The 225633-nt window shown below is 67.9% G+C and carries 198 protein-coding genes and 37 pseudogenes (2 of these 235 running past the window's edge); 109 read left to right on the top strand and 126 right to left on the bottom strand.

The window, feature by feature from the left end:
* Nucleotides 1-72: the final stretch of an MFS transporter gene (locus OG456_RS03745; protein WP_266557159.1), read on the top strand. The gene continues 1245 nt to the left of window position 1, outside the view; the window shows 72 of its 1317 coding nt (coding positions 1246-1317); the start codon falls outside the window, past its left edge; it ends in the stop codon at nucleotides 70-72.
* Nucleotides 73-138: 66 nt separating this feature from the next.
* Here OG456_RS03745 and OG456_RS03740 read toward each other — a convergent pair.
* Nucleotides 139-258: pseudogene (locus OG456_RS03740) on the bottom strand (IS3 family transposase); the annotation flags it as partial.
* Between OG456_RS03740 and OG456_RS03735 the strand changes: the two are divergent.
* The gene (locus OG456_RS03735; RefSeq protein WP_266569559.1) at nucleotides 215-619 is read left to right on the top strand and encodes a hypothetical protein; all 405 of its coding nucleotides are present in this window, start codon (nucleotides 215-217) and stop codon (nucleotides 617-619) included. The pseudogene OG456_RS03740 and the gene OG456_RS03735 sit on opposite strands and share 44 nt — an antisense overlap.
* 70 nt (nucleotides 620-689) lie before the next feature.
* Here OG456_RS03735 and OG456_RS03730 read toward each other — a convergent pair whose 3' ends face one another.
* Nucleotides 690-956, bottom strand: a complete 267-nt coding sequence (locus OG456_RS03730; RefSeq protein WP_266557157.1) for a hypothetical protein — start codon at nucleotides 954-956, stop codon at nucleotides 690-692.
* 50 nt (nucleotides 957-1006) lie between these two features.
* Between OG456_RS03730 and OG456_RS03725 the strand changes: the two genes are divergently transcribed.
* Nucleotides 1007-1294 (top strand): tol-pal system YbgF family protein, encoded by a 288-nt coding sequence (locus OG456_RS03725; protein WP_266557155.1) that lies wholly within the window; start codon nucleotides 1007-1009, stop codon nucleotides 1292-1294.
* Between the two features lie 193 nt (nucleotides 1295-1487).
* On the opposite strand, the pseudogene OG456_RS03720 reads toward OG456_RS03725, so the two are convergent.
* The 6 genes and pseudogenes from OG456_RS03720 to OG456_RS03695 all read right to left on the bottom strand — a co-directional run.
* Nucleotides 1488-1789 (bottom strand): annotated as a pseudogene (locus OG456_RS03720) (transposase); the annotation flags it as partial.
* Nucleotides 1790-1806: 17 nt separating this feature from the next.
* Nucleotides 1807-2141, bottom strand: a pseudogene (locus OG456_RS03715) (transposase); the annotation flags it as partial.
* Between the two features lie 186 nt (nucleotides 2142-2327).
* A complete protein-coding gene (locus OG456_RS03710; protein ID WP_266557153.1) occupies nucleotides 2328-3785 on the bottom strand; it encodes a GH1 family beta-glucosidase in 1458 nt (485 codons plus the stop codon).
* Between the two features lie 63 nt (nucleotides 3786-3848).
* On the bottom strand, nucleotides 3849-4772 hold the full coding sequence (locus OG456_RS03705; protein WP_266557151.1) for a carbohydrate ABC transporter permease: 924 nt from the start codon (nucleotides 4770-4772) through the stop codon (nucleotides 3849-3851).
* Nucleotides 4773-4786: 14 nt separating this feature from the next.
* A complete protein-coding gene (locus OG456_RS03700; RefSeq protein WP_266557149.1) occupies nucleotides 4787-5785 on the bottom strand; it encodes a carbohydrate ABC transporter permease in 999 nt (332 codons plus the stop codon).
* Between the two features lie 418 nt (nucleotides 5786-6203).
* Nucleotides 6204-7526 (bottom strand): ABC transporter substrate-binding protein, encoded by a 1323-nt coding sequence (locus tag OG456_RS03695; protein WP_266557147.1) that lies wholly within the window; start codon nucleotides 7524-7526, stop codon nucleotides 6204-6206.
* Between the two features lie 492 nt (nucleotides 7527-8018).
* Here OG456_RS03695 and OG456_RS03690 point away from each other — a divergent pair, with 492 nt between their 5' ends.
* Nucleotides 8019-9062: a LacI family DNA-binding transcriptional regulator gene (locus tag OG456_RS03690; protein ID WP_266557145.1), complete on the top strand. Its 1044-nt coding sequence runs from the start codon at nucleotides 8019-8021 to the stop codon at nucleotides 9060-9062.
* Nucleotides 9063-9390: 328 nt separating this feature from the next.
* On the opposite strand, the gene OG456_RS03685 is transcribed toward OG456_RS03690, so the two are convergent.
* The 3 genes from OG456_RS03685 to OG456_RS03675 all read right to left on the bottom strand — a co-directional run bounded on the left by OG456_RS03685 (nucleotide 9391) and on the right by OG456_RS03675 (nucleotide 13469).
* On the bottom strand, nucleotides 9391-10971 hold the full coding sequence (locus OG456_RS03685; protein WP_266556085.1) for an IS1182 family transposase: 1581 nt from the start codon (nucleotides 10969-10971) through the stop codon (nucleotides 9391-9393).
* 93 nt (nucleotides 10972-11064) lie between these two features.
* Nucleotides 11065-11964: a formylglycine-generating enzyme family protein gene (locus OG456_RS03680; protein WP_266557143.1), complete on the bottom strand. Its 900-nt coding sequence runs from the start codon at nucleotides 11962-11964 to the stop codon at nucleotides 11065-11067.
* A 95-nt stretch (nucleotides 11965-12059) separates the two neighbouring features.
* Nucleotides 12060-13469: a sulfatase gene (locus tag OG456_RS03675; RefSeq protein WP_266557141.1), complete on the bottom strand. Its 1410-nt coding sequence runs from the start codon at nucleotides 13467-13469 to the stop codon at nucleotides 12060-12062.
* Between the two features lie 1177 nt (nucleotides 13470-14646).
* On the opposite strand from OG456_RS03675, the gene OG456_RS03670 reads away from it, so the two are divergent.
* Nucleotides 14647-15021 (top strand): hypothetical protein, encoded by a 375-nt coding sequence (locus tag OG456_RS03670; protein ID WP_266557139.1) that lies wholly within the window; start codon nucleotides 14647-14649, stop codon nucleotides 15019-15021.
* Nucleotides 15022-15212: 191 nt separating this feature from the next.
* Here OG456_RS03670 and OG456_RS03665 read toward each other — a convergent pair whose 3' ends face one another.
* The gene (locus OG456_RS03665; RefSeq protein ID WP_266557137.1) at nucleotides 15213-16037 is read right to left on the bottom strand and encodes a DUF1684 domain-containing protein; all 825 of its coding nucleotides are present in this window, start codon (nucleotides 16035-16037) and stop codon (nucleotides 15213-15215) included.
* A gap of 75 nt (nucleotides 16038-16112) precedes the next feature.
* A complete protein-coding gene (locus OG456_RS03660) occupies nucleotides 16113-17036 on the bottom strand; it encodes an LLM class F420-dependent oxidoreductase (protein WP_266557135.1) in 924 nt (307 codons plus the stop codon).
* A gap of 432 nt (nucleotides 17037-17468) precedes the next feature.
* On the opposite strand from OG456_RS03660, the gene OG456_RS03655 reads away from it, so the two are divergent.
* Nucleotides 17469-18617 (top strand): glutathione-independent formaldehyde dehydrogenase, encoded by a 1149-nt coding sequence (locus tag OG456_RS03655; protein WP_266557133.1) that lies wholly within the window; start codon nucleotides 17469-17471, stop codon nucleotides 18615-18617.
* A 497-nt stretch (nucleotides 18618-19114) separates the two neighbouring features.
* Nucleotides 19115-21569, top strand: a pseudogene (gene uvrA / locus OG456_RS03650) (excinuclease ABC subunit UvrA).
* A 134-nt stretch (nucleotides 21570-21703) separates the two neighbouring features.
* On the opposite strand, the gene OG456_RS03645 reads toward uvrA, so the two are convergent.
* From OG456_RS03645 to OG456_RS03605, 9 genes and pseudogenes are all read right to left on the bottom strand, one after another.
* Nucleotides 21704-21850, bottom strand: a complete 147-nt coding sequence (locus OG456_RS03645; RefSeq protein ID WP_266557131.1) for an ANTAR domain-containing protein — start codon at nucleotides 21848-21850, stop codon at nucleotides 21704-21706.
* A gap of 100 nt (nucleotides 21851-21950) precedes the next feature.
* Nucleotides 21951-22142 (bottom strand): annotated as a pseudogene (locus OG456_RS03640) (transposase); the annotation flags it as partial.
* 133 nt (nucleotides 22143-22275) lie between these two features.
* Nucleotides 22276-22842 carry a type 1 glutamine amidotransferase domain-containing protein gene (locus OG456_RS03635; RefSeq protein WP_266557129.1) on the bottom strand — a complete coding sequence of 189 codons (567 nt, stop codon included), beginning with the start codon at nucleotides 22840-22842 and terminating at the stop codon, nucleotides 22276-22278.
* A gap of 17 nt (nucleotides 22843-22859) precedes the next feature.
* Nucleotides 22860-24179, bottom strand: coding sequence for a glutathione-independent formaldehyde dehydrogenase (locus OG456_RS03630; RefSeq protein WP_266557128.1), 1320 nt, complete (start codon nucleotides 24177-24179; stop codon nucleotides 22860-22862).
* A gap of 231 nt (nucleotides 24180-24410) precedes the next feature.
* Nucleotides 24411-24851, bottom strand: a pseudogene (locus OG456_RS03625) (iron-containing redox enzyme family protein); the annotation flags it as partial.
* Between the two features lie 168 nt (nucleotides 24852-25019).
* The gene (locus OG456_RS03620) at nucleotides 25020-25676 is read right to left on the bottom strand and encodes an adenylate kinase (protein ID WP_266557126.1); all 657 of its coding nucleotides are present in this window, start codon (nucleotides 25674-25676) and stop codon (nucleotides 25020-25022) included.
* Nucleotides 25676-25963: pseudogene (locus OG456_RS03615) on the bottom strand (preprotein translocase subunit SecY); the annotation flags it as partial. The gene OG456_RS03620 and the pseudogene OG456_RS03615, both read right to left, overlap by 1 nt.
* A gap of 63 nt (nucleotides 25964-26026) precedes the next feature.
* Entirely contained in the window at nucleotides 26027-26746 is a 720-nt protein-coding gene (locus OG456_RS03610) for a DUF1345 domain-containing protein (protein ID WP_266557124.1), read from the bottom strand.
* 109 nt (nucleotides 26747-26855) lie between these two features.
* A complete protein-coding gene (locus OG456_RS03605) occupies nucleotides 26856-27056 on the bottom strand; it encodes a hypothetical protein (RefSeq protein WP_266557122.1) in 201 nt (66 codons plus the stop codon).
* A gap of 22 nt (nucleotides 27057-27078) precedes the next feature.
* Between OG456_RS03605 and OG456_RS03600 the strand changes: the two genes are divergently transcribed.
* Together OG456_RS03600 and OG456_RS03595 are read left to right on the top strand one after the other, a co-directional pair.
* On the top strand, nucleotides 27079-27372 hold the full coding sequence (locus tag OG456_RS03600; protein WP_266557120.1) for a hypothetical protein: 294 nt from the start codon (nucleotides 27079-27081) through the stop codon (nucleotides 27370-27372).
* Nucleotides 27373-27441: 69 nt separating this feature from the next.
* A pseudogene (locus tag OG456_RS03595) lies at nucleotides 27442-27606 on the top strand (GNAT family N-acetyltransferase); the annotation flags it as partial.
* A 44-nt stretch (nucleotides 27607-27650) separates the two neighbouring features.
* Here the strand turns inward: OG456_RS03595 and OG456_RS03590 are convergent.
* Nucleotides 27651-27803 carry a hypothetical protein gene (locus tag OG456_RS03590; RefSeq protein WP_266557118.1) on the bottom strand — a complete coding sequence of 51 codons (153 nt, stop codon included), beginning with the start codon at nucleotides 27801-27803 and terminating at the stop codon, nucleotides 27651-27653.
* Between the two features lie 316 nt (nucleotides 27804-28119).
* On the opposite strand from OG456_RS03590, the pseudogene OG456_RS03585 reads away from it, so the two are divergent.
* Nucleotides 28120-28407 (top strand): annotated as a pseudogene (locus OG456_RS03585) (GNAT family N-acetyltransferase); the annotation flags it as partial.
* A 175-nt stretch (nucleotides 28408-28582) separates the two neighbouring features.
* Here OG456_RS03585 and OG456_RS03580 read toward each other — a convergent pair.
* The 5 genes and pseudogenes from OG456_RS03580 to OG456_RS03560 form a co-directional block, all read right to left on the bottom strand.
* Nucleotides 28583-28756, bottom strand: a pseudogene (locus OG456_RS03580) (zinc ribbon domain-containing protein); the annotation flags it as partial.
* A gap of 37 nt (nucleotides 28757-28793) precedes the next feature.
* Nucleotides 28794-29975 (bottom strand): ISAs1 family transposase, encoded by a 1182-nt coding sequence (locus OG456_RS03575; RefSeq protein WP_266557116.1) that lies wholly within the window; start codon nucleotides 29973-29975, stop codon nucleotides 28794-28796.
* 129 nt (nucleotides 29976-30104) lie between these two features.
* Entirely contained in the window at nucleotides 30105-31199 is a 1095-nt protein-coding gene (locus tag OG456_RS03570; protein WP_266557114.1) for a transposase, read from the bottom strand.
* The gene (tnpA, locus tag OG456_RS03565) at nucleotides 31196-31633 is read right to left on the bottom strand and encodes an IS200/IS605 family transposase (protein ID WP_266556568.1); all 438 of its coding nucleotides are present in this window, start codon (nucleotides 31631-31633) and stop codon (nucleotides 31196-31198) included. Before tnpA ends, OG456_RS03570 begins: the two co-directional genes overlap by 4 nt.
* Before the next feature lie 270 nt (nucleotides 31634-31903).
* Nucleotides 31904-32277, bottom strand: a pseudogene (locus OG456_RS03560) (IS5/IS1182 family transposase); the annotation flags it as partial.
* A gap of 423 nt (nucleotides 32278-32700) precedes the next feature.
* Here OG456_RS03560 and OG456_RS03555 point away from each other — a divergent pair.
* A pseudogene (locus OG456_RS03555) lies at nucleotides 32701-32856 on the top strand (indole-3-glycerol-phosphate synthase TrpC); the annotation flags it as partial.
* 43 nt (nucleotides 32857-32899) lie between these two features.
* Here the strand turns inward: OG456_RS03555 and OG456_RS03550 are convergent.
* Complete coding sequence (locus OG456_RS03550; protein WP_266557112.1) at nucleotides 32900-33943, bottom strand: NAD(P)-dependent alcohol dehydrogenase; 1044 nt, start codon at nucleotides 33941-33943, stop codon at nucleotides 32900-32902.
* Nucleotides 33944-34040: 97 nt separating this feature from the next.
* Here OG456_RS03550 and OG456_RS03545 point away from each other — a divergent pair, with 97 nt between their 5' ends.
* Nucleotides 34041-34628, top strand: coding sequence for a TetR/AcrR family transcriptional regulator (locus OG456_RS03545; protein ID WP_266557110.1), 588 nt, complete (start codon nucleotides 34041-34043; stop codon nucleotides 34626-34628).
* On the opposite strand, the pseudogene OG456_RS03540 reads toward OG456_RS03545, so the two are convergent.
* Nucleotides 34518-35144: pseudogene (locus OG456_RS03540) on the bottom strand (SDR family NAD(P)-dependent oxidoreductase); the annotation flags it as partial. The gene OG456_RS03545 and the pseudogene OG456_RS03540 overlap by 111 nt on opposite strands.
* 12 nt (nucleotides 35145-35156) lie before the next feature.
* Nucleotides 35157-35519: pseudogene (locus OG456_RS03535) on the bottom strand (transposase); the annotation flags it as partial.
* Nucleotides 35520-36517: 998 nt separating this feature from the next.
* Here OG456_RS03535 and OG456_RS03530 point away from each other — a divergent pair.
* Nucleotides 36518-36844 carry a MerR family transcriptional regulator gene (locus OG456_RS03530; RefSeq protein ID WP_266557108.1) on the top strand — a complete coding sequence of 109 codons (327 nt, stop codon included), beginning with the start codon at nucleotides 36518-36520 and terminating at the stop codon, nucleotides 36842-36844.
* A 430-nt stretch (nucleotides 36845-37274) separates the two neighbouring features.
* Here the strand turns inward: OG456_RS03530 and OG456_RS03525 are convergent, their stop codons facing one another.
* Entirely contained in the window at nucleotides 37275-37697 is a 423-nt protein-coding gene (locus tag OG456_RS03525) for a helix-turn-helix domain-containing protein (RefSeq protein ID WP_323136290.1), read from the bottom strand.
* A 305-nt stretch (nucleotides 37698-38002) separates the two neighbouring features.
* Here OG456_RS03525 and OG456_RS03520 point away from each other — a divergent pair, with 305 nt between their 5' ends.
* Complete coding sequence (locus OG456_RS03520) at nucleotides 38003-39841, top strand: FAD-dependent oxidoreductase (protein WP_266557106.1); 1839 nt, start codon at nucleotides 38003-38005, stop codon at nucleotides 39839-39841.
* Between the two features lie 204 nt (nucleotides 39842-40045).
* A pseudogene (locus OG456_RS03515) lies at nucleotides 40046-40689 on the top strand (integrase core domain-containing protein); the annotation flags it as partial.
* Nucleotides 40690-40756: 67 nt separating this feature from the next.
* On the opposite strand, the pseudogene OG456_RS03510 reads toward OG456_RS03515, so the two are convergent.
* Nucleotides 40757-41353: pseudogene (locus OG456_RS03510) on the bottom strand (helix-turn-helix domain-containing protein); the annotation flags it as partial.
* 187 nt (nucleotides 41354-41540) lie between these two features.
* On the bottom strand, nucleotides 41541-41807 hold the full coding sequence (locus tag OG456_RS03505) for a hypothetical protein (RefSeq protein ID WP_266557104.1): 267 nt from the start codon (nucleotides 41805-41807) through the stop codon (nucleotides 41541-41543).
* 133 nt (nucleotides 41808-41940) lie between these two features.
* On the opposite strand from OG456_RS03505, the gene OG456_RS03500 reads away from it, so the two are divergent.
* A complete protein-coding gene (locus tag OG456_RS03500; RefSeq protein WP_266557102.1) occupies nucleotides 41941-42123 on the top strand; it encodes a hypothetical protein in 183 nt (60 codons plus the stop codon).
* A 135-nt stretch (nucleotides 42124-42258) separates the two neighbouring features.
* On the opposite strand, the gene OG456_RS03495 is transcribed toward OG456_RS03500, so the two are convergent.
* A complete protein-coding gene (locus tag OG456_RS03495) occupies nucleotides 42259-43347 on the bottom strand; it encodes an alpha/beta fold hydrolase (RefSeq protein ID WP_266557100.1) in 1089 nt (362 codons plus the stop codon).
* Nucleotides 43348-43901: 554 nt separating this feature from the next.
* Between OG456_RS03495 and OG456_RS03490 the strand changes: the two genes are divergently transcribed.
* On the top strand, nucleotides 43902-44042 hold the full coding sequence (locus OG456_RS03490; RefSeq protein ID WP_266557098.1) for a hypothetical protein: 141 nt from the start codon (nucleotides 43902-43904) through the stop codon (nucleotides 44040-44042).
* 231 nt (nucleotides 44043-44273) lie between these two features.
* Here the strand turns inward: OG456_RS03490 and OG456_RS03485 are convergent, their stop codons facing one another.
* A complete protein-coding gene (locus OG456_RS03485; RefSeq protein ID WP_266557096.1) occupies nucleotides 44274-45698 on the bottom strand; it encodes a cytosine permease in 1425 nt (474 codons plus the stop codon).
* Between the two features lies 1 nt (nucleotide 45699).
* Nucleotides 45700-46860: a serine hydrolase gene (locus tag OG456_RS03480; RefSeq protein ID WP_266557094.1), complete on the bottom strand. Its 1161-nt coding sequence runs from the start codon at nucleotides 46858-46860 to the stop codon at nucleotides 45700-45702.
* Between the two features lie 83 nt (nucleotides 46861-46943).
* On the opposite strand from OG456_RS03480, the gene OG456_RS03475 reads away from it, so the two are divergent.
* The 3 genes from OG456_RS03475 (at nucleotide 46944) to OG456_RS03465 (ending at nucleotide 49345) form a co-directional block, all read left to right on the top strand.
* Nucleotides 46944-47840: a LysR family transcriptional regulator gene (locus tag OG456_RS03475; RefSeq protein ID WP_266557092.1), complete on the top strand. Its 897-nt coding sequence runs from the start codon at nucleotides 46944-46946 to the stop codon at nucleotides 47838-47840.
* Between the two features lie 363 nt (nucleotides 47841-48203).
* Nucleotides 48204-48674, top strand: a complete 471-nt coding sequence (locus OG456_RS03470) for a helix-turn-helix domain-containing protein (RefSeq protein WP_266563812.1) — start codon at nucleotides 48204-48206, stop codon at nucleotides 48672-48674.
* The gene (locus tag OG456_RS03465) at nucleotides 48563-49345 is read left to right on the top strand and encodes an IS630 family transposase (RefSeq protein WP_266557090.1); all 783 of its coding nucleotides are present in this window, start codon (nucleotides 48563-48565) and stop codon (nucleotides 49343-49345) included. The genes OG456_RS03470 and OG456_RS03465 overlap by 112 nt, the downstream gene beginning before the upstream one ends.
* A 379-nt stretch (nucleotides 49346-49724) precedes the next feature.
* Here the strand turns inward: OG456_RS03465 and OG456_RS03460 are convergent, their stop codons facing one another.
* Nucleotides 49725-50108: a hypothetical protein gene (locus OG456_RS03460; protein ID WP_266569558.1), complete on the bottom strand. Its 384-nt coding sequence runs from the start codon at nucleotides 50106-50108 to the stop codon at nucleotides 49725-49727.
* Between OG456_RS03460 and OG456_RS03455 the strand changes: the two are divergent.
* Nucleotides 49995-50917: pseudogene (locus OG456_RS03455) on the top strand (integrase). The gene OG456_RS03460 and the pseudogene OG456_RS03455 overlap by 114 nt on opposite strands.
* 182 nt (nucleotides 50918-51099) lie before the next feature.
* Here OG456_RS03455 and OG456_RS03450 read toward each other — a convergent pair.
* Nucleotides 51100-52509, bottom strand: a complete 1410-nt coding sequence (locus OG456_RS03450) for a glutamate decarboxylase (RefSeq protein ID WP_266557089.1) — start codon at nucleotides 52507-52509, stop codon at nucleotides 51100-51102.
* Between the two features lie 999 nt (nucleotides 52510-53508).
* Here OG456_RS03450 and OG456_RS03445 point away from each other — a divergent pair.
* The 5 genes from OG456_RS03445 to OG456_RS03425 are packed head-to-tail and all read left to right on the top strand — an operon-like array spanning nucleotide 53509 to nucleotide 59073.
* On the top strand, nucleotides 53509-54186 hold the full coding sequence (locus tag OG456_RS03445; protein WP_266569026.1) for a FadR/GntR family transcriptional regulator: 678 nt from the start codon (nucleotides 53509-53511) through the stop codon (nucleotides 54184-54186).
* On the top strand, nucleotides 54183-55631 hold the full coding sequence (locus OG456_RS03440; RefSeq protein WP_266557087.1) for an amino acid permease: 1449 nt from the start codon (nucleotides 54183-54185) through the stop codon (nucleotides 55629-55631). The genes OG456_RS03445 and OG456_RS03440 overlap by 4 nt, the downstream gene beginning before the upstream one ends.
* Nucleotides 55632-55642: 11 nt before the next feature.
* A complete protein-coding gene (locus OG456_RS03435; protein WP_266569024.1) occupies nucleotides 55643-56659 on the top strand; it encodes an asparaginase in 1017 nt (338 codons plus the stop codon).
* A gap of 32 nt (nucleotides 56660-56691) precedes the next feature.
* Nucleotides 56692-58104, top strand: a complete 1413-nt coding sequence (aspA, locus tag OG456_RS03430) for an aspartate ammonia-lyase (RefSeq protein ID WP_266557085.1) — start codon at nucleotides 56692-56694, stop codon at nucleotides 58102-58104.
* Nucleotides 58105-58143: 39 nt separating this feature from the next.
* Nucleotides 58144-59073 carry a glutaminase gene (locus OG456_RS03425; RefSeq protein ID WP_266557083.1) on the top strand — a complete coding sequence of 310 codons (930 nt, stop codon included), beginning with the start codon at nucleotides 58144-58146 and terminating at the stop codon, nucleotides 59071-59073.
* Nucleotides 59074-59081: 8 nt separating this feature from the next.
* On the opposite strand, the gene OG456_RS03420 is transcribed toward OG456_RS03425, so the two are convergent.
* Together OG456_RS03420 and OG456_RS03415 are read right to left on the bottom strand one after the other, a co-directional pair.
* A complete protein-coding gene (locus OG456_RS03420) occupies nucleotides 59082-59252 on the bottom strand; it encodes a hypothetical protein (RefSeq protein WP_266557081.1) in 171 nt (56 codons plus the stop codon).
* Nucleotides 59253-59423: 171 nt separating this feature from the next.
* Nucleotides 59424-60041 carry an integrase core domain-containing protein gene (locus tag OG456_RS03415; RefSeq protein ID WP_266557079.1) on the bottom strand — a complete coding sequence of 206 codons (618 nt, stop codon included), beginning with the start codon at nucleotides 60039-60041 and terminating at the stop codon, nucleotides 59424-59426.
* On the opposite strand from OG456_RS03415, the gene OG456_RS03410 reads away from it, so the two are divergent.
* Entirely contained in the window at nucleotides 59961-60449 is a 489-nt protein-coding gene (locus OG456_RS03410; RefSeq protein WP_266557077.1) for an integrase core domain-containing protein, read from the top strand. The genes OG456_RS03415 and OG456_RS03410 overlap by 81 nt on opposite strands.
* Here the strand turns inward: OG456_RS03410 and OG456_RS03405 are convergent.
* Nucleotides 60400-61515, bottom strand: coding sequence for a site-2 protease family protein (locus OG456_RS03405; protein WP_266557075.1), 1116 nt, complete (start codon nucleotides 61513-61515; stop codon nucleotides 60400-60402). The two genes, OG456_RS03410 and OG456_RS03405, sit on opposite strands and share 50 nt — an antisense overlap.
* A gap of 1526 nt (nucleotides 61516-63041) precedes the next feature.
* Between OG456_RS03405 and OG456_RS03400 the strand changes: the two genes are divergently transcribed.
* From OG456_RS03400 to OG456_RS03390, 3 genes are all read left to right on the top strand, one after another.
* A complete protein-coding gene (locus OG456_RS03400) occupies nucleotides 63042-63551 on the top strand; it encodes a transglycosylase SLT domain-containing protein (protein WP_266557073.1) in 510 nt (169 codons plus the stop codon).
* A 67-nt stretch (nucleotides 63552-63618) separates the two neighbouring features.
* Nucleotides 63619-63774 carry a hypothetical protein gene (locus OG456_RS03395; protein WP_266557071.1) on the top strand — a complete coding sequence of 52 codons (156 nt, stop codon included), beginning with the start codon at nucleotides 63619-63621 and terminating at the stop codon, nucleotides 63772-63774.
* A 190-nt stretch (nucleotides 63775-63964) separates the two neighbouring features.
* A complete protein-coding gene (locus OG456_RS03390) occupies nucleotides 63965-64618 on the top strand; it encodes a hypothetical protein (RefSeq protein ID WP_266557069.1) in 654 nt (217 codons plus the stop codon).
* Nucleotides 64619-64697: 79 nt separating this feature from the next.
* Here the strand turns inward: OG456_RS03390 and OG456_RS03385 are convergent, their stop codons facing one another.
* Nucleotides 64698-65633 carry a LysR family transcriptional regulator gene (locus tag OG456_RS03385; RefSeq protein WP_266557067.1) on the bottom strand — a complete coding sequence of 312 codons (936 nt, stop codon included), beginning with the start codon at nucleotides 65631-65633 and terminating at the stop codon, nucleotides 64698-64700.
* Between the two features lie 86 nt (nucleotides 65634-65719).
* Here OG456_RS03385 and OG456_RS03380 point away from each other — a divergent pair, with 86 nt between their 5' ends.
* Nucleotides 65720-66166 (top strand): ester cyclase, encoded by a 447-nt coding sequence (locus OG456_RS03380; protein WP_266557065.1) that lies wholly within the window; start codon nucleotides 65720-65722, stop codon nucleotides 66164-66166.
* Here the strand turns inward: OG456_RS03380 and OG456_RS03375 are convergent.
* The 4 genes from OG456_RS03375 to OG456_RS03360 all read right to left on the bottom strand — a co-directional run bounded on the left by OG456_RS03375 (nucleotide 66146) and on the right by OG456_RS03360 (nucleotide 69607).
* Nucleotides 66146-66337: a hypothetical protein gene (locus tag OG456_RS03375; protein ID WP_266557063.1), complete on the bottom strand. Its 192-nt coding sequence runs from the start codon at nucleotides 66335-66337 to the stop codon at nucleotides 66146-66148. The genes OG456_RS03380 and OG456_RS03375 overlap by 21 nt on opposite strands.
* A gap of 417 nt (nucleotides 66338-66754) precedes the next feature.
* Nucleotides 66755-68155 carry an IS1380 family transposase gene (locus OG456_RS03370; RefSeq protein WP_266557061.1) on the bottom strand — a complete coding sequence of 467 codons (1401 nt, stop codon included), beginning with the start codon at nucleotides 68153-68155 and terminating at the stop codon, nucleotides 66755-66757.
* A gap of 400 nt (nucleotides 68156-68555) precedes the next feature.
* Nucleotides 68556-68876: a GYD domain-containing protein gene (locus tag OG456_RS03365; protein ID WP_266557059.1), complete on the bottom strand. Its 321-nt coding sequence runs from the start codon at nucleotides 68874-68876 to the stop codon at nucleotides 68556-68558.
* A 509-nt stretch (nucleotides 68877-69385) separates the two neighbouring features.
* Complete coding sequence (locus OG456_RS03360) at nucleotides 69386-69607, bottom strand: integrase core domain-containing protein (protein ID WP_266557057.1); 222 nt, start codon at nucleotides 69605-69607, stop codon at nucleotides 69386-69388.
* 172 nt (nucleotides 69608-69779) lie between these two features.
* Here OG456_RS03360 and OG456_RS03355 point away from each other — a divergent pair, with 172 nt between their 5' ends.
* Entirely contained in the window at nucleotides 69780-71012 is a 1233-nt protein-coding gene (locus tag OG456_RS03355; protein ID WP_266556846.1) for an IS701 family transposase, read from the top strand.
* The gene (locus OG456_RS03350) at nucleotides 71009-71170 is read left to right on the top strand and encodes a hypothetical protein (RefSeq protein ID WP_164324575.1); all 162 of its coding nucleotides are present in this window, start codon (nucleotides 71009-71011) and stop codon (nucleotides 71168-71170) included. The genes OG456_RS03355 and OG456_RS03350 overlap by 4 nt, the downstream gene beginning before the upstream one ends.
* A 1594-nt stretch (nucleotides 71171-72764) precedes the next feature.
* Here OG456_RS03350 and OG456_RS03345 read toward each other — a convergent pair.
* Nucleotides 72765-72979: pseudogene (locus OG456_RS03345) on the bottom strand (IS3 family transposase); the annotation flags it as partial.
* 145 nt (nucleotides 72980-73124) lie between these two features.
* Nucleotides 73125-74429, bottom strand: a complete 1305-nt coding sequence (locus OG456_RS03340) for a phosphatidylserine/phosphatidylglycerophosphate/cardiolipin synthase family protein (RefSeq protein ID WP_266557055.1) — start codon at nucleotides 74427-74429, stop codon at nucleotides 73125-73127.
* Nucleotides 74430-74746: 317 nt separating this feature from the next.
* Here OG456_RS03340 and OG456_RS03335 point away from each other — a divergent pair.
* Nucleotides 74747-75407: pseudogene (locus OG456_RS03335) on the top strand (HEAT repeat domain-containing protein); the annotation flags it as partial.
* A gap of 442 nt (nucleotides 75408-75849) precedes the next feature.
* Here OG456_RS03335 and OG456_RS03330 read toward each other — a convergent pair.
* Nucleotides 75850-76059, bottom strand: coding sequence for a DUF6243 family protein (locus OG456_RS03330; RefSeq protein WP_266557053.1), 210 nt, complete (start codon nucleotides 76057-76059; stop codon nucleotides 75850-75852).
* A gap of 124 nt (nucleotides 76060-76183) precedes the next feature.
* On the opposite strand from OG456_RS03330, the gene OG456_RS03325 reads away from it, so the two are divergent.
* The 3 genes and pseudogenes from OG456_RS03325 to OG456_RS03315 all read left to right on the top strand — a co-directional run bounded on the left by OG456_RS03325 (nucleotide 76184) and on the right by OG456_RS03315 (nucleotide 79294).
* Entirely contained in the window at nucleotides 76184-76510 is a 327-nt protein-coding gene (locus OG456_RS03325) for an Imm21 family immunity protein (protein WP_266557051.1), read from the top strand.
* Between the two features lie 867 nt (nucleotides 76511-77377).
* Nucleotides 77378-78259 (top strand): annotated as a pseudogene (locus tag OG456_RS03320) (reverse transcriptase N-terminal domain-containing protein); the annotation flags it as partial.
* Between the two features lie 600 nt (nucleotides 78260-78859).
* On the top strand, nucleotides 78860-79294 hold the full coding sequence (locus OG456_RS03315; RefSeq protein WP_323136289.1) for a hypothetical protein: 435 nt from the start codon (nucleotides 78860-78862) through the stop codon (nucleotides 79292-79294).
* On the opposite strand, the gene OG456_RS03310 is transcribed toward OG456_RS03315, so the two are convergent.
* A protein-coding gene (locus tag OG456_RS03310; RefSeq protein ID WP_266557049.1) for an IS3 family transposase occupies nucleotides 79261-80447 on the bottom strand; the annotation gives its coding sequence in 2 pieces (ribosomal slippage) (nucleotides 79261-80180 and nucleotides 80180-80447; 1188 coding nt in all). The genes OG456_RS03315 and OG456_RS03310 overlap by 34 nt on opposite strands.
* A 7-nt stretch (nucleotides 80448-80454) precedes the next feature.
* Here OG456_RS03310 and ltrA (OG456_RS03305) point away from each other — a divergent pair.
* From ltrA (OG456_RS03305) to OG456_RS03295, 4 genes are all read left to right on the top strand, one after another.
* Nucleotides 80455-81582 carry a group II intron reverse transcriptase/maturase gene (ltrA, locus tag OG456_RS03305; protein ID WP_323136288.1) on the top strand — a complete coding sequence of 376 codons (1128 nt, stop codon included), beginning with the start codon at nucleotides 80455-80457 and terminating at the stop codon, nucleotides 81580-81582.
* A gap of 156 nt (nucleotides 81583-81738) precedes the next feature.
* A complete protein-coding gene (locus OG456_RS50400) occupies nucleotides 81739-82281 on the top strand; it encodes a group II intron maturase-specific domain-containing protein (protein WP_323136287.1) in 543 nt (180 codons plus the stop codon).
* 44 nt (nucleotides 82282-82325) lie between these two features.
* Nucleotides 82326-82589 carry an HNH endonuclease gene (locus tag OG456_RS50395; RefSeq protein WP_323136286.1) on the top strand — a complete coding sequence of 88 codons (264 nt, stop codon included), beginning with the start codon at nucleotides 82326-82328 and terminating at the stop codon, nucleotides 82587-82589.
* A 159-nt stretch (nucleotides 82590-82748) separates the two neighbouring features.
* Complete coding sequence (locus tag OG456_RS03295) at nucleotides 82749-83279, top strand: hypothetical protein (protein WP_266557045.1); 531 nt, start codon at nucleotides 82749-82751, stop codon at nucleotides 83277-83279.
* Here OG456_RS03295 and OG456_RS03290 read toward each other — a convergent pair.
* The 4 genes and pseudogenes from OG456_RS03290 to OG456_RS03270 all read right to left on the bottom strand — a co-directional run bounded on the left by OG456_RS03290 (nucleotide 83272) and on the right by OG456_RS03270 (nucleotide 89280).
* Nucleotides 83272-84432 carry a serine hydrolase gene (locus OG456_RS03290; protein WP_266557043.1) on the bottom strand — a complete coding sequence of 387 codons (1161 nt, stop codon included), beginning with the start codon at nucleotides 84430-84432 and terminating at the stop codon, nucleotides 83272-83274. The two genes, OG456_RS03295 and OG456_RS03290, sit on opposite strands and share 8 nt — an antisense overlap.
* Nucleotides 84433-85120: 688 nt before the next feature.
* Nucleotides 85121-85438, bottom strand: a pseudogene (locus tag OG456_RS03280) (amidohydrolase); the annotation flags it as partial.
* Nucleotides 85439-85441: 3 nt separating this feature from the next.
* Entirely contained in the window at nucleotides 85442-88096 is a 2655-nt protein-coding gene (locus tag OG456_RS03275) for a SpoIIE family protein phosphatase (RefSeq protein WP_323136391.1), read from the bottom strand.
* A 914-nt stretch (nucleotides 88097-89010) separates the two neighbouring features.
* Entirely contained in the window at nucleotides 89011-89280 is a 270-nt protein-coding gene (locus OG456_RS03270) for a hypothetical protein (protein ID WP_266557039.1), read from the bottom strand.
* A 580-nt stretch (nucleotides 89281-89860) separates the two neighbouring features.
* On the opposite strand from OG456_RS03270, the gene OG456_RS03265 reads away from it, so the two are divergent.
* Nucleotides 89861-90232, top strand: a complete 372-nt coding sequence (locus OG456_RS03265) for a hypothetical protein (RefSeq protein ID WP_323136285.1) — start codon at nucleotides 89861-89863, stop codon at nucleotides 90230-90232.
* A gap of 191 nt (nucleotides 90233-90423) precedes the next feature.
* Here the strand turns inward: OG456_RS03265 and snpA are convergent, their stop codons facing one another.
* On the bottom strand, nucleotides 90424-91113 hold the full coding sequence (gene snpA / locus OG456_RS03260) for a snapalysin (RefSeq protein ID WP_266557037.1): 690 nt from the start codon (nucleotides 91111-91113) through the stop codon (nucleotides 90424-90426).
* 805 nt (nucleotides 91114-91918) lie between these two features.
* On the opposite strand from snpA, the gene OG456_RS03255 reads away from it, so the two are divergent.
* Nucleotides 91919-92341 carry a helix-turn-helix transcriptional regulator gene (locus OG456_RS03255; protein ID WP_266557035.1) on the top strand — a complete coding sequence of 141 codons (423 nt, stop codon included), beginning with the start codon at nucleotides 91919-91921 and terminating at the stop codon, nucleotides 92339-92341.
* 18 nt (nucleotides 92342-92359) lie between these two features.
* Here OG456_RS03255 and OG456_RS03250 read toward each other — a convergent pair whose 3' ends face one another.
* From OG456_RS03250 to OG456_RS03220, 7 genes are all read right to left on the bottom strand, one after another.
* Entirely contained in the window at nucleotides 92360-92602 is a 243-nt protein-coding gene (locus OG456_RS03250; protein ID WP_266557033.1) for a hypothetical protein, read from the bottom strand.
* A gap of 342 nt (nucleotides 92603-92944) precedes the next feature.
* A complete protein-coding gene (locus OG456_RS03245; RefSeq protein ID WP_266569022.1) occupies nucleotides 92945-93238 on the bottom strand; it encodes an IS3 family transposase in 294 nt (97 codons plus the stop codon).
* Entirely contained in the window at nucleotides 93238-93540 is a 303-nt protein-coding gene (locus OG456_RS03240) for a helix-turn-helix domain-containing protein (protein WP_266557031.1), read from the bottom strand. The genes OG456_RS03245 and OG456_RS03240 overlap by 1 nt, the downstream gene beginning before the upstream one ends.
* Before the next feature lie 96 nt (nucleotides 93541-93636).
* Nucleotides 93637-94314 carry a hypothetical protein gene (locus tag OG456_RS03235; RefSeq protein ID WP_266557029.1) on the bottom strand — a complete coding sequence of 226 codons (678 nt, stop codon included), beginning with the start codon at nucleotides 94312-94314 and terminating at the stop codon, nucleotides 93637-93639.
* 104 nt (nucleotides 94315-94418) lie between these two features.
* Nucleotides 94419-96281 carry a hypothetical protein gene (locus OG456_RS03230; RefSeq protein ID WP_266557027.1) on the bottom strand — a complete coding sequence of 621 codons (1863 nt, stop codon included), beginning with the start codon at nucleotides 96279-96281 and terminating at the stop codon, nucleotides 94419-94421.
* A 67-nt stretch (nucleotides 96282-96348) separates the two neighbouring features.
* Nucleotides 96349-96561 (bottom strand): hypothetical protein, encoded by a 213-nt coding sequence (locus OG456_RS03225; RefSeq protein WP_266557025.1) that lies wholly within the window; start codon nucleotides 96559-96561, stop codon nucleotides 96349-96351.
* 30 nt (nucleotides 96562-96591) lie between these two features.
* The gene (locus OG456_RS03220) at nucleotides 96592-96807 is read right to left on the bottom strand and encodes a hypothetical protein (RefSeq protein ID WP_266557023.1); all 216 of its coding nucleotides are present in this window, start codon (nucleotides 96805-96807) and stop codon (nucleotides 96592-96594) included.
* A gap of 356 nt (nucleotides 96808-97163) precedes the next feature.
* Between OG456_RS03220 and OG456_RS03215 the strand changes: the two genes are divergently transcribed.
* Both OG456_RS03215 and OG456_RS03210 read left to right on the top strand, forming a co-directional pair.
* On the top strand, nucleotides 97164-97406 hold the full coding sequence (locus OG456_RS03215) for a hypothetical protein (RefSeq protein ID WP_266557021.1): 243 nt from the start codon (nucleotides 97164-97166) through the stop codon (nucleotides 97404-97406).
* A 394-nt stretch (nucleotides 97407-97800) separates the two neighbouring features.
* Nucleotides 97801-98115 carry a hypothetical protein gene (locus OG456_RS03210; RefSeq protein ID WP_266557014.1) on the top strand — a complete coding sequence of 105 codons (315 nt, stop codon included), beginning with the start codon at nucleotides 97801-97803 and terminating at the stop codon, nucleotides 98113-98115.
* Nucleotides 98116-98206: 91 nt separating this feature from the next.
* Here OG456_RS03210 and OG456_RS03205 read toward each other — a convergent pair whose 3' ends face one another.
* From OG456_RS03205 to OG456_RS03190, 4 genes are all read right to left on the bottom strand, one after another.
* The gene (locus tag OG456_RS03205; RefSeq protein WP_266557012.1) at nucleotides 98207-98467 is read right to left on the bottom strand and encodes a hypothetical protein; all 261 of its coding nucleotides are present in this window, start codon (nucleotides 98465-98467) and stop codon (nucleotides 98207-98209) included.
* Nucleotides 98468-98605: 138 nt separating this feature from the next.
* The gene (locus OG456_RS03200; RefSeq protein ID WP_266557010.1) at nucleotides 98606-98986 is read right to left on the bottom strand and encodes a helix-turn-helix transcriptional regulator; all 381 of its coding nucleotides are present in this window, start codon (nucleotides 98984-98986) and stop codon (nucleotides 98606-98608) included.
* 266 nt (nucleotides 98987-99252) lie between these two features.
* Nucleotides 99253-99933: a cation:proton antiporter gene (locus OG456_RS03195; protein WP_266569020.1), complete on the bottom strand. Its 681-nt coding sequence runs from the start codon at nucleotides 99931-99933 to the stop codon at nucleotides 99253-99255.
* Between the two features lie 35 nt (nucleotides 99934-99968).
* Nucleotides 99969-100865 carry an SDR family oxidoreductase gene (locus OG456_RS03190; protein WP_266557008.1) on the bottom strand — a complete coding sequence of 299 codons (897 nt, stop codon included), beginning with the start codon at nucleotides 100863-100865 and terminating at the stop codon, nucleotides 99969-99971.
* Nucleotides 100866-100882: 17 nt separating this feature from the next.
* Between OG456_RS03190 and OG456_RS03185 the strand changes: the two genes are divergently transcribed.
* From OG456_RS03185 to OG456_RS03170, 4 genes are all read left to right on the top strand, one after another.
* Entirely contained in the window at nucleotides 100883-101560 is a 678-nt protein-coding gene (locus OG456_RS03185) for a helix-turn-helix domain-containing protein (RefSeq protein WP_323136284.1), read from the top strand.
* A gap of 250 nt (nucleotides 101561-101810) precedes the next feature.
* Nucleotides 101811-102428 (top strand): IS607 family transposase, encoded by a 618-nt coding sequence (locus tag OG456_RS03180; protein WP_266557006.1) that lies wholly within the window; start codon nucleotides 101811-101813, stop codon nucleotides 102426-102428.
* Nucleotides 102425-104401: a zinc ribbon domain-containing protein gene (locus tag OG456_RS03175; protein ID WP_266557004.1), complete on the top strand. Its 1977-nt coding sequence runs from the start codon at nucleotides 102425-102427 to the stop codon at nucleotides 104399-104401. Before OG456_RS03180 ends, OG456_RS03175 begins: the two co-directional genes overlap by 4 nt.
* A 680-nt stretch (nucleotides 104402-105081) precedes the next feature.
* Nucleotides 105082-107238 carry a SpoIIE family protein phosphatase gene (locus OG456_RS03170; RefSeq protein WP_266557002.1) on the top strand — a complete coding sequence of 719 codons (2157 nt, stop codon included), beginning with the start codon at nucleotides 105082-105084 and terminating at the stop codon, nucleotides 107236-107238.
* 96 nt (nucleotides 107239-107334) lie between these two features.
* On the opposite strand, the gene OG456_RS03165 is transcribed toward OG456_RS03170, so the two are convergent.
* From OG456_RS03165 to OG456_RS03155, 3 genes and pseudogenes are all read right to left on the bottom strand, one after another.
* Entirely contained in the window at nucleotides 107335-107637 is a 303-nt protein-coding gene (locus OG456_RS03165; RefSeq protein WP_266569557.1) for a hypothetical protein, read from the bottom strand.
* Between the two features lie 124 nt (nucleotides 107638-107761).
* Nucleotides 107762-108403 (bottom strand): annotated as a pseudogene (locus tag OG456_RS03160) (ISAs1 family transposase); the annotation flags it as partial.
* A gap of 371 nt (nucleotides 108404-108774) precedes the next feature.
* Entirely contained in the window at nucleotides 108775-109368 is a 594-nt protein-coding gene (locus OG456_RS03155) for a TetR/AcrR family transcriptional regulator (RefSeq protein ID WP_266557000.1), read from the bottom strand.
* Nucleotides 109369-109464: 96 nt separating this feature from the next.
* Here OG456_RS03155 and OG456_RS03150 point away from each other — a divergent pair, with 96 nt between their 5' ends.
* The 3 genes from OG456_RS03150 to OG456_RS03145 all read left to right on the top strand — a co-directional run bounded on the left by OG456_RS03150 (nucleotide 109465) and on the right by OG456_RS03145 (nucleotide 111925).
* Nucleotides 109465-110409, top strand: a complete 945-nt coding sequence (locus OG456_RS03150) for an alpha/beta fold hydrolase (RefSeq protein ID WP_266556998.1) — start codon at nucleotides 109465-109467, stop codon at nucleotides 110407-110409.
* A 361-nt stretch (nucleotides 110410-110770) separates the two neighbouring features.
* Nucleotides 110771-110878 (top strand): IS3 family transposase, encoded by a 108-nt coding sequence (locus OG456_RS50780; RefSeq protein ID WP_354006142.1) that lies wholly within the window; start codon nucleotides 110771-110773, stop codon nucleotides 110876-110878.
* A 249-nt stretch (nucleotides 110879-111127) separates the two neighbouring features.
* A complete protein-coding gene (locus tag OG456_RS03145; RefSeq protein WP_266556996.1) occupies nucleotides 111128-111925 on the top strand; it encodes a hypothetical protein in 798 nt (265 codons plus the stop codon).
* A 222-nt stretch (nucleotides 111926-112147) separates the two neighbouring features.
* On the opposite strand, the gene OG456_RS03140 is transcribed toward OG456_RS03145, so the two are convergent.
* Nucleotides 112148-113368 carry a transposase gene (locus tag OG456_RS03140; protein WP_266556994.1) on the bottom strand — a complete coding sequence of 407 codons (1221 nt, stop codon included), beginning with the start codon at nucleotides 113366-113368 and terminating at the stop codon, nucleotides 112148-112150.
* A gap of 197 nt (nucleotides 113369-113565) precedes the next feature.
* Nucleotides 113566-113997, bottom strand: coding sequence for a VOC family protein (locus tag OG456_RS03135; RefSeq protein ID WP_266556992.1), 432 nt, complete (start codon nucleotides 113995-113997; stop codon nucleotides 113566-113568).
* 96 nt (nucleotides 113998-114093) lie between these two features.
* Between OG456_RS03135 and OG456_RS03130 the strand changes: the two are divergent.
* The 7 genes and pseudogenes from OG456_RS03130 to OG456_RS03100 all read left to right on the top strand — a co-directional run.
* Nucleotides 114094-114222 (top strand): annotated as a pseudogene (locus OG456_RS03130) (helix-turn-helix domain-containing protein); the annotation flags it as partial.
* Between the two features lie 4 nt (nucleotides 114223-114226).
* Nucleotides 114227-114553 carry a hypothetical protein gene (locus OG456_RS03125; RefSeq protein WP_266569556.1) on the top strand — a complete coding sequence of 109 codons (327 nt, stop codon included), beginning with the start codon at nucleotides 114227-114229 and terminating at the stop codon, nucleotides 114551-114553.
* Between the two features lie 36 nt (nucleotides 114554-114589).
* Nucleotides 114590-114961 (top strand): hypothetical protein, encoded by a 372-nt coding sequence (locus OG456_RS03120; RefSeq protein ID WP_266556990.1) that lies wholly within the window; start codon nucleotides 114590-114592, stop codon nucleotides 114959-114961.
* A complete protein-coding gene (locus tag OG456_RS03115) occupies nucleotides 114958-115116 on the top strand; it encodes a hypothetical protein (RefSeq protein WP_266556988.1) in 159 nt (52 codons plus the stop codon). The genes OG456_RS03120 and OG456_RS03115 overlap by 4 nt, the downstream gene beginning before the upstream one ends.
* A 592-nt stretch (nucleotides 115117-115708) precedes the next feature.
* Nucleotides 115709-116470 (top strand): DeoR/GlpR family DNA-binding transcription regulator, encoded by a 762-nt coding sequence (locus OG456_RS03110; protein WP_266556986.1) that lies wholly within the window; start codon nucleotides 115709-115711, stop codon nucleotides 116468-116470.
* A 95-nt stretch (nucleotides 116471-116565) separates the two neighbouring features.
* Complete coding sequence (pfkB, locus tag OG456_RS03105) at nucleotides 116566-117513, top strand: 1-phosphofructokinase (protein WP_266556984.1); 948 nt, start codon at nucleotides 116566-116568, stop codon at nucleotides 117511-117513.
* A 148-nt stretch (nucleotides 117514-117661) separates the two neighbouring features.
* Nucleotides 117662-119743, top strand: coding sequence for a fructose-specific PTS transporter subunit EIIC (locus OG456_RS03100; RefSeq protein ID WP_266556982.1), 2082 nt, complete (start codon nucleotides 117662-117664; stop codon nucleotides 119741-119743).
* A 566-nt stretch (nucleotides 119744-120309) separates the two neighbouring features.
* Here OG456_RS03100 and OG456_RS50390 read toward each other — a convergent pair.
* A pseudogene (locus OG456_RS50390) lies at nucleotides 120310-120477 on the bottom strand (transposase); the annotation flags it as partial.
* On the opposite strand from OG456_RS50390, the gene OG456_RS03095 reads away from it, so the two are divergent.
* The gene (locus OG456_RS03095; protein ID WP_266569555.1) at nucleotides 120430-120639 is read left to right on the top strand and encodes a hypothetical protein; all 210 of its coding nucleotides are present in this window, start codon (nucleotides 120430-120432) and stop codon (nucleotides 120637-120639) included. The pseudogene OG456_RS50390 and the gene OG456_RS03095 sit on opposite strands and share 48 nt — an antisense overlap.
* Nucleotides 120640-120796: 157 nt before the next feature.
* On the opposite strand, the gene OG456_RS03090 is transcribed toward OG456_RS03095, so the two are convergent.
* Together OG456_RS03090 and OG456_RS03085 are read right to left on the bottom strand one after the other, a co-directional pair.
* Nucleotides 120797-121915 (bottom strand): acyl-CoA desaturase, encoded by a 1119-nt coding sequence (locus OG456_RS03090; protein WP_266556980.1) that lies wholly within the window; start codon nucleotides 121913-121915, stop codon nucleotides 120797-120799.
* A 7-nt stretch (nucleotides 121916-121922) separates the two neighbouring features.
* Complete coding sequence (locus tag OG456_RS03085; RefSeq protein ID WP_266556978.1) at nucleotides 121923-122981, bottom strand: ferredoxin reductase; 1059 nt, start codon at nucleotides 122979-122981, stop codon at nucleotides 121923-121925.
* 87 nt (nucleotides 122982-123068) lie between these two features.
* Between OG456_RS03085 and OG456_RS03080 the strand changes: the two genes are divergently transcribed.
* The 7 genes and pseudogenes from OG456_RS03080 to OG456_RS03050 all read left to right on the top strand — a co-directional run bounded on the left by OG456_RS03080 (nucleotide 123069) and on the right by OG456_RS03050 (nucleotide 132116).
* Entirely contained in the window at nucleotides 123069-124208 is a 1140-nt protein-coding gene (locus tag OG456_RS03080; RefSeq protein ID WP_266556976.1) for a CdaR family transcriptional regulator, read from the top strand.
* Nucleotides 124209-124778: 570 nt separating this feature from the next.
* Entirely contained in the window at nucleotides 124779-125117 is a 339-nt protein-coding gene (locus tag OG456_RS03075; protein ID WP_266556974.1) for a co-chaperone YbbN, read from the top strand.
* A 136-nt stretch (nucleotides 125118-125253) separates the two neighbouring features.
* Nucleotides 125254-125706, top strand: a pseudogene (locus OG456_RS03070) (GNAT family N-acetyltransferase); the annotation flags it as partial.
* A 374-nt stretch (nucleotides 125707-126080) separates the two neighbouring features.
* Nucleotides 126081-126989, top strand: coding sequence for an NAD(P)H-binding protein (locus tag OG456_RS03065; RefSeq protein ID WP_323136283.1), 909 nt, complete (start codon nucleotides 126081-126083; stop codon nucleotides 126987-126989).
* Between the two features lie 901 nt (nucleotides 126990-127890).
* Nucleotides 127891-128100 carry a hypothetical protein gene (locus tag OG456_RS50385; protein ID WP_323136282.1) on the top strand — a complete coding sequence of 70 codons (210 nt, stop codon included), beginning with the start codon at nucleotides 127891-127893 and terminating at the stop codon, nucleotides 128098-128100.
* A gap of 1046 nt (nucleotides 128101-129146) precedes the next feature.
* On the top strand, nucleotides 129147-131114 hold the full coding sequence (locus OG456_RS03055) for a calcium-binding protein (RefSeq protein ID WP_266556972.1): 1968 nt from the start codon (nucleotides 129147-129149) through the stop codon (nucleotides 131112-131114).
* A gap of 564 nt (nucleotides 131115-131678) precedes the next feature.
* On the top strand, nucleotides 131679-132116 hold the full coding sequence (locus tag OG456_RS03050; RefSeq protein WP_266556970.1) for an NUDIX domain-containing protein: 438 nt from the start codon (nucleotides 131679-131681) through the stop codon (nucleotides 132114-132116).
* 90 nt (nucleotides 132117-132206) lie between these two features.
* On the opposite strand, the gene OG456_RS03045 is transcribed toward OG456_RS03050, so the two are convergent.
* The 5 genes and pseudogenes from OG456_RS03045 to OG456_RS03025 all read right to left on the bottom strand — a co-directional run bounded on the left by OG456_RS03045 (nucleotide 132207) and on the right by OG456_RS03025 (nucleotide 138024).
* Nucleotides 132207-133451, bottom strand: coding sequence for an IS110 family transposase (locus OG456_RS03045; protein WP_266556968.1), 1245 nt, complete (start codon nucleotides 133449-133451; stop codon nucleotides 132207-132209).
* Nucleotides 133452-134667: 1216 nt separating this feature from the next.
* Nucleotides 134668-135201, bottom strand: a complete 534-nt coding sequence (locus OG456_RS03040) for a CbrC family protein (protein ID WP_266556966.1) — start codon at nucleotides 135199-135201, stop codon at nucleotides 134668-134670.
* Nucleotides 135202-135424: 223 nt separating this feature from the next.
* Nucleotides 135425-135514: pseudogene (locus OG456_RS03035) on the bottom strand (hypothetical protein); the annotation flags it as partial.
* Between the two features lie 29 nt (nucleotides 135515-135543).
* Nucleotides 135544-136599, bottom strand: a complete 1056-nt coding sequence (locus tag OG456_RS03030) for a hypothetical protein (protein ID WP_266556964.1) — start codon at nucleotides 136597-136599, stop codon at nucleotides 135544-135546.
* A 204-nt stretch (nucleotides 136600-136803) separates the two neighbouring features.
* Nucleotides 136804-138024 (bottom strand): metallophosphoesterase, encoded by a 1221-nt coding sequence (locus OG456_RS03025; protein WP_266556962.1) that lies wholly within the window; start codon nucleotides 138022-138024, stop codon nucleotides 136804-136806.
* A gap of 275 nt (nucleotides 138025-138299) precedes the next feature.
* Here OG456_RS03025 and OG456_RS03020 point away from each other — a divergent pair, with 275 nt between their 5' ends.
* The 4 genes from OG456_RS03020 to OG456_RS03005 all read left to right on the top strand — a co-directional run bounded on the left by OG456_RS03020 (nucleotide 138300) and on the right by OG456_RS03005 (nucleotide 142017).
* Nucleotides 138300-138479: a hypothetical protein gene (locus tag OG456_RS03020; protein ID WP_266556960.1), complete on the top strand. Its 180-nt coding sequence runs from the start codon at nucleotides 138300-138302 to the stop codon at nucleotides 138477-138479.
* A gap of 848 nt (nucleotides 138480-139327) precedes the next feature.
* A complete protein-coding gene (locus tag OG456_RS03015) occupies nucleotides 139328-139696 on the top strand; it encodes a hypothetical protein (protein WP_266556958.1) in 369 nt (122 codons plus the stop codon).
* Entirely contained in the window at nucleotides 139693-140991 is a 1299-nt protein-coding gene (locus OG456_RS03010) for a WXG100 family type VII secretion target (protein ID WP_266556956.1), read from the top strand. The genes OG456_RS03015 and OG456_RS03010 overlap by 4 nt, the downstream gene beginning before the upstream one ends.
* Before the next feature lie 21 nt (nucleotides 140992-141012).
* Nucleotides 141013-142017, top strand: a complete 1005-nt coding sequence (locus OG456_RS03005; protein ID WP_266556954.1) for a hypothetical protein — start codon at nucleotides 141013-141015, stop codon at nucleotides 142015-142017.
* Between the two features lie 59 nt (nucleotides 142018-142076).
* Here OG456_RS03005 and OG456_RS03000 read toward each other — a convergent pair whose 3' ends face one another.
* Both OG456_RS03000 and OG456_RS02995 read right to left on the bottom strand, forming a co-directional pair.
* Entirely contained in the window at nucleotides 142077-142469 is a 393-nt protein-coding gene (locus tag OG456_RS03000; RefSeq protein WP_266556952.1) for a hypothetical protein, read from the bottom strand.
* A 279-nt stretch (nucleotides 142470-142748) separates the two neighbouring features.
* Nucleotides 142749-143258, bottom strand: a complete 510-nt coding sequence (locus tag OG456_RS02995; protein ID WP_266556950.1) for a DNA/RNA helicase domain-containing protein — start codon at nucleotides 143256-143258, stop codon at nucleotides 142749-142751.
* A 232-nt stretch (nucleotides 143259-143490) separates the two neighbouring features.
* On the opposite strand from OG456_RS02995, the gene OG456_RS02990 reads away from it, so the two are divergent.
* Nucleotides 143491-143856: a DUF4440 domain-containing protein gene (locus OG456_RS02990; protein ID WP_266556948.1), complete on the top strand. Its 366-nt coding sequence runs from the start codon at nucleotides 143491-143493 to the stop codon at nucleotides 143854-143856.
* Nucleotides 143857-143868: 12 nt separating this feature from the next.
* Here OG456_RS02990 and OG456_RS02985 read toward each other — a convergent pair whose 3' ends face one another.
* From OG456_RS02985 to OG456_RS02975, 3 genes are read right to left on the bottom strand one after another with little or no spacing between them, the layout of a single operon-like run.
* A complete protein-coding gene (locus OG456_RS02985; protein ID WP_266556946.1) occupies nucleotides 143869-144720 on the bottom strand; it encodes a helix-turn-helix transcriptional regulator in 852 nt (283 codons plus the stop codon).
* Between the two features lie 24 nt (nucleotides 144721-144744).
* Nucleotides 144745-145272, bottom strand: coding sequence for a DUF6879 family protein (locus tag OG456_RS02980; protein ID WP_266556944.1), 528 nt, complete (start codon nucleotides 145270-145272; stop codon nucleotides 144745-144747).
* Nucleotides 145244-145504 (bottom strand): hypothetical protein, encoded by a 261-nt coding sequence (locus tag OG456_RS02975; RefSeq protein ID WP_266556942.1) that lies wholly within the window; start codon nucleotides 145502-145504, stop codon nucleotides 145244-145246. Before OG456_RS02975 ends, OG456_RS02980 begins: the two co-directional genes overlap by 29 nt.
* Nucleotides 145505-145731: 227 nt before the next feature.
* On the opposite strand from OG456_RS02975, the gene OG456_RS02970 reads away from it, so the two are divergent.
* Nucleotides 145732-146088, top strand: a complete 357-nt coding sequence (locus OG456_RS02970; protein ID WP_266556940.1) for a hypothetical protein — start codon at nucleotides 145732-145734, stop codon at nucleotides 146086-146088.
* Nucleotides 146085-146288: a hypothetical protein gene (locus tag OG456_RS02965; RefSeq protein WP_266556938.1), complete on the top strand. Its 204-nt coding sequence runs from the start codon at nucleotides 146085-146087 to the stop codon at nucleotides 146286-146288. Before OG456_RS02970 ends, OG456_RS02965 begins: the two co-directional genes overlap by 4 nt.
* 189 nt (nucleotides 146289-146477) lie before the next feature.
* On the opposite strand, the gene OG456_RS50380 is transcribed toward OG456_RS02965, so the two are convergent.
* Nucleotides 146478-146843, bottom strand: coding sequence for a peptidoglycan-binding domain-containing protein (locus tag OG456_RS50380; RefSeq protein WP_323136281.1), 366 nt, complete (start codon nucleotides 146841-146843; stop codon nucleotides 146478-146480).
* A 411-nt stretch (nucleotides 146844-147254) separates the two neighbouring features.
* Here OG456_RS50380 and OG456_RS02955 point away from each other — a divergent pair, with 411 nt between their 5' ends.
* Entirely contained in the window at nucleotides 147255-148136 is an 882-nt protein-coding gene (locus OG456_RS02955; protein ID WP_266556936.1) for an alpha/beta fold hydrolase, read from the top strand.
* A 4-nt stretch (nucleotides 148137-148140) separates the two neighbouring features.
* Here the strand turns inward: OG456_RS02955 and OG456_RS02950 are convergent, their stop codons facing one another.
* From OG456_RS02950 to OG456_RS02940, 3 genes are all read right to left on the bottom strand, one after another.
* The gene (locus OG456_RS02950) at nucleotides 148141-148596 is read right to left on the bottom strand and encodes an SRPBCC family protein (RefSeq protein ID WP_266556934.1); all 456 of its coding nucleotides are present in this window, start codon (nucleotides 148594-148596) and stop codon (nucleotides 148141-148143) included.
* A complete protein-coding gene (locus tag OG456_RS02945) occupies nucleotides 148593-149126 on the bottom strand; it encodes an RNA polymerase sigma factor (RefSeq protein ID WP_266556932.1) in 534 nt (177 codons plus the stop codon). Before OG456_RS02945 ends, OG456_RS02950 begins: the two co-directional genes overlap by 4 nt.
* Before the next feature lie 347 nt (nucleotides 149127-149473).
* Nucleotides 149474-150295 carry an IclR family transcriptional regulator gene (locus OG456_RS02940; RefSeq protein WP_266556930.1) on the bottom strand — a complete coding sequence of 274 codons (822 nt, stop codon included), beginning with the start codon at nucleotides 150293-150295 and terminating at the stop codon, nucleotides 149474-149476.
* Between the two features lie 146 nt (nucleotides 150296-150441).
* Between OG456_RS02940 and OG456_RS02935 the strand changes: the two genes are divergently transcribed.
* The 3 genes from OG456_RS02935 (at nucleotide 150442) to OG456_RS02925 (ending at nucleotide 152966) form a co-directional block, all read left to right on the top strand.
* Nucleotides 150442-151386 (top strand): 5-dehydro-4-deoxyglucarate dehydratase, encoded by a 945-nt coding sequence (locus OG456_RS02935; protein ID WP_266556928.1) that lies wholly within the window; start codon nucleotides 150442-150444, stop codon nucleotides 151384-151386.
* The gene (locus tag OG456_RS02930; RefSeq protein ID WP_266556926.1) at nucleotides 151383-152675 is read left to right on the top strand and encodes a glucarate dehydratase family protein; all 1293 of its coding nucleotides are present in this window, start codon (nucleotides 151383-151385) and stop codon (nucleotides 152673-152675) included. Before OG456_RS02935 ends, OG456_RS02930 begins: the two co-directional genes overlap by 4 nt.
* A 141-nt stretch (nucleotides 152676-152816) precedes the next feature.
* On the top strand, nucleotides 152817-152966 hold the full coding sequence (locus OG456_RS02925; protein ID WP_266556924.1) for a hypothetical protein: 150 nt from the start codon (nucleotides 152817-152819) through the stop codon (nucleotides 152964-152966).
* 12 nt (nucleotides 152967-152978) lie between these two features.
* Here the strand turns inward: OG456_RS02925 and OG456_RS02920 are convergent.
* The 5 genes and pseudogenes from OG456_RS02920 to OG456_RS02900 form a co-directional block, all read right to left on the bottom strand.
* Nucleotides 152979-153311, bottom strand: a pseudogene (locus tag OG456_RS02920) (RNA-guided endonuclease InsQ/TnpB family protein); the annotation flags it as partial.
* A 365-nt stretch (nucleotides 153312-153676) separates the two neighbouring features.
* Entirely contained in the window at nucleotides 153677-154693 is a 1017-nt protein-coding gene (locus OG456_RS02915) for an IS3 family transposase (RefSeq protein WP_323136390.1), read from the bottom strand.
* Nucleotides 154694-154758: 65 nt separating this feature from the next.
* Nucleotides 154759-155166 carry a transposase gene (locus tag OG456_RS02910; RefSeq protein WP_266556920.1) on the bottom strand — a complete coding sequence of 136 codons (408 nt, stop codon included), beginning with the start codon at nucleotides 155164-155166 and terminating at the stop codon, nucleotides 154759-154761.
* A 291-nt stretch (nucleotides 155167-155457) separates the two neighbouring features.
* Nucleotides 155458-156654, bottom strand: a complete 1197-nt coding sequence (locus OG456_RS02905; protein ID WP_266569014.1) for a PQQ-binding-like beta-propeller repeat protein — start codon at nucleotides 156652-156654, stop codon at nucleotides 155458-155460.
* 964 nt (nucleotides 156655-157618) lie between these two features.
* Nucleotides 157619-157837 carry a hypothetical protein gene (locus OG456_RS02900; protein ID WP_266556918.1) on the bottom strand — a complete coding sequence of 73 codons (219 nt, stop codon included), beginning with the start codon at nucleotides 157835-157837 and terminating at the stop codon, nucleotides 157619-157621.
* A 797-nt stretch (nucleotides 157838-158634) separates the two neighbouring features.
* On the opposite strand from OG456_RS02900, the gene OG456_RS02895 reads away from it, so the two are divergent.
* The 4 genes from OG456_RS02895 to OG456_RS02880 all read left to right on the top strand — a co-directional run bounded on the left by OG456_RS02895 (nucleotide 158635) and on the right by OG456_RS02880 (nucleotide 161405).
* Nucleotides 158635-159465, top strand: a complete 831-nt coding sequence (locus tag OG456_RS02895; RefSeq protein WP_266556916.1) for an IS5 family transposase — start codon at nucleotides 158635-158637, stop codon at nucleotides 159463-159465.
* Nucleotides 159462-159884: a hypothetical protein gene (locus tag OG456_RS02890; protein ID WP_266556914.1), complete on the top strand. Its 423-nt coding sequence runs from the start codon at nucleotides 159462-159464 to the stop codon at nucleotides 159882-159884. Before OG456_RS02895 ends, OG456_RS02890 begins: the two co-directional genes overlap by 4 nt.
* A 341-nt stretch (nucleotides 159885-160225) precedes the next feature.
* Nucleotides 160226-161143 carry an NADP-dependent oxidoreductase gene (locus OG456_RS02885; RefSeq protein WP_266569013.1) on the top strand — a complete coding sequence of 306 codons (918 nt, stop codon included), beginning with the start codon at nucleotides 160226-160228 and terminating at the stop codon, nucleotides 161141-161143.
* A 25-nt stretch (nucleotides 161144-161168) separates the two neighbouring features.
* Nucleotides 161169-161405, top strand: a complete 237-nt coding sequence (locus OG456_RS02880; protein WP_266556912.1) for a hypothetical protein — start codon at nucleotides 161169-161171, stop codon at nucleotides 161403-161405.
* A gap of 247 nt (nucleotides 161406-161652) precedes the next feature.
* Here OG456_RS02880 and OG456_RS02875 read toward each other — a convergent pair whose 3' ends face one another.
* Together OG456_RS02875 and OG456_RS02870 are read right to left on the bottom strand one after the other, a co-directional pair.
* Nucleotides 161653-161904 carry a hypothetical protein gene (locus OG456_RS02875; protein ID WP_266556910.1) on the bottom strand — a complete coding sequence of 84 codons (252 nt, stop codon included), beginning with the start codon at nucleotides 161902-161904 and terminating at the stop codon, nucleotides 161653-161655.
* 327 nt (nucleotides 161905-162231) lie between these two features.
* Nucleotides 162232-162618: a nuclear transport factor 2 family protein gene (locus OG456_RS02870; protein WP_266556908.1), complete on the bottom strand. Its 387-nt coding sequence runs from the start codon at nucleotides 162616-162618 to the stop codon at nucleotides 162232-162234.
* Nucleotides 162619-163025: 407 nt separating this feature from the next.
* Here OG456_RS02870 and OG456_RS02865 point away from each other — a divergent pair, with 407 nt between their 5' ends.
* On the top strand, nucleotides 163026-163487 hold the full coding sequence (locus tag OG456_RS02865; protein ID WP_266556906.1) for a hypothetical protein: 462 nt from the start codon (nucleotides 163026-163028) through the stop codon (nucleotides 163485-163487).
* Between the two features lie 179 nt (nucleotides 163488-163666).
* Here the strand turns inward: OG456_RS02865 and OG456_RS02860 are convergent, their stop codons facing one another.
* Together OG456_RS02860 and OG456_RS02855 are read right to left on the bottom strand one after the other, a co-directional pair.
* A complete protein-coding gene (locus OG456_RS02860) occupies nucleotides 163667-164317 on the bottom strand; it encodes a GNAT family N-acetyltransferase (RefSeq protein WP_266556904.1) in 651 nt (216 codons plus the stop codon).
* Between the two features lie 94 nt (nucleotides 164318-164411).
* The gene (locus OG456_RS02855) at nucleotides 164412-165665 is read right to left on the bottom strand and encodes an IS256 family transposase (protein ID WP_266556902.1); all 1254 of its coding nucleotides are present in this window, start codon (nucleotides 165663-165665) and stop codon (nucleotides 164412-164414) included.
* Between the two features lie 234 nt (nucleotides 165666-165899).
* Here OG456_RS02855 and OG456_RS02850 point away from each other — a divergent pair.
* Nucleotides 165900-166109 (top strand): annotated as a pseudogene (locus tag OG456_RS02850) (winged helix-turn-helix domain-containing protein); the annotation flags it as partial.
* Nucleotides 166110-166154: 45 nt separating this feature from the next.
* Here OG456_RS02850 and OG456_RS02845 read toward each other — a convergent pair.
* A pseudogene (locus OG456_RS02845) lies at nucleotides 166155-166331 on the bottom strand (transposase); the annotation flags it as partial.
* Nucleotides 166332-166473: 142 nt separating this feature from the next.
* Complete coding sequence (locus tag OG456_RS02840; RefSeq protein WP_266556900.1) at nucleotides 166474-167520, bottom strand: aldo/keto reductase; 1047 nt, start codon at nucleotides 167518-167520, stop codon at nucleotides 166474-166476.
* Between the two features lie 138 nt (nucleotides 167521-167658).
* On the opposite strand from OG456_RS02840, the gene OG456_RS02835 reads away from it, so the two are divergent.
* A complete protein-coding gene (locus OG456_RS02835; RefSeq protein WP_266556898.1) occupies nucleotides 167659-168282 on the top strand; it encodes a TetR/AcrR family transcriptional regulator in 624 nt (207 codons plus the stop codon).
* A 240-nt stretch (nucleotides 168283-168522) separates the two neighbouring features.
* On the opposite strand, the gene OG456_RS02830 is transcribed toward OG456_RS02835, so the two are convergent.
* Nucleotides 168523-168687 carry a hypothetical protein gene (locus OG456_RS02830; RefSeq protein WP_266556896.1) on the bottom strand — a complete coding sequence of 55 codons (165 nt, stop codon included), beginning with the start codon at nucleotides 168685-168687 and terminating at the stop codon, nucleotides 168523-168525.
* A 320-nt stretch (nucleotides 168688-169007) separates the two neighbouring features.
* On the opposite strand from OG456_RS02830, the gene istA reads away from it, so the two are divergent.
* Together istA and istB are read left to right on the top strand one after the other, a co-directional pair.
* Nucleotides 169008-170483 (top strand): IS21 family transposase, encoded by a 1476-nt coding sequence (gene istA, locus OG456_RS02825; protein ID WP_266556894.1) that lies wholly within the window; start codon nucleotides 169008-169010, stop codon nucleotides 170481-170483.
* Nucleotides 170484-170542: 59 nt separating this feature from the next.
* The gene (istB, locus tag OG456_RS02820) at nucleotides 170543-171316 is read left to right on the top strand and encodes an IS21-like element helper ATPase IstB (RefSeq protein WP_266569011.1); all 774 of its coding nucleotides are present in this window, start codon (nucleotides 170543-170545) and stop codon (nucleotides 171314-171316) included.
* 454 nt (nucleotides 171317-171770) lie between these two features.
* Here the strand turns inward: istB and OG456_RS02815 are convergent.
* The 6 genes and pseudogenes from OG456_RS02815 to OG456_RS02790 all read right to left on the bottom strand — a co-directional run.
* Nucleotides 171771-171881, bottom strand: a pseudogene (locus tag OG456_RS02815) (IS5/IS1182 family transposase); the annotation flags it as partial.
* A gap of 260 nt (nucleotides 171882-172141) precedes the next feature.
* Nucleotides 172142-173230, bottom strand: a complete 1089-nt coding sequence (locus tag OG456_RS02810) for a hypothetical protein (protein WP_266556892.1) — start codon at nucleotides 173228-173230, stop codon at nucleotides 172142-172144.
* On the bottom strand, nucleotides 173227-176730 hold the full coding sequence (locus OG456_RS02805; protein ID WP_266556890.1) for a DNA polymerase III subunit alpha: 3504 nt from the start codon (nucleotides 176728-176730) through the stop codon (nucleotides 173227-173229). The genes OG456_RS02810 and OG456_RS02805 overlap by 4 nt, the downstream gene beginning before the upstream one ends.
* Before the next feature lie 161 nt (nucleotides 176731-176891).
* The gene (locus tag OG456_RS02800) at nucleotides 176892-177158 is read right to left on the bottom strand and encodes a hypothetical protein (protein WP_266556888.1); all 267 of its coding nucleotides are present in this window, start codon (nucleotides 177156-177158) and stop codon (nucleotides 176892-176894) included.
* Complete coding sequence (locus tag OG456_RS02795) at nucleotides 177155-177595, bottom strand: hypothetical protein (RefSeq protein WP_266556886.1); 441 nt, start codon at nucleotides 177593-177595, stop codon at nucleotides 177155-177157. Before OG456_RS02795 ends, OG456_RS02800 begins: the two co-directional genes overlap by 4 nt.
* Before the next feature lie 720 nt (nucleotides 177596-178315).
* A complete protein-coding gene (locus OG456_RS02790) occupies nucleotides 178316-179047 on the bottom strand; it encodes an HAD-IA family hydrolase (protein ID WP_323136280.1) in 732 nt (243 codons plus the stop codon).
* A 447-nt stretch (nucleotides 179048-179494) separates the two neighbouring features.
* On the opposite strand from OG456_RS02790, the gene OG456_RS02785 reads away from it, so the two are divergent.
* The 5 genes from OG456_RS02785 (at nucleotide 179495) to OG456_RS02765 (ending at nucleotide 190081) form a co-directional block, all read left to right on the top strand.
* Nucleotides 179495-179950: a MarR family winged helix-turn-helix transcriptional regulator gene (locus OG456_RS02785; protein ID WP_266556882.1), complete on the top strand. Its 456-nt coding sequence runs from the start codon at nucleotides 179495-179497 to the stop codon at nucleotides 179948-179950.
* Nucleotides 179943-182510: an MFS transporter gene (locus OG456_RS02780; protein WP_266556880.1), complete on the top strand. Its 2568-nt coding sequence runs from the start codon at nucleotides 179943-179945 to the stop codon at nucleotides 182508-182510. Before OG456_RS02785 ends, OG456_RS02780 begins: the two co-directional genes overlap by 8 nt.
* Before the next feature lie 1100 nt (nucleotides 182511-183610).
* Complete coding sequence (locus OG456_RS02775) at nucleotides 183611-186196, top strand: S8 family serine peptidase (RefSeq protein WP_266556878.1); 2586 nt, start codon at nucleotides 183611-183613, stop codon at nucleotides 186194-186196.
* Complete coding sequence (locus tag OG456_RS02770; protein ID WP_266556876.1) at nucleotides 186196-189111, top strand: FG-GAP-like repeat-containing protein; 2916 nt, start codon at nucleotides 186196-186198, stop codon at nucleotides 189109-189111. Before OG456_RS02775 ends, OG456_RS02770 begins: the two co-directional genes overlap by 1 nt.
* A gap of 481 nt (nucleotides 189112-189592) precedes the next feature.
* Entirely contained in the window at nucleotides 189593-190081 is a 489-nt protein-coding gene (locus OG456_RS02765; protein ID WP_266556874.1) for a DinB family protein, read from the top strand.
* A 53-nt stretch (nucleotides 190082-190134) separates the two neighbouring features.
* Here OG456_RS02765 and OG456_RS02760 read toward each other — a convergent pair.
* A pseudogene (locus OG456_RS02760) lies at nucleotides 190135-190281 on the bottom strand (MerR family transcriptional regulator); the annotation flags it as partial.
* Nucleotides 190282-190394: 113 nt separating this feature from the next.
* On the opposite strand from OG456_RS02760, the gene OG456_RS02755 reads away from it, so the two are divergent.
* Both OG456_RS02755 and OG456_RS02750 read left to right on the top strand, forming a co-directional pair.
* Nucleotides 190395-190580, top strand: coding sequence for a hypothetical protein (locus OG456_RS02755; RefSeq protein ID WP_266556872.1), 186 nt, complete (start codon nucleotides 190395-190397; stop codon nucleotides 190578-190580).
* Nucleotides 190581-190585: 5 nt separating this feature from the next.
* Nucleotides 190586-190756: pseudogene (locus OG456_RS02750) on the top strand (transposase); the annotation flags it as partial.
* Nucleotides 190757-191313: 557 nt separating this feature from the next.
* Here OG456_RS02750 and OG456_RS02740 read toward each other — a convergent pair.
* Nucleotides 191314-191748 carry a hypothetical protein gene (locus OG456_RS02740; RefSeq protein WP_266556868.1) on the bottom strand — a complete coding sequence of 145 codons (435 nt, stop codon included), beginning with the start codon at nucleotides 191746-191748 and terminating at the stop codon, nucleotides 191314-191316.
* Nucleotides 191749-192101: 353 nt separating this feature from the next.
* On the opposite strand from OG456_RS02740, the gene OG456_RS02735 reads away from it, so the two are divergent.
* Nucleotides 192102-192542, top strand: coding sequence for a VOC family protein (locus tag OG456_RS02735; protein ID WP_266556866.1), 441 nt, complete (start codon nucleotides 192102-192104; stop codon nucleotides 192540-192542).
* Between the two features lie 109 nt (nucleotides 192543-192651).
* On the opposite strand, the pseudogene OG456_RS02730 reads toward OG456_RS02735, so the two are convergent.
* Nucleotides 192652-192907 (bottom strand): annotated as a pseudogene (locus OG456_RS02730) (integrase); the annotation flags it as partial.
* Between the two features lie 392 nt (nucleotides 192908-193299).
* Here OG456_RS02730 and OG456_RS02725 point away from each other — a divergent pair.
* The 7 genes from OG456_RS02725 to OG456_RS02695 all read left to right on the top strand — a co-directional run bounded on the left by OG456_RS02725 (nucleotide 193300) and on the right by OG456_RS02695 (nucleotide 202090).
* The gene (locus OG456_RS02725) at nucleotides 193300-194058 is read left to right on the top strand and encodes an IclR family transcriptional regulator (protein WP_266556864.1); all 759 of its coding nucleotides are present in this window, start codon (nucleotides 193300-193302) and stop codon (nucleotides 194056-194058) included.
* 133 nt (nucleotides 194059-194191) lie between these two features.
* Nucleotides 194192-194548: an STAS domain-containing protein gene (locus OG456_RS02720; RefSeq protein WP_266556862.1), complete on the top strand. Its 357-nt coding sequence runs from the start codon at nucleotides 194192-194194 to the stop codon at nucleotides 194546-194548.
* A gap of 410 nt (nucleotides 194549-194958) precedes the next feature.
* On the top strand, nucleotides 194959-195498 hold the full coding sequence (locus OG456_RS02715; RefSeq protein ID WP_266556860.1) for a GNAT family N-acetyltransferase: 540 nt from the start codon (nucleotides 194959-194961) through the stop codon (nucleotides 195496-195498).
* 477 nt (nucleotides 195499-195975) lie between these two features.
* Nucleotides 195976-198396 (top strand): SpoIIE family protein phosphatase, encoded by a 2421-nt coding sequence (locus OG456_RS02710; protein WP_266556859.1) that lies wholly within the window; start codon nucleotides 195976-195978, stop codon nucleotides 198394-198396.
* Between the two features lie 806 nt (nucleotides 198397-199202).
* On the top strand, nucleotides 199203-200465 hold the full coding sequence (locus OG456_RS02705) for an MFS transporter (RefSeq protein ID WP_266556858.1): 1263 nt from the start codon (nucleotides 199203-199205) through the stop codon (nucleotides 200463-200465).
* Between the two features lie 237 nt (nucleotides 200466-200702).
* Nucleotides 200703-201083: an aromatic amino acid lyase gene (locus OG456_RS02700; protein ID WP_266556856.1), complete on the top strand. Its 381-nt coding sequence runs from the start codon at nucleotides 200703-200705 to the stop codon at nucleotides 201081-201083.
* Between the two features lie 641 nt (nucleotides 201084-201724).
* Entirely contained in the window at nucleotides 201725-202090 is a 366-nt protein-coding gene (locus OG456_RS02695) for a hypothetical protein (protein ID WP_266556854.1), read from the top strand.
* A gap of 547 nt (nucleotides 202091-202637) precedes the next feature.
* Here the strand turns inward: OG456_RS02695 and OG456_RS02690 are convergent.
* From OG456_RS02690 to OG456_RS02680, 3 genes are all read right to left on the bottom strand, one after another.
* Nucleotides 202638-203246 carry an IS3 family transposase gene (locus OG456_RS02690; protein ID WP_266556853.1) on the bottom strand — a complete coding sequence of 203 codons (609 nt, stop codon included), beginning with the start codon at nucleotides 203244-203246 and terminating at the stop codon, nucleotides 202638-202640.
* Nucleotides 203182-203568: a transposase gene (locus tag OG456_RS02685; protein ID WP_266556852.1), complete on the bottom strand. Its 387-nt coding sequence runs from the start codon at nucleotides 203566-203568 to the stop codon at nucleotides 203182-203184. The genes OG456_RS02690 and OG456_RS02685 overlap by 65 nt, the downstream gene beginning before the upstream one ends.
* Nucleotides 203569-203935: 367 nt before the next feature.
* Nucleotides 203936-204514 carry a YcxB family protein gene (locus OG456_RS02680; RefSeq protein WP_266556850.1) on the bottom strand — a complete coding sequence of 193 codons (579 nt, stop codon included), beginning with the start codon at nucleotides 204512-204514 and terminating at the stop codon, nucleotides 203936-203938.
* A gap of 133 nt (nucleotides 204515-204647) precedes the next feature.
* Between OG456_RS02680 and OG456_RS02675 the strand changes: the two genes are divergently transcribed.
* On the top strand, nucleotides 204648-206039 hold the full coding sequence (locus OG456_RS02675; protein ID WP_266556848.1) for an IS1380 family transposase: 1392 nt from the start codon (nucleotides 204648-204650) through the stop codon (nucleotides 206037-206039).
* A 936-nt stretch (nucleotides 206040-206975) separates the two neighbouring features.
* Here OG456_RS02675 and OG456_RS02670 read toward each other — a convergent pair.
* A complete protein-coding gene (locus OG456_RS02670; protein ID WP_164324575.1) occupies nucleotides 206976-207137 on the bottom strand; it encodes a hypothetical protein in 162 nt (53 codons plus the stop codon).
* Entirely contained in the window at nucleotides 207134-208366 is a 1233-nt protein-coding gene (locus OG456_RS02665) for an IS701 family transposase (protein WP_266556846.1), read from the bottom strand. Before OG456_RS02665 ends, OG456_RS02670 begins: the two co-directional genes overlap by 4 nt.
* A gap of 660 nt (nucleotides 208367-209026) precedes the next feature.
* On the opposite strand from OG456_RS02665, the gene ltrA (OG456_RS02660) reads away from it, so the two are divergent.
* Nucleotides 209027-210286 (top strand): group II intron reverse transcriptase/maturase, encoded by a 1260-nt coding sequence (ltrA, locus tag OG456_RS02660; RefSeq protein ID WP_266569009.1) that lies wholly within the window; start codon nucleotides 209027-209029, stop codon nucleotides 210284-210286.
* Between the two features lie 345 nt (nucleotides 210287-210631).
* Here ltrA (OG456_RS02660) and OG456_RS02655 read toward each other — a convergent pair whose 3' ends face one another.
* The 5 genes and pseudogenes from OG456_RS02655 to OG456_RS02635 all read right to left on the bottom strand — a co-directional run bounded on the left by OG456_RS02655 (nucleotide 210632) and on the right by OG456_RS02635 (nucleotide 214160).
* Entirely contained in the window at nucleotides 210632-211612 is a 981-nt protein-coding gene (locus tag OG456_RS02655; RefSeq protein ID WP_266556844.1) for a CU044_5270 family protein, read from the bottom strand.
* Nucleotides 211609-212208: an RNA polymerase sigma factor gene (locus OG456_RS02650; protein WP_266556842.1), complete on the bottom strand. Its 600-nt coding sequence runs from the start codon at nucleotides 212206-212208 to the stop codon at nucleotides 211609-211611. Before OG456_RS02650 ends, OG456_RS02655 begins: the two co-directional genes overlap by 4 nt.
* A gap of 105 nt (nucleotides 212209-212313) precedes the next feature.
* Nucleotides 212314-212670 (bottom strand): annotated as a pseudogene (locus OG456_RS02645) (TetR/AcrR family transcriptional regulator); the annotation flags it as partial.
* Between the two features lie 423 nt (nucleotides 212671-213093).
* Entirely contained in the window at nucleotides 213094-213510 is a 417-nt protein-coding gene (locus OG456_RS02640) for a YeeE/YedE thiosulfate transporter family protein (protein WP_266556840.1), read from the bottom strand.
* A complete protein-coding gene (locus OG456_RS02635) occupies nucleotides 213510-214160 on the bottom strand; it encodes a YeeE/YedE thiosulfate transporter family protein (RefSeq protein ID WP_266556838.1) in 651 nt (216 codons plus the stop codon). The genes OG456_RS02640 and OG456_RS02635 overlap by 1 nt, the downstream gene beginning before the upstream one ends.
* Before the next feature lie 2034 nt (nucleotides 214161-216194).
* Between OG456_RS02635 and OG456_RS02630 the strand changes: the two genes are divergently transcribed.
* Complete coding sequence (locus OG456_RS02630; protein ID WP_266556836.1) at nucleotides 216195-216731, top strand: hypothetical protein; 537 nt, start codon at nucleotides 216195-216197, stop codon at nucleotides 216729-216731.
* A 76-nt stretch (nucleotides 216732-216807) separates the two neighbouring features.
* On the opposite strand, the gene OG456_RS02625 is transcribed toward OG456_RS02630, so the two are convergent.
* Nucleotides 216808-217014 (bottom strand): hypothetical protein, encoded by a 207-nt coding sequence (locus tag OG456_RS02625; protein WP_266556834.1) that lies wholly within the window; start codon nucleotides 217012-217014, stop codon nucleotides 216808-216810.
* A 666-nt stretch (nucleotides 217015-217680) separates the two neighbouring features.
* Here OG456_RS02625 and OG456_RS02620 point away from each other — a divergent pair.
* Nucleotides 217681-218334, top strand: a complete 654-nt coding sequence (locus OG456_RS02620; protein ID WP_323136279.1) for a peptidoglycan recognition protein — start codon at nucleotides 217681-217683, stop codon at nucleotides 218332-218334.
* Between the two features lie 515 nt (nucleotides 218335-218849).
* The gene (locus OG456_RS02615) at nucleotides 218850-219860 is read left to right on the top strand and encodes a YncE family protein (RefSeq protein ID WP_266556832.1); all 1011 of its coding nucleotides are present in this window, start codon (nucleotides 218850-218852) and stop codon (nucleotides 219858-219860) included.
* A gap of 76 nt (nucleotides 219861-219936) precedes the next feature.
* On the opposite strand, the gene OG456_RS02610 is transcribed toward OG456_RS02615, so the two are convergent.
* Entirely contained in the window at nucleotides 219937-221175 is a 1239-nt protein-coding gene (locus OG456_RS02610; RefSeq protein ID WP_266556830.1) for an IS30 family transposase, read from the bottom strand.
* 216 nt (nucleotides 221176-221391) lie between these two features.
* Nucleotides 221392-221956 (bottom strand): annotated as a pseudogene (locus OG456_RS02605) (TetR/AcrR family transcriptional regulator).
* Nucleotides 221957-222083: 127 nt separating this feature from the next.
* On the opposite strand from OG456_RS02605, the gene OG456_RS02600 reads away from it, so the two are divergent.
* Both OG456_RS02600 and OG456_RS02595 read left to right on the top strand, forming a co-directional pair.
* A complete protein-coding gene (locus OG456_RS02600) occupies nucleotides 222084-223106 on the top strand; it encodes a hypothetical protein (RefSeq protein WP_266556828.1) in 1023 nt (340 codons plus the stop codon).
* Between the two features lie 286 nt (nucleotides 223107-223392).
* Nucleotides 223393-223779 (top strand): hypothetical protein, encoded by a 387-nt coding sequence (locus OG456_RS02595; protein ID WP_266556826.1) that lies wholly within the window; start codon nucleotides 223393-223395, stop codon nucleotides 223777-223779.
* Between the two features lie 15 nt (nucleotides 223780-223794).
* Here OG456_RS02595 and OG456_RS02590 read toward each other — a convergent pair.
* The 3 genes and pseudogenes from OG456_RS02590 to OG456_RS02580 form a co-directional block, all read right to left on the bottom strand.
* Nucleotides 223795-224330: pseudogene (locus tag OG456_RS02590) on the bottom strand (IS630 family transposase); the annotation flags it as partial.
* A 23-nt stretch (nucleotides 224331-224353) separates the two neighbouring features.
* A pseudogene (locus tag OG456_RS02585) lies at nucleotides 224354-225355 on the bottom strand (IS5 family transposase).
* 165 nt (nucleotides 225356-225520) lie between these two features.
* Nucleotides 225521-225633 carry the 3' portion of an alpha/beta hydrolase gene (locus tag OG456_RS02580; protein ID WP_266569005.1) on the bottom strand. Its footprint extends 811 nt past the window's final position, so only the last 113 of its 924 coding nucleotides appear in the window; the start codon falls outside the window, past its right edge; its stop codon occupies nucleotides 225521-225523.

Below are 225633 nucleotides of genomic sequence, written 5' to 3'. Positions count from 1 at the left end.
CCCGTCCCGAACTACTCAACGGGACCAGAGAACGGCACCGAACAGCATGCGTGTAGTTCTCCTGCGCAGTAACCGTCGCAGGTCGGGTCTGAGCTTGTTCCGCTTTGACGGACACCCTCGGTGTGGTGGTCGGGCTGCGAGGGCGGTCTCATAGTCGGCGGGGCTGCGGTAGCCGAGGCTGCTGTGCAGTCGGCGCAAGTTGTACCAGCCCTCGATGAAGTCGAAGATCGCGGTGCGGGCAGAGGACCGGCTGGGCCAGGTGGCGGTGCAGATCGGTACGGAGAAGGGAAGTGGGATGGGGCGTAAGGCGTGGTTATCCATAGCAGCAGCCTTCCTGCTGGGTGTGGGAACCGCAGTGATGGTGTCCGAGCTGGTCGAACCGTCGGGCGTGACGGTCAGCAGCAGACCGCCGGCCGATGAGATCCCTCGCACGCGGCAGGCTCTGGTCGCGAAGTGGGAGAAGTCGCTGGCCGATGCTGGCCTGAAGCTTCCCGAGGGCTGGGAGAAGATGTCGACGGACCAGATCCGGACCGAGTGCATGAGCCAGGAACTGGCCAACGCGGGCCCGCCGCCTACGGGCGCCGCGCTCGACCCCGACTTCGGCGGCCCGGGCGACTGAGTGACGTCAAAGAGGCGGGCATCAGCCCGAGTTCGGCTGGTGGCCGCTTTCTGCTGTCGTGCGCGTGCTGCTAGCTGAGCGTGCCGATCCGGTTGATCACGTCGATCGCGTTGTCGGCGTGCACCGAGCTGTACAGGACCGGTTCGACGATGTTGCCCGCTCCGTCGTCGATACCGTGCGAGTTGGCGCCGGCGATCTGACCCTCCGGGGTGGACATCGGGCCGCCCGAGGCGCCGTGGCCCATGTCGCAGTCGAACTTCAGCCGGTCGTCCATGGGGAAGAACGGGGTGGCGTCCTCCGCGTTGCCCGTGCAGTAGAACTGCGTGTAGCCGTCCACGTCGGTGCGCTGGTAGCCGTCACCGGGGAAGCCGGAGTCGATGATCCGACATGACCCGCGCCCACACGACCTACGCCCTCGGCCTCGACCACGCCGTCCTGGGCGGGTGGAGCGAGGCAGCCGGTCATCACCGCGACGCGGTGGGCCAGTTCCGGCGCATCGGCATGCCCCACATGCAGGGAAGCGCGCTTCTGGGACTGGGGGAGGCCCTGACCGAACTGGGAGAAGGCGTGGAAGCCCGCACCTGCCTCCGTCAGGTCCTCGATCTCGGCGACGCGGTCGACAGGGCAGTCCTGACAGGCGCGCGGAAGCTCCTGGGCTCGCTCCCCGCCGAGTGAGGGCCGCCGCTGCGCCCTGACCGCGGGCGACTTTCCGGCGGCTCCCCTCGGGGAGCTGCCGGAAAGGTGAACCAGGGGCGGGGGAGTCCGGTGAGCTCCTCCAGGGGCGCCCGCCAGGGTGATGCGGTGGCCAGACTCCGTTGCCGCACGTCGGGCATGTACTGGTCCCAGAACCGGTGCATGGTGTCGCGACCTAGTCTTCTGAGTCAGGAATCCGGTTCAGATAGCTGGCGAGGCGTTCGAGGATTTCGTCTGCGGTCTTCGTTCAGACGTAGGGCTTGGGATCGGTGTTCAGGCGGCGATCCAGTCGCGGATGTCTTTCTCCAGGGCGTGGACGGACCTGTGGACACCTCGCCGTATCTGCTTGTTGGTCAGTTCAGCGAACCACCGCTCGACGAGGTTCAGCCAGGACGAGCCGGTTGGTGTGAAGTGCAGGTGGAACCGGGGGTGGGCCAGCAGCCATTGCTTGAAGGCGGGTGTCTGGTGGGTGGCGTAGAAGCCCCTGTGTTTCGTCAAGCCGCGAAAGAGGCTAGACGGCGGTAGAGCTCGCGGGCGACGTACCGCTTGAGGCATCGGATGATCTCGCGCTTGGACATGCCCTCGGTAGTGCGTCGCTGCAGGTACTTCTGGGTGCGCTCGTCCCAGCGTATGCGGGTCATCACGATGCGGTAGAGGGCAGCGTTCGCTTGGCGGTTGCCCCGCGGTTCAGGCGTCGTCGGTGTGTCTTGCCGGAGGACTGCTCGACCGGGCTGACACCACACAGGGCGGCGAAGGCTGCCTCGTCAGTAGTGCGGTCAGGGTTGTCACCTGCGGCGATGAGGAGGACTGCGGCACTGTCGGGCCCGACACCGATCAGGTCCGGCATCTGAGGCCGGCAGGAGCGGACAGCCCTGGTGGTGCGCCGGGTTGGTTCTTTGACCTCGTCGGACAGGTGCTGGACTCTGCGGGCGATCGGCACCGTTCTTTCCGGAGCACGGCGGCCGCAGGGGCGCCGCCAATGTCACAGCGGCGCCCTGGGACGGATGATCAGGTGCTACTCCTGACCAGTGGCGTCCGGCAGCGCGTTGCTGCGGATCACGTCCCCGTACCAGTAGGCGCTTGCCTTGGGAATGCGGCGTTGGGTCGAGTAGTCGACGTAGACGGTGCCGAAACGCTTCGAGTAGCCGTAGGACCATTCGAAGTTGTCCAGCAGGGACCACAGGAAGTAGCCCCGGACGTCCGCACCGTCGGTGATGGCCCGGCGTACCGCGTCCAGATGGGCGTGGAGGTAGGCGATCCGCTGCGGGTCCTGCACCGTGCCCTCGGGCGAGATGTAGTCGTCGAAGGCAGCGCCGTTTTCGGTGACCATCAGCGGCAGCCGCGGGTGCGACGCCGCCAGGTCGGTCAGCAGGGTGTGCAGCCCGCTGGGGTCGATGGCCCAGTTCATGGCCGTGAGCTCGTCGTTGGCGAGGTGGAAGGCGACATGATCGGAGCCGGTCCACGGGGAGTGGTCGCTCGCGCCGTGGCCGTCGTTCTTGGTGGCGTCGTCGCCGTCGGCGGCCAGGGAGACCACGGTCGGCGAGTAGTAATTGACGCCCAGCACATCGATCGGCCGGGAGATTTCGGCCAGGTCGCCGTCCTGTATCAACTGTCCCCAGTCGACGATGCGTGCGGTGTCTTCGATGAGGTCGGCGGGGTAGGCGCCGTCGAGGATGGGGCCGGTGAAGATCCTGTTGCCGACCGCGTCGATGCGGCGTGCGGCCTCGGCGTCGTCGGCACTGTCGGTCAGCGGGCGCACCTGGTGCAGGTTGAGGGTGATGGAGGTCTGCGCGGACGCCGGCAGCACCGAGCGAAGCGCGCCGATCGCCTGGCCGTGGGCGAGATTGAGATGGTGGGCGGCGCGCAAGGTGGCGGTGGGCTCGGTGCGGCCCGGCGCGTGCACGCCGGAGCCGTAGCCCAGGAACGCCGAGCACCACGGCTCGTTGAGGGTGGTCCACATGCCGACGCGGTCCCCGAGGGCTCGGGCCATGATGTCGGCGTATTCGGCGAAGCGGTGCGCGGTGTCGCGGTGCGGCCAGCCGCCCGCGTCCTCCAGTTCCTGGGGCAGATCCCAGTGGTACAGGGTGGCGACGGGAGTGATGCCCGCCTCCAGGAGTTCATCGGTGAGCCGGCGGTAGAAGTCCAGGCCCCGCTCGACTGCGGGACCGCGGCCAGTGGGCTGCACCCGGGACCAGGAGATGGAGAAGCGGTACGCCTTGAGGCCAAGGTCCTTCATCAGTGCCACATCGTCGCGGTACAGATGGTAGTGGTCGGCGGCGATGTCACCGGTGTCGCCGTTGCGGACCTTTCCGGGAGTGTGGCTGAAGGTGTCCCAGATGGAGGGGGTGCGGCCGTCCGCGGTCGCGGCGCCCTCCACCTGGTATGCGGCGGTGGCCGCGCCCCAGACGAAGCCGGGCGGGAAGGAGGTGTCCGAGGCCGACTCGGCAGTGGTCTCGGGTAGTACGGCGGTCATGGTGAGAACGCTCCCAAAGTGGCGTGTGGAAAGGCCGGGTGGTGGTCCGGCGGTGGACTGTGGTCAGCCCTTGACGGCGCCCGACATGATGCCGCCGACGATCTGCTTGCCGAAGATCACGAAGACGAGCAGCAGCGGCAGCGTGCTGATCAGTGCTCCGGCCATGACGATGCTCTGGTCGGGGGTGTAAGAGGCGCTGAGCTGACCGAGCGCCACCTGGATGGTGGGGTTTTCCTGGTTGAGGGCGAGGAAGGGCCAGAAGAAGTCGTTCCACGCCTGCACGAAGGTGAGCATGCCGAGCACCATCATCGCGGGCCGGGCCACGGGCAGGACGACGCTCCACACGATGCGGATGTTGCTCGCCCCGTCCACCTTGGCAGCCTCGATGAGCTCGTAGGGCAGGGCCTCCAGAAGGTACTGGCGCATGAAGAAGACACCGAAGGCGCCGACTAGGGTCGGGAAGATCACCGACTCCAGTTTTCCGCCCCATCCGATGTCCGACATCATCATGAAGAGCGGTACCACGCTGAGTTGCGGAGGAATGGTCAGCGTGGCGATGACGGCGGTCATCAGGGCGCCGCGCCCCCTGAAGCGCATCTTGGCGAAGGCGTAGCCGGCGAGGGTGCAGAAGAACAGCGTCGCCGCGGTGATGCAACTGGCGACGATGAGGGTGTTGACGATCGCCGTGCCCAAGTGGGCCTGTTCCCAGGCCGACTGGAGGTTGCTCCATAGACGGCTGCCCGGCACGAGCGGCGGCGGGCTGTCGAGGACCCGCTGCTGGTCATGCGATGCGGCAACCAGGGTCCAGTACAGCGGAAGGACCGACCCCAGGCCGACGACGATCAGCGCGACATAGGTGAACGGGCCACCCTTGAGCTGCTGGCCAGCGCCGAGCTTGAAGCGGCCGCCGTGGCCTTTGCCCTCGGAGGCGGGCAACGCTCCCCGGTCGAGGGCCGGTGCGGTGGTGGTGGGACTGGTCGTGGTCATCGATGTCGCTCCCGTCAGGCCGCGTTCTTGTGCACGAACCGGCCGACGATCCAGTTGATCAAGGCGATGAGAAGCAGAAGGACGAGCATCGCCCAGGCCACGGCCGCGGCCGGACCCAGATGACCCAGCTTCCAGCCGTAGTTGAAGAGATAGATGCTGAGGGTCTCGTACTGGTGCTCGCTGCCGCCGATGGAGCCCAGCGTGCCGCCCTGCAGCAGCAGCGGCTCACCGAACAGCTGCATGGAGCCGATGGTCGAGATGACAATGGTGAACAGGATCGTCGGCCGCAGCGAGGGAATGGTCACCTTGCGGAACTGCTGCCAGCGCGTCGCGCCGTCGAGCGAGGCCGCCTCGTACAGGTCGGTCGGCACGGCCTGCATGGCCGCCAGATAGATCAGGGTGTTGTAGCCGGTCCAGCGCCAGATCACCATGACCGAGATGGCGATCTTGGATGTCCACTCACCGTTGCCCCAGTCGGTGTTGCCGCCGCCGACAAAGTGCAGCACCCAGTTGAGCAGACCTCCGTCGGCACGGAAGACCAGAGCGAAGACCAGGGACGCGGTCGCCACCGACGTGGCGTACGGCGTCAGGATCAGCGTTCGCCAGAACGTGCTGGCACGCAGCTTGTAGTTGAGCAGATGGGCCAGGCCGAGCGCCACCAGCAGCTGCGGAACGGTCGAGATGACGCCGATCACAAAGGTGTTCGTGACGGCGGTCCAGAACTCGGAGTCCTGGAGGATCGTGGCGAAGTTCTCCCAGCCGACCCACTGGGACTGGTCGAGGCTCGTCATCTCCACCCGGTGCAGAGCGATCCAGCCGGTGTAGAGCAGCGGGTAGAGCCCGAAGGCGCCGAAGATGAGGAAGAAGGGGGCGATGTACGCGTACGGCGACGCCAGGTCGTCGAAGCGCCACAGCCGGGAACGCCACGTCCGTCGGCTGAGTCCGTTCGAAGCGGCGCCGGAGCCGCCGGGTGGCGAGGCGTGGGCACCCGGTGCGGGGGCTGTTGTTGCCACGGAGGGAGTCCTTTGGGGGTTGCGGCCGAGTGGGCGGCCGGAGGCGAATCCATGGGCCGAGCGCCGGTCCTGGCGGTCCTCATGCGGAGCGGTACGGGACCGAGCGGCCCCGCGTCCCGGCTTGAAGTCCGTGTGAGGCAGGGCCAGGCCGTCGGTGCCGGGCCCTGCCGGTCTGGCGCCGGACCCCACACCGGCGGTTCGGGTCCGGTCCGCTTGGCGGCGCCGGATGAGTGTCATAGAGCAACGCCGGGGCCCGCGGTGAGGCGGAACACGCTGCGGCACCTGGTGCTGTCCCGCGCGTGCCGGGCACTCGGTCGGCTGCGGACGGCTCCTGCGTCGCGGCCGGCCGGATGCACCGAACAGGCCCGGACCCCGGCGCCGGTGCGGGCGGCGCCGGGGGCACCCGCACCGGCGGGCGTCAGCCGATCGCCTTGTCAATCGTCTGGGTGGCGGCCTTCCACGCGTCAGCGGGCTTGGTCCCTCGCTGCTCCATGTTGTTGATCTGCGTGGAGATGGAGTCCTTGATCACGCCGTCCTTCGGGCCGAGCACCGCCTCGGGGATCGTCTTGGCCTCCTCGGCGTAGATCTGGCCGATGGGGGCGTTGTTGAAGTACGGGAGCTTCGCGTCCTTCACATCGGCGAGCTGGTAGGCCTTCTGGTTGGAGGGGAAGACACCGATCGCCTTGAAGACGGCGGCCTGCTGCTCGGGGGCGGTCAGCCACTTCACCAGGTCGGTGGCCTCCTTGACGTGATTGCCGCTCTTGGGAACGGTCAGGAAGGAGCCACCCCAGTTGGCTGCCGTCGAACCGGGCGCACGGGATATGTCCCACTTGCCCTTGTAGGCGGCACCCGAGTTGGTGGAGATCTGGCCGGCCATCCAGGCGGGGCACGCCACGGTGGCCACCGTGCCCTTGCGCAGCGCCGCCGTCCAGGGGTCGGTGAACTGCGGCAGACCGTGGCTCAGCTTCTTCGCCGCGGCCTCGGCAGCCAGGTCCCACCCCTGCTTCACCGCGGAGCTGTCCTTGTAGACCGGCTTGCCCTCGGCGTCGTAGTACTGCTTCGAGTCGGAACTGACGACCGCGTTGTACATGGCGCTGGCGGAGTCCATGAAGTAGGTACCGGAGGGCGCCTTCTTCTTGTACTGCTCACCGAGCTTGAGGTAGTCCTCCCAGCCGCCCGCAACGGCCTTGGCGACAGCTTCCCGGTCGGTCGGCAGGCCGGCCTTCTCGAAGAGGTCCTTGCGGTAGCACAGCGACATCGGGCCGATGTCAGTACCGGCGCCGATGACCGTGCCGTCCTTGGCGGTGGCCTGCTTCTCCTTCCAGGACACCCAGTCGCCGACGTTGATCGACTTGCTCAGGTCGGCGAACTTACCCGCCTGGGTGTCCACGGCCTCCTTGATGCGGCCGACCTCGAGACCCGTCACGTCCGCCAGGCCGCTGCCCGTGTTCAATTGCTGAAGCAGCTTCGTGTAGTAGTCCTGCTCGTTGGCAGTGACTTCTTCCTTCACCGTGATGTTCGGGTGCAGCTGGTGGTACTTGGCGAACAGGCCGGCTTCCCGGTAACCGAACTGACCGTAGTCGGCCACCTTGAGAGTGATCTTCCCGTCGGAGCTCGAGGCGTCCGAGTCGCCGTTGCCGCTGCCGCAGCCCGTGAGCAGCAGGGCTGAAGCTGCCAGGACCGTGGTGGTCAGGGCCGCCGCTCTGCGGCCGCGACCGCCGCCGGTGCCAGTGATGCGCATTGCACTACTCCTTGTCCCAGTGGGGAACGGGGCCCCCGGAATCGGACCGCCCAGGATCGACGGTGCGGACCTGCCCTCTCGGTTCCAGCAGCGGCCAGCCCACAGCACCCGGCATGCAGGGCGAAGATGCTGGTCAACGGGTGCGCTACGCGAGGTAAGAGGGAAAGGCCGTCGGTGCTTTCGGTCCGCACGAGGGAGTCCCGACCAACCGTGGGACCGCTCCCACGCGGCTCGCCAGAAGACTTCCTTCCGGGTGACCCGGTGTCAAGAGTTGAAAACAGGGTCGTTACTTGAGGGTGCCCCTCGCGTCACATGAACGTGCACCACGAAGTCGGGTCACCTACCGGACGCCTGCTAGCCTCATGAAGGATTCACGCAGGTCACGGGCCTGAGATGCGGCTGAGGCGGGCCCCGTCCCCGATTAGTCAACGGCATTGCAAAATTTGTGGGCCACAATGAGGCGAGCACTCATGGAACGCCGGAAGGTGAACGATGCATCCTGCCGAAAGGCTGCCTGAAGCTGCCGACTTCCGACGCCCGACGCTGGAGGAGGTGGCCGCGCGGGCCGGCGTCGGCCGTGGCACGGTCTCCCGGGTGATCAACGGTTCCCCCAAGGTGAGCGACCGTTCGCGCGCAGCCGTGGAGCAGGCGATCGCCGAGCTCGGCTACGTTCCCAACCTCGCCGCCCGTTCCCTGGTCACCCGTCGCACCCACTCGGTGGCTCTGGTCATCCCCGAGGCCGAGAACCGGCTCTTCTCCGAGCCGTACTTCTCGGGGATCATCAGGGGCGTGTCCGTCGGACTCGCCCCTGCCGGCATGCAGTTGCTGCTGGTGCTGGTGCGCGACGAGGAGGAGCACGCGCAGCTCGCCTCGTACCTGTCCGCGCAGCAGGTGGACGGTGTGCTGATGGTGGCGGTCCACCGCGACGACACGCTCCCGGACCTGCTGGACGATCTGGCCGTGCCGACCGTGCTGGCCGGACGGCGCAACCATCTCGAGCCTCTCGGCCATGTCCGGGCGGACAACAGTGGCGGCGGCCGGATCGCGGTCCAGCACCTGCTGGACAAGGGCCGCCGGGCCATCGCCACCATCACGGGTCCGCTGGACATGGACGTCGCCCGTGGCCGTCTCGACGGGTACCGCGAGGCCCTGGAAGGTGCGGGTATCACCGTGGACGAAAGTCTCATCTCGCACGGCGACTTCACGGAAGAGGGCGGACGCCAGGCCATGCGCGATCTCCTGCAGCGATGCCCCGACCTCGACGCCGTCTTCGCCGCTTCCGACGTGACAGCCTCAGGCGCAGTACTTGAGCTGCGCGCTTCCGGACGGCAGGTGCCGGACGACGTCGCCGTCATCGGTTTCGACGACTCGATCGTGGCCCGGCACACCGATCCCCAACTGACCAGCGTCCGCCAGCCGATCGAGGAGATGGGCCGCACCATGGCAACCCTCCTGCTGGATGAGATCGCACACCGGGGCAAGGGCCATCGCGAAGTGATCCTGCCTACGGAACTGATCGTGCGCGAGTCGGCCTGACAACTCCGCACGAACGCAGATCCAGCACCCGGCCGGCACCGCCTGGTCGGCGCTTCCCTCAAGCGGAAAGAGGGGCGCCAGAGGCGTCGTAGCGGTCTCGAGCGGCAAGAACATGAGGCATGTTCTGCTCTGACCATTGCACCAGCAGACGGAATGCCGGCCTCATGGACAGCCCGAGGCCAGTCACGGTGTACTCGACACGCGGAGTACCCATCATGCGTTCCCTCATCGCATTTGATCACTGAGCACATAGGACTTGCTCGTCTAGAAGACTGCTGAAAATCTTGTTGTTGGGGCTGTCCGGCTGTGGGCCGGGTGGCCCTTTCCGCTATGCGGTGGCGGGGGTGAGGTGCCAGGTGGTGTTGGTGCGGGTGAGTCCGAGGTTGATGAGTCGGCGGAGGTTGAGAGCGGCGGCGCGGTGGTGGAGCCAGATGTTGTTGGCGATGACGCCTCGGTAGGGAACCCGGCGGTTGCCCTTGGCGACGAGCCAGGCGATGGCGCGTTCGACGGGTGGCCGCCATCGGCGGTATTCGTCCTGCCATCCGGCGTCGGTGGCGGCCTGGTGGCGGGCGGCGGCCAGCAGTTCGTACTGGGGGTGGACGTTGAGGGTGCGTCCGGTCTTGGAGGTGGTGCAGCGCTCTCGCAGGGGGCAGCTGGTGCATGCGCGCTTGAACTGGGCGGTGCGGGCGCCGTCGGCTTTGGTCTGGCCGAGGTTGGCGGTGTGTCCGGCCGGGCAGGTTGCGGTGCCCGCGGCCTGGTCGATGTGGAAGTCGTCGATGGTGAACCCGCCGGGGACGGCCTGCCGCAGCGGTGGCGGTTTGATCACCAGGGTGTGGCCGTCGGCCTGCAGTTGTGCGCGCAGGTCGCCGGTGCCGTAGGCAGAGTCGCCGAGCACGGTTAACTCGCCGTCCTCGTCGGCCAGCAGATCGCCGGCCACGGCGGCCTCGTGATTGCCGGGACCGTAGCCGCTGGTCAGGGCGACAGCGGTGAACAGGCCGCTCTCCGGCTCGAAGGACGCATGCCCTTTGAAGCCGTCCTGGTGACGGGTGCGGTTCTTGTGGATGTGCCGTGCGTCCGCATCGACGGTGGACACGGTCCGGTCCGCCACCGTGCGCTTCGCGACGCGCCAGCGGCCATCGCGCCCGTCGGAGTCCTCGGCCGGCTCCACATCCTGGCCCGCGACCAGGGCCAGCAGGCCGACCGCGTTCGCCGCCTTCTCGCCCAGGTTCTGCTCGGGCAGGTGCCCGAGCAGGTTGACCGCGTCGGTGACCAGCGCATCGACCAGCGCGGCGCGGGCGGCCTCGTCGTCCCAGGCGATCCTCGGCTTGCCCGGGTCGGTGTAGTCGTGCGCGTGGCACCACCGCGCCGCGGTCTCCCCGGCCCCGGGGACCTCGCGGATCACCCGGCGGATCGCGGAGATGATCTGGGTGACGGTGTCCTGGGTGGCCACCGCGTCGTCCAGCACGGTGGAATCCAGCGCCCGCCGCTGCCTGCCCTTGAGCACACCGGTCGCGGCCACGACCTCTTTGACCTTGGTGAAGATCCGCGTCGGATCGGCCGAGTGACGCAAACGGCGCCGGAAGTACGTCAGCAGCGAGGGATCGAAAGCGGTGTCGTACAGCCCGAGCCCGCAGGCCGCCTTCCAGCGCAGGTCACACCGCAGTTCCTGGACCGTCTCGAAGTCCGACAGCCCGTGCAGGCTCTGCAGCACCACCGTCGCGGCCAGGACCTGCGGCGGCAGACTCGGACGGCCGTTGGACGACGGATACATGTCCGAGAACATCCCCGGCTCGAACAGCACCTCGCGATGTTCGGCCAGGAACGCGAACACACTGCCAGCCGGGATCAACTCCCGGCAGGTCTCCCACACATCCGGCCCGACCATCTCCCCGGCCCATTCCCCCTGCATGCATACAAGACTGGCCCCAACTCCACCGAGCCGGGGCCAGAACCGAGATTTTCAGCAGTCTTCTAGGGGGCACAACCCCCAGGGAGGACCTTGCTACCGGCTGTCGGCCGCCACGCGGAAGCCGATGTTAGCCGTCGAGCTGTCGGGGGTGTTACGGCTGCGGGCCGCGACGCGGTAGCGGTTGCAGTACGAGTCGTGGCACAGGTAGGAGCCGCCGCGCATGACGCGGGAGATGTCCGGGACGAACCAGTCGGCCGTCCACTCCCAGACGTTTCCCACGGTGTTGTAGAGGCCGTAGCCGTTGGGGCGGTAGGACTTCGCGGGTACGGTGCCGGGTCCGCCGGGACCCGTGTAACGGGCGGGGAAGTCGCCCTGCCAGATGTTGAGCATCGTCCTCCCGCGCGGGGCCAGTTCGTCACCCCACGGGAAACGGCGCCGTTCGAGTCCGCCGCGGGCCGCGTACTCCCACTCTGCCTCGGTGGGCAGGCGTGTGCCGGACCACTCGCAGAAGGCCTGGGCGTCGTTCCAGGAGATGTGGACGACGGGGTGATTCTGGCGCGATTCGATGGATGACCCCGGGCCTTCGGGATGCCGCCAGGTTGCGCCGGCCACCGCCCGCCACCACGGCACCTCGGCAACGGGCTCCGCCGTGTCCGCGAGTTCCTCGGGGAGGAGGCCGCAGAAGACGAAGGAGGAGTTGAAGCTCTCGGCCTCAGTGGCGTAGCCGGTTGCCTTGACGAAGCTCGCGAACTGGGCGTTGGTCACGGTCGTGGGGGCGATACGGAAGGGGGCGACCTCGACCTCGCGGACCGGGCCCTCGTGGTCGGCCGCGATGCCGTCGGGGTCGTCACCGCCCATGAGGAACCGACCGGCGGGGAGGCCGATCAGCTGCTTGGCGATCCGGAGTGCCGTCTCGGAGCGGTGCGGTGCGGTGGACGCGGCCGGCGCGATCGTGAGAGTGGCCCGGCCGGGTGTGCAGCAGGAGGAGGACATGACATCTCCGAGGTTCGATGATGAGGTCGGCCGGGTGCCCGTGAGAGACGGGCACCCGGCCGGATGGTGCGGACCGGCCGGCGCGGCCAGTACGGCTAGCTCACGCGGTCGGCGGCGAGCTGGTCCCTCAGGGCCGGGATGCCCAGAGCCCGCTCGTCCGCGGAGGTTGCCCCGTAGAGCTTGTTGGTGAGTTGGTATGGGTCGTTCGTGAGGTCGTAGTACTCGCGGAACGCCACCTCACCGGTGCCGACCACATTGCCGTTGGTGTCGGTGTGGAGCTTGTAGTACTCCGTGTACTGCTTGTCTTTGGCGACGTACGAGGACCACGTGTGCGGGCTCCCCGTCTGGTGGGCGCCCTGCTCCCACCACTCGACCAGCAGGTGGTCACGGCTGTAGGTGCCGAGCAGCGACTTGCCGTCCTGCGGGGTGTTCGCGGTGACCCCGGCCGCGTCGAGGATGGTGGGCGCGATGTCGATGTTGGCGACGATGCGGTTGTCCGTGGTCCCGGCGCCCAGGCCGCCGGCCGGCCAGGACAGGTAGAACGGCACCTCGTGGGAGGGGGAGTAGGGCACCGACTTCTTGGACCATCCGTGGTCGGCCCAGGTGTAGCCGTTGTCGCTGATGTAGATGACGAGGGTGTTGTTGAGCTGGCCCAGGGACACCAGCTTGTCCTTGAACGCCTGCACCGCGTCGTCGACAGACAGCAGGGTGCGCAGCTGCCGCTGCCGCAGCGCCTGGCCGTCGGCGAGGGTCTGGCTGGCGTTCTGGATGTAGTCGGGCTTGTCGCTCTTGTCGGTCTCGAAGACGGACGGGCGGCCGTTCCAGTCCGGCACCACGGTGTTGGCGTACTGCGTCTCCGGGGTGTTGGGCTCGTGCGAGGCCTTGGGGGTGACGACCGCGAACCAGGGCCGGGTGTCGGTCGCGGCCTTGTCCAGGAAGGCCAGGGTCTTGTTCTTGATGATCGTGGTGCTGTAGCCGGCGATCGTGTGGACGGTCCCGTTGTCGTTGTACGTGCCGTCGTTGTAGACGACCGGGTCCTCCAGCACCCACTCCTCGAAGTGCGGCGGGTTGTCGCTGACGTTCCAGGCGTTGAGGTACTTGCCGAACAGGCCGGTGCGGTAGCCGGCCTGCTTCAGGTAGCGCTGCACCGTGGTGTTCTGGTCGAGCTTGTACGGGTGGCCGTTGTCGAGCACGCCGTGGTTGTGGGCGTGGCGGCCGGAGAAGACGGAGGAGCGGGAGGGGGCGCACAGCGGCGTGGCGACGTGGCCGTCGGTGAACTTCACGCCCTGACCGACGAGCCAGTTGATGGTCTTCGAGGTCGCCCAGTCGGTGTGCTTGGGCTGGTCGTCCGTGACGATCAGCAGGATGTTCGGGCGGGTGGCCGCCGCGGCCGGAGTGCCGGTGGCCAGCTGGGCGGCCGCGGGGACGGCGACCGCCGCGGCAACCGCGGCCGAGCTCGCGAGGAAGCCGCGTCTGCTTACCTTCGACTGCTCGTGCTCACTCATTTGGTTTTCCCTTTTCTGTTTTGGGCGGGGCGAATTCCACTCGCCAAGTGAATGAAAAAGGCGCGCAGAATTCCCGGAGTCCTCGTTTGGGATATGCGGGGATTTGCGAATGAGGAACGGGAGGCGGGAAACTGTGGCCCAGTCGAGGCGCGATCGGCCGCGGCTGGTCGGAGCCCGATGTCCCGTTGAATGATGAGGCGTTGACCGGCTGCTCAGGGCCCGGACGAGCGGCGTCCGAGCCCGGCGGTCACGCCGCGGCGGCCTTACAGAGCGTACTCGCCAGCCGTCCGAAGTCGACGTGCCGACGAGCAGCGAGAATCACTGCTGCCATGGCTGTGAGAGTAAAGGGGCGAGTGAGGTCTGGGCAATGGGGTCAGGATGAATATTTTAGAACCCGGCCCTATTGTTGCGGGGATATTGCTGGTGCAGACCTGAGCGTTGTCCCCTAATCGCTGGTCATGCGTCGCCAAACTCCTCATGCCGGCTTGGAAGCATCAGGTCGTCACTGGGTACGGGCTGCTGCGTCGATGGACGGCCGCCGTCAGAGGCGATCACATCGACGGACCTGAACGGCCGCCGGTAACTGACGAGTTCGCGTACGAGCGCGGCGACCTGCTCCACTTCGATGAGGGAGCCGTCATGACCGTAGGGGATTCGATCACGCGCGGGTGATCTGCTGTGCGAATCCCGGCGGGCAGCTCCGCCTGCTGGGTGAGGGGATACAGGCGGTCCGAACTCACTTCGGCGATGAGCGTCCTGGCCCTCACGCGGCGCGCCTATCGCCGCGGCCGCGCCCGATGTCGTGAGTGTTCATTGGCGTCTGCCGGCACGACATAGCTGCCGGCGTCGAAGCGGCGCACCAGCTTGGCGGCGTGGTGTCGAGGCAGGACTCGACCTGGTACCGGCCGCCGTACCAGGGGTCCTCCGTGCCCTGGGGTGTGCGACCGAAGCGAACCTGCCACTCCGGCTCGCTGCGACAGGTGACGTGGGCGATGCGGCGGGCCGGGCCGAGTCCTGCGTGCGGGCCGCGGCCCGTGTCGTGGTAGTCAGTTCCCGGTCGAGTTCGACGGCCCGGTGACGTGCCCAGTCCTGGTGGAACCCCTGCCGGTTCGCCGCCCGGGGTACGGCACGGGCGGTCGCGGCGTCGCAGGGCGCAGGAGACGCTGGCCTCCAGCGGTTGCCAGTCCTCCGAACCCAGCACAGTCGCGGTGACGCTGAACCGGTCCACCGCCCCGGCCGCGACCTGGGCGTAGGCAGGAAGTCCCAGGACCTCACGGGCGCGGAAGCCCAGCGGGCCGAGGCGTACTCCGCTGTGCAGCGCGCAGGCAAGAGTCTCCACAAGGTCCGGATCGCCCCGGACCCCGGCGTGCGCGAACAACTCGGCCTCCTGCCGCGAGGTCCCGCCGAAATCGCCGTCCTCACCGACGAACTCAAGGAAGTCCTGCCAGAACACTTCGGCGGGCAGTGCCGTCTGCCGCCAGGGGACGGCGGCGTATTCGGCCACCGCAAGCTCGGCCGCATCGAGCCCGTCCGCCGCAAGACGCTTCCGTAGATCCAGCAGTTGACTCCACAACGTGTCCAGATACGCCCCGCGCATCACCCAGCTCGATCTGTCTCGCGTCAGGCGAACGTCGAGGGCGGTCCCAGTCGCCGCCGTCCGCCGAAGGGGCGCCCCAAGACCGAGCCGGCGGGGGCGCGGGCCGCCGACCGGTCTCCGTCACTTCGTCTGGCCGGCAGCCCGGCTCAGGACCCACCGCGCTCGCGGGGGATCTTCTGACCCGCCTCGATCGCCACCGGCAGTCGGTTCTCGGCCGGCGGCAGCGGGCACGTGGCCAGGTCCGTGTAGGCGCACGGCAGGTTCGCGGCGCGGTTGAAGTCCAGGACGACGGTGCCGTCGGCGGCGGGCGGCTCGAGGGCCAGGACTCGGTTGGCGGCGTAGGTGGTGACCCCGGAGGTCGCGTCGGTGAAGAGCGCCATCAGCCGGCCCACACCACGCCCGGGGAACGCGGTCAGGGACAGCAGGCGCCCGTCCAGCTCGAACTCGACCCTGCCCGGAGCGTCGTACACATGCTCAAGGCCCTCGACCGCGGCGCCGACGGTGGTTGGCCGCGGCTCGTCGAAGGGGATGTAACGGCCCGTCACGGCCCAGCGCGGGTCGGGGGCGTAGGCGGGTGTTCCGGTGAAGGCCGTACGCAGCGGTGCGTCCGGGTGCCGGGGGCGCACGATGTCGTTGCCGCCGCGCCTGGCGACCTCGATGACGGCGTCTCCCCAGACCGCGTCGACGCCGCCGCGTTCGGGAAGCACGCCGAAGTGGTGATCGCCCCGTACCGGCGTTCCGTCGACGACGAGTTCCTCACCGTCGTCGAGGGCTACGACGACCCCGTCGGGGCCGGTGTGCCACGCTCCGGGCGCGTCGGGAAAGCGCTGCGGCCGGTCGTCGAGCCAGTGCAGGCCGGTGATCGCCAGGAACCCGTGCGGGTCGGCGAGCCTGGCCTCCTGAGCGCGGTGCCAGTCCAGCCAGTTCTCGGTGAAGGCCTGGAGGTCTGGTGCGGTGGCTTCGGTGGTCATAGGTTCTCCTTCGTCACGCGAGGCTCGGCCTCGCACGGGGGTGCAGTGCATCCATCGACCGTCCGGTCGGCGTACTCAGCCGGCCAGTTCGCCGAGGAGGGCCCAGGTGCGTCGGCGGTCCGCTTCTCCCGCGATCTCGGTGCCCGAGAACACGACCTCGGTGGCGCCGGCGTCGCGGTAACGCCGTACCTCGGCTTCGACCGCCTTCTCGTCGCCGATCACGGCCAGGTCGCCGGCCCGACGGCCGCCGGAGAGTTCGATGACCCGCGCGTAGGACGGGAACTGTTCGTAGAACGCGAGGTTCTCGGTGGCCTTCGCCCGCACCTCGTCCACGTCGTCCGTGACCACGCCGGGCACCAGGGCCACGATCCTCGGCGCGGGACGGCCGGCGGCCTCGGCTGCGGCGGTCACGGCGGGGACGATGTGGTCCGCCAGGGCGCGCGGTCCCGCCAGGTAGGGCAGGATCCCGTCCGCCAGCTCGCCGCTGACCCGCAGCGCCTGCGGCCCCATCGCGGCGACCAGCAGGGGGACGCCGTTCTCGGCGCCGGGTACGCGCGCGGGGAGCGGGGTGCTGGCGGTGAGCAGTTCGCCGTGGAAGTCGGCCGTGCCGGTCTTGGTCAACTGCCGTAGTGCGGTGAGGAATTCACGCAGGCGGGCGATGGGGCGTTCGAAGGGCAGGCCGAAGCCGGTCTCCGTGAGGAGTTTTGTGCCCAAGGCCAGTCCGAGGTGGTAGCGGCCGTGCGTCGCGGCTTGGGCGGTCTGGGCCTGGCTGGAGACCAGCAGGGGGTGGCGGCCGAAGACGGGGATCGCGGAGGTGCCCACCTGCAGTCCGGGCACCTCGCGCCCGACGATCGCCGCGAGCTGGGGTGAGTCCGCGCCGAAGGTCTGGCCGAACCAGGCCGACCGCAGCCCGGCGGCCGCGGCCTCCTGGGCCAACCGCACGGTGGCGTCGACCTGGTTCGGCGCGTCGGACGCGTTGAGCGCTACTCCAACAGTCATGTCAGTAAGAACCGGCGCCGGCCGAACCTCCATTCCGGTCCCCGTGTCACAGCTTCTTGTCAGTCATGTGAACAGAGCACCGGTTTGCTCCGACGTGCGGCCGAGGCGGTCAGCCCGCCCTCCGCCATCGGGATACCTCACCCCTCCGGCATAGCGCAGCCCACGACATCCGTCACGACCCCATGTAACCCAGACCCTTAAAGATCTCAAGGCCCTCCGTGATCGCTTTGACAGGTGGATTCCTGGTGGGAGGGTGGACGTAAGGCGGCGTGTCTCGTCGGACGGGATGCATCCACCACACCGCGGCCGCATCGGCAGTGACATGTTGCGGCTGCAAGGAGTTCTGGTTCTCGGCTGCGCCACCACCCGCCCCACCATCGGGAGCGGGAGCGGGAGCGCGCACGCAGCATGCTGACAGCGAAGGGGTCTGTCATGAAGGCACTGGTTTACGAAGGACCACGTTCGGTGACGGTGAAGGACGTACCGGACGCGAAGATCGAGCGTCCGACGGACGTCCTGGTGAAGATCACGAGTACGAACATCTGTGGTTCGGATCTGCACATGTACGAAGGCCGCACCGACATGGCGCCCGGGCGCATTCTGGGGCACGAGAACATGGGCGAGGTCGTCGAGGTCGGTGAGGGTGTGGACCGGGTTCGGGTCGGTGACCTGGTGTGTCTGCCGTTCAACATCAACTGCGGTTTCTGCCGCAACTGTGAGCAGGGCCTCACCGCGTTCTGTCTGACCACACCGGTCGACCCGACCATGGCCGGCGCCGCATACGGGTTCGCGGGAATGGGCCCGTACAACGGAGGGCAGGCGGAGTTCCTGCGTGTGCCGTACGGCGACGTGAACTGCCTGGTACTGCCCGAGGAGGCGCGGGAGAAGCAGACCGACTACGTAATGCTCTCCGACGTCTTTCCCACCGGCTGGCACTGCACCGAACTGGCGAAGGTACAGCCCGGTGACAACGTGGTGATCTACGGTGCCGGTCCGGTCGGCCTTATGGCCGCCTTGTCGGCGAACCTCAAGAGCGCGGCCAAGGTGATGGTCGTGGACCGCCACCCGGACCGCCTCGCGCTGGCCGAGGAGATCGGGGCGATCCCGATCGACGACTCCAAGGCCTCGCCCATCGACCAGGTCAACGAACTCACCAACGGTCTCGGGGCGGACCGAGGCTGTGAGTGCGTGGGCTACCAGGCACACGACCCGCAAGGTACCGAGCACCCCAACCTCACGCTGAACAACCTGGTGCACTCGGTGAAGTTCACCGGGACCATCGGCGTGGTCGGCGTCTTCGTTCCCCACGACCCCGGCAGCCCCGACAAGCTGTACAAGGAAGGCGAAATAGCCTTCGACTACGGGCTGTTCTGGTTCAAGGGTCAGTCCGTGGGCAATGGGCAGGCCAATGTCAAGGCGTATAACCGGCAACTGTGCAACCTGATCGAACAGGGCAAGGCCAAGCCGTCCTGGATCGTCTCGCACGAACTGCCGCTCGACCGGGCCCCTGAGGGCTATGAGCACTTCGACGCCCGCGACGACGGGTGGACCAAGGTCGTTCTGCACCCCGACGGCTCCTGACCCACGGCCGTAAGTCCAGACGTACACCCAGGAAACCGGCGGCCGAGCAGGTATGGCAGGAGTGGGCGATCGCATCAAGGCCAACTCATGGCAGGTCAGCGGCCCTTGATGGAGCCGGTGCCGCTCCGCGAGGGCATCGAGAATGCGCTGATAGTCCACCGAAAGCACCGACCAGGCCAGCCTCTCACGCCACACCGGCACCTGCGACTTCGCCTTCGCCGCTTGCCCCAGCCGGGGCCGATCGAGAGTGGGCGCGAAGGGCGGTCACCTCGCGGCGGGGGCTCCATAAGGCTTCAGCCGAACGATCGTCCTCATGGGCAAAAGGGTGAGGCCCGGGGACACAGTTCCCTTCACGCCCACGTACGGATCAACGGTGAAGCACCCTCGAATGTTCGCTGGGAGCGGCTTATACCGGGACTCTCCGGATGCTCGTGTGAGCGGGGCCCGGTGACGGCGCCTGTCGCGCGGTTCCCGGCGCGATGAGGTAATCAAGAACGGTGAACAAGGACGCGAGCGACCCCTTCGTGCGTGTCCGGGGCGCCAGTGAGAACAACCTGCGGAACATCGATGTCGACGTTCCGCGGGACGCGATGGTCGCCTTCACCGGCGTCTCCGGTTCGGGCAAGTCCTCGCTCGCGTTCGGCACGCTCTACGCGGAGGCCCAGCGGCGCTACTTCGAGTCCGTAGCACCGTACGCCCGAAGGCTGTTGCAACAGGTCGGCGCACCGCACGTGCAGGAAATCACCGGACTGCCACCCGCCGTGGCCCTGCAGCAGCGACGCGGGTCGCCCAGCTCGCGCTCGACGGTCGGCACCATCACCACGCTGTCCAATCTGCTGCGCATGCTGTACTCCCGCGCCGGCACCTATCCGCCCCGGGCCACACGGCTGGAAGCCGAGTCGTTCTCACCCAACACCGCGGCCGGCGCCTGCCCGGAGTGCCACGGACTGGGCGTCGTGCACGACGTCGCCGAGGACCTGCTCGTCCCGGACCCCTCACTGAGCATCCGCGAGGGGGCGATCGCCGCCTGGCCGGGCGCCAACCTGCGCAGTGTCGTGAGCGGCCTGGGGATCGACATCGACCGACCGTGGCGCAGGCTCAGGAAGAAGGACCGGTACTGGCTGCTGTACACGGACGAACAGCCCTCCGTGTACATCGAGCCGGAGGAGGACCGTGTCGACTACGGCTACCAGGGCAAGTTCTGGAGTGCCCGCAAGCACGTCATGCACGTCCTCGCCGACTCCAAGAGCGAGAAGATGCGCGAACGGGCGCTCCGGTTCGTCAGGAGTGTGCCCTGCCCCGAGTGTCACGGCAGCGGACTGCGGCCCGAGGCGCTCGCCGTGACCTTCGCCGGACGTTCCATTGCCGAGATCAACGCGATGCCACTCACCGAGGTCGTGGCGCTGCTGCGGCCCGTCGCGGGGCGGTCCAAGGCCGACGCCACCACATCGACCGCCCGATCCGGGGAGACGACCGAGGTCGCGGTCCGGATCTGCGGCGATCTGGTCGCGCGGGTCGACGTACTGCTCGACCTGGGCCTCGGATATCTCAGCCTCGGTCGCCGCTCGACGACCCTCTCACCCGGCGAGGCGCAACGCCTGCGGATCGCCACCCAACTGCGCTCGGGGCTGTTCGGCGTCGTCTACGTCCTCGACGAACCCTCCGCGGGCCTGCACCCGGCTGACGCGGAACCGCTGCTGGACGTGCTGGACCGCCTCAAGGCGGCGGGCAACTCGCTGTTCGTCGTGGAGCACGACATGGACGTCGTACGGCGGGCGGACTGGGTGGTCGACATCGGCCCCGGCGCGGGCGAGGGCGGCGGACGCGTGCTGTACAGCGGCCCGGTCGCCGGTCTTGAACGGGTCGGGAAGTCGGCCACGAGCCAGTACCTGTTCGGGCGCGCCCAGCCGCTCGATCACCGCCCGCGCACACCGCACGGCTGGCTGCACCTGCGCGGCGTCTCGCCACAATCTGCACGACGTGTCCGTCGACGTACCGCTCTGCGTACTGACGGCGGTGACGGGCGTGTCCGGTTCCGGAAAGTCGACGCTGGTGACGCAGGTGCTCGCCGAGGTCGTCCGCGGCCACCTCGGACTCGCACCCGAGGAGCCCGACGCGGCGCAGCTGGAGGTCGACGTCCAGGACGCGTCGGGGGTCGAGTCGTTCGACCGGCTGGTCCGGGTCGACCAACGGCCCATCGGCCGAACTCCCCGGTCCAACCTGGCCACGTACACGGGAATGTTCGACGCGGTGCGCAAGCTGTACGCGGCGACGGTCGAGGCCAGGGCGCGCGGCTACTCGGCCGGGCGGTTCTCCTTCAACGTGCCCGAAGGGCGGTGCGAGACCTGCCAGGGCGAAGGATTCGTCGCGGTGGAACTGCTGTTCCTGCCCGGCACCTACGCGCCGTGCCCGACCTGCCAGGGCGCCCGGTACAACGCCGAAACGCTGGAAGTCACCTACCGCGGCAAAAACATCGCGGAAGTGCTGGCGCTGTCCGTCGACGCCGCCGCCAAGTTCCTGTCCGCCGTCCCGGCCGCCTCCCGCAGTCTGGAGACATTGCGCGAGGTAGGACTGGGGTACCTGCGGCTGGGCCAGCCCGCGACGGAACTCAGCGGTGGTGAGGCGCAACGCATCAAACTGGCCACCGAACTGCAGCGAGCCCGCCGCGGGCACGCGCTCTACCTGCTCGACGAGCCGACGGCAGGGCTGCACCCCTCGGACATCGCGCTGCTGCTGCGACAGCTGCACCGGCTCGTCGACGCCGGCAACACGGTCGTCCTCGTCGAGCACGACCTGGACACGATCGCCACCGCCGACTGGGTCATCGACCTCGGGCCGGGCGGAGGCGACGCGGGCGGGCAGGTGGTCGCGGCGGGCCCGCCGGCCAAGGTGGCGAGGGCCCGCCGCAGCGCCACCGCGCCCTATCTCGCGGCCCGGCTCGCGCGCTCCTGACGACGGCGCGAGGGGCTGAGCACCGGTCAGCCGGGTTCGGGGCGCAGGGCCGTGCGCGTCGCCATGCTGCGTTCCAGCTTGTGGCGGATATCGCTCGTGGACAAAGCCACGCTCGGGAGGTGTCCTGTCTGGGCTCATTCCACGATGAGTTCGGCGACGTGGCGCATCTTGATGTCGGTGTGCTGGGAGATCTCCTGTAGGACGTCCCCGCCGTCCTCGGCGCGCAGGCCGGCCAGCGTGACGACGATGCCGATCGCCCTGATTGCGGGCCCCCGCCGCATGCTGGTGGGCGCGGCAGACCGTGGAGTCGACGCTGAGGTCCCACGTGATCGCAGCCTTCGCGTCGGCCGGGGACTGGAGCCGGGTGAGGATCCGGTGCCAGGTGCCGTTCCGCTGCCATCGGCGGAACAGGTCGTAGATCCGGCCCCACGGCCCGTACTCGAAGGGCATGTCCCGCCACGGAACACCGGTACGGACCCGGAACCGTACGCCGTCGAACAACTGCCGCCGAGGCCAGACAGGCGGCCGCCCCTCCCTGGCACCCTTCGGCAACAGCTCCAGCACCGCCCACTGTTCGTCCGTGAGATCTCCCCGCCCCTTGAACCGTGATCATTCACAGCCCAAGATCCATTTTCGATACACGGCCCAGTCGCGAGGGTCCGTGGAATGTCCTGCGGGCGCCTGGGGCGCAGCTCTCGCTGCCGGGCTAGGCGCCGGAGACCGGGCTGCCGGCCTGGGCGAACTGCTCGACGATGGCGGCGCAGAAGGCCGGCAGGTCCGCGGGCGACCGGCTCGAGGTGAACTGGCCGTCGATGACGACCTCCTTGTCGACGACCTCGGCTCCTGCATTACGCAGATCCGTGCGGATGCTCGGCCACGAGGTGAGACGGCGTCCGCGTACGACATCGGCCTCCGCCAGGGTCCACGGGCCGTGGCAGATCGTGGCTACGGGCTTCCCCGTGTTCACGAAGGCCTTGACGAAGCCGACGGCGTCCTTGTTCACACGGAGCTGGTCGGGGTTCATGGTGCCGCCGGGCAGCAGCAGGGCGTCGTAATCGTCGGTGGAGGCGTCCGAGACGAGCCGGTCGACGGGGAAGGTCCCTGCGGAGTTCAGGTCCCACTGGCGGGCCTGGATCTCGCCGGGGTGGATGGAGAGGACCTCTGTCTTCGCCCCGGCGCCGTGGAGAGCGCCACGCGGCTGCTCGAGCTCGACGCGCTCGACGCCGTCGGCCGCCAGGATCGCGACCTTTTGACCGCGGAGTTCGTGTGCCATGGTACTCATTCCTTCGCTCAGGGGCTGGTGTGGGCTGCTGTGCGGGAGAGAGAAGGACAGCACCCGGACGCGGATCGCGCGTCATGGCCAAGACGATGCCGGGAAGTGTCGCCCACGCTCAGTGCCCGGGCGAAGCCCGCTGGGGCGAGACCTGGGGCACGTCCAGGAGCGCACTGGCCCAGCCGAGGCCGCGTACGAGCGGATCGTGCTGCAGGCGGGAGGTGAAGCGGGTGTCTTTCTTCATGGGTGCTCCCCACGTGCGGTGAGGTGAAGGGGAAGGAGACGACGAAGCTCGGCTTTGCCTTCTCGCCGGCGATCAGGTCCCGCAGCGCCCGGTTGTACCTCTTCACCGGCGCCTGCCCGGTGCCCATGTGCTGGCCCTTGAACCACATCATGCCGAAGTCGATCGGGACCTTGCCCTGCGCCTCCAGCTCACCCTGGGCCTCGGCACCGCCGGGGTCCTCGGGCAGGAACACGCCCACCACACCGATGTCGCCCGTGAACCTGACCGAGTCGATCAGTCCGTTGAGCGTGAGGCTGGCGTCCTCGTGTCCCTCGGCGTCGTGTGCCTGGTAGCCGACGCACTCACAACCGTTGTCGGGGCCCAGACCGAGGGTGGCCTCCTTGACGACCTCCGCCGGGTTCTGCTCCGCGGTGTTGATCGGGATGGCACCGATCTCCTCCGCCTTGCGCAGCCGGTCGGGTTGGTGGTCGGCCACCCAGACGCGGCCGGCGCCCTTGAGGAGGGCGGAGTAGGCCGCCATCTGCCCGACGGGACCGGCCCCGAAGACGATCGTCTGGTCGCCCGGTTTGACGTGGGCCATCTCGGTGGCGTGATAGCCGGTGGGGAAGATGTCGGAGAGCATCACGTAGTCGGTCTGCCGCTCCGCGGCGTCCTCGCCCAGACGCAGCGCGTTGAAGTCGCCGTAGGGCACGCGCAGCAGTTCCGCCTGGCCGCCTTGGTAGGGGCCCATGTCGGCGAATCCGTAGGCGGCTCCGGCGAATGCCGGTACCGGCTGCATGGTCAGGCAGTAGTTGGTCAGACCCCGCTCGCACTGCTTGCAGAAGCCGCAGGCGATGTTGAAGGGCAGCACCACATACTCGCCGACCTGGACCTTGCGAACGGCCGAGCCGACCTCCATGACCTGTCCCATGTTCTCGTGTCCCAGGGTGCGGCCAGTCTCGAACGAGGTGCGGCCCTCGTACATGTGCAGGTCCGAACCGCAGATGTTGGTGGTGGTGATTTTGACGATGATGTCGCAGGGGTGTTCGATCTTCGTGTCCGGTACGTTCTTCACTGTGACCGTACGCGGGCTTTCAGATACCGCTGCTTTCATGATTGCTTCCTTCGGCCCCGGCATGACCGCAACACGGCTGCGATGAAGACGGCAAGCCCGACTCCCGGAAGTTGGTACGACGGGATCCGTGGCTCCGGCATGCCACTGTGGGCCGCTCACCGGATTCAGGCGAACGTGACGCCTACGCCGGCCCGCCAGGCGGAACCCCGGCGCGGCGTACCGTCCGGGTCCCCGTCGGCCCCGACGCTAAACGAACACGCACCGGTCGATCAGCGCGAACAGGGACATGACGTTGACGGTGGCCAGCGCTTGAGGGGGAGCGGCGTCGGCGTAGTGGCCGTGGCCGGTATCCAGGTCGAGATCGGTCATCAGGTCGGCGAAGAGCTGGGCCTGGATGTTCTCGGGCCGCCCGGCGCCGAACTCGTCGAACTCGATGGCCACCATGCCGGCCTTGGCGCGACCGCGCAGGCGGGGGATGACCCACACGTGCGGATCGGCTTCTTTATGGTGGTAGAGGGACCGCAGCGCGGCGTACTCCCGGAGCTGTTCCGCCGTGCCGTCACTCTGCAGGAAGTGGGTCACGCTCGATTCGTCGTGGCCGGCAGGCTCCAGGAGGAGAGGTGCGAGTGCGGCGTCCGCATCGGCCTGCGACGGTACGTCGGCCCGCAGTGCACTGTGAAAGCGCTCTCCGAGCAGACCGCGCAGGGCCAGAGCAACACGATCCCCATGCCCGCGGCGAGTACCAGCCGGAGCATCCTGCCGGGTCGTCGGCGGCCGCTGTCGGCTCGGGTCCGCAGGGCAGAGAACATCCTCTGGTAGCTGGCGGGCATCGGACCTCATCGCCGATCTTGCAATCGGCCAGCCGAGCAGGGGTAATCGCTACGCGTCGTCGCGCTTGAGGGCCTCCAGCACCCGCTGCGTGATCTCGTCCACCGGGCCCTGAGAGGAGATGGTCACGACCAGACCCTGCGCCTGGTAGTAGTCGATGATCGGCTCGGTCTGCGTGTGGTAGACCTCCAGCCGCTTGCGGACGGTCTCCTCGGAGTCGTCGTCCCGCTGGTACAACTCACCGCCGCAGATGTCGCAGACGCCCTCCGTCTTCGGCGGGCTGTACGACACGTGGAAGACGTGGCTGGAGTCCTTGCGGCAGATCCGCCGCCCGGCGATCCGCTTGATGACCTCTTCCTCGGGGACCTCCAGGTCCAGCACCGCGTCGAGCTTGTTTCCCTCGGTCTGCAGCAGGTCGTCCAGCGCCTGCGCCTGGGAGACGTTGCGCGGGAAACCGTCCAGCAGGAAGCCGCCCTTGGCGTCCGGCTGCTCCAGGCGGTCCTTGGCCATCGCGATGGTGACCTCGTCCGGCACGAGGTTGCCGGCGTCCATGTAGGACTTCGCGAGTTGCCCGAGCTCCGTCTGCTGGCTGATGTTGGCGCGGAACAGGTCACCCATGGAGATGTGCGGGATGCGCAGCTTCTCAGCCAGGCGCGTGGCCTGCGTTCCCTTACCGGCACCCGGCGGCCCGACGAGGACGATTCGCATCAGCGGAGGAACCCTTCGTAATTGCGCTGCTGGAGCTGGCTCTCGATCTGCTTCACCGTTTCGAGACCAACACCAACGGTGATCAGGATGCTGGTCCCGCCGGACGGGGAATTCTGGTTCGAGTTGAACCCGACCAACGCCATTGTCGGTGAGAGAGCGATCAGACCCAGGTACAACGAACCCGGCCAGCTGATCCGGTCGAGCACGTCCGAAAGGTACTCAGCGGTCGGTCGGCCAGCCCGGATGCCCGGGATGAAGCCGCCATACTCCTTCATGCTGATGGCGAGACCCAGGGCGGTATCCACGTCCCGTGCGCGGCGACCTCTGGTCCATGCTGACTAATGGGCCCTTTACATGCTCAGCCAACCGTTGGGCACTCGAGGCGTCCCGGGTCGGCCGCTGTCCAGGGCGGCGACCAGGCTGGCCACCGTCACGGTGTTGAAGACGAACGCGATGGCCGAGTTGGCCGCCACAGTTCGTCGCATCTCCTGCGAGGTCACCGTCACGTCCGTTGCGCCGAATGTCGTCATGACTGAGAGTGCGAAGTACACGTAGTCGGACCAGGCGGCGGTCACCCCGCCGGGAAAGTCCAGCGCCTGCTCGTTCTCCACGAGATTGTCGGCGTAGAAGGCGACCGCGAAGGCTGCGAGCACGCAGATCCAGGCGTTGACGACCAGAGCCAGGGACACCGCGACCCGGGCGACCGTGGGCAGTGCTGAGCCGAGGTGTCCGGGGCGCCAAACGACGGCAACCACGAGCGCGGCTGCCGCGATGAAAAGGGACACCCCGGGTCCAGGGGCGGTGCCGAGGACGTACCGCTGGATCACGGTGCCGCGCGCCTCGCGTTGCGCCCATCCGCGAACCCCTGCGGACGAGGCGGTCGAGAACGCGGTCAACGTGACGGCGAGATAGGTGAACAGATAGGCGAACAGCACCAGCACGCCCACGTCGGCCCGCGAGAAGAGGGCTGACGTGTCGTCGCGTACGCGGACGAGAACCGTCGCCGTGCAGGCCGCGATGAACGTGCTCACCGCGGCCCGCCGGCGTTCGGAGAGCCAGGAATGCGCCACGGAGCTCCTCTGAATGCGCTCACCGCTGTCCCGTTGAGGCGGGAATCTCACAATCCGTCATTGGGTATGACGAAAGGTACAACATCGGAGCGTGTGGCCTGCCGACCTCTCAACCGCGCAACGCGGAGGCGAAAGTCGCCGGCAGCGCAGTCCAGCGGGGTGCTGCGGCGAAGTCGGTCAGGAGGCGACCCGTGGTGGCCGCGGTGCGGTTGGTGACGAACCACGGGGGCTTGGGGGACGTGGTCACCTCCCCGCGCAGGAGTGACCGGGGAGCGGGGCGGAACGGGCCGCGTACGACGGTGCGTTCCACCCCCGTCCAGCAGGAGGGCCTTGTGCACAACGCCGATGCCGCTCAGTACGTCGTCGAGGGTGTGGCCGGGGAACGCTTCCCAGGTGGCGGTCGCGGTGAGATAGCCGACGCCGGTCCAGGCGTTCAACGCGACTGTGCCATAGCGCAGTTCGGCGATGATGTCGTCGAGCGCCGGTCCGAGCGCGGCGATGGTACGCGGGTGCGCGATGAGGTTGACACCGAGCGTGCCGGCGAGCTCCTCGTTCGCGGTACGGATCGCCGCGTCGAGGAACTGCCCGGTGTCGCCGGGCAGTTTGAGGACAGCGAGGACTGGTGAGAAGTATCCGGTGGTCAGGGCCGGGCCAGGGTCCCGGGAGCACCAAGAGCACCAAAGAAGGATGAGCAGATGAAGATCGTGATGGACGACCTCTCCGGCCCGCAGATCGCCGAGTTTCTTGACGAGCATGTCCAGCAGATGCGGTCCATCACTCCGCTGGAGAGCAAGCATGCCCTTAATCTCGACGCGCTCCGCGAACCCGGGGTCACGTTCTGGTCGGTCATGGAGGGCAACGCCGTGTCGGAACCTGTCAACGCGATCAAGGCAGGTAGTGCGGTCTATCCCTGTGCCGGGATCGTTTGATCGTCGTGTCGGAGGTCGGCGGGCTTGTTGATCCAGGCGGCCTCGGGGAGTTTCGGGGGTTCGGGGGCGGCGCGGACGAATCGTTCGGGGTGCTGGCGGTAGACGCTCGCGAGGACGTCGGCGCGCATCTCGCGGAGCTGGTCGGCGAGGCGCCGCCTTCGCGCCGCTGTCTCGCTGCTGGCGCCAGTTCGTGATCAGCGACGAGTACAGGCCCTCGCGCCGCAGCAGGGCACCCTTGCCCTGCTTGTCGAGCGTCTCGTACTCGGCCAGGATCCTCGCCTTGTACTCCGCCGAGTACCGCCGCTGCCCGGTCGATCGGGGTGTCACCTGCGGATCCGGGGCCCCGTGGTCGTTGGTGCTGGTCACTACGGGCACTCCTCCTTCTCCGCCCTCGACTCAATGAATCATCCAGTATGCCTGGCTTGAGTCACATTGACAGAGAGGGTGTTGGGCTGTGGTGCGATCAAGAGACTGGACGCGGGGCACGCGGAGCTGAAGTCGATGTGTACCATGCCAGCGCGCAAACGGAGTGGGATCGCGTCCCTACTGCTGGAGCACATTGTCACCGAGGCCAAGCACATGGGATTCACGCGTTTGAGCCTGGAAACCGGGTCAGCCGAGTTCTTCCTTCCGGCCAGGAAGCTGTACGAGAAGTTCGGATTCGTCCCCTGCGAGGCGTTCGCCGACTACCGCCCCGACCCCAGCAGCACGTTCATGACGAGGACGCTCTAAGTCAAGCCCTTGTTTCTGAGCCGTCATGATATGTCAGCGCGTGGCGCTGGACGTTTGCCCAGTTCAGAGTTCGAACGGGGGGTTGGTCGACGGTTGACGGGTCGATCTCGCTGTTGCGGGTTGTGCCAGTGACTCCTCCCCCCGGGTAAATCCGGGGGGCTTCTCCTGTCGGTGGCTATGCCACGTCGGGAAGGACCAGCCCGGCCCTGAGTGCGACGTTCCAGGCGCCCACGCGGTCGGCGTGGTCGATGTGCTGGCATGAGGTGCACTGGAACTTTTCGCCGTCGCGGTTCTGCGCGTCCACGTGCCCGCATTCGGGGCAGGTGCGCGAGGTGTTGCGGGGGTCCACCCAGGGCCATTGCATGATCGCGATCTGTCCGGGTTGGTCATGTGAGGCCGAGGGCTGACAGCGGGCGGTGGTAGTCGCGGCTGGTGTGGCGGAGGGCGGCGGCGATGTTGGTCTCGCCGTTCTGGCGGAAGAGGCTGACGGCGAGGTTGCGCAGGCCGGCCATGGTGCGGGGCAGGTGGCCGGTGCGGACCTTGGAGTCGTCCTCGCGGAAGGTGCGGTCACGGACGTGGTGCAGGAGGTTCTCGATGCCCCAGTGGCCTCTGATCCAGGCGGCGAGCTGGGCCGGGGTGGCGTCGTAGATGTCCAGGCTGGTGATCACGTAGACCCGCTCGATGGTGAGCTTGCCGGTACTCAATTCCCTTCGCCATCGGACGACTTGGATGGCCTGGCGGGCGCCGGGATAGTCGAGGTGGCGGAAGGCTGCGACCTTGAGCCGGCGGATCTCCACGCGGTGGTGGGCCTTGTCGCGGGTGCGGTGCTCCAGCGGGATGTCGGCCCACGGCAGCTTCCTGACCTGCGCATACAGAGCGGGATGGTTCTTCTTGACGACGGCCAGGTAGTGGGCGCCGCGCATGCGGAGGTAGGCGCCGTGGGCGTGCTGGGTGTGCAGGGCGTCTGTGGTCAGCACGGTGTTCTCCAGATCGATGGTGTCCAACAGGGGCTGGAAGGAGGGGATCTCGTTGCTCTTGGAGGTGATCTGCCGCTGGGCCAGGACCACGCCGTGGTGGTCCATCGCGGCAAGCAGCTGGATCGCGGTGGCCGTGGTGGTGCGGGAGCCGCGCACGGTCTTGCCGTCGACCGCGATCGCCCGCAACGACGGCTTCGGCGGCGGCTCGGACAGCTGTGACGATGGCGTTCGGGCCTTCAGGTATGCGCCGATGGCCGCGTCGAGGGCATCGCCGTCGACGCGTTGGAGCAGGCGGCGGACCGTGGCCGCGTGCGGCACCGGCCGGATGCCGGTGAGCGGGTCGGCCGGGAAGCCGAGGAGCCTCAGGGCGGACTGCGGGGCGTCTGTTATCCATTCGCCGATCGCGACGAGGGAGCGGGCGCCGGCCAGGACTGCGGCGGCGGCCGCACAAAGCAGCGGGAGCATGGGATAGCGCCGTCCTCGCAGGCCGCGTGGATCGGGCACCCAGATCAGGAAGCGACGCAGGTCGGCGGCGTCCTGCTGGGTGACGCGGAGGTTCGGGAGGGCCAGTTGGTCCAGCCTGGCGGGCATGGGAGATGATGTTCGGGCAGGCACAGTCTCGCTCGGTTCTCATGGGTCTCGACAACCACATGATCATCAGCGCCGTGCCTGTACTGCTTCCCGGGAACATCCCACCTGGTACCGGAACATGACGTCACGTCACACGCGAGACCGGCGAACCGGACCGATCGCGAACACGCAATGCCCCTGGGGGTCCACCGGGATCAATACACGAGCGGCGCTTTCAGCCTTCTGCGCGAGGATGCCCAGGAACACCCCCCAACCCGCGTCAAGAATGCTGCGGTTGAGTCCGGCCTTCGAGGCGGCGCCGTTCGCCAGGAACGCTCCGGGCATCTCGGGGTCGGGCTTCGGCTTGGGAGTGCGAACCATGTTCGCGATACTCAGCCGCTCGTGCGCGATCTGGTCGTAGTCGCCAACCAGGCAGAACGCGGCTTTGTGCGCGTGGTCCAGACGCTGACGGCGGACCTTGCGGTGCAGCTTGGCAACCTTCTCCACGGCCCGGCAGTGCTTGGCGGTGCGGGTCTCCCGCGTGCGCCGAGGGAACGCCTTGAGGGCACGCTGAGCCTCGGCGAGGGCGTCGGCGTTGCGCTTGCCGTGCCGGGGGTTTTCGACGTGCGCGCCCTGGGAGGTGGTGAAGAAGTGCGTGACACCCATGTCGATGCCGCACGCCGCGCCCGTGGCCGGCAGCGGCTCGGCGGCCACCTCGTCGCAGGCGAGGACGACATACCACTGCCGACCCTCGCGCTTGATGCTGACGGTCTTGACGCGACCCTTCACGGGCCGGTGCTGGTGCACGCGGACGTGCCCGACGCCTTGCAGGCGCACGCGGGTGACGGGGTCGTGCCCGGTGGAGTCCCACCGGCAGCCGTCGCCATCCTTGGGGAACTCCACCGTGTCGAACCACATCGCACCCCGAAACCGGGGATAGCCCGGCTTCTGTCCGGCCTTCACGCGCCGGAAGAACGCTTGGAACGCCTTGTCCAGACGGCGAAGCGTGGCCTGCTGGGAGGAGAACGACCAGCGGCCCTGACGCTCCGGGTCGAACGCGCGGACCTCCTTGAGCTGCGCGGACTGCTGCCCGTACTTGATGCTGGTCTTCGAGGCGTGCCGGTAGGCGTCACGGCGTTCCTGTAAGGCGCCGTTGTAGAGCGAGCAGTGATCACGCAGCATGTCGCCGAGCGCCTGGCGCTGGCGGACGGTGGGGCGAAGGAGGAACTTGTAGGCGCGTATCACGCCTGTCCCTCCGTCTGCTTCTTCGTCCAGGGCCGTTCCCACTGGGTGTTGATGTACTTCTCCACCGTGTGCGCGCTGACCGCGCCGACCGAGGCGACGAAGAACGACGACGACCACAGCGTGGGCATCTGCGACTTCAGGTGCACGAACTCCGAACGGAGCACGCGGGAGGTGAAGCCCTTGAACTGGTTCGCGACGTAGGACGCGGAAGCCTTCGGCTCGTGCTTGACGAACAGGTGCACGTGATCAGGCATCACCTCAAGGGCGATGATCTCCCAGCCCTTCTCTGCTGCCTTCGCCTCGATCAGCTCACGCAGCCGGACCGCGACACGGCCACCAAGAACCCGGCGACGGTGCTTCGGGCACCACACCACGTGCAGCCCCAAGTCGTACACGCCACCGGAGTACCGGCGAACCTTCCGCGTTACCGTCACCACGATCACTATACACACGGCACACATCTAGTCGTCTCAGGTCAACAGTGCAGACCCGTGCACCGAGTTGAGGTCAGAGCAGCCCTGAGAAGCGATTCCCCCCATGCCTAAAGGCACGGGTCCCCTCGCTAGATAGCTGATGGAGCCGTCGTGGTGGGCCGACTTGAGAGCCCGGTGACCTCCTGGTGGGGCTGCTGACCGTCAGTGCCAAGTTGGTCAGTCGCGTTGAGCCTCACGGGAGGCTGGCTGTTCGCTCCTGCGGGAGCTTCGGCGAGTGATCCGCCTGGTCATAAGGGTGATTGAGGCCCAGGTGATCAGCGACTCGGAGTGCTGGATGAGCCGTTCGTAGTCGCGGGCGTGCATGACCCATGCGGGAGCGTTCGACAGCCCAGCGCCGGGGCAGGACGACGAACCGGGGGTGTTTTTCGGGCGGCTGACGGTCTTGATCGTCAGCTTCAGGTAGGTCTTGGCCCAGGTCACGAGCTGTCCCGCATAGGCGGAGTCGGCCCAGACGATGGTGATCTCGGGGTGCATCAGTCGTAGCTGCGGGAGTCCTTGCCGACAGTGTCGGCGGCCTTGACCGACTGGGAGTCGATGACGGTGGCCACTGCCCCGGGCCCCGGCTCATCGCGGCGGATGCGCTGTGGCGGTACCGCCCGCGGAGGCCAGTTGGATCCGGCTCCGGCGAGGTTGACGACACGTCACCTATCGGCATGAGAGCTCACGGCCGGCACCCGGACCCGCGGGAATCTCCTTCGGTGACCACGGTCCGCGCCGCCCCTTGAAAGGACCTTCGGTGACTTCCGCCGCCTCCCCTTCATCCACCCGGCCGCGCACCCCGGCCGGCGCATCGCCGGGCATGAAAACGGCACGGCCGCTGCCGCCGGGAAGGCCAAGCTGCCGCCGTGGTGTGGCTGCTCGGCGCCGTCGCTTTCATCATGGGCACCAGCGAGCTCATCGTCGCGGGCCTGCTGCCGGAGATCGCCGGATCCCTCCAGGTGAGCGTGGGTAGCGCCGGCCTACTGATCACCCCGGCCTCAAGGCCGGGGCATCCTCGGAGGAATCCGGTGAAGGTCGCGGCCTCCGCGGTACGCGGCCCGCAGGACCTCATCGCCTACGCAGACCACGGCGCGGACGCGGTCCTCGTGGGCGAGGCGCTGGTCACCGGCCCCGACCCCCAGACCGCCGTCGCGGACCTGGTGGCCGCGGGCATTCGCCCCTGACGCGCCACCGCCGGCACTGACACCCACTCCCCATTCGGGCTGGTCAGTCGAGGTCGGACATGTCGAGTACGAAGCGGTAGCGCACGTCGCCCAGTTCCAGGCGTGCAAGGGCCGTATTCACCTGGGAGGACGGCAGCAGTTCGATGTCGGCGGTGATGTGGTGTTCGGCGCAGAAGCGCAGCATGGCGGCGGTGGACGGGCGGCCGCCGCTGCCGGCTGAGCTGAGCTTCTTGCGGCCGATGAGCAGGTCGGTGGTGTTCACGGTGACCGGGCCGAGGTGGCCGAGGTGGCTGAGGGTTCCGTCCATGGCGACCGTGTGTAGGTACGGGGTCAGGTCGTGGGGAGAGGAGATGGTGTCGATGACCACGTCGAACTGGTCCCGGACAGCTTCCATTTGGCCGGCGTCGGTGGATACGACGAATCCGTGCGCGCCGAGGCTGTGCGCTTCCTCGGCCTTGTCCGGTGTGCGGCTGATGACAAAGGTCGTGGCGCCGAGCGCGGCGGCCAGTTTGACGGCGAGGTGTCCCAGGCCGCCCAGTCCGGCCACGGCGACCGTGCTGCCCGGGCCCACGCCGAGGGCTTGCAGGGGTTCCCACACGGTGATGCCGGCGCAGAGCAAAGGGGCGGCTGCGGCCGGGTCGAGGCCCGCGGGCAGGTGGTAGGCAAACTTCTCGCGGACGAGGTATTCACGGGAGTAGCCGCCCAGGGTCCCCGTTCCGTCCTGCCGGTCGCTTCCGCCGTAGGTCAGGGTCGGAAATTCGCGGCAGAAGTTCTCCTGACCGGCCCGGCACATGGGGCAGGTCCCACACGAGTCGACGATGTTGCCGACGGCCACGGCGTCGCCCGGGGCGAAGTTGGTGACCGCGCTGCCGACCTCGCTGACCGTGCCCGTGAACTCGTGCCCCGGCACCAGGGCCCCGTCCGTGTCGTCCTTGTGCGCGTGCAGAGCGTGCAGGTCGGTGTGGCAGACGCCGCAGTAGTCCACGCGCACCGCGACGTCGTCCGGGCGCAGGTCCCGGCGCTGGAGGGTGGCGCGGCGCAGCGTGTGGGTCGTGGGGTCGGCCTGCCAGCCGGTTGTGGTGCGCATGCGGCTCTCTCCTCAGACAGACTGTTCGGTCTATTTGAGTGTAGGCAGACCGGACTGGGTAAGCAAACAAACTGGTCTGTCTGCTAGCGTGGGGATTATGTCCGAACAGCCGTCCAGCGCGCGCGGTGCCGCGACGTACAAGCGGATCATCGATGCCGCCACGCAGGAGTTCGCCCAATACGGCATCGCCGGGGCTCGCATCGAGCGGATCATCTCCGCCGCCCGGACCAACAAGGCGCAGCTCTACAGCTACTTCGGCAATAAGGAACAGCTCTTCGACGCGATCTTCTTCGCCTCGCTGGAGCGCATCACCAACGTCGTCCCCATCGACGTCGAGGACCTGGCCGACTGGGCCGTGCGCCTCTACGACGAGTATCTCGCCCGCCCCGATCTCATCCGTCTCGCCACCTGGGCCCGCCTGGAGCGGCGCCCGGCCGGGCATCTCGTCGCGGAGCACGAGCGCTACGAGGACCACAAACTCCGCGCCATCGCCGAGGCCCAGGCCGCCGGGCGCATCAGGCAGGGTGATCCCTTCGACGTGATGGCCATGGTCATCGCCATGTCCATGGCCTGGTCACCGGTGAGCAATGTGTACGCAGCCACCGCAGCGGAGCCTCCGGACCTGCACGAACAGCGGCGTGCCCTGCTGCGGGACTGCGTTCGACGCATCGTCGCTCCAGGCTGAGCAGCGTCTGCCGCCGGCACGGCGATCCGGCGTGATCGCCGTGCCGGCAAAAGGATGCGCGGCTCTTCCTGTCAGGCGCTGATGCCGGCGCCTGCGCCGCCGTCGACCGGCACGATCGCTGAGCAGCCACGCAGCCAGTTCGCGAGGTTCGGCCGTGCGGCCGAGTGGAGTTGCCGCGTTGATGCGCTCGATGATGCCCGGGGGCACCGCCTCCCACGCGTCGATCATCTCCGTGGCGGTGCCGCCGGGGGTGAGGCCGTTCACCCGGATACCGTCACGGCCCCAGGTCACGGCCGCGGTTTCGGTGATGCTGTTCAACGCGCGCTTCATGGCGCCCTATGCGGGGAGGGCGGGGTTCGCGCGGCGGCTGCCGATGCTCGAGGCGTTGACGATCGCCCCGTCACCGTTCCGGCGCATGAGCGCGGCGTAGGCGGTCATTGCGGTCCAGTGCGAGCGGAAGTTCACGGCGAACTGCTCGTCGATGTCCTCGTCGCTCGTGGTGTCGAGCGGGCCGGGCCGCTGGGTCGCCCGGTTCTGCCAGTCGGACATGCCTTCCATCACCGCGTCGGTGATGGTGGAGATGGTGGTCTTGGAAATCTCGGCGCCGTAGACCTCGGCGAGGTGAGCCGAGATCGCGCCGTGCGTGCGGCCCTGCGCGGACAGCGACAGGACCATCTCGTCGGAGCCGCTCAGTCGCCGCTGCCGCTTCTTGACGATCTGCGGCTCGAACGAGCCCTCGCGGTCCCGGGGGACCTCGATCTCGACCGGTCCGACGTCGGTGAGGACCGTCTTGGACCGCTTGCCGTTGCGGGAATTGCCGCCGTTCTTCCCGGCCGCATCGTGCTTGTCATAGCCGACGTGGCCGGTCATCTCGTCGTCGAGCGCGGACTCATCACAGCCTGACCGCTCAATCAGGCGTCATTTTTGTGTCAGTCCCCGTCCTGCCCTGTCCGCCCGGCCCGTGCGTCCCGCCGAGCCGGCGACGTTGGGGGCATGAGCGGGGTGCGGCTGGCCATGAGTAAAGCCGCACGATGCGTCCTGCGGCGCTCTCGCTCGCAGCACCGACAGGCGTGAGCGGTGCCGGCGGTGGGGTTGCCGCCCGGTTCCGGGGCCGCTGCCCGCTCCTGGTCCGTTCGAAGCCGACTACCTCACCGTCGAATACAAGGAAATCTGTGTCGTCCAGAGTAGACATTGGGTGGTGGCGTGGTTATGGTTTCTCTCGTAGCCGAGATCAAGGAAGGCCGGGCAGAGACGAACTGCCGGGCAGCAGTACAGCAGTTTGCAGGACGGTGCGGTGGTGGAGTGTCGAAGCCAGCGTTGTTGCAGGACGGCGACGGGACTGACGACCGGACCGGGTGGCCCGCAGTGATCAGGGGCCGCCGTGAGCAGTACCGCAGTGGCAGTTCAGTAGGTGTAGTTCGCAGTTCCAGCAGTGTGTTTGTCAGTGGTTCCCCGGTAAAGGCGTCGGCTGCGGGCGCGCGTGCCGGGAGGTTCGGCAGTGGGGTTCCAAGCCAGAGCAGATGCAGGACGGGCGACGGGGCTGGCTGCCGAAGGGTGGCGGTGTTGAAGGCCACCAGCAGTTCGCAGGACCCAGCAGTATGCAGTTCCCCTTCGGTAAGTGATTGGTTCAGAGGGAAAGAACGGAGGATCCAGGCGCCATCAGGATCGCCCGGGCGGAAGTCTTGGGCCCGGGTACCGCAGGACATCGATAGTGAGGTGGTCTCCGGTCAAGCAACCGCGATCCCCGCAACCCCGGCAGCAGTTCGGCCGGGTCTGCGGAAACAGCAGGCCGACGCGGTAATAGGGTCGGCAGATGGTGTAGCAGTTCCTTCGGGGCCCTGGTGCCACACGGCACCAGGGCCCCTCCACGCGTTCCACAGAGAGGTGCAATGACAGCAGACGACTCGTTCGGACGTCTCGATGACGACGACTACCCCGCCTACACCATGGGCCGGGCCGCCGAGATGATCGGCTCCACTCAGGGCTTCCTCCGCGCTATCGGTGAAGCCCGCCTCATCACCCCGCTGCGCTCCGAGGGCGGCCACCGCCGCTACTCCCGCTACCAACTGCGCATCGCCGCCCGCGCGCGCGAACTCGTCGATCAGGGCACGCCCATCGAGGCCGCCTGCCGCATCGTCATCCTCGAAGACCAGCTCGAAGAAGCCCAGCGCCTCAACGCCGAATACCGCCGCGCCGCCGAATCGACGAGTCCATAGGCCCGTGCCGCTCGAAAAGCCATCGTCGCCGGTGGCTGCGGGGACGCAGCTGCTGGCACCATGCCCGGGTGATCGTGTCCCTGCTGTACACGGTGACCCGGAAGTTGCTGTGGGGTGCCATAACTCTCGTACCTGCTTCGACCTGGGACTTCGAGGCCCGGGCCCGATCATGGCAGGCTCCGTGGCGATCCGCCTGGTCTACCTCGCTTTTGTCCGCGTCCTCGGCCTGCTCCTCCTGCTCTCCCGTTCCCAACGAGCCAAGGACGTCGAGCTGCTGGCGCTGCGCCATGAAGTCGCCGTGCTGCGCCGTCGGCTTGGCATCCGGCCACGGCTGTCCTGGCCGGACCGGGCCGTACTCGCCCGACACCTGCTCGCCAGGGCTGTGAGGAACTGCCTCCAGGTCGGTCCGGCACGACGTGGGGCGGGGTTGTTACCGGCCTGGTTGAGGGATGTTCCACACGGTGGAGGCCGCCATCTTGTGGCCGAGGCGGGTGAGTTCGCTGTGGATGCGCCGATGGCCCCATCCCGGGTTCTCAGCCGCCACGCGCAGAACCAGAGCTTTGACTGCGGGGCCTGTGGGCGGGCGTCCGGGTCGGCGCCGCTGGCTGTAGTCCCACTTCTTCGCGACGAGTTTGCGGTGCCAGGCCAGCAGCGTGGCCGGGGTCATCGGGAAGACCTGAGCCTCGTGGCGGCGCGGTATCAGGTGCGAGAGTGCAGCGAACCACGGGCGGTCGGCTGGTTTGTAGCGCAGGCGTGGGACATGGCGGCGCAGGACCGCGTTTTCGTGGCGCAGCACCAGTAACTCCGCGTCCTTCGTGACGTCACGCCGCAGCAGCAACGCGGGCAGCGACAAGCAGGCGGCGGGTGACGGCGTACACCGTGGACAGGATCACGGAGTTTCAGATGCCCCCTGGACCAGCAGTGACCAGCTTCGATGCTGGACGTCTCAACACAGTGCCCGGTGTGTTCGTCTCATCGCCGTGTCCATACTCGTGCAGTTCGGCGACAGTTGTGATGAATGGGGCCGAGGGACCGGTCGAGACAAATTGGGCGACGAACACGCTGGGCATCGCTGCCTTCTTGTGTTTGTGAGGATGCTGTGGGTGACAGGAAGAAGGGCTTCCGGCTTCCGGAGCCCATCTTTACCCTCCAGTGCTCATGACGACACAACGCGCGCAGCAGTCCCAGCGGAACAACGGAAACACTCGCAGACGGTTCCTGACGGCGACCGGTGGAGCGGTCGCCGGAGTCGTCGGCGGAGGAGCGGTCGGCGCCTTAGGGACTGCCGGCAGCGTGGCCGCGGCGGCCTCCGCCGGCAAGCGCGTCGCCGTCCTCGGCGGCGGAGTCTCCGGCCTCAGTGCCGCCCACGAACTCGCTCAACGCGGCTACGAGGTCACGGTCTACGAGTACTACGACGCCCTTGGCGGCAAGGCCCGCTCAATGGACGTCCCCGGGACCGGAACGGGCGGCCGCAAGCCGCTTCCCGGCGAGCATGGCTTCCGCTTCTTCCCTGGCTTCTACCGGAACCTGCCGGACACCATGGGCCGCATCCCCTTCCCCGGCAACGCGAACGGCGTCCACGGCAACCTCCGCAGTGGTGCGGAGGCGTTATTCGCGCGCTCCTCGGGCCGCCCGGACCTGCACTTCCCACTCCGCCGGGTCACCACCCCGCCCGCCCCCGGCGACCTCACCCCGTCCTGGATCCGCGACCAGATCCTGTCGGTGCTGGACCTCGCCACTCACCTGCCGGCCAACGAGGCCGCCTACTTCGCCGACCGCCTCCTGGTCCACCTCACCAGTTGCGACGCCCGCCGCGAGGACCAGTGGGAGAAGGTCGCATGGTGGGACTTCATCCGGGCCGGCGAGATGAGCCGCGAGTACCAGGTGCTCCTTGGCATCGGCCAGACCCGCAACCTCGTCGCCACCCGCGCCGAGATCGCCTCCACCCGTACCGTCGGCCGAGTCATCATCGAGGCCCTCCTCCTGTGGGGCCTGCTCGGCCGCGGCATGGACGGCGACGCGGACATCGACCGGGTGTTGAACGCCCCCACCAGCGAGGCGTGGATCGACCCCTGGGAGACGCATCTGCGCTCCCTGGGCGTCGAATTCGCGCTCGACACCGAGGTCCGGGAGGTGGAGTACGGCGGCGGCCGGGTGACCGGCGTACGGGTGGCGGCGCGCGACGGCAGACGGCCGCGCACCATCACCGCCGACCACTACGTCTCCGCCCTCCCGGTCGAGCACGCGCGCGTGACCTGGGGCCCGGCCCTGCGCGCCGCCGACCCGCAGCTCGGGCGGTGCGACGCGCTGAAGACGGACTGGATGACCGGCGTGATGTTCTACCTGCACACGCCCACCCCCGTCGTGCACGGCCACATCAACTGTCTCGACTCACCGTGGGCGGTCACCGGAATCGGCCAGACGCAGTTCTGGGACGTCCGGGACTTTTCACGCGACTATGGAGACGGGCAGGCCCACGAGTGCCTGTCCACGATCATCTCCGAGTGGGACAAGCCTGGCATCCTGTACGGCAAGACGGCCCGTGAGTGCACCAAGGACGAGATCTTCGCCGAACTGTGGGCCCAGCTGAAGGACGGGCTAAACGACTCAGACAAGACGACACTCAGGGACGAGGACCGGCTCGGCTGGTTCATGGACCCGGCAGTGACGGGCCTCGGTGGCCCTGACCCACAGAACCGCGAACAGCTCCTCATTCACCCCACCGGCACCCTCTACCACCGCCCGTCGGCGAGGACAGCGGTACCGAACTTCTTCCTCGCGGGCGACTACGTCCGTACGGATGTGGACCTGGCGACCATGGAGGGCGCCAACGAGTCCGCGCGACGCGCCGTCAACGCACTGCTGGACGCGGACAATTCGGACGCTGAGCGGTGTCACATCTGGGAGTTGTTCCGGCCACCGGAGATGGAGCCCCTAAAGCGGGTCGACGAGGTGCGCTATCGGCTGGGGCTGCCCAACACCTTCGACCTGGGGTAGCACCCGGCGCCAAGTTGTGCCGGAAGGGCCGCTACCCCGAGCGTGTGCCGCTCGAAAACTCATCGCTGCTGGTCAAGCGGCAATCGCCGCGCATCGTATGAGGCTCAGGCGACTTGCTGATATTCGTTGATGAGGCCACCGAGAACCCGTCGTCGTCGGATGTGATGGGGGGTCCAGGTCGGTTGCCGGAGTCCGGTACCAGTCGTGTTGCTGCGCCGAAACGCCTCCAAGGACGCAGAGTTGCTGGCCCTGCAGCACGAGAACGCGGTGCTGCGTCGACCGCTGCCACGGATGCGGTACGAGCCGGCGGACTGGTTGTGGCTCGCGGCACTGTCTCGCCTGATACCCCGACACCGGTGGGAACACGTCTTCGCGGTCGCACCCGCCACGATCCTGGCCTGGCACCAGTCCTTGGTCGCGCGAAAGTGGGACCACAGCAAGCGGCCCCGACGCCCGGGCCGACCCCCTACCAGGGTCGCGGTCAAGCGGCTCGTGCTGCGACTGGCCCGGGAGAACAGTCGCTGGGGGCATCGTCGGATCCAGGGCGAGCTGGCCCGGCTGGGTTACCCGGTCGCGGCGTCCACGGTGTGGGAAATCTTGAACGCGGCCGGCATTGATCCGGCCCGCGCCGCTCAGGTCCCACCTGGCGACAATTCCTCCGTTCCCTCAAGTCCCCGCCACGGGCGCCACGCGCGTATGCAGTCTGCGAGCGCCTCGTCGGTACCCTCCGCAGAGAACTGTTCGATCACGTCCTGGTCTACAACGAGGCCCACGCCCTGGTCCTGCTGCGCGAGTACGCAGAGCACTACAACGAACATCGACCGCACCAGTCTCGGCGGCAACTGCCCGCGGCCCACCCGATGCAGCCGCGGAAGCCCGCCCCAGACCAGCGGCGATGAGTTTCCGAGCGGCACAGGCATCGAAGGAACGGGTGTACTTGCTGTCCCGGTCCCGAATCAGGTAGCGCAGCGAGTCCATGCGGTACCCCAGGGTCATGGTGAGGTTCCTGGCCTGCTGAACGGTCCACTGAGCCGTGGGGTGCGGGGTGATGCCAGCGAGGTGGACGCGCCGGGTGCCATGTTCGATGAAGACCAGGGCGTCCAGACGCTTGAGGGTGACGGCGTCGAGGTGGAGGAAGTCGGCGGCGAGGATGCCGCGGGCCTGTGCGGTGAGGAACTGGTGCCAGGCCGGCCCTGCGCGCTGCGGGGCGGGATCGATGCAGGCGGCGTGCAGGATTTCCCAGACCGTGGAGGGAGCGATCGGGTAGCCGAGGCGGGCGAGTTCGCCCTGTATTCGGCGGTGGCCCCAGCTGCTGTTCTCTCGGGCCAGGCGCAGGATGAGTTGCTTGACGATGGGTCCGGTAGTAGGTCGCCCAGGGCGGCGGCGCTGGGTGAACGTCCACTTTCGGGCGATGAGTTGACGGTGCCAGCGCAACAGTGTGGTGGGGGTGACTGCAAAGACCTGGCGCCATTGGCCGCGTGGGATCAGTCGTGAGAGTGTGGCAAGCCAGATTCGGTCGGCTGGCTGGTAGCGGACCCGAGAACGTTCTGCGGGAGTTCGAGCGGTTCTACAACTCCCATAGGCCCCATCAGGGCATCGCGAACGTCCGACCGCTACACCCGTTGCCCCAGGTGATCGCCGATCCAGGGCAGATCACCCGCCTCGACATACGCAGGCGTGAACGCCTGGGCGGCATCCTTCACGAGTACGAACATGCCGCGTGACCTGGGCGGACGAGGTTTCCGGCAAGGGCAATGTCCCGTGGCAGCCGGTGCAGGAGCGCCGCCAGGAACGCCCGGTCGCTCGGGGCGAACCGCGCCCTCTTCTCGCCGAGTTGTCGCTCCAGCACCATGAGCTGGTGGCGCAGGGCGAGGATCTCTGTGTCTTTGTCGCGGTCGCTCATCGGTAGCAGGCGCAGCAAGACGAACGCGTGAGTTACAGCCAGGTAGCCCAGTCGCTGCAGCACGGTCGACCATCATTCCGCGACGATCGACAGCCGCGCGAGGGCAGGGGTTCGAGCGACCTCCGACGAGGCTATCTACACCCCCACACCGGCTCCCATCAGGGCTGATGGTTTTTTCGGCAAGCGCAGTGCCGTGTTGACTCGTGCGCTAGGCGGCCATGGCCAATGCCTCGACCGCCGCATCGGCGAGCTCGACATCCTCAACACCGAACTCACAGCCTGGCAGAACGCCACCAATACCGACCAACGCCAGGTGAACTGGCAGTTCACCACCCACGACGCACGCACCAAACTGCGCCACCTCTACCCCAAAAACTAGACACGACAGTCTCCTGGATCATGCCGCTGAGCGTTCACTGACTGCTCTTCGCTTCGCGGGAGACGCCCTGCTGACCACTGCGGAGGTTCCGCCTCCGTAATCGCCCCTGGCCGAGGCGGGCCCGCGACCGCGCCGTCATTTACCCGCGACCCCGCCGTTAGATGACGTCCGCCCGGCTGCGGGAAAATGGTCGACGTCCACGACGGCCTGCGCGAAGTCGCGGGGCGCTTCCTGGGGCAGATTGTGACCGATACTCTTCAGGGTTCGGTGCGCATAGCGACCGGTGAATTTATCGCGATAGGAAGAGCCGTCGCCCGCAGGCGTGAAGGGATCGGTCTCGCCGTCGAGGGTGATCGTGGGCACGGTAATGATGGGACTCGCGGCAAGTCGATTTTCGAGTTCGTCGTAACGGGGGTCGCCCTTGGCCAGGCTCAGCCGCCAGCGATAATTGTCGATCACGATGCTGACGTAATCCGGATTGCGGAACGCTGCCGCGGTGCGATCGAACGTGGCGTCATCAAAATCCCATGTCGGGGAGTTGAACTTCCAGATCTGCTTCGCCAGATCATGTCGGTTCTGTTCGAGACCGAGCCTGCCTCTCTCCGTGGCGAAGTAGAATTGATACCACCACGCCCATTCGAGCTTCGGCGGCAACGGCTTCTTGTTGGCTTCCAGATTCGTGATCAGATAGCCGCTCACGGAGACTAAGCCCTTGACTCGCTCCGGCCAGAGCGCCGCAATGATGTCCGCCGTCCGCGATCCCCAGTCGTAGCCTGCGAGGATCGCTTTGTCGATCCGCAGCGCATCCATCAAGGCGATGATGTCGAGAGCAAATACCGACTGCTGAGCGTTCCGGAACGTCCCGCTCGAAAGGAAGCGCGTGGTGCCATGGCCCCGCAGATACGGAACGATGACCCGGTATCCCTTTTCCGCCAGCAACGGCGCGACGGCGACGTAACTGTGAATGTCGTAAGGCCAGCCGTGCAGGAGAACGACGACCGGGCCATGGGCCGGGCCCAATTCGGCGTATCCCACATTCAGGACGCCAGCCCTGACCTGCTTCAATGCGCCGAACCCCGAGTTTTCCTTTACCTGCTCGACCGTCTGCGGAAAATAATTGTTTTCGCCGGACATGGAAGTCGAGCATGCCACGGAAAGGCTGGCCGTCGAGGCCGCAACCGCTCCCGTGCCGACGACCTTTCCGAAGGTTCGTCTGCTGATCATCTCCATACTTCCCGTGAACCGCGGCCGCCCGGTAGTCGAGTTGCATCGACGGTGAACGCACCAATTCCCCTACCCGGTCCGGCAGCCGTCACCTCGCCGGTCACGGGAACGTCAGGCCATCGGCCGAAGGCTGCGCGACTGGGCAAGGGGCCGACGGCGGTGGATCCGGGTGCCGCGCCCTGATCGGGCGGCTGCTCGCTGAGAGCGCGGCACGGGCCGCGGCCGGGCGGGAGTGGGGAGCCGGAACGGTGCCCCGGTGTAGCGGCCCACCTCGACTCGTGAGGAACCGTCAGCTTGCTGACGGCCGATTTTGTGAGTGGGCACGGCAATCCCACTCCGGGTGGTGTTGTACAGCCGTGCGAGGTACGTTCGGAAAGGTTGGAAACGTTTGCGTGGAGCATCGCGGAACGAGAGACCCGCAGCCTTTCAGTCGCCCTGGGGGGAAAGGTTCCCCATGAAGATTGACGGGTCCGTTGCATTTGTCACGGGCGCCAACCGCGGGCTGGGGGAGCAATTTGTGCGAGCCCTTTTCGAGGCTGGAGCAGCCAAGGTCTATGCGGGAGCCCACGACCCAGAACAAAGCCCAGTGGATTCCCGCCGGCGTGATCGTGCTGGCCGTGGTGATCGACCTCGTGACCCCGGCCGAGGTGACATCGGCCCCGCTCATCATGGCGGCGCCGCCGCCCCGCTCCTGACGCTGCCCGGCACTACGCACTGCCGAGACCTGACCAGCTTCGCATCGCCGTCCTGATCGGACGGTGACGACGATCCGGAGCATCCTGCCAAGGTCGACACCATCACGACCCGCAGGAGCCCCCATTCCCGCACGCAGCACGGGACGGGCCCCATCGACGCCCATCGGGATCCCTTTCGCCTGACCTCGCCGGCGAGCATCCCCCGTCGCGGCTTGCGCAGACCTTGGACACTCAGTCGACCGGAAGCGGCGTGTCCGAGCCGGGTGCCGATGCTCGCGCGCCGACGGGTTGCGCGACCTTTCGGGTACGCCGCGTATAGGCCAGATACAGCACCGTCGCCACCAGCAGGCCGACGATCCAGGAGATGTCGGCGCCGCCCAGGTAGTCGACCAGCGGCCCGGTGTAGAGGCTGCTGCTGATGAAGGGGATCTGCGCCGCAATGGCGACCAGGTAGACAACGACGGCCGGCCAGTTCACCAAGCCGTACTCGCCCCGAGGACGGAAGAGCTCGCCGACGTCGTAGTGGCCGCGCCGTACGACGTAGTAGTCGGTGAGGTTGATGGCGGTCCACGGCACCAGCAGGTACAGCAGGAACAACGTGATGTTCTCGACAGTGCTCAGGATGTGGCCGCTTGCCATCAGAGTGGCTGCGATCGTGAGCGCGGCGCTCACCACGATGAAGACGGCGCGCACCAGCGGCGTCGCAGAGCCGTGGCCCTTGGCTGAGAAGGCGCTGATCGCGGTGAGGTACATACCGTAGTAGCCGTACACGCCGGCAGGGACGATGCCGATGACGATGGCGAGCAGGATGGCCGAGCTCAGCGCCGGGATCTGCTGGCTGAGCATGCCGATGGCGTCGTTGCCCACTGCCTCGGCACTGATTGTGGCGGCGAACGCGCCGAGGATCATCACCCACGAGGAGCCGAGTGCCGAGCCGGCGTAGGTCCACAGGAATGTGGTCCGCGACGGGGTGTCCTCGGGGAGGTAGCGAGAGTAGTCCGAGACGTACGGCGCCCAGGTCAGCTGCCACGAGACGAAGATCGATATGACGAGCAGGACAGTGCCGAACGACGGAGCCGGGCCGCTCGGCAGGTGTTCCGGCAAGTGGCCGGCCAAGGCGATCGTGAGGGCGAGGAACAGTAGCCCGGAGACCACGCTGACCACCCGGGTCGACAGGTGGATGACCGTGTACCCGACGATCGCGATGACCGCCGGGACTGCGCCCTGGATGATCACCGACCAGGTGAACGAGATGTGGGCCCAGTTCGCGAAGGCCTGCCCGGTGATGACGCCACCCTCGATACCGAATCCCATGTACATGCACAAGACGATCACGACCGGCAGCAGCGTGCCGAGGAATCCGAACTGCGCACGGCTCTGGATCATTTGCGGTACGCCCAGACGGGGACCCTGGATCGAGTGGTAGGCCATGAACACGGCACCGACGAGGTTGCCGATCAGGATGGTGGCGACGGCCCAGGGAAGGTCGAGTCCGAGGGTGACCGCCAGGACGCCGGTGACGAACGCGGTGATCTGAACGTTGCTGGAGAACCAGACCGTGAACAGGTGCCACGGCTTGCCGTGGCGCTCCTCGGGTGGGACGTAGTCGATCGAGTGCTGTTCGATCGACTCGCCGTGTGATCGGTTGCGGTCCATCTCATGCCTCCTGCCGGGTCAGGGCGGCCGCACGGGCGATGGCGCCCAGCGCGTCCAGGTGAGCGGGTGTGTCGGCGACCGGCTGGTCGGTGGCGGAGAACTTCGCGATGACGATGTCGCTCTGCGGGTCGAGCCAGAGGTATTGGCCGAAGATGCCGACACCGTAGAAGGATCCGTGGTCGTCGCCCGGGATCCACCACTGGTTCTTGTAGGTGCCATCTGCCGCCGAGTCGGACTCGGCGGTGGTCGCGAATTGTCCCCCGCGGCGCGTCCGCGCGATCCAGTCAGCCGGCACCACCGGTGTGCCCTCGCGCCACCCGTCGTCGAGGACCAGGCGCCCGAATCGCGCGAGATCGCGCAGTCGCATTCCCATCCCGGCACACGCATAGGGCGTTCCGTGGTCGTCGACCGTGACGAAGGCGTCGTCCTCGGCGCCGATCCACGACCAAAGATGTCGCCGCATCAGCTCGCCGTAGCCCGCGCCGCCGGCCCGTTCGAGGACCCACGCGAGGACGTCGGTGGTCCCCGAGCAGTACTGGAAGTCGGCGCCGTGCCGGCCGGCCCCGCGCAACTGGGCCAGGAACGGCCGGGTGCCGACCACGTCCTCGGGCTGCCGCGGCCGCCATCCGGCAGCGCGGTCGCCCGCGTGAACCTCGGCGGTGGGTTTCAAGTACGACATGTCGTAGTGCGGCGCAGCGGTCATATCGAGCAACTGCGCCACGGTGGCGCCGGCGTAGGAACCCGCCGCCAGCTCCGGGACGTACGTCGGGACGGTCGCCTCGAGGTCGAGGAGATCGGTGGCGGCCAGCACCCCGGCCAGCATGCCGGCGAACGACTTCGAGATGGACATCACGATGTGGCGAGACGCGGAGGAGAACTTGCCGAAGTAGCGCTCTGCGAGGAGCGTGTCGCCGCGCAGCACGAGGATGCCGTCGGTGTGCGTGCGAGCGAGGAACTCCTCTGCGCTGATCGGCCCCCCTTCGGGGCCCGGCACGGTCAGAAGGTCCCAGTCCAAGGGCTCACTCGCGGGCACCAGCATGCGTACTGGCGCCTCACCGCGAGCGATGGTCGTGCAGGGGACCACGTCCTCGACCCGGTGCAGACCGAGTCGGTGGTGAGGTGGGGTGAGCCAGTTGCCGAAAGAGACGTCATAGGAGGCCATGGAGGAGATGGTGATCCCGGCCACCTACTCCTGTCCAAGACCTAACTACTACCCATCATGATGCCGTTTCGGCATGATGAGGCATGGAACTACGCCACCTCCGGTGCTTTCTGACTGTCGCGCAACTCGGTACCGTCACGGCCGCCGCCGACCAGCTGCACATCGCTCAGCCCGCGGTGTCCCGCCAGATCCAGCGCCTCGAGCGCGACCTCGGCGTCACGCTCTTCCGCCGCAACGGCCATCGGCTGTCCCTCACCGACGCGGGCCGCCACACCCTCGATCTGGCGCACGACCTACTCACCCGGGCCGACCGGCTGACGACGGTCGCGGGACAGCTGGCCGACGGACAGCTGACCCGGATCTCCTGCGTGGCCGCCCCCACCACGCTGGACTACGTCCTCGCTCCCTTCGTCGCCACCCTCGACGACGACGACCCGTTCATCGCCGTCGTCTCGGTCCTCGGCGACGAGGTGCACGAGGCGGTCGCCGCCGGACACGACTTCGGCATCGCCGCGAACGTGCCCCCCGCGGGCGGCCTTGCCTGGCAACGCCTCACCCGCGTGCCGCTCCACGCCTACGTCAACCCGGGCCACCCCTGGGCCCGCGACACCAGCGTCACGCTGGACGAACTGATGGAGCAGCCTCTCCTCCTTCCGGGCCGAACGGACCCGACGCGCACCGTTCTCGACGCAGCTGTCATCGCGGCCCGACTCCGGTATCAACGCCACACCGAGGTCCCGTGGGAACAGATGCGCCACGCCCTGGCGGCAGGGCGGCGTGGCGTCGCGATCGGGACCGAGTTGCCGCGATTCGGCACCCGTCCCGTGCTCGTCCTCGACACCGATGGCGCTCCCGTCCAGCTCCCCATCCACGCATGCTGGAGCCCCGACCACTACGCGGCCGCCGCGCTCGAGCAGTTGGCCACGCGACTCGGCACCTTTGCCGAGCAGGTCGTCCGCCCCGAGGCCGAAGCGATCTGAGGCGCAGAGCCGGGTGAGCGGCCACGGCTGAGGCAAGCACGGTCTGCGCCTGGCCGGTGGCGTGGTTGAGGGGCGGTTTCGATCCGCCGCTCGCCGGAGAGGGCCGCGGGAAGCACCCGGGTGCGTCGTCCGGCCGCCGGACGTAAGGACCAGGACAAGTTCATCTCCGGGAAGAACAACCAGAACGCCGTGAAGTCGGTGGTCGTCACGGACCCTGGCGGGCGCCTGCTGTTCTGCAGCCCGGCCGAGCCTGCCAGCTGCGCTGACACTAGTAGCGTGTCGTTGCTTAGTTCTGGGTTGTTTGGTTGGGATGGTGGGGTCCGGCAGATGTTGCTTCCCTTCTGCCGGACGGGAGTTGGGGTGATGGGTTCGCAGAAGAAGAGGCCGGTGGTGCTGACCGCGGCTGATCGTGAAGAGCTGGTTCGGGTAACCACGACGGGTATCCATCCAGCCTCGGTGATCAGAAGGGCGCGGGTGCTGCTCGCGCTCGACACCTCTGCAGGCGCGATCGGCTCGCAGGACGCGGTCGCGGCCCGGGCCGGAGTCTCGGGCGAGACACTGCGGCTGGTGGCCAAGCGGTTCGCCGAGACCGGTGGCGATGTTCACGCCACGATCGCCCGGAAGAAGCGCGAGCTGCCGCCGGTACCCTCGCCGGTGACCGGTGAGGTCGAAGCCCGGCTGATCGCGATGGCATGCTCACAGCCACCCCAGGGCTATACCCGGTGGTCCCTGCGGCTGCTGGAGAAGCATGTCGCGCTGGTCGAGGACATCCCGAACCTGGATCACTCCACCATCGGGCGGGTCTTAAAAAAACGAAACTGCGTCCTCATCTGAAGAAGTGCTGGACCATCCCACCGAAGGCAAACGCGCAGTTCGCGGCCCGGATGGAAGACGTACTGGCCATCTATGCCCGGCCCTATGACCCAGCACGTCCGGTCGTGTGCATGGACGAGAAGCCCTACCAGCTCCTCGACCATGCCCGCGCCCCGCTCCCGGCCCGCCCTGGCCACGACACCTGCCAGGACAGCGAGTACATCCGCTGCGGCACGTGCTCAATCTTCGTGTGGGTCGAACCCCTGCGCGGGTGGCGTCGAGTTCAGGCACTGTCCCAGCGGACCCGGATCGACTGGGCCGGCCAGATCAAACAGCTGCTGAGCGTGGATTACCCCGACGCCGAGGCCGTGGTGCTGGTGATGGACAACCTCAACACCCACACCATCGCCTCACTGTACGAGGCCTTCGAACCAGAAGAGGCCTTCGCGCTGGCCCAACGCCTCGAGATCCACCACACGCCCAAACACGGGTCATGGCTCAACATCGCCGAGATCGAACTCTCCGCGCTGACCCGCCAATGCCTCGACCGCCGGATCAACGACCTCGACATCCTCAACACCGAACTCTCGGCCTGGCAGAACGCCACCAACACCGACCAACGCCAAGTGAACTGGCAGTTCACCACCCACGACGCACGCACCAAACTACGTCACCTTTATCCCAAAAATTAGCTACGACGGTCTACTAGTCACGCCCGGAAGTTGGGCCTGGTCACCTGGCGACGCGGCCAGTTGGCGCCTGGAGGGGAACCGAGGAACTCATTGGCCGCGAGCCCATCTGAGTGTGGCGGTCTGCGCGTTGCGGCTGTCAACGCTGTGAGGATCGGCCGGGGCAGCGGCTGAGTGGGTGGTAACTCTCCTATTTCTGTCCGAAGGGAACGACTGTCGGCTTCTAGGGCAGAGTGCGGGCACTTCGGAGAGTCTGTCGTCGCTGATTCCCCCCGTCGATCGCGGACTGTACCGGCCCTCTAGGCCGAACGCGGACGGCGGAAGTGCTGCCATGCGGGTGCCTCACCCGGCCCATTCGATGCGCACTGCGGGTGCCGATAAATCATCCGCCCAGGTGACCGCCTTGATCGCTGACTTTGGGCCGTACCCGCCGACCGCCCGCTGTCTTCACCCGGACTGGGAAGAAGCGGCATGATGAACTGTCGTGCTGCTGCGCCTGGCCTACCGCGCTGCCACCAACGTCTTCGCGCTCCTGCGCCTGCTGCCGATGAGTGACCGGGGCAAGGAGATCGAGATCCTGACGCTGCGGCACCAGCTGCTGATCCTGCAACGCCAGGTCGGCAAGCCCGCGTTCAACGACACCGACCGCGTCATCCTCGCCGGCCTGCTCCACCACCTCCCAAGGGAGAAACTGCGGCATCTCCTGCTCCTGGTACGTGTGGACACGCTGCTGCGCTGGCACGGTGACCTGCTCAAGCGGCACCATGCCGCGACCTGCGTGCCGAAGCGACGCGGCCGCCCACCCACCGTCCGCTCCATACGCGCCCTGGTCCTGCGCCTGGCAAGCGAAAACAGCTCGTGGGGGTATCGACGGATCCACGGCGAGCTCGCGGCGCTGGGCATCAGGGTCGCCGCCTCCACGGTCTGGGAGATCCTTCGCGAGCGGCATCCCGCTCGCGCCCGAACGCGAGAGCACGACCTGGGCTGCCTTCCTGCGCAGCCAGGCCGGCGCGCTGCTCGCGTGCGATCTGTTCGAGACCCACACTCTTGCCGGGTCGCGCCTGTACGTCTTCGTGGTTATCGAGCACGCCACCCGGAGAATCCGGATCCTGGGCGCCACCGCGCACCCCTGAGCCCGGTGGGTGGTGCAGCTCGGGCGCAATCTCGTCATGGACTTGGAGGACGCGGGCGGCAGAGCCAGGTTCCTGATCCGGGACCGCGACTCCAAGTTCACCGCAGCGTTTCGACGCCGTGCTCGCCGATGCCGGGCTGGCGGTCGTCAAGAGCGGTGTCCGGATGCCCCGGATGAACTCGGTGATGGAACGGTGGATACAGACCTGCCGGCGCGAGCTGCTGGACCGCGCCCCCCTATGGAACCAGCACCAACTCCTCCACACGCTGCTCGAGTTCGAGTCCTTCTGCAACGGGCATCGGCCGCACCGGACCCTGCATCAGGGGGCTCCTCTCCGTCCGCTGTCCGAACCGATCACCGAACCTGGATGGATCGGGCACCTGAAGGTCCACCGACGAGATCGACTCGGCGGAACCCTTCACGAGTACCAGCATGCCGCTTGACCAGGCCGGATGATTAATCGGCACCCGCACACTCCGGCTGTAGCGGCAGCCCAGGTGAACGGCGCATCTCGACTGCGACGGGCCGTAGTTGACCGTGGTTGACCGATGATGTGGCACGGCTGCACGCGACCTTATGATCCGTAGCTCTAGATAGATCAGTCAACGATGGTCTTGCAGGTGCGTCAGTAGCCGGTGCCGCGCTTGACTTGGGCCCGCTCGGTCTCATGGGTCGCACCCTTGTCGTCCAAAGTGCGACACGCGTCGGCAATGTCCTGGCTCAGGCGATCGATCTGCTCGCGGCTCAGGGTTTCCTTGACCAGGGCACGCATGATCTTCACCCGCTCCGCGTTGGGCGGGAGCGTGTACGCCGGCACCATCCAGCCGCGCTCGGCCGAGAGTTGCCAGGCGACGTCGGACTCGTCGTAGGCGTGCTTGCCGACGAGACGGAAAGCGACCAGCGGCAGCTGCTCGAGGTCGCTCCCGATCACTTCGAAGCGGCCGCTGCTACGCAGGTTGTCCGCCAACACGTGGGAGTTCTCCTGCAACATCTTCATGACGTAGGTGTAGCCCTGGCGACCGAGCCGGACGAAGTTGTAGTACTGCGCGAGCACCATCGACGCGCCGGTAGAGAAGTTCAGCGTGAACGTCGCGTCGGTCTTGCCCAAGTAGTTCTCGTGGAACACGAGGTCCTTGGGCAGGTCGGACTCCTCGCGAAAGACCAGCCAGCCGATGCCGGGGTAGACCAGGCCGTACTTGTGTCCCGAGACGTTGATCGAACGGACCTGCTCGAGCCGGAAGTCCCATTTCGAGTCCGGGTAGAGAAAGGGCCACACGAATGCGCCGCTGGCTCCGTCAACATGGATCGGGATGTCGAGGTCCCGCTCCTTGCGGACGTCCCGCAGGAGCTTGTCGATCCCGACGACGTCGTCCTTGTGGCCGGTGAACGTGGTGCCGAGGACGGCGACGACGCCGATCGTGTTCCCGTCGAGGCGAGGCTCCACATCCTCCGGGCCGATCGTGTACTTGCCCTCGGCAAGCGGCACGATCCGCGGCTCGACGTCGAAGTAGCGGCAGAACTTCTCCCACACGACGTGGACGTCCCCGCCGAAGATCAAGTTGGGTCGGTCGACCGACAGATTGGCCGCCTGGCGGCGCTGCCGCCACTTCCACTTCAGCGATAGCGCCCCGAGCATGATCGCCTCGGACGAGCCCTGGGTCCGACATCCGGTTGTCTTGCCCGGCGCGTTGAAGAGGTCGGCGAGCATGCGCACGCAACGTTGCTCGATCTCGGCGGAAATCGGGTACTCCGCGTGGTCGATGAAATTGCGGTGGAGATTCTCGGCGATGATCCGTTGCGCCTCCGGCTCCATCCAAGTGGTGACAAACGTGGCGAGGTTACGCTGCGGGTCACCCTCCATGGCGAGGTCCACATCAAGCAGCCTCATTGCGTCCGTCGCGGCCATGCCTTCCACGGGGAAGGTCCCCGAGGGAGCGGGCATGGTCAAGAACCGGTTGCCGAACAGGGCCGCGTCGTCACGCTTAGTCATATGGCGATTCAAACAGCAGCCGCTGCCTGCCTCGGCGAGGGACACGCCGAGGCAGGCAGCGGCTCAAGGTGAACTCGGATGCTCGGTGGCCGAGGTCGATCAGGAGACTCCGGGCGTGGGTGTGTGGCCCACGGCCCGTCCGGATGGCTGGTCACTCCGAGGATGTGCACGTAGCGAGTTTCGGCCTGGGTGCGCAGGAACTGCCGCCACGTCGTATCGGTCTGCCGTTGCGGTGCCGGGGGTAGCTTGCGGGACTTGAGGATCCTGCGGATCGTCGAAGCACCCACGCGGTGGCCGAGTTTGAGCAGCTCATGCTGGATGCGCTGGTATCCCCATGAGGTGTTTTCCAGGGTGAGTCGTTCGATGAGCGCGGCGATCGCCTGGTCGATCGGCGGGCGGCTCGTCCGGTCGGTACGTCCACTTTTTCGTCCCTAGCCGGCGGTGCCGCCGCAGAATCGTGTCGGGCGTGATGGGACGGTGCCGTCGCAGTTGCTGGGGTAGCTCTCGGATCAGGGCGGTGAGGTAGGCGCGGTCGGCCCAGTCGAAGCTTGGTTTGGGGTTCGTGCGGCGCAGCACCGCGACCTCGTGCCGCAGGTACCAGCAGTTCGATGTCCTTGGACGCTGAGGAGCGGCGGAGAAGTGCCAGCCGGCCGAGCAGGCGGGTGAAGTCCAGGTAGTGCAGTCGTAGCGACACAGTCCGAGATCCTGTCCGGCGCGCGTTGCTCTACCCATCCGCGGCTGGTCACGGGGCCAGGCCGGGTTCTGGAACCCCACAGGACCGCCGGCCGCCACACGGCTCTCTTTCATCCCCAGGATTCCCGCCCTGACCGGCGCCGACCTGTACGAGCTGAAGGACGCCCAGCTATTGGGTCTGCTCGCCGCGGGCCTGCTCAACGGCTGATCGCGCGGGAGGGGGCCGATTTTGAGGCCTTATGTTTTTCTTTTCGCACTTCTTGACAGCGCCCTCTCGCTACCCGCAGGATCACTCCCGTGAACCTGTCAGACAGCCAGACAGGTGGACCGGCACTGCGGCGCGTCAGCGCCATGGAAGCGGTGCTGACCCACCTCCGCGGCGCTATCGAGCGCGGCGAGTACGCCATCGGCGACAAGCTCCCTTCCGAGGCGGAGCTGTGCCGCAGCCTGGAGATCAGCCGGCCTGTGCTGCGGGAGGCCCTGCGGGCCCTGCAGACCATGGGCCTGACTGTCTCCAAGACCGGCAAGGGCACCTTCGTCGTTGCCAACACCGTCGAGGACCCCACCTTCGGCGACTACGCGGCCAGCGACCTGCTCGAAGTGCGGCGCCATGTCGAGATCCCCGTCGCCGGGTACGCGGCGATGCGCCGTACACCGGAGAACCTCGACCACCTCGCCCACCTCCTGGACCGGATGGAGCGGGAGACCGACACAACCGCGTGGGTCGCGATGGACACGCTCTTCCACATCGCGGTCGCCGAGGCGTCCCGGAACCCGGTCTTCCGCCGGGTCATCGAGGAGATCCGGGACGCACTGGCCCGCCAGTCGGCCTTCCTGAACGAACTCGGTGGCAGGCGCGAGCAGTCCAACCGCGAGCACCGGGCGATCGTCGAGGCTCTGATCGACGGCAGCGAACACGACGCGGTCGAGGCGATGTCCCATCACCTTGACCGCGTGGAAAACACCCTCACCGACATCGTGCGCTCCGCGCGTACGGACACCCCCACGGAAGGCGGACCCGAGGCGTGAGCGAGCAGTCCCTCCCACAGGAGGCCATATCCACCACGAAATCGTCCGCGCACGTCGACGCCGGAGACGCGGGCTACAGCAAGTCGCTGAAGTCCCGGCACGTCAACATGATCGCCATCGGCGGTGCCATCGGCACCGGCCTCTTCCTCGGCGCTGGCGGCCGCCTCGCCGACGCCGGACCCTCCCTCTTCGTCGCCTACGCGGTCTGCGGCCTCTTCGCCTTCCTCGTCGTCCGCGCGCTCGGCGAACTCGTCCTGTACCGCCCGTCGTCGGGCGCGTTCGTCTCCTACGCCCGTGAGTTCCTCGGCGAGAAGGGCGCGTATGTCGCGGGCTGGATGTACTTCCTGAACTGGGCCACCACCGGCATCGCCGACATCACCGCCGTGGCCGTCTACACCCACTACTGGGGCATGTTCTCCGACATCCCGCAGTGGGTGATCGCGCTCATCGCGCTCGCCGTCGTCCTCACCGTGAACCTCATATCTGTGAAGATGTTCGGCGAACTGGAGTTCTGGTTCGCCATCATCAAGGTGAGCGCGCTCGTCGTCTTCATGCTCATCGGCATCTTCCTGCTGGTCACCCAGCACCCCGTCGACGGCCACAACCCCGGCCCGTCCCTGATCATCGACAACGGCGGCATCTTCCCCAACGGCCTGCTGCCGATGCTGCTGATCGTCCAGGGCGTCGTCTTCGCCTACGCCTCCGTCGAGCTGGTGGGCGTCGCGGCGGGCGAGACCGAGAACCCCGAGAAGATCATGCCCAAGGCGATCAACTCGATCATGTGGCGCGTCGGCCTCTTCTACGTCGGTTCCGTGGTCCTCCTGTCGATGCTGCTGCCCTGGAGCTCGTACAGCGCCGCCCAGAGCCCCTTCGTCACCGTGCTGTCGAACGTCGGCATCCCCGCCGCGGGCGGCGTCATGAACCTGGTCGTGCTCACCGCGGCCATGTCGTCCCTCAACTCCGGCCTGTACTCCACCGGCCGCATCCTGCGCTCCATGGCGATGTCCGGCTCGGCACCCAGGTTCACCGGCGTGATGAGCCGCAGCCAGGTCCCCTACGGCGGCATCCTGCTCACCAGCGGCATCTGCGTCATCGGCGTCGCCCTCAACTTCGTCGTCCCCACCGACGCCTTCGAGATCGTGCTGAACTTCGCGGCGATCGGCATCCTCTCCACCTGGGGCATGATCATGCTCTGTCACCTGATGTTCTGGCAGAAGACCCAGAACGGCGAGCTGACCAGGCCCAGTTATCGCCTGCCCGGCTCGCCGTGGACCGAGATCGTGACGATCGTCTTCCTGGTCTCCGTGCTGGCGCTGATGTACGCCGACGGAGGCGCGGGACGTACGACCGTGCTGTGTCTGCCGCTGATCGCGGCGGCGCTCGTCGCGGGTTGGTACGGGGTACGCCGCCGGGTGGCGGGAATACGCGACGGAGCGGACGCGTGAATCCGGCAGTGATGTACGGAGGTTCGGTGGCCGAGGCCCCGGTGATCCGGGAACCGCTCCACGCGCCGGTCGCTTACCTCGTCCGCGGCGGTGTCATCGAGGGCATCCACTACGGCTCGGTGGTCGTGCTGGGCGCCGACGGCAGCGTGGACCTGCAGATCGGCGACATCGAGGCCGCCTTCTACCCGCGCTCGGCCCTCAAGCCCGTCCAGGCCGTGGCGATGCTGCGGGCCGGGCTGCCGCTGGACGGCGAGCTGCTCGCGCTGACCGCCGCCAGCCACTCCGGCGAGGAGCGGCACCTGGCCGGGACCCGCCGGATCCTGGAGCTGGCCGGTCTGTCGGAGGACCAGCTGCGCAATGTCACGGACCTGCCCTTCGACCCGGTCATCCGGGAGGACTGGGTGCGCGGGGGGCGGCTGCCCTCCCGCCTCGCACAGAACTGCTCGGGCAAGCACGCGGCCATGCTCTACACGGCGCGGCTCAACGACTGGTCCCTCGACGACTACCTCGACCCGGCCCACTCCCTCCAGCAGGCCATCGCGGAGATCGTCGAGGGCCTCACCGGACAGCGGATCGCCCAGGTGACCGCCGACGGCTGCGGCGCACCCCTGTTCTCTGTCTCGCTGCACGGCCTCGCCCGCGCCGCCGCCCGCATCGTCACCGCCGCGCCCGGCACCCCCGAGGCCATGGTGGCCCACGCGATGCGCGAGCACGCCGAGATGGCCTCCGGATCGGGGCGGGACGTCTCCGCGCTGATGCGAGCCGTGCCGGGGCTGCTCACCAAGGACGGCTTCGAAGGCGTGCAGGTCGCCGCGCTCCCGGACGGCCGGGCCGTCGCCGTGAAGATCGCCGACGGCGCGGACCGGGCACGCGTCCCGGTGGCCGCGGCCGCCCTCGCGCGCTGCGGAGTCGACCCGGCCGCGCTCGCCGAGTTCGCGACGGCCCCGCTCCTCGGCGGCGGCGAGGTGGTCGGCAGCATCCGGCCCGCCCGTGCGCTCGACCCGCTCACCCACCCCACGTACACCTGATCCACACACCTCCGAAAGAGGCCCGCACAGCCATGACCGCCGCATCCCACCGCAGCGAGCACGACCTGCTCGGCGACCGCGACGTCCCCGCCGAGGTGTACTGGGGCATTCACTCCCTGCGCGCCAAGGAGAACTTCCCCATCACGGGAACGCCGATCTCCGCCTACCCGCACCTGATCGACGCCCTCGCCGCCGTCAAGGAGGCCGCCGCCCGCGCCAACGAGGAACTCGGCCTGCTCGCCCCGGACAAGGCGGCCGCCATCGTCGAGGCCTGCCGCGAGATCCGCGACGGCAAGCTGCACGACCAGTTCGTCGTCGATGTCATCCAGGGCGGCGCCGGCACCTCGACGAACATGAACGCCAACGAGGTCGTCGCCAACCGGGCGCTGGAGCTGCTGGGCCACGAGAAGGGCCAGTACGAGTTCCTGCACCCCAATGAAGACGTCAACCTGAGCCAGTCGACCAACGACGTCTACCCGACCGCAGTCAAGATAGCGACCGTCTTCGCGGTGCGCGGGCTGCTCAAGGCGATGGCTGTACTGCAGGACGCCTTCGCCGGCAAGGCCGTCGAGTTCCGCCACGTGCTCAAGATGGGCCGTACACAGTTGCAGGACGCGGTACCCATGACGCTCGGTCAAGAGTTCTCTGCATTTGCCGTCATGATTGACGAGGATCGCAGCCGTCTTGACGAGGCCGTCGAGTTGATCCATGAAATCAACCTGGGCGCCACTGCCATCGGCACCGGCCTCAATGCCCCCGCCGGATACGCCGAGGCGGCGCGCCGCCACCTCGCCGACATCACCGGGCTGCCCTTGGTGACCGCCGCGAACCTCGTCGAGGCGACCCAGGACTGCGGCGCCTTCGTCCAGGTGTCGGGTGTGCTCAAGCGGATCGCCGTCAAGCTCTCCAAGAGCTGCAACGACCTGCGCCTGCTCTCCTCCGGACCGCGCGCGGGCCTCAACGAGATCAACCTGCCGCCGGTGCAGGCCGGTTCGAGCATCATGCCCGGTAAGGTCAACCCGGTGATCCCCGAGGTCGTCAACCAGGTCGCCTTCGAGGTGATCGGCAACGACGTCACCATCACCATGGCCGCCGAGGCGGGACAGCTCCAGCTCAACGCCTTCGAGCCGATCATCCTGCACTCCCTGTCCGAGAGCATCACGCATCTGCGCACCGCCTGCCTGACCCTGGCCGAGCGCTGCGTCGTAGGGATCACCGCCAACACCGAGGGGCTGCGCGCGGCCGTCGAGAACTCCATCGGCCTGGTGACCGCCCTCAATCCGCACATCGGGTACACGGCTGCCACCGACATCGCCAAGGAGGCCCTCGCCACCGGACGCGGCGTCGCCGAACTCGTGCTGGAGAAGGGGCTGTTGCCGGCCGAGCGACTCGCCGAGCTGCTGCGTCCGGAAGTCCTCGCGGGCAGCGGCTCCGCGCACGCCTGAACCACGAACGCGCACCAGGACCGGCCGGGAGGCAAAATAATGATCACAACGTCGCCGCTGGCCTTCCAGCCGGTCCTCGAACGCATCGCCACCGAGATCGAGCAGACGCCGGGCCGCGGGCGGCCTGCCGACTACATTCCGGCGCTCGCCGCCTGCGACCCGCGCCGCTTCGGCATGGCGGTCGCGGAACTCGACGGCACGGTGTACGGCGTGGGGGACTGGCAGCAGCCGTTCTCCACGCAGTCGCTCACCAAGGTCTTCACACTCGCCCTGGTCCTGGCCCGCGAGGGCGACGAGCTGTGGGAGCACGTGGGCCGCGAACCCTCCGGTAACCCGTTCAACTCCCTGGTGCAGCTGGAGTACGAGAACGGCATCCCCCGCAACCCCTTCATCAACGCGGGCGCCCTCGTCGTCACCGACCGCCTGCAGACCCAGACCGGTGACGCGGCCGGCATCCTGCTGGAGTTCCTGCGCGCAGAGAGCGGCAACCCGGAGCTCGCCTTCGACACGGACGTCGCCTCCTCCGAGGCCGCGCACGGCGACCGAAATGCGGCACTGGGCCACTTCATGGCGTCCTACGGAAACATCGACAACCCGGTGCCCGCCCTGCTGGAGCAGTATTTCCGCCAGTGCTCCATCGAGGCGTCCTGCGCCGATCTCGCGCTCGCCGCCGGGTTCCTCGCCCGGCACGGCATCCGCGCCGACGGCTCCCGGCTGCTCACCCGCAGCCAGGCCAAGCAGGTCAACGCGGTCATGCTCACCTGCGGCACCTACGACGCGGCCGGCGAGTTCGCGTACCGCGTGGGACTGCCCGGCAAGAGCGGCGTCGGCGGTGGCATAGTCGCGGTCGTGCCCGGCCGCTGCACGCTGGCCGTGTGGGGCCCGGGACTCGACAAGCGAGGCAACTCGGTGGCGGGCGTCGCGGCCCTGGACCGCTTCACGACACTGACGGGGCTGTCGGTGTTCTGAGCTGCCCCTCAGCCGAGGAACTCGGTCACCGGGCAGGAGCAGCGCCGTACTCCGCCCAGACTCACGTGCGTGGTCGCGGTCAGGACCGCCAGCCGGGCGTCGGGAATGAGGTTCAGCATCACGGCGACGTGCTCGACCCGCACAAAGTCGGTGTCGCCGACGACCAACAGCGTGGGCACAGCCAGCCCGCGCAGGTCATCGGCACTCCAGGGCAGCGGGGCGTGCGCCGCGCCCGTGCACTTGGCAAGGAGGTCCTGGAAGTGCTCCGGGTGAGGCGCGACCGCCGCGTACGCGCCCCGTAGCGCTTCAACATGGCTGCATAGCCGCTGACCTGCCGCTTCGGCGCATGATCAGCTTGCCTGGCGGTACTCGTTGATGAGGCCGCCGATGGCTCGTCGGCGTTCGATCCGGGCTGCCGACAGGGGGATGACGGTGGGGTCGTCGTGGGGCGCGAGCTGTTGCTGGCCCTGATGAGGCCGATGACCGTTGAAGTGCCGGGCGTAGTCGTGGAGGATCTTCTCGGCGTGGCCGCGGTCGGTGCACTCCTCCCGTGCTGAGCGTAAGTACCGCTCCGCGTGCGGGTTGCAGTTGGGGCTGCGTGGAGGGGCCTTGACCACGGCGATGCCGTCGCTGGCGAACACGGCGTCGAAGGCGGCAGGTCCCGGTCCCGGATGAGGTGCGTGAAGTCGGCGGCCCGGCCGCCCGTCTCCCAGAGGAGTTGGCGGGCCACCCAGCTCGCCCGCAACCTGCTGTTCGACCTCGGCGAGCGAGCCGCAGGCTTCCGCTACCTGCTGCGCGACCGGGACGCGAAGTACACCGACGCCTTCGACGCCGTCTTCACGAGCGAGAACATAGCGATCTTGAAGAGCGCACCGCAGGCGCCGAAGATGAACGCCCACGACGAGAGATTCATTCGCAGCGTCCGCGCCGAGTGCACCGATCGGATCCTGATCTACCACGAACAGCATGCCCAGCGGGTCCCGGACGAGTACGCGGAGCACCACAACTCCGGAAGGCCGCACCAGGCCCTGCAACTCCGAGCCCCTACAGACGACCCGAACGTCATCCCGTTCCCGGCGCATCCACCGCCGCGACGTCCTCGTCGGACTCATCCACGAGTACGACGCGACCGCCTAACCAAGATCCACAAGCTAGTTGACGAAATGCCAGGTCAACGACGGTGCAACGCTTCTGGCATCCCCAAGGGGTCAGCGACAGCGGTGCAGCAGGTGGTCGGCACGCGATCGCGCGATGCCGCGACCTGCAGTGATGACTTTACGAGCCCCACAGGCTGCCGCCACCGCCGCCGGGAGGTGCTGCTCGGCCCTACCCCGCCGGATTCCGCTGGTAGAGCCGTCGAATGTCGTGCGCGGTGACGATACCGCCGAGGCGGCCGCCGTCCACGACCAGGATGGGCAGTCCAGCGCCGGAGCCGAGGCGCTCCAGGACGGCGGTCAGCAACTCGTCCGATGCGGCGAGCGTGCACTTGGACAGCGGGGTCGCCAGGTCTCGTACCCGCAGCGTCTGCTGCCGCCCGGACGGCACGGCAGTCAGCCTGCGTAGCTGCACGACGCCGCTGGGGCGGCCCTCGAAGTCCACCAGCGCCAACACCGAATGTCGCGTCTGAGCCGCCACGTCGGCAAGGAAGCGGTCCACGGTCAGCCACTCGGGACCGGTGACCACCGGGCTGGTCATCGCCTGAGTCACCCGCAGGCCGCGCACGGCCATGGACAGCTGGGCCCACCGCCGTTCGGCCGCGGCGGTGACCGCCACGAACACGCCGATGACCGTCAGCCACAGTCCGCCCGACACCCCCCGCACGAACGCCACCCAGCCCAGCACGGCCAGCATCATGCCGATGACCTGTCCGCTGCGCCCCGCCGCCCGCTGGGCCCGCTCCCGGTCCCGCGTACGCCACCACAACACGGCCTGGAGCACCCGGCCCCCGTCCAGCGGCGTGGCCGGCAACAGGTTGAAGACGCCCAGCAGCACGTTCATGCCACCCAGCCAGCCCAGCATGACAACCGGCATCCGCCAGCCCAGCACCGCATGTACTCCCACCGCGCCTGCGATGGTGGCCCCGCCGAGCATCAGGCTGGCCAGCGGACCGCTGACGGCGACAACGAACGCCGCCCGCGCCGTCGTCGGCCGGTCCATCCGGGTCATTCCACCGAGCGCCCACAGCGTCACGTCCCGCACCGGTATCCCGGCTCGGCGGGCCGTCAGCGCATGCGCCGCCTCATGCACGACCAGACTCGCCAGCAACAGCAGAGCACCGACCACTCCGGCGACCGCGTACACCATCGGCGCCCAGCCCGGCGCGTACGCAGGCAGGGTCCGGGCAGCCAGACCGTACGCGAAGAGCAGCATGATCAACGGCACGCTCCAGTGCGCCCGCACGGCCACTCCCCGCACGCTCCCGATCCGGATCAAACCCTTCATCGCCATCACCTCATCGCCATCACCTCCGACAGGAGACAGGTGGCGCACCCGACCGCAGTCCGGGCTCCCTTCTATGATCCGTCTGGCACCCCACGACCGGAAGCCTGTGAGCGATCACTCATTTCATGATCGCTCACAGAACTGACGACCCCAGGCCCGCGCGGACCAGGAACCGCGCCAGGGATCTTCCGCCTGCGCGTCGCGATCGCCACGCAGGCCGAAGCGATGCGTCAGACCTGCGGTGGCCTGAGAGGGGCCGGTAAACCGGACCTGCATTGGAGACTTTGTCTGGGTAACGACGCGCCGTCTTCAGCCGGGCGCCCGGGAGGAGTCGAGAGGGCCGGGGCGCCCCTGTCCCTACCCGCAGAGTCTGCGCCGCGCCTACGCGTACTGGACTGAGGACGGCCATTGAAGTGCTCTCCTCCCTTCGCAAGCTCAGGAAGGAGATTCCCGTACCTGGACTGACCGCGCCTGCCTCGCCGCCCTGATCCGACAGCTCCCCAGGGCGCTGCGACAGCACCGCCTGGTCACGTCCGACATGATTCTGCGGTGGCAACGCCGACTGGTGACGAAGAGATGGACCTACCCGAACCGGACCGGCCGACCTCCGATCGCCCAGGCGATCGCCGCGCTCATCGAACAACTCGCCCTGGAAAACACCGCGTGGGGGATACCAGCGCATCCAGGGTGAACTCCTCAAGCTCGGCCACCGCGTCGCTGCTTGGACCATCCGTAGAGTTCTCAGGCGCTTGAAGGTGCCCCCGGCACCCGAACGATGCACCGACACCGCCCCCGGCCCACTACCTGGAACCGGTCACGTCCAGCCGCCGCGTGGGCGGACCTCTACGACGACCTCGCACGAGCCCTCGCCGACCAACTCTTTGAGGGGTGCCGTCCACTTTCCGCTGCGCGTAGTAGTCGTTCCGGTCTTGTACGGAGGGAAATGCGGCGGTTCCCGGGCCGGTCCGAGCGACCCGCCATGCTACGAACGCTGGCTCGATCAACACCTAGCGGGCATCAGAGACGTCACTGCGACAAGGGCGCCGAGGACTCACATGACGTGCAACGAACAACCATCGCCGCAGTCATTTCCAACACCCCAAATCGCCTGCAAACCAGATCGCTTGCCCTTTAGGGGAGTCGCCCTGCGAGGGCATCATCCTGGCCTCCGAACCGGGCTGAACGCGTGACGTGGGTAACGCGGAGGGGGCCGGGCCTGTGAAGCACCCCATAGGAGCCAGATCACATACTAGAGGCGGTAGTAGCAGATGAGGCCGCCCGGCCGTGCGCAGAGGGCACCACACCAGGTCATTTCGGACATTCCTCCGTAGTGGGGTAGTACGTCACATCCTTGCGCCCCCTCTCCGGGATCGCTAACTATGGCTGTCGTCCCGGAGAGCGGGTCGGAGCACGAGCGAAGTCGCTCGCTCCGCCCCCGGGTCAGGACGCGGATCTCCACTCCGCTCCCAGCGCCACCACACGGCCGGCGCCGCACGATGTCCCCGAGCATGAAGAGGTAATCCCGCATGGCCTTCTCCACTCAGATCACCGCTGCCGCCCGCCCCACCCGCTTCAAGCGCGCCACCGTCACGGTCCTGGCCGCCGCCGGTCTCGCGGGCGCGGCACTGACCTTCGCCCCGTCCCCCGCGCAGGCCGCCGAGCCCGCCGCGGCGCCGAAGGCCGCTCCTTCGGTATCGACGAAGAAGGCCACCGACGGGAACAACGTCGACGCCTGGATCAATCAGGCCCTCTCGATCATGAAGGCCAAGGGCATCCCCGGCTCCTACGAGGGTCTGCACCGCAACATCATGCGCGAGTCCTCCGGCAACCCGAACGCCGTGAACGGCTACGACGTCAACGCGGTCAACGGCACCCCCTCCAAGGGCCTGCTCCAGGTCATCCAGCCGACCTTCGACGCCTACCACGTCGCCGGCACCTCCCAGAGCCTGACGGACCCGGTCGCCAACATCACCGCGGCCGCCAACTACGCCGCCGACCGCTACGGCTCCATCGACAACGTCAACTCCGCGTACTGAGCCGTCGTCACCACACGCCGTAACTGATCCACGGCACATCTCAACCCTCGAACGGAGGGCAGCGCCCATGCCGCACCACAGCGGAGACGAAGGGCACGCGCCCTCAGCCGACGCCCTTGACCACCCCGGCTACGGGTCCGCGAACCTGCACCGCTCACGCGGCAGGTCACGCAGGAAACGGCTGCGCGTCATCACCCACACCGCACTCGGCGCCGTCCTGTAGGGGGAGTCAGGGCTTCCAGGGGCCGATGCGGTCCAGGCGGCGCGGCTGCTGGTGGGGCCGCCCCGTTCGTCCTGGAGACCCCCGAAGTCCCCTCCGTCCGCCTCATGGTGCCCTCGTGGCCGCGGACCGCTGACAGGCACTGGCCCCCGGCGCTACCCTCCGGGCACTGACATGGGCCGACGGGGGAAACATGAACAGGCTTCTCGCATGTGTTGTGGCCGGTGCAGCGCTGCTCTCGGCGGTCGCCTGCACCGCAGAGGGCGGCCCGTCCAGGCTGAAGCCGTCACCGGGGGCCTCCTCGACGCGCACGGCGTCGCCGCGGGCCACTACAGCCGGCCGGGGACAGGCGGTCGACGCGTCCAGAGCCAACCTCACGGCACAACTGTCCCTCAAAGACCTTCCGGGCCCGCACGGGATGTTCACCGCCGCCGTCGGCCGGAGCGCTGCCACGTTCGTCTGGGAGTCCTCCGACGGGCGCTTCTGCTCGGGTTCGGCCGCCATGGCCGGCGGGTTCACCTCGACGTCGTGCCTCTCCGACCGCCGAGACGCTCCCTTCGCCGTCCGACCCGCGCTGGTTCCCCTGCTCAGTACGTACACGTTCGCCGAGGTCCATGTGTTCGGCGCGGACCGTGAGACCGTCCGGTCTGTGACGTGCAACGGCAGACCTCTCGCGGTCCGCCGCCTGCCGCGCGTCCTGGACGGTCGGCGTGTGCTCTACGCCTTCGACCTCTCGGAACCGACGGCCGGACGGGTCACCGTCACCGTCGTCCGCGGTCGTGTCACGGCCACGGAACACGTAGAGCTGATGGGCGGAGACCTCCGGCACAAGGCGTCGTGCCGCTGACGCGGGGCGGGTGCGGTGGTCGGAGGTGAGCGCCTGGCGCTCCGGACGTGCGCGGGGGCGCCGCCCTCACCTCTTCTGGCTAGGAGTCCTCGGAGGGTTCCTGCCCGGAGTCTGCGGTGTGGATACGGGCGGCCTGATTCTGCAGGGCTGTCACCATTGCCTGTGCCTGGGGGGAAGGGCGCGGCCGGGTCACGACGACGGTCGCGCGGCCGGGCCAGTAGCTGTCGGTGACGGCCACGGCTCGCGCGCCTGCCGGCAGGGCTGGTAGGGCGAGGTCGGGGATGACGGTGATGCCCAGGCCGGCCGCGACCAGGCCGAGGCGTGTCGACCAACTGCGCGCGGTGTGGGCGATGTGGGGGTCCGACAGTGTCGGCCAGGCTCCGAATTGAGGCTCGCCCGGCGCGCCGTCCCCAGCGATCCAGTGCTCTTGGGCAAGTTCCGGCACGGTGATGCCGTCGTGGCCCGCGAATCGGTGCGTGTCCGGGACGGCCACCAGAAGATCGCCTTGGATCGCGGTGGTCTGTCGGAGTTCACTCAGGTCGTAGTCCGGCAGGCCGTGGCCGACCCCGATGACCGCCACCTCCAGTCGGCCCGTCCGTAGCTGTTGGAGCAGGGCGGGGGTCGAGGTCTCCTCCAGGACGACGGCGAGGCCTGGATGGCCGGAGGTCACCTGCGCCATCGCTCGCGGAACCAACGCCATGGCGGCGGTGGGGTAGGCGCCGATCGTAAGGCGGCCCGCGAGCCGGTCACGCAGGCCGGCGAGTTCCAGCTCGGTCGCCGCCATGTCGGCGAGGATCTCCGTCGCGCGGCGGACGAGCACCTGGCCTGCCGGGGTGAGCGCCACGCCTCGTCGACTGCGGTCGAAGATCGGCGCTCCGGCTGCCGCCTCCATGGCAGCGACCTGGCGGGAGATGGCCGACTGTGTGTAGCCGAGCGTCTCGGCGGCCCGGGTGAACGATCCCGCGGCGGCGACCTGGTGAACGATGCGGAGGCCCGTGAGGGTGAACTCGGCCATGGGCGGAACCTAGCATGCGTATCTGTCATGGAAGTGGTGCTGAATCATCGTTGGACCGCATGGCTGGATGAGGGCAGGCTGGAGGCATGACACAGCGATTCACTCGAAACGAACTCGTGGCGCGCCTGGTCCGCGCCGGTGAGCTGGAGGTGTCGGGCGAGGATCCGGCCGAGGCCGCGACGTACTTCGACACGGAGAAGTTCCGCTTCCACGGACCGGACGGCTTTGAGTCCGACTTCGCCGGGCTCAACGACTACTTCGCTTCGGTACGCGAGGCCTTCGACGAACGGTCGATCCGCCGCGGCATCGTGGTGGCCGAAGGCGACCAACTGGCCTGCCAGACGTGGATCGAAGGGACCTTCGTCCGCGAGTTCACCCAGTCACCGGCCGGCCCACTGCCGCCCAACGGCAAACGCATCGTGTTCGACCTGATCAACATCTTCCGCTTCGACGACCAAGGACGCCTCATCGAGGAGTGGGTACGCACCGACAACCGCAGTCTCTTGCGCCAGCTAGACGCCGAAGGACACTAGCCGACGGCCACCGAGAGGAGGGTTGGCAGCGACGTCGCGCAGCAGGCGAAGGAAGGCAGCCACCAGCGGCGTGAGCGTGGTGTCGGCCAGCGTTGCGGCGAACCGCCGGGCGATGCGAACCTCGATGGCCAGCGGGAGCAGGGGCGTCAACAGGGCTACCTTCTCGCTCAAGCACTTGGTTCCGCCACCTGCGCACCCGCTACGAGATCCGCGACGCACCTCCGCGAAGCCTCCCTCACCCTCGGCCGCAGCATCATCTGCTGGCGCCGTCTGAAGGGCCCTTTTTGCTAGGAGTCCTTAAGCGGTACGGCGCCGCCGAGGGGCGGCCGAGAACGACCATGGCCCATTCCCCGGGTTCACGCCGGTTGCCTTGGGTCTCAGTTGTGTCCCGAGACTGGCGGGCGCGGACGGTTTCTGATCCGTTGAGGGGTGACTCAGCCCGGATCCACCGGCTTGATTTTGGAGTGATCGTTTCGGGTGGTTCGGGGGCGGTCCGAGGCCGAGCTGCGGATTCGGGCATGGGGTGCCCGCTGGTCTGCCCAGCTTTTCCACATGCTCGGAGGTCTCAGGCCCTTGCGGGCGGGGTGGTCAAGGCTTGTCGACGGCGGGTGGTGGCGCGTGTGCGAGGTCGAAGAGCTGGGTGAAGTCGTCCCGCCAGGGCCAGCGTTGGGGCAGGTGGAGAGTAAGGCGGCGGGCCGAACGTGCCAGCCGAGCAGGCACGTTGATCAGGTGGTCGCGGATTGTGCCGGTGGTCGCCTTGGCGTGGAAGGCGGATGCCAGGGTGCCGGCGGCGCGGGTCAGGTTGTGCGCGAGGGCGGCCAGGGCGAGCCAGGCTGCGTTCGCCTGGAAGTGCCCGGAGGGGGCGTGCGCGAACGGGCCGTTCTTCACATCCGCGATCACCTGTTCCACGACTGCGTGACGCCTGTGATCACGCTCGGCAGCGGCCAGGGAGAGCGGAGAGTTGGTGAACGCGCCGTGATAGCGCCAGGTGTCGAAAAGCGTGCCCTGCCCCTCGGGGATCGCCCCGGGGTTGAGGCGCTTGACGCGGCGCACGATCAGGCGGGCGGTGACCTGCTGATTCTTCGGCTTGGAGGTGAAGGCGGTGTAGGTGGCCTCGGCTATCTCCGCGTCCGAGATCCAGCACTGCCCCTCGTCGTCCCACACCGCCTTCGGGTACTTGACCGCTTTCCATGCGGCTTCGTCGATGCCCGCAATCGCGGCCTTGATCGAGGCGTTCATCCGCACCGTGACGGAGAAGCGGGCATCCAGGGCCCGGCAGGCGCCGATGACGTCGGCGCCGTAGAACGCGGAGTCGGCCCGCACGAGGAGCAGTCCGGTAGCGCCGCTGGCGCGGGCCGTGCGGATGGTCTCGGCGACGAAGGCGGCGGCCCCGCGTGCGGAGTTGGTCGGGCCCTTGCGCAGACGGGTGGCGGCGATCACGGGGGCGGACAGGGGTGTGGAGACGATCCCGAGCAGCGCGTTGAGGCCCTTGACCTTGCTGTATCCGTAACCCGCCCCCTGCTTGGCGTAGCCGTAGGTGCGGCGGATCGTGTCATCGATGTCCACATGGGCGACCGATTCGGCGCCGGACAGCAGCCCGGTGTGCGCGGCCAGTTCGGGCAGGAACCTCCGTGCCACCGCGTGCAGTTGCTTCACGTGCCCGTGAGCGAAGGAACGCAGGAACGAGCCCAGCGTGGACGGCGCCCGCACCCCGGCGAACAGGCGCGGCAGAGCGCCGTGCCGCAACCGGTCCATGTCATCGATGCTGTCCGCGCCCGCGACCATGCCGCCCACCAGCGACATCAGCTTCGCCGCGGGGAAGGCACCCGTGCCGTCCTTCGAGACCGGCAACCGGACGTGTTCGCTGGCCAGCGCGGGCAGTCCGCACCGCTCGGCCAGGCGCACCACCGGCTCCAGTCCGCCGTACCCGACCAGATTCGGATCATCGAACCGTGCGGAGACCTTCGCGGCGGCATGGGAAGATTGCATCTCGGAAGTGCCTTGTCGATCGTGCCTGATGTGGTCCTAGAGAAACCCCATCATCGCAGGTCACAAGGCACTTTCTCGTTTCCCCGAGAGTCATCCACAGACATCAAGCCGGTGGATCCGGGCTCAGCCGCAGCACTCCTCGCGCCGCGCTGACCACCGGCACGTGCTCAGCGGTGATCGCGAGACCTGCGACACCCGCATTAGGAGTTCGATTCAGCAGCCACACTGGTCGACTGTGGCGAGGCCTGCACCGACACCTATGACCGCCCGAAGTTGCTGGCGTCCGGCACCGTTGATGTCAGCCGGTGATGTCAGGCGACACTGCCTGTCGGTTACGGACGGCGGTAGGGCGGCATGGTCGGTTCCGGGTACTGGGGCCACAGGGCCCGGGCTCCGGGGCTCACGTGCCGGGGGAGCGGAAGGCGACTTGCCGACGGGCGGCCTCGTCGATCTCGTCGAGGGTGAGGAGAGGGGTGGCACGGGTGTGGAGGGCTCCGCTGGCCTTGACTGTGAGGCTGACGGCGGCCATGGAGACCGGGTCGGGGAAGTCGACGATAAGCACGATGTCGTGCTCCCCGAAGGCGAAGTACATGGCCTCGACCTGCCCGCCGAGGTTGGTGACGACATGGTCGACGGCGGCGCGACGGCCACTCGCGCCTTCCTTGAGTAGACCTTTGGTGCCCTCGGGCGTGTAGGTGGCCTGGATGAGGAACTTCGGCATAGGGATGCTTCCTGCCCGTCGTTTGTCCGGTGTGGAATGGCCTTCCCGCTGTCACATCGGCCGCTACGCGCGGAACGGCTGGGTTCACTCGTTAGAACCTGAGCGTTTCCGCTGACCGCGGCATCATGAATTGCATCTGTCTGCTGATAGGCGGGGTGTCAACCGACGGTCAGTCAAGCAGCGGCGAAGAGACCTTCGCCTTCCCTGCGCCACGGGCTAAGCGCCGGATTCCATCGGTTGGACCGGCACGTGAGAGCGGCGAGCCGCGTGAGACACGGAAGCTCAGGCCACGCTGATCCACAGCACATGACCAATGATCATGGTCGGGCCATGACGGATTTCTCGATGCCGTGATCAGGAGCGGCGGGGGAGTCGTCTCGGGTTCTGCCGAACGGGGCGTCGAACGCGGTCCTGACACACGTGCGGCACGGCGTCTGAAACCCTCATCCGTGCAGCTTGGGCGGCATGTCGGTACTCGTGGATCACTCCACCGGGGCGGTCGTGCCGACCTATGTCGAGGCGGGGGCGATCCGGTCTGGATCGGCAATCGGTTGGGGGAGGGCGCGTAGAGGTGCTGCCTGCTTCATGGCCTGGTGAGCGCGGTGCGAGTTGTAGTCCTGCTCGTATTCGTGCAGGACGTGGCGCAGGTGGGTTTCGTTCCAGGTGAGGGTATTGCGGTCAAGGAGTTCGTAGCGGCAGGACTGTACCCAGCGTTCCGTGATCGAGTTCATGCGTGGCATCCGGATGCCCGTGAGAACGGTTCGGATGCCGGCGGCGGCGAGGATCTCGTCGATGACGGCGGGGTACTTCGCGTCGCGGTCGCGGAAGCCGAACTTGGCCCGCTCCTAGTACTACAGCCGGTGGTTCACGTGACGTGACGATGGTTGGCTCGTTGCTCCGTTCGTGGGGTTGAAACTGTCGCTTGGTGTGGTGCGGACGGACGAGCTGGCCGAGGGCCAAGTGCGGGAGCTTGAGGGGGAGCTGGAGGCGTTGTGTGCCTCGGTAGACGATGTGTTTGCGCGTCCGGCCTCCCGGGAGAACCTGCGGGCGATGGTGCGTGGGCTGCTGAGCGAGGTGCCGCGCAAGAACCTGTGGCAGCTCGCGGAGGCGGCCGGCCACCCCAACCCGGACCGGCTGCAGGGCTTTTTGGCCAAGGCCGCGTGGGATGCGGACGAACTGCGCGACCGGGTCCGCGCCGTCGCGGTCGACGCCCTGGCCGACGACGACGCGGTGCTGATCGCGGACGAGACCGGCGACATCAAGAAGGGCACCAAGACCGCCGGTGTCCAGCGGCAGTACACCGGAACTGCGGGCAGGGTCGAGAATGCCCAGGTCAGCGTGCACCTGTCGTACGGATCCCGCCGGGGTCGCACTCTGATCGACGCCGAGCTCTACCTCGGCAGGAACTGGGCCGGCACCACCGTGGAGCACGAACGCCGCTGCGCCGAGCAGGGCATCCCGCCCGAACGCGCGAGCGCGGTGGTCACCAAACCGGAGCTGGCCCGGCGGATGCTGGAGCGCGCGCTGGCGGCCTCGGTGCCGTTCACCTACTTCCTGGCCGACGAGGCATACGGGCAGTGCCGGGCGCTGCGCGCCTGGCTGGAGGAACACCACGTCCGCTACGTGCTCGCCGTCCCGAAAGATGAGGTGCTGCCGCTGCCCGACGGGCGCACCCGGCAGGCCCGCGAGCTGTGGGCGCTGGTACCCGAGGACGCCTTCGAGCGCCGGCCCTGCGCGGACGGCGCCAAGGGCCCGCGCGAGTACGACTGGGCCACCGTCCAACTCGCCACCACTGAAGGGGACTTCGAGCGGCATCTGCTGATCCGCCGCTCGATCGTGCCCAACAAGAAGGACAAGAAGACCGGCGAACTCGTCCGGGAGATCGCCTACTTCCTGTGCCACACCCACCTGGACACAACCCTGGCCGAGATGGTCGTCGCCGCCGGACAGCGCTGGATGGTGGAGGAGTCGTTCCAGGTCGCCAAGGGACAGGTGGGGCTGGACGAGCACGAGGTACGCAAATGGTGCTCGTGGTACCGGCACACCACCGTGTGCATGCTCGCCATGGCCTTCCTCGTCACCGTCCGGAGCCGGCTCATACCCGCCCCACCGATGACTCCCGACCCCCGACCGTGAACGAGATCCGCCGCCTGTACGACCGGATCGTCCTCGCTCCCGCCCGCACCGCCCGGACCTGGCTGGCCATGCACTGGCACCGCTGGCGCACCCGCCACCAGACCCGAGCCCGAACCAGCCACTACCGCACCCGAACCGCCCGCGCTCACTCACCGTAAGACCACCGGCTGTAGTACTAGCCGTGAACGGCGCCAGGTTCTCCCGCGTGCTTCGCCGGTGTTGTTGTGCTTTAGCTCCTTCGTGCCGCGAACGGCATAGGTATGGCGTTCGCGGCGGCCCCTGGGAAACACACGACGCGCAGATCCGCCCCGGCCACACCCTCGGCCTTTACACTTTCGCCGTCACATAGCGTGAGGAATGATGTGAGAAGCGTGATTGAAGTGCTGCGTAGTCCGCGGCGCCCCCTCGTGCTCGGCGCGGTGCTGACCGTTGCGCTCGCCGCACAGTCAGCTCTGCTTGTCGCCCAGCAAGTGCAGATCGACGACCTGCGGATGCAGCCCGTCGATGTCCAGGCGAGCGTTGAGCCTGGCCCTTCAGGGCCGTCCGGTCCCCCCGGTCCCTCGGGTCCCGGTGGCCCTATCGGTCCGGCAGGCAAGGACGGTACGAGCGGGAAGGATGGCAAGGACGGTACGGACGGGCAGGACGGCTCAAGCGGGAAGGACGGGAAGGATGCTGTCGTTCCGCCAGCGCCGGCTCCGAGCTAGACCCTCGGCCGCACTGGCCGCCTCCTGCGGCGTGCACTGGAGGGTATTCCGCCCTTGCGCGGGGCCGGATAGCGCAGTCGGAGTTGTGGACAGCGCCCGGACGGGGTGCAGCGCCGCCGAGAGTGCCGGACGTACCGGTGGCACGGCACGGGATCGTCGACCGGTCGTTGGGTGCCGTTCCCGGTCCGTCGCATTCATAGCGGTGGTGGCCGGAAAGCAGACGTCGAAGCCCGTGACCCATCTCGGGCTTCTCCGTGCGCCGAAGGGGCGCCCGAAGTAGGTGAACATGGTTCCGCACACCCGCCTGCGCTGCGCCCGTGACGTGCTTCATCCCCTCCCGGCAGTGATCGGCAGAAGTGGGGGGTCCGGTCGCCCCGGGAAGGACGCTCGACGTAGAGGTCCGTCTTTGCGGCGCCCTTGCTCTTTGCTCCTTGTCATCGCATAACGTGAGGAATGATGTGGGAAGTCTGAAAGAGGCGTGGCGTAGCCCGCAACGCCGTCTTGCAGTCGGTGCAGCGCTGGCCGTCATGTTCGTCGCGCAAGCAGCTGTGCTCGTCGCCCACCAGCAGCAGCTCGACGAACTCCAAGCACGGCGCATGGCCCTCCAGGGGAACAGCATCCGGCAGGGTCTGCCCGGCCCGCCTGGCCCCTCCGGTCCCTCCGGCCCGGCTGGCCCTACCGGCCCGACGGGCGTGCCGGGGCGGCATGGGTATGACGGCCATCACGGCGAACGGGGGCGCGACGGAAGGACAGGAAGGCATGGCAGGAACGGGGTGGTTATCTACCTCAAGCCGTGCCGCCATGCGGCCGCCTGTACCCGCTGTCCTGCGCGTCCCTTTTATCAGCCGCATGGGTCAGCCCGAGGTCCGCGAGCTGTTGGGGTTTGTCGGCGGTGAGTTTGTCCCGCCGGTTCTTGGGGTTGGCCAGCCACACTCCGAGCCTGACCTCGGTCCCGTCTTCTAGCTGTCCTATGTGCCCCTGTGTGGAGCGCCGTTGTGATGAAGGCAGGGGGCTGATGCAAGTTTGGGTGGCAGGTCAGGTTCGGTCGCGCGGCCCGGAGGGCCGGTGTGGTCATGACGGTTTCGTATTCGACGGGGGTCAGCCGGCCGAGTGACGCTTGTCGGCGGCGGCATCGTCGTCGGTGGTAGGTCCGTTCGATCCAGGTCGCGATCGCGATCCGCAGTTCCTGACGGGTTGCCCAGGAACGGCGTCGAGGATGTTCTTCTGCAGCAAGCTGGTGAAGGATTTCATGGCCGCGTTGTCGACGGGGAAGCTCCTGGTGGACAGGCGATCTCGGTCGTGACCTCGTCCACCAAGAGCGTTTTCACGTTCGGACACCACACTCACCCGAACTACCCGTCAGGCCAGCCGGGTTGGAGCTCACTGGCACTGTTCGGGCCGGGAATGCCTATTCCTGGGCCTGCCTGGGATCGATCGGAATCTCTCGTGCCGTCTTCTCGGCGCGCTGCTCGGCGCCCAACTGCCGCGTCGCGGTTCCGCAGCAGCGGTCGTACTGGTTCTGCCAGTCCACCATGAACGTGTCGTAGTTGGACTGGCCGACCAGCTTCAGGTCCGACTCGTCGTTGTGCCAGACGCCGTTGCTCGTCCAGTTCGAGGAGCCGACGAACACGATCTTGGAGTTGGCCGCACCCGCGTAACTGCCGCTGACCATCATGTACTTGTCGTGCGTGTAGTGCAGGGCGTTGCCGTTCGCGTCGGTGCCGTGGCTGGTGTCGTGCACGTCGATATTCGGCCGGTTCTTCAGGTAGTTCTGCACGCTGTCATCGACCTGGCCGGCGGTGATAAGAATGTGGATCTTGACGCCGGTTTGTGCCAGGCTCACCAGCTTCTTCGGCAGCTCCAGATAGTTCTTGTCGCCCGGCTCCCCGTGAGAGGTCCACTGGAACATGGCGATGTTGATCGTGGCCGGGGCCTTGATGTTGCTCAGGAAATCGACCCAGGTGTCGCTTCTGGTGCGCTCCTTGGGCCACTGGTAGGAGGGCGGGGACAGTTTCCTGGCGGCCGTGCCGCTGGTGGAGTCGTAGTAGTCGGGTGCCAGCGGGCCCGGGCCATTGATCGCCCCCATGGCCATGGCGGTGAAGTAGTGCACGTAGGAGTTGTACAGGTCGACATTGCCCTTGACGGTGGCGCTGCTGTTCCACGCGGTGCCGGCCTGGGCAGAGGTGGGGTTGGCGCTGCTGACGGTCACAGTCCTGTTCGCATCGAGCCCGCCGCTGAGCATGTAGTACTTCGCGTGCAGGGCGGAGCCGCTGAAGTGCGTCAGGCAGCCGCCCGGGCACAGCGCGGCGAAGCTGGAGGCTCGCGGGTCGTTGCCCAGCTCGGTGACCATCGACTGCCAGATCGCATTGTCGCTGTGAGCGTCCATCAGCACCTTGACGATGACGCCGCGCTGGTGCGCGGCGATCAGGGCGTTGGCGAAGTCTGGACCCGGCTGTGTGTTGCCGATCGAGTACATGGCGACGCGTACGGTCTGCCCGCAGCTGGCGCTGTTGATCGATTCGATGATCGGGCCCATGATCTTCATCTGGGCGGCGGGGTCCTCCGGGTCGTTGAAGCGCGGGCCCGGGCTGGACGTGAACGTCCGGGACTCGCAACTGAGCGGGGGCTTGGCCTTCTTGACCGCAGCGTGCGCAGGTGTCAGCGACAGCGCGGTGACGACCAACGCGGTGATTGACGTGAATGTTCGCTTCATGGGCGGCCTTTCGCTGGGCTGTTGGTGATGAAGAGTCGGGTTGCCGCAAGAGGCCCGCAGGAGCCATGCCGCCGTCAGCGGAATCTACTACTGTTTCACCGATTGTTCCGATAGTTACCTGAAGTCCGTGCCCTGTACATCGCAAGTTTCCTTGAGTGGGGGTGCGGCCACGGAGTGTTGCTCCTGCGTCGACCAATGAGTGGTCACCGTGGGGAGCGACAGGCGCCTGGCGCAGCTGACTGGTGATCGCGCAGCGAGCCCTGTTTGACCTTGACGCGGTGACAGGGTCTTCACTGCTCGCCGAGGAGGTGGTCTCGATGACGATCACAAGACAGGACACGGACGCGATGCGGGAGTTCGGGGCCTGGAGGGCGACCGTTCGTCCGTGCGACTGCGGGCTGCTCTCGCGGTCGTACGACGCCTGACCCGCGCTTCGCTTCGTCGACAAACTCGTCGAGCGATCCGCTATCGAGCCCGAGTTCTTCGTCCGAGACATGCTGACCTGGGCGCTCACCCGCCCCCTGCCACCCGGTGTCCTTGACGCTCCCCGGGCGGGTTCGTGAAGTCCGCTCGGAGCGTGCGCAGGCACGGAGCCAGGCGCTGCACACCCTGTCCAAGATCGGGGACCGACAGGCGTGGCCGGCGATCATACGGGCGCTGTTGTTCGACGCCGACGACGAGGTGGCGCGGAGCGCCTGGCGGGCCGCGGTCGTGCTCGTGCCTGAAGGCGAGGAGTCCGCCTTGGCCGCGGTGCTGGCGACGCAGCTCGGGCGTGGTGAGAAGGAGACGCAGCTGAGTCTCAGCCGGGCGTTGGTCGCGCTGGGTGAAGTAGTCCTGTCGGCACTGCATGCTGCGACGATGGCCCCCGGCCCGCGCATGCGCGCGCACGCACTCGCCACACAACGAGTGCTGCGCGACCCGGGCGCCGGATTCGAGTTCGCGATCGAGGAGGCGAAGCGTGTCGTGGCTCTCGGGGGTCCAGTCAGGAGGGACCGTAGGACGTGTGCCTGCCTCTCTCCACAAAGACTCCAAACGATCGTCACCGATGCCGAAAAAACAGGTACTGGCACTGCGCTGGGGTGCGAACCGTTCGAGGTTGAACTCGGTGTGCAGCGAGGTCGGACCGCACAGCAGTCCTCACTGGCCGTGGGATGGCGATGCTTGGCACTGCTCTTCCTGGCGGTGTCGCCCGGACTGGGCACGCGGAGCGCACTGGTGGTGACGCTGCTCGCGCAGCTTGGGGTGGTGGCGGTGACGGGGCTGCTGAACCTGCGGCTGCCCCGGGTAGTCGGTTGAGACGCGGGTGGTCGGCCGAGAGCTGAGCGGGACCAGCCGCGCCCGATACGGCAGCAGGGCCCGGACCGCGCGTCGCGGTCCGGGCCCTGCCCCGTGCGGTGCCGCCCTGCGGCGGCAGCGTGCGTCAGCTCTGTTCGGTGGCGTCGCCCGTCTGCCCGACCCCCTCTGCTGCGCCTGCCTTCTCGCGCATTTTGCGCACCAGTTCCGCCTTCTGGTCGGCGGCACCCTGGCGGTCGAGGTTGCGGTGCGGACCGTTGTTCTGCCGTTCGGCGCGGGACAGCTTCTTGCGCTGGCCGCCGCCCATACCCACGGGGTTGTTGATGTTCTTGCTCACGGGTTCTCCCGGAATGATGTGAAGTGATCTACGGATTCATCGGTGGGGGACGGGCGCGGCGACGTCGAAGGGCGTCAGCAGGGGCCCGTCACGCTCTCACTCGTAAATCGGCGTCTGGAAGAACATGACAAAGACGTTACCCGCTTCCGTAGGCCCCGCACACCAAGCCTTTCGTCGCCCCGGCGTCGGCCGGGCCTTCAGCGAGCGCCCGGGGTCAGCCGTTTCCTTCTGTTTTCCACCCGAGCACCGAGCCTTCATGCGGTGGCTTGCAGCCGACACTGAAGCCGAGCTGAAGGCTGCGGCCAGGAGTGTCCTCGCAGATGCGGCCACTCAGCGGGAGGAGTGCGGCACACGGGCGTCGGGCAGTCCAGCCACGCTCACGGACTCCGCCGAAACAACCCGCGAACCTGACCTGAGCTCACCAAGGTGCGGGACACGACGGGCTCCGTGACGGATGCCGAGGCCGGCCCAACGACCGAACTGCCCGCCGCCAGCGGCGCGTTGATCCGGATCGAGGCTATGCCGCTCGGGTGCTCGCTGTGCGTCCCGGGCTCGGCAGCTCCAAGGACCGCGCTTCCAGTCGGCGAACCTAGTTGGCATCAGGGCAGGTCACGAACGTTGCCTGATGCCAACTGTCGATCCCCCTGGTGTGCGACACGAAGTCGCACCAAGTAAGTAAGGACAGCCACGTGAAGGAGGTATCGATCGGCTGAACTTCGGGCCAGTGTCCAAGGCCCGTCCCCGCGCTCCCATGCGTCGCTGGTAACGGTGGGGTGTGAAGCGGAGCGTTCAAGCCCAAGGGCACCTCGGCCATCGAGGAGCAACAGGCGAGGGGAAGGCTGGACGGGCGAACGAGAGTGAACCCTCGATGATGCCCCGTGACGATACGACCGCGCGATGGCATGCGAGCGGCGGTCACAGGACCCGGTGCTGAAAGGCACCAAGCGACCTCCGGGGAACTGTGTCCGGAGGGAGGACACCGCTGGTCCCGGGGTAGAGGGGGCGCCCACCCCAGCCGCGTCTTACTGGTGCGGAACGTGGAAACCCCGACGGGGTCCAAGCCTCGGCTTGGTAGGCCTACCGCAAGGGAGGCTGAAGTCCCCGGCGGGAGAAGGAAGATCCAAGAAGCGAAGGCCGGCGGGCCGAAAGGCCAGAGGAAACCGGGAGTTGGGGCCTTCACCCGCTCTCGGATAACTCGCCGGATACGGGCCCGAGTTGGTCCGGCTTGAAAGGGCGCCCACGTGGATCAGGTGAGCCTTTGAAGTCACCACTGCAAGGAAGCCGGAACCGAGGGACAAGTTAGATACCGGAGGCGAACATGGAGGTCACGGCACCTGTCGTGACGCCCTCGCCTGCGGTGAACGGACCCGAAGACGACTTACTCGACTGGCACGGCATCGACTGGGCCACCTGCGAGGAAAACGTACGGCGACTGAGGCAGAGAATCTTCAAGGCGACGCAGGACGGGGACCTGAAGAAGGTCCGCAACTTGCAGAAGCTCATGCTGAGAAGCCGCAGCAACACACTGGTCAGCGTGAAGCGGGTGCCCCAGCAGAGCAGTGGTCGCATGACCGCTGGCATTGACGGGGAGCGAGCCCTCACGCCCAGGGCGAGAGGCGAGCTGGCGGCCGAGATCCATCGGTCGTCGAAGCCCTGGAAGGCCAGGCCGGTCAAGCGAGTGTTCATCCCGAAGAGCAACGGGAAACAGCGACCGCTCGGCATCCCGGTCATCCGTGACCGGGTCCTCCAGGCCCGCGTGAAGAACGCGCTGGAACCCGAGTGGGAAGCGCGGTTCGAGCCGAGGTCTTACGGCTTCCGGCCCGGCCGCAGCTGCCAGGACGCGATGTCCGCGATCTTCTGGACGGTGAAGGGCAAGAACCCGAAACGTCTGTGGGCCCTGGACGCGGACCTGTCGGCGGCGTTCGACCGCATCGACCATGACCACCTCGTGACCATGCTCGGCCAGTTCCCCGCCTGGGACCTGGTCGCGGACTGGCTGAAGGCGGGCGTGGTCGACCGCGGCCGGTTCGCACCGACCGAGGAGGGAACTCCTCAAGGCGGTGTGATCAGCCCGCTGTTGCTGAACGTTGCTCTGCACGGACTGGAACAGGCCGCAGGGTGCCAATACACGGTTCGGACCGGGCGCGAGCCCGGCGCCATGCCGGGCACTCCGGTGCTGGTGAGGTATGCCGACGACTTCGCGCGCCACGAGGCGCCGCACAACCGGGTGGGGGTGGAAGGACTCCACCGCCTGGCCGTCGCAGCGGCTGGGTGAAGCTGAGGGCAGCCTGATCCGGGAGACGCCGGGGAGGGTGGGAAGCAGCCCTGACAACGCCGAGACGCGTCGGCACTGCCAGACGGCGTGGGTTCGGCAAGCGAGACGAGAAGGTGTACGAGAGGAACCAGTGCCAAAGTTCCGTAAACGGCGTGCCAGCTCAAATCTGGTGGATATGGGTTGGTCAGCAGTGCGTGGGCGTCTTTCGGGTCGTCCAACTCCGAAGCCGGGGGAAGTCGCCGGTGGGGAGGCCATGGTGAATGACTGCGGCGTAGTCATGGCGATGCTGCCGGGGCAACAGCTGGGCACCTCCCTCGTCGATCGGTTGAGTGGTGAACGTGGGAACCGTCCCCGGTCGCCCTTCCTGCTGGCCATCCAGGACAGCAGTGGGCAGGTCCGTCGTCGGCTGACGGCTGTGGGGCGGGGCGGAGGCCCCGTAGTAGTCCGAGCGCGCGAGAGGCGCGTACATGGCGAAGGGGGCCAGCAAGTCAGCAGGGAGGCTGCTGGAATGCCGGGAGGTCGTTGGTGAATACCGACGAACTGGAGTGGGCCTTGATGAAGGCCGAACGCCGGGTACTGGAGATCCAGACCAAACTGCACCGTTGGGCGAACGCCGAACCTCATCGCAGGTTCGACGACCTGTTCAATCTCGTCACCGACCCAGCGTTCTTGCTGATCGCGTGGGATCGGGTGCGGGGCAACAAGGGAGCACGCACGGCCGGAGTGGACGGTCAGACCGCCTACTACGTGGAGTCCGTGCGGGGCGTCGAGGAGTTCCTCGGGGAAGTGCGGTCCGACTTGAAGAACCGCAGCTTCCGCCCGCTGCCCGTGCGGGAGCGGATGATCCCGAAACCGGGAACGGCCAAGCGCCGCCGGCTGGGCATCCTGAGCTGCCCCGAGTTTCGTAGCGGCCGGTTTCTCTGGTTTCAGGCGGCGTTTGGAGCTGCCTGCGATCGGTAGTGCCGGGCCTCGAATTCCTCGGGTGGGAGGTAGTCGAGGGCGGAGTGCAGGCGCTCGGTGTTGTACCAGCCGACCCATTGGACGACGGCACGTTCGACCTGGTCAGCGTCCCGCCAGGGGCCTTGATGCTCGATGAGCTCGGCCTTGAAGGAACCGTTGAGGGCTTCGGCCATCGCGTTGTCATAGCTGTCCGCGACGGAGCCGACAGATGCGGTCGCGCCGGCCTCAACCAGCCGCTCACCGTACCGAATTGATACGTATTGCGACCCGCGGTCGCTGTGATGAATCAGACCCGAGCCCTTCTTGATTCCCCGCCGCCACAAGGCCATCTCCAGTGCGTCCAGCGGGAGATCGGTCCGCATGTGGGTGGCGAGCTGCCATCCGACGATCATCCGCGAGTACACGTCCAGGACGAAGGCGACGTATACCCAGCCCGACCAGGTGCGGATATAGGTGAGGTCGGCGACCCACAGCTGGTTCGGCCGGCTCGCGGTGAAGCGCCGGTTGACCAGATCGGGCGGCCTGGGCGCGGTCGGCTCGGGGATCGTGGTGCGGCGCCGCTGCCCGCGGATCACGCCTTCCAGGCCGTCTTCGCGCATGAGGCGCTCGATGGTGCAGCGGGCCGTGGTGATGCCCTCGCGCCGCAGCTGGCGGTGGATGCGCCGGGCTCCGTAGGTCTCGCCGGACGTGTCATGGATGCGCCGGATGTGCTCGATGAGCTGTTCGTCGCGCAGGCGCCGGGCGGACTTCGGGCGCCGACGGCGGGCATTGAATGCCGAGACCGAGAGGTCCAGTTCCCGGCATACGGGCTCGACCCCGAAGTCGTCGCGGAGGTGGTTGATCACCGCGTCAGCCTCGTGCGGGGCTGGTCGAGCTCCTTCGCGAAAAACACCGAGGCGGCCTTCAGGATCTCGTTTGCCCGACGCAACTCGGCTATTTCTTTGCGGAGTTGGGTCAGCTCGGTCCGTTCGGCGGTGGTCAGCAGATCAGGCCGGTCACCCTTGTCCGCCTCGGCCTGGCGGACCCAGCCGCGCAGGGCCTCCTTGTGGATGCCCAGGTCCTTCGCGACATGAGCGACCGGACGGCCCGAGGTCTGGACTTCGCGGACGGCTCGCTCACGCAGCTCGTCGGGGTACTTCCGTGGTGCAGGCATCGGACCTGTGTTCTCCCATCTGCCGAGGCGATCATGCCTGGCTTCAGGGCCGCTACAAAATCCGGTTCAGCTCATCCCGACCGTTCGGGACCGGGTGGTCCAAGCGTCCCTGAAGCTGGTGCTGGAACCGATCTACGAAGCGGAGTTCCATCCGTGTTCGTACGGCTTCCGGCCAGAAAGGCGAACACACGACGCAGTCGCGGAGATGAGGCTGCTGGCGTCCAACTCCTATGAGTGGGTGCTGGAGGCCGACATCGCCGCGTGCTTCGACGAGATCTCGCACCCGGACCTGATGGACCGGCTGCGGCATCGGATCGGGGACAAACGGGTGCTCGCCGTGGTGAAGGCGTTCCTGAAGGCCGGGATCCTGTCGGAGACCGGGAACATCAGGGACACCGACACCGGAACCCCGCAAGGGGGCATCCTTTCTCCTCTGCTGGCCAATGTGGCCCTGTCCGCTCTTGACGAGCACTTCGCGGCGAAGTGGACAGACCGCGTGGAGCGGGCCAGGCGTCGCCGTCACGGACTCGCCAACTACCGGCTTATCCGGTACGCAGACGATTTCGCGATCATGGTGTCTGGCACCAGGGCGCATGCCGAAGCGCTCCTCGACGAGGTGGCCGAGGTGCTGTCCAGGCTCGGGCTGAGGCTCGCGATGGACAAGACGAGGGTGGTCCATATCGACGAAGGTCTCGACTTTCTCGGCTGGCGCATCCAGCGTCACCGCAAGCGAGGCACCAGCAAGTACTACGTCTACACCTACCCCGCGCAGAAGGCCGTAAGGTCGTGCGCCGGGAAGATCAAGGCGATTTGCTGGCAGGACGTGAACCTGCCGCTCGAAGCTCTGATCAAGCAGCTCAATTCGCTGCTGCGGGGTTGGACTGCCTACTTCCGGCCGGGGGTGTCCCACCGGGCCTTCGAGTTCCTGCGTGCTGTCGTCTGGCGGCAGGTCTTCGGATGGCTCCGGCGAAAGCACCGGAAGACCAGTTGGAAGGAACTCCGCCGCCGATACTGCCGGGGCGGCTGGTGGCCCGTCGACGGAGAGAAGAAGCTGTTCAACCCGGCCGCGGTGCGGACAACCCGCTACCGCTACCGAGGAGCGGCCATTCCCTCTCCGTGGCCGAGTACGGCATGAGGAAAACCCGTGTGTCCGAAGGGATTTGTGGAGAGCCCGGTGCCTAGCAATAGGCACGCCGGGTTCGGAGGGCGGCCCGAGGAAACGGGCTGGTTGAAAGGCCAGTACCGCGCCTCGGGTCGACCCTACGTCGTTCTCTGTCACGACGAGGAACAGGTGCACCAGGTCAGGGCCCGGCTGGAGGACTGGCTGGAGCCGAGGGGTCTTCGCTTCAACGAGGAGAAGACCCAGGTCGTCCACCTCGATAAGGGGTTCGACTTCCTCGGTTTCACCGTCCGCCGAACGGGCGGCAAGCTGATCATCAAGCCGAGCACAGCGGCTTGCGCGAGGCTCCGGGCGCGGCTGCGGACCGAGGTGAAGACCCTGCACGGGTCCAATGCCGAGGCCGTATTGCGCAGGCTGATCCCGATCGTTCGCGGTTGGGCCGCCTACTACCGGGCGGTGGCGTCCACGACGACGTTCACGTCGCTGGATCACTACTTGTGGCGGCTGACCTTCAAATGGTCCAGGCGCCGTCACCGCAACAAGTCGAGGTACTGGATCGTGGACCGGTACTTCGGCCAGTTCCACCCGTCCCGGCGTGACCGGTGGGTGTTCGGCGACCGCGACAGCGGTGCCTTCCTCATCAAATTCGCCTGGACCGGCATCGTCCGCCACCAACTCGTCAAGGGCGGAGCGTCCCGGACGACCCCGCGCTGACCGAGTACTGGCGGGACCGCCGCCGGAAGAAGGCGCCGCCGCCGATGGACAAGACGAGTCTTCTCCTGGCGGTCCGGCAGCAGGGGCACTGCCCTCTCTGCAAGCAGGCGCTGATCGTCGGAGCCGAGTACGAACCGGACAGCCCACGCGAGTGGATCAACTGGTTCGCGGCCTCGAAGAAGATGCTCCACAAGCATCACTTCACCTACCGGCGAGACGGCGGCACGGACGAGCGGAACAACCTTCGCCTCGTGCACTCCGAATGCCACCGCCAGCATCACGCGGGCGACAGCAAACGGGCCACATGACTCTGCTGACCTGCGAAGCCCTTGGGGCTTGCTTGAGCCGGATGCACTGAAAGGTGCACGTCCGGTTCTGAGGGGGCCGGGTCACGGCAACGTGATCCGGCTACCCGACCGCACGAGGGCGAGTTTTGAACACGTTCAAGTAGGGCGTACGCTCCTGCCATGAGCGACAGTGGTGACAGAGTCGCCCTTCTCAAGGGCATCCGTGCGTGGCTGGTCCTCTTCGTCGTCTGTCTCGTGCTGAGCGGGGCGACGGCCTTCCCTCTGGTGCACGAACTGCACTGGACCGAGGACCTGTTGAGGTCCTTGTCCGTGCCGGAGCACCTGCCCGCGCTCATGGACTGGATCGAGCGCGTACGGCAGGGGATCGACGTCGCCGACGAGCAGTACCCCTTCCTGCTGTACGGCACGGACTGGCTGGCGTTCGCGCACCTCGTGATCGCCGTCGCCTTCTACGGGCCCTACCGCGACCCGGTCCGCAACATCTGGGTCGTCGAGTTCGCGATGATCGCCTGCGCCGGCATCGTCCCGCTCGCCCTGATCTGCGGACCGCTCCGCGGCATCCCCTTCTGGTGGTCGGTCATCGACATGTCCTTCGGGGTCTTCGGGGTGATACCGCTGTATGTCGTGCGCAGGAAGATCAAACGGCTGGAGGCGCTCACCTCGCCTGCGCCGCTTGCCATGACTACTTGAGCGCCGCCAGCGCGATCCGCTGGGCCACCGGGTTCATCGACTCGCCCTTCGCGTCCGTGGAGTTGACCGAGTAGACGAGGGTGCGGGAGAGGTCGCGGGTGGCCACGACGACCGCGCTGTAGCCGTAGCGGGCGCCCGACTTGAGCCAGTACACCTCGCCCCCGTACTCGAAGCGCTGGAGCCCGGCGCTCATGTCGGCCCCCTCGATGTTCGAGGGGACGGTGAACATCTCCTCCAGCTGCGGCTTCGGGACGATCTCGCCCCGGAAGAGGTGGGTGATCAGCCGCTCCAGGTCCGCCGTCGTGGAGATCATGTCGCCCGCCGCCCAGCGGTCCGCCTGGTTCCACTCGGTGACGTCGACGAACTTCGTCGTACCGTCCGCCTGCTTCACCGCCTGGTAGCCGTGGTTGTGCGGTCCGTGGATGCGGGGGTCGGTGCCGGGGAAGTACGTGTGGTGCATTCCGGCGGGGCGCAGTACGCGCCGGGCGGCCTCGCCGGCGTACGAGTGTCCCGTGACCTTCTCGATCAGCATGCCGAGGATCGTGTAGTTGATGTTCAAGTACTCCTGCTGCTCGCCCGGGTCGAACTCCGGGCCCTTCGCCACCGCCGAGGCGACGACCTGCTTCGGCGTGAGCGTGTCGAAGCGGTGCGCGTACGCGTCCTCGAAGGCGTCGCCGAAGCCGTCGCCCGACCGGATCCCGCTGGTGTGGTTCAGCAACTGCCGTACGGTGACGGGCTTGAAGGCGGACGACAGGAGCCCGGGAAGATAATGCTGCACCGGGGTGCCCAGGTCGACCTTGTCCTCCGCCGCGAGTTGCAGCACCACCGCCGCCGTGACCACCTTCGTGGTCGAACCGGCGCGGAAGAGCGCGTTCGGGTCCGCCTTCCGGCCGCTCGCGAGATCGTGCACCCCGGCGCTCCCGCGCCATGTCCCGTCGCTGCCGCCGACCCGTACGAGCGCGGCCGTCGCGTCGGAGTCCGGCAGCGAGGCGAGCGCGGCGCGGAGGGCCTCGGCGTCCGGGCCGGTGGTGGCGTGAGCGGCCGTGGCGGACCCGGCGGGGGAGGCGAAGGCGGGGGCGGCGAGCGGTCCGGCCGTCAGGCCGAGGACGAGGGCTGCGGCCACGGCGGTGAGGGTACGACTGCGCGTCTTCATCTGCTGCTCCTGGTGTGGACGAACGATGTGATCATCCTGCGGCTGCCCGTACGCCTGCGGATCGTCGGCGAGGAGGGCTCCACCCCTGGTGCGGGCCCGGAGTAACTGCTCTGTGATGACGGGGTGTTGTGGGGGATCGCCCCTAGGTGCGCCTGCCGAAAGGTCCATCCACGCAGTTCAGGCGGCACGTTGGTATCGTTGAGGACTCCGCCAAGGCAGTTTCTTCGGCGTACGTCGAGGTGGGAGATCTGCGCAGGGGCGAGCGGTGCGGGGACGGCATTGCGGGTGCCGATTAATCGTCCGGCCTGGTCAGGCGGCATGCTGGTACTCGTGAAGGGTTCCGCCGACTCGGTCTCGGCGGTGGACCGCCAGGTGCTCGATCTGTCCTGGTTCGGTGCTCGGTTCGGACAGCGGGCGGAGTGGGCCGCCTGATGCAGGGTCCGGTGCGGCCGATGCCCGTTGTAGAAGGACTCGAACTCGCTCAGCGTGGGGAGGAGTTGGTGCTGGTTCCATAGGGGTGCGGTCCAGCAGTTCGCACCGGCAGGTTTGTATCCACCCTTCCATCACCGTGTTCATCCGGGGCATCCGGACACCGCTCTTGACGACCGCTGGCCCGGCATCGGCGGGTACGGCCCAAAATCAGCGATCAAGGCGGTCACCTGGGCGGATGACTTGTCGGCACCCGCAACTGCGGGAGCATCGGGGCAGGGGCGAACGGGCCGGGGATCAGGGCGCAGACCTGGTGGACGAGGTCGTTGCAGATCCGTGCCCACGCCTGCGAGGTCTCGAAGCCGCCGATGTGGTGGCTCATAAAGGATGTGGTGGCTCATAAAGAAGGCACGCGGCGCGAAGACGGTGAGGTCGATGCGCGCGCGTCCATGAGCCGGGACCGGATGGTCTCGATCGCCGTGCGCAGCTCGTCGTCGCCGATGTGCGGCCCGCACGGGACAGGGGCTGCGAGGGACGGGTCGGCAAGGACGGCTGCCTGGCGCTCGCGCCAGTTGCCTGCTCATTCGTCCCATTGGCCAAGGAGGATGTCGGCCAGGTCGGTGCCGGGTTCTGCGGCTCCGCCGTGCAGGGCTTGTTCTGCCCAGATGATCTTGCCGTGGGCGGTGTACCGGGTGCCCCAGCGCCCAGCGAACTGGGCGATCAGGAACAGTCCCCGGCCGCCCTCGTCGGTGGCCGCCGCTCGCCGCAGATGCGGCGAGGTGCTGGAGTCGTCGGCGACCTCGCAGATCAGATTGCTGCTGTCGTACAGCAGGCGCAGCCGTATGGGCTGGGCGCCGTACCGGATGGCGTTCGTGACCAGCTCGCTGACGATCAGTTCGGCGGTGAAGGCCAGCTGGTCCAGGCCCCAGGTCTCCAGCTGACGGGTGACACCGGCGCGGACGCGGGAGACGGCCTCTGGATCGGAGGGTATGTCCCAGTCAGCGACTTGGTCGGGGTTCAGCAGCCGGGTGCGGGCGATGAGCAGGACGACGTCGTCTTGGGGGCGTTCGGGGAGCAGTGCGTCGATGACTGCCTGGCAGGTCTGTTCCGGGGTGTGGTCGTGATGGGACAGGGCGCCCAGCAGGAGGTCCAGGCTGGTGTCGAGATCACGGTCGCGGTCCTCGAGCAGCCCGTCGGTGAACAGGGCCAGCCGGCTGCCCTCGGGCAGCCGCAGTGCGGCGGTTTCGAACGGGAGAGCGCCACCGAGGCCGAGGGGTGGTGAGACGGGGGTGTCGGGGAAGGCGACGGTGCCGTCGGGCTGGGCCAGGGCGGGACCGAAGTGGCCGGCGTGCGCGATGGTGCACCTACCCGAGACCGGGTCGTAGATCGCGTACAGGCAGGTGGCGCCGGTGATCTGCTGCCCGTCCTCCTCGGCGGCCTCGTCGGCGTCGATTCGGGTGACCAGCTCGTCCAGGTGGGCCAGCAGCTCGTCAGGGGCCATGTCCAGGGCGGAGAAGTTGTGCACGGCGGTGCGCAGGCGGCCCATGGTGGCCACCGCGTGCACTCCGTGACCGACGACGTCGCCGACGACCAGGGCCACCCGGGCGCCGGGCAGTGGGATGACGTCGAACCAATCCCCGCTCACCCACGCCTGCGCGGGCAGATAGCGATGGGAGACCTCCAGGGCACTGACCTCCGGGAGTCCCCGCGGGAGCAGGCTGCGCTGCAGGGCGACGGCCATGGTGCGCTCGTGGGTGTAGCGACGGGCGTTGTCGATGGCCACCGCCGCCCGGGCGGCCAGTTCCTCGGCAAAGGACCGATCCTCCTCCCCGAAGGCCTCGAGGGTCTCGGCGCGCCAGAAGTCGGCCAGCCCCAGCACCACGCCGCGGGCCCGCAGCGGCACGCTGATCAGCGAGTGGACGCCATAGTCCAGGATCCGCCGGGCCCGCTCGGGATGCTGGGCCTGCCAACGGTACGCCGTGCGCAAGTCCACCTCGAGGACCGCCCGGCCGCTCGCCACGTCCGACGCCATCGGAGCCATGAGCGCGAATGTGACGAGTTCACCCACCGGGTGGAACGGCGAGTTCTGCCGGACGCCACTGACCGCTGCGCGCCGCATAGCGGTGCTCCCCTCGGGGGGCTCGTCGCCCCGCAGAACCGGCTCCAGCAGCTCAACGGTGACCACGTCGGCGAAGCGCGGAACCGCCACCTCGGCGAGCTCCTGGGCGGTGCGCGCCACATCCAGTGTGGTGCCGATCCGCACCCCCGCGTCGTAGAGCAGTTTCAAACGCTCCCCGGCCGCCTCGGCCCTGCCCGCAAGAGCCCGCAGCTCGGTGGTATCCCGCAATGTCACCGCGCTACCGGCAATCCCTCCGTAGGGGCCGGTCGACCGTACATTCACCGCCAGCAGACGGTCGCCCGCCAGATGCACTTCATCGGTCGCCCCTCGCCCGGAGACCAACAATTCGGCCATGGGCGGCTCCAGACCGAGGGCCGTGACATGGCGACGCTCCGCGTCCGCAGGCAGGTCGAGCAGTCGCCGTGCCTCGTCGTTGGCCAGCAGCAGCAGCCCGTCGTCACCGATGATCAGCACGCCCTCCCGCACCGAGTGCAATACCGCGTCGTTGTGCTCGTACATGCGCGTGATCTCGGCCGGCCCGAGGCCGCGGGTCTGACGCAGCAGCCGTCGACTGAGAACCGCCGCTCCGCCCGTGGTGACGGCCACCGCGCCGGCCGCAGCGCCCACCACGGCTGGCAACTGCGCTGCAACCCTGTCGCCGACATGCTCAAGCGTGATCCCGGCGCCGACCGCGCCGACCACCGTCCCAGATGGTTCCTTGACGGGGATGAAGACCCGAACCTGAGGGCCGAGAGAGCCAACACCTTTCTCCCGTACGGTTCGGCCAGCCAGCAAAGGAGCCATGTTGGTAGCGGTGTGGCGGCCTGGGCGACCCGTACGGGAGGCAAGGGCGTAGTAGATTCCGTCCCGGTTCAGAACGCCCAGGAAGTCCACGCCGGAGCCCTTCCAGGCCTCCTCGACTCTCGGCTTTAGCACTGCGGTGGGGTCGGGCGACCTCAGGGCGCCCAGGAGCCCCGGAGAGCTGGCAAGGCCCTGCGCGACAGCGAGTGATTGATTGCCGGCCGCATGGGTGCTCTCGCGCTGGGTCGTCAGTGCGAGCATCACCACGGCTCCGACGGCAAGTAGTAGCACCACCGCCACTTGCAGTACGAACATCTGGCCGACGACGCTACGGACACTCAGCACCGAAGGCGGCCCCTTCCGCCGGCTGCCGGTGCCACTGCCCATGAATCGAGCGTCCGGGGAAGAACTGGGGCGGATTCGAAATCCGCACATACATCAATTGTGCGCTTGCCCCTTAATTCCTGGAGCGATCACATGCGCACGGTCACACACCGATGCCAGGAAGTGAGATACGGCAGTAGGACAGTGAGATACGGCAGTGGGGCAGTGGAATGCAGGCAAGCACACACTGCCGTACCACCCTGCCCTTGCCGACAACCTCATCCGACCAGGTCACGTGGCATGTTCGTACTTGTGGAGGAGGCCGTCGAGTCGGTGGCGTTTTCGTATGTCGAGGTGGGGGATCTGCTTGTGATGGCCCACCGGGTTGTTGTCGAAGCCTTGCCGGTCTGGCTGCGCGCAACAAGGAGGACGCCCCCGTGGCCGATGCGGGGCATCGGCGTCCGCCTGGTGCGCGACCCCGCCACCACGGACGTCGCCCGGTCCACGACTAGGGCGTTGGCTCCGCTGTCTCATCCCGTATGTAGCTGAGTTCTGCGACGCCTGGTGCCGGTGACCGGCGTCCCGGCTGCCGGGTTGTCACGCTGAGCGCGTGAGGGGAGAAGCGACACCGACAATGGAGGTGGAGTAGCGCGTGAGACGAGGCGACCAGAGCTGTATCCGTAAGGAGTCGCCGCGTGCAGCTCGACAGTCAGGTTCGCTAAGCCGCTCAGCCGTGCGGGAACCTTGAAATGTTCCGGTACGGCACCCGGGGACGACGGGCAGGCTGTCGGCGCCTGCAAGGGCGTATCGACGTGGCCAGAGCGCGTCGCCCCAGCGCACGGCCGTGGCGACGGCGGCGGAATCTTTGCGGTGACGCAGCGACGTCGGAGCCGTCGCCCCGCCGGTCAGGTCTCCATCACGGCATCGCAGTCGGGGCACACCGCGGATGCGTACTCCTCGGGATACCACGGTCCCTCAGGGTGCTCGGAGTGCTTCCAGCTGGGCGTCTCCATAGCGAAGGTGTCCTTGCCGCAGAGGGTTCGCGGTCCCGTCGCGGTGGGCGTCCCCGGGGCAGCAGGCGCCGCGTGCACCCGGCGGACGGCCCGGTCGGTACCACACGGTGTGCGCGCGGCCACTGCCTTGTCGAGCTCGTACACGATGAGGACTTCGCCCATGCCTCTACGATAGGCGGCCCATCAAGGCCCGACCCGCCCGCAGCCAGCCGGTCGGCTGCACGGAGTCGGGCGCCGGTTCGAGTCCGGTCACTCCGAGCTCCATTCGGACCTCGTTGGCCAGCCGCAATACGCCCAAGAACGCGGTGTGTGGCGCTCGATCCTCCGGGTGATCACCCAGCCGCGCAACAGCTGTCCCCGTTCACCATCCCGTGCACCGTCACCGGGCGGGTCCGGCCCTTGACGGTGAGGTCCCGGTGATCTTGAAGGACTGCCGCGTGCCCGTGACGTGGGTGGAACCGAAGGTGATCGTGGGGTGCTCTGCAGTAGGACCTTGTTCTCCGACGTCCGTTTGATCCCGGTCCGGTCAGTATCGGTGCGTGATTTCAGCCCTTGCGCTTGCCGAAAACTCGTCCGTCCTGGTGGGAGCCGGTGGGTGAGGTCCGGGGCGTGGCAGCTGTGGCTGATGGCGCCGGGGACTCTCGCCCCGCTGACGAGAGCCGCGGCATGTGATTCACCATCCTGCTTGCGACTGGCCTACTTCGGTGTGGCGAACGCGTCTGCGATGTTGCGCCTGCTGCCGATGAGCGGTCGGGACAGGGCCGTCGAGATCCTCGCCCTGCGCCATCGGACCACGGTGTTGGAGCGCCAACTCGGCAAGGAGAAGGTGCCGTTCAGCTCCAGTGGCTGGGCGTTCCTGGCAGCGCTGCTGCACCGGCTGCCCATGGACGTGCTGCGCAGGCTGCGGCTGCTGATCCGACCGGACACGATGCTGCGCTGGCACCGCAACCTTCTCGCACGCCGCCACGCCGCCACGCCGCCAGCTCCCGCCCGAAGCACCCAGGCCGGCCGCGCACCGTGCGCTCCATCCGCGCTCTGGTCCTGCGCCTGGCCCGGGAGAATCCCCACTGGGGCTAGCGGCGCCTCCACGGCGAACTGCTGGTCCTCGGCGTGAAGGTGGCCGCCTCCACCGTCTGGGAGATCCTGCGGGAGGCCGGGATCGAGCCGTCACTGGCGATCGAGTTGATGGAGCGGCCCGGTCGGGCAGCAGGTCGCGCACGGGCCCGGCGAGCACACGTGCGGACCGCGGCCAGGCGCCACGGTCCGCACCGGCGGTGCACCGCTCAGGTGGTCAGCGGGCCTGGTTCACCGTGACCAGGTCCTGCCCGAGTCCGGGGCCTGCGCGAGTCCGGTGGCCCACAGCTGGTCGACGCGCGAGCGCTCGGTGGCGTTCGGGTAGCGGTTGGTGCAGGACGGGCCGGGGCCGCCGCCCGACATCAGCTCACTGCACGGCCCGCTGTAGTCGTCCGGCAGGCCCAGCACGTGCCCGGTCTCGTGGGTGGCGACGCGGACCGAGTCGTTCTGCCGGCTCTGGGTGTAGTCGAGGAAGATGTAGCCGCTTCCGTGGCCGTCGGTGGAGGCGTGGGACCCGTGTGGGTCGTTGCCCTCGCGGTAGGAAAAGTCGGCACCACTCGACGCCGGCTGGAGCTTGACGTTGGACTCGGAGCTGTTCCAGATCGCGGCCGCGCTCGCTATCTGCGAACGGAAGCTCGGTGCCTGGGAGGCGTTGTAGTAGAGGGTTACCGCCTGCGCGTTCGGCTGGGCGGCGCGCTTCTCGGCGACCGATTTGAGCACGGCGCCGAAGAACGCCTTGTTGTTCGCGGCCGCCTGGGCCGACCCGGCGTACCGCGCCATGGAGGTATCGGCGGCAGCGGACGGGGTGGCGGCCGTCTGGGCGCTTGCCGGCACCGCTGCGCCCAGTGCGCTGGAGGCCAGGCCCAGGCCGAGAGTGAGGGCGAGGGCGAGGGGCCTCGCGGATGTTCGAGACGACTTCATGCGGGGGCTCCTACTCGCTGGGTGACGCCGAGAGCCCGGTGTGAGGTCGACTCTGCGTGAACACCGGTTCCGAACTGCGGCGACGTCCTGTGGGTCGCCATTCTTAGAACGGCTCGACAGGGCGCACAAGGGGCCCCGCCACTACGTCGCCTCGTAGGTCTCGGCACCTCGCCAGGGCTGTGTGCGGGTCTTCGGTCCGCACATCGCGGCGAGAGGAGAAGCTGTCGCGGCGTCAGAAGCGTTACACCACGAGGCAACGGGCGTGCCGTCCGGCCGGGCGGAATCCCGGGACGCGCAGCGGGATCCGAATTAGTGCCAATACGGACAAATGCTCAAATACCCGCCATGCCACATCTACTATGCATGCCGGTAGATTCGTGGGGCGCTGTGACCGACGTCATAGAACACGGCCTTCCGTTCCTTTCGCAGGGAGCCACTCTCGGCGCTGGGCGGCATCCCTCACCCCTGAGCCGCCGCCGGAGTTCCTCGACCTCGCCGCCCTCTGCTGCGTCTCGCGCCGATTGACACCCCATAAAGGCGTGCGCGTCGCCGCGGCGGGGGAGCCAGGCGGGCAGACATCCAATAAGGGGGAGGGGGCACCTCGTGTTCGCACCAGCCCTACGCCTCCCTGCCGGAACCCCACCCCTGGTCCGTGGCCTTGACCCGGTGCGTTACCTGGGAGCGGCTCACTCGCTTCTCGGTTGACCGATAAAGCTCTCTCGCGTGATCGTCCCCCACACGCACCGACATAGACTCGATCTCGCGCGAACGCGTCAGCTTGTCGCTAGCAGGAAGAATCGATGTCGTGGCCAACGCACTGCAGGAATTGGTGAAGAGCCGGCTGGAGCAGCAGGGCTGGTCCTACGGCGACGTGGCCCGGCGCGGCGGCATCCCGCGATCCACCGTGCACCACCTGGCGACCGTCACGCACGTGGCCCGTATGCCGCAGCAAGCCACCCTCGAAGGCCTGGCCCGGGGACTGGAACTGCCCCTGGACTCGGTACGCAGAGCCGCCGCCGAAGCCTGCGGTATCCACCTCTACTTCGAGGACCCCGCCGACACCGCGTCCGACCCGGAGATCGCCACCCTCATCGCCAGCGTCCAACGCCTGTCCGATGCCGACCGCCGCCACGTCACCGCACTCGTCGAATCCCTCCTGCGCAGCACCCGCGACCGCGACGCCCCGACAGACTCCGACCCCGGCTCCGGCTCCGACTCCGGCAACTGATGGGCGGTGTCGGGCCGTTCACCGCCCGGCTCCGAGGATCCGCAGCCATCTGATCACCGTGGCCACCGTCTGGTAGTCGAGTTCGGAGATCCGGGTGACGGCGTTCAGGTCGGTGCTGCGTACCGTGACACAGGCCGCGTCCAGGGCACAGTGCAGCATCACCTGGTGCGCCTGAGTGGCCGGCAGGTCCCCTTCCATGCGCATCTGGGGGCGCAGCAGCGAGGAGATGGGCAGCGGGGGCGTGGGGTGTTCCAGGGTCATCGGGATTCCTCCGTGGATACTCCGCCCTTCAGGGTGGAGAGGAAGGGGACTCCTGCGGAGCAGGGCAGCGAGCGGGTATTCGCCCTCTGGGCGGATGCCCGTCCTACGCGCCGTCCGCGACTTGTATGCTCGACCGTGCCCGGCTGGCGATAACCAAGCTGGCCGGGTCTACCGCCGGGCTGGCGGGATGTCAGGTCTGTGGAGCTGGCGTAAGACTGCTGGGCGTACCAACGTCCCTCGCCGTTTATTCGGGGCAGCGGCTGTCGATGAAGCAGAAATGTCACTCCGCGAGGAATGAATCCCCCTGCTTCAGCTGGGGGAGATGTCAAGTTCCGGTTCCTTTCAGGAAGAAGGGGTGCCGTCACCGGCGCGCCCCTGGATACCGGCCCGGCGTATGAGGAGTTCCACCGTCCCGTGGCTGACGGCGATCCCGTACGTCTGGGTGAGTTCGCTGTGGATGCGCCGGTATCCGTGGGTGGCGCCGGAGGCTGCGTGGATGGTGGTGATGAGTTCGGTGAGCCAGGTGTGACGGATCGACCGGGCGGAGGGGCGGCGGGCGCGCCAGGTGAAGTAGCCGGACTCGGTCACTCCGAGCGCCCGGGTGGCGGTGCGCACGGGCAGCCCTTCGCTGGCCATCACGTGAACTGCCTCGAATCGCCTTTTGGGGACACCACATCGCACAGCAGCTCGGTCGCGCGCCGGAGGGCGGCGAGCTCGGACTCCAGTTCGGCGATACGCCGGCGTGCGGCCCTGAGGTCCAGGCCCGTGGAGGGTTTGGGACCTCCTCTGCTGAGGTGCGGCAGGTACCGGCGCCGCCACTGGTAGACCGTCTGGTCGCTGAGGCCGAGAGCGACGGCGACCTTCTTCACGGGCTCGCCGTCGGCGAGCAGGTCCAGGGCCTTGCGGCGCAGTTCGGGCGGATATCGCATGGGGCGCATGGGTGTCATCCGTGGGGAGGTCGGCCCCCGGGTCCGGGAGAGCGGGCCCGGGCCCGGGAGGCGGTGGGTTCCGTGGGTACGGAGCGCGGGTGGGGGCTAGTCGATGTGGCGCCGGAGGGTGACGGTGGGCCGCAAAGCCAGCGGGTTGACGGTCTCGCCGTGCGGCGCGGCCGCCACTCCCTGCTGGAGCAGGCTCACGACCTCGGCGGCCAGGGCGTCGGCGTGGCTCTTGAGGACGTCGATCGGCTCGCGGCTGCGTTCCAGAGCGGCCAGCCGCCCTTCGTATCCGGCGAGTTTGTTTCTGGTCGACGAGCTTAGTGTGAACCGGTACGGGGTCGAGACGATGAACTGGTAGGCGCCGGCGAAGGTCTCGCAGCCCTCGCAGTGGTCGTTGATGGCCTTGCTGGTGTTCGAGGCGTTGAGGCCCGCGACTCCGTTCGTGGTGACGACCTGGAAGGACAGTGCGATCGACCGGCAGGGTGCGTCGATCGAGCAGCCGACGGAGCGGGCGATCGCCCGGTTTCGTACGCCGGCGCCCAGGACCGTGCCGAGCTGATGGATCGTGAATTCCTCGTCGTGGTCGACGCGGTGTCTGGGGTTGGCCAGGGACCGTGCCTCGTCCAAGGCGATGCCGACGCCACCAGTGATGCGGGATCCGGTCGTCGCACCCGCTGGGGTCACGGTGGCGAGGCCGGTCAGGCAGACGGTGGTCAGCATGCCCAGGCGCATGGCCGTCCGGCTGACTGTGCCGGTGCGTGGTTTGCGGTGGCTCACTGAAGTTCTCCTTTTACGGGTGTATGGGCGGCACGGGGCCGGGGAGGTTCACGGGGGGTTCACCGGGGTTCGCGGCTGTCATCGGGGGTTCTGGGTCCCCGGGTTCACCAGGTGGAGGGGTCGGGGAAGCTCTCGGTGGGCAGCGGCAGGGAGGGGCTTGGCGAGGGCGGGGCCGACGGCGAGGGGCTCGATGTACCGGCCGAGGGGCTGGGGCCGGACGGCACCGGACTCTGCCTGCGGGTCGGGGTCGGGCTCGGCGTCGCCTTCTTGGGTGTCGGGGCGGCCGCCTTGGTCTCGTCCTCGGCGGAGGGGGAACCGCTCGCCGTGTCCTCGTCGGAGGGACTGGCATCGGGCGTCGGCGAGAGCAGGCTTGTCTCCGGCGACGGGCCGGTGGGGTCGGGGGAGTCCGTCTGGGCGTCGTCCTGCGGCGCCTCGTCCGAGGCCGGCGGCGTTGCCGCCGCGCGGAGCGTGGGCACACCGGGCTGGAGAATGGGGATGATGGGTGGCCGCGGAGGCAGCGGCTTGGGGGTCATCCCGCCCATCCATGCCGCGCCGAGCGCGGTGGCCGCGGTCAGTACGCCGGCGCAGATGACCAGGCGCAGCCGGAGGTTTCCCTGGGTGGTGCGGAGGGTTGCCCGCACGAGCCGCCCGGTCAGGCGCACGGTGAGATACCCGGCGCCGGCCAGGGGGCACAGGATCATGAACCCTCCGACGACGCCGACGAGTCCGGCCGCGATCTGTCCGTCGGCGAAGGCGAACCAGGTTCCGGTGGCCTGCTCGACCAGCGAACGCACCCCGGTTTCGAGCAGGCGCGGGAGGTTCCACAGGACGTAACCGAGCTCGGCGAGGATCAGCGGCACCATGGTCAGTACCCAGACGGTCACGATGACCCGTGCGGAGCGTTTGAGGCCGGCCACCTCCGGGGGGAGCGGCCGGCCCGGCAGCATGCTCAGCAGGATGGGTTTGATCTTGCCGTAGAGGTCGGGGATTCCTGCGAGGTCACCGAGGATGTAGTAGCCGTCGAGTCGGACCGCCGGCATCAGCTGTTCGAGGATCTCGAAGTGCACCAGGTAGACCGCGCCGAGGAAGAAGGGCTGGCCGGTGAGGAGGTAGGCGCCGGCCAGCCCTAGTAGGAAGACGACGTTGAAATAGACGCCGCCCAGGTCGGTGCGGATCCGGCCGGCCCGGTTGATGCGGTAGACGTCGGTGACGTCGGTGTACATGGAGGGCCAGATCAGGAAGAGGCCGAACCCGATGGTTCCGGGTCGGGCGCCCCCGTATCGGCAGGCCGAGGCGTGACCGAACTCGTGGAACACGAGCGAAGCTACGATCAGTGCGAAGACGGCCAGCATCAGGATGGGTTGTTCCAGCACCTGGAGCACCGGCTGCATTGCGCCGTGGTAGCCGAACAGCCAGACGTCCAGCACGGTGACCGCTGCCAGCACCAGGGCAACCATCGGGGGCCGGTGCAGCCAGGCCAGTGCCCTGGCGATGCGGGCGACCTGCCGCTCGCGGAAGATCACCCGGTGGCCTTTGAGGACCAGGAGGAGGTCGGACCGGGGACCGGCGACGACCTGCTCGTCCGCCTGTCCGAACGGGACGGTGAGGCCGAGCGGTTGGAGTTTGTGCTCCACGAGGTAGTGGATGTTGTCCGCGCTGAGCTCGCGCCCGAAGCGGCCGCTGACCCGGTGGGAGATGGCCTCGGTGTCGCGTACGCCGTCGATGGCTTCGACCACGAGGTAGAGCAGTGGGGAGAGCTGGACCACCTGTCCGTCCTGCCGGCGGACCAGGTACTTGCGTTCTGTGAAGCCGGATCCCTGGTACTCGCCCAGGCGTTGAAGTCCTGAGCCGAGTCGCGGGACGGGGAAGCGCGGTTCCTCGTACACGTCCCCGAAAAACGTTTTGTCTGTGTCCCGGACCGCCGTCCCCATGGGAGCGGGGTCATGGGCCCCCTGACCCTTGGCCATCGTCCTGCCCTCCCTCCCCGGTGCGGACCGCGTCGCCACGTACACGGTCCGCACGCGTCGGGTGCCGCTACTGGCTGATGTTGATGGTCTGGTTGGCCTCGGAGGCGGCGATGGCCTCGGGGGAGTTGAGGTTCGCCGCGAGCGAGTTGTTGTGGGCGTCGACGTAGGCGACGTGCCGCGTCACGTTGGTCGTCTTGACGAAGTTGAACTTCAGCCGGCCCAGGGCCTCACGGCCGGGCAGCAGTTCCGCGGACTCGTCGTTGAGCTGTTCGTTGTTCATGGTGAAACCTCTTTCGGGATAAAGGGCTGGTTACTGGTGGACGTTGATGGTCTGGGTGGCCGCGGACTGCGCGATGGCCTCGGGGGAGCAGGCGTTCAGCGCGTACGAGTTGTTCTGGGCCTGGACGTAGGCGACGTGCCGCGTCACGTTCGTCGTCTTGACGAAGTTGAACTTCAGCCGGCCCAGGGCCTCACGGCCGGGCAGCAGCTCTGCGGATTCCGCGTCCAGCTCACGCATGCCGAGCATGGTGGTTCCTTTACTGAATGGGCATGGACGGTCACATACGATCTCGGACGTCCATCCATGCCGGACGATCTGTCTGACGAGATTGGACAGTAGACCGTTCAAGAACCTCGGACAACCACTTCACGCACATCGCCCCTCACCGGACACATCGCCCATCGGGGGAAACGGCAGGCGGGAGGGCAAATGGACGGATACGAACCCCACCCGACACGCGTCGCGCTCTCACCCGATTGGCTCAACTAGGGGTCATTCGGCCCATGTTGCGCGGCTCCACCGTGACTATCCTCTCGACCCTCAAGACGGGTGAACCGCCCGAAACCTCCGCGAGAGGGGTGCATGTGCTTGTCGTCCAAGGAGTGTCCGCGACCGCCGTCGTGCGGGGCAGGACAGGGGAGCCGGTGGTCCTGCTCTCCGGCGAGCTCCCCGAGGCCCTCACCCCCGCCGCACTCGAAGAACTGCTGAACCTGGCCGCCGCAGTGCTCGACGCGGAGGAGCTGCGGCTCTTCCGGAGCTGCCTGTCCGCACTGCACTGCGGCGAGAAACTCGACGAACGCCGCATCGAAGTCAGCGGAGCCGTCCTCACCGTCTACCGAAGCTGACCGCACTGAACCGACTGCGCACAATGCGGGGCGAATACCCTGCGGCAGATTCACGTCTCCGCAAGGCAGAACTCCCCGCTCATGAAAACTGCGGAGAATTCTTCAACGCATTATCCGGGGCGGTCCAGAAGTTTTTTGACATTTCACGGAGACTCGCAACACGACCACGACACACGGGAGTTGCTTCACCCTGAAGAGTGCTTCCGGCCGCCGCGGAAGCGAGGCCGGAAATGCCAGGTAAGCAAAGCTCAGAGCATGCTTTGGGCGCCGCGGAACCCCGCATCGATTGTGCTCCGGTAAGTCGTCCATAACCGGTTGGATGAATGAGTGAGGGCCGCTGCCGAGTAATGTCTGGCACGCCATCCGGCAATTCATCGAAACAAGGAGAAACACGGTGAGAAAACTGGCACGCGCCACCGCGACGGCCGCCCTGACCATCGCAGCGGTCGCCATCCCCCTGACGGGCACGGCCATGGCCTCCACCGCGACGGCCGCCCCGGCCCAAACCCACCGGCTCCTGCACAAGGCGGCCCTCCACAACAACGGCTGGTGCGGGGACTACCGGTACAACCGGGGCCACCGCGGGCACCACTGGAACCGGTGGGACGACAACTGCGGCTACCGCAACGACTGGAGGGGCTACCACCACATCAACTACCGCCCCTACAACGACTACAACGACTACAGGAACTGTGACCGTGACTTCTGATCCGGTCTGATCGGGCAGCACCCGATGTAGGGCGCACCCAAAGCGGGGCTCCCGGGAACAACTCCCGGGAGCCCCGCAGCCGTATCCGGGATCAACTCCGGTAGACGGTCAGAACGGCACCGCTCACCTCGATGCGGCGTTCGTCGAGTTTCTCGCCGCAGTGCAGTGCGGACAGACAGCTCCGGAACAGCCGCAGCTCCTCCGCGTCGAGCACCGCGGCGGCCAGGTTCAGCAGCTCGTCGAGGGCGGCGGGGGTGAGGGCCTCGGGGAGCTCGCCGGAGAGCAGGACCACCGGCTCCCCTGTCCTGCCCCGCACGACGGCGGTCGAGGACACTCCATGGACGACAAGCACGTAGACCCCCCTCTCTCTCTCCCTAGAGGATTCGGGCGGTTCAACGCGGCCCGTGCGACGAGAGGATAGCCCCAATGGAATGATTTTTACGGCGATCTGACGCTTCGCCACGCAATGGACGCCCGTGCGGCCAAGCCCCTAGCTGGGGCCGTCGGAGGTGCTGCGCAGGAGGGATTCGACGAGTGCGGTGACGTGGCGGCGGTCGGCGTCGGACAGGCGTTGGACGCTGGCGATGAGGGTGGCGATCTCCGGGTCGGACGCGGTGTCGGCGGGGTCCTCGAAGTAGAGGTGGATACCGCAGGCTTCGGCGGCGGCTCTGCGTACCGAGTCCAGGGGCAGTTCCAGTCCCCGGGCCAGGCCTTCGAGGGTGGCTTGCTGCGGCATACGGGCCACGTGCGTGACGGTCGCCAGGTGGTGCACGGTGGATCGCGGGATGCCGCCGCGCCGGGCCACGTCGCCGTAGGACCAGCCCTGCTGCTCCAGCCGGCTCTTCACCAATTCCTGCAGTGCGTTGGCCACGACATCGATTCTTCCTGCTAGCAAGGCGGTTGAGCAAACACTCTTGAACGGCTTGCCATCAGGTGCTACGGAGACTGGCGTCCAACGTCGTTGGACACTCCGTCCGGCGGCACCACGACCACTGGGTTCAACGCTTCGCGGCCTGCTCCGTCACGCCCGACGCCCTCGCTTCGCCGCCGGCCGCGTCACGTCCGTCGCCCCCGCAGCAACCCCTCCCTCACCCGCGGTTGGTACTCCCTCCCGCAGCACCGCCACATCCGCCCCGGTCAGCCGCCGATACGCCGGCTCGCCCGAGAGCCGGGCCCCGGCCCGGCTCCGCGCCGCGCGCGAAGGTGGCCCACTCCCGCACCGGAGTCCGGTCTTCGATCAGGACTGCGGCACCGCCCGCCCGTGACGCGCCGGACATCGCCCAGTAGGACGAGCCAGACGATCTCCCCCGGGCGAGCCGGCCGGAAGGGGACCGCTGAGACCATCTGCGCCTCGATCTGTGCGGCCTTCTCCCGCGCCCGGGCCAGATCGGTGTCACTGACCGGAGACGGCTTCAGACCCAGAGAGTCGGACAGTTCGCCGAGCGCACCGACACGCAGGCCGCGTGCGGCCATCCCGTGACCGCCCTTGGACTTACGGAGAGGAGTGTGTCGATGAGGGGGCAGGGGCCAGAGTTCACGCTCCTTCAGCCGGGTGGGGTATGGCAGTGGGCGTCGGCGTGGATCACCGGGGTAGTTGGCGGCGGTGGCGACGGCGAAGGCGGCCAGCACGACAGCGACGATGTCGGAGGCGTCCAGGTGCGCGGCGATGAGGTAGGCGGCGAAGGGGACGGTGAGGTTGAGGGCCGCGGCCAGATTCGCATCGTCCATGCGGGCGCGGATCCAGCCGGTGGTCACGCCGAGGACGAGCCCGACGACGCCGCCGACCGCGGCGGCGTAGAGGACTGTCGAGACCGAGATCGCCTGGCGCGTCGACCTCAGGTGCGTCAGGTGTGTCAGGTGCGGAAGTAGGATCCGGCGTCCAGGTCCTGGATGAGGCTGGGCCCGCTTGGTGCCCAGCCGAGGAGTTCCTGTGTGCGAGTGCTGGAGGCAGGGATGTCCATGGCGAAGAGGCGGCCGATCCAGCCGAAGTGCCTCTGTGCCTCCTGCGGCGCGATCGAGGCCACGGGAACCTCGAGTCCTCGTCCGATGGCCTCTGCAATTTCGCGGGCGGGAACTCCCTCCTCGCTCACCGCATGCAGGAGCGTTCCCGCCGGGGCCTTCTCCAGTCCCAGGCGGGTGATCTGCGCGGCATCCGACCGGTGGACCGCCGGCCAGCGGTTCGTGCCGTCGCCGACGTAGCCCGCGACCCCTTTCTCGCGGGCGATCGCGACCAGAGTTGCGATGAACCCGTGGTCGCCGTCGCCGTGCACGGTGGGGGCGAACCGCACGCTGACCGTGTTCACGCGGCGATCGACGTACTCCAGCGCGAGGTTCTCGCTGCCGCCTCGGGGGGACTCCAAGCCCTGGAACAGTGACCTGTCGTCCTCGGTCGCCAGTCGGCCCTGCGCCAGGCCGGCGACGCCGGACGCCAGCAGGAACGGACGGCCTGATCCGGTCAGGACGTCGCCGATCGCCTGTACGGCGGCCCGTTCGGCCTGATTGGAGACGGCGGGGTTGTTGAAGTCGTGCTTGTTGGCGAGGTGGAGGACGGCGTCAGCACTCGCGGCGCCCTCCCGGATGCTGTCGAGGTCGTCGAGGTCGCCGCGGCGGACCTGGGCACCCTTCGCGTGGAGGGATGCGGCCGAGGTGTCGGAGCGGGCGAGCCCGACCACCTCGTGGCCGGCGGCGAGCAGCTCGTCGACCGTGGCCGAACCGATCCACCCGGATGCTCCGGTGACGAAGACGCGCATGTAAATGATCTCCTTCGATGCTCAAGCCCAGTGAGCGAGGCAAGCGATGTCAGTCGCTGACGTCAGTGACTGCCGTCACTGTAGCCGCCATGTCAGCTGCTGTCATCACTAGACTGGCGGGCATGGTGCGATGGGAGCCCGGGACGCGGGAACGACTGCAGGCGGCGGCGATAGACCTCTACATCGGTCGCGGCTACGACAGGACGACCGCGGCCGACATCGCCCAGGCCGTCGGTCTCACTGAGCGGACGTTCTTCCGCCACTTCGCCGACAAGCGTGAGGTGCTTTTCAGCGGCCAGGAGCTGCTGGAGCAGGCGTTCCTGGACGGCGTGGCTGCGGCTGGGGCGGACGCGTCACCACTCGAGATGGTCGAGTCCGCGCTGTCGGCCGCGGCGCCGTTCTTCTCGACCGAGCGCCGTGACCATTCCAGGCGGCGGCAGAGGATCATCTCCGAGAATCCCGCGCTGCAGGAACGCGAGCTGTTGAAGTTGGCTGGGCTGGCCACGGCGCTCGCTTCCGCCCTCCGATCGCAGGGGGTTCCCGAGGCGACGGCCACACTCGCCGCGGAATCCGGGGTGACCGTGTTCGGCGTGGCCTTCGGGAAGTGGATCTCCGAAAGTGAAGAGCGCTCGTTCCTCGACATCGAGCGCGAGGTGTTGGGCGAGCTCGTGGCGATGGCCGCCAGCGCGACGTGATCAGCGCAGCGATGGATCAACCGGGTGAACTGCCTGACGACGTCCCGGTCTCGCGGTAGTGATCACTACCGCGTTCGGGCCTCGGCGCCGGCCCGGCATGTCGTGCGCGCTGTGGGCGAGAGGGGCGGCGTCGACGAACCGGCCGCCGAGCTGCAGCAGACCCGGGCGAACTGCTGCTTCAGTTCGGACAGACGGCCCGGCAGGCTCACTAATTTGATTAAAAATCCTCAGTGATCGTAGAGTGGTTGTCATGGAGCTTCTTCGACTCTCAAAGGCCGCTAAGCGTCTTGGAGTTCACCCCGTGACGCTTCGTCTTTGGGCTGACTCGGGGAAGATTCCTGTGACTTGGGTTGGCCGTGAGCGTAGGTTCTCCTCGACCGATGTCGAGGCGATGAAGGTCTCGACCGGCGGAGAGCGTGTACGCCTGGAGGGCCTGTATGTGCGTGTCTCCGGCTCCAGTGGACAAGAATCTTCGTTGGAAGCCCAGGAGAGCGAGCTGCGGGCCACTTCCGCTGGCCAGATTGTGAAGGTTTTCCGTGACAGGGCCTCGGGCCTGCGGGAGGACCGTCCCGGCCTCAACCGGTTGCTGCGAGCCGTCGCTGACGGATCGGTGACGGTCGTGCGTGTCACTCATGAGGACCGGCTTGCACGGTTTGGTGTCGGATGGCTCAAGCATCTGCTCGGTGTGCATGGCGCCACCCTCGATGTGCTGCATCCGAAGAAGCTCGGTGGCCGGGATGAACTTCTCGAAGACTTCGTGTCGCTGGTCACCACGTTCGCTGGGCGTCTGTACGGGATGCGGTCGGCTGAGAACCGGCGTCGCCTGCTGGCCGAGTCCGGCCAGTGCAAAGCCGGTGATAGCCAATGAGCCGGAAGGTGCCGCTCGCCGACGGTGAGACCTCACGCACCGCGTGTGCCCGCGCCCTTGTGCGCGCAGGCGTGGACGAGAAGACTGGCGAACTGCTGTCCCAGTCCGTGCTGGCCGAACGCATCGGCTGGTGTGCCGACTTGGCGGCGGGCCTGGTCTCCACGCTGCTCGGCGCGCACTGGAACGCCACCGATGTTGATGTTCTCGCTTCTGGTGAGGACGCGGGGGGCCGGAAGCTGCCGTCGAACGCGTGGATGGCTTTGCGACGTCTCGGCTGGACCGTCGCTCCGGCCGAGGGCGTGAAGGTCAACGACCGGATCGTACGCATGGCCCAGGAGCAGGCCGGGCGCACTCTGCGCTCGGCGAAGTGGCGCGCTGACCTGACCGCCGGGGTGATCGCGACTTGGCCGGACGACCCGGAAAAGCGCACTCCAGCAGAGTGGGACGCCGTACGCGATGCCGTGCCAGGCGGCCGGCATTTGCCGTCCAGCATCATCAAGGGCCGTACCCGGCAGATCACCAAGTACTGGCAGGCCAACGGTCGTTTACCAGTTGATGTGTTCGAGGCCGAAGGCGCGCCTGGGGCGGCGCGGATGCTGTTGCTGTCGGCGTGCGATGGGCAGCAGGCCGTCGTCTCACGCGGCGAGAGCGATCCGCAGCGGGCTCTGCTGCGGATGCAGCTGCCCACCCGACCCGATCCGCAGGCGTATGCGGACTGGACGTGGGTGGAGTGCACCATGTCGCTGCCCCCGACGGTGCCCGCCTGGGCGGTGTTGCACCTTCCCACCCTGCGCATCGCGGGCGGGAAGGTACGTGCTGATGTGGCCTACACCCACGCCGTGCCCAAGGCTCGGCGCACCGGGCACACGGTCGCGCTCGGCGTGGACTGGGGCCTGAACACCCTCCTGTCCGCTGGTACGGCCCGTGTCCACGACGATGGGCGTATCACCGCCCTCGGGCATGGCGCCCAGTTCCGGACCGCCGGAGTGCTGGCCAAGCAGCACCGGCTCCGTCGTCTGTCCGAGCACCTGCACACCAAGGCCGACCACTATCAGCGGTTCATAGGCGAGAACGAACAGCACCCGCTGGCCGACAGGCACCAGGCGCTGCGCGACGAGATCCGCTTCGTGTCCGCACGCCGCTCGAACCTGAACGACGCCCTGGCGTGGGCTGCCGCACGGTGGACCGTCGACCAGGCCACCGCTGCCGGGGCGAGCGTGATCTACGTTGAGGACCTGCGCTCGATGGAAGCCAAGGGCATGGGCCGCACCATGAACACGCGCCTCTCCCAAGCCGTCCGCGGGCAGATCGCCGACCACATGCGGCACCTTGCCGCGGAGGCCGGCATCGCCGTGGTCACTGTCCCAGCCCGCAACACGTCCAGACACTGCCCGCGGTGCCTCACCCCACTCAGGCACCGCAAAGCCCCCGACCGGCCCACCACTGCGGGCTGGAAGTGGGCCATCTGCCCCAGCCAGTCCTGTGGCTGGCAGGGAGACCGCGACCAGGGCGCCTGGCGCCGCATCGCAGCACGCGGCCTGGCCCACCAGTCCAAGACTGTCATCGACAAATCCAGCGGAACCATGGCGATCCGCACGGTAGTCGACAAGCTCGAAACCAAAGCAGTGGTCACCCCGACCACCGAGTCCAGCCGGAAAGACCGGTCGAAGAGCGGACCCACCCGGCGCCACACCTCACGCCCCGCGCCCAGGCGACGCAGGGCACCCTCCCCAGCAGCCCGCCCGTGCGGTCCTGCTGGCAAGCGTCCGGAGGGACACGCACCAACGGACCGGACCCGGCTGCTCCGAGCGGCCCACCGGCACCAGGACGTGACGACGACCAGCACACCCACCACTGGCCACCGGCCGAGAGGGGCAGCACTGGGCGCGGGATTCCATCTCCACGCCCATGCCACCCCACCACGATGGGAAGCGATCCCGGAAACTCAATCCGACTCAGGATCGCTTAGCTGATCAGAGACGCTACGAATACGCCGAATGCCTCCGCGCAGTGTCAACGGCGCTCCCGGCTGTCAGGGCACCGCGGTTGCGCGGGTGACGGCCGTGTTCTGTTCGTCGGTGTGCCGCTCGCGGCACTGGCGGCGGATGCGGCGGGTGAGGACCGGGGCGGTTCAGGCGAGCCGGACGTTGAACTGCCCTGTGCGGCTTCTGGCTGGTCCGCCTGTGCGCTGGGGCGGCGTCGGTCCGTGATGTGGCGACTTCGAGTGCCGCTACGTCATGACGGGCGTATTGTCCACATATGTGCGACGTTCGGTATGGCTGGTGCGACACACCATCGGTACCGGCAGGTCGTGGTCGGCGTTCGTGCCAGGTACCTCGGCGGGTGGCCTGGCTGGCGCGGCGCCGTTGGAGGAAGCGTGCAGAGGCCCGGCAGGCGGTGCGGCTCGGTGGTGCGGAGTTGCTGGAACGGGTGCAGGTCGTCGCGCAGCGGGGGAGTGGCCTCCTTCTCTCGGTGGGAGGCTGCCCTTGCGTAGCTGTGCCGGGGAGAGCTGGGTCGATCGGGCTGCTCGTGCGCGGGGCGGTGACTGGCCGACGGGCGGGTCGGGGCGGCCGGGCACGGTTCGGCGCGGGGCTCGGCATCAGTGCTGACGCCGCCCGGAATCGTCACGAGTGCTTGAGGGGACCTCGCTGCGGTGTCATCGAGGGAGGGTGAGAACGTGCGGGAGGCGGCGTTCACCCCCGCAGCCGGCTCCGGCCTGGAATTGCTGGAGCCCGCTCTGGTCCGGGTCGTGCAGGAGACCGGTGCGTCTGTGGGCGTGGTGTATTTGCTGCCGCCGGGCGAGACGGTACTGCGGATGGCATTGCTGACGGGGGTTCCGCCGCAGATCGTCGCGCCGTGGGCAGAGGTGAGGCTGGAGGCCCCGATCCCGGTGGCTGATGCCGTACGCGAGCGGCGCGTGGTGTGGGTCGGTAGCAGCGAAGAGATGGCCCGCCGATACCCGAGGCCCGCCCTCGTGTTGCCGTACCAATTTGCGGCAGCGGCGGCCCCGGTCACTACAGGCGATACCGATCGGGGCGGGCTGGTGCTGCTCTGGCCCGGTTCACATCCGTCGGAGCTGTCCCAGGACGAGCGTGATGCGATCGGTGTCTTTTGCCGTCACACCGGTCTGCTCCTGCAGCGGGCTGCCGACAGCGGCCGCCCGGTGCTGCCCGGAGCGGAGCCGCGGGTGCTGTCGCCGCACCGCTCCTACGCTCCCTGTCCGGGCGAGGCAATGGCCGCGGTCGACTTTGCCGAGCGCCTTCCCGGGGGCTGCTGCGCGCTGGACCTGGAAGGCCGGATCTCCTTCGTCACCACTGCCGCTGCAGAACTGGTCGGCGCGGACATCCCCGACCTGCTGGGCGCGCTCCCCTCACAGGTGCTGCCCTGGCTGGATGACCCGGTCTTCGAAGACTGTTACCGATCCGCGGTGGTCAGCCGCCAGACCACGTCCTTCACCGCCCGGCGCCCGCCGGATCGGTGGCTGTCCTTCCAGCTTCATCCGGATGCCTCCGGCATCAGCGTCCGTATCACTCCTGCCCCCACAGCCCCTGCCGAGGACACCCCGGATACGCAGCTTGCCGCGTCGCCGGTCACGCCAAGCCGAGCAAGGGAGCTCTACCACCTGCTGCACCTGGCCGCCGTGCTCACCGAAGCTGTCGGCGTGCAGGACGTCGTCGACCGGGTCCCCCGCCAGATCATGCCCGCCTTCGGTGTCCAGGCCCTCGCGCTGATGACCGCGGAGGAGGGCCGCCTGCAGATCATCGGCTACCGCGGCTACACCGCCGAACTCATGGACCGCTTCGACTTCGCCCCCCTGACCTCACACACCCCCGCGGTACGCGTTCTGGCCACCGGTGTTCCTGCCTTCTTCGCCACCTTCGCGGACCTGAAACGCGCATATCCCCCCGCCGTGCTCCAGGACGGCATGGCTGCCTGGGCGTTCCTGCCCCTGACTGTCTCCGGGCGCACGGTCGGCTCGATGGTGCTCGCCTACGAACGGCCCCGCCCCTTCAGCACAGAGGAACGCGCGATCCTCACCTCCATCGCCGGACTGGTCGCCCAAGCCCTGGAACGCGCCCGCCTCTACGACGCCCAGTACCAACTCGCCCACAGCCTGCAGGCCGCCCTGCTGCCCCACGACCTGCCCCCGATCCCCGGCCTGGACCTGGCCGCCCGCTATCTCCCGACCACGCACGGCGTGAACATCGGCGGCGACTTCTACGACCTCATCCGTCTCGACGACGCGAACGCCGCCGCTGCCATCGGCGACGTCCAGGGCCACAACGTCAATGCCGCCGCCCTCATGGGCCAGGTCCGCACCGCAGTCCACGCCACCGCCGGCGCATCCCCCGGCGACGTCCTCGCCCGCACCAACCGCCTGCTCACCGACCTCGACCCGGGCCTGTTCACCAGTTGCCTCTACATCCACCTCGACCTGGCACACCACCGTGCCCGCCTGGCCACCGCCGGCCACCCCCCACCACTCCTGCTCCACCCCGACGGACACACCGAAGTCCTCGACCTGCCGCCCGGCCTCGTGCTCGGCATCGATCCAACCGCCGACTACGAGAGCACCGAGATCCCCTTGCCACCCGGCACCGTGCTTGCTCTCTACACCGACGGACTCGTCGAAACCCCCGGCGTGGACATCGAGGACGCCATCGCCGACCTCGCCGAGCATCTCGCACGAGCCCCGGGCGAGACCGCGCAGACCCTCGCCGACGACCTCGTCCACTACGCCACGCAGTGCGCACCCCGCAACGACGACATCGCACTGCTCGTCATCAACGTGCAGCAGACCGGCGGATGACACGAAACAGCCCACTGCCGTATCCGGGGAATGACCCAGATACGCCGCACGGGACGATCCTGGTGTCGGACAGCGGCGGGGTGAGGCAGGGCTTGATCAAGTTCCGTGGGTGTCCTGGTTGTTGATGATGCCCAGGATCGGGAGTGCCCGTCGTGGTTCGTCGCGGATCGCCCGGGTGGTTTTGGCGATGTTCTCGGCGCCGAGGGTCTTCAGCACGCCGATGGCCAGGTTGCGGAAGGTGGCCATGGCTCGGGGTGCGGCCCCGGTGTGGACGGTGGAGGCGTCCTCGGCGAAGGTGACGTCTCTGATGTGGTGGCTGGAGTTTTCCACTCCCCAGTGCCCGCGAATCGCGGCGGCGAGGTCCGCGGGGCTGGTCTGGTGGGCTTCGAGGCTGGTCACGGCGTAGACGCTCTCGCGACTCTCGCGGCTGCCGGTCGGCCGGCAGCCGCCGGTGGACGCGGATGGCGAGCTTCGCGTGCGGAAAGGCGATGCCACCGAGTTCGTCCGCGATGCCGCAGGTCTTGATCGAACGGGACTCGCGCCGGCCGTGCCCGACCTCGGAGTGGGTGTGCTGGACGGCGATGTCACGCCACGGCAGCGTGGCGAGCTGGCTGTGGGCGGTGGGCTGGTTGGTCTTGATCACGGCGATGTAGTGGGCCTTCTTCGTCTCGACCAGCCAGGTGATGTTCGCCTTGACCGAGTGCAGCGCATCGAAGGTGACGAGAGTGCCGGCCAGGTCCAGCGGTGCCAGCAGCGGCTTAAAGTGCGTGGTTTCGTTGGTCTTCGCGCCGACCTCGGCCTGCGCGAGTGTCACGACGGTGGTGTGGCTGACCGCCGACAGCAGGTGACGGCGGGTCACGTCCAAACGCGCTGAGCCCTTGAGCGTCTTGCCGTCCACCGCGATGGCCCGCCGGTGCGCGGTGGACACGACGGTGCGGTGCCGGTCGGTGAGGTAGGCGCCCACCGCGGCGTCCAGGGCATCGCCGTCGACGGCGATCAGCACCCGCCCGATCGTCGCCGGCGACGGTGTACGCCGCCACCGCAGTGGATGGCGGCGTACACCGAGGGCGGCCAGCAGCCCACCCGAGGCCCGGGCGCCCCATTCGGCGAGCTCGTCGATGCTCCTGGCGCCCGAGACGACCGCACAGGCACACACCATCAAGATCGCCGTCAGCGAGTACCACCGGCCCCGCCGCGAGCGCGGGTCGGGGATGGAGTCGAAGTAGGGGCGCAGATCAGCGACCTGGCCGGGTTCCAGCGGACCCAGCTTCACAAGTACGGCAGGGATCGGGGAGGATGCAACAGCAGGCACGGGACCTTCTCATGATCACGAGGCGTAGACACCCTAATGATCACGAAGCCCGTGCCTGCACCGCTACCCACCCCTCACAGCAACAACCAGCACAACCACGGAACTTGAAGCCGCCCTGGGGGTGAGGTGACCGCAGCGGGAATGCGGGTCAGTCAGCCGGTGTACGCGGTGTTCATGTCTTCGCCGCGGCGTTCGGTGGGGCCGTCCGCTAAGCAGCGGTACCCCTAGACCCGGGGAGCGCGCAATGCCTGCGAGAGCGCGCTCATGCTGATGTCGATGATCGTGTGGAGCTGCTTCTGACTCGCCCCGGCCCTGCTCATCACGGCCAGCGACTGGTTGACCGCCGCGATGTGAACGGCGAAGTTGTCGGCGTCGCTGTCAGCCAACTTCGCGGCGATCAAGGCGGTTCGCAGCCGCGCATGCTGAAGCCCCAGGGCTTCGATCGCGCGCGTGGCGATGCTGGGGCTCAGTACCGGTGTCGCCATCGCGGTTTGGGCGACCAGGCATCCGTCCGGCACGTCGGGGTCGGCGATGCGCTTCAGTGTGACTTCGAAGAACGCCCGTACTGCCCCCAGCGGCTCTTCGGACGCACCTGCAAGGGCCTGGTCGTACCTGTCTCCGTACCGCGTGGCGTAGCGGTCCAGGCAACGGGAATAGAGCGAGTCTTTGTCGCCGAATGAGGAGTAGATGGAGCTGCGGTTCAGTCCGGTCGCCCTGGAGAGGTCGTCGAGTGATGTGTCGGCGTATCCGGCTCGCCAGAACTGGACCATCGCCGCATCGAGCGCGACGTCCACATCGAACTGCTTCTTCCCGGCCATCGCGCACGCACCTCGTTCTTGAGCTCGAGCCAAGCCGTTGTGGCCCTGCTCATCATATCTTGAACTGGACGGTTCAAGATGCGTTAAGGTCGACGCATGACTGACGCTGCAACCGCCGCGAATCGCTCTTCGGGCCAGAACCCAATCTCCGAGTTGCCGCTGCACGACCTCGCGGGCTTCACTCACCGCTGGGTCGACACAGAAGGCATCCGACTTCATGCCGTGGAAGGCGGTCAACCGACCGGCCCTACCGTCGTCCTGCTCGCCGGATTCCCCCAGACCTGGTGGGCTTGGCGCAAAGCGGCGCCGGGCCTTGCCGAGCGATTCCACGTGATCGCAATCGACCTGCCAGGACAAGGCCACTCCGACCGCCCCCAAGACAGCTACGACACGCATACCGTCGCTTCGCGCATCCAGGCCGCGGTGACTGCGCTCAACGTGCAGAAGTACTGGCTCGTCGCCCACGACATCGGGGCCTGGGTCGCCTTCTCGCTAGCTCTGAAGTACGAAGAGCGCCTGCACGGTGTCGCTCTGCTTGACGCCGGCATACCCGGCATCAGCCTCCCGGACGCCATCCCAACGGATCCCGAACGGGCCTGGAAGACCTGGCACTTCGCGTTCCACCTAGTGCCAGGCCTTCCCGAGACACTGCTCGCCGGTCGCGAGCGTGACTACGTTGACTGGTTCTTGAAGGTGAAAACACTGTCCCCGAACACGTTCGACAGTGCCGAGATCGACCATTACGCCGCCGCTGTCGCTGCAGAGGGCGGTCTCCGAGCGTCTCTCTCCTACTACCGCGACGCCGCGGAATCGGCGCGCAAGAATCATGACGCTCTCGGACGACAGCACTTGACCGTCCCGGTCCTGGGAATCTCCAGCTCCCACGGCTCGATCCCCGACATGGCCGCTTCCATCAGCCCCTGGGCAGACAACGTGGCCGGTGTCGTCATCCCACATTCGGGACACTTCATTCCTGACGAGCAGCCCGCCGCAGTTGTGGACGCGTTGACTGCGTTCATCGCTCACGAGCGTCTCGGGTAGTTCGAGCCTCACCATCACCAGATCCTCGGCACCCGCAACAGACCGCCAACGAACCAACATCAAACTCTCCCCGCCGACCCGGCAATTGCTCGACCGCCGGATCGGCGACCTCGACATCCTCAACACCGAACTCTCGGCCTGGCAGAACGCCACCAACACCGACCAACGTCAGGCGGACTGAGGCAGGTGCGCGTTCCAACTGCTGACCCGTCACGTCATTCAGCGCACGGTGAACGGTCCGCCGTCCGTGAGAACGACGAACCCTCGAGCTCCGAGGAGGTGGGCTTGATCCGCTTTGACGGACATTTGAGATCAGGGGTTCTGCCCCGGGTAGTCCACGAGAACTCCCGCGGCCCCGCGCATCCACGCCGTCCTGCAACGACAGGGCGAGGACTGCGGCCGCCGCCGCATCACCAGGCTGATGCGCAAGGCCGGCTGCAGGGCCGGCACCGCAGGCGACGCCATCTGAGGACGGTCCCTGATACGAGGCTGAATGAAACGGGCGCGGCGGTCGTTGTCAGTACAGCCTCGAACTGGGCCGTATTCAGCTGTTCGGCCAACGAAACGAGATGCCGTGCCGGGCGTCGCGAGTGTCACAGGTCTTCGACCTGTGACCATGGAGCGTTAATCAAAAAGGATTCGACGAGGAGCTCCAGGTCGCGGGGGACGATGTGCCGCCGCCGTGGGGCGCTCGCGGTAACGCGCTGTAGGTGATGTGGTGGACTGGTTGACCTCGCTACCGGCGGTGGTGCTGGTTGTGGGCGGGCTCTTCCTTGCCTTACTGGTCGCGGCCGTGGCGCGGGTCGGCGTCCGGGCGCTCGTACCGGTCGAGGAACGGGATCGGGTGCCGCAGATCGCCACGCCCCTGATGCCGACACTCGGCGCTGCCTTCGCAATCTTTGCGGCACTCACACTGGCCAGCGAGTCCGGCTACCTGCGCGCAGCCGAGGGGGTGGTGAGCGACGAGGCGGCCGCAGCGTCCCGCCTGGCATGGGCGGCGACAAGTCCGCGAGTCCAGTCGGAGCCGATCCACGCGGCACTGCTGGACTACTTGCAGACCACGCGTGCCAGGGAGTGGGAGGCTACAGCAGCGGCGTCCGGTGACGACCCCGCCACCGCTCGTGCGGTCGCACGGCTGGAGCGGAGTGTGCGCGCCGAGGCGGCCAGGCCCGAGGTGGGAACCCCGACCGGCATGGAGCTGGTGACTTCCATGGACGGTGTCACCAGTAGTCGTCGCGCCCGCATTGCGGCCGCCTCGCGCGACGTTCCCGCGCTCTACGTCGTCACTCTTGTGGTCAGCGGACTGGCCTTGATCGTGAACTCCGGCGCACTGGTCTTCCGTAGCAGCCTGCGAACGTCACTGTTGATCGTAGGTGTTGCGAGTGTGGTCGGGCTGAGCCTGGCGCTACTCTTCGCACTCAGCGCGCCCTGGAGCGGACCGTTCATCGTCAGTGGACATCCACTCGACGCCATCATCGGGAACCTGAAGTCCGGCTTCTTCGACGGCGGGTCGTAGGCGACGAGCGCAGTCAGTACGCCGACAACAGGGGACTGCGCCGTCGATCGTGCCGGATGAGCTGGGGGACCGGTGGAACTGTTGCTGCCGCAGCGCGAGCGGAGCTTCCGGTTCCCGGGGGCGGCAGCCGTTGTTGTTGTCTGACCGGGAGGTGATTTGAAGGCTCCCCTCCCTGCAGGGAGGAGATTCTCCACCCTCCAGGGCTGTGCGGGGATTTACGGCTCAGGCAGCCTCCTGGTCCAGCGGCTCAGGTGGTCTTGCGCCCTCGGCACCGTCCGGGTTCCAACCTGCCCGGACCAGCATCACGCGGGCGGAGTTCTTGTCCCGGGGGGACACGGCTCCGCACACGGTGCAGGCATACGTTCTCATCGAGAGAGGGAGTGCGTGCTTGGTTCTCGCTGCGCACTGCGCACATTGCATCGTGGTGTGCGCCGGGTGCACGAGACGGACGTCCCGTGCGTGTTTGCGGCCCATCTCGACCAGGGCGCGCTTCGTCGCGGCGATGGCGGCGTCGGCCGCTGTGCGGGCCATCGTGGTCTTCGCGAGGAACTTCGGCCGGAAGTCCTCCACCGCAACCCCGTCATGGCCGCGCATCACGGACGTGGCCCACTTGCGGCCGGTGTCCTCACGCTGCCTCGCGATCTTCTTGTGCAGCTTCGCCGCCTGTGCCCGCGCCTTCCGATAACCCTTGGATGCGGGCTGCCCTTTCGGGCGCCGGCGCCGGGCCATCATCCGCTGGTACTTCGCGAGCCGCTGCGCGGCCCGCTTGCCGTGCCCGGCATGCGGGAGGTCGTAGGCGTCATCCGTGGTGGTGGCCGTCTCCTTCACACCCCAGTCCACCCCGAGAACCCGCCCGGTGGCGGGCAGCGGTTCGCTCTGCGCGGGGGCGACGAAGGACACGTACCAATGCTCAAGCGTGTCCTGGTACACGCGCACGCTCGACGGGTCGGCCGGAAGGTCCCGCGACCACACCACGGTCACCGCGATGTTCCCGGCCAGGTGCAGGCGGCCGTCCTTGAGGCGGAAACCGCGCTTCGTGTAGTTGAGGGTGGGCCGCGCCTCCCGTTTCCTCTTCCAGCGTGGCATCCCCGCCCGGCGGTGCTGCGCAAGCCCGTCCTTGATGTCCTTCAGCGCCTTCGCCCTCGACTTGGTGAAGTCGCGGATCACCTGCTGCTGCGGCACGCACGCGCCCTGAGCCAGCCACGGCGTCACCCTGCGGGCCTCGGTCAGCAGCTTGTCGAGCTGGGCCGGACCGCACGTCAGCTTCTCGCCGCCCGCTCTGCTCTGCGCGTGGACCTGCCTGGACTTGGCCACGCACTCGTTCCACAGCCACCGGCAGCGATCCCACTCGGCGTTGAGCGCGCGCCGGGCCGTGGCCGACAGGCGCACACGGAAGGTGTGCCGGGCATGCCCGGCCCCCTGCGTGATCGCTCCCGTCGTCATACACCCGAACCTACCCGGGAGGACTGACAGTCGAGAGTTCTTGACCGCTGTCGGCTCGCTCACCCCGTCACGCGGTGGACGGTCTTTCGCCCTGGGGGCGAAACCCCTACTTCCTGTCCTGCCCCGCAGGAGTCCGATTCCTCCCCGGCCTGAAGGCCGAGGCATCCTCGCAGGAACCCGGTGAGGGATCTTGAATGTCAGTCGATACAGAACTCGTTGCCCTCGATGTCCAGCATCGGGATGCACGCATCATTGCCGTCATACAGAGTTCGCACGTGTACCGCACCGAGAGGGACCAGCCGCGCGCATTCGGCCTCAAGTGCGGCGAGGCGCTCCTCACCCACGAGGCCGGTGCCGACCCGCACATCAAGATGCACCCGGTTCTTGACGGCCTTCCCCTCGGGAACGCGCTGGAAGTACAGTCGCGGGCCTATCCCTGAGGGATCTATGCAGGCGAACCATGAATCCCGCTGCTCAGGTGGCTGCGAACGCTTGAAATCGTCCCAAGTGGCGAACCCCTTCGGTGACGGAGGTACGACGTACCCCAGCACCTCGCACCAGAAACGAGCGAGGCGCTCAGGTTCCGCGCAGTCAAAGGTGACTTGGAACTTCTTGATCGTCGCTGACATCGGCGCACCATAGCAGGGTGACTGTCCGCACGCGCGTGGCGATGCCTCCGCCGGGCGTTGGTGCCGCCGCTGCCTCCAGCGGCGGCTGCTGCGGTCATGTCCGGGAAGAAGCCCGCCCGCAAGTTGCTGCCAGGACCGGAGCGGGACAAGTCCGCTTCCGGCCTCAACGCTCGTTATCGGGGCGGGATTTCGATCCGCATCATCGCCGAGAACACAGGTTGCTCCTACGGTGGAGTCCACCTTCTCGACGGTGCGGGCGTCGTATTCCGTTCAGGCGGCGGCTCCGACGCTGCCCGACAGACCACGGCGCGCCGGCGGCAGTCTCGGTGGGGTGGTCGAACTCTTCTTGCAGTCGTCGGGCAGCGGGGCCAAGTGCGCGGACCTCGACGTCAGCGATGCTGCGTGTGGACGCCGCGATGCGCCTGTCTTCGAGCACGACATGCGAATCCAGTCAGCCAAGTCGCCGATGAGGAACGGAGACCGCGCCCTGGAGAACAACTTCGAGAAGGGCGCCGACCTGTATTGGGGCGGCTGCAAGAGCAAGCCAGTACCGTAACCGGCGGACCGATCCAGAAGTGAGGTGAGGGCCACCGTGACCAGTTACGACAAGACGGCGCGCACACCGCCCCGCGCCGCCGTGACTGTGGCCCTCGCGGTGCTCGCGGCCGGCTGCAGTCCGGCCGAATGCCCGCTCGTGGGCATAGGCAGGGGCCCGGACGGAGACATCCGGGTGCTGCTGCGGCCCTGCTCGGACGACGATCCCATCCGGGAGGTCGTGTTCTGCAGGAGCTACGAGAAGGGCGACAAGGTGGACCCTGCGGCCCCGGACGACTGGTCGGCCCAGCCGCCCGGGTCGGCCACCGGCGAGCAGGAGTTCAGTCTCTTCAGCCTCCCGGAGGGCTGGGCTGGCAGGGCAAGGTGGGTTCCGCCACGAAGCTGGAACCGGGGTGGGACTACTCGGTGAGCTTCTTCGTCGGGCCGAACGACATTGTGCGCTACAAGGGCGTTACCTGGTTCACGCGCGCGGACGTCGAGGGCCTTTCGCCTGGGCAGTGGTGGGCCGACGGAAAGGCCACGAGCCGCGCGGAGTTCCGGGCGCAGGCGGACGACGCCGGCTGACGACCGCGGGGACCGCTGCGAGATGCCTTCCGGACCAGGCCCGAACCGGCCTGATCCGGAAGGCGTTTCCATGGACAGGGCAGACACCGCTGCTGCCATGGATACGTCTCAAAGTGATCTGCTCGGTCAGGCATGTGCTGCGGTTGACGCGTAACATGCCGAGGTGTACTCGCGCCCGCTGACGTCGCCTCGCATGGCCCATCCCTAGAGACCGGTGGTGATGCGGGTCAGCAGGGCAGGCACCCAGTGATCGCCAAAACGGGCGCGGAGCTCGGGTGACCGCCAGTCGCTACCGGTGACGATCGCCCGGCACTGCTTCGGTGCATCACAGGCGCAGGTGCCGCAGGCGCCATAAGCACGGCAGGTACCCCGAAGGGCCCGGTTTTCCGCCAGGAGGCCGGGCCCTTCGCCGTACCTCCTCGCGAAGAACCGCCTGTCGCGCCGCGAAGAGCCTCCTTTCCCACCCGTGATCAAAGTCCGATTGTGTCTGCGACATGCCCGAACCTGTTTACTTTCTGGAAATCCAGCCGTAGCCTCAGATTGAAACCACAGACTCGGGCACGACCGGGTGAGACGTCGGAGGCAGACGGACATGTACGCACCGGAGCGGCAGCAGGAGATCCTCCGTCTCGCACGTGACGGCGGACGCGTGGACGTGCTGTCACTCGCCGAGGAGTTCCAGGTCACCGCGGAGACCATCCGCCGCGACCTGAAGACCCTGGACAGGGCCGGTCTCGTGCGGCGGGTGCACGGCGGTGCGATACCGGCCGGGCGGCTCGACTTCGAGCCCGACGTCGCCGAGCGCGAGGGCACTGCGGCCGACGAGAAGGACCGCATCGCCCGGCTCGCGCTCGCCGAACTCCCCGAGGACGGCACCGTGATCCTCGACGCGGGTACCACCGTCGCCCGCCTCGCCGCGGCGCTGCCCCTGGAGTCGACCCTCACCGTCGTCACTCACGGCCTGCCCGTCGCGGCCCGCCTTGCCGACCACCCCGGCATCCAGCTGCACCTCGTCGGAGGCCGCGTCCGCCACCGCACCCGCGCCGCCGTCGACGCCTGGGCACTGCGGGCGTACGGGGAGATCCGCGCGGACGTCCTCTTCCTCGCGGCCAACGGGTTCTCCGCCGAACACGGCCTGACCACCCCCGACCTCGCCGAGGCCGCCGTGAAGCGCGCGGCCGTCGGCGCCGCCCGCCGGGTCGTGCTGCTCGCCGACTCCGCCAAGTACGGGCAGGAGCACTTCGCCCGCTTCGGCGACCTGGGCGATGTGGACGTGCTGATCACCGACAGCGGCCTCAGCGACGGAGACGCAGCCGCGATCGAGAAGGGCGGCACGGAAGTGGTCCGCGCATGAGCCCCACGGCACCGGCACCGGCCCCGGAACGGGTTCCGGCACCGGCACCGGCCCCGGAACCCCCCACGCAGGCCACTACGGAAGACGCACGCGGCATGATCCTCACCGTTACCCCCAACCCTTCCCTGGACCGCACCTACGAGGTCCCGGCGCTCGACCGGGGCGAGGTCCTGCGCGCCACCGGCGAACGCATGGACCCGGGCGGCAAGGGCGTCAACGTCTCGCGGGCCGTCGCCGCCGCCGGCGCCCCCACGCTCGCCGTGCTCCCGCTGGGCGGCGCGCCCGGCGCCCTCGTGGCCGAGCTCCTCGACGCCCAGGGGATCAGTGTCGACCCCGTCCCCGTTGCCGGACAGACCCGGTCCAACATCGCGCTCGCCGAGCCGGACGGAACGCTGACGAAGATCAACGCTCCGGGCCCCGAACTCACCCCGGAAGAAGCCGAGTCACTGCTCACCGTCGTCGGCGAGCGCTCCGCGGGCGCCGACTGGATCGCCTGCTGCGGCAGCCTCCCGCGCGGCCTCGCACCGTCCTGGTACGCCGAGCTGGTCGCCCGCGCCCACGCGGCCGGAGCCCGGATCGCGCTCGACACCTCGGGCCCGGCCCTCCTCGCGGCCCTGCGCGAACGGCCCGACGTCGTCAAGCCGAACGCGGAGGAGCTCGCCGAGGCGGTCGGCCGTCCGCTCGCCACCGTCGGCGAGGCGGTCAAGGCGGCCGAGGAGCTGCGGGACCTCGGCGCACGCGCCGTTCTCGCCTCCCTCGGCGCGGACGGGCAGCTGCTCGTGGACGGCTCGGGCGCCTGGTTCGCCACCGCCCCGGTCGATACCGTCCGCAGCAATGTCGGCGCGGGCGACTCGTCCCTGGCCGGCTTCCTCATCGCGGGCGGCACCGGCCCGCGGGCGCTGGCCTCGGCCGTCGCCCACGGCGCCGCTGCGGTCCAGCTCCCGGGCAGCGCGATGCCGACCCCGGCCGACCTGGACCCCGACGCGGTCACCCTCACGGCGGACGTCCCGCTGGACCGCGTCCTGAAGGAGCCCGCGCCATGAAGGCATACGCCCCACCCCTGAACACGCCCCATCCGGTCGCCCCCGGCCTGATCACTCCCCACGCTCCCTTCCGGAGCCGCCGTCCCCGTGGCGAAACCCCCGTCCCCACCCCCGCCGCCCAGGCGATACCAGTGCGAAGGAACCCGCGATGAGCGAGATGATCACCGCGGACCTGGTCGATCTCGACCTGTCCGCCGACACCAAAGAGGCGGCGGCTCGCGCCCTCGCCGAAAGGATGATCGCCCAGGGCCGGGTGACCGACCTGGACGGCTTCCTGGCCGACGTCGCGGCCCGCGAGGCGCAGATGCCGACCGGCCTCGACGGCGGCATCGGCATCCCGCACTGCCGCAGCGAGCACGTCACCGAGCCGACCCTCGCCTTCGGCCGCAGCGCCGACGGGATCGACTTCGGGGCGCCGGACGGCCCGGCCGACCTGATCTTCCTCATCGCCGCGCCCGCCGGAGCGGACGACGCCCACCTCACCATCTTGTCCTCGCTGGCACGACAGTTGATGGACGAGGACTTCAAGGCGGCGCTGCGCACGGCGACCGACGCGGGGGCCACGGCGGCGCTGATCCGCGGGGACGAACCCGAGCCCACTCCGGAGCCGGAGTCCACGCCCGAGCCGAGTGCTGAGCTGGAGTACACGCCCGAGCCGGAGTCCACGCCCGAGCCCACTGCCGGGCCGGAACCTACGCCCGAGCCCGAGACCGCTCCAGCGGCCCCCGCCGCGAAGTTCAAGATCGTCGCCGTCACCTCCTGCCCCACCGGCATCGCCCACACCTACATGGCGGCCGAGTCCCTGGAGAAGGCGGGCCGGGACGCGGACGACGTGGAAGTAGTGGTCGAGACACAGGGCTCGGCCGGGTTCACCCGCCTCGCCCCGGAGGTCATCGCGGGAGCGGACGGCGTGATCTTCGCGCACGACGTGCCCGTACGGGAGAAGGACCGCTTCGCAGGGAAGCCCACCGTCGACGTCGGCGTGAAGGCCGGCATCAACCGGCCCGCCGAACTCATCGGCGAGGTCCGCGACAAGGCCGCCCGCGGCGAGACGACGTCGGGCGCAGCGTCCGCCACCCCCGTGGACCGCGCCGGTGACGCCGGCGACGGCTACGGCACCAAGCTGCGCAAGTGGCTGATGAGCGGCGTCAGTTACATGGTCCCCTTCGTCGCGGCCGGCGGTCTCCTCATCGCCCTCGGCTTCGCGATCGGCGGCTACACCATCAACAAGGCGCCGTCCGTCGCCGAGCACTTCGTGTGGACCCAGACCGACAGCTGGGCCGCGCTGCTCTTCCAGGTCGGCTCCGTCGCCTTCGCTTTCCTCGTCCCCGTCCTCGCAGGCTTCATCGCCTACGGGATGGCCGACCGGCCAGGGCTCGTGCCCGGGTTCGTCGGCGGTTCGATCGCCCTCACCATCAACGCCGGCTTCCTCGGCGGCCTCGCCGCCGGTCTCATCGCCGGCGGCGTCGTGATGGCGATCCAGAAGGTGAACGTGCCCCCCGTGCTGCGCGGGATCATGCCAGTGGTCGTCATTCCGCTCATCTCCTCCGCGGTAGTCGGCTTCCTGATGTTCCTCGTCATTGGCAAGCCCATCGCCTCCCTCCAGCGCGCCCTGACGGACTGGCTGAACTCCCTCTCCGGCGCCAACGCGATCATCCTCGGCATCATCCTCGGCCTGATGATGTGCTTCGACCTGGGCGGCCCGCTGAACAAGGTCGCGTACGCCTTCGCGGTCGGCGGCCTCGCGAACCCCACCGAGGGCTCACTCAAGGTCATGGCCGCGGTGATGGCCGCCGGCATGGTCCCGCCACTGGCCATGGCCCTCGCGACGACCGTGCGCGGCCGGCTCTTCACCAAGACCGAGCGCGAGAACGGCAAGGCGGCCTGGGTGCTCGGCGCCTCGTTCATCACGGAGGGCGCGATCCCGTTCGCCGCGGCGGACCCGCTGCGCGTCATCCCCGCCTCGATGGCGGGCGGCGCGGTCACCGGCGCCCTGTCGATGGCCTTCGGCTGCACCCTGCGCGCCCCGCACGGCGGCATCTTCGTGGTCCCGCTGATCGGCAACCCGTTCCTCTACCTCATCGCGGTCGCCGCCGGTGTCTGTGTGTCGACGGCCCTGGTCGTGATCCTGAAGGGGATGCGGAAGTCCGCGCCCGAGGGCGGGGCGGACGGGGCGGGCGACGCGACGGCGCAGAAGGGTGAGGAGCCGAAGATACCGGTGGCCGCCTGACAGAAGATTCCGGTGACCACCTGACAGTTCGGAACTGTCGTTCATGCAAGATGCGTCACGGTCCGGGACCATAGTCCCGGACCGTGACGCCCATTCGTCTGGTGAGAGAGCCGTCGTCACCGGCCAGATGGCCCGGAGCTGACCCCAAACATCATGTCCTGCGAGTCGGTAGGGACGGGATCGCTGGGGTGGTGCCGGTACAGGGGCACCTCCGTGGCTCGTGGCCGTTCTTCCTCCAGGGCGTGATGTTGACCGTGCCGTTCGGCAGCGCACCAGTCCTTCCGGGGGTATTCCTGTCTGTCCCGGCGAACGGGTGAAACCCCTGCCAGATATGCCCGGCAGGCGGGCCGTCCTCGTCGCGCCCCGCCCATAGGTCGTCACCGCTCCCGCGGTTGCGCGGTCCGGGACCTCAACGGCTGGCGGACTCAGAGAAGTTCTTCACGACATCACCCAGGACATCGAGGATTCCCCGGCCGAACTCGGTCGGCGCGATCAGCACGCCGAATACCAGCACGATGGACACGGTCAGCCACTGGTCGGATCGGCTTCGGGCCTGCACACGGCGACCGGGCGAGGCGGAGTTGGGTGTGGGCGGCGATGATCAGCCAGGTCCACCGGTCCGCCGCGGCGGGCGTGCGGAGCTTCGGGCGGGTCCAGCCCAGCGTCAGCTTGATCATCCGGAAGGTGTGCTCCAGATCGAATCTGCGCAGGAACGCCTGCCAGCGCAGATCGACGTCCTCACCGATGAGGTCGGTGACCACTCGGCGAACTTGGTCGGCAGTGACCTCGGCGACATCGTCGGCCGGCCCCAGCCGCAGCGCGTGTACGCACCCGACTACCGGCCCGACCACGGCAGGTCAGCGCACTACAACACCTCGCCGGGGGCTCTGTGCTGAGCTCCTGGCGCACGTCCAGGCAGCGCAGCCGGACACCGGGTTGCCCGGATCCCGTGTCGTACGGTCCGATGTCGCGGCCGCCCACCGTCCGCAATGGATCTCACCGAACCCGGCGGTGCCGCCGGTACGGTCGAAAGATCTGAACCAATACCGGGAATCAGGCCGCGACGAGCTCCTGCTCGCGGTCCGGCGTCTTGACCTTGGGCTTCTTGTTCGGCAGCGAGAGCCGGAAGACCTTGCGCCACGCGGAGAACACCTGCTTGGGCAGCGGCCCGGTGACGTACTCCAGCTCGTACTTTTCGAACAGCGCGTGCACCTTCACCGCGACCTCGGCGTACCGGTTGCTCGGCAGGTCCGGGAACAGGTGGTGCTCGATCTGGTGCGACAGGTTGCCGGTCATGAAGTGCATGGTCCTGCTGCCGCTGATGTTCGCCGAGCCCATCATCTGGCGCAGGTACCACTGGCCGCGCGTCTCGCCCTTGATCGACCGGCGCTCGAAGACCTGCACGCCCTCGGGGAAGTGCCCGCACATGATCACCGAGTGGGTCCAGATGTTGCGGACCAGGTTCGCGGTGAACGTGGCGCCGAGCGTGGTGAGGAACGACGGGCCCGACAGCAGCGGGTGGATCACGTAGTCCTTGAGCACCTGCTTGCGAATCTTGCGGCCCACGGCCTTGGCCCGCGCGCGGAACTCCGGGTTCTTGCGGCGGCGCTTGTGCAGGTTCTTGCCGAGTTCCAGGTCGTACGCTGCGATGCCGTACTCGAAGAAGCAGGCGTTGAGGAAGTTCCACAGCGGCTGGCCGAGGTGGAACGGGTGCCACTTCTGGTCCTCGTCGACGCGCATGATGCCGTAGCCGAGGTCGTTGTCCTTGCCGATCACGTTGGTGTACGTGTGGTGCAGCTCGTTGTGCGAGTGCTTCCACTGCTCGGACGGCGAGACGTGATCCCACTCCCAGGTGGTGGAGTGGATCTTCGGGTCTCGCATCCAGTCCCACTGGCCGTGCAGGATGTTGTGGCCGATCTCCATGTTGTCCATGATCTTCGCCACGGAGAGACCGGCGGTGCCGATCAGCCACGCGGGCGGGAAGATCGAGAACAGCAGCACGCCCCTGCTGACCAGCTCGAGCTTGCGTTGCGCCGAGATGACCTTACGGATGTAGGCGGCGTCCTTCTCGCCGCGGCTGGCGATCACCTCGTCGCGGATCGCGTCCAGCTCGCGGCCAAGTTCCTCGATCTGCTCCGCGGTCAGGTGGGCGGTGGGGTCGATGGCGGTCAAGGTGTTCCTACCGTTCGATGTCGCAGGGGCCCGCCGCGGCGGACACGCAGGTCTGGATGAGGACGCCTGGCTCGGCCTCGGTGATCTCGCCGGTGCGCAGGTCGCGGACGGCGCCCGCCTTGAGCGGCGTGATGCAGCCGAAGCAGATGCCCATGCGGCACCCGGAGGGCATGAGCACGCCGGCCTCCTCGCCGATGTCCAGCAACGGCGTGGCGCCGTCCGCGTCGACGGTCTTGCCGGTGGCGCTGAACGTGACCTCGCCGCCGCCGTCGCCGGCGACGACGATGCTGGGGCGGAAGCGTTCGGTGTGCAGGCGCTCTTGTACGCCGTGCTCGGTCCAGTGCTCTTCGGCGGCGTCGAGAAGGCCCGCGGGCCCGCAGGCCCAGGTCTCGCGCTCGGCCCAGTCGGGCACGAGTTCGTCGAGACGGGCGATGTCGAGCTTGCCGTCTGTGTCGGTGTGCACCTCGGTGAGCCGCAGCTTCTTGTCCGCGACCAGGTCGTGCAGTTCGTTGCGGAAGATCACGTCTTGCGGCTGTGGCGCGCAGTGGACCATGACGACGTCGTCGAACTCGGTGTCGCGCAGCATGCCCATCACGGGCGTGATGCCGCTGCCGGCCGTCAGGTAGAGCACCTTGGCGGGCTTGGCCTGCGGCAGTACGAAGTCACCGGTCGGCTGGTCGAGCTGTATCAGCGTGCCCGGTGTCGCCCTGCGGACCAGGTGGTTGCTGACCTTGCCGTCCAAGATCGCCTTCACGGTGATCGTGACGCGGCCGTCCTGGCGGTTTGTCGGCGAGGTGATGGAGTAGGCACGCCACAGGCGCACCCCGTCGACGTCGACCCCGATCCGCACGTACTGACCGGCCGTGTGGCCGCGCCAGCCCCGTCCCGGCCTGATCACGACAGTCGCGGCGTCATCCGTCTCGGGGTGCACGGCCTCGATGCGCCCACGCAGTTCAGCGCCCGCACGCAGCGGGCTGACCAGGTCGAGGTAGTCCGACGGCAGCAGCGGCGTCGTGACCATCTCCAGCAGTTTCCATGCCCTGCTGCGGAGGGCTGCACTCGTCATGACTCCAGCTTGATACGCCTCAGGGCGTAAAGTCCTGACCGCAGGACGTAAATCTGGTCGGCTGAATTGTTCGCAGGGAACAAAAACGTGAGCCATGCAATCCGGAGGGCCAGCGAACTGGCCCTGGATGAGACGACGGTCACCGCACTTCGGGCCGCGCTGAAGACCACCGCCGACGAGGTCGTCCAGGCGATCATCGACGAGGTCCCTCCCTACGCCAATGCCCTTTCGGGCCGCATGGGCGGCACCATGCGCCGAGCCGTCCGCACCGCCCTGGGGCACTACCTGGACCTCGCGAGCGGGAACGCCACGGGCGGCGACGCCGGTGACGCAGCCTACGAGCTGGGCCGAGGCGAGGTCCGCGACGGCCGTTCGATGGACGCCCTGCTCAGCGCCTACCGCGTCGGCGCCCGCGTGGCCTGGCGATGCCTGGCAGCGGGTGCCGTACCCGCAGGTCTGCCCGCCGCCGAGGTCGCCAAGTTCGCCGAGCTGACCTTCGCCTACATCGACGAGCTCTCCGCCGCGAGCGCCGCGGGCCACGCCGACGAACTGGCCGCCCGGGGCAGGGCCCACGAGCGCCACCTGGAACACCTGGCCCGCGACCTCCTCGCCGGCGCCAGCCCGGACGTGCTGCTGGCCTCTGCTCAACGGGCCGGGTGGCAGCCTCCGGCTTCGCTGACCGCAGTCCTGCTGCCCGCCGACCAGGCCCGGCCTGCCTACCGCACGCTCGACCCGAGCACCCTCGTCCTCGACGATCAGCCGGACGCCACCGGTGTGCTGCTCGTCCCCGATGCCGACCGATCACATCTCTTGCGGCAGCTGACCGACCGCACCGCCGTGGTCGGCCCGGCCCGGCCATGGACTCGTGCGTCCGCCTCGTACGCACGAGCCGCACGCGCGCGCTCCCTCTCCTCTAATATTCGCGACACCGAGGACCACCTGCCCGAGCTGGTGCTGAGCGCCGACGTGGACGCGTTCGCAGACCTGCGTGCCCGAGCCCTCGCACCGTTGCGGACCTTGCCTGTCGCGACCGCACAGAGGCTGGAGGAGACGTTGCGGGCGTGGCTGCTGCACCAGGGCAGGCGGGAGGAGGTGGCGGCGGCGTTGTTCGTCCATCCCCAGACCGTCCGATACCGGATGTCGCAGCTGCGGGAGCTGTTTCCGGATCTCGCATCGCCACACCGGGTCCTTGAACTGACGCTGGCGGTCAGCCTTCGGGGCAGCTGACGCGTACTTCGCCCGTCCACGACCGCGTCCGCGAGCGGTCCAGGAATCGTGCCTCGTCCTCGGTGTCATCAGCCGGCTCATGCGGCCCCGGGAAGAGCGGTATGAGCCAGCTCAGCTGTGAGACCGGGGGGTGATGTTGAAGACCAGACAAGGCCTCGGGAAGCCCGTCGGGGGCGCTGTCTCTGAGAAGCGCGGTGGCGGATACGGCTCGACTGGATCCGGTGGACGATGCGCACCGGCCCGCTCGTCGACGCGCTCATCGAGCAGCTGGTCGGCGATCTGGGCAGCTATGCCCTGGAAAACTTCTTTCATGTCGTCGTGGAAGGCGCTGTCCTGGCACGAGCTGACCCACGGGCGCGCGGCGGGCTGCAGCTGGGTGACCGGCGAGGCGGCCAGGCCGGGTTACCAGGGGCGGGAGGCCGGGCCGCTCGCGCCGGGGACCACCGCGGTTCTGCGACGGCCCCGTGCCTTCCTTCCGACAGGTCAACCGGACGACCGACCGGGCCGGCCTGGCACACCGCGCGAGGGATGATGGGGATGGAATGACGGAATGTGAGGTCAGGAGCTTCCATGGCGAATCGGGTTCACCGACCCCGTGAGGACGCGGAGTTCAATTTCATCCTCGGGATGAGCGGAGTTCCGGTCCTCGCGTACTTCACCGGGACATGGCCCAAGGCAATCGAACCCTGCCGGGTGATGGACATCGTCGTGGGTGGCATCGCCGACGACTACACGGGCCGCCTGACGGCCGTCCGCGCCGACATCACGCGTTGTCCGGCCGCAACCGAGCGATACGGGATCACCGGAGCCCCGTCCTACGTCCTGCTGAAGGACGGAGAGGCGGTGGCGCACGGCACGGGGCCTATGACCATCGCCGAGGTACGGAAGTTCCTGGACGGCCACCTCTGAGCGTTCGCTGCGGCACATGGCCGCGACGCCCGTCACGTCTCGTCTACGGGAGCTGCGCCGCCTGCGAGGGCGTTTGATGTAGGCGAATTGCCTTTTATTTCCTAGTAGGTCCCTCGCCAGGTGGGTGTGGTCTCGCGGAGTGCAACTGGTCGATGTGTCCCTTCGGTCCGAGCGCGCGCCGGAGGCGGTGCGGCTTGGGCCCGGTGACATACCGGAGATCCTTGAGGTGGTCGCCCGCACCCGACCGGGGCCGTTCCTCGCGCGGACCGTGGAGCTCGGCACCTACCTGGGCATCAGGCAGCAGGGGCGGCTGATCGCGATGGCCGGTGAACGGCTGCGGCTACCCGGCTGGACGGAGATCAGCGCGGTCTGCACCGCCCCGGCCCACCGCGGGCAGGGCCTCGCGACGCGACTGGTAGACGCGGTCGCGGCGGGCATCAGGGAACGCGGGGCCCCGTTCCTGCATGCCGCGGCCGCCAACAAGACGGCGATTCGCCTGTTCCAGTCGATCGGCTTCGCCCTGCGCACACGCACCCGGATCCTCCAGGTGCGCACGCCAGGAATGGACGGCGGGACGAGGCCTTTGTGATTGACGACGACCGGCGGCGCGCGGCGCAGTCCCGGCGGTTCGGCGGAGGGAGGTGTGGTCCATACGGCGCGTGCGCCCTTTTGAGTTCGCCGTGTGCTTGGCGGGATGCCCAGTGCGGGTTCTCGCGGACCTGACGAAGGATCAGGAGGCGGAGGGAGCGGACGGGTGCGGGCGTGCGGTGTGTCATTGGATGGGCGTTCCTGCGGCTCGGTGCAAGGGTGAGGGTGCGGCCCTGAACGGCCAGCCATGCGAAACCAGGTTAATAATGTGACTCAGTTACGTTATTCTCGACGTAGTGACAGCACGTGACCCCGCCCTCGGCGTGACGCGCCTTCTGAACCACGGCGAGGCGGACGGAAGTACGGGAGGTCCCGGTGACCAGCAGTGCACAACAGACGGCCCGCGAGCAGGGCGAGATGCAACCCGTCCTGGTGACAGGAGCCACGGGTCGCATCGGGCGCGCGGTGATCGCCGAGCTCTTGGCTGCGGGCATGCCGGTACGGGCGCTCACGCGCACACCTGCGGCGGCCGGGCTTCCGGCGAATGTCGAGGTCGTTGCGGGCGACTTCACCGAGCCCGAGTCGCTCGACCCCGCGCTGCGGGGGGTGGGCTCGGTGTTCCTCCTGTGGACTGCTCCGCCCGCCACCGCTGAGGCTGTAGTCGAACGGCTCGCGTCGCACACGCGGCGGGTCGTCTTCCTCTCCTCGCCGCACCAGACACCGCACCCGTTCTTCCGGCAGCCGAACCCCATGGCTCGCTTGCATGCCGAGATCGAGCGCCTGATCACGGCTGCCGGACTCGAGTCGACGTTCATCCGGCCCGGGATGTTCAACTCGAACGCGCGGCTCTGGTGGGCGCCCACGATCCGTGGCGGCGGCGTCATCCGGTGGCCCCACGGTGCAGCCGAGACCGCACCGATCGACGAGCGCGATCTTGCGGCTGTCGCGGCACGCACCCTGTTCGAGGAAGGACACTCCGGCGGCGACTATGTCCTCACCGGCCCCGAATCGCTGAGCCAGGCGGAGCAAGTGGCCGTGATCGGGGACGTCCTCGGTCGCCAGATCCCGTTCGAGGAGCTCTCGCCTGACGAGTTCCGGCGTGCGACGGAAGGTATCTGGCCGGGCCCGGCCGTGGAGATGCTGCTCGACGCATGGGGTGCGACGGTCGGATGCCCGGCGTACGTGACGTCGACTGTGGCCGACATCGTCGGTGCACCGGCACGGACGTTTCGGCAGTGGGTCTCCGAGCACGCCGACGCGTTTCGGAAAGCCCCAGCCAAGTAGCCGACAGCTTTCACCGCTCGGGCCGTCGCGGTCCGGTCGGGACGGCGAGCGCCAGGTCCCATGCCGCGCGGACCGAAGGCGGCGGCGATCGCTTGGTGCACGCCAACCCAAGGCCGAGCACGAGCTCGGCCTCTGCGCGGAACCGGCTACGTCGAGCAGGTCGCCGCGTCCGGGTGCCGTCGGGCGCGGCGCGAAATGGACAGGTGGCACAGATCCAGGATCGATGTCCTGCGGTGGCCGAAGCGATGCCCCGCAGCGCTCCGCAGGTGGAGGCGAGGTCTGTGAACTGCAGTGGTGGGCCGCTACACGGAGGAACTCGTTGATCAGGTCGCCGAGACCGGGGCGTCGCCGGATCCGGTCCGCCCGCAATGCTGCCGACTATTTCGGTGACCCGACCCATGGCGTAGGCGGGGTCGGCGGCGTCTTGAAGGCGACGCGCAGAGTTCTCTGCGGCACGTTCCGCCATCGATCGCCGACGGTCAGTTCCCTTGAGTGGGGCGAGAGCCCGGACTCGGTGAATCTGCACATTGAATGCGCAACTGCGGCACGAGTGAGTTGGTTCCGCCCGAGAAATCGCCGGATGATGCCCTGTTGGTGTGAAGTGTCCCGTTCGGGGTCACCGTGGCAATATCTTCACCTCCCGGTGCGCTGCGGCGTGTGGAGAAGCTGGCCCCAATTCGTGTTCGGTCCCGCACGGATGAGTAGCCAGTGCATTCAACTGCTGTGACGGGAGCGCCGATTGATTGGGTGCCGGTCGCGTTCCGTGGTTTCATCCTTTGCACCGCCGGGCTCGCGCGAAGGTTTCCGAAATCGGACGTTGCGCTCCCGCGGTAGCGGCCCGCCGTCTGTCCCCAGCGGGGGCCGCTCCCCTTGTGGAACCCATACGAAGGGCAGTCTTTTCATGAACTCCGCTCCCCAGGTTCAGACCATTGAGATCTCCGACGCCGAACTCGCCAACGTCTCCGGCGGCCTGAGCCCGCACGCCAGTGTCACCGCCGGCCCTGCGACGGTCAGCGACGCGAGTGTCCTGGCTCAGCTCGACGCAGCCAAGAACGAGGCCCTGGGCGCTATCGGCCAGTACCACCAGGCCGGCGTCAGCGTCTCCTTCTGATCGGCAGCCTGCCCGTCAGTCGGTGAGGTCCCTTCCGGCCCAACGGCGTGATCGGCAGGGCAAGGCCTGCGCCGGCTGAGTGGCACGACAGCTCCTGGCGGGCACGGGTTCTCGATCAAGATTGCCTGTGCCTGTCAGGAGCTTCGCGTTCTCGTGCACCTGCGGTCGTTGGTAAGGGGGCGCAGGTCGGAGGCCGTCTCTCGTGACTGAGAGGGCGGCCTTTTGTGTGTCCGGGGGCGCGGTGGTCTGTGTGGTCGCGTGCCCAGGCCGGGGCCCTTCGGCAGCGATGCTGAAGGCGGGCGAGCTGGGCTTGTTGAGGCGGCGGAGGTCGTCGCGGAGGCTGCGGTCGAAGCGCAGGACATCGGGCAGCACCGTGTGCAGGGCCTTCTCGGCGTCTCAAGGATCGCAGCCGTCAGTGTGCTGGAGGACGGCGGACCACGGTTCGCGGTAGGTCTCATGGCGTCGCGCCTGACCACCAGCGCAAGGTCGAGCGCCCCCTAACGCTGCCTCAGAGCCACCAAGGCCAGCGGAGCGCCGGCAGTGGCGGTCTCCATTGTGGTCTCAATGACGCCTCAGCCCAGGGCTGTCTGCAGCCGTCCGCTGCGGCGCGATGACCCCTTGGAACTCCATTGAAGGCCGTCGAGCGGATTGCCCTGGCCCTGGACGCTCCCGGACCAAGATCAGACAGCTTGCACTGCGTACGTCGTCGCTTCCAATCCGACACTGGGCTCTACCGAAACCCCAGCCTAGAAGTCGCCTGAGCTGGGGTTTCTTGGTCCACCGGACGCGGCGACGAAGCCGGGCCTGTGCCGTATGGCGGTCGGTGGTCTCAGTTGCACTCACCCGAGGCTTCACCCGTCCTCGGTATGATTTCTCACCCGCGGGGGTGGATTCCGGCGGCCGGTGAGCGCAACGCGGCCAAGCGACGGACGGAATGTTGTGTGTCCGGCGCAAAGCTGCGGCCCATGCTGACCTCTCATCTGCGACCGGCGTCGTGCCGATACTGGGGAAGACGCCGCCGGTCACGGGCGGCCCGGGCCGTGGTCGTGGCGGCCACCGGTCTGGCACTCGTCCTGGCCTTGCCCGGCACCGCGGCTGCTGCCCCGGGCGCCCTCGATCCCACCTTCAGCGGCGACGGCAAGGTGCTCACCAGCTTCGCCGACGACGATCACGCCAACGACGTGGCGGTCCAGTCCGACGGCAAGATCGTCTCTGTCGGCGCTTCCGCCGACTATTCGACATTGGAAAGCGACTTCGCGCTGGCCCGTCACAACGCCGATGGCACCCCGGACACCAGTTTCGGTGGCGACGGAACCGTGACGACCGCCATCAACAACATGAACCCAGACTTCCAGTGGAGCGAGGCCAACGCCGTAGCGCTGCAGCCCGACGGCAAGATCGTCACGGTGGGCAGCAGCTGGCGAGGGTACGAGAACTGCTGCTGGTTCACGGTGGCTCGCTACAACACCAATGGCACCCTGGACCAGAGTTTCGGCGGCGGCGACGGCAGGGTGTTCACCGACTTCGGCAGCCCGGACGAGGCCCGGGACGTGGCGGTGCAGCCCGACGGCAAGATCGTCGCCCTCGGGACTAGCGGTGGCAATGCCGCACTGGCCCGCTACAACGCCGATGGCACCCTGGACACGAGTTTCGGCGGCGGCGACGGCAAGGTGACCACCGACCCGGCGCCCGAGTCGCTGGAGGAGGGCGGCGATGCGCGCGCCCTGGCGCTGCAGCCCGATGGAAAGATCGTTGTCGGGGGTCAGGTCGGGACGACCCGCTTCGACTTTGTCCTCCTGCGCTACAACGCGAACGGCACCTTGGACACGAGCTTCAGCGGCGACGGCATCGAGCGCACCGATTTCGGTGACTACGAGTCCGTGGAAGGGCTGGCGGTCCAAGCCGACGGCAGAATCATTGCGGCCGGGGGAAGCGGCGGCAGGTTCGCGCTGGCCCGCTACAACGTCAACGGCAGCTTGGACACCACCTTCGGCAACGCCGGCCGGGTCCTCACCTCCGGTGGCGGCGGAGCCCAGGACGTCGTGCTGCAGCCCGACGGGAGGATCGTCGTCGCCGGCAGCAACGGGCCCGGCGGCGACTTCGCGGTCCTGCGGTACAACACCAACGGCAGCCTGGACAGTGGCTTTGGCACCGGCGGCCTGGTGACCACCGACCTCGGCGGCAGCGATCAGGCTCGCGGCGTGGCGCTCCAGCCCGACGGCAAGATCGTCGCCGCCGGTCAGGGCGGCCCGAACACCGACTTCGCCCTGGCCCGCTACGAGGGGGGCCTCGGCACACCGCCGCCGCCCTCCGGTGTGGACCTGTCGGTCACCAAGGCCGGTCCCGCCACAGTCAGCATCGGCGACCGCGCCACCTACACCGTGACCGTCAACAACAGCACCACCACCTCTGCCACCGGCGTCTCCCTCTCCGACACGCTCACCGGACCCGCCGCGTCGGTGGTCTCGGCCACCTCGAGCCAGGGCACCTGCACCACCACCGCGACGAGCGTCAGCTGCTCCCTGGGCACCCTCGCCCCCGACGCCCACCCCAAGGTGACGGTCGTGGTCGAGCCCCGCGCCTCCGGCACCCTCACCAACAAGGCCACGGTCACCGCCACCCAGAGCGACCCGAACCCCGGCAACAACACCGCCACCGCGACCACCACCGTGAACAACAGTCGCGGCTGCACGATCATCGGCACCAGCGGCAACGACACCCTCAACGGCAACTACGGCAACGACGTGATCTGCGCCCTCGGAGGCGACGACAGCGTCAACGCAAGCTACGGCAACGACACCGTGTACGGCGGCTACGGCAATGACCGTCTCGACGGCGGCTTCGGCAACGACACCCTGAACGGCGGGCCCGGCAACGACAACCTGATCGGCAACTACGGCACCGACAACCTCAACACCGTCGACAACATCTCCGGCAACGACACCGCCAACGGCGGCTTCGACACGGACACCTGTACGACGGACACGGGCGACACCCGGATCAGCTGCCCCTGACCACCACAAGGGGCTCCCCTGCGAAGGCCGTCACCAGCACTGGTGACGGCCTTCTGCGCAGGCAGCGGGCTGGGCGGCGCACCACTGCGCGCATCAGATCGAGCAAGGGACAGCGGGGAATCAGGGGGAAACCAGCCCAGCCCGACGAGGCCACGAACCGGCCACTCACCCAGGTCAGCGCTGCAACGGTCCCCAAAGTGCGCAGCGTCCCAAGCTGAGGGTGCGAGTTCGATTCTCGTCACCCGCTCCCTACCGCCCTGGAGTGGGACGGGGCTGGGGGAAGCAGCCCGGGCGCGGCCCGTACGGCATCTGCGTCAACACCGTCCTGCCCGGAGCCATCGAAGTCGACGCCGAGACCGCCATCCTTGCCCACCATCGAGCCCGCCCGGAAGAGCAGATCAACTGCCAGTGCGTCCCTCGCCGTGGCCAGCCCGAAGGCGTGGCGGCCTTGGTGGCGTGTTCCTTGTCGGCCCGTCCGCGTCGTTCATCACTGGGCAATCCGTCCACGTCGACGGCGGCTGGCTGCTGCACTGAGACTGTCAACAAGCAAGGAGTCAGAGCGAAATGATCGAACGAGTCCGAGCCGTCCTCGTCACCGCGGACGACACGATGCTGGTCATCCGCCGCACCAAGCCCGGCCTCCCCGTGTACTGGGTCCTCCCCGGCGGTGGCGTCGAGCCCACCGACAAGTCCCGGGAGGCCGCCCTCCACAGGGAGATCCACGAAGAGATCGCGGGCAAGGCCGACATCATCCGCCTCCTGCACACGGTGGAGTCGGACGAAGAACGTCAGCTCTTCTACCTGGCCCGCATCGCGACGTGGAACTTTGAGGACCGCACCGGTCCCGAGTTCAGCGCCGAGGGTCGGGGCGAATACGCGCTCGAGGAGATCCCGCTGACCGCAGAGGGGCTCGAAGGCATCGACCTCAAGCCCGAGGAGATCGCCTACGTCCTGCGTGGTGCCATCGATGTAGGCGCCCTCGTGGACGCCTCGGCACTCTGACGCGTAAATAACAGCAGGTCGGAGTGGTTTTAGGCAGGGGTGTTCGCCCGGCGGTCATGGTGGTCGCCGGGTGGCTGGAGCCAGGGGGTTTCAGGCTGTGCGCTCCAGGGGGTTGAGGGTGACGGTGTAGCCGAGATCGTTGAGTGCGTTGATCGCGCGGCGGGTGGCGCGCTCAGGGTCACGACGGGTGAAGTAGTCGCCGCCGAGCTCGTGGTAGGGGATCCGGTCGGTGAGCATGTGCCAGATCGCGGTGATCATCGAGTGCTCGACGGCGACCAGAGCCCGCAGGGGGCCGCGCCGGGAGGTGAGCCGTTTGTAGCGGGCCTGCAGGTAGGTGTCCTTGGCCCGTACCGCGCTGAACGCGGCGATGCCCAGGGCGCCTTTGAGATACGGGTTGCCGGGGCGGACCTTGGTGTTTTTGGTGCGGCCGGCGGACTCGTGATGGCCCGGGCAGACACCGGCCCAGGAGGCGAGGTGCTTGGGTGAGGCGAAGCGGCTCATGTCCGCGCCGGTCTCGGCAACGATGACTTCGGCGGTGGCCCGGCTGACCCCGGGGATGGTGTCGAGCAGGTCGAGCGCGTCACGAAAGGGCGCCATCGCCTCCTCGATGCGCCGGTCCAACTCCGTGATGGCCCGGGTGAGTTGGTCGTAGTTGTCCAGGTGGAGACGGGTCAGGAAGGCGTGATGCTCACGGAACCGGCCGGTCAGCGCCTCGGTGAGCTCGGGGATCTTGCTCCGCATCCGGCGCTTGGCCAGCTCCGCGAGGGCCTGCGGGTCACGCTCACCCTCGATCAGAGCCTCGAGCATGGCCCTCCCGGAGACACCCGTGATGTCGGAGGCGACCGAGGAGAGCTTGATCCCGGTGTCCTCCAGGAGTTTCTCCAGCCGTTGCACGATCTGGCCGCGCTCGCGGGTCATCTGGGTGCGGGACCGGGTCAGATCCCGCAGTTCGCGCACCGGCTGGGGCGGCACGAACGAGGCCCGCAGCAGGCCGTGCGAGCCGAGCTGGGCCAGCCAGGCGGCATCGGAGACATCGGTCTTGCGTCCGGGCAGGTTCTTGGCCTGGCGCGCGTTGACCAGGATCACGTTCAGGTCCTCGGTCAGCAGGTAGTAGAACGGCTTCCAGTAGTCCGAGGTCGCCTCGATCACCACCAGGCTCACCCGCGCCGCGATCAGGTGCTCACGCAGGGCGAGGACCGCGTTCGTCGTCGCACCCCAGGTCGTGATCTCGCTGGTGAACGATCCGCGGCGCTTCGTACTCGGGGCGCGGACACACGCCTTGGCGTCCTTCTTGCTGATATCCAGACCCGCACAACGTTCGTGCAGCACATCCATGGTCCTGCTCCCTCCCGGACGGACAGTTCGGCTGCCGTTCCGGGAGGGCCAAGGTGAATCAGGAGTCTGACGCACGTGCTCACAGCAACACTCCACGGTTCTCGTGGACGGCCCCCAGCACCACGCTGACCAGCGAGCTCGCTGGCATCACAGAGCATTCGGTTTCGGCCGGAACGAACCCCACCAGCCTCCCGGCCGGCAACCACCCACAACACCGGCAGACGGGAGCATCTCCGGCGCGCGCCAGGACATTTACCACGCCCCCGGCGCGCACCGAAGGTGCGCTGGATCGCTGACCACTGCGTGGAGATGTCTCCGGGGCCAACGCCGAAGTGCGTTGGCCCCGGAGGCGTTTACGTGATCTGGCCGTGAATGTCAGGCGTGCGACGACCCCACGTGCTTGGGGTGAGACCAGCAAGGGCTTCCTGGGCGTAGGGACCGTCCCGGCGGGCTGCCAGACCTTGGACAGAGGTCCAGTCCGTGGCGAGCTGTTCGAGGACCTGCTGCCCGCGCTGGATCGCGTCCTGCCGCTGGGCATGGTGCTCTTCGGCCCGCTGGTGGCCTCGGACCAGGTGAGTTCTCCCTGCTCGGCGCGCTGGGTGAAGCCTGGCGCGCTGTCGCCGTCGGCCTGCCGGGTGGCATCAACCTCTCCGACGCGCAGGCGGAGGCGTTCTTCTTCGAGCCGCTGGTCCAGCGCGTTCGTGGTATGACGGCGGATATGCGCATGACCTGGACGCTGAGCGGACACGGCTGGGCCGACTGCACCGTGGAAGACCACCAAGCGAGAGCAGGGCTCGCCGCGTCCTACATCACCAGCGCCCCAGAGGATTTCCTGGCTGCTCTGGCCCGGCTCGTCGCGGGTGAGACGGAGAGCCGCGCGCAGTTCGAGGCCGAGCCAACCGCCTACCGGTGGATCTTCTACCGCGCAGGTAAGGACATCTGGATCCGCGTACTGGAACTGCGTCATGGCCGCGATCACGACAACAAAGGAACCGAGATCTGGTCGAGTCAGCTCGACATCGACCATCTCGTCCGCGCCGCGATCCGATGCTTTGACGAGGTGGCCCGGACTTACGACGAAAGCGGCTACCGAGGCAAGTGGGTGAGCATTTCCCTCGCACCGAGCTCGAAGCCCTCCGACACCTCTGGCATGCCCATCGTTCTGGCGTTGACATACAGCCCGAGTGACGTCACTGCCTTGGCCTGGTGGTGTAGGTCAGGACGCGTCGGTATAGGCGAGGTAGTCGCCGCAGACGGTGCACTTGAAGAGCATGGCGGTGGCGCCCTGGCCGAGGTTTTGCAGGTACTTTTCGAGTTTTGGGGCGTCGTGCCAGCCCTCGAGGCGCATCTCGGTGCGAAGTTGGTCGAGGGCTTCAGGGTGTGCGGCCAGTTCGGTGTAGCCGACCTCGGCGATGAACGCCGCGGCGTCCTGACAGTGGACGAGCCAGCGAGCGTCTTGCCAGGCATGGAAACTGGGCGTGCGGCGAGTCACCTCCAGCAAGACCTCCCAGGACACGCCATTCAACCCGTACGCGTCGACGAACTCACCGTTGAACTGTTCAGCAGCGCTGCCATCGGCGATGCACCACGGGCAGATCCGGCCCCGTACTGTGTGCTCGCTGTAGAAGCTCGCAGTGTAGATCCACCCCTTTGCCTGGCCGCAGCGCACGCACACCTCGCTGCTCGCGGTGATCGCCCCAGTCGTCACGGGATCGGGGTGGTGCCGGAAGAACGGCAGTGTGCTGCTCACCGCTGGTTCTCCTTCAAGTAGAGGGCGGCCAGGCGAGGCAGACGCCGGCGCATCTCTTCCGCGTTGTCGAAGTCGAAGTCCTCACCCATGTCATGGGGGCGGTCTTCGACCTAACTGTGCTGGGCGCGGTAGTGGTCGAGAGCCGGATAGAAGCCGTCTTCGTTGCCAGTGAGGTGTGCTCGGGCAGGGCGGTGAGGTGTACGGCAGCCTTCTCGGTTACTTGAGGGCCTTCGGCCTGCTTGCTCAAGAGGCGGGACGCGCCGTTGGCGGCAGAGGGCTGGTTGTAGAAGACGAAGTCCTGGTCGTCCGACACGCGGCCGTCCGTGCCGGTAAGGAAGAGGGTCAGGTCGACGTCCGCTCCGGCGAAGGTGAGCGCGATGTGTATTCCTTGCCAGGCTTCTTCCGGCAGCACCAGGGTCTGGCCGGGGATGAGAGACGTGGGCGGCTCGCGGTGTGGTTGCGGGGCCGGGTTCCGAGGACGGGGGAGATCGGTGAAGTCCCCGTGTCGCTTTGCCATTCTGCGAAGGTGCGGATCCGATACGGATCAGATCCAGTGGTCGGCGTACGGCCACTTGGCGTGCTGTTGGCACCGAGGCTGATGTCCAGGTCGGCCAGGGAAGGTTCCGGTGTGTCCGGGTCTTCTTGGCCGTGATCGAGGAGGTCCTGGAGTCCGGCGGTGCGGCTGATGTCGAGCGGCTTGATTTTGCTGGAGAAGGTCCCGGAGGCCGTCGTGGTGACCGAACACGCCACGTCCTGCCCGATGTCCAAGAACCTTAGGGCGTCCTCGGGTTCGTGCCAGGGTGTCGACGCGACGGCTTGGCGGGTCCAGCGCCCGTAGGCCACGAAGCCGAGGAGCTGGGTGTCAGGGAGGCGGGTGAGAACAGCGAGATCGATGGCAGTGATGCCGGGTGCGGTGGCGAATCCTTCCTTGAGGGTGGCGATGATGTTGGAGCCCATGGAGGTGAGCCACCACAGGGTCCGGTCTCGTTTGGTGAGGTTCTTGAGGGTGGGGCGCCCGCTGGGCGTGAGGCCCGGGGTCTGGGTGGGCATCGCGTCGAGATCCTGCTGGCGCATGACGACCGACAGCACCGAGCCGTCGACACCGACCGCGCACCCAGCGGCCGGATTGTCAGAGAATGCGGTGTTCACCGCCTCGCAGACGGTCTCCTCGTCGTTCGCCGCGAGCGCCTGCCACCAGTGTTCCGCCTCGGCGCACAGTGATGCGTGCGCGGCATGCAGGCGTGCCTGTTCGGCGGACAGGAAGGAGGGCGCCTCCAAGGCCGCACGGGACTTGGCCGCGCTGCGTTCGGCGCGGGCGAAATGGCTCACTCCTTGCAGATGGAACGCCTGAGCCTCGGCTTGGGCCCAGGGCAGGCCCAGCGGGGGAGGCCCAGGCACGACGGGCTGGTGCGTCATTGGGAAGGACTGCAGATGCACGCTGGTCATCTGTAGGGGGACCGCTCGGAGCAGAGGGGGGCGAGGGCCGACTTCGCCCGGTGGGTTAGGCGTTGAGAGGGCTGACCGGTGGTGTCCGCGCATGTGGGGACGAGGCAGGCTTCGACTCGGTGAAACGGTCCTTGCGGGATTGTCGGCCCGCTCCGGTTATGGCGTGGGGGGCCGCTGCGGGGAGCGGAGTACGAGCAGGGTGATCTCGCTGGGGGCGAAGATGCGGAACGGCGGGCCCCAGAAACCGGTGCCGCGGCTGGTGTAGAGAAGGGTGCGGTTGCCGTGGCGGCTGAGGCCGGCGACGGTGGGCTGGTCGATGCGGACGAGGTGGTGGAAGGGCCAGATCTGGCCGCCGTGGGTGTGGCCGGAGAGTTGGAGGTCGACTCCGCCTGCTGCGGCCCGGTCGACGAACTTGGGCTGGTGGGCCAAGAGGAGGACGGGCAGGTCGGGGTCGGCGCCGTTCAGGGCTCCGGCGAGGTGGGCGCGGTGGCCGGCCAGGCCGGAGGACTCGGCGGTGACGTCATCCACGCCGGCGACGACGAGGGTGTCACCGCCACGTTCGAGCAGCAGATGACGGTTGCGCAGCGGCTCCCAGCCCAGCTCGTCCATCAGGTCGACCCAGCCCTGGGCCTCGCTGTAGTACTCGTGGTTTCCCGTTACGTAGACCCGGGCCCGGGTGGCTCGTACGGTGCCGAGCGGGGCGGCCTGTGCGCGGCGGCGTTCGGCCGTGCCGTCCGCGATGTCCCCGGTGTGGCAGACCAGATCGGCCTGCAGGGTGTTCACGGTCGCACAGACCCACGCCGACCAGCGGGCGCGGTTGAGCGGGCCGTAGTGGGTGTCGGTGATGAGGACGACGCGGGTGCCGTCCAATCCGGCGCCCAGGCGGGGGAGTTGCACGTCGAGCTGGCGCACCCGTGGCACCCGGCGGGCCTCGGCGTACCCCCAGGCGAGCAGCACGGCGGCCATGCCGAGGACCGCCCAAGTGACGATCCGGGCCCGGCTCTGACCATCGCCTACGCCGGCCACAGTCAGGGCGAGGCGCAGCAGGACGCCGAGCAGGACGGACCAGGTGAACAGGACCCAGCTGGCCCCAAGGAGGGTGTCGCCGACGATCGCCGCCCAGTCCTGCTGGCGCCGGCCGTGGCCGCGCACCATCGTGAGCGGCATACCGATCAGACCGAGGACGAACAGGGCGGTGCCGCCCAGCGCCACGGGGAGCGGCCAGTGCTGGCCGGCGTGAAGCAGCACCCAGCAGGGCACGGCCCACAGCAGGATGGGGGCGATCAAAGGGATGTAGCGCATCAGGCGGCGCAGTCGGCTCTGCTGGGGCGCAGGCGCCATACCGTCCGCGGATTGGGCTTCGCTGGTGTCGGTCACGCTTCCCCTTCTCAAGTAACCAGACTGTCGAAACGCGCACTGTATCCGGTCGTCCTGGGGGACGTCTTGCCGAGCACCAGCGCACCCCGCTGTGGGATGCGGACAAACGCAGGGAGCTGAAGGTCCAGGTCTTCCTCGACCAGTTCAGCACCTGGTTCGGCCTCGACCTGCCACCGAAGGCCACGCAGCCGACGTCCTGTTCCCCGAGATCGACCCCCACGCCTCACCGGCTGCCACTGACCGTCATCGCCCCCTGGGCGACGAGGACTTCATGCATGGCGCCACCGAGGACCGCTACCCCGACCTCCTCGGCCCGGCCCCCACCGGGCAGCGGTAACGACCACGCCCGCCACGCCGTCACCGCGCGTCTCGCCGAACTCCCGTGCCACAGCGTGCGACTGGGCCACGACTTGGCCGCAAATGCCGACTTCCTCGCCAAACACCTGAGCGGCTGACGACCGCACATTCCGGGCCCGTCACGCGTGTACGTGACGGGCCAGCATTCATGAGCCGCAGATGCATGTCACCCAAGTTGGCTGGCCGTTGTCAGCGGCCAGCTCCCCGTCGCCGAACCGCCCACCAGCTGATACCTGTGCCCCAGGGACAGGGCTGGCCACGGGAGACCGTTGGGTGCTACGGATGTGCTTCGAAGCCAGACGATCTCTCTGGTGTCCTAGGGTTGGTGCCTGCCCCGGAGCCGACATGGTGCCAGTTTCGTGCGTGCCAGCGGAGTCAATCACGCGCTTTCCGCGGATGTCAGGGTGGACCAAACCCTCAGCCCCGCTTCGTCGCCTATCGCTGACGGTCCGCCTGCGAGCAGCGTGCGCAACCTTGTCCGTCCCGCATTCCGGCTGCCTATGCGACCCGCGTGTGGTGCTGCAGGCTGCCTTCGTTGAGCCGGTGCTCCCCGCACTCGCGGGGACGTCGTCCACCATCCTGAGGCCGCGACTGCGCCTCCGTTGTCACCCGCTGAAAGAACTCCCACGACTCGTCCGGCGCCAGCCGCTCGGGACGAACTGTGCCCCGCCGGGGCCAGCGTGCACTTCGCGGGTCGCCATGAAGCCGCTCGCTTAGTTCCCGATCGCAACCGTCGTTGGCTCGTGATCGTCCGGCGCCATCCGGAACTGGTCCGGTGCAGTCGTCGGCGGAACTTACTGGTGGGGTTAGGGGTGGCATCAGGCAGCGAACCTCCTTGCACTCAATGGATTTTTACTTTCCCTTTACTGTCCTAACAGTTGCTAATGACACAACTTGGTTAAGGTCGTACGGCTGACGAGCCGACCACGGGGGAGAGCGCGCGTTCATGAGCAGCGGTACAGGTGACCGGGGCGAGATACTCGACATCAAGCTCGCCGATCTGAAGGCGACAGCCCCGCACTTCCACACCCACAGCACGGATCTGTTTAAGGCCCTGACCAAGCTCAAGACGGCACTGTTCGCGGCTGGTTCGCCCTGGGGCGATGACGATCAGGGCACCGCCTTCCACAAGGCATACGGCCCACACGTCAAGCAGATGGAGCAGTCCGCGCAGATCCTCGCCGACGGGCTGGCCAGCATCCACGAGGCGATGACGGACATGGCGGACGGCCACATCGACAATGACGATCTGGTCCGCGCCATGTTCAGCAGGATCTCCGTCAGGGACAGCAAGAGCGCGGGCGACGGCAAGTGAGCGTCGCCGATAAGGCCAAGAAGATCGTCCAGGACGTCACCGGCATGTGGTGGCCGGACGCCGACGAGGACGGCCTGCGGGATGCGGCCAAGGCGTGGCGAGACTTCGCCGACGACCTCGAGGACGTCACCGCCGCCGCGAACAAGTCGGCCCGCACGATCATCGAGCACAACAAGGGCGAGGCGATATCCGCCTTCGACGACCCGTACTGGCGCCGCTACTACCACCAGAAGCACGGCTGGCTCCAGGACATGATCGACGGCTCACGCGACCTGGCCAAGGCCCTCGACAAGTACGCCGACGCCGTGCACACCGCGACAAAGCACCTTGAGCATGAGCTCGAGATCGTCGGCGCCACCATCATCGCGGGCACTGCACTCGCCATCTTCACCGCAGGCATCTCCGAAGCCGCGGCGGCAGCGGCCACCGCCAGCATCGTGGAACTCGCCGGAACCATCGGCGTCACCGTCTCCACCGAGGTCGCCACCATCGCTGGCACCACCCTGGCCACCGCCGCCCTCGGCGGCATCGAGTCGGTCACCGTGGACCTCGCCGTCGCCCAGCCCATCGCGATCACGACCGGCGAGAGTAAGGGCCTCAGCCTCGACGAGGCCAGCCAGGCAGCCAAGGACGGAATGCTGTTCGGCGGCATGTTCGGCGGGGCGGGCAGCGCGGCACGGGTCACCGCCGAGGCCGGCGGCTTCCAAGAGGTCTTCGGCGGTTCGCTGCGCTTGAACGGTGCAGCCCTCGACCAGATGGGCAAGAGCCGCACCTGGAACCTGCTACGGAGCGAGGGTTCGAAGACTCCTGCTCCTCCGGCCAAGCCTGGCGACTTCGAACTCGCCTCAGGCGACCCGGTCTATTACAGCAAGAACACCACGACGGTCGGGTATGACACGTCCACCCTGAACAACCTCCAGCGCGTCCGCCGGCTCCCCGGAGTGCACGACGTGGTGGTCCACGGTACGAACAAGGGCGTCTTCGCCGCGGGCCGCGTCAATACCTACGGAAAAGACCTGACGGACTTCGAAGTCCACCCCAACCATGTCGTGGACGCGATTCGCAACAACCCCAACTACCATCCCGGCGAGCCAGTACGCCTAGTGTCGTGCCACTCCGGCGCCGACGCCGTACCCCCGGAAATGCCGCTCGGCCAGAGCATGGCAAATGAACTCGGCGTGCCTGTGTACGCGCCCACGGACAGGGTGGGTACCGGATCCACGCTGGGACTCAACCAGACTCCTACGATCGACAGGAACGGCTACTGGCGTGTCTTCCTGCCTGTGGTCGACTAGGTGCCGGGTTCAACTGGAGTGATGATGATCAAGCAAGCCGGCTTCTACCGGGAACTCGACGGCCACGGCGAGGGAAAGAAACCCGCCCCCTCCCTGCGCGACGCGGCCCGCAGTACGGGCGAGTGGGACGAGGACCGCATCCTCGGCTACATGGAGTCGAGTACCGAGATTTTCTCGGCCATGGGCGCGGAGCGCGACGTCATTACGGACGACGTGTGGATCACCGGCGCCGGCTCCCTGATCACGGACGGCACCTGGATGTGGCCCGTCGAACTCGTCCACTACGTACGCCGCCACCATGTCGCGCTGCCTGACGAGTTCGTCGCCCACATCCGGAACCAGAACTACATCAGCCCCGACGTCTCCCACGAGCGGTCACGGGCGATCTTCGACGAGCGCTTCGGCAAGAACGCCTCCGCAGAAGCCACCGCCCAGGACAACTCCACGACCGATGGCTTCTTCACCTGGTACCAGCCACCGCTGACCACTGCCACAAGCCAGGCACTGCTCAACAGCCTGGAGGTCAGCGGGCTCTCAGCCGTTCATCCGCTCTCGGACGCCCTCTTCGGCTTTTGTGAGACACGCGAAGGGAAACGGGAACCACTCACCGGGGGAACCGAAAACCTGCTCTCCGCCCTGACCGACGAGCAGTACCGCGCCATCGAGTTCGCATGCTGGATGGGCTACGACCAACACCTCGCCACAACAGTGGAACACGTCGACGACGCCACCCAGAAGCTCACCTTCCAGCTCACAGAAATTCCCGAACCCGACCGAGAGGAAGCCGTCGCCGCCCTGGTCCGCACCCTCGACCAGAACCCGGAGAACTGTCTCGGATTCGTCATCGACCGCACCGGCACAACCAGAGTGCAGGACTGGGACCGCGTACTGCTCGACCCGGCAGACCCCGTGACAGCCTGGCCCGACACTCTGGCAATCCTGCGCAACCGCCTGCCCGCACACCCCGAACTCGCCGATACCACCTCCACCGAGTACGGCCCACTCGCTGTCTTCCACCGGCCCTAACCTCCAGTCCCGCCCTGCCCGACCGTTTGCCGCTGAGGGCTGACCGGCAGCGCAGACGATCAGAACGAGCTGTCCATGCGGACAGCTCGGTCGGGCGAAGTCGCGCCGCGGTACTGGACCACCTCATCGAAGATGCTCCAGCCGTCGATCTCTTCAGTCCCGGGATCGTCGGTACGCCAACCGCGTTTCAGGGCTGCGTCGAGCAGGGCTCTGACAGTGCCCGGATCGTGCAGGTTCAAGGTTCTACCGAGGTCCGTGCCGACGGCTCCGGATGGCATGAGGTTCCCGTCAGGGACAAGCCTGCCGGAGCCTGCCTGGAAGACGATGTGGAGGCGCCCCCTCGCTTTGAACTGGCGGATGACGAGGGTTTCGCAGCAGTCCTCGTATAGGCCGTTGCCCAGGGCGCGGTGGATGTGGCTCAAGGTCCAGAGGAAGTTCTCCCCCTCGACCACGAGACGTCGTGCCCTCTTATCGCTGCGAGCCGTCCGCCAATGCTATCGAGAGCCCGTTGACCGGCGCGATCAACCTTCAGAGGAACTGCACCCACCTTGGATCGCGGGTCGCCCCTACGGATCCCTGGCTGGCCGGAGCGCACCGATGTTCCCACCGCAAGGCTGGGCCTGCACCACTTGTGACGAACACTCAAATGCAGATCCTGCCCCTGGGGCCAGAGATCGCGTTCAGCCGGGGCCAGAGGACCTGTTCACAGCTGGCCTTGGCAGGAGCGCCGGTCATGATTGAGGGAGCAGCGTCGCCAGGTGGGCCTGGGTGTCGAAGTCGGTTGAGTAGAGGCGGGTGCCTCGGGTGCCTCTGGTGGCCAGGACGCGGTAGGCGTTGAGGGCGTATGGCAGGTAGCGGTGCGGGGGCATGTTCTCGAATGCTGAGTCGTGGCTTTCCTCGGGGCGGGCGAGCCACTGGTCGCCGCGGCGTACGAGGTCATTGCCGATGATGACGATGTTGTAGGCGTATTCCATGCCCTGGGCGGTGTAGATGCAGCCGACCTGTTCGTGGCCGCCGGCATCGGTGGCCCAGTAGGGGCGGGCCGGTACCTGCGGGTGGGCGAGGTCGGTCTCCTCCTTGCGCGCGTTCCTGGGCCGGGCCCAGGTGCGGGGCCCGTCGGGGCCCGTCCAGGAGAACTCGACCTCGGGCTGCAGCGGGGGTGCGCAGCTTCTGACCGGGCCCGTGCGCTTCAGACGGCCGCGACCAGATCCTGATCGCGCAGAGGACTTGGCGGCCGTCACTCACGACGGTGGCGTGGGAGAGCCGGTGGGCCCACACGACGGTGTAATCAACTGACATCCCAGCCAGTCGACGGCGCAGTCCGTCGCCGTCGGCGGCTTCGCCCTCTCGATCTATCAACTCGCCGCACACTGAACGAACAACGCCCCCGCACGGCCTCGGTGGCCGCGCGAGGGTGCTTTCTGCGTGAACAATTCGCTGTGCCTTTGGAAGGGGTGTTCGTAGGGTTCCCGCATGACGGATGAGAGTGAGCGGTCCATACGAGCGGCCATCGATGGGGAGATGCTGCTTCTCGATCCCGAGGTGCGCGCTTCCCCGGCCCGTGTCCTGGAGCTCCTGGACACGGACTTCACCGAGATCGGGGCTTCTGGACGCAAGTGGGACGCGGAGTCGATCCTCACGGTGACGAGCGGAGGCAGCGTATCCCCGGAGTCTCCGGTCAACGTCAGTCAAATGTCTGGAGTCGTTCTTGCTCCGGGTGTCGTTCATCTGACGTACTTCGCCGACAACCAGGGCCGTCGGGCATGGCGGAGCTCTTTGTGGCGCCTGGGGGAGACGGGCTGGCGGATGTACTTCCACCAGGGCACTTTGACCAGCTGAGCGGTTGGCCCGTCAGCCCAACGCGTCAATGGCCTTCACGATCAGGCTTCGCGCGTCCGCGTCATAGACGGCCATGCTGCGCAGTCGCTCGAACGTCTCCAAATACTGAGCGATCTCGCCGGGCTGCGTCACGTTCACCCCGGCGGACACCAGTTCGACCGAGACATGCCGGTCGTCGTAGATGTGGAACGTCTCTTCGGGCCAATGTGAACGTCGGGCCGCCCTCGGGATGATGCCCAGAGAGACAGCAGGCAGTGCGCCAGCGGTGAGGAGATAGCCGAGCTGCGCGGCCATAGCAGCCGGGTCGGCCACCTGGCAGTACAACACCGGCTCTTCAACCACCACGACGAACCGGTGCCCCCGTTCGTGGACGATGCGCGAGCGCTCAATCCTGGCGCGCGCGGCCTCCGCACTGTCGTCCTCGGGCAAGTGGTGAATGCTCGCCGCAATGCCGAGGACGGCGAGCGCGTAGCCCTCCGTTTGGAGCAGGCCGGGCACGAGGCTCGAGGAGTACATACGGAAGCATTCCGTCTCGCGGTAGGTCCGCGTGCGGCTCTCCTGGATGGGCCGCAGCCCGGTACGGACCCGGTCGCGCCACTGCCGGTACATCGACTCGGCATTGACGGACTGGATGACGAGGTCCTGCGCCTGGTCCTCCGCACGGACGGCGGCGCACCAATGGCGGATGTCGGTCGCTGAGGGCCCGGTTAGGGCATTCTCGATACGCGACGTCTTGGAGTAGTGCCAGCTGCACGCGGCAGCCAACTGAACGACCGTCAAGCCAGCTTCATTGCGGAGGTCGCGCAGCCGATGGGCGACGGCTTCACGCGCGGCCTGGGCAGATGAGGAAGGGGAGGCGGGCATGGGTTGGCTGCCGGTGCTTTCTGATCAGCGGATCTGGTAGAGGTCGTGAGGGACGGCGCGGCTCCAAACAGCCTCGAAAGCCTCGGCGCACAGCTTCGCGGCGCCGCGGTCCTCGGAGGTCTCGTGGCCGACCAAGGCCCCGTTGCCGGAGAAGTAGCCCCACCGGATCACTTGGTCGTCAAACAGCCAGAAGTCGTTTCCGGGTAGCGCGATATCCGAGGCGCGCCGGCGTGGGAGCCAGCGCACGTCTTCGCCCGCATGCACGTTGACGACGGTCGAAGCGTGCTCGTAGCGGATGTAGTCGGTCACCGGCTCGGACACGATGCGGGCGCGCCGCACCGAGACGCCGCGCGCGACGGTTTGCGAGACGAGGCTGACCCAGGGCGCCCAGTCCGAGGATGCCGGGTCGGTGTCGAGGCGGCCGGTTTCCATCCATGACCGGAAGTCGTCGGCCTCAGCGGCGTTTCCGTACTGGTCCCGCATTTCAAGGTGCACGGCGGATCGTGTGCATCCGCCCATGAGTTCAGCGATCGTCGGCACGCTCGGCGGCATCGCAAGCCTCCCTGATCATGTGCACCATCCTCGCGGGGAGACGGATCACGGCCTCGTCGTCCGGGATTCCAACAGCGTGTCCCGGTACCTCGAAGGCTGCGCACTCGGCTTCAAGTGCAGCGCTGGGCTTCCATCCCTGGAAGACGAGTTCGTGATTTTCCTGGTCGACCCAGACGGTGGGAGAGTCCTCGGTCTTCGTGTCGGGGTCAATCCCGATGAACCGTAGCGGCATGCCTGTCTCCGATCACGTGATGTGCAGTCCTTTGCACCACCGTCATGCAGACGGGCGAGCCGGTCAAGAGCGCAATCGCGACATGTCCACAGCTAGATACGTCATCGTGCAAACATCTGCACATCGCTGGCTGTGCTGCACATCACGCACCTAGCGTCGGGACACAACAAGGCCCGGCGGCAGAGCGAACGGCGCCGGGGTCGGCCGACACCACCAGGAGCGTCGACATGGCCGAGACTACGGACCACATCACACCGGGAGGCGGGACGGCCCTCGCCGCGGATCCCCTTGCAGCGCTGCTGCCCGACCCTCAAAGGCTCACAGAGCCTCAGATCCGGGGGCGCGACTGCGCATGGTGCGCGGTCACCCTCGGCGCCGGTTCGGCCATCGACCTCGGCGAACGCAGCGCCTCTCACGGCGCCGTGGCACGCTGGTTCCCCCGGAGTTGCCAGTCCTGTGCCCGTCAGCACGTCTATCCGGCGCAGCTCGACCACACGCAGAACTGCGAGCAGTGCACCGACGACCCGACAGTCTGCGCTCACGGCACATGGTTGCGACTCGTGCTGCGGCAGGCCCGGCGATGAGCGCGAAGCCAGCGACGCCAGAGCAGCATGTTGAGATCCCCGGCATCTGCTTCATCCGGCAGCCCGAAGGCGCACGGCGCTGCACTCTCTCGGCCGGCCACCACGGCGACCATCAGCACTTCTACAGCGGCGAGTTCCGTAACGGCTTCCGCGTTGGGACGAGCTGGCCGGGCTGGCGCGGCGAGACGCAGGCCGACTAAAGACTCCCGCCGCCGGGTGCTTGGAGGTGACCGGCGGTGGGACAGGGCGGGCCGCTCGACGGCGAGCAGGGGGAGCGGCCCGCCCTGTTCGCACGAAGCGTCCCCGGTGACCGCACTGGGGGCGCTTCTGCCGCGTCCTCACCAGGCTCGCGATGTCCTCGCTCATTCGGGGCGGGGGTAATCGGTTGCTCAGGCTGGATAGGGGTTGTAGCAGTCCAGGGCCGGGTGGTAAAGCACTTTCCAGGTGCGGTCCTCGATGATTCCGCTCGCCGGGAGACCGTGGCAGCCCTGGATCCACTCGATCTTCTTCAGCATGACCGAGTCAAAGACTCCGTCGAGGGTGAGCTTGGGCGGCTCGCCTCCCCACGCGTTGCTCAAGCATTGCGCCTGTTTTACCCCCACACCGGTGTCCCCGAACGTAACCGTGGGCCGAGACGTCGACGAGAGGTAGGAACACTGATGGGGGACGGCTGCGGCGACAGGTGGCACTGCCAGGCCTAGTGCTGCGGCTGTACACAGCGCCGCACCCAAAGTGGCCAGTCTGTGCTGTCTCATGCCGCTCCTTCCGGTCCGGCCGCTTGCTGGAGCGGCTCGGCGTCTGGGGGCGATGGATGGGCCCCATTATCCCCACAGTCAACAACGCCTGCGAGTTGCGACCGTTACGGCCGGGGCACCGGCCTCATGAGGCGGCCAGACCGTCCGCTGGCTCGCGTACGTGGTGCGCCAGCTGAGGTGTTCGACGAGCGTGGCCGTCAGGGGCGCACATCGGGAAGATGCCAAGTCGAGCCGACCGAGCAGCCGCTAGCTGTCGAGCCAGCCGAAAATGGCTGAGGCAGCGGTGGACAACGAAATCGCCTGGTCGAGATCTGGACGTACGGACACACAAACACGAGGGAACCTTCGCCGGATCGTGCGCCTCCTGGCGGGGTGAACGTGACTTCTCGTATCTGGCGAAGGGATCCCCTCATGACCAACAGCGACCGCCCCATGCCCCCGCTGGAAGGGGCTGAGCACCGGTGGGTGAAGGTCCGCGGGGCCCAGCTGCACATCGCCGAGTCCGGCAGCGGCGAGCCCGTCGTGCTGCTGCACGGTTTCCCGCAACACTGGTACGCGTGGCGCGCGCTCGTCCCGCTGCTCGCCGACGGCCACCGGCTGATCTGCGTCGATCTGCGCGGCTTCGGCTGGTCGGAGCAGACAGAGCGCGGTTACGACACGGACGGGCTCAGTGACGACATACTCGCGCTGCTGGATGCGCTCGGCCTGGGCCGGGTGACCCTGGTTGGGCACAACTGGGGTGCTGGGGTGGGCTTCCGGCTTTGCCAGCGGGCCCCGGAGCGGTTCCGTGCCTTCCTCGCGCTGAACATGACGCACCCGTGGACGCGGCACCGCGACGTCCTGCCGAATCTGTGGCGGATGTGGTTCACCGCCTTCATCGAGTACCCGGTGCTCGGACGGCTGGTCCTGCGGCACTGGCCGGCCTTCACCCGCTATCTGCTGCGACGCGCGGTCGCCGACCCGGCGGCGTGGCGGGACGCGGATCTCGCGGAATTCACCGAGGCGGCGCAGGGCTCGGCCCATGCCGGGCAGTCGATGTTCTGGCAGTACGTCGTGCGGGACATCCCGGCGGGCTTCCGGGGCACCCACCGCCGACGGCGGCTGGCCGTCCCGACCCTGGTGCTGGGCGGCGAGCACGACCCGGTGATCCCGCCTGCCCTGCTGCGCGGCGGCGATCCTAACGCGGACGATCTGACGGTACGGGTGGTGCCGGGTGCGGGGCACCATCTGCACGAGGAGCGGCCGGAGTTGGTGGCCGAGGCCCTGCGGAGGCTCATCGCTGAGGCCGGCTGAGGTGTCAGCGCAGGGCGGCGCGGCGCTCCACCTCGCGGAAGAAGGCTTGAGTGCGGCGCTCCCCGAGCAGGCGGCGGTACGCGTGCTGCACGGGGCCTAGGGCGGCGGGGCGCGCCGCGCCGCAGACGGCGAGGCGTGTCCCGGTGCCGTCAGGCGTGGCGGCCATTCCCATCGTCACCAGCCGGGATTGCATCAGGCACCACCCGGGGCTCAGCCGTACCTCGAACGGCCCGCGCAGGCCAAGTACGTCGACGGCCTGCGCCGCTTTGCGCTCGCTGTCGCCAGGCGGGACTTTGAACTCCCGGACGAAGGGGATCAGATGGGGCAGCTCGCCCTCCAGGTCGGCGATGACCGCCCATACCTGGTCGAAAGGCAGAGCGATCCGTGCCTCGGCGTACAAGGGAGCGCGCAGGCCAGCGGCCAGTACGTGCAGCCGGGCGACCGTATCGGGTGCGTTCACCGTGTCCACGCCTTCCGGAAGGAGGAACGGGCCCTGTTCAGCCGTGACTTCACGGTGCCCTCGGGTACGCCGAGCACTTCGGCCATCGTCCGCTCGTCCAGGCCTTCCAGTTCGCGCAGTACCAGTACGGTGCGGTGCTGTACGGGCAGTCGAGCAAGCAAGTCCCGCACCTCTGTAGTCAGTTCATTGCCGACGCCAGGCAGCAGGTCCCGCAGCCGGGCAATCTCCTCAGGGTCGGCGGGCGTCTCGCCTGCGGTGCGCCGCGCCACCCGGACAGCCTCCCGCACGGTGACCGCACGCACCCACCCATAGAACGCCTGCGGGTCCCGGAGTCCGCGTAGCCCCCGGAACACCGCGAGAAGGGATTCCTGCACGGCGTCCGCGGTGTCGGCCGGGGCAATCGGGGTGCACAGCCGGGTGACGTACGGCGTCACCAGCTTCAGCAGGTCGTCCATGGCGAGGGCGTCGCCACACCGCGCGGCGCGTACGAGCGGCGCCGCCGCGTCCCAGGGCCGCACGTCGTCATCCATCGGCGCACACCGTATACGTAGCGCCTCGGATGGGGCGGCGCAGGGCGAGTCTCCAGCTCGTTTACTGCCTGTCGGCTCGGCTACCGGACGAGGTACTCGCGGAGCTTGCCGAGGGCGTGGGGTCGCTTGTGATGGTGGCCGTGACCTGCCGCGCCGTTCTCGGAGTGGGTGGCGCCGTCGTCGTCCGATCAGGGCGTGCTGTTGGCGTGGAAGCGGTGGGCGCAGCGACTGAACCTGGAGAACGCCGGCCGGGATCCGGGCAGCAAGCACCACGTCATCACCGACGGCAGCACAACGACCTGGGCAATCAGCCAGGCGCCGAAAGCGCTTCGTCGGGACCCGGCTGCTCAGCGCCAGTCCACCCCGACCGCGCCCTCGCCCTGCGCCAGTCTTGCCTCGATCTCCTCGCGCACCTTCTGCATTACGGTCACAATCCGCCGTTCGCGCTCCTCGGTGAGCCGCGCCACGGGTACCGAGCAGCTGATCGCGTCCCTCGCCGGCGTCTCGTCGTTCACGCGCAGTGCGAAGCCGAACCCGACGATGCCGGTGACGCCCTCCTCGCGGTCGATGGCGTAGCCGCGCGCCCGCACCTGTGCGAGGTCGGCGACGAGCGCGGCCAGGGTGGTGTGGGTGCGGGGGGTCAGTGCCTCGTACGGCGCGTCCGGCAGCTCCGCGTCCGGGTGTTCGGCCAGCAGTGCCTTGCCCAGTGCGCCCGCGTGGGCGGGCAGCCAGCGCCCCACGCGGCTGATGGTGCGCAGATACTCGTGCGACTCGCGGGTTGCGAGGTAGGCGATGTCCATGCCGTCGAGGCGGGCCATATGGATGGTCTCGCCGAGCTGCTCCGAAGCGTCGTCCAGGTACGGGCGCACCACGCGGACCACGGGGTCGGTGTCCAGGTAGGTCGTGCCGGTGAGCAGTGTGCGCAGGCCGATTCCGTACAGCGAGGCGGTGGCGTCGGTGCGCACCCAGCCGCGTGCGATCAGGGTCTGCAGCAGTGCGTACATGGAGCTGCGGGGCACGCCCAACTCGTCGGCGAGTTCCTGGAGTCGGGCGGGCCGGTCGCCGCGGGCGGCGAGGAGTTCGAGCAGTTCGACGGTGCGAGCGGCCGACTTCACCTCGCGCACGCCGGACTCGGACGGCCGGACGACGGGCTCAACAGGTTCGGACATGGGTTGATCGTACGTACCCTCCCGACCTGCGTGTCCGTGCCTGCACGTGACGCCGGATCGCTTGCTCGAACCCATTGACGGGGTGGTTTCCCGAGCCTACTGTCCATCCCCATGTACGAACGTCATCTACATACGGAGACGGCGTGGTGACGCGGACCCCCCTCGCCGACACGGCGCAGCGGCTGCGCGACGGCATGGCCCAGGGCGTGCTGTCATTCCCGCTCACCAGCTTCCACGCCGACGGATCGCTCGACCTCGACGGCTTTCGCACCTATCTCGCCGGGCAACTGGCGACCAACCCCGGCGCGCTCTTTGCGACCTGCGGCACCGGGGAGTTCAGCGCTCTCGACGAGGACGAGTACGGACAGGTCGTCACCGCCGCCGTGGAAGTGACGGCGGGCCGCGTCCCGGTCATAGCCGGTACCGGATACGGCTACGCCCAGGCACTGCGCTTCGCCCATATCGCCGAAGACGCCGGAGCCGACGCACTCCTCGTCCTGCCGCACTACCTCAACAAGGCCCCCCAGGACGGCCTCGTCGAGCAACTGTGCCGGATCGCCGAAGGCACCCGGCTGCCCCTCGTCGCCTACCAGCGCGACCACGTGACCTACGACGCGGAGACCGTCCGCCGGATCGCCGCGATCCCCGGCGTCATCGGCCTCAAGGACGGCCACAGCGACCTCGACCAGCTCCAGCGCAGCACCCTCGCCGCCCCCGACGGCTTCCTCTTCTTCAATGGCGCCCCGACAGCCGAGCTCCAGGCCCGTGCCTACGCGACGGTCGGCATCCCGGCCTACTCCTCGGCCGTCCACGCCTTCGCCCCGGAGATCGCCAACGCCTTCTTCCAGGCCCTGTCGGCAGGGGACGACAGCCGCGTCGACAAGCTGCTCGCCGACTTCTACGTCCCCTTCGTGGAACTGCGCGACCGGCGCCCCGGCTATGCGGTGTCCCTGGTCAAGGCTGCAGCCCGGCTACGCGGCCGCACCGTCGGACCGGTCCGGCCGCCCCTCACCGACCCGACCCCCGCAGATCTCGCAGACCTCGAAGCGCTGCTCACCACCGGCCTGAACCTCGTTGGAGCCACCCGATGAACGACCTGACGATCACCGACGTCCGGCTGACCCCGATCCTCGTCTCCGACCCGCCGCTCCTCAACGCCCAGGGCGTGCACCAGCCGTACACCCCCCGCCTGATCATCGAGGTCACCACCGCGGACGGGATCACCGGCGTCGGCGAGACCTACGGCGACACCAAGTACCTGGAGCTGGCCCGCCCGTACGCCGAAAAGCTGGCCGGCCGGTCCGTCGCAGACCTCAACGGCCTGTTCACCCTCGCGGACGAGGTCGCCGTAGCCGAGGAACGGGTGACCAACCAGGTGGACGTGGGCGGCCTGCGAGGCGTCCAGACCGCCGACAAGCTGCGACTGTCCGTCGTCTGCGGCTTCGAGGTCGCCTGCCTGGACGCGCTCGGCAAGGCACAAGGCCTGCCGGTCCACGCCCTGCTCGGCGGCAAGGTGCGCGACGCCGTCGAGTACAGCGGCTACCTCTTCTACAAGTGGGGCGAGCACCCAAAGGGTGTCGCGTCCGAGGTGGACAACTGGGGCGAGGCCGTCGACCCGGCCGGCATCGTCGAGCAAGCACGCAAGTTCACCGAGCGCTATGGCTTCCGCTCCTTCAAGCTCAAGGGCGGCGTCTTCGAGCCCGAGCAGGAGATCGCAGCGATACGCGCCCTCGCCGAGGCGCTCCCCGGAAGCCCGTTGCGACTCGACCCCAACGGCGCCTGGTCCGTCGAGACCTCCGTCAAGGTCATCGAGGCACTGCAGGACGTCCTGGAGTATATGGAGGACCCCACTCGCGGTACGCCCAACATGGCCGCCGTCGCCGCCCGTACCGACGTGCCGCTCGCCACCAACATGTGTGTGACGACGTTCGACGAGGTCAAGGAGGCGTTCACCCGCGACGCCGTCCAGGTCGTCCTGTCCGACCACCACTACTGGGGCGGCCTGCGCAACACCCGAGAACTCGCCGCCATATGCCGCACCTTCGGTGTCGGAGTGTCGATGCACTCCAACACACACCTGGGCATCTCGCTCGCCGCGATGACACACGTGGCGTCCACGGTCCCGAACCTGCACCACGCCTGTGACTCGCACTACCCCTGGCAGTCCGAGGACGTGCTGAACGAACGGATCACCTTCACCAACGGCAAGGTGACCGTCTCCGACGCCCCGGGCCTGGGCGTCACCCTCGACCGCGACAGGCTCGCCGTCCTGCACCAGCGCTGGCTGGACGACGACGGCACGATGCGCGACCGCGACGACGCGGCCGCGATGCGCGTCGCCGACCCGGCCTGGGAAACCCCCTCCTTCCCGCGCTGGTGACACCAACTGCCTGACAAGAGCCGGGTGTTCGTACGACCCCGCCCTCAGCTCTGGTTGCGGAAGTTCTCCGCCGGTAGCCCCCTTCCCGGCCCCGGCGACTCCCGCCTCTGCCGTACCCCGCATTCACGATCGGAGCCGCTCGTGTCCGCAATACCCTCCAGCGTCGTCAACGGCGCCGTACAGCACCCCCCGGCAGTCGAGTCCGCCATCAAGAAGATCTTCAAGCGCGTCATACCGCTGTTCTTCATCATGTTCGTCGTGAACTACGTGACACCTCCCCCTCATGAATGAGGGCGCTTCTCGCTACGCCGGTGGGGCTTCGCGACGGACCAGCCCGGCCCGTAGAACGTTGGTGGCGCCCACGGTGTCCGCGTGCGCTGTGTGGCCGCACGGGACGCAGTGGAACTTCGCCTGGGTGGGCCGGTTCTCCGCGCTGGTATGCCCGCATTCGGGGCACTTGCGGGACGTGTTGCGGGGGTCCACAGCGATCACTTCCCGTCCGGCGCTTTCAGCCTTGTCGGCCAGGATCGTCAGGAACACCCCCCACCCGGCATCGGAGATCGCGCGGTTGAGTCCGGTCTTCGCGCCGGCCCCGTTGGGCAGGAAGGCGCCCGGGGTGCGGGGGATGGGCCTAGGCAGGAAGCCGTAGTGCCTCATGCTCTGGCGCTGGATGATCGCGGTGAGGTAGCTGACGACGCCCCAGGCCAGGCCCCTCCCAAGAGTCCGATGCGACCGTGACGCCTCAGATGACCGATCTACGCTGAGCGCAGCGGATATACGCGCGAGGAGATTCGCTCCGTCCTAGGGATGATCAACGAAACCATCCCGCCTCTGGCCATCTGAGCTGACGGTGATCCAGGGAGCGCCCACGCAGGGTGGGCTAGACCGCGTGCCCATCCCGTGCCCGATAGACCGGGGACTCACGGGGAAGCGCGGTCACCAACAGTCAATGGGCATGACGAAGCGGAACCTGTCAACGCGATCAAGGCAGGTAGTGCGGTCTATCCCTGTGCCGGGATCGTTTGATCGTCGTGTCGGAGGTCGGCGGGCTTGTTGATCCAGGCGGCCTCGGGGAGTTTCGGGGGTTCGGGGGCGGCGCGGACGAATCGTTCGGGGTGCTGGCGGTAGACGCTCGCGAGGACGTCGGCGCGCATCTCGCGGAGCTGGTCGGCGAGGCCGAAGTGCACATCGAAGGGGGTATGCATGGCTATTCCGGAGTGCCGGTGGGCGAGGTTGTACCAGTCGAAGAAGCCGGTGCACCAGGCGCGGGCGTCCTCGATGCAGCCGAACCGCTCGGGAAAGTCATGCCGGTATTTGAGGGTCTTGTACTGACTCTCCGAGTACGGATTGTCATTTGACGTCTTCGGCCGGGAGTGCGACTTGGTGACGCCCAGGTTGTTCAGCATCTGTGTGACGTTGTGGGCGATCATCGGCGAACCGCGATCGGAGTGGATCGTCAACTGGCCTTGCTCGATAGGGTATTTGGCGATCGTCGAGGACAGGAACTGCTCGGCCAGCGCCTTGTTCTCGGATGCGGCGATCATCCAGCCGACGGTGTAGCGGCTGTAGATGTCGATGATCGTGAAGAGGCAGAAGTAGCTGCCTTTGACCGGGCCCTTCAGCTTCGTGATGTCCCACGACCACACCCGGTTCGGTGCGGTGGCGATCAGCTCGGGTTTCTTGCGTGGCGGATGCGTGGCCTGCCGGCGCCGTTCGCGCACCTCGCCGTGCTTGCGCAGGATCCGGTACATCGTCGCCTCCGAGCACAGGTAGACGCCGCGGTCCAGCAGTACCGCGCAGATCTCGGCGGGCGCCATGTCGACGAACTCGGCCGAGCGCAGCACGGCCAGGACCTTCGCCTCCTCCGTCTCTGTCAGGGCCCGCGGATGCCGCTTGCGCTCCCTCTTCGGCCGCGCCGGGGCCGGGGACTTACGGTGGTGTCGATACCAGGTCGCCCGGCTCAGACCGAGTGCGGTGCACGCCTGCACCCGTCCCACCAGCAACGACAGCGATTCCAGGGCCTTGGTGCGGGCGGCCTCGAAGGCCTCTGCCGGTCTCGTCTGCGGCGGCTTCCTGGTGGCCGTCACGGCTTCTCGCCCGTCGTCCCGTCGCTGCCCGTGGCGAGTTGATCCAGCAGCGCGGAGAGTTTTCCCTGCACCTCGATGACGGTGCGGGCCTTGCCCAACTCGCTGCGGAGCTTGGCGTTTTCGGCTTCGAGCCGGGCGATCTCCTTCTCTCTCGGATCCGCCTTCGGCCGGCCCGCAGGAGCGGCGAGCGCCGCCTTCGCGCCGCTGTCTCGCTGCTGGCGCCAGTTCGTGATCAGCGACGAGTACAGGCCCTCGCGCCGCAGCAGGGCACCCTTGCCCTGCTTGTCGAGCGTCTCGTACTCGGCCAGGATCCTCGCCTTGTACTCCGCCGAGTACCGCCGCTGCCCGGTCGATCGGGGTGTCACCTGCGGATCCGGGGCCCCGTGGTCGTTGGTGCTGGTCACTACGGGCACTCCTCCTTCTCCGCCCTCGACTCAATGAATCATCCAGTATGCCTGGCTTGAGTCACATTGACAGAGAGGGAAGGCCCCCGACCGATGTACCTGGTCAGGGCCTTCAACCTGCGCGGTGGGTGCGGGATTTGAACCCACGGTGACTCGCGCCACGACGGTTTTCAAGTTTGTTGACAGCCTTGCCTCGCCGTTCAGACTCCGCTGACCTCATGCGGAAAGACGCGCCACGCCACCAGGCCCATTGGGCTGGGTGATGGCGAGGTGCGCGCCACGAGGGAGGGGTCAGTCCATGGCGATCAGCATGCCTCCCTCATGGTCTCGCCAGCCGATGCTCACCGCCCCGTCGTCAATGTCACGTACGTCGAGCTCCCCGCTGTCGTCCGGGACGGTCATGGCTAGCAGCGGCATGGTGTGGAGGAGGCGCCCGGTGCCCAAGTCGAGGACGAGCAGGTCGGCGTGGATCAGGCGACCCGTGTCCTTGCCGGTGAGGAACGGCTGGCGTACGACGTACACCCGGCCGTCGGCGATCTCGGGGAACCCGTACTCGTGGCCGGTCGGCGCCCGCAGCTGCCAAGCAAGGTGTCCGTCCCGGGTGCTGTAGGCGCGCAGGAGAGTGTCGTGTTCCTCCTCGGATCGGCGGTCATTGGGGTCGATGGCCGACAGCACGATGCCGCCTCCCGCGGCGACCGCGTCCCACGCATCCGCGGCAGTGAGAGCGCGCGCAGTGACTCCTTGGCGGTTGACGTCGAGCAGCTGAACGGCCGGCGGGTGGTCCACATCAGGGATGACCAGTGTGTGCTCGCCTCCCCTGACCATCAGCTTGGGGGCCGCGGTGTGCTGCTGCCACAGAACCTTGCCCGTGCGGTTGTCGATGCCGAGCAGGAGGTTGTACCCGCCCCTGTCGGGGTTCGTCACGTTGCAGACCAAGGGGACGACGCTCAGGTGGCCCGGGAGGGCGTACGCAGTGATCAGGAGTCCGTCGGGGCAGGATTTGGGCGTCTTCGCAGTCCACAGACTCCGGCCGTCGCGCTCGGCGAAGGCACGCACGGCACCGGGGGCCTCGGTGAGAGCTTGGCCGCCGACGAGCGCCGTGGTCCGATAGCCCTTGGCATGCTGGATGTCTACGTGCCACAGCGGCTTGCCCGTGCGCAGATCGACGCCGATGAGCCTCCCGTCGGCGAAGGCTGCCACCACGGTGCGTTCCGACACGTCGAACGTATCCACACCGGCCTCCGAGTCTGGGCGCTCGTAGCGCCAGTACTCCTTGCCGGTCCGCACGTTCGCCGCAGTCACGCCGGAGAGCGAACCTGTCTCCCGTACGTACAGTCCATGGACCAAGGCTTCATCGAAGCCCGAAGTCCGACGTACGACGCGTTCAGGCGCGACCGGGGCCCCGGCGCCGACCGCGGCGGGAAAAGGGCCGTGGGCTCCGGTGACCACGTCCCGTGGCTTGTGCCTGTGCACCCACAAGTGGCTCATCGCGAGGAGGAGCAGCGCGATGAGCAGACCCCATACCTGACCGCGGGCCAGCGCCCGCACTTCCGCAACGTTCGGAACAGGCTTGCCCGGTCCCCCCGACAGCCCCACTCCCGGTTCTCCCAGCAAATTCATCCGTCGCACCACAACAGCCCCCGGCCCTGCCCCTGATCACCGCGACCCGATGGCTGAGGGATTCTCACCTTCCGCAGAAGGGCAGCACAAGGGCTGCGGTGTGGTCGCCGTGACTCGACAGGCGGTTCCCGAAGGCCTCTGTACATTTTCCCGGGCTTCTGCGTGGTTTGCACTCTGAGAGCGAGGGCCATGGGCTGCCTCAGTTTCCCTCTCACTCACTGCCGTTCGGAGTCGTTCGCACCGGTACGACAGTTCCAATCGGGCACCGCTGACGACCTGGAACGAACGACGTGAACCACAGCGGACCACCGCCAGATCCCGACCAACACACTTGTAGTGCGTCCCGGTACTTGCGCGATAGAACTTTCCCTACTTCATCAAGGCGGCTCGCTCCGCTCGCCGCGCGCGGCCCCGGCTCGCCGCCGGGCCCGACGCTCTTGTCTCCGCCCCGCTCCGGGACCGGCTACGCCGGCCGCGCGGCTGTAGCGAGCACACCCGAGCGGTGGACGGTAGCCCGCGGTGGCTGGGCCCGGTCGGCTCCACGGCTTTAGGCAGCCACCATGGGGCGAGCCTCGAAGATCGGGGCCCACATCGGGCTATTGCGGGCAGGTCCAGACTGCCCGATTCGCGACCAGCGTACGGGCCCCGATCTCTCGCCCCGTGGCAGCTCCAGCCCAAAGCCGCTCCCGCCGACCTCATCGGGCCCGTGTGCGATCGTCACGCCTCCCAGGTACGTTGAGCCGTCAGTCGAGGGGGAACGCTCGCGAGGGAGCGCCCCGCAACGCGTGGCTGCGGGGCGCCGATCCACTTTCACAACGGGCCCTAGTGGGGTTTAGTCGACCGTCTGCCCGTCGTACATACCGCCTCTGCAGGTCGGGAGCACGGGCGTCGACCGATCGATCTTTCCGCCGTTGTCCGTGCACTCACCCGGGGTGACGCTGGCCGGGGTGACGCTGCCGGCGGTGGCGGTGGCGGTGGCGGCGCCTGTGAGGCCGAGTCCGGCGAGGGCTGCCGTGGCGAAGACTGCGGCGAGGATTCGTCGAATGCGCATTTGGTTCGCCTTTCACAGATTGCCTCGGTTGGGACACTACTCAGCCAATTGTTCATCCATGTGGGCGACACGTCATGTTGGGCCGTTCGGTTGACATTGCTGTCGGGTGCGGGGTCGGTGACGCGACCCGTCAGAGCGGATGGAAGCCCGTGCCACATCCGTGCCAGAAAGAGCGGATCCCAGCGGTCAAGAGCAGTCAAGCGCGACGCCTCGCGATTAATCACCAGAGGCCGTTTGCGCTGGTCAGCGTCAACCCCCTCCGTGACGGCCCGGTGATTCCCAAGCTCAGGGCTCTTCGTTGCCGCGGCGGACAGATCCCGGGTACTGCTCCCCCTCGTCGCCGATCAGCTTCGCGGACAGTTCGGCTGCGAGGTCAGCCAAGCCGACCACGTCCACACCAGGTGCGTGGGCCCCGGACAGAATCACTCGTCCCTCGCACCAATGGAGCCCGACCGCGACGCTGTCCAGGCTGCCCAATGTGAACACCGGTTGCCGCCTACGCTGTGCAGGTCGAGGTGGCCTTCTTGCCGAAGTGCCGCGCTGTTGTGTGCAAACTCAAGCCAGTCGCGCAGCGAGATGGGGCGTTCCTCGCTGTCCAACCAGTCCGAGGCGCGCGTCATGTGCAGTTCGTATCCCATACCCGGGATCATTCACCGCAGGTCTGACACGTCTCCTGCCCTGTCGACGAGGCCTCTGAGAGTGCGGTACGTGATCTTCTGTCCGGCTTGTGATCGCTCGATGGTGTGATGTTGGGGTATCGCGGCCGGTCAGGCGTTCGGGGTTCGCTGGGTTGTGGCATGAGCATGCGCAAGCCGTACGCGAGTGACGCTTCCGACGAGCAGTGGGCCCTGGTCGAGCCCGTGATCACAGCCTGGAAGGCCACGCATCCGTCGGTCAGCGGCCATCAGGGCAGATACGAGATGCGGGAGATCGTGAACGCGATCCTGTACCAGAACCGCAGCGGCTGCCAGTGGGACCTGCTGCCCCACGACCTGCCGCCCGCCGGCGCGGTGAAGTACTACTTCTACAAGTGGCGCGATGACGGCACCGACCAGACCGTCCACGATCTGATGCGGTGGCAACTTCGCGAGAAGAAGCGGCGATTAGCCGATCCGAGTCTGGTGGTCCTGGACACGCAGAGTATCCACGCCGCGGTCGGCGTCCCCGCCACCACGACCGGCAAGGAGGCCGCTAAAAGAGTGCCGGGCAGGAAGAGATGCCTGGCCGTGGACGTGTTGGGCCTCGTCGTCGACTGCGTCGTGCTGCCCGCCTCCGCGCACGAGAACGCCGCCGGTATCGCCCTGCTGGACGGTGTCGCCGCACAGTGCGACACGGTGACCAAGGCCCTGGTCGACCAGGGCTTCAAGAACAAGGTCGTCGAGCACGGCAAGACCGTGGGCATCGACGTCGAGATCGTCGAACGCAACCCGGACCAGCGCGGGTTCGTTCCGCAGGCGAAGCGGTGGATCGTGGAGCAGACGAACGGGATCTTGATGTTCTACCGCCGTCTCGTACGCGACTACGAACACCGTCCCGCCTCCTCCCGCTCCCGCGTTCTGTGGGCGATGACCTCGGTCATGAGCCGCCGCCTCACCGGAGCCACCCTCGCCTCCTGGAGGACCGCATGAGCGACAACCCGCAGGTCAAGGCCATCCTGGAACACATCGAGAACCGTGAGCGCGAACTGGCCGACCAGGCCGGGCAGTTGCGGGACCGCATCGAGGAACTCACCCGGCAGCTCGGCGAGATCGACGCGGAGAGCGAGAACCTGCGCATCACCCGCAAGACTCTCCTCACGCTCCCGCTGCCCTCACCCGCCACCGAGCCGGAGGGCCCCGACATCCCGGACCACCCCGCCTACCGGCAGATCCTCACCGCCCTGGCCGACACAGGCCGGCCGATGCGCGCCCGCGACCTGTGCCAGGCCCTCGACCTGCCAATCCTCCCGAAGAACACCGAAGGCATCCGCTCGAAACTCAAGCGCCTGGTCAGCCGCGGCGTCCTCGCCGAGCCCGAACCCGGCCTGTTCGCCCGCCCCGGCGCTTGAGGACCATCTCGCGCCCATGACCAGCGATCCTTGTCCAACCTCAACTACGAAACGGACAAGAACTCACGTTCCGCACTCTTAGCGCGTCGGGTGCTGTTGCCCCGGCATGACGACGCTCGCCCGGCTGGTCGCGTCGGTGCGGGGGCGGCGAACCAGCGACTGTGAGACAGCTCTACGGGCTGCTGAGTACCGGTCAGCGGGCAGTCCTCGATTCCCTGCTGACCGTGCCGCCGGGGGCGCGGGTGTCGGAGCTGGACTCGACGCCGACCAGCTGGTCACCTTCGTCTGAACACCCACCCGGAAACCAAACCCACAACACATGCGAGGAAGAGGACAATTCGATGAAAGCCATTGTGGTAACCGACCAGGCCGCGGGAACGGCCGGGATGACGCTAACGGAGCGGCCTGAACCGCCCGCATCGATCAACGACGTCATCGTTCAGATTCATGCATCGGGCTTCGTCCCGACTGAGATGGAGTGGCCATCGACCTGGACCGATCGCGCCGGCCGCGACAAGACACCGTCGATCCCCGGCCACGAGCTGGCCGGAGTGGTCACCGCCCTCGGCTACGGCACGACGGGGCTATCGATCGGACAACGAGTGTTCGGCCTCGCCGACTGGCACCGCGACGGCACCCTGGCGGAGTACGTGGCGATCGAAGCACGCAACCTCGCACCGCTGCCCGGCGACGTCGACTTCACCGTCGGCGCGTCCCTGCCCATCTCAGGTCTGACCGCGTGGCAGGGGCTGTTCCAGCACGGCCGCCTCCAGTCTGGCCAGACCGTCCTCGCCCATGGCGCGGCCGGGGCAGTCGGGACGATGGTGACCCAGCTCGCACGTGAGGCCGGCGCCTACGTCATCGGCACCGGACGCGCCGCCGACCGTGAGAAGGCACTCGACTTCGGCGCGCACGAGTTCGTCGACCTCGAAAATGACGCGCTGAAAGACGTCGGCCGCGTCGATCTCGTCTTCGACGTCATCGGTGGCGACGTTCAGAAACGGTCCGCTGCCCTGATCAAGGCTGGAGGAACGCTGGTGTCCATCGTCGGCCCGGTCGAGGCGCGACCCGCTGACGGCCTGGCGGTGGACTTCGTCGTCGAGGTCGATCGTGCCGAACTGGGCGAGATCGTGCAACGAGTGCGGGACGGACGACTGCGGACAAACATCGGTGACATCGCGAGCTTGGACGATGCTGTTGGCGCCCTTAACCCGACCACGCGACGCCGCGGGAAGACAGTCATCCGCGTACGCCCGTAGGAAGTGACGGCCACAGTCCGACGGCGTGCTCGGCACCCTCGGCGCCACCGAGGTCGCCGCCGGCGCCCGCATGATCTCCGGCGAGGTCGCCCGCCACCGACCCGTGCTGGTCAACGGCATCCCCGGCCACATGTCCTGGCGCCCCGACGGAACCCCTGTCTTCGTCATCGCTTTCACCGTCGCCGAAGGCCGGATCACCGGCATCCACATCGTCGTCGACCCGGCCAAACTCGCCTCGATCCATCTGCCGGCCCCGTCCTGAGCCGGTGTCGTCAGGGTCGGCCCGGCGTGTGTATCCCAGGCCGACCGCCCGAGTTCCGCTGGCGCCTCCGGACGGTCTCCGCGCTCCGACACCTTCGCTGACCTGGGCCGCTAGACCTCCCACCGCCACGCTGGCCAGGTACCGCCAAACCCTTGGCCTTCAGCCAACGCTCAAGCTGCCCGTCCAGCCTTTCCCATCACACCGGGCAAGGAAGTGGTGAGCAGGAGTAATCGTCAAGACCGGTGGTTCAGCTACTGATCGAGGTGCATTCGTTTCGGCTGTCGGTGATGGTGGTCAGGAGGTCCGCGATGCGACAGTCCACGGCGACCCCGGCTTCCGTCTCGAAGTCGCCGACGACTCGGGCAGTATCGGCGATATCTGAGGGGTGGAAGCTCCAGCCCTGGATGCCGCTCCAGCCGACTTCCACCCGGACGCGGTCTCCGTCGGGGGAAGAGACCCGGAGCCAGCCCGTGCACTCATCGGAGAAGTCGAAGGGCAAGAACACCGTGCCCCCTGTCGGCCGTAGCCGCTGCACCTGCTTCGCCCCACTGGTCGAGGAGACGGGCGATCTGCTGCGACACGTTTGCCCCAGCTGTCGGCGTTTCGTCTCTGGCCAGGTAGAACGAGTCGCAGACATGCCGCCACGCGCCGAGCCGCAGCAGGAGGTCGTCGTGGACGTCTGATCGGTAGTGCGCTTCAGGTGCAGTTCGACGCGGTTCACGACGAGAAACCTACTGGCCCACCGGGGACGGCTCAGGCCACGGCCGTTTTCGGCCGCTCGACCAAGAGGCCGCCTTCGAGGCGAGCCCCGGCCTGTAGGCGGCCATCAGAACATCGTGTTGTCGTTCTCGGACGTGGGGGGCATGACCTGAAGCACGTCCCAGTGCTCGACGATCTTTCCGTCCACGTCGAAGCGGAAGATGTCGATGCCGGCGTACTCCTCGTCCGGCCATACCTGATGGCAGTGCAGGACAACATGGTCACCCTCGGCGAGGACACGCTTGAACGCCACGCGCTTGCCCGGGTACTCGGCTGCCATCCGCTCGAAGTAGTCGACGAATGCCTGCTTGCCATCAGCCACATGCGGGTTGTGCTGGATATAGGTCGCACCCGCGTACCTCTCCAGGGCCTCCGCCGGGCGACACTCGTTAAACATCAGATCGTAGAACGCCGTTGCCGTGGCCTTGTTGCGTTCGAGGTCAGCATGGGTCACGGCGATCACGGTACGTCGATCCGTCGGACATTTCGACAGGGCGCCTCGACGCCCCACACGGCAGATGCTGAAGAACCAGATCCACAGATCGTGACTATTACTCGCTGACCGCCAGCTCAACACCCTTCCCGAACGCGACCGAATCGGGCCGTAGGACAATCGCCCTGTGGCCCTGTCTCGCCAGGAACCGATCGGTTGTTGCGCACCGCGCTTCTCCGTGGCCGCCACCGCTCACATATACCGGATGCAGACGACACAAACTCTGGTACGGAAAAGCAGGCGTGACGGGCACTCGGGGCGTAGCGCCGAGGGGAGCCAAAAGCCGCCAGTTCGTGATCTTGAGGTCTGGCCGGTGCCGACCGTCACCGGCCACGGCCTTGACGGGGTTCGCGCCTACGGTGGGTGTTATGAACGACATCGAAGCCGACATCGAAGCCGACATCGACGACTACCTCGCCCGCTACGCCGGCACCCTCACCTCCTACGATGCCCAGGCAGCGGCCGACCTGTGGGGAAGCCCGGGCATGATCCTCAACGACCAGCAGGGTGCCGGCGTGCTGGAGTCCCGGGAAGCCATGGCCAGCGGGCTGGAGCAGTCCTACCCCCTGTACCGCAAGCTCGGCCTGGCCTCCGTCGGATACGAGCGCCTGAGCCATGATCAGCTCAGTGACACGATCTTCCTCGTCCGTGTCCGGTGGCTCTTCTACGACAAGGACGGCAATCAGATGACCGACAGCCTCGCCAGCTACATTCTGCGCCGCGGGGACGAGGGGCTTCGGGCGTTCGTGTGCGTCCCCGCCGACGACGCCGAGAAACTGCAAGCCCTGGCCACCGAGAAGGGCGTCAGTCTGTTCGAGGAGACCCCGTGAACCGGCCGGTCGAGGGATAGCCCTGCTGTCGGAATTCGATCGGCTCTTGGACCCGGCGCCTGGGCGCGGAGCCGTGCAGTGCGAGGGCGGTTGTCCCGACTCACGTGATTGGCGAGATATTGTCAAGACCTGTGGATCAGTGATCGTGGCTTGATCCGCTGGTTCGGACTCCGAAGAGTTCAGTGGCCGGTGGTGCAGGCCAGCGTGAAGGTGTCGGGCCAGGTGAAGCGGAGCTTGTTGGGGGTCCCGTTCAGCCGGGATGGCACGCCGCCAGGGGGCGAAATCGGCGCTTTTTCAACGCAGGTGCCGTTCATAGCCCGGTAGAACTGCTGAGCAGAGGTGTTCTGTTCCTGTACCCACAGATACATGGATTTGCCAGTCGCCTGTCCGGCGATGGACTCGCCTGCGCGGGCGAGCAATACCCTGCCCACACCGGTGCGCTGACGGTCGTGGGAGACGTGCAGGTTGTCGATGAGGCTGCCCCATCGATCATCGTCGTCGAAGACGACGTGCACGAAGCCCGCCAGCCCGGCCTGATCCTCGGCGATGACCGTCATACCCTTGGCCGGGGCGGCGAGCCGCGAAGACCACACGGCCAACCTGTCGGTGAGGATGTCGCCGTCCAGGTATGAATCGGCATAGGCGCCGCGGTAGTTCCGGCGCCAGCTGTCGGCGTGCAGCATCGCTACCTTTTCGGCGTCGTCGGGACCTGCTACACGCAACCGTGGCGACATCGTGCGCCCCTTCTTCTTCGACTGGTATTGCTTGATGATCGCAGGTGATGAATACCCGGGCCCGCTGGTGCCAGTTACCGAGACATGACCCGGCACCGCTGACCGTAAGAGCTGGAAGCACTGATCACCGTTGCCGTGTTGCCTCTTCCACTACGTTATTGTCAAGACGTGTGGTTCGGGTGACGTCTGATCAGGCTGCGATAGCCTCTGGTCGTTCGACCAACTTGCCGCGTTCGAAGCAGGCGCCGGCTCGCACGAGGGCGACGAGGTGGGGTGCGTTGACCGCCCGCCAGCGGGCCTGAGCCGACTCGATCAGCTTGAAGACCATCGCCAGCGCCGCCGCCGCGCTGCCGGCACCCTTGGTGACCTTGGTCCGAAGCCGCACCGTGGCGAAGGTTGATTCGATGGGATTTGTCGTGCGCAGGTGGATCCAGTGCTCGGCGGGGAAGTCGTAGAAGGCCAGTAGCTCCTCGGCGTCGTCGGTGACCTTGCCCACCGCCTTGGGGAACTTCGCGCCGTAGGCCGCCTCGAACGCGGCAACGGCCTTGCGGGCGTGGTCCTTGTCCTCGGCGTTCCAGATCTCGGCCAGCGCCTTCTTCGCCCCGGGGTGGGCGGACTTCGGGAGCGCACCGAGCACGTTGGCGATCTTGTGAAACCAGCATCTTTGCTGGTCAGCCTCGGGGAATACCTCTGCGAGGGCCTTCCAGAACCCCAGCGCGCCGTCGCCGACGGCAAGGGCAGGCGCGCGCATGCCTCGACGGACGCAGTCACGCAGCAGGTCAGCCCAGGAGGCCGTCGACTCCCGGTAGCCCTCCGCGAGGGCGATCAGCTCCTTGGTGCCGTCGGCGCGCACGCCGATCATCACCAGCACGCAGGAGCGGGCCTGTTCCAGGCGTATGCGTAGGTGGATGCCGTCGGCCCACAGGTAGACGTAGTCGCTGGCGGACAAGTCGCGGCGGGCGAAGTCGCGGTGGTCGTCCTGCCACTGGGCGGTCAGCCGGTTGACCTTCGGGGCCGACAGTCCGGCCGCCGAGCCAAGGAACTGCTCCAGGGCGGGGGCGAAGTCGCCGGTGGACAGTCCGTGCAAGTAGAGCAGGGGCAGCACCTCGGCGATCGTGGGTGACTTGCGGCACCACGGCGGCAGGATGGCGGAGGAGAACCGCTTGCGCTCACCGGTCGCCTCATCGGTGCGCTTGTCGTTGACACGTGGGGCGACCACCTCGATCGCGCCGGCGGCGGTGGCCACGGTGCGGGGCTGGTGGTGGCCATTGCGTACCACTAGGCGGCGGCCACGATCGTCCTTCTCGTGGGCCAACTCGACAATGTAGGCGTCGACTTCGGCCTCAAGCGCGGCGGCCAGCATCCGCCGCGCGCCCTCCCGGACGATGCCGTCGATCAGGGAGCCGTCTCGCGGCGAGTCCTCGTTGTTCACTGCGGTAAGCACGGGCGTACCCTCCCGACCGGTGCTGCTACACCGGTCTGCTCGGTGACCTTCGATCGATCACCCGGGAAGGTACGCCCTCCGCATGCCCTCCCAGGAGCGATCCACAGATCTTGAGCATTGCTCGTGATTGGCCCTGTCACGAAGGTCAGCAATGCCGGCCGCGACGGCGCCTCGCGGCCCTAGAGTTACCGGGCTTGGTTGTCCAGGGAGGGAGAGCTCAGTGAGTCCTGAGCGGTGGTCCCTGAGCGTGGTTTCGGCTGCATTCTTCACGAGGCACAGTTCGCGCAACTGGAGGCGGAGCAGGCCAAGGGGCCGCCCGCGCACGGCTGGGAGGACCAGCGGTGGACGCTAGCGTGGGTCAAGATGGTGATCGGGCGGCGTTTCCACCTGGCCTACACGATTCAGGGCGTGCGCAAGTTGCTGGTGCGCAACGGCTGGTCCTGCCAGGTGCCCGACGAGCCGTGGCCGCCCCGACCTGGGGGCGGTCTCGAGCATCCGCTCGAAGGTGCCGTCCGGAGCCCACCGGCGAAAGCGGGTGTGCAGCGTGGCCCATGGGTCATACCGCTCAGGCGCATCCCGCCAGGCTGTGCCCGTCCGGAACTTCCACACGATCCCGTTGAGCACGGTTCGGTCGGCCACCCGCTTCCGCCCCCCGCAGGGACTCAGGCGGCAGCGGCCGAACTGTCAATCCTCATGGGACAGTTCATGACGACGTATCATCCGACCGTGATCCACCCTTCAAGATCATTTGAAGGATCGTAGTCTGCTCCAGGGTGTGCCGCAGGAACTCATCGCGAGCGGGCCGCCGTCAGCGGTGGTGGGCGAGCCTGCGGCGTTGCTCGGGGTCGGTCAGGGCTGGGCGCCTGTAGTCGCTGTCCGCGGGATTGAGTGTGACGCCGGGGGCGACGATCTCGTCGATGCGGTCGAGGATCTCGTCGTCGAGCCGGACCTCGGCGGCGGCGAGCTGGTCGGTGAGTTGCTCGACCGTGCGGGCGCCGAGGATCACCGAGGTGACGCCCGGGTGGGTCGACGCGAAGGCGAGCGCCAGGCGCGTCAGGGAGGTTCCCGCCTCGTCGGCCAAGGCCGACAGGCGCTCGACGGCATCGAGTTTGCGCTGATTGCCCGGCAGGTCGAGGTTGAACTTGTGGGCGACCGCCTGCCGGAATCCGTTCATCTCGATTGGCTCGCCGCGGCGGAACCGTCCGGTCAGCCAGCCGCTGTTGAGTGGACTCCAGGTCAGCACGCCGAGCCCGTACTTCTGCGCGGTGGGCAGCACGTTCGCCTCAATGCCGCGCACGAAGATGGAGTAGGGGGGCTGCTCGGTGCGGAAGGGGATGTGGTTGCGGCGGTCGGCGGTCCACTGGGCCTCGACGAGCTGTTCGGCGGGGAAGTCCGAGGTCCCGATCGCCATGATCTTGCCCGCGCGCACCAGGTCGGACAGGACCGAGAGCGTCTCGTCGATGTCCGTACTCGGGTCCGGGCGGTGTACCTGGTAGAGGTCGATGCGGTCGGTGCCCAGACGGCGCAGGCTGTCGTCGACAGCCTTGGTGAGCCAACGGCGGGAGTTTCCCTGCCGGTTGGGGTCCTCGTCCTTGAAGCGGACGGGAAAGTGCCCCTTGGTCGCGAGCGCGACCTCGTCGCGGCGGTCGCGGATGGCCTTGCCCACGATCTCCTCGGCCTCGCCGCCCGAGTATTGGTCGGCGGTGTCGATGAGGTTGATCCCGGCGTCCAGGGCCGTGTGGATCAGCCGGGCCGCATCGTCGTGATCCGTGTTCCCCCACGCCCCCAGACGCAGCGTGCCCAGCGCGAACTTGCTGACCGATATGCCGGTGCGGCCCAGCTTCCTGTACTGCATCACTCACCGCTCCTTGATGTCGCCTCTCCCCGCGGACGGGGTGCGAAGTTGCTACCTATCTGACGCCATGAAGTTATGACATGCAACACCGATGTTGCAAGTAGTTGCCTAATCGGAGTGCGGGTGTAGCGTGTCGGTGTGACGGCGCAGAAGCAGCAGACGGAACAACAGGCGAAACGGCCCCTCCGGGCCGACACCGAACGGACCGTGCAGACGATCCTGGAAGCGGCCGAGCGCGTTCTGGCCACCAACCCGGCGGCGACCATGGAGCAGCTCGCCCGGGCCGCCGGCGTCGCCCGGACCACGGTCCACCGCCGGTTCGCCACCCGCGAGGCACTCCTGGACGAGCTCACCGGCTGGGCCGCCCGCCAGTTCGCGGACGCCGTCGGCACCGCCCGCCCGGACGCCGCCCCGCCGCTCGTCGCCCTCTACCAGGTCACTGCCAACGTCCTCCGCGTGAAGACCGACTGGTCGTTCGCCATGAATCGCGCGGCCGAGGACGCCCACCCCGAGGCGGCCCGCATCCACGCCGAGGTCCGGGCCACCTGCGTCCAGCTGTTCCGCCGTGCCCAGGAGGCGGGCGTACTCCGCCCTGACATCGACCTCGACTGGACCCGGCGCGTCTACTACGCCCTCATCCACGAGGCGGCCAAGGAGGGAGCGGGAGGCGGCGACGCGGACGCGCTCGCCACCCGCGTCGTGGACACCCTGCTGCGCGGCGCCGGGGCCCCGGCCGGACTCGTGAGGCAAGCGGCAATTTGAAGACAGGGCCTGGCTCGGTCGTGGGCGTCCGAGGGCCCTCAGGTATTCGGGCCTGGCGGCTTCCTCCTCTGCACACCAGCAGCTAATGCGCAGAGTGGGTTCCAGGTAAGTAGTCGGCATCCCGCAGCCTCTTTGCTGCACCCCATGTCTCCCAGGTCAGAAGACATACGAGGGCGGTCGCAACCACCGCACCCGACGACCTAGGGCGCGACTCGGAGCACGGCCCAGGTCGCGACCTTCTCACCCGATCCAGTCGATCTCGCGTACCTCGATCGCCCTGGCGTGCGGCATGTATTGCAGCCAGCACCGGCGCTCGAACGCCTCGCGGATCTCCTCCCACGGGCCGGGATCACGTGCGTCGGGCCACGCGCGAGGATCGCGGCGCACACACTCGGATAACTTCAACTTCCCAAGATCAGAGGACGGTTGTCCCGTCTGGTGGTGCTGAGGGTTCAGTGGCGACTTCGCGTACTCAATGCGCGGTCACATGGAAGCCCCGGACGGCGCGTAGTGATGCAAGTGACGGCGGCCGTGGCAAAGTCCAGGTGTGCGGCCAGTTGAGTCCAGGTGGATGGCCACCGGAAATCCAGGTGGATGGCCGTCTGACCTGTGGTGTTCCTGATCGCTGCCTTATCTGAAGGAGACCCCTCCGTCCGGTTTGCTGGTGTTTGCGAGCATCAGCAGTCGGTCGGAGAGGTCCTGTGACGAAGTCTGACAGAGAGATCATGGAAATCCTTGAGGCGTACTACCTGACCGGGACGGTCTGGTCGGCGGCGACCTTGGCGGGACACGATCCGAAGACGGTCAAGCGGTATGTCGAGGCCCGCGCCAGCGGGCGAAATCCTTATGAGCGAGAGCCGCGGCCGAAGATGATCGATGCGTTCCTGGAGAAGGTCAAGGAGTGGGTCGAGCAGTCGAAGGCGACGATCCGCGCCGACGTGGTCCACGAAAAGCTGGTGAAGATGGGCTACCGGGGCAGCGCGCGCTCGACGAGGCGGGCGGTGAACGCGGCGAAGACGGCCTGGAAGGCGGGCAAGCGCCGCACCTACCGGCCGTGGATTCCCGAGCCGGGCCGGTGGCTGCAGTTCGACTGGGGCGAGGGTCCGCGCATCGGCGGCCGGCGGACCTGGCTGTTCTGCGCATGGCTGTCCTGGTCCCGGTTCCGAGTGGTGATCCCGGTCTGGGACTGCACCCTGGGCACGCTGGTGGCCTGCCTGGACACCACGTTGCGCCGGATCGGCGGGGCACCGACATACGTACTGACGGACAACGCAAAGACGGTCACCGTCGAGCACATCGCCGGGATCCCGGTGCGGCACCCGCAGATGGTCGCCGCCGGCCGGCATTACGGCTGCCAGGTGGTCAGTTGCGTGCCATACGACCCCGAATCGAAGGGCGGCGCGGAGGCCACGGTCCGCATCGCGAAGGCTGACCTGGTGCCCACGGACGCGAACCTTCTTCCCGCCTACGACTCGTTCGCCGAGCTTGCCGATGCCTGCCTGACCTGGTGCGACACGGTGAACTCGCGCCGTCACCGGGCGAGCGGGCAGATACCCGCCGACCGCCTGGACATCGAACGCACGACTTTGCACGTCCTGCCCAGCGAGCCGCTCGCGCTCGCGCTGGGCGAAGAGAGACTGGTCGGCTCCGACCGCACCATCAGCTTCAACTCGGTGCGTTACTCGACCCCGCCCGGCTATACCGGCGTGAGGGTGTGGTGCCGGGTGGTCGGCGAGGAACTGTCCATCACCGCCCGCACCAACTCCGGCGATCTGTCGGAGATTTGGCGCCACCAGCTTTCCACCCCGGGTGTTCCGCAGATCATCGACGAGCACTACCCCGACCATCCCGACGGCCGCAGCGTCCACCAGCCCAGACTGCAACCACGCTCGGAAGCCGAGATCGCGTTCGTGGCCATAGGCCCCGGCGCGGGACGCTGGCTCAAGGAAGCCGGACCCGCCGGCGCCACCCGCATCCGCGCCAAGATGGTCCGCGCGGTCGAGCTGGCCACCGTCCTGGGCAACGACCGGGTCGACCAGGCCCTGGGACTTGCGGCCACGGCCGGGCGCTTCGCCGACGGCGACCTGCTCTCGATCCTGGGACACATCGCGGACAGTAAGCCAGCCGGCGAGGTCGTCCGCGCCGACGAGGCCCACTCCGTCCAGAACGGAACCATCGGCTGGCAGGCCCTGGGGAAGTGACCAACTCCCCGCCCCACACCACTTTCTGGCTGCACATCACCCACGAGAACGGCACCTCCATGAGTTTTCCCAACCCGCCCGCCATCCCCGAGGAGCTCGACAAACTCATGCGCCGCATGCGCCTGCCCTATATGCGCAAAGCAGCCCCCGACGTGCTGGCCACCGCCCGCGCTCAACGCTGGGACCCGGCCGAGGTCCTGCGACTGCTGATCGCCGAAGAGGTCACCGGCCGCGACGCGGCCACCCGGCGGCTGCGACGCCACTCGGCGAACTTCCCCACGGGCAAGACCCTGGGCTCCTGGCGGGCCGAGGACTCCACCATCCCCGAACCCACCCAGAACTCGCTGATCACCCTGGAATGGATCGGCCGCGCCGAGAACCTGGTGATCGCCGGCCCGAGCGGCACAGGGAAAAGTCACTTCACCGAGGGACTCGCCCAGGCCGCGATCGAGAAGGACCTGCGGGTCTCCTGGTTCACCCTGGAGACGCTCAGCGCCGCCATCGGCAAGTCGAAGGTCGACGGATCCACCGCCCGCACCGTCGCCCGGATCTGCCGGGCCGATTTGATCGTCATTGATGACATCGGACTGCTGCCGGTCGGCGAGGACGCCGCCGAGGCGTTCTACCGCATCATCGATGCCGCCTACGAGCGTCGTTCCATCGCGGTGACCAGCAACATTCACCCTTCAGGCTTCGACACGATCATGCCGAAGACCCTCGCGGGCGCCAGCACCGACCGCCTCATGCACCACGCTCACCTCGTCACCACCACCGGCGACTCGCACCGCCTCGCCGAGGCCCTCGCCGGCAAGGGAGTGGTCCCCTTGAGCTGACCCCCACCCCCAGGAACACCACTGGCCACACGCCTGGGTTTCTGATGGCCACCAGCCTGGACACCCAACGGCCACCCACCTGGGCATCTCAATGACCGTTGACAGCAAGTAGTCCTGCAACTGCGGCTCGAGCCGTGGCAGGTCACGGTCGTTAACCGCATGCCACAGACGGTTCTCAATCCACAACCGATGGGCAAACTCCTCGAACGACGGCGCACACCACAGGATCGCGGCCCTCTGCTCCTCCGCATCGTCGAGATCAGTATGTGTCTCTTCCCCGTCGCGCCGCGCCTCGCACTCGTACTCGTAGTCGAGGTCGGAGTGCACCACGAACACCTCGCTCGACGGACGTAGGTAGAGGTACCAGATGACGCAGTCCTGCTGATCCCGGAGGAACCGCACGAGGAAGGCACCAGGCTCGACCGGACTGGGAAGCGGCTCCGAGAGATCCGTCCAGACGGTTGATGCAGCGTTCGACGCTGTCGCGTCGCTTGTAGGCCTCGCGGTCGAAGGCAGGCGGGCGGCCGCCGCAGCGGCCCTTCCGCTTTCGGCGGGCGATCTGGTCGGCGGGCCGTGGGATCACCGCCCGGATGTTGCGCCTGCGTCTCGGATGACTGGGGAAGAGTAGGCCCGGTCCGCCAGGGCCACGCGGGGCCGGATGCGCGGTCGGCCGATCGCTCTGGGCACGCGCAGTGCGGCCATGACGTGCTCGAACGCGGGTACGTGCCGACCTGGCCGGGCGTGAGGACGAAGCACAGCGGGCGGCAGCGGCCGTCGGTGCCGTCGATGGAGAGACCAGGTGGTAGCGGCCTGCGCTCGCCCTGCTCATGTCGGCTCCTTGAGGTGCCCGCCTTGTGGGGCTTGGGGGAGGGTGCGGGCGAGGGCGGCGGCTGTGATGACGTGTGGTCCGAACCGGCTGCGAGCGGCGTCTGCGACGGCTTCGATGCGGCGGGCTTTGTCGTCGCCGCCGTCGTCGAGCAGCAGTTGGTGGTGGGCGCCTTCGGCGGTTTCGAGGTGATCGGCGCGCAGGGAGAGCTGCCGCACGCGAGCCCGTTGCAGGCCCAGGGCCGCGTACAGGGTGTAGGCGAGCGTGCTCAGCGCGGGGGTGTGCGGGGTGGGTTCGGGAAGGGCGCGGCTGCGGGTGGTGCTGGAGCGGTCGGCGTACCGGACCGTGAGGGTAAGGCCCCGGCACACCTCGCCGGTTGTACGCAGTCGGGCGCCCAGTTCTCCGCTGAGGGCGAGCAGCGCCCGACGGTGGACATCCGGATCGAGTTCGTCGTGTTCGAAGCGATGGCTGGCGCTGGTGGAACGGATCAGTGCTCCGCGCTGGACAGGCCGTTCGTCGGTGCCGTGGGCGCGGGCGGTCAGCTCGCGGGCGGCGTGCGCGCCGAGGAGCCGGGTGAGCGGGCCGGTGGGGGTGTCGGCGAGCTGTCCGATCGTGGTGATGCCGTAGCGGGTCAGGGTTTTGGCGGTGGCGGGGCCGATGCCGGGAAGCGTGGCGAGCGGCTGCGGCCGCAGGAACGCGGCCACCGCGTCGTCGGCAGGGCCGATCACGGTGATGTTGCCGTGGCGGGTGGCTGCGGCCGCCATCGCGGCGATCATCGGTGAGCGGCCGCCCCCGACTGTCGCCCGCACCCCGTAGAGCGCTATGGACCGCAGTTGGAGCAGGGCAGCGATTTCGTACGGGCTGCGGTCGAAGAGCCGCAGGGCGCCGGTGATGTCCAGGTCGGCGCTGTAGTCGGCGGGGTGGGGCTGATGGATGGGGGTGATGTCCTCCACGAGCCCGAGCAATTTCTCGAAGAGCCCTAGCGGGTCGGGGTGGTCGGCGAGGTGGAAGTACACGCGCAGCACACTGTGCGGGCGCGACGAACGCGGGCCGGTCGGGGTGTCGTACGACGCGGAAAGGATGGTCATCCGGCGCTCCCGGGGGAGCGGTGGCCAAGGCGGCGAAGGTCGGCGGCGCGGGTGCCGGCGGGCTGAAGGTCGGCCCAGGCGTGCAGTTGCGCGCCTGCGGTGCCGTCGGTGAGTGCGCGGCCGCGCGCCGAGGCAGTGCCCGGTGCGGGGGAGGGGGCGGGCTGTGGGGGTGTGGGCGCCGGTCCGCTGCGGCCGATGAGTTCTGTTGCGGCCTGCACGCCGTGATCCCGGCGGACCGCGGCGACTTCTTCCAGGTCCCAGACCATTTCGCCGACCACCGTGCGCCGGGCCTGGTGCCCTTCGCCGGGGCGGTCCAGGCCGCGTTTCTCGACGGTGCCGCGCACCAGGAGCAGCCCGGAGTGGAAGATCGTGTGCGCGCAGGCGTCGTGCGAGTCTTCGAAGAAGGCGAGGTCGACGAGTCCCGAGCCGTCCTCCAGCGTCACGAAGATGACCCGTTTCCCGCTCGGGATGGGCGGGGTCTGGGTGGAGGCGCGGACCCCGGCGACAAGGACCGTCTGCCCGGGGATCATGCGCCGCAGATGGGCGGAGTCGGTTGCCCCGAGCTCGCGCAGCAGCCGGTGGTGGTGCTCCATCAGGTGCTGGGAGACGTCGATGGACAGGACCTCGATCTCGGCACTCATCCGCTCCCGGCTGGTCATCTCCTTGAGGCCGCTGGGCTCGGACGTCACGAGCTGCCCGCCCAGGGCGAGCTGACCGTCGGCGGCCTTGTGGTTGCGTGCGTGCCGGTGCAGTTCGCTGGCCTGCAGCAGCAGATCCCGGCGCGTCAGTTGGCCCTTCACGTCGTCGAGGGCACCGATCTGGATGAGGCGCTCAGCGATCGGCAGTGATGGTCTGGCGCGTTGCCAGAAGTCCTGGAGCGACGCGTAGGGCTGGTGGGCGGCGATCCGCGCCTCCTCGCTCTCGCTCATGCCCTTCACGGTGGACAGGGCCAGACGCACGCCCCACCCGTTTGCGGTGGCCTCGACCTGGTGCTCGGGCCGTGAGCGTGAGACGTCGACAGGTAGGACGGGGACACCATGGCGGCGGGCGTCGGCAACGATGACCCGCATCGGCCACATCCCGGGATCGTGTTCCAGCAGCCCCGCATACAGGGCGGCGGGGTGGTGGGCCTTGAGCCACGCGGACTGCACCGCCGGCACGGCGAAGGCGACCGCGTGCGCGCGGCAGAACCCGTACGCCCCGAACTCGCGGACTACCGACCACACTTCGTCGACGACCGCGGCGGTGTAGCCGCGTGCTGTGGCTGCCTTCGTGAACCAGGTCCCGACGCCGGGCAGGCGTTCGGGATCGGCCAGGGCGCGGCGGGCGATGTCACCGAAGGCGCGGTCGCAGCCGGTCATCTTCGCGAGGATCGCGATGATCTGCTCGTGCCAGATCACGACCCCGTAGGTGTCGTTGAGGATGGGTTCCAGGTCGGGGTGCGGGTAGTGGGGTGCGGCGCCGTGCCGGGCGGCAATGAATTTGGCGGGCATGCCGCCCTTGACCGGGCCGGGGCGGAAGAGGCTGATGTCAGCGATGACGTCCTGCATGTGGCGCGGCTGCAGCCGGCCGACGAGGTCCATCTGGCCTGGCGACTCGATCTGGAAGCAGCCGATGGTGTCCGAGCGGCGGATCATCTCGAACGTGGAGGGATCGTCGAGGGGGACGTGGTCGGGGTTGTCGAGGTCGAGGAGGCGGCCGGTCGTGCGGCGGACCTCGGTGACCGCGTGCGCCATCGCCGACTGCATCCGCACCCCGAGCACATCGAGTTTGAGCAGTCCGAGGTCTTCGACGTCCTCTTTGTCGGCCTGCAGCATCGGGTAGTCGCCGCCCGGGGTGGGCTGCACCGGCAGCCGGTCCAGCAGGGCGGCGTTGGAGAGGATCACGCCGCAGGGGTGCATGGCGTAACCGCGCACGAGGGCGTCCAGGCCCTCGGCGAGCTCGAACAGCGGCCCGTACTGTTCGGCGCGGGCGGCGAGTTGGCGCAGTTCGGGCAGCTCGGCCAGCGCGGAGCGGATGTCGCACGCGCGGATATGCGGGAAGGACTTGGCGATCGTGTCGATGCTCTGCGGGGCAATGCCGAGCGCCAGCCCGGTGTCGCGCAGCGCCTGCCGGGCCCGGTAGGTCTCGGGCATGCCGGTGACCGCGACCCGCTCGTGCCCGAACCTTTCGAAGATCTTGTCGTAGACCTCCAGGCGTCGTGCGGACTCCACGTCGAGGTCGATGTCCGGCAACGACGTCCGCCGCTCGGACAGGAAGCGCTCGAACAGGAGCCGGTGTGCGAGCGGGTTCGCCGTCGCCACGAACAGAGAGTGATTGACCATGGAGCCGGCCCCGGAGCCGCGCGCAGCGACGCGAATGCCCATCGCCCGTACGTCCGCGACGACTTGAGCGACCGCGAGGAAGTAGCCCTCAAACCCCAGCCTGCCGATCACATCAAGCTCATAGTCCAGCTGGCGCACCGCAGCCGCGTCCCGCTCCAAGCCGCGGGCGAGCATCCCGGCCTCGCAGCGCTGGCGCAGCAGCCGCATCGCCCCACCCCGCTCCCGGTCGGCGCCGACCACGTGCGGCTCGGGAAAAGCCGGCCGCCCCATCCCCAGATCCGCCGGCGTCAGCGTGCAGGACGCGGCGACGGCCTCGGTCTCTGCAAGCAGCGCGGCCGCCCGCTCGGCGCCGTGCCCAGCAGCCTCGGCGACCCGCGCGGCGACCGCGGCCATCTCGGCCGGCCCCTTCAGCCAGCGCTCGCCGCCGTCGACCTGGCGGCGGTCGATCGGGCGCAGCAAGCGGGCCGCATCCAGCACATCGGCCAGCCGGTGCTGGCCGGGATCCGCGTAACGGACCGCATTGGAGACAACGACCGGCACACCGAGCTGGTCGCCGAGCTGCACCGTACGGGCGGCCAGCCGGAGCGAGCCCGCCCCCGTGCCGGTCTGACCGAGGTAGACGGCCTCCAGCCGAAGCCCTGCCCTCGCGATGGTCTGCCACGGCTCGAGCAACTGCTCGGCCAGGTCCGGCCGGCCGGCCGAGAGCGCAGCCACGGGCTCCGAGGACGGGCCGAGCAGCACAACCAGCCCCTCACCCAGACGCTCGGCCAGCACCGGCCATGACGCGACCGGAACCCCGTCGACGGGATGCTCATGCGCGGCCGACACGATCCGGCACAGTCGCGCCCACCCGCCCGCATCCTGCGCCAGCAGCGTGACCCGCCACCGCGCCTCGAGGACGTGCGCGCCGCCCCGCACGGGCGTATGCGGCCGCTGGGCGGGCCGCTCGGGCACGGTGGCGGGCGCGACGGCCAGGTCGACCCCGAACACCGGACGGATCCCGGCAGCGGCCGTGGCTTTGGCGAAGCGCACAGTGCCGGCGACGGTGTCCCGGTCAGTCAGGGCCAGCGTGCCGATGCCGCGCTCTGCCGCCCGGCGCACCAGGTCGTGGGGGAGCGAGGCGCCGTAGCGGGGCGAGTACCCCGAGGCGGTGTGGAGGTGGACCCCAGCAGACACGGGACCACCTCCGACTACTCGAGACGCGATTCAAGCCAGGTGGCTACTTCTGTCTCCAATGTATCGAACATAATTCGAACACCGCGAGTCCTGTGGGCCGTGTCGCTTGTGACATTGAGCTGTGACTTAGTGGTCGATTCCGGAAGTCCTTCGGGGGTTGATCACACTGCCGGCGCGGTGGAGGATTCTTCCTGGTGATCGGCGGTGTGCCGGTCGAGCCTGGCCAGCAGATCGTCCAGATCGGAGGTGGTAAACCTCCACTGGAACGGCTGTGCTGTGGCGTTGTAGCGATCTTCGAATGCTCGGAGCCGGGTTCGGATCTCGTCGAGGTCTGTGAAGTCGTTGGGTGAGACGACCTTGCGCTGCACGATGGAGAAGAAGATCTCTATCTGGTTCAGCCAGGAGGCGTGGACAGGCGTGTGGATCATGACGGCGTTCGGGAACCGGGAGGCAGGCGGTCGATGGCCGACCTGCCGCGGTGGGAGGAGCCGTTGTCGACGATGAAGAAGACCCGTTTCGCGCTGGCGTAGGGTTCGTTGCCCATCACCTGCTCAACCAGTCTCATGAACGGCACGATGCCTGTGCTCTGTTCGCAGCGGCCGAAGACCTCGGCCCGGTGGAGGTCGTAGGCGGCCAGGTAGGCCAGGGCTCCGCCGCGCCCGTAAGTGTGGTTGACGCGCATCGAACGGGCCTGGCCTGGGGCCAGGGTGGGATGGCAGCGACAGCGGGCCTGGATGGAGGTCTTCTCGTCTGCGGAGATGACGTACTCGTCCTCTCCGAGCGGGGTGCTATCGAAGATGCGCGCGTACAGGTCCAGGACCCGTTGAGCGGTGGCACATGTGCGCCGCGGACCGCTGACGACCATCGGCGCAACTTCATCTGGTGGGGGCACACGACCGTGTCCGAATCACACGGCGATGTCCTCCCCGTGGGAGTTCTTGTGCTGACTGGTCGCAGGTACCGGCTTGAGGTGACGGCCGGCCAGGCCGCGCAGGGTCAGGAGTTCGCTCATATCTGCCGGTCGGGTGTGGAACACCGGTCTGGAGCAGCGGCGGGCATACCGGCGCAGGGCGCGTGGATGAACTACGTCCCGCAAGCCGGCGAGCTGGCCCACGCCAAGTGCAAGCACGGGTGGTTGAAGGCCGCGCCGTCGCACGTGTTGCAGCAGACCCTCCGGGATCTCGACAAGGCGTGCCGGGACCACGGGACGTTCAAGGTGCGGTGGCGGTCCAAGGCCCGCTGGTCTCCCTCGTTCCGGTTCCCTGCCGCGAGTCTTGACACGGGATTCCTCGGAGCTGCATGAACCGGCTCACTCGCCGGTAGCAGATGAGGGCGACGCCCTTGTGTTTGTCTCAGTCTCGTTGTCTCAGTCTCGATGGGTACATCGTCGAGTCGGCTTCTGCGGTCGCCTGGTATTCGGCTTGGCCCGGAGGCACGGATGGATACGAGCAACCCGCGATCATCGTGAGTTGTGGATCGACGGCTGCCTCGCGGCCACCGGGCTGGTCCTCGACGGTCGACCACGCTCTGCTGACAGCGCCGTGGCCGCCGCCCAGCAGAACGCAAGAAATCGTGCAGGACCGTGTCAGAAGAGGTCCAGTAATTCCGCCAAGGACGCGATGGAAGGCACATCCGAAGTTGTCGAGTCCCGACAGACCGCGCGCCCTGCGTATCCGAGTGTGATCGCGGCGGCGACCAGGCTCGGATCGTCGTCGAGGAAGAGGCACTGTGCGGGCGCGAGATTCAGTGCGGTGCTGGCGTGGTGGTACATGCGCGGGTCCGGCTTGTCGCAGCCGAGTTCGGCGGAGATCGCATACGCCTCGAAGAACTGGCCGATCCCAAGTTCGGCGTGGAGGTCGGGCAGATTGGGCCAGGCATCCGAGACCACCGCCATCCGCACGCCCCGCCGGCTCAGCTCTTCCAGAGTTTCCACCACCTCCGGGTACGTCTCCAGGATCGTGGCAGCCGGGACCTCGCGGCGCAGGTCGGCAAGAAGCTGCAAGGTCGGGTCCACGCCGAGGTCACGAAGCATCACCCGGTGGTACTCGTCGTAGTCGGGTGTCGACGACGAGGCGGCGAAGAAATGGTCGCCCGTGGCGATGGCCGCGGCGAACTGGTCCGGCGTGATCGAGGGGGCATAGAAGAGGACGGTCTGCTCGAAGTCCGCTCGTGGGTTCCACCGGCCGCCAATCGGCTGCGTCAGCACGCCGCCTGAGTCGAAGAGAACTGCACGGAGATCTTCAGGGGAAGATGGTCGTGTCGTCACCCGCCCAGTCTGGTGACCGGACGCTCCGCTGGTCGCCGATACGGCGCTCATTGGCATATGCCGCAGATTGAGTTGCCTGCACTCACTTGAGACGCCATGCAGGTAACCGTCTCAGTCAAATCCGGGCACCGCAGGTCAGGGGATCGCCCTGACCGGGCCTATCGGGTCCAGTACGTACGAGCACAGGCAGCGTCAGACCATGATCGCCTCAAACGGAGAGCTTCTCGCGTCGGCCCCTTCGCCACCGGCGCATCCGGCTGCCATGTGCGCCGGGTCGTGCATCCGAGGCCCCGTACCGGACACCGTTCCGGGCCCTCTACACTCACTTGGTAGCTACAAGCAATAAAATCTGAGCGGAAGAGGGGGCGGGCAATGGGCAAGGGGACGGTCCATGACCGCGCAGCGGGGGAGCACAGGACAACCGAGGATACCGGGGATACCGGGGATACCGGGGTCGCCAGTGCCGAGGAGGCCGGGGCAGGACTGGGGAGCCAGATCGTGCGCTTCACCCGGCTGGTCGCGGCACGCAGGCACCAGACCAAGCTGGACCAGGGCGCCGGTGAGCGCGTCCTGCTGGCCCGGCTCCTGCGGGACGGGGAGCAGCGGGCCACTGATCTGGCCGCCGAGACCTTCCTCGACCTGTCGACGGTCAGCCGTCAGGTCCGCTCCATGGTGGAGCGCGGTCTGATCGAGCGGCGGCCCGACCCGGAGGACCGGCGCGGCACGCTGCTGTACGCGACCGAGTCCGGCAGGGCGGTGTACGAGAAGTACCGCCAGCAGCGCGACGCGCAGTTGGCAGAGCTCCTCGACCCCTGGCCCCCCGAGGACCGGTATCAGCTGATCCGGCTGATGACACGCCTCAACGACGACCTGGTAGCGAATCAAACGAAACGCCACGGCGACGGGACTCAGCCCGAAGCCGGGGCGCAGCAGGGAGCAAGCAAGCATGAGTGAGGCCGTGTCGGCACCGCGCCGAGACACCGCTAAGCACACGGAGGCGACACCCGCCTCCTCCGGCGGTGGCCTGAGCCACCGTCAGATCCTGACCATTCTGAGCGGTCTGATGCTGGGCATGTTCCTGGCCGCGCTCGACCAGACCATCGTCTCCACCTCGATCCGCACCATCGCGGACGACCTGCACGGCCTCAGCCAGCAGGCGTGGGCGACGACGGCGTACCTGATCACCTCGACGATCGCGACGCCGCTCTACGGCAAGCTGTCCGACCTGCACGGCCGCAAGCCCTACTTCCTGGGCGCGATCAGCATCTTCATCATCGGCTCTGCGGCGTGCACGTTCTCGACGTCGATGACCGAACTCGCCGCGTTCCGCGCCCTGCAGGGCATCGGCGCCGGCGGCCTGATGTCCCTCGCCCTCGCGATCATCGGCGACATCGTGCCGCCCCGCGAACGGGCCCGCTACCAGGGCTACATGCTCGCCACCTTCGCCACCTCCAGCGTCGCGGGGCCGCTCATCGGCGGCTTCCTCGCCGGCCAGGACAGCATCCTGGGCGTCGTCGGCTGGCGCTGGGTGTTCCTGGTGAACGTACCGATCGGCATCATCGCGCTGTTCGTCGTCGCCAAGGTCCTCAACATCCCGCACACCCGCCGCGACCGGCGCATCGACTGGTGGGGCGCGTTCACCATCGCGCTCGGCGTCGTGCCGCTGCTCCTGGTGGCCGAGCAGGGCCGCGAGTGGGGCTGGGACTCGTCCAAGTCCCTTTCCTGCTACGGCATCGGCGTCGTCGGCATCATCTCCTGGATCCTCGTCGAGCGCCGGATGGGCGACGACGCGCTGATCCCGATGCGCCTGTTCCGCAACGCGATCTTCAGCAAGACCAGCCTGCTGTCCGTCCTCATCGGCGCGGGCATGTTCGGCGGGATGCTGATGATCCCGCAGTACCTGCAGATCGTGAAGGGCGCGAGCCCCACCAAGTCCGGTCTCGAGATGCTGCCGCTGATGCTCGGCATGATCATCGCGTCCATCGTCTCCGGCCAGATCACCGCGAAGACCGGCCGCTACAAGATCTTCCCGACCGTCGGCACCGTCCTCATGGTCACGGCGCTGCTGCTCTTCCACTTCAAGGTCCAGTGGGACACCCCACTGTGGGAGAGCATGATCTACATGCTCGTCTTCGGCCTCGGCCTCGGCGGCTGCATGCAGACCCTGGTGCTCGCCGTGCAGAACGCCGTGCCGCCGCAGGACATGGGTGTGGCGACCGCGTCGTCCACGTTCTTCCGGCAGATGGGCGCCACCGCCGGTACGGCCATCTTCCTGTCGGTGTTGTTCTCGAACGTCGGCGACAAGATCTCCTCGGCGTTCAAGTCGGCCGCCGGGACGCCCCAGTTCCAGGCCGCGCTGCACGACCCGGCGGTCCTGTCCGACCCGGCCAACAAGCCGGTCCTCGACATGCTGCAGCACCCCGGCGCGGGCGGCGGCGGCTCCGATGTACTGAGCGACTCGTCGTTCATCCAGCACCTGGACCCGCGCCTGTCGGAGCCCTTCAAGCAGGGCTTCGCCGACTCCATGCACGTGGTGTTCCTGATCGCGGCGGGCGTGATCGCGGTCGCGTTCCTCATGGTCCTGTGGACCAAGGAGGTCCCGCTGCGCAATATGTCGGGCCTGGAGGCGCGGGCGGCGGAGGAGAACGGCACCGCTTCGGAGGCCGCCGCCGAGACACCCGTGACGGCGACGGCCGACACGGCGGAGGCGGTGGAGGCGGACCCGGTCGCCTCGCTCGCCACCGCCCTCGCGGACGAACCTGCCTCGGGTGTCCGCGGCCACATCCGCGACGTCGTGGGATCGCCCGTTGCGGGCGCCGTGGTCACGCTGATCGACCTGCGCGGCAGCCAGCTCGGCCGTACGACGACGCAGGCGGACGGCCGTTACGCGCTCGCCGCGCCCGCCGAGGGAACGTACGTCCTGCTCGCCTCCGGCGGCGCGCGGCAGCCGCAGGCCACCACCATCACGGTGGCCGACGGCCCGGTCGACTTCGACCTGGTGCTCTCCGGCGGGGCCGGCCTGACCGGCACGGTCCTTGCCACCCCCGGCGACCGGCCGCTGCCCGGCGCCCTGGTCACCGCGACCGACGTGCGCGGCGAGGTCGTCGCCTCCGCAGCGGCCGACCACACCGGCGAGTTCGGCTTCGCCGACCTGGTCCCCGGCGGCTACACCCTCGTGGTCAGCGCCCCCGGACACCGCCCGGCGGCCCTGCCGGCCGAGGTGGCGGGCGGCGCCGCCAACCGCTACGAGATCCGCCTCGACCCTGGCGCCCACGTCCACGGCACCGTCCGCAACCGCGCGGGCGACCCGGTCGACGACGCCCGGGTCACGCTCCTCGACGCGGCGGGCAACACGGTCGCCACGACGGTCACCGACGCGCACGGCGCCTACGCGTTCAACGACCTGGACACCGGCGACTACACCGTGATCGCAAGCGGGTACGCGCCCCAGGCCGTGCCGCTGCTGGTGAATGGCGAGGGGGTGAAGGACGCGGACGTGAATCTGGGGCACTGACCCACGCAGGTTCGGGGACGAAGCGGGTGTAGTCACGAGGACGCGTCTCGTCGCTGCTCAAGAAACACCTGATGTTGCTGCTCCCGGTCGCCGTGCTGAGGTGAGGGCCTTCCTGATTCACCCGTACCGGGTCGAGGCGGCTGATCTTCGATAGCCGGCCTGGTCTCTCAGCCGGTCACCGGGGGCCTCGTCGCCCCTCGCTGAGCGTTCTCGTTGGCAGACGGTGCCAACGAGAACGCTCAGTCACACCAGCGCAGTTTGCGGACGGCTACCGCTCCGTGCGAGCGAGCCGCTATGCATCAGGCCGCTACCGGCGGTGAGGATGTTCATGTCCTTTAGTAAGGCTGAGGCTGAGGAAGCGTCGAGTACGCCGCCTCGCTGGCTCGCGAGCGCGGTCTCGTCTGCTTCGATCCCCAGAGGGAATGCCCTCGGCTTTGAGCTGCCTGTTCCTCCGAAGGCGGAGCAGAGGAAGATTCCGCCTCGGCACCACGAACCCTGTCGTGCAGCGACTCATTGACTATGCCGAACGGCTCGCCATCCGCGTCGACTTGGACGAGTAACGCCTCAGTAACGACCCCGCCCCAGGATGGTGGCTCTGCGCCTCGCTCAAGTCCTCTGGGGTGGATCGGGACGCCGGCTGCGGGACGGCGTACAGCACTGAGCGAGGCGCAGGGCTGCATCCGCAGGGCGTGCGGCCGCCTATTGCGTTGCGCAGCAGTCGGCGAACGCCCTATGAGGCGGTCGGCCTGGACACGGATGGCTAGGACACTGCGACGGCTGGGACGATGCCTCGCTTGAAAGCCCGCGCACGACTGATCTGTTGGCGCCGTCGTGCCGCTGCATCAGCCCCGGGGGGGGTGAGTGCTCGGATCGGGCCTGCCGGGCAGCGACCGCCACATGGCCCGAGTACTCGCGGGATGTAGGCACGCAACGTGCCGAATCGGGTTGGCGCAGCGGACTCCGACCGTGGTGACCACTCACCAGAAGGTACGCGCCAGGAGCACGTCCGACTGTGCAGGCCGCAAGGCCAGTAATGGCTCAGTAACGGCGGCTTCCTAGCGTGCGGGCACCCCCGAATCCTTTCTGGAGGAGTACCCCCGATGTACCTGCCCCGACCGCCCCGGCGCAGATCCGCCGTATGGGCGGCTGCCGCGTTCACCGCGACGGCCCTCGCCGCCGGCGTCATGCCGGCCGTCGCCGCCGACACCCCGTCCGCCACGGCCACCGCCAAGATCGACTCGTCTCTTCGCAGCGCCGTGGCCAAGGGTGGTGACGCGACCTTCTTCGTCACGCTGAAGGACCAGGCCGACCTGTCCGGCGCGAAGAAGCAGAAGACGCACGCGGCGAAGGCGAAGGCCGCGTACAAGGAGCTGCGCGCGCACGCCGACAGCAGCCAGAAGTCGCTCGCCTCCTTCCTCGACAAGGAGAAGATCGGGCACAAGGACTTCTGGATCGCCAACACCGTCGAGGTGACCGGCGACCAGGACCTGGTGAACGAGCTCGCCAAGCGCTCGGACGTCGCGTCGATCATCAAGAAGCAGAAGATCAAGCTGGATGACACCGAGACCTCCGACAAGAAGGTCACCAAGTCGCGCACCACCTCGGCAGGCACGGACTCGTCCGCCACCGGCGACGACACCCCCGAGTGGGGCATCTCCAACATCAAGGCCGACCAGGTCTGGGACCAGTACGAGAACCGCGGCGAGGGCATCGTCATCGCCAGCGTCGACACCGGTGTGCAGTACGACCACCCGGATCTGGTGAAGCAGTACCGCGGCAACAACGGTGACGGCACGTTCACCAACGACTACAACTTCTACGACCCGTCCGGGAACTGCCCCTCGGACGGCACCCCGTGCGACAACCAGGGACACGGCACCCACACCATGGGCACGATGGTCGGCAAGCACGGCATCGGTGTCGCGCCGAACGCGAAGTGGATCGCCGCCAAGGGCTGCGAGTCCGACGAGTGTTCGCCCGAGAACCTGCTCGCCGCCGGCCAGTGGATCCTCGCGCCGACCGACCACAACGGTCAGAACCCGCGCCCGGACCTGGCGCCGAACATCGTCAACAACTCCTGGGGCAGCAACGACAACGACCCCTTCTACCAGGACATCCTCGACGCCTGGAACTCCGCGGGCATCTTCGAAGCGTTCGCGGCCGGCAACGACGGTGACGGCACGACCTGTTCGACGGCCCACACGCCCGGCGCGCAGGCCTCGTCCTACGCTGTCGGCGCCTACGACTCGACCGGCAAGATCGCTTCCTTCTCCGGTTTCGGTCCCTCTCCGGTCGACGGCTCGGCGAAGCCGAACATCTCGGCCCCGGGCGTCGCGGTCGAGTCCACGTTCCCGGGTTCGTCGTACGCCACCGAGTCCGGTACGTCGATGGCCACCCCGCACGTCGCGGGCGCTGTGGCCCTGTTGTGGTCGGCGGCCCCCTCGCTGATCGGCAAGATCGACGAGACGCGCGCGCTCCTCAACGAGGGCGCGACCGATGTCGACGACACCCACTGCGGCGGCACCGCCAGCATGAACAACGTGTGGGGTGACGGCAAGCTCGACATCCTCAAGTCGATCGACCTGGCGCCGCACACCGCGGCCACCGTCACCGGCAAGGTCACCGACAAGGCGAGCGGCTCGGCCCTGCCCAACATCACCGTGAACGTCACCGACACGGCCGGCGTCGTCCGGACGGTCACCACCGACGCGGACGGCGCGTACCGTCTGCCGCTGCAGGCGGGCACGTACTCCTTCAGCTTCAGCGGCTACGGCTACGCGAACGGCTCGGCCACAGGCGTCACGCTCGCCGAACAGCAGGCCTTCACGCAGGACATCGCGCTGACCCCGACTCCCTCGCACAAGGTCTCCGGCACCGTCCTCGACGTCACCGGCAAGGCGCTCGCGGGCGCGAAGGTCCAGCTGAACGGCACGCCGCTCGCCACCGTCACCACCGACGCCAAGGGCCAGTACTCCTTCGCCAAGGTCGCCGAGGGCTCCTACGGCCTGGTGGTGCAGCCGGCCGCGCCGGTCCTGTGCAACGGCGTCTACAACGGCACCGCGGCCGTCGGCTCCGGTGACCTGGCCAAGAACGTCCAGGTCCCCAACCGCACCGACAACTCCGGCAACTCCTGCGCCCCCGCCACCTACGCGTGGATCGCGGGCTCCAAGAACGTCGCCCTGTCCGGTGACGAGGACTCCGCCACCGTGGCGCTGCCCTTCTCGGTGAAGCTGTACGGGGTCTCGTACTCCTCGGCCTCGGTCACGACCGACGGCCTGATCAACTTCCTGTCCTCGCGCGTCGGCGACTACAGCAACACCGCGCTCCCGACCACCGGCGTGAACGGTGTGAAGGGCTTCATCGCCCCGCTGTGGGACGACCTGACGCTGGACAAGAAGTCCTCCGTGCAGACGACCACCACCGGCACCAAGGGCAGCCGCAAGTTCGCCATCGTGTGGAACAACGCCGCCTACGGAAACGGCACTTCGGGCCGCGCGACCTTCGAGGCCGTCTTCGACGAGGCCACCGGCGCCGTGACCCTCCAGTACAAGTCCGTCGCGGACAAGGGCGCGGGCGCCACCGTCGGCATCGCGAACCAGTCCGGCACCGACGCCCTGCAGTACTCCTTCAACCAGTCCGTGATCGCCGACGGCACCGCCGTCCGCTTCACGCAGGGAGCCAAGTGATGAACAAGACCTCCCGAAGAGGCGTACGCCTCGCCTCCGCCCTGGTCACGGCCGGCCTGGTGCTCTGCGCGGTTCCGGCAGTAGCTGTCGCCGACGATGACAACGGCGTGCTGTCGCTGACGGACACGCAGGCCAAGGACCTCTCCGAACGTCTGCAGCTCGACCCGGCCGCCAACACCGCCCAGAAGACCGACCCGCAGCACGCGAGCCCGGACGCGGACGACACCGCGGGCGCCGGTACGGCGACGGGCGCCCCCGACTCCGGTGCGACCGACCCCGGCACCACGGCTTCCGGCGCCGACGCCCTCGCGGCCCCGAAGGTCACCGCCTCCGGATACACCGAGGGGGTGACCGGCATGGCAGCCACCGTCCCCGTCGCGGGAAGCGACGGCGACTACTTCACCGTCCACGCGCGCGGGAACCTCACCCGCCGCACCGCCGACGGCAAGCAGGTGTGGACGCGGGACAACAACTCCCTTTACAAGGAGTGGGACCTCCCGGCCCTCTCGCCGCGGTACTCCAAGGAGCCCTACCCGGCCCAGATCACGATGGGCTTCAACGCGGTCAACCCGTTCGCCCCGACCTCCGACAACGGTTACGACACCGGTGACCTGACCGGCGACGGCGTGCCGGACCTCGTGTTCACCGCCGACGTGGGCACCTACCCCTACCGGCCGTTCGTCCACGGTGACAGCACCCTGCACACGGGCACCTTCGTGACCGTGCTGGACGGAGCCAGCGGCAAGACGCTGTGGACCAAGCTCTACGCGGGCGCCTACCAAGTCGCCCTGGTCGACAAGACGCTCGTGGTCGCGGACACGCCCTACTACAACACCTCGGCCTCCACCAGCTCGACGTCCACGCTGACCGGTATCCGGTTCGACTACGCCGACGGCAAGCTGACGACGGCAGACAGCTGGACCTACGACACGGGCCAGTTCAAGGGCGCCGCCTGGTCGACCCTCACCCCGCTGGGAGGCGGACTGGTCGCTGCCTCCTGGAACAAGCGCAAGACAACGGCCACCGACACCACCGCCGGCCACACTCTGGTCTTCGACGTGGCCGACGGCAGCGTCAAGTGGCAGTCGACGAACTCCCTGTACTCGCGCCAGCTGCACCTCGACGCCTCCCGGGGTCGTCTGGTCGCGCTGGAAATGGCGGATGTGAACGACGCCGTCGAGTACGAGATCGTCTCCTACGACCTCAAGACCGGGGACCGCACCACCCTGGACAAGCGCACCAACGCCCTGGCGATCGACCTGGAAGTCGGCGACATCCGGGGCGACTCCAAGCCGGAGTACACGGTCAGCGAGGACACCTTCGACGAGAGCATCTTTGTCAACGCCAACACCGTCCGGGCGCTCGATGGCTCCGACGCTTCCGTGCTGTGGCAGCGCACCGTCAAACGCGACCCCGACAACACGCTGGACGGTGCCACCGCCTGGAACCTGTCGGCGGTGGACGGCAAGATCGTCGCCTCGTACAAGGACGACAAGGGTCTGGACTACGCGGAGAACCGCGGCGCGAGCCGCTTCGCGCGCCTGGCCGTCCTCAAGGGCGACAACGGTGCGGTGAACTGGGAGAAGCGGGGCGTCGTCGCCTCGCAGGCCTGGGCCCAGCCCTTCCGCCAGGGCAAGGAATGGCGTCTGCGGACCGTGGACACGGACCAGAACATCCGCGTCTACAACCTGGACGGCGGCAAGCAGCAGTCGATCCTGCCCGTGCAGTCGCAGCTGTGGTCAGCCGTCCTGATGGACGTCAACGGCGACGGCACGAAGGACATCGTGGCCGGCGGCCAGTCCAGCGGCGTGTTCGCCTACGACGGCGCCGCCATGCTCGCGGGCAAGGCGAAGCTGCTGTGGCAGGCCACCGTGCCCGGCCAGGTCCACAAGATCGTCAAGGCGGATGTCGACGGCGACGGCACGGACGAGTTCGTGGTCGCCGCCGACACCGCGACCACCGTCATCTCCGCGCAGGGCAAGGTGAAGACGCAGATCGACGGCGGCGGCCAGTTCGTGTGGACCGTCACCACCGGCGACCTCAACGGTGACGGCAAGGACGAGATCGTCGTCCCCACCGACAAGCTCCGCGCCTACGACGGCCGCGGCAAGCAGCAGTGGGCCTACACCGCCCCGGCCGACAACGTCGCCTTCGCCGAGGCCAGCATCGCCGACGGCCAGGTCTACGCCCAGTACGGCAGCCGCGACGCCTTCGACGTGAACTCGGGAAAGCCGACCGGCGCCCTCGCCGTCAAGGGCAGCAACGGCACGGCCGTCTGGGTCGATTCGGCCCCCAAGCCGGAGGGCGCGGCCGGGCTGATCGGCGCACAGATGCGGGCCGCCACCTTCGCCTCCTCGAAGTTCCCCTACGCCGACGGTCACGCGGTCGCCGTGAGCTGGCTCGTGCGTAACGAGAAGAACAATCTCGGCGGAGTCACCGAGATCCGCGACGGCCGCACCGGCAAGGTCCTCAAGACGACCGAGGGCGCCGGCCCCTGGCAGAGCGGCAACTGGTTCACCGGCCCAGACGGCGTGTACTCGGTGAGCACCGGCACCGTCAAGCTCTACGGCGCCGACGGGCAGTACTACAAGGCGTCCGCCACCGGCGAGATTCACACCGGCGGCCTGGTCACCGGCCCGAACGGTGTGTCCTACCTGGCCGGCGCGGGCCAGACCGGCTTCGACCTGATGGACCCGGCACAGGCCAAGACGGGCTGGCTGTACCGGATCGCGTACGGCAACATGCTCGGCAGCCGCGAGTTCGTCTCCGGCGACCTCGACGGCGACGGCGTGGACGAGATCGTCTCCCTCAACTTCGACGACACCGGCATGGACCGGGTGGCCGAGCTGCAGGACGGCGGCTACTCCGTGCCCTACACCGCAATTCGCCAGATGACCGTTTTCACCTTGTCCTGATCCACTCCCGGGCGGCTGTCAGCGGCCCCTCCCCGTGGCGAATGCCCGGGGAGGGCCGCGGTACGTTCTGCCGCGTGACGCCGTCACCCATCACCGAGCGCGCCTTCGCCGCGTCGCAGAGTTGGCTGCCGCGCACCTGAGCCTGACCATCAGCCCGCTCATGCTGTCCCAACTCGGACGAGGTCCCCGCTTCGCCACACCCAACCCGCTGGCCCTTCCCCTGCTCTGCCACCAAGTGCCCCAGGGCCTGCCCGACCCCACTGGACCGCCCCTATACGAACTTTTCGGGCTCGCTTTTGCACGGACATTGGCTGAGCGTCGTAGCTGGCGACCGGTGCCAACCCAAGTGCTCAGTCGCAGCGGAGCACGACAGTTCGCGAGGGGAGCCCGGCCCGGGTGGACGCGGGTCGCCGTCCCGCAGGCGTCCCTGTCGTGGGCGCGCACGGCACTGCTTGTCAGTGGCTGCTGGCACCATGCGCGCATGAACACGGACGGCAAGGAGAAGAAGGCTCTGTCGGCGTTCCTCGCGGCGCAGCGAGCCAGTGTGCTGGCCATTGTCGACGGCCTCGACACGCAAGCCCTGACCACGTCAGTCCTGCCCTCTGGTTGGACGCCTCTCGGGCTCATAGAACACCTGGCGCACGCGGAGCGGCACTGGTTCCAGGAGGTCGTCACCGGGGCGGCCGAGCCGTTGGACTGGCCCGACGACCACGCCCCGTTGACGACGCCACGACCGTCTGAGGTGGTTTTCGCCTTCTACGACGACCAGTGTCGACGCTCCGACGCCGTGATCGCCTGCACGCCACTGGCGGCACCCCCGCGGGGCCGTCACCCCGATCCTCTGGGGGACGAAGTCACCGACCTGCGCGGAATCGTCATGCACATGATTGAGGAGACCGCGCGTCACGCCGGCCATCTGGACATCGTCCGTGAACTCCTCGACGGGCGGACAGGACTCGGACCTCGCTGAGTGCCGTCCCCAAGCCCCCGCCTTCGACTCTGACCGACTTTCGCAACAGCTATGTCTTCGAAGAGCGCGGCCAGTTCGGGGGAGACGGAGGCCTCGGCGGGCAGCTGTCCTGTGTGCTCGGCCTGGTCGAGCAGCAGCCGCAGACGGGCACGGCGCAGGCAGATGGACTCTTCCTGGCGGGCCAGGTCGGCGTCCTGCTCGCGAGGTACCGGGACTGTCCGAACGGCGCAAACACCTCGCCGCCCTCCGCGCGGGCACCGCCGAACCGGTCCGGGCCGACATCCCAAGCCCTCGCAAGATCACCTCGTGGATCATGCGGCCCCTGGAGACACTCACCGAAAGCCAGGACGAGCGACTCCTTCAAGTCCGGCTCGCCTGCCCGGACATCACCCGTGCCTGCGACCTCGCCCGGGCGTTCGCCGATCTCGTCCGTCACCGGCGCGGATACCTGCTGCAGGAGTGGATCCGGCAGGCAGAGCAGGAGCACCGAACCCCATGAAGGGCTTCGCCGGCTTCCTCCGCCAGGACCTCGACGCAGTGACCGCCGGCCTGACCCTCCCCTGGAGCTCCGGGGTCGTCGAAGGACATGTAAACCGAGTGAAAACACTGAAGCGGGCTATGTACGGCCGAGCCTCGTTCGAACTCCTCCGGGTCCGGATCCTCACCCAGCCATGAGCCGCGCTGCGGAAACCGCCTCGCTGGCCACCACAATGCCGGGTACGTTCACCTCGTGTGTCACTACGCCGAGAAGCGCTACAAGCTGCATTACGCGTGCGTGCCCTGCCGCGTTGCGTTCAAGCAGCACCCCGGGCCCGGCGGGCACCGATGCCCCCGATGCTCCGAGCCAATGATCTGTGCTGGCCATGACTTCGCGGCACCACGGCGCCGAGACACCAAAGCGTGGACCGTCGTGGCAGCCGTGCTGGACGCCGGGCTGCGTTACGAGGGGCGCGAACCCTGCGGCTGCGGCAAGGACCCCAAGTTCCGCCCCCGTACCCGGGCCGAGGTGCGAGCACGTCGAATCACAGCGGCACGAACCGGGACTTCTCTCGCCGACGTGCTGGGACGCGTAGATCCACCGACACCCGCATGATGTGACCCGGTGGTGCACGCGCGGCACATGATCCGCCGCTTCACCTCACGCGATCGTTCACGGAACTGCGAGGGGCAATCCTGCTCGCGGAAATTCCCCACTCACGGCGTCGTATTCCACTGTGTCGACAGCGGCCGTGTCAGTGCGGGACCCTTCCCGCTGTGAACCCCTCACCGTCCTGAAACTCGATCAGCACTCCACTGTCGGTGAGGTAGATCCAGCATTCAGGGGAGCACTCCAACACCGCCTCTGCATGGCCCGCCACCAGAGCGGCCTCCACGGCGACGGACGGCACTGCGAGATTGCTCCAGAACACGACCGCGAGTTCGTCCGCCCCAGCGCAGGAAGCCATCAGCCTGCGCAGTTCGGCGGCATCGAACGACTCGCAGCGCTCGATCACTACGGCCCCGGACCAGTCCAGCCGAGTGGATCCCACGGCCCCGAAGCGTTCCACGCTGAGCGCGGCGAAGGAGCGGTCTTCCCGGAACGACAGAACCATCATCGACTCGCCGACGGCTTCCAGCAGCGCTGCGATCTCCTCTGGGTGGGTTCCGTACCCCTCGCTAGCGCTCACAGTGGTCCCCGGCCTGCCTCAACGATGTGCCGTCAGCAGGTTAAGTCCCTGCAGACGAGCAATCGATCACCGAGGTATGCGCAGGGACCTGAGGAACGTAGAGCGAACCTGGGGAATTTCAATCAACGAGCCCTATCAACCAGAGGGTCTGCTGCAGGGTTGGGCGACAGATGTCACCCGATCGTGCAGCAGGCCCGGTTCGATCACGGGCTCTGGAGGGAGGGTGTGGTCATGACGGTTTCGACTTCGACGGGGAGTTCGGCGGTCTGCGGATGTCGAGAACGTGCCAACGGCTCCGTCCCAGGGGCATCAGCGGCCACCACCGGCCGCACGAGGTAGAAGGAGAAACCAGCATGGCGATTCAGCGGATGGACAACGTCGGCATCGTCGTCGAGGACATGGATGCCGCCATCGCGTTCTTCTTGGAACTCGGTATGGAGCTGGAGGGCAGGGCGCAGGTCGAGGGCCTCGTCGCCGACCAGTGCACCGGACTCGACGGCGTGCGCTGTGACATCGCGATGGTCCGGACCCCGGACGGTCACAGTCGGCTTGAGCTGGCGAAGTACCGCAGCCCCGCGGTGATCAGCGCCGGGCCGCGCAACCGGCCGCACAACATTCTGGGCACGCATCGCGTCATGTTCGCTGTCGACGACATCGAGGACACCGTTGCCCGCCTGCGCCCTCACGGCGCCGAACTTGTCGGCGAGATCGCCCGGTTCGAGGACAGCTATCTGCTCTGCTACCTCCGAGGCCCGGAGGGCATCATCGTCGGACTGGCCGAGCAACTGAGCTGAGATGGAGGAACCGAACCATGCAGCCGAACGAGATCGTCGAGGTTCTGAACCGCCCGATCAGCCAGGAGCTGCTGGCCCGTGACGTGACCTGCCTGGTCTAGGTCGCCAAGGACTCCCGCAAGATTTCCCAGACCGTGGATGCGGCCGCCTTTACGTCGAGGACGAGAAGTTCGCCGTGCGGGCGCCGGAATCCCCAGTCCGGGTTCTCTTTCGCCAGGCGAAGTACCAGGGCTCGGATGGAGTGGATCGTGCGGGGCCGGCCGCCGCATTTTCGGCCGGGACTGGGCGGCGTGACGGCGGGCGAACAGGTCGCGGTGCCGGCGCAGCACCGTGGCCGGCCGCACCAGCAGTCGCATCCGGCGCAGCAGCAGGTGCCGGACGCACCGCTCGGCACCGCGTGACGGGGCGCAGCAGTGGGGTGCGGGCACGCGGCGACCGTGCCGCTGGCCTCACGCGCTGCCGCTGCGGGTGCCACCGGATGATCCTGGCCTCTCCGCGCCCGTGACTGCGCTCCGCGCCGCCGACCGCGTTGCCGCTTTCGTGCTGAGCGCGCGGGAAGCGGGCTCCGTCGGCACTGTCCCCGGGTGCCCGCACCCCGTCGCGAATTCCTTGGACGATCGACCCGGAAGCCAAGGACTCGGTCGGCAACGGAATCTGCTGCCTGAGCTCGGAGCGTGTACTGTCCGGGCCGCCGAGGCGTGTAACACCCTGCCCATCGAACTTGCCCCGAATTGTCCGCATGGAGCAATGTGGAGACATGGGTGGCAAAGAGGGCCCCACGCTCATCGCGTCGGTGCAGCGAGCCTTCCGGCTGATGGAGGCTGTGGGTGCGCACGAAGGTGGCGTGCCCGCCAAGCAGCTCGCGCGCGAGACGGGGCTGGCTCTGGGCACGACCTACCACTTGCTGCGCACGATGGTGCACGAGGGCTACGTGCGCAAACTCGACGACGGCACGTTCGTCCTGGGGGAGAGGCTGGGCGCGCTGCACGGAGGAAGTCACGATCAGGCAGCGCTCAGCAGGGTCCGTCCGACGCTCACCGAGCTGCGGGACGGCCTGTCGGCCGCGGCCTACCTGACCCTCTACGAGGACGGCGAGATCCGGGTCGCCGAGATCGTGGACGGGCCGAAGGCACCTCGCGTCGATCTGTGGGTCGGCTTCGAAGACGCAGGGCATGCCACGGCGCTCGGCAAGTGCGTTCTGCGCGAGCTGGACGGCGATGCCCGCGCCGACTACCTCTCCCGCCACACGCTGAATGACCTCACCCCTCGCACCATCACTCACCGTGCCGAACTGCTACGGCGTCTCGACTCCGCGCCCCATGGGCCTGCCGTCACCGATATCGAGGAGTACTCCCTGGGCACCGCGTGCGTCGCAGTGCCCATCCGGCAAGGCGACACCCTTGGGGCGCTTGGTATCTCCCTGCGCGCCAACCGCACCGACCGTCTCGAAGGTGCTGTGTCGACGCTGGTCGCCGCGGCGGAGCGGGTGTCGTGCAGGCTCTCGCTCACCATCTGAAAACTGAGTCCTTGCGACTTCGCAGTCATGGCCCGTTTCATGGAGTAGTGGGACAAACCGGACAAAGATGCGAAGGGGCAGGAACGTGTGTGATCAGAGCGTCGTAGGACCGAATGAGTCCGTCGATTGCCACGTGACGAACGGCTGGACGGTCGTCGAAGCCAACGAAGAGATCGACATTGTCTCCGCTCCCCTCGTGCACGCCGCAGTGATCCGGAGGCTCGCCGAGGATCACCGTCACTTTGTTCTCGATCTGTGCAGTACCCACTTCCTGGACTCCATGGGGCTCGGCATGATCGTCGCTGTCACCAAGCGCATCAAGACCCGTCACGGGTCGCTGCGGATCGCCTGCTCCGACGAGCGGCTTCTGCGTGTCTTCTTTCTCGGCGGTCTGCGTCACATTTACTCGTTCCACGACTCCGTCGAGCAGGCCATCGCGCAGCCCCCCAGTGAAGAGGGACTCGCCGGTTGGCCCGGCAGGCGCAACTGACGGACCGCTATTGCAAGGAGACCGGCACATGCTCGTGCCCGTCGGCCAGGCGCATACACCCCGACGGGCCCGGCCACCGCACGCCCGGAGATTCCGTAGGTCTTGTGGACACAGCAGCTCCGATACCGGACGTGATCGGCACGGGACAGCGGGTCCGTGAGGGCAACAGTGCTTCGCGCTGGACGGGTCGGTCGTCGATTCCGTGGGGCGGCGTCAAGAGGCGCCGCTCGTGATGGAGACCGGACAGCAGTCCTTGATCACCAAAATGCAGGTTTTGGCCGTGCCTGGTGATCGGCGGATGGATCGGATCCGCCAATCACTGCCCTGCTGGTGAGTGTGGGGCTGGGGCCGTTGAGTTGATCGGTCCGCGAGCCTTGATCGCTGCCGAGCCTGCTGATTGGCTGGCCGGTATGACTGAGCTCGGACCCGTCGCCTGGCCACCTGTCCCGATCAGGACCGAGAGGCTCGTGCTCCGTGAGCCCGAGGCCCGGGACCGTGCGGCATTCATCGAGCTGCTCGCCTCGCCACAGGTGCACACCTACCTCGGCGGCCCCCGCCCCCGTGACGAGCTGGAACGCGAGATGTCCCGGATACCCGCGCGGTGGCCCGGGAGCTTCGTCGTTGATCTCGACGGGGCGATGATCGGCCAGATCCTGCTCAGGAGAGCAACGGAGCACCGTCGCCCGGCTGCAGTGGGGAAGGCCGATCTCGGCTACCTGTTCCTGCCGCGCGCGTGGGGATTCGGGTACGCCGCCGAGGCGTGCGCGGCGGCACTCGCCTGGTTCGACGGCGTCCTTCCCGGCGAGCCGGTGGTGCTCACCACCCAGACCGCCAACGTCGGCTCGATGCGCCTCGCGGCAAAGCTGGGGTTCGCCGAGGTAGAGCGGTTCCAGGCCTGGGACGCCGAGCAGTGGCTCGGCATGCGGTCCCCGGTCACGCCGTCCGCTTGAGCTCGTGCTCGACGGCGCGCGCCCCCCCACGCGACAGGCACAGCCAGGACGGAGCCCAGTGCTGTCGACACCGGTCGACGAAGCCACGTTGCGGGCACGCCGACCAGCAGGTTCGGCGGGGTTGCCTCCATGGAGATGGTGTGCGGGTTCGACCTGTCCAGGCACGTCAGGTGAGATACGCGATGCCTCTCGGATGCCGCCAGGCTGAGGCAGAGGAGCGCCCATGTCATGGCCGACGACTCCAACACTTTCGCCGCTGAATACATCGAGTAGTGCCGACAGGTCGGAGGTCAGGGTACGGCCGTCGTAGCCTGCGATCTGGCGACTCCGCAAAGCCTCGGAACAGAGAGAATCCAGGCTGTACCAGTCGCGCTCGGGAGCAATGATCAGGGCGGTCGCGGCTTCACCGCCGCAGCATTCTCCGGCCCCCGATGCGACAATGTGTGCGTAGGTCGTGCCCGTCGATGGGATGACGCTATGGGCTTCAGGAGTGAAGCGGGCGGCGGAGATCCGCTCAAACCATTCGACATGGCAACTGCGGCTTTGCTGATGGTGGACAGCCACGGCGTCATCGCGGGCTGGAACCAGGCCGCTCAGGATCTCCTCGGTTACACCGCGGCCGACGTGCTGGGCCACTCCGTGACAACCCTGCTCGTCGACGAGGGTGATGTGCCTGCCGTGCAGTCATGGCTGCTAGGGGCGGAGAACGGCTGGGAGGGCCTCCTCGCAACCTTCCACCGCGAGGGGCGTCCCGTGGAACTCGCGGTTCGTGCATGGCGGCTTCACGCGCTCGGTGGGCATCGCGAGTGGCTTGTGGCCTTGCGGGACGCCGCTGCGCTGCGCGAGAACGAGTGGCGTGAGGATGTCGCGCGGAGCCTGCTGCAGCGGTCCCCGCTGGGTGTCGCCGTGCTGGGCACGGATCTCCGGTACGAGTGGGTGAACCCTGCGATGGCACACCTGGACGAGGAGGTGAGCGGTGCCGCCACCAGTCCGGCCGCCGGTGCGGAACCATCGCCGATCGTTGCACGCCAGGCCAAGCAGGTACTGAAGTCAGGGCAGGCACCGGTGGCTCTGGAGAACATAGCGCCGGTCCGGGTGGCCGGCCGGGAAGACGCCGGTCACGTAAGGCTTCGATCCTCCTTTCCCTTGAGCGGCGCCGACGGCAACCTGCTCGGGGTCGGTCACGCTGTCCTCGATTTCAACGGGCAGGATCCGGCGCGCGAGCGGCTGACGCTGCTCAACAGGGCCAGTGAGCACATTGGCACCACGCTGGACCTGGACCGTACGGTGCACGAGCTTGCCGAGGTCGTGGTGCCCTACATCGCGGACTTCGTGGCAGTTGACCTGCTCGAAAGTGTCCATACACCGATGGACCTCACACCGAGATCCGCCGAGTGCACTGACACCCTGTGCCGTGCGGCCCACCTCTCGATCCAGGAAGATCTCCCCGAAGTGAGTGTCGGGATCGGCGCGACGTCCAATTACCCCAAGGAGTCACCCCAACGACGCTCCCTGGCCACGGGACAGCCAATCCGCGAGGAAGTTCGCCCGTCGACGCCTTGGCTCGCGAAAGACCCACTGCGCTGGGCAAAGCTGATCCGGCTGGGCGTGCACACGCAAATGGTGGTGCCGGTGCGGGCGCGCGGCATCAATATGGGCGTCATCACCCTGCTGCGCTGGGAAAACCCCCGCCCGTTCGACGAGGACGACCTCCTCCTCGTCGAAGACCTGGTGGGCCGGGCCGCCGTGTGCGTCGACAACGCCAGGCGTTACACACGCCAGCAGCAGGCAGCGCTGACTCTGCAGAAGAGCCTGCTACCGCAGGACCTGCCCGATCTAAGTGCCGTCGAAGCCGCCTACCGGTACCTGCCAGCCGACGCCGAAGTGGGCGTCGGCGGTGACTGGTTCGATGTCATTCCGCTCTCGGGTGCCCGAGTGGCGCTCGTCGTGGGCGATGTCGTCGGACACGGCATCCACGCCGCGGCCAGCATGGCACGCCTCCGGGCGGCCGTTCAGACCCTCGCGGACCTTGATCTTCCCCCGGACGAGCTGCTGACCAAAGTCGACGACCTCGTGGTGCGTCTCTCCGACGAGGCGGAAGCCACATCCGGCGGGCCCGTCGTTATCGGCGCGAGCTGTGTCTATGCCATCTACGACCCGATCGCCCGCACCGTCACCATGGCCCGTGCCGGACATCCCACCCCCGCGATCGCACACCTCGACGCGCCGGTCGAGTTCCCCGACGTCCCCGCAGGGCCGCCGCTGGGGCTGGGTGGGTTGCCCTTTGAGTCGGCAGAGATCCCGGTCGAGGAGGGAAGCATCATCGCGCTGTACACCGACGGGCTGATCGAGGCGAGTGACCGCGACATCGATGTCGGATTCGAGCGCCTGTGCTTCGCCCTTGCTCACCCTGACCGGCCGTTGGATGAGATCTGCGACACCATGGTCAGAATCCTGTTGCCCGATCGTCCCTCTGACGACGTTGCCTTCCTCATTGCACGTACCCGCGTACTGAGTTCTGACTGCGTCGCCGCTTGGGACGTGCCCGCCGAGCCGTCCGCCGTCCACGAGGCGCGTGAGAGGTCTGTCAGTCAACTGCGGGTCTGGGGCATGCAAGCGGCCGCTTTCACCACTGAGCTGATCGTCAGTGAACTCGTCACCAACGCCATCAGGCACGCCTCCGGCCCCATCAGCCTGCGGCTCATCCGCGAACACACTTTGATCTGTGAGGTCTCGGACGGCAGCAGCACGTCTCCGCACATGCGACGCGCTTCGAGCACGGAGGAGGGAGGTCGCGGACTGTTCCTGGTAGCGGGGGTGGCCCAACGCTGGGGGACCCGCTACACAGCCGATGGCAAGACGATATGGGCCGAACAGCCGCTGCCCGCCTCTGCCTGAAAGCCGCGATGCAAGCGCCCGTCTTCCGTGGTCTGGGTGTGTCAGGCATCGTGCGGGGCTCGTAAAGTCATCGCCGCAGGTCGGGACGGTGGAGCGTCCTCGGCTCGGGCCATGTCCGGCTACTGCCGCTCGCTCTCCCGTTTCTGCTGGGGCCTGAGCTGGACCTCGTGTGCACCCCGGTCGGCCTGCCCGTCACCTGGGCGCCAGCTGGAGATCACCCCGTGCCGAAGGTCCGTGAAGTCGACGCGCCGCCAGCCGTCCGGCCGCGCCTCACGCTCCTCGGGGGGCAGGCCACGAAACCACCGTCGGCGAGCATGGTCAGAATGGGGTACGCCGACGACCTGGGGATCCCTTGGTCTGGGCCAATCGTTGCGAGCGGGTACCGTGCCGGGGGCGGGCGGCGAGGCGGAGCAGGATGTCGATGGCCCCAGCCCACCGCCGGCGAAGCACTGGAACCGGAACGAGGGCCAGGTGTCGTTGCCGTCATCGCTCAGCCTGACCTGTCCCCAGGGCGGGGCGGCGTGTATCGCGAACCGTTCACAGGACTCGGAGCGGAGCTTCAGGACGCGCGGGAAGCGAGCGTGATCTTGCAGTTTCTTTCCATTCAACCATTGATTCATTGAAATTAATCATTCATTCTGACGTCTGGCGTCGCTGCGGATCTCCGACATCGCCGCCGCGCACCGTGCCTCCCACCACCCCAGGAGACAGCCTTGAGCTCTGCCGTGCACACTCCGCCCTCTGGCGGGATGCAGACGCCCCAGCGAGAACACGCCGCGGAACCGTTCACCAGGTTCCACCTCCGAGTGACCGCCACCACCTTCGGCGCCAACTTCTCGGACGGCTACGCCCTGGGCGTCATCGGCGCGGCCCTGCCGATCCTGGACACCACGATGGGCCTGTCCGGCGCGTGGTCAGGGCTGCTCGGCGCCTCCGCACTGATCGGACTCTTCCTCGGAAGCATCCTGCTCGGCAGCGTCGCCGACCGGATCGGCCGGCAGCGACTCTATCTGTACAACTTCGTCCTCATCACGATCGCTTCCGCGCTCCAGATGTGGGCCACCGATCCGGCCGCGCTGTTCGCGCTGCGCCTGCTCATCGGCTTCGGCCTCGGCGCCGACTACGCCGTCGGCCCGACACTGCTCTCCGAGTTCGCGCCACAGCGACTGCGCGGACTACTGCTCGGCTCGCTCACTGTTCTGTGGACCGTGGGCTACGTAGCCGCCAACATCTTCGGCGCCCTGATCCCCGCCACCGACCAAGCCGCGCATCTGCTGCTCGCCAGCGGTTCACTGCCCGCGCTCCTGGTCCTGGTGCTGCGCATCGGCATCCCCGAGTCACCGAGCTGGCTGGCCACCCAGGGCCGGTACGCCGAGGCCGCCGAGATCCGCCGCACGTTCCTCAAGCAGGACATCGACCCGCAGGCCGCGCCGCCCACCCCGAAGGAGCCCGCCCCCACCGTCCGCTACCGGGAGCTGTTCGCCGCGGGACAGGCCACCAAGACCTGGTTCGGGATCATCTTCTACAGCGCCCAGGTGCTGCCCTACTTCGCGATCTACACCTTCACCGCCCAGATCCTCGGCACCCTCAACATCGGCGACACGACCGCGCAGAACATCGTCATCGACGTGGCCCTGCTCCTCGGCGGTGTCATCGGCCTGTGGCCGATGTTGCGCATGGGTCGACGTCCGTTCACGGTGCACAGCTTCCTGGTCCTGGCCGTCGCGCTCGGCGCCATGGCGGTACTCAGCGACGCCGGCAGCTGGGCCCTGATGATCCCGTTCGTCGCTTACACGTTCGTGATGGCAGGTGCCTCCAACATCACCCAGGTGTACCCGGCCGAGCTGTTCCCCACTGCACTGCGCGCCTCCGGCGTCGGTCTGCTCAACGGCAGCAGCCGGATCGCCTCCGCACTCGGCACCTTCCTGCTCCCGGTCAGCCTGGACGCCCTCGGGGTCGGCTGGACCATGGGCTGGATGACGCTTGTCCTCCTCGTCGGCTGGGCGGTGAGCCTCGCCTGGGCGCCGGAGACCCGTGACACCCTGACCGCCGAGGAATGGCACCACTGACGGACCGCACCACCCCGCTCGCCCTGGAGGGCACCGGCCTCACCGCCGTCGATGTCACCGCGGTCGCCCACGGCCGGGCCGGCGTCACCGTCGCACGGACGGCCCGGGACCGGGGCGCACGGCCCGCGAGAGCGCGCAAAGGATCGCCGCCCGCAGGCCCATCTACGGCTACACCACCGGCGTCGGCGCCAACCGAGCCGCCGCTGTCCCCACAGGCCCGGCCGAGGACACCTCGGCATGCGCCTGCTCCGCAGCCACAGCGGCGCCCTCGGCCCGCTCGCCCCGGACGACGTGCGGGCCATGCTCACGGTCCGCCTCAAGCAACTGCTCGCCGGTGGCGCCGCGGTCGACGCTGCCGTCCTTGAAGTCCTCGCCCAGGCGCTGTCCGGCGGCCACCCCCCGACGGTGCGCGAACGCGGCGCCATCGGCACCGGTGACCTCAGGGCCCTCGCCGAACTGGGTCTGCCCCTCGCCGGCGAGCTGCCCTGTCGGGCCGGGACCGGCCCGGCCCCGGCGCCCCTCACTCTGACCCGCTGGGACGCCCTCCCTCTCATCTCCAGCAGCGCCCTGACCTGTCCGGTCGGCGCTTGCCGCCACCCGCCTGGGCCACGTCCTTGACCAGGTGCCGCTGGTCGCGGCGCTCACCCTGACCGTGCTGCTTCAGGGCTCGCGTGAGCCGTACGCCGCCGTGGTCAGTCCGCATCCAACGTGCCGGCGGCCAGCTCGCGTTGCTCCCTCTCAATGCCCTTGCGCCAACCTGTCGTAGATCTTTCGCTCACGGGCGGAGGACCGTACAGCTGGCCTCTGGCAGGGCTGCTCCGCGATCGCGCACGACTCCGGAGGCCCTTGGGGTCTGTGGCGTCGCTGCTGGTCACAGGGACGCTTCTGCGTACTCGACGGCTGCCTGTCCACGGATAGTCCACGGGCGCTGATGCCTACCCGCATGTGCCGGACCGGTGCTGCGGGACGAGTCGGGGCGGGAGCTGCTGCTGGTGGAGGTACTCGCGGAGACGTGGGTCGTAGGGGAGCGCGAACTCGGGGGGATCGCGAGGTGCAAGTTCACCCTGGTGGACGGGGGAGTGACCCGTACGCGCGCGCGTGACGCCGACACGCCAGGCGCCGGTTCCCGATTCAATGATTTTTCGCTACATAAGGCGCCTTTGATGGCGAGTCGGACGTAACGGTGAATTGCGGGCGGGAATATGAATGCGTCCGACCCAGGCAGGCGCATGAGGCACCTGCCGTGAAAGGAGCATGGAATGCGGGTTTCCCGTTTTGTCGCCGCGCTGGGCGTCGCGGGCGCGATGCTGGTGGGCGGCGCCACTGGCGCCAGCGCCGCCGCCGCGCCTTCGGTGGTATCTCATGCCACGCACGACCGTGGTCACGACCGTGGTGACGACTACAGGCGCGGCGACCACGACGGCCCCTGGGGTCACCACCGCGACGGCCGCTGGGGTCACCACCGCGACGGCCGCTGGGGTCACGACCGCGATGGCCGTTGGGGTCACGACCGCGATGGCCGTTGGGGTCACGACCGCGATGGCCGTTGGGGTCACGACCGCGATGGCCGTTGGGGTCACGACCGCTACGACCGTTGGGGTCACGACCGCTACGACTACCGCTGACCGTCCTTAGAGGTGCCCTTCCGCTGTTGGGGGAGGGCACCCCTTCCGCGTCCTCCGCATACCTTCGGCCGCATTGACGCCCGCGGCTGGCCGAGATCTACGATCCGATCGATTCCGACCGCAGGGATCTGGGTCCGCTGGTGTCGTGCAGAAGTTCAATGCCCGTCGGGTGCCGGACATCGCCAGCAGGGACGGGTGCGCGACACTCGCTTTGGCAGGGCGGTAGGGCGAGTTGGCGCCTGACCTGCGGAATGCGGACTTCGGCGGCTGCTGGCTGTTACCTCCGCCAGCAGCCGCAGTTCCCCGTGAGTCCCCGCCCGTTCTGGCGCGGTTGTGGCACGAGTCGATTCTTTCCATGCGATACCGGCAGGGCTGTCTCTGGAGTCCGCTGTGTGGGGGGCTTCGTGGCCTCAGGGCTGCCGGCAGCCGTCGGTGTTCGGGGCGGTCCTGTGCTGGCTGTCGTACACCAAGGCAGGTGTGCAACCCTGCCGCAGTGACTGAGCCCTTCTTCCTCTGGCTGGCAGCGCTGCCGCAGGTTGTACCCGCCTCAGAGGCCCGAGTTCACTGGACGCTCAAGGATGAGCCCACACCCATGGCGACGCTGTTGGCAGGCGGATGGCAGAGCGTCGGCGACCAGGTCGGTCCGTAGGTGGTCGGCGGTGGCCCATCCGACCACCCGCCGCGAGGCGATGTCGATGACCGTGGCCAGGTAGAGCCAGCCCTCGTCGGTCGGGATGTAGGTGATGTCGCCGCACCAGCGGGTGTCGAGTCCTGTCGCGTCGGGAGCGAAGTTGCGGACCACGAGGTCGGGCCGGAGGGCGGCTCGTGGGTCAGGGATCGTGGTCACGTGCCGTCGTCTGCGGTGCCGGCCCTCCAGTCCGGCCGCCCGGATCAGCCGGGCAACCCGGCGGCGGCCACAGTCAGCACCTTCCTGCTTGAGCACGGCATGGACGCGTGGGGCTCCATAGGTTCCGCGGGACCGCTCGTGGACTGCGGCGATCTGCCAGGTCAGCTCGGCGTCCTGGACAGCTCGGGGACCGGGCTTGCCACTGCGGCGGGCGTAGAAGGCGGTGCGGGAGACCTTGAGCAGTTCACATGCGCGCTTGACGCTGTGACCAGCGCGTTTCTCCGCCTCGATGAACGGGTGCACCGTCACCGGGTCTCCTTCGCGAAGAAAGCCGTCTTAGATTCAACTGGTGAGAGCAACAGTGCTGGTTGAGGATGTCGACGTCTTCCCGCAGTCGGCGGTTCTCCCGCCGCAAAGCCGCCAATTCCTCACGTTCGCTGCTGGTCAGCCCATCCCTCTCGCCGGCGTCGACCTCGGCTTGGCTGACCCACAGCCGCACCGCGGTCTCGGTCAGGTCGAAGTCCTTGGCGATCTGGCCGACCGAGCGGTCACCGCGTCGGCACAGCTCGACGATCTCGGCCTTGAACTCCGGCGTGAACGAGCGGCGAGGGCGTGGCTTCTTCTTCCCCATGCTCTCCATGATGGACATCCTTCCGAGGCGGAGCCCCTGATCTCAGATGTCCGTCAAAGCGGATCAAGCCTTCTGGTTCGAGGAATGGCGAGGTGATCGAGGATGGTGGTCGCAGCACTTGGAGTAGTCGATCTCGAATGCCGGTCGGCGTTCCAGGAGCGCCGCTTTAGGAGCGAGGTTGGGCGATCACGTGTGTGACCAGTGGATTCCCTACCCTGGGCAGGGCGGGTCGAGCTCACCGCTGCGAACCCCGGGTCCCCGTGAGTCCCTGTCCGTTCTGGCACGAGAGTGGCACGGTCCGGGGACCGCGCCTTGAGCCGCTCGATACGAACTACGGGCGGGCGGTCCCTGATGTCTGTCCTGCTGGTCAGTCGGTCGATGGCGACTGCCGCCGGTCGGCCGGGGGCTGATCCACGGCAGTGGCAAGGCAGTTGCTGAGGACGCGGCGGCACACTGGAACGAGTGACGGGTCCGATAGCCCACGCTTGGGTATCGCGACAGAGGGTTTGCCTGAGCGGCCCATCAGGACGAACTGGCGGTCGTACTCCACCAGCTCACTGAACCTCGACCAGGCGTAAGTGTGCGTAACGCCGTCTGTCCTCACGGTCAGCGCTTCCTCGGTTATCACCTGCTCGTAAGGTCGCTGAAGGCCAGGAGAACGGTTCCAGACCTTGCGTGCGCTGCGACGGAGGCCCCAGCGGGAGGAGAGGATGAATACGCGGTAGCTGTAGCCAACGAACATCGCCGCACAGAACAACGTGATGACCGAGGTGTCCGGCAGATCGCCGGGGATTGTCCCGGGCGAGCCCAAGATCACCGTTAGCGCGAGGCTTACGCCTGAGTTCGCCAGAGCTCTCTTACGTGCGCGGCGCCGGGTGGGGGACTTGGCGGCCATTTCCGCGATGTCGTCGCTCTCCGGCACATAGCTCAGCGTCAGCGCTTGCATGCCCTCGCCTTAGCCTCGATCCACCGAGTGACTCGCGTGCTGTGGATGAGCAATCAAGAAGAGGTACCTGCTGACCTGCGATGATGGGAGTTCTGACGCTTCCAGCACGCACAATCAGCAAGGCACCTCGTAGATGCAAGTTTCCCATACTCCGGCAGCGGTCTCCGCTGCGTTCGATGACCCGAACCTGATCGCGTATGCCGGGCTGCTGCCGGTGCTGCGGCTGGCCGAGCGGTGCGGGCTGTCGCGGCTGGTGGCCGAGAAGGTGAAGCTGACCGGCGCGAGGAACGGGGCGGGGGCTGCGGCGGACGCCAAGGTCACCAGCATTGTGGGCGGCATGGCCGCGGGTGCGGACACCATCGACGACCTTCACGTCCTGCGGCACGGGGCGATGCCGGCCGTGTTCGCAGGTACCCGTGCCCCGTCCACACTGGGCACCTTCCTCCGCGCGTTCACCCACGGTCATGCCCTTCAACTCCACGCTGTCCACCGCCGGTTCCTGGCCGCACTGGCCGCGCACACCCCCTTGCTGCCGGGCTCGGACGAGCTGGCGTTCATCGATGTCGACTCCACCCACAAGCGGGTCTACGGCCGGGCGAAACAGGGCGCCGGGTACGGCCGGTTCAAGGGCATCCGCACCCTGCACCCGCTACTCGCCACGGTCTGCACCCCACAATCGAGGCCGGTGATCGCCGGCGTACGGATGCGACGCGGCAAGGCAGCAGACTCCCGAGGCGCCCCGAAATTCGTGAGCGAGGCCCTGGCCACCGCCCGCGAGGCCGGCTGCACCGGGACCCGTATCCTGCGGGCCGACTCACAGTTCTACAACGCCGGGGTGATCGCCGCCTGCCGCCGGGCCGGCGCCCACTTTTCGATCACCACCGGGATGAACCCCTCCATCAAGCGGGCCGTCCTCGGCATCCCCAACGATGCCTGGCAGCACATCAGTTACCCGACCGCGGTGCCCGACCCCGCCACCGGTGAGCTCATCTCGGACGCCGAAGTCGCCGAGATACCCCAATACACCGCGTTCGCGAGCCGCAAAAAGAGTGACCAGGTCACCGCCCGACTGATCGTGCGCCGGGTCCGTGACCTGGCCAAACCCGCCGTTGTGGGTGAGCAGGGCGAGCTGTTTCCCGTCTGGCGCTACCACCCCTTCTTCACCGACCAGCCTGCCGCAACGCTGCAGGCCGAGCGGGAACACCGCCACCACGCCGTGGTCGAGCAGGTCATCGCGGACAGCAAAGCCGGAGCTCTGGCGCACCTGCCCTCCGGGAACTTCCACGCCAACGCGGCCTGGCTCACCCTGTGGGCGATGACCTACAACCTGCTGCGGGCCACCGGCTCCCTGACCTCCGCCTTCCACGCCAAAGCCACCACCGCCACTCTCCGCACCCACCTGGTCCAGGTTCCGGCCCGGATCGCCCGCTCCGCACGACGCATCACCCTGCACCTGCCACACAACTGGCCCTGGCAGCACGCCTGGACACACCTCTTCGACACCGTCCACGGCCCACCCGGCTGACACGAACAGCCCCTACCCGACCCGCCCGCCGCCAGGGCCCAATCGGAACCGAACCCGTGGAAAAGCTGGGCAGACCAGCGGCTACAACCTGCCCGTGCCCAACCGCCGACCTGAAACCGGCTCGCAACCGGTCACAAGATCACTCCCCAAACCACGTCGGTGGATCAAGGCTTAGTGATCCCAATAGTGTGAGGTACGGATCATAGGGTGACGCTGGCCATTGGGCAGCCGCACGTGCCCCCTTCCTTGCCACCACACTCCCCTAGCTTCCATCCCGTCCGCCGTCGACCCGCACACCGTGGAGCGGGCGTGGTTCAGGGGCGTCAAGGTGGAGCGCACCACTGTACGAACGACCTTGACGCCCCTGGGCCGCGTCTGCTCGGCTTTGCCTGGGTCGATGGTGGACGGGATGGAAGCCCGCAACCCTCGCCACCCACGGCCCGCAGTCGGCAACGGTGCCCCCTTCATCCCGGTGCCCGCCGATCCCCCGCCGGAGGCATCATCTTGTGCCCGCGGATGACGTCCCGCCCTTGCCCGCATGCACGCAGCGTGCCGCCGGGCGCGGCCAGCCGGGGCGCAGACAGGAGGCAGGCCGCGCCGCAGAGGCGGCGCGTGCCCGCGCCGTGCGCGGGCTCTTGATGAAGTAGGGAAAGTTCTATCGCGTTGGTGTCAGGCGCTTGCTGTCGTGGCTCCGGCACCTGGGGTCGGCGCCATCGAGGCCGTTCAGGAGATGGCATCCTCAAGCGGAACCCGGAGCAGTGGCCAGGCAGATAGACACGCACGCAGAAACAGGTGAGGTGTCTACCGAATCCGGTAAGCACCCACCTCACCTGGTGTTTCAGCTGCCGGGGTGGCGGGACTTGAACCCACGACCTCTTCGTCCCGAATAAGGTCAGGGCAGTGTCCAGAGCGCCTCTAGTACTACAGCCGGTGGTCTTACGGTGAGTGAGCGCGGGCGGTTCGGGTGCGGTAGTGGCTGGTTCGGGCTCGGGTCTGGTGGCGGGTGCGCCAGCGGTGCCAGTGCATGGCCAGCCAGGTCCGGGCGGTGCGGGCGGGAGCGAGGACGATCCGGTCGTACAGGCGGCGGATCTCGTTCACGGTCGGGGGTCGGGAGTCATCGGTGGGGCGGGTATGAGCCGGCTCCGGACGGTGACGAGGAAGGCCATGGCGAGCATGCACACGGTGGTGTGCCGGTACCACGAGCACCATTTGCGTACCTCGTGCTCGTCCAGCCCCACCTGTCCCTTGGCGACCTGGAACGACTCCTCCACCATCCAGCGCTGTCCGGCGGCGACGACCATCTCGGCCAGGGTTGTGTCCAGGTGGGTGTGGCACAGGAAGTAGGCGATCTCCCGGACGAGTTCGCCGGTCTTCTTGTCCTTCTTGTTGGGCACGATCGAGCGGCGGATCAGCAGATGCCGCTCGAAGTCCCCTTCAGTGGTGGCGAGTTGGACGGTGGCCCAGTCGTACTCGCGCGGGCCCTTGGCGCCGTCCGCGCAGGGCCGGCGCTCGAAGGCGTCCTCGGGTACCAGCGCCCACAGCTCGCGGGCCTGCCGGGTGCGCCCGTCGGGCAGCGGCAGCACCTCATCTTTCGGGACGGCGAGCACGTAGCGGACGTGGTGTTCCTCCAGCCAGGCGCGCAGCGCCCGGCACTGCCCGTATGCCTCGTCGGCCAGGAAGTAGGTGAACGGCACCGAGGCCGCCAGCGCGCGCTCCAGCATCCGCCGGGCCAGCTCCGGTTTGGTGACCACCGCGCTCGCGCGTTCGGGCGGGATGCCCTGCTCGGCGCAGCGGCGTTCGTGCTCCACGGTGGTGCCGGCCCAGTTCCTGCCGAGGTAGAGCTCGGCGTCGATCAGAGTGCGACCCCGGCGGGATCCGTACGACAGGTGCACGCTGACCTGGGCATTCTCGACCCTGCCCGCAGTTCCGGTGTACTGCCGCTGGACACCGGCGGTCTTGGTGCCCTTCTTGATGTCGCCGGTCTCGTCCGCGATCAGCACCGCGTCGTCGTCGGCCAGGGCGTCGACCGCGACGGCGCGGACCCGGTCGCGCAGTTCGTCCGCATCCCACGCGGCCTTGGCCAAAAAGCCCTGCAGCCGGTCCGGGTTGGGGTGGCCGGCCGCCTCCGCGAGCTGCCACAGGTTCTTGCGCGGCACCTCGCTCAGCAGCCCACGCACCATCGCCCGCAGGTTCTCCCGGGAGGCCGGACGCGCAAACACATCGTCTACCGAGGCACACAACGCCTCCAGCTCCCCCTCAAGCTCCCGCACTTGGCCCTCGGCCAGCTCGTCCGTCCGCACCACACCAAGCGACAGTTTCAACCCCACGAACGGAGCAACGAGCCAACCATCGTCACGTCACGTGAACCACCGGCTGTAGTACTAGTCGGCATTTCGGCTGGTCTTGTGTCCTGAACATGAAAGGGAGTTGGTTGTAGGCAACTTCTGGAAGTGATGCTGTGCGGAAGATGAAGGTTTTGTGGCCCTTCAGAGCCGCCCTGTGGGGGGAGGCTCTAAACCGCCTCATGCTGCGTTAGCTAATGACTGTCGTGGTGAGCGATGAGGGAAAAGGTGTCGTAAGAGGCGTCAGGTGGGGATCGGGAAGACGAACGCAAGTGAATCGCTGCTGACGTGTCGAAAAGAAAATAGACGGCATCGAAACCGGGGTGTGACCAGAACTCCGGGATGAGCCTGGCGGGTGCCCGCTTATTGGCCGGGTGGTGTCCGGCATGTAGGCGACGTGAGTCCGGTCTGCGGCTTCCGCAGGGAACAGGAGAAGGCAGGTCCCGATACTGCCCGCCGAGCGGCGGGCGAGAGGGAGTGCTCCAAGCAGCAGTCACTGCAAGGGGTCGAGTACCGACGCGGGGCGTGCCGGCGGACCGGCTCGTAGTAGTGATGAAGCCCCTGTAACGGGGGTGGAGCGAAGGGGCCGGGTCGTTCGTGACTGAGTTTGATCGCATCAACCGGACGGCGTCCGGGAGGAGTTCGATGGGCCAGTTGAAATCGTCGACCAAGCCGTTTGATATTTCAAAGTGGGGAATCAAGGAGGCATGGGAGGAAGTCAGGGCTAACAAGGGTGCACCCGGTGTGGACGGGCAGAGCGTCGCGGACTTCGAGAAGGACCTTGAGAACAATCTGTACAAGGTCTGGAATCGCATGTCGTCGGGCTCATACTTTCCGCCTCCGGTGCGTGCGGTGGCCATTCCCAAGCCGCATGGGGGCGGCGAGAGAATGCTCGGCATTCCCGCTGTCGCCGACCGCGTGGCACAGACCGTGGTGGCCCGGCATCTGATGCGCAGGGTGGATCCCATTTTCCACCCGGACAGCTTCGGATACCGGCCCGGCCGGTCCGCCTTGGATGCGGTGGGGAAATGCCGGGAACGCTGCTGGAAAAGGGACTGGGTGGTGGAGTTCGACATCGCCAAGTTCTTCGACAGTGTGCCCTGGGACCTGCTGGTCAAGGCGGTGGAAGCGCACACCGACGCCGTCTGGGTGAAGTTGTACGTTCGGCGGTGGCTCGCTGCCCCGCTCGTCATGCCCGACGGCTCCCTGCTGGAGCGGGAGCGCGGGACCCCTCAAGGGGCCCCGGTATCTCCCGTCATGGCGAACCTGTTCCTGCACTACGCGTTCGACACCTGGATGGACCGGGAGTTCCCGTCCGTCTGGTTCGAACGGTATGCGGACGACGCGGTGCTGCACTGCGTCACCGAGCGCCAGGCCCGCCAAGTGCTGGCCGCGCTCACGGACAGGATGGTCGAAGTCGGGTTGCAGCTGCACCCGGACAAGACCCGGATCATCTACTGCAAGGACGGCCATCGACGTGGCCCTTACGAGCACACGTCGTTCACCTTCCTCGGGTACACGTTCCGCGCCAGGAGGAACCGGAGTCGGCACGGGCACCTGTTCCTGGCGTTCGACCCGGCGGTCAGCAAGGACGCCCTGAAAAAGATGGGGCGGGAGCTGCGGTCCTGGCACCTGCACACCCGCTCCGAACTGTCCTTCCACGAGCTCGCCCGCAGGATCAACCCTGTGGTGGCGGGCTGGCTCAACTACTACAGCCGCTTCAGGCCGTGGGAGCTGATCCCCTTCGTGATGCGCATCAACGCCTACCTGGTGCGCTGGATCCGCCAGAAGTACAAACGGCTCGCTGCCCAGCGGAAGGCCATCGCGAAGATGCAGGAGATCGCCCAGCGATACCCCCGCATGTTCGCGCACTGGCGCCTGACCACGGGTGCCGTATCGGTCTGACGACCAGAACGACAAGAGCCGTGTAACGGGCGACTGTTACGCACGGTTCTGTGAGAGCCGAGGGGTGAGATCCCCCTCGGCTACTCGGCAGCGCTTTGGGATGCGTTGGTATCGCGAGGTTCACGACGCCCCCGGGAGAAGATCTTCTCCCGGAATTCTCCCTGCGTCAGGTCTTGGGCGAAGTCGGTGTCGCGACCTTTGAGGGCGTGGGCGGTGTCGTGGCGAGATGTCAGTTGTCGACGACTAGTAGGGGAGGAGCGTCCGCCGGCGGTGGCGCCTTGACGCCGTCGAGCACGCGCGCAATCTCGTCGTACATGCGAACAGCTTCGGCGCCCCCGCCGGATGTCAGGGGCGGTCGCCCTTGTGGTCGACGACTCCCGTGGCCAGGAGCGCGTTCTGGAACATGAGGTCGCCCGCCTTCCAGGGCCGGTCAGGGGTGTCGTCGGCGCCCGGGAACGTATCCTTGTAGTCCTTGACGACGATCCATCGGTCGCCGAGGTACTGGTATGTGTGCGGGTCGATCAGGATCTCGCGGCGGACCTTCTGCCCCTTCTCGTCGTGCCCGACCGCGAGGGCGTCCCGGCCCGCGAGGTCCCGTACGAGATGGTCGGTGACCTCGGCGCCGGGGACCGCGGCCAGCGCGCGGTACAGCTTGGCGAGCGCCTGCGGCGGGATGGGCTGGGACGCGAACAGCACGCTCAGCGCACGCATGTCGTGCTCTCCCTCGGGCTCGGGGTTGCCCTTCCCGGACGGGTAGTAGGCGCGGACCTTCTTCAGCACGGCGGCCGGGTCGTCCGGCAGCTCGTCGAGAAAGCGGAGCCGTTCGCGCATGGAGCGGTCGTCGCCTTCCTTGCCGTTCTCGAAGCGCGGGTCCGCGTACCGCGCCCAGTGCTCCTGGGGCTCCGGCTCCGGCTCGGGCTGGGCGGCGGCGCTCTTGGGCCAGACTTCGGGACTGGCCGAGAGCTTCTTCTCGTAGACCCACTGGCCCGGGTGCGGCGTGGGCTGCGGATCAGTCCGCTCCACCGTGGACGCGGCCCGCTCCAGCACCTCCTTCACCGAACCCGGCACTGTCCGCGTCGCAGCCGGCATCGTGCGTTCCGCACCACTGTGGCCGCCCCCTCCGAGGCCGGAGGCCAGCACGGCCACCGCGGTGAGCGCGGCGGCGGCCCCGACCGCTGCGAGCCGCCAGTCGGCCCGCAGGCTGCGTCCCCGGCCACGCCCCTCGGCGCTGCTCAGCCGGTCCCGCCCCTCGGCGAGCCGTGCCCGGTCGGGCTTCGGCGCCCCGGCCCGGAACTCGCGTACGTCCTTCATCTCGTCCACGTTCACGGCCGGACCACCTCCGCCACTTCGCCCAGAAACGCCGGGTCGGCACCCAGCGCGGCCCGTACCTTGCGGCGGGCCCGGTTGAGCCGGGACCGCACGGTCCCGACGGGTATGCCGAGCGCCTCGGCGACCTCCTGGTAGGTCAGGTCGGCCCAGGCCACGAGCAGCAGCACATGCCGGTCGGCGGCGGACAGCGCAGCGAGCGCGTCCGCGAGCGGGGCGCGGTCGGCGACCAGGTCCGCGGTGTCCTCGACCCAGCCGGCCGCGACGGGGTCCTGGCCGGTCCTGGCCAGCGCCCGCAGACCGCGTACTTCCTTCCGGCGCTGCTTGCCGATGAGGTGCGCGGCGATCCCGTACAGCCAGGGCCGGGCACTGGCCCGCGAGGCGTCGTAGCGGGCACGCACCCGGAACGCGGTCAGGAACGTGTCGGCCGTGACGTCGTCCGCCGCGTGGTCGCCGAGGCGCCGGGCCGCGTACCGGTGGATGTCGGGTGCGTACCGGTCGTAGAGCCGGGCGAACAGCTCCGGATGTTCCAGGGACTGCGCGATGACATGGCCGTCGCGCTCGTCGCCGGGGTCGAGCGCCGGTGGTCCGATCACGGGTCCTCCGTCAGCGGGTGGGGTCGAGCGTGTCACCCGTTGTTCCCCGCTGCCCCGCGAAGAGTTCACGGCCGCACAGGATTTTCTCAGGGAGCGGGCGCGACCCTACGGCATCAGCCGCGCCAGCATCTCCCGTGCGTACCCGGCGTCGTACACCCCGCCCGTGAGCAGCACCTGCAGCGAGATCCCGTCCATGAGCGCGACCAGGGCCCGTGCCGCGACGGGATCGATGCGCTCGGCGAGGGCGTCGGACAGCTCCTGCCACCACTCGGCGGCGTCGGCGCGCAGCGCGGGATTGCGCAGCGCGGCGAGGTACAACTCGTACTCCAGCTCCACGCCGACCCGGTCCCCAGCGAGCCACTCGCCGAGCAGCCCGGCGAGCTCGTCGGCGAGGTCGAGCGCCGGGTCCTGGAAGGAGCCGCGCGCCGCGACAACCTTCGCGAACCCCTCGTTGGCCTGGCGAGTCATGGCATGGTCTCACCCGGTGCTTGGGAGGCACCGGGAGAAGATCTTCTCCCAGGTTTCTCCCAGCGCCCTCGAAGCGGTCAGGGGCCGGGAGGCGGCACCGGCAGAGCAAGCCGGAGGGTACTGACATGATCGCGTCCGATGCAGCTACGGTCTTCACCGTGCCCCTGACGATTCCCTCATTCATTCGGGGGGAGCGTCAGGAGCGAGGGCACATCGGTCGTCGCGCGCGAGCTACGCACCTTCCCTAGTCCGCACCCCTCCTTAGCCCCCATCCCGTCCACCGTCGACCCACACATGGGCGGAGCGAGTCTGGTCGCAGGCAGACCGTGCTCGCCCTTGAGCGAGGCCACGCTGGCAGGGCCCTTTACTGATGCGCGGGATGCGAAGGGCGAGCACGATTCGGTGGGGCGGCCTCGGTTACAGGCCGCAGGAGCCGCGGTCCAGGTGGAAGTAGCGGGCATTGGCCCAGCGGCACAGTCGGATACCGACGATGACGCCGACGATGGTGACAAGCGCGGGCACGTAACCGCTGGCGACCTGGATGATCGGGATCGCCGGGCACCCGCCCGAGATCGCCCAGCCGGTTCCGAACAGCACGGCGCCGGGGATCACGCCCGCGTGGATGCGCCCCGGAGTGCGGCGGATCCGCAGCAGAGCGAACGCGCACACGATGATCCCGACGGCACCCGCGAAGGAGAAGAACATCCGCAGGTCCTGGAAGGTGAACATGCGGTTCAGCTCGGCGTAGTCGCCGAAGCCGATACGGGAGACGGTGTAACCGAGAGCCAGTCCCGTGATGATGTTGGCCAGCAAAATCGCGCCTCGGGTGCGCATCAGATCACCTTCCACAGAAGGAACGAAACCGCGACGGCGGTGCCGAAGAACACGGCGGTCGCGACCAGGCTGACCGGGCGCAGACGGCCGCAGCCGTTGAGCCCGTGGCCGGAACTGCAGCCACCGGCCAGCCGAGTTCCGAAGCCGACCAGCACGCCTCCGATGAACAGCAGGACGATCATGGTGATCGGATTCGCGGTGACCACGTCCCGGAATCCCGGGCCCATGTCGAAGCGGAGGTGGAACTTCCCGGAGGTGACCGCAGCGATCAACCCGCCGAGGAAGATCGACACCAGCAGGGCGGCCTGGGTGACCAGCGGGGCCGGGGCTAGGGCCGAGGTGTCCTCATTCACCGTTGGTTCGACGTCCGTATGGACCGGCTGTGACGTGCCGTACGGAACCGGCGGCACGGTGGGCGCGGCGTAGTCGGTGCCGAAGTGCTCCGCCGTCGCTACGGCGAGAGCCTCGGCGAGCGCTCGCTCGTCGGTGAACTCCTCGTCCATGCGCTCGAGCCGACGCTCCCTGCGCCAGTGCAGGACGCGATCCCACGCGGACGACACCCCGAACGACCGATCCGTGGTGAGGGCGTAGTTGATGGTGATCAGAGCGAGCCCGGCAGCGCCGGCCCACCAGGGCCAGTAGCCACTCATGCGGGGCCTCCCATCCATTCGGTGAATCGAGCCCAGAGGCCGCGTTTTGGTCTGGAGCTCTGCCCAGCGCGTCTGGGCGGACGCTCTGCGGGCCGGGGAGCCCGTGCGGACGATGACGGCGTGTAATGCGACGCCGAGATCGTCGGGGACGCCGGCCCGAACTGAGCCGCAGCATCCGATGCCGTGGTCACAGGTTCGGACGGCTCTGCCGGCCAAGCCGGTGCCGGCTGCGACCAGGACGGGTTCTCCTGCTGCCAAGGATTGGGCTGGGGGGGACGAGCCTGCTGGGACCCCTGCTCAGGTCCGGCGGCGCTGGACCGGTCCGCGCCCTCGGCCGTGTCTTCTAGGTGGCGTGCGCGGGCTCCATTGGGCAGCAGGCTGATCGGCACGCGCTCGCCGGTGAGTGACACCTGGTAGCGCGCACAGCCGAGCCATTGATCCTCGCTGTCGCAGTAATAGTCGCGCCACCCCTGCAAACTCGCCTTGAGCAAGGGGAAAAGGGGGCATCCTGCGGTGTGCGAGCAACCCACGTCGCTCCCTTCTGACCGGCGCACACCACCCGTTTTATGAGGGGCGGCTGCCGTTCTCGGTCTCTTGCCCCGACGCGCCCATGTCGGCGATGCCGAAAGCGCGTTGATGGCCTGTCACGGTGCGGAGCAGTGCCTTCCTGCCTCGACCGGGCGTGATGCAACCACTGTTTCGGTATCGCAAGCAATTCCGGACACGGCCGGACCCGCTTGACATCGCCGAGCGCGAAATATCACGCAATATCGGGTGTACCGCGCCCGCATGGTCGGCCTTTCTGCGTGCAGAAGTAATGCTTCCGTGGAGGCTGTGCACACGTGGGCTTCACTTATGGCGAAAGCATGAATTGGGCTGTGACGAAACTGTTGATATTACTGGTCGTTAACGAGGGCGCGAAGGAAGGAGACCCATGTGTCAACGTGCTGTCTGCCAGTCATGCCGGAAGGTGACCTACGAGGGCTGCGGAGGGCACGTGGAGCAAGTACTCGCCGGCGTGCCGACACCGCAGCGGTGCATCTGTGAGCCAGGGAAGCGCAAACCGGTACGCGCACGGGAGCCGCTGACTCCGCCGGGGCCGAATCCAGGCAGGCCAAGGGATGGCCGGTGGGCCCGGCTCATCGCGTGGATGAAAAGCGCTGCCTAGGGCCGGTCGAACGGCCCCTTCGGCAACACCTTGATCGACCGTAGGGCGGCCCGTGAGGACTGGGCTCGTGGCTTCGCGCGCTCGCGCCCAGGAGGCGGCGGCTGTCATCTGCGATCGGCTCCACGAGCCGGCTCACCCGGATGATTTCGTGAGCCTGGGGGTGACACTCGGTCTCAGTGACGACACGGGCGACTTCTGGCACGAGTACGTCGTTGGCGTCGAGCGGTCGGTGCGCTGCTTCCCCGAGGTCAGAGAAGGTCTCGGTCGGCTCGCCGTGTCCCCTGCGCGAACTGCGGCACCCCGGCCCGCTCCACCCGCATCATCGACACCCCAGAGCATGGCCGGCACTGGCTCGACCTTTGCCGGGACTGCACGCTCGCCACCGTCGACCGCAGCCGGCCGGTCGTGCCGCTCGCCGACACGGTGGCCGTACCGCGCGACGCCGCCCGCGAGGCCGGCGTCGCCCTGGCCGTCCTCGTCGACGAGCTGCCACCGCGGCCGTGACACAGTGCTCGGGTGGATGATCCGGAACGCTGCCGACTGACCCTCACCTCCGACGGAGCCGTGTGATGCAGGGCTGGTGGCCTGACCGCGCGACTGGAGGGCGACCTCTCGTGGATCGGCACCTACAGCAGCGTAGCGGGCGCGCGGATCGTCCTCACCGAGCGAGGTGACGACGGGGAGGAGCGCGTCCTCCAGCGGTGGCCCGGTGACGAGGTATAGACCTCGCCTCTGTCGGTGCCTGCTCCAGGGTGGTCTGTCTGGATGGCGCAGGGTGACTGGCCGGGGCGACGGACGGTTGTCAATGGCGACTGGGACAGGCAGCAGCCGGTCCCACCCCCTCCAGTAGCCGTAAGGACCCCCACGTGAGGCTCGCCCGGACCATCGCCATGATCGGTGCTGCCGCCACGGCAGCCATCTCCCTTGGTGCCAGCGCCGCGCACGCCCAGGACGACGGCAGCCTGGTGTCACTTGCCGGCGCACCCTCGCTCACGCTCGCCTGTTTCCCGGCCGGTCAGGTCGGCCAGGGCAACACCTTCACCGGAACCCAGAACGTCAGCTGCAGCCAGAGCGCCACGCAGTCCAACCCCACTCCCCCGGCCGTCGGCGGCGGCAACGGTGGTGCGACGTCGTCCCGGATCGTGCGCAGCAGTGCGGTTCCTGTGCCCGCCAACGGAACGGCGTTCATTGCGGCGTACTGCGATACCGGAGAGGTCGCAACCGGGGGCGGTTACAACGTCATGCCCGTCGACGCCAATGTGAGTGTCACCTTCTCGACGCCCGGCGACGTCAACGGCGACGGCCGCGCAGACGCATGGGGCGTGAATGTCCACAACAACACCGCTGAGCAGGTGTCGGTTTCGGCATCTGTCATCTGCTCGGCAGACTCAGCCACGCCGTAAGGCTGGCGGCGCGATATCCGCGTCTGGTGGCTGCAGTGCAACGCCCGTCCCTGCATCAGGGGCGGGCGCTCTGCTGTCAGGCCGCTTCGGGTTCGGGGTGGCGGACGATTCGCTTGAGCGCCATCTCGACATCGATCCGCGGTTCCCCGACCTCAGCGGCGAAGGCACTCACGGCCTGCTGTACGGCGAACGCGGTGTTCACGGTCGGGGCGCCCGCCGGGATCTGCTCCCAGGCGGCACGTTCCCGCTCAATCAGGTCGTCGGGGAACTCAATATCTGCCACGAGCGGATCTTAAGGCGCTACGCGCTCGGGTTCCCCGCACCGCCGTTCGAGCCATTCGCGACCTAGATTGGCACGAACCGCGTTGCGCAAGCGGCAAGCTGAGCGGCACTTACGGAAAAGGCCGTCGGCCGTGCCTTCCAGAGAGCGGAAAAGCACGGCCGACGGCCCACAGACGGCCAAGGAGAGCGGAAAACCCGCTCCGACCTGCGGCGTTCTTAAATGTCGAAGAACTGATGTCGCGGTCTCGCCACCTTGGATGCGAGACCGTAGTGCTGCTCTGGCCAGCGGGGGAGCGGTCGTCATTGGCCGTTGTGGGTCACCGTGGGGGGCTCGCCTGACTGCCGTAACCCAGCGCGCGCAGCGAGTCTTCGCCCGCAAAGCTGTTGGGCGTACGTGCTGCATCCGTCCTGTCGGGGAGACAAAGAAGGTTTTCCTGTGCGTCTGCATCGAATAGCACTGTGGGCAGCGGTCCCTATGGCAGTTCTCGTGGCGGCACCGGCCGGAATGACGAAGGCCGCCGCCATCAGCGGGACAAAGTCGAGATCTCTTCCATCGGCATGGCGGGCCGAAGCGGCTACGGAGCCGGTTGGCGCTGTTGCTCGGACCTTCCCGTCCCTCGGAGCGGCGCCCGTGCTATTCCCTCACGGAGCACATCGACCCGTCATCGTGTCGCGTTCGCAGTGGCGGGCCGACGAGACCAAGCGCGACCCCCATGCCCACTACGCGCAAGGGGTTGCGGCGATCTTCATCCACCACACCGACACTCCCAACGACTACAGGTGCGCGGACGTCCCGCGTACCTTGCGCAACCTGTACACGGGCCAGACCCGTGACCGGAACTGGGGAGACCTCGGCTACAACTTCCTCGTCGACAGATGCGGCAACATCTACGAAGGCCGCGCCGGCGGTACCGACCGCCCCGTCATCGGCTCCCACGCCATCGGGTTCAACCAGGGCACCGTGGGGATCGCGGCGATCGGCACCTTCGGACAAGGGACGCCGGTGCCGGCGGCCATGGAACGCGGGATCGCGGCCCTCGCCGCCTGGAAACTCGGCTTGCGCGGCATCGATCCCACCAGCAAGGTGCGGCTGACATCCACGAATGACAAGAGCCGTTACACCAAGGGGACTTCGGCCACATTCAACGCGATCTCCGGCCATCGCGACGGCTTTGCCACCGACTGCCCAGGGGAGGCGTTGTTCGCCCGACTCCCCGCGATCCGCCGCCTCGCCGCCGAACTCCAGGGCAGGTCTGGACAGACTCCCTTCGGTGCCACCTCCCGGGTGACCTTGCGGACTCTCCATCAGGGCAGTAGTTGACCGCCGGGCGCTTCCTGTGCCGGGGCGATGCCACGTTCCCTACTACCCCGGCCACACCACAAAGGGCCCGGCATCGAGCTGCCGGACCCTTGAGTGGGGTTGCTAGCGGTTCTGGTCCTGGCCGCGTCGTGTCGAAGAACTGATGACCCTGCCTGGTGGCCTGCGCCTTTCCGACGGACCACGGCTCTGACCTGCTGTTGAGGAGCCGACAGGCGGCTCGCCACCGCTGAAGTCCAGGAGTCTGGCAAAAGCCGGGCAGGAGCATGCCTGAGGGGGAGAGGTCCCGGCAAGCGGTCACGTTCAGCGCAGTCCGGCTGGCGGAGCACCGTGGCGGACCGAAGGATGTGCTGTGACGGTCGTGGACGCTCTTTGATGCTCAGCCGTCGCACTCATCATGACGGCCCCCAAGAGTCGACCGGCCAGGAGGAAGAATGTCCCGAACTCTCCCTGAGCTTCTGCCAGGCGACGTCCCCGCATCTCCACGCCGTAGCGCACGGCGCCAGTGGCTCGACTGGTTGAGCGTCATCCTGGCGGCATTCTCCATCGCCCTCCTGTCCGCCACGGCTCCTCACGCCTTTGCAGCGCCGCACAAAGACCTGCGCAGTGATCGCCTCTATGTCGCCAACGGCGGCTCGGGTACCGTGTCGGTGATCGACACCAGGACTAACGCGTTCGTCGGCCCCCCGATCCACGTCGGCAAGGGCCCCGCCGGGGTGGCCGTCGACAGCGTCCGCGGTCGCGCCTACGTCGCCAACTCCGGCTCGGGCACCGTGTCGGTGATCAACACCAAGACCAACACCGTCGTGGGCTCCCCGATCCACGTCGGCAAGGGCCCCGCCGGGGTGGCCGTCGACAGCGTCCGCGGTCGCGCCTATGTCGCCAACGGCGGCTCGGGTACCGTGTCACTGATCAACACCAAGACCAACACCGTCGTGGGCTCCCCGATCCACGTCGGCAAGGGCCCCGTCGGGGTGGCCGTCGACAGGCTCCGCGGTCGCGCCTACGTCGCCAACTCCGGCTCGGACGCCGTGTCGGTGATCAACACCAAGACCAACACCGTCGTGGGCTCTCCGATCCACGTCGGCAAGGGCCCCGCCGGGGTGGCCGTCGACAGCGTCCGCGGTCGCGCCTACGTGGTCAACGCCCACTCGTACGCCGTGTCGGTGATCGACACCAAGACCAACACCGTCGTGGGCTCCCCGATCCACGTCGGCAAGGGCCCCGCCGGGGTGGCCGTCGACAGGCTCCGAGGTCGCGCCTACGTGACCAACTCCGACTCGAACACCGTGTCGCTGATCAACACCAGGACCAGCGCGTTCGTCGGCTCCCCGATCCCCGTCCGCTACGGCCCCGCCTGGGTGGCCACCGACGCCCTCCGCGGTCGCGCCTACGTGGCCAACTCCGGCTCGGACAGCGTGTCGGTGATCGACACCAGGACCAACGCGGTCGTGGGCTCCCCGATCCCCGTTGGCAACGCCCCCGCCGGGGTGGCATTGGGGAAGTCGCTCCGGCCCGCGAATCACTGACCCTTCAAGGCCGGAGTCGGATGCCAAAGGGCACCTACGGAGGGCGAATTCCAGGGGTCGTTGCAACACGGGTTGATCAACTGGCTGTGGCCAGGAGCTTAGCGAGGCGCTCGGCTGGGGTTTCCCAGCCGAGCGTTTTGCGTGGGCGGCGGTTGAGCTGGTCGGCGACCGCGCGGAGGTGTTCGGGAGTGTGGGCGGACAGGTCTGTGCCTTTCGGGAAGTATTGCCGCAGCAGGCCGTTCGTGTTCTCGTTCGAGCCGCGCTGCCAGGGACTGGCCGGGTCGCAGAAGTAGACCGGGATGTCGGTGGCGAGGGTGAATTCGTGGTGACGGCCCATCTCGCTGCCCTGGTCCCAAGTGAGGGAGCGGGCCAGGTGGGAGGGCAGCGTGGTGACCGTGCTCGTCAGGGCGTCTCGGACGGCTTCGGCACCGTGGTCGGCGGGCAGGTGCAGGAGCATGACGTAGCGGGTGGAGCGCTCCACCAGGGTGCCGATCGCCGAACCGCTGTTCTTCCCGATGATCAAGTCGCCCTCCCAGTGGCCGGGCACCGCCCGGTCTTCCACCTCGGCGGGGCGGTCGCTGATCATGACCATGGGATGGCTGTAGCGAGGTTGCCGTTGCTGGGCTTGCCGGCGGGGCTTTCGGCGAGCACGACCGCTGCGGAGAGCTCCAGCGAGTTCACGGCGGAGTTCTCCGCGACCCTGCAGGTAGAGGGTCTGATAGACCGTCTCGTGGACCACATGCATCTCCGGCCGGTCGGGAAAGCGTGTCCGCAGAGCCTGACAGATTTGTTCGGGGCTCCACTTCTCATCCAGCATCTCCTGGATGGCCGTTCGTAGTTCCCCGCTCCTGCTGATCTTGCGGTCTTTGGGGCGGGGCCTTCGTGCGTCGGCGCGGGCCTGGGCAGCATGAGGCCGGTAATACCAGGTGCCGTAGTCGTGCAATACGGTGCGGTTGCGGCGGATCTCCCGGCTGATCGTGGACGGACTGCGGCCCAGCTCAGCGGCGATCTGACGAATCGTGGCCTTCTCCCGCAGCCGATCAGCTATGTGGATGCGTTCGTCCTCGCGCAGATACCGCGACGGGCCGCAGACGACCGCTCCCCGTGGTGCGGGAGGCAGTGGCCTGCGGCCCTTGCCCGGCGCGTGGTTACCGTTGCGCCACTTCTTGCCGGTCCGGATGTCGACACCGACGATCCGGCAGGCTTCCCTGTTGCTGTAGCCCTGTGCCATGAGCTGGAAGTATGCGGCCCGCTCACGCGTCAGCTTCTTCCGGCCCTGCGGCTTCGTACGCTCTGGACGGACCTCGAACTCCATCGAACACCCCTGAGAGCTGGGGTGTTGCAACCACCGCTAGAACTCAAGGAGATCCGTAGGTGCCCTTTTCGCTGGTGCCCCGGCAGGGTTCGAACCTGCCACACCCGCTTAGGGGTTCGGTCCGAGCGCAGTCCAGCTGCTGCTGGCAACTGCGGTGCCCGGACACAGGCGCTGGCGTACGCCCCCGTCCGGCGTCGTTGATGTCAGCAGTGGATGTCAGACACGTGGTTGCGGGGCGGCTGACAGCGCGGTGCGGGCGGCGGAGAGGATCTGCTCGGACAGCGGGGAGTCCTTGGTGGCGCGGGCCAGGACAAGGGCACCGAGCATGGTGCACAGCCGGGCGATGCCGTCCTCGTCGTCAGTGGCGAGCCGCTGGGTGAAGTCCTGTACCCCTTCGGTGTAGGTGCGGTGTGCGCCGTGGTCGCCGCTGTGCCGGGCCATGTCGGTGGCGAGCGCGGCGACGGGGCAGCCCGAGGCGGGGTTGTCCCGGTGCCGGACGGACAGGTATCCGTCGATCAGGGTCTGCTGGGCCCCGACGCGGTGCCCCTCGTGCTCCTCGAGCGTGGTGCTCGGCCAGTTCGCGGAGCGCGTGGATGACCGCCTCGTCGATCAGAGCCTCCTTGGAGGCGAACTGCTTGTAGAAGCCGCCGTGCGTCAGGCCGGCCGCCTTCATCAGATCCGCGACGCTCACGCCCGTGCCCTGCTCGCGGAACAGCTGCGAGGCCCGCTCCACGACCCGCTGGCGGTTCGCCTGTGCCTGTACATGTGAGACGCGCCCCATAGGGCACCTCCTTTTGGATGTTGGACGACATCTATCGTACAGTGGCTATTTAGATCACACGCATCATCTATTTTGGGCGCTTCCCTCCCCGCATCCAACGGCGCGCCCCCTTCACGGGAGACATTTCATGGCCACTCGCCTCGGCCCGGCCGCCGAAGCCGACCTGACCACCACCACCGCCTCCTCCTCGACCGCGCCACCGGTCCGGCTCTGGCTCCAGCCGGCCCTGATCGCCCTGGTCGTCGTGGCGGCCTTCGTCGGCTGCTACGTCGGACTCCAGCGCAACCCCCAGCCCCACCGGGTGCCAGTGGCTGTCGCCGGGCAGGAGCTTTCGGGCGAGATACGCCAGGTCCTTGGTGACAGCGTCGATGTCCACCCTGTCGCCGACGCCGCCACAGGGCGCGCTGAACTGGAGCGCCGCGATGTCGTGGCCGCGCTCAGCGGCCGCGCGGACTCCGACCAGTTGCGCCTGGAGGTCGGCGGGGCCAACGGGCAGTCGACGACGACGGCCGTCAAGAGCCTGATCGGCGCCTATGCCCACGGGTCGAGCCAGCGCCTGACCACGGTGGACGTCGTCCCGTTCGCCCGTTTCGACTCCCGTGGGCTGGCCGGGTTCTACATGGCGTTCGGCGTCACCCTGGCCGGCTTCGTCCTCGCTCAGAACGCCCTCGGGCTCGCGAACCATCTGCGCCTGCGCCACCGCTTCTGGCTACTGTCCGGCGCCTCCGTGGCCATCGGTATCGTCGCCACCGTCATCGCCGGACCCATCCTCGGGGCGGTGCCCGCGCCGGTGATACCGCTGGCCTTCGGCCTGACCCTGCTTGCCGCGGCAGCCGCGTTCACCACCAAGCTGCTGGGCACCTACCTCGGCCCGGTCGGCGTGCCGGTCGCCACCCTTTTGCTGCTCACGGTCGGCAACTCCACCAGCGGAGCCACCATCGGCCCGGACCTCCTACCCTCCGCCGCTCGCGCCGTCTCCGCCCTGCTGCCGCCGGGCGCGGCTGTCCGCGCCGTGACCGACCTGAGCTACTTCCACGGCGCGCAGGCGGTGCAGCCATTGGCCACCCTCGCACTGTGGGCGGTGATCGCCGCGGTCCTGGTGATCCTGCGCCCCCACCTGAGGCGGCGTCGCACTCAGGTGACCACCTGACCGGTCGGAGTGAAGGCCGTGTCACAGACGTGCCACTACGGGCCCGCAGGATCCTTCTCGAACACCGAAGGGCCGGCCCGAGAGTGCGGGATGGGCCCCGGACTCCTGCCTTGGAAACCAGCCGCAAACCCGATCACCTGTCCGTCAGCGTTGGTGGCCCGTCCGGGTGGCAGACTGCCCCGGACGGTGGAGTCACTGATGGCGCAGAATTGCGATCATGAAGTCATCATGAACCACTCATTACATGATCAGACACGCGATACGTACGCTCTGTGCCGCCGCCCTCGTGGCCGCTCCCCTCGCCCTGACCGCTACGCCTGCACAAGCCCTGACTTCATGTACGGTCAACGGCCGTCCCGTGTCCGGTACGACCGTCAGTGGTACTGCAGGCTCCGACTACATCAGCTGCGGCGCCCTTGCCGTGGGCGATAGCGTCGACGGCTTGGGCGGGAGCGACTACATCGTCATCAACGGCATCGTTGCCGGCACCGTCAACGGCGGCGCCGGCGGCGACTCCATCACGGTCAACGCCGGTACGACGGCGAACGGCAGGATCCTCGGCGGCGTCGACGGCGACTTCATCTTTGTCGGCCCGAACGCCGGCACCGTCGACGGCGGACTCGGGTCGGACTTCTGCCGAGTCGCTTCAGGCAACCCCCCCATCAACTGCTGATCAGTAGCTGGTTCATCGCTCCACCAGGTTCCGCCATGAGGCGCTCGTGGGAGCGAAGTGCAGGTGGAACCGCGGGTGGGCCAGCAGCCACTTCTTCACACCGGGCGACTTGTGGGTCGCATGGTTGTCGAGGATCAGGTGCACTTCGGGAGTGGCCGGCACCGTCTGGTCGACGTTGGCCAGGAACTTCCTGTACTCGGTGGCCTGGTGCCGGCGGTGCAGCGAGCCGATGACTTTCCCGGTGGCCACCTCCAGTGCGGCGAACCGGGTGGTGGTGCCGGATCGGACGTAGTCGTGGCTGCGGCGTTCGGGCACCCCCGGCATCCTCGGCAGTACCGGCTGGGACCGGTCCAGTGCCTGGATCTGTGCCTTCTCGTCCACACACAGCGCCAGAGCCTTCTCCGGGTCGACCAGTGCGTTGCGTTCCTCGGTGTCTCCTGCAGCGTCTTGACGATGACTGGCTCGACATCCGCATCACTGATCTTCCGCGGAACACCTGGCCTTGGCTCGTCGCGCAAGCCTTCCAGGCCGTGATCGAGGAAGCGTCGGCGCTAGGGCGCGTATCGAGTCGTGATCAATGGGTGGTCCGGGTGAGGTCTTTGATCCAGATCATCGAGGCCCGCAGGTGAAGACCGGCGAGGTAGCTGTCCGGGGTCTTGCCGTACCGAGTGGCGATGCCTCGCCAGGCCTTGAGCTTGTTGATCAGACGCTCGACAGTGTTGCGCTCCTTGTACAGGTTGGCGTCAAGGCTGACGGGCCGACCACCACGGGAGCCCTTCTTCTTCCGGTTGGCGGCCTGGTCCTTCTTCTCCGGGATGACGGCCTAAATGTGGCGTTTGCGCAGGTGGGCCCGGTTACCGCGGGACGAGTAGGGCCTTATCCCCGGCGACAGCGCCCGGCCGGGCGCGGGGGCGGCCGACGGGCCCGCGGACCCGTAACTTCTTGAGCACGGGGAAGAACTGCGGGCTGTCCGCGGCCTGGCCTGCGGTCAGGACGGACACCAGGGGGCGGCATTTCCGGTCGGCGACGAGGTGGACCTTGCTGGTCTGCCCGCCCCTGGAGCGTCCGAGGAACGCGGCCTTCAGGCGGAGTTTCTGCCGCCGTCGGACGCGTCGCCGCTCTTCCCGCTCGGGTCCGATCCCGGCATCCTGCCCATTTTGTCCTTCGGGGTCGCCCCCTTTTGCCTGGCCTTCTCCTTCTCGGCGGCATTCTCCAGCGCGGTGATGACGTCCTGGCCCAGATGCATCCCGGCAGCGTCGTGGTGAGCGCGCACAGTGGTGGAGTCGACGCTGACCAGGGACAGGTCCACCCCACCCCGCTTCGCGGCCTCGGTGATCAGTCCGTCCAGCAGGGCTTCGAAGACGCCTGCGTCACGTCACTGCCGGAAGCGGTTGTGGACGGTCGACCAGGCGCCGAGCTCGGTCGGCATCTCCCGCCACTGCCCGCCCGTCTTGAACCGCCAGATCACGCCCTCGAACTGCTGTCGCTGCCGCTCGGGGTACGGGCCGTACTCGCCGATCGGCAGGTACGGCTCGACGAACTCCCATTCGTTGTCGGTCAGTTGCACTCGCGTCACGTAAGAAGATCTAGCATCCCCGCATGAGCCACCGCCCACGGAGAACGCACCCCCGGGGTCTTGAACGGCCCTCGGAGCGAGGTGGGGTGCCGGCCGCCAGGAATAGGAACGGCGAGCCAGGGCCTGGGGTTCGGACCGTGGTCCGTATGAGACCGCCTGCGGGCTTCAGCCTGCCGACGTGCGTGCCGTGCCCCTGGTGCGGATGTGCTGACTGAGAAAGAGAGCGGCGCGGTCCAGTGCCTCGTCGGCTTCGTCCAGGACGCCGGCGAACGCCTGGA

Origin of the sequence: Streptomyces sp. NBC_01446, from assembly GCF_026340095.1 — a bacterium.
GTDB lineage: Bacteria > Actinomycetota > Actinomycetes > Streptomycetales > Streptomycetaceae > Streptomyces > Streptomyces aureus.
Note: the sequence above shows the minus strand (reverse complement) of the source record. Positions and strands in the feature narration are given on the sequence as shown.

What these genes read in the sequence shown, in the direction of transcription:
- pfkB (WP_266556984.1), top strand. Translation starts at nt 116,566, where the DNA reads ATGATCCTCACCGTTACCCCCAACCCTTCCCTGGACCGCACCTACGAG.
- OG456_RS03735 (WP_266569559.1), top strand. Translation starts at nt 215, where the DNA reads ATGAAGTCGAAGATCGCGGTGCGGGCAGAGGACCGGCTGGGCCAGGTG.
- OG456_RS02710 (WP_266556859.1), top strand. Translation starts at nt 195,976, where the DNA reads ATGGGCTTCAGGAGTGAAGCGGGCGGCGGAGATCCGCTCAAACCATTC.
- OG456_RS03150 (WP_266556998.1), top strand. Translation starts at nt 109,465, where the DNA reads ATGACTGACGCTGCAACCGCCGCGAATCGCTCTTCGGGCCAGAACCCA.
- OG456_RS02680 (WP_266556850.1), bottom strand. Translation starts at nt 204,514, where the DNA reads ATGCAAGCGCTGACGCTGAGCTATGTGCCGGAGAGCGACGACATCGCG.
- OG456_RS50395 (WP_323136286.1), top strand. Translation starts at nt 82,326, where the DNA reads ATGGACAAGACGAGTCTTCTCCTGGCGGTCCGGCAGCAGGGGCACTGC.
- OG456_RS03360 (WP_266557057.1), bottom strand. Translation starts at nt 69,607, where the DNA reads ATGAACTCGATCACGGAACGCTGGGTACAGTCCTGCCGCTACGAACTC.
- OG456_RS03015 (WP_266556958.1), top strand. Translation starts at nt 139,328, where the DNA reads ATGAGCAGCGGTACAGGTGACCGGGGCGAGATACTCGACATCAAGCTC.
- OG456_RS03140 (WP_266556994.1), bottom strand. Translation starts at nt 113,368, where the DNA reads ATGACGACGGGAGCGATCACGCAGGGGGCCGGGCATGCCCGGCACACC.
- OG456_RS02970 (WP_266556940.1), top strand. Translation starts at nt 145,732, where the DNA reads ATGGCCGAGACTACGGACCACATCACACCGGGAGGCGGGACGGCCCTC.
- OG456_RS03490 (WP_266557098.1), top strand. Translation starts at nt 43,902, where the DNA reads ATGCGGGAGCCCACGACCCAGAACAAAGCCCAGTGGATTCCCGCCGGC.
- OG456_RS02725 (WP_266556864.1), top strand. Translation starts at nt 193,300, where the DNA reads ATGGGTGGCAAAGAGGGCCCCACGCTCATCGCGTCGGTGCAGCGAGCC.
- OG456_RS02600 (WP_266556828.1), top strand. Translation starts at nt 222,084, where the DNA reads ATGGCCACTCGCCTCGGCCCGGCCGCCGAAGCCGACCTGACCACCACC.
- OG456_RS02695 (WP_266556854.1), top strand. Translation starts at nt 201,725, where the DNA reads ATGCGGGTTTCCCGTTTTGTCGCCGCGCTGGGCGTCGCGGGCGCGATG.
- OG456_RS02795 (WP_266556886.1), bottom strand. Translation starts at nt 177,595, where the DNA reads ATGGTCGTCAGCGGTCCGCGGCGCACATGTGCCACCGCTCAACGGGTC.
- OG456_RS02810 (WP_266556892.1), bottom strand. Translation starts at nt 173,230, where the DNA reads ATGACCATCCTTTCCGCGTCGTACGACACCCCGACCGGCCCGCGTTCG.
- OG456_RS03480 (WP_266557094.1), bottom strand. Translation starts at nt 46,860, where the DNA reads ATGGCCTCCTATGACGTCTCTTTCGGCAACTGGCTCACCCCACCTCAC.
- snpA (WP_266557037.1), bottom strand. Translation starts at nt 91,113, where the DNA reads ATGAAGTCGTCTCGAACATCCGCGAGGCCCCTCGCCCTCGCCCTCACT.
- OG456_RS03530 (WP_266557108.1), top strand. Translation starts at nt 36,518, where the DNA reads ATGACAGCAGACGACTCGTTCGGACGTCTCGATGACGACGACTACCCC.
- OG456_RS03575 (WP_266557116.1), bottom strand. Translation starts at nt 29,975, where the DNA reads ATGCCCGCCAGGCTGGACCAACTGGCCCTCCCGAACCTCCGCGTCACC.
- OG456_RS03265 (WP_323136285.1), top strand. Translation starts at nt 89,861, where the DNA reads ATGAGCGGTCGGGACAGGGCCGTCGAGATCCTCGCCCTGCGCCATCGG.
- OG456_RS03075 (WP_266556974.1), top strand. Translation starts at nt 124,779, where the DNA reads ATGGCGAATCGGGTTCACCGACCCCGTGAGGACGCGGAGTTCAATTTC.
- OG456_RS02890 (WP_266556914.1), top strand. Translation starts at nt 159,462, where the DNA reads ATGAGCGACAACCCGCAGGTCAAGGCCATCCTGGAACACATCGAGAAC.
- OG456_RS03340 (WP_266557055.1), bottom strand. Translation starts at nt 74,429, where the DNA reads ATGAAGCGAACATTCACGTCAATCACCGCGTTGGTCGTCACCGCGCTG.
- OG456_RS03135 (WP_266556992.1), bottom strand. Translation starts at nt 113,997, where the DNA reads ATGTCAGCGACGATCAAGAAGTTCCAAGTCACCTTTGACTGCGCGGAA.
- OG456_RS02905 (WP_266569014.1), bottom strand. Translation starts at nt 156,654, where the DNA reads ATGAGCCACTTGTGGGTGCACAGGCACAAGCCACGGGACGTGGTCACC.
- OG456_RS02930 (WP_266556926.1), top strand. Translation starts at nt 151,383, where the DNA reads ATGAACGACCTGACGATCACCGACGTCCGGCTGACCCCGATCCTCGTC.
- OG456_RS03460 (WP_266569558.1), bottom strand. Translation starts at nt 50,108, where the DNA reads ATGGTGCCGCTTGAGCAGGTCACCGTGCCAGCGCAGCAGCGTGTCCAC.
- OG456_RS03690 (WP_266557145.1), top strand. Translation starts at nt 8,019, where the DNA reads ATGCATCCTGCCGAAAGGCTGCCTGAAGCTGCCGACTTCCGACGCCCG.
- OG456_RS03695 (WP_266557147.1), bottom strand. Translation starts at nt 7,526, where the DNA reads ATGCGCATCACTGGCACCGGCGGCGGTCGCGGCCGCAGAGCGGCGGCC.
- OG456_RS03295 (WP_266557045.1), top strand. Translation starts at nt 82,749, where the DNA reads ATGAGCGACAGTGGTGACAGAGTCGCCCTTCTCAAGGGCATCCGTGCG.
- OG456_RS03590 (WP_266557118.1), bottom strand. Translation starts at nt 27,803, where the DNA reads ATGCGCGCCGACGTCCTCGCGAGCGTCTACCGCCAGCACCCCGAACGA.
- ltrA (WP_266569009.1), top strand. Translation starts at nt 209,027, where the DNA reads ATGGGCCAGTTGAAATCGTCGACCAAGCCGTTTGATATTTCAAAGTGG.
- OG456_RS02800 (WP_266556888.1), bottom strand. Translation starts at nt 177,158, where the DNA reads ATGATCCACACGCCTGTCCACGCCTCCTGGCTGAACCAGATAGAGATC.
- OG456_RS02765 (WP_266556874.1), top strand. Translation starts at nt 189,593, where the DNA reads ATGAACACGGACGGCAAGGAGAAGAAGGCTCTGTCGGCGTTCCTCGCG.
- OG456_RS03425 (WP_266557083.1), top strand. Translation starts at nt 58,144, where the DNA reads ATGATCACAACGTCGCCGCTGGCCTTCCAGCCGGTCCTCGAACGCATC.
- OG456_RS03275 (WP_323136391.1), bottom strand. Translation starts at nt 88,096, where the DNA reads ATGTTCGTACTGCAAGTGGCGGTGGTGCTACTACTTGCCGTCGGAGCC.
- OG456_RS03645 (WP_266557131.1), bottom strand. Translation starts at nt 21,850, where the DNA reads ATGCGGCGGGGGCCCGCAATCAGGGCGATCGGCATCGTCGTCACGCTG.
- OG456_RS02685 (WP_266556852.1), bottom strand. Translation starts at nt 203,568, where the DNA reads ATGGGGAAGAAGAAGCCACGCCCTCGCCGCTCGTTCACGCCGGAGTTC.
- OG456_RS03175 (WP_266557004.1), top strand. Translation starts at nt 102,425, where the DNA reads ATGAGCCGGAAGGTGCCGCTCGCCGACGGTGAGACCTCACGCACCGCG.
- OG456_RS03660 (WP_266557135.1), bottom strand. Translation starts at nt 17,036, where the DNA reads ATGACTGTTGGAGTAGCGCTCAACGCGTCCGACGCGCCGAACCAGGTC.
- OG456_RS03470 (WP_266563812.1), top strand. Translation starts at nt 48,204, where the DNA reads ATGGGTTCGCAGAAGAAGAGGCCGGTGGTGCTGACCGCGGCTGATCGT.
- OG456_RS02955 (WP_266556936.1), top strand. Translation starts at nt 147,255, where the DNA reads ATGACCAACAGCGACCGCCCCATGCCCCCGCTGGAAGGGGCTGAGCAC.
- OG456_RS03435 (WP_266569024.1), top strand. Translation starts at nt 55,643, where the DNA reads ATGTACGGAGGTTCGGTGGCCGAGGCCCCGGTGATCCGGGAACCGCTC.
- OG456_RS03445 (WP_266569026.1), top strand. Translation starts at nt 53,509, where the DNA reads ATGGAAGCGGTGCTGACCCACCTCCGCGGCGCTATCGAGCGCGGCGAG.
- OG456_RS02895 (WP_266556916.1), top strand. Translation starts at nt 158,635, where the DNA reads ATGAGCATGCGCAAGCCGTACGCGAGTGACGCTTCCGACGAGCAGTGG.
- OG456_RS02900 (WP_266556918.1), bottom strand. Translation starts at nt 157,837, where the DNA reads ATGCGCATTCGACGAATCCTCGCCGCAGTCTTCGCCACGGCAGCCCTC.
- OG456_RS03185 (WP_323136284.1), top strand. Translation starts at nt 100,883, where the DNA reads ATGCTCAAGCCCAGTGAGCGAGGCAAGCGATGTCAGTCGCTGACGTCA.
- OG456_RS03710 (WP_266557153.1), bottom strand. Translation starts at nt 3,785, where the DNA reads ATGACCGCCGTACTACCCGAGACCACTGCCGAGTCGGCCTCGGACACC.
- OG456_RS02980 (WP_266556944.1), bottom strand. Translation starts at nt 145,272, where the DNA reads ATGCCGCCGAGCGTGCCGACGATCGCTGAACTCATGGGCGGATGCACA.
- OG456_RS03545 (WP_266557110.1), top strand. Translation starts at nt 34,041, where the DNA reads ATGTCCGAACAGCCGTCCAGCGCGCGCGGTGCCGCGACGTACAAGCGG.
- OG456_RS03635 (WP_266557129.1), bottom strand. Translation starts at nt 22,842, where the DNA reads ATGGCACACGAACTCCGCGGTCAAAAGGTCGCGATCCTGGCGGCCGAC.
- OG456_RS03020 (WP_266556960.1), top strand. Translation starts at nt 138,300, where the DNA reads ATGGCGCCACCGAGGACCGCTACCCCGACCTCCTCGGCCCGGCCCCCA.
- OG456_RS03405 (WP_266557075.1), bottom strand. Translation starts at nt 61,515, where the DNA reads ATGAAGGGTTTGATCCGGATCGGGAGCGTGCGGGGAGTGGCCGTGCGG.
- aspA (WP_266557085.1), top strand. Translation starts at nt 56,692, where the DNA reads ATGACCGCCGCATCCCACCGCAGCGAGCACGACCTGCTCGGCGACCGC.
- OG456_RS02975 (WP_266556942.1), bottom strand. Translation starts at nt 145,504, where the DNA reads ATGCCGCTACGGTTCATCGGGATTGACCCCGACACGAAGACCGAGGAC.
- OG456_RS02840 (WP_266556900.1), bottom strand. Translation starts at nt 167,520, where the DNA reads ATGCAGTACAGGAAGCTGGGCCGCACCGGCATATCGGTCAGCAAGTTC.
- OG456_RS02715 (WP_266556860.1), top strand. Translation starts at nt 194,959, where the DNA reads ATGACTGAGCTCGGACCCGTCGCCTGGCCACCTGTCCCGATCAGGACC.
- OG456_RS03220 (WP_266557023.1), bottom strand. Translation starts at nt 96,807, where the DNA reads ATGCTCGGCATGCGTGAGCTGGACGCGGAATCCGCAGAGCTGCTGCCC.
- OG456_RS03230 (WP_266557027.1), bottom strand. Translation starts at nt 96,281, where the DNA reads ATGGCCAAGGGTCAGGGGGCCCATGACCCCGCTCCCATGGGGACGGCG.
- OG456_RS03475 (WP_266557092.1), top strand. Translation starts at nt 46,944, where the DNA reads ATGGAACTACGCCACCTCCGGTGCTTTCTGACTGTCGCGCAACTCGGT.
- istB (WP_266569011.1), top strand. Translation starts at nt 170,543, where the DNA reads ATGAGTTTTCCCAACCCGCCCGCCATCCCCGAGGAGCTCGACAAACTC.
- OG456_RS03410 (WP_266557077.1), top strand. Translation starts at nt 59,961, where the DNA reads ATGAACGCCCACGACGAGAGATTCATTCGCAGCGTCCGCGCCGAGTGC.
- OG456_RS03415 (WP_266557079.1), bottom strand. Translation starts at nt 60,041, where the DNA reads ATGCTGTTCGTGGTAGATCAGGATCCGATCGGTGCACTCGGCGCGGAC.
- OG456_RS03705 (WP_266557151.1), bottom strand. Translation starts at nt 4,772, where the DNA reads ATGACCACGACCAGTCCCACCACCACCGCACCGGCCCTCGACCGGGGA.
- OG456_RS02780 (WP_266556880.1), top strand. Translation starts at nt 179,943, where the DNA reads ATGAGTGAGGCCGTGTCGGCACCGCGCCGAGACACCGCTAAGCACACG.
- OG456_RS03045 (WP_266556968.1), bottom strand. Translation starts at nt 133,451, where the DNA reads ATGGATGTGCTGCACGAACGTTGTGCGGGTCTGGATATCAGCAAGAAG.
- OG456_RS03520 (WP_266557106.1), top strand. Translation starts at nt 38,003, where the DNA reads ATGACGACACAACGCGCGCAGCAGTCCCAGCGGAACAACGGAAACACT.
- OG456_RS02945 (WP_266556932.1), bottom strand. Translation starts at nt 149,126, where the DNA reads ATGGATGACGACGTGCGGCCCTGGGACGCGGCGGCGCCGCTCGTACGC.
- OG456_RS03400 (WP_266557073.1), top strand. Translation starts at nt 63,042, where the DNA reads ATGGCCTTCTCCACTCAGATCACCGCTGCCGCCCGCCCCACCCGCTTC.
- OG456_RS02775 (WP_266556878.1), top strand. Translation starts at nt 183,611, where the DNA reads ATGTACCTGCCCCGACCGCCCCGGCGCAGATCCGCCGTATGGGCGGCT.
- OG456_RS03620 (WP_266557126.1), bottom strand. Translation starts at nt 25,676, where the DNA reads ATGCGAATCGTCCTCGTCGGGCCGCCGGGTGCCGGTAAGGGAACGCAG.
- OG456_RS03155 (WP_266557000.1), bottom strand. Translation starts at nt 109,368, where the DNA reads ATGGCCGGGAAGAAGCAGTTCGATGTGGACGTCGCGCTCGATGCGGCG.
- OG456_RS03250 (WP_266557033.1), bottom strand. Translation starts at nt 92,602, where the DNA reads ATGACCCTGGAACACCCCACGCCCCCGCTGCCCATCTCCTCGCTGCTG.
- OG456_RS03395 (WP_266557071.1), top strand. Translation starts at nt 63,619, where the DNA reads ATGCCGCACCACAGCGGAGACGAAGGGCACGCGCCCTCAGCCGACGCC.
- OG456_RS50385 (WP_323136282.1), top strand. Translation starts at nt 127,891, where the DNA reads ATGAACTCCGCTCCCCAGGTTCAGACCATTGAGATCTCCGACGCCGAA.
- OG456_RS03495 (WP_266557100.1), bottom strand. Translation starts at nt 43,347, where the DNA reads ATGATCAGCAGACGAACCTTCGGAAAGGTCGTCGGCACGGGAGCGGTT.
- OG456_RS02610 (WP_266556830.1), bottom strand. Translation starts at nt 221,175, where the DNA reads ATGGAGTTCGAGGTCCGTCCAGAGCGTACGAAGCCGCAGGGCCGGAAG.
- OG456_RS03550 (WP_266557112.1), bottom strand. Translation starts at nt 33,943, where the DNA reads ATGCGCACCACAACCGGCTGGCAGGCCGACCCCACGACCCACACGCTG.
- OG456_RS03365 (WP_266557059.1), bottom strand. Translation starts at nt 68,876, where the DNA reads ATGCCGAAGTTCCTCATCCAGGCCACCTACACGCCCGAGGGCACCAAA.
- OG456_RS03110 (WP_266556986.1), top strand. Translation starts at nt 115,709, where the DNA reads ATGTACGCACCGGAGCGGCAGCAGGAGATCCTCCGTCTCGCACGTGAC.
- OG456_RS03290 (WP_266557043.1), bottom strand. Translation starts at nt 84,432, where the DNA reads ATGAAGACGCGCAGTCGTACCCTCACCGCCGTGGCCGCAGCCCTCGTC.
- OG456_RS03630 (WP_266557128.1), bottom strand. Translation starts at nt 24,179, where the DNA reads ATGAAAGCAGCGGTATCTGAAAGCCCGCGTACGGTCACAGTGAAGAAC.
- OG456_RS03485 (WP_266557096.1), bottom strand. Translation starts at nt 45,698, where the DNA reads ATGGACCGCAACCGATCACACGGCGAGTCGATCGAACAGCACTCGATC.
- OG456_RS03370 (WP_266557061.1), bottom strand. Translation starts at nt 68,155, where the DNA reads ATGCAATCTTCCCATGCCGCCGCGAAGGTCTCCGCACGGTTCGATGAT.
- OG456_RS03190 (WP_266557008.1), bottom strand. Translation starts at nt 100,865, where the DNA reads ATGCGCGTCTTCGTCACCGGAGCATCCGGGTGGATCGGTTCGGCCACG.
- OG456_RS03245 (WP_266569022.1), bottom strand. Translation starts at nt 93,238, where the DNA reads ATGGCCAGCGAAGGGCTGCCCGTGCGCACCGCCACCCGGGCGCTCGGA.
- OG456_RS50380 (WP_323136281.1), bottom strand. Translation starts at nt 146,843, where the DNA reads ATGAGACAGCACAGACTGGCCACTTTGGGTGCGGCGCTGTGTACAGCC.
- OG456_RS03050 (WP_266556970.1), top strand. Translation starts at nt 131,679, where the DNA reads ATGATCGAACGAGTCCGAGCCGTCCTCGTCACCGCGGACGACACGATG.
- OG456_RS02735 (WP_266556866.1), top strand. Translation starts at nt 192,102, where the DNA reads ATGGCGATTCAGCGGATGGACAACGTCGGCATCGTCGTCGAGGACATG.
- OG456_RS02985 (WP_266556946.1), bottom strand. Translation starts at nt 144,720, where the DNA reads ATGCCCGCCTCCCCTTCCTCATCTGCCCAGGCCGCGCGTGAAGCCGTC.
- OG456_RS02965 (WP_266556938.1), top strand. Translation starts at nt 146,085, where the DNA reads ATGAGCGCGAAGCCAGCGACGCCAGAGCAGCATGTTGAGATCCCCGGC.
- OG456_RS03005 (WP_266556954.1), top strand. Translation starts at nt 141,013, where the DNA reads ATGATGATCAAGCAAGCCGGCTTCTACCGGGAACTCGACGGCCACGGC.
- OG456_RS03085 (WP_266556978.1), bottom strand. Translation starts at nt 122,981, where the DNA reads ATGACGAGTGCAGCCCTCCGCAGCAGGGCATGGAAACTGCTGGAGATG.
- OG456_RS03240 (WP_266557031.1), bottom strand. Translation starts at nt 93,540, where the DNA reads ATGCGCCCCATGCGATATCCGCCCGAACTGCGCCGCAAGGCCCTGGAC.
- OG456_RS03675 (WP_266557141.1), bottom strand. Translation starts at nt 13,469, where the DNA reads ATGAGTGAGCACGAGCAGTCGAAGGTAAGCAGACGCGGCTTCCTCGCG.
- OG456_RS03180 (WP_266557006.1), top strand. Translation starts at nt 101,811, where the DNA reads ATGGAGCTTCTTCGACTCTCAAAGGCCGCTAAGCGTCTTGGAGTTCAC.
- OG456_RS03270 (WP_266557039.1), bottom strand. Translation starts at nt 89,280, where the DNA reads ATGGGCGAAGTCCTCATCGTGTACGAGCTCGACAAGGCAGTGGCCGCG.
- OG456_RS02865 (WP_266556906.1), top strand. Translation starts at nt 163,026, where the DNA reads ATGAACGACATCGAAGCCGACATCGAAGCCGACATCGACGACTACCTC.
- OG456_RS03665 (WP_266557137.1), bottom strand. Translation starts at nt 16,037, where the DNA reads ATGACCACCGAAGCCACCGCACCAGACCTCCAGGCCTTCACCGAGAAC.
- OG456_RS03680 (WP_266557143.1), bottom strand. Translation starts at nt 11,964, where the DNA reads ATGTCCTCCTCCTGCTGCACACCCGGCCGGGCCACTCTCACGATCGCG.
- OG456_RS02700 (WP_266556856.1), top strand. Translation starts at nt 200,703, where the DNA reads ATGCGCCTGCTCCGCAGCCACAGCGGCGCCCTCGGCCCGCTCGCCCCG.
- OG456_RS03685 (WP_266556085.1), bottom strand. Translation starts at nt 10,971, where the DNA reads ATGCAGGGGGAATGGGCCGGGGAGATGGTCGGGCCGGATGTGTGGGAG.
- OG456_RS03725 (WP_266557155.1), top strand. Translation starts at nt 1,007, where the DNA reads ATGACCCGCGCCCACACGACCTACGCCCTCGGCCTCGACCACGCCGTC.
- OG456_RS03225 (WP_266557025.1), bottom strand. Translation starts at nt 96,561, where the DNA reads ATGAACAACGAACAGCTCAACGACGAGTCCGCGGAACTGCTGCCCGGC.
- OG456_RS02635 (WP_266556838.1), bottom strand. Translation starts at nt 214,160, where the DNA reads ATGAGTGGCTACTGGCCCTGGTGGGCCGGCGCTGCCGGGCTCGCTCTG.
- OG456_RS02885 (WP_266569013.1), top strand. Translation starts at nt 160,226, where the DNA reads ATGAAAGCCATTGTGGTAACCGACCAGGCCGCGGGAACGGCCGGGATG.
- OG456_RS03325 (WP_266557051.1), top strand. Translation starts at nt 76,184, where the DNA reads ATGACAAAGACGTTACCCGCTTCCGTAGGCCCCGCACACCAAGCCTTT.
- OG456_RS02755 (WP_266556872.1), top strand. Translation starts at nt 190,395, where the DNA reads ATGCGGCCCCTGGAGACACTCACCGAAAGCCAGGACGAGCGACTCCTT.
- OG456_RS02940 (WP_266556930.1), bottom strand. Translation starts at nt 150,295, where the DNA reads ATGTCCGAACCTGTTGAGCCCGTCGTCCGGCCGTCCGAGTCCGGCGTG.
- OG456_RS02990 (WP_266556948.1), top strand. Translation starts at nt 143,491, where the DNA reads ATGACGGATGAGAGTGAGCGGTCCATACGAGCGGCCATCGATGGGGAG.
- OG456_RS03100 (WP_266556982.1), top strand. Translation starts at nt 117,662, where the DNA reads ATGAGCGAGATGATCACCGCGGACCTGGTCGATCTCGACCTGTCCGCC.
- OG456_RS03380 (WP_266557065.1), top strand. Translation starts at nt 65,720, where the DNA reads ATGACACAGCGATTCACTCGAAACGAACTCGTGGCGCGCCTGGTCCGC.
- OG456_RS02675 (WP_266556848.1), top strand. Translation starts at nt 204,648, where the DNA reads ATGCAAGTTTCCCATACTCCGGCAGCGGTCTCCGCTGCGTTCGATGAC.
- OG456_RS02770 (WP_266556876.1), top strand. Translation starts at nt 186,196, where the DNA reads ATGAACAAGACCTCCCGAAGAGGCGTACGCCTCGCCTCCGCCCTGGTC.
- istA (WP_266556894.1), top strand. Translation starts at nt 169,008, where the DNA reads ATGGAAATCCTTGAGGCGTACTACCTGACCGGGACGGTCTGGTCGGCG.
- OG456_RS02790 (WP_323136280.1), bottom strand. Translation starts at nt 179,047, where the DNA reads ATGAGCGCCGTATCGGCGACCAGCGGAGCGTCCGGTCACCAGACTGGG.
- OG456_RS03385 (WP_266557067.1), bottom strand. Translation starts at nt 65,633, where the DNA reads ATGGCCGAGTTCACCCTCACGGGCCTCCGCATCGTTCACCAGGTCGCC.
- OG456_RS03655 (WP_266557133.1), top strand. Translation starts at nt 17,469, where the DNA reads ATGAAGGCACTGGTTTACGAAGGACCACGTTCGGTGACGGTGAAGGAC.
- OG456_RS02640 (WP_266556840.1), bottom strand. Translation starts at nt 213,510, where the DNA reads ATGCGCACCCGAGGCGCGATTTTGCTGGCCAACATCATCACGGGACTG.
- OG456_RS03390 (WP_266557069.1), top strand. Translation starts at nt 63,965, where the DNA reads ATGAACAGGCTTCTCGCATGTGTTGTGGCCGGTGCAGCGCTGCTCTCG.